Origin of the sequence: Mesorhizobium sp. C268A, from assembly GCF_040324475.1 — a bacterium.
In the GTDB taxonomy this organism is placed as follows: Bacteria; Pseudomonadota; Alphaproteobacteria; order Rhizobiales; family Rhizobiaceae; genus Mesorhizobium.
The window spans coordinates 1,016,536-1,238,114 of sequence record NZ_JAMYVX010000001.1 but is presented as its reverse complement, the minus strand read 5'-3'; the positions used below and the strand labels follow the sequence as shown (position 1 = coordinate 1,238,114).

227 protein-coding genes, 1 tRNA gene and 2 pseudogenes (2 of these 230 only partly in view) are annotated in these 221,579 nt (G+C 63.1%); 125 read left to right on the top strand and 105 right to left on the bottom strand.

The features are described from left to right. Positions 1-505: the 5' end (the start) of a methylmalonyl-CoA mutase subunit beta gene (locus NKL06_RS06335; RefSeq protein ID WP_023692774.1), read on the bottom strand. The gene continues 938 nt to the left of window position 1, outside the view; 505 of the gene's 1,443 nt are visible here — the first part of the coding sequence; it begins with the start codon at positions 503-505; its stop codon lies beyond the left edge, outside the window. Between the two features lie 349 nt (positions 506-854). Between NKL06_RS06335 and NKL06_RS06330 the strand changes: the two genes are divergently transcribed. Then, a complete protein-coding gene (locus NKL06_RS06330; RefSeq protein ID WP_023692775.1) occupies positions 855-2,399 on the top strand; it encodes a helicase HerA-like C-terminal domain-containing protein in 1,545 nt (514 codons plus the stop codon). Positions 2,400-2,436: 37 nt separating this feature from the next. Here NKL06_RS06330 and NKL06_RS06325 read toward each other — a convergent pair whose 3' ends face one another. Continuing rightward, positions 2,437-3,336: an SMP-30/gluconolactonase/LRE family protein gene (locus tag NKL06_RS06325; protein WP_023692776.1), complete on the bottom strand. Its 900-nt coding sequence runs from the start codon at positions 3,334-3,336 to the stop codon at positions 2,437-2,439. Positions 3,337-3,441: 105 nt separating this feature from the next. Here NKL06_RS06325 and NKL06_RS06320 point away from each other — a divergent pair, with 105 nt between their 5' ends. The 7 genes from NKL06_RS06320 (at position 3,442) to NKL06_RS06290 (ending at position 9,806) form a co-directional block, all read left to right on the top strand. Beyond that, positions 3,442-4,161 (top strand): FadR/GntR family transcriptional regulator, encoded by a 720-nt coding sequence (locus NKL06_RS06320; protein ID WP_023692777.1) that lies wholly within the window; start codon positions 3,442-3,444, stop codon positions 4,159-4,161. A gap of 1 nt (position 4,162) precedes the next feature. Beyond that, on the top strand, positions 4,163-5,353 hold the full coding sequence (locus tag NKL06_RS06315) for a mandelate racemase/muconate lactonizing enzyme family protein (RefSeq protein WP_031208948.1): 1,191 nt from the start codon (positions 4,163-4,165) through the stop codon (positions 5,351-5,353). Between the two features lie 35 nt (positions 5,354-5,388). After that, positions 5,389-6,366, top strand: a complete 978-nt coding sequence (locus tag NKL06_RS06310) for a sugar ABC transporter substrate-binding protein (RefSeq protein ID WP_023692778.1) — start codon at positions 5,389-5,391, stop codon at positions 6,364-6,366. A gap of 87 nt (positions 6,367-6,453) precedes the next feature. Continuing rightward, positions 6,454-7,431 carry an ABC transporter permease gene (locus NKL06_RS06305; protein WP_023692779.1) on the top strand — a complete coding sequence of 326 codons (978 nt, stop codon included), beginning with the start codon at positions 6,454-6,456 and terminating at the stop codon, positions 7,429-7,431. A gap of 3 nt (positions 7,432-7,434) precedes the next feature. Further along, the gene (locus NKL06_RS06300) at positions 7,435-8,166 is read left to right on the top strand and encodes an ATP-binding cassette domain-containing protein (protein WP_023692780.1); all 732 of its coding nucleotides are present in this window, start codon (positions 7,435-7,437) and stop codon (positions 8,164-8,166) included. Positions 8,167-8,178: 12 nt separating this feature from the next. Next, positions 8,179-8,934 (top strand): SDR family oxidoreductase, encoded by a 756-nt coding sequence (locus NKL06_RS06295; protein ID WP_023692781.1) that lies wholly within the window; start codon positions 8,179-8,181, stop codon positions 8,932-8,934. 2 nt (positions 8,935-8,936) lie between these two features. After that, positions 8,937-9,806 (top strand): aldose 1-epimerase, encoded by an 870-nt coding sequence (locus NKL06_RS06290; protein WP_023692782.1) that lies wholly within the window; start codon positions 8,937-8,939, stop codon positions 9,804-9,806. A 4-nt stretch (positions 9,807-9,810) separates the two neighbouring features. Here NKL06_RS06290 and NKL06_RS06285 read toward each other — a convergent pair whose 3' ends face one another. From NKL06_RS06285 to NKL06_RS06245, 9 genes are all read right to left on the bottom strand, one after another. Then, entirely contained in the window at positions 9,811-10,287 is a 477-nt protein-coding gene (locus tag NKL06_RS06285) for a DUF4189 domain-containing protein (RefSeq protein WP_023692783.1), read from the bottom strand. Then, the gene (locus NKL06_RS06280; RefSeq protein ID WP_023687220.1) at positions 10,284-10,979 is read right to left on the bottom strand and encodes a hypothetical protein; all 696 of its coding nucleotides are present in this window, start codon (positions 10,977-10,979) and stop codon (positions 10,284-10,286) included. The genes NKL06_RS06285 and NKL06_RS06280 overlap by 4 nt, the downstream gene beginning before the upstream one ends. A gap of 13 nt (positions 10,980-10,992) precedes the next feature. Continuing rightward, positions 10,993-11,568: an invasion associated locus B family protein gene (locus NKL06_RS06275; RefSeq protein WP_023670757.1), complete on the bottom strand. Its 576-nt coding sequence runs from the start codon at positions 11,566-11,568 to the stop codon at positions 10,993-10,995. Between the two features lie 9 nt (positions 11,569-11,577). Further along, positions 11,578-16,155, bottom strand: a complete 4,578-nt coding sequence (locus NKL06_RS06270) for a YadA-like family protein (RefSeq protein ID WP_352580050.1) — start codon at positions 16,153-16,155, stop codon at positions 11,578-11,580. A 1-nt stretch (position 16,156) separates the two neighbouring features. Further along, positions 16,157-16,576, bottom strand: a complete 420-nt coding sequence (locus NKL06_RS06265) for a hypothetical protein (RefSeq protein ID WP_023673694.1) — start codon at positions 16,574-16,576, stop codon at positions 16,157-16,159. 233 nt (positions 16,577-16,809) lie between these two features. Further along, positions 16,810-17,745 carry a helix-turn-helix domain-containing protein gene (locus NKL06_RS06260; protein ID WP_306413643.1) on the bottom strand — a complete coding sequence of 312 codons (936 nt, stop codon included), beginning with the start codon at positions 17,743-17,745 and terminating at the stop codon, positions 16,810-16,812. Between the two features lie 809 nt (positions 17,746-18,554). Then, the gene (locus tag NKL06_RS06255) at positions 18,555-18,755 is read right to left on the bottom strand and encodes a hypothetical protein (protein ID WP_023684556.1); all 201 of its coding nucleotides are present in this window, start codon (positions 18,753-18,755) and stop codon (positions 18,555-18,557) included. 289 nt (positions 18,756-19,044) lie between these two features. Next, positions 19,045-19,854, bottom strand: a complete 810-nt coding sequence (locus tag NKL06_RS06250) for a L,D-transpeptidase (RefSeq protein ID WP_023692792.1) — start codon at positions 19,852-19,854, stop codon at positions 19,045-19,047. A gap of 175 nt (positions 19,855-20,029) precedes the next feature. Then, on the bottom strand, positions 20,030-20,692 hold the full coding sequence (locus tag NKL06_RS06245; RefSeq protein WP_023673689.1) for a haloacid dehalogenase type II: 663 nt from the start codon (positions 20,690-20,692) through the stop codon (positions 20,030-20,032). Between the two features lie 168 nt (positions 20,693-20,860). Here NKL06_RS06245 and NKL06_RS06240 point away from each other — a divergent pair, with 168 nt between their 5' ends. The 4 genes from NKL06_RS06240 to NKL06_RS06225 all read left to right on the top strand — a co-directional run bounded on the left by NKL06_RS06240 (position 20,861) and on the right by NKL06_RS06225 (position 24,004). Continuing rightward, positions 20,861-21,739, top strand: coding sequence for a branched-chain amino acid aminotransferase (locus tag NKL06_RS06240; RefSeq protein WP_023692793.1), 879 nt, complete (start codon positions 20,861-20,863; stop codon positions 21,737-21,739). Between the two features lie 105 nt (positions 21,740-21,844). Beyond that, a complete protein-coding gene (locus NKL06_RS06235) occupies positions 21,845-22,447 on the top strand; it encodes a superoxide dismutase (protein WP_023692794.1) in 603 nt (200 codons plus the stop codon). 159 nt (positions 22,448-22,606) lie between these two features. Then, positions 22,607-23,044: a c-type cytochrome gene (locus NKL06_RS06230; RefSeq protein ID WP_023684552.1), complete on the top strand. Its 438-nt coding sequence runs from the start codon at positions 22,607-22,609 to the stop codon at positions 23,042-23,044. A 9-nt stretch (positions 23,045-23,053) separates the two neighbouring features. Further along, positions 23,054-24,004: a cytochrome c gene (locus NKL06_RS06225; RefSeq protein WP_023692795.1), complete on the top strand. Its 951-nt coding sequence runs from the start codon at positions 23,054-23,056 to the stop codon at positions 24,002-24,004. A gap of 20 nt (positions 24,005-24,024) precedes the next feature. Here NKL06_RS06225 and NKL06_RS06220 read toward each other — a convergent pair whose 3' ends face one another. The 3 genes from NKL06_RS06220 to NKL06_RS06210 form a co-directional block, all read right to left on the bottom strand. Further along, complete coding sequence (locus tag NKL06_RS06220) at positions 24,025-24,414, bottom strand: SET domain-containing protein (protein ID WP_023673684.1); 390 nt, start codon at positions 24,412-24,414, stop codon at positions 24,025-24,027. A 146-nt stretch (positions 24,415-24,560) separates the two neighbouring features. Continuing rightward, the gene (locus tag NKL06_RS06215; RefSeq protein WP_023692796.1) at positions 24,561-25,187 is read right to left on the bottom strand and encodes a LysE family translocator; all 627 of its coding nucleotides are present in this window, start codon (positions 25,185-25,187) and stop codon (positions 24,561-24,563) included. Further along, positions 25,184-27,331, bottom strand: a complete 2,148-nt coding sequence (locus NKL06_RS06210; protein WP_023692797.1) for a S9 family peptidase — start codon at positions 27,329-27,331, stop codon at positions 25,184-25,186. The genes NKL06_RS06215 and NKL06_RS06210 overlap by 4 nt, the downstream gene beginning before the upstream one ends. 114 nt (positions 27,332-27,445) lie before the next feature. Here NKL06_RS06210 and NKL06_RS06205 point away from each other — a divergent pair, with 114 nt between their 5' ends. Both NKL06_RS06205 and NKL06_RS06200 read left to right on the top strand, forming a co-directional pair. Continuing rightward, entirely contained in the window at positions 27,446-27,820 is a 375-nt protein-coding gene (locus tag NKL06_RS06205) for an SH3 domain-containing protein (RefSeq protein ID WP_023684548.1), read from the top strand. 412 nt (positions 27,821-28,232) lie between these two features. Continuing rightward, positions 28,233-28,658 (top strand): Ros/MucR family transcriptional regulator, encoded by a 426-nt coding sequence (locus NKL06_RS06200; RefSeq protein ID WP_023673680.1) that lies wholly within the window; start codon positions 28,233-28,235, stop codon positions 28,656-28,658. A 127-nt stretch (positions 28,659-28,785) separates the two neighbouring features. Here NKL06_RS06200 and NKL06_RS06195 read toward each other — a convergent pair whose 3' ends face one another. Next, positions 28,786-29,214 (bottom strand): SufE family protein, encoded by a 429-nt coding sequence (locus tag NKL06_RS06195; RefSeq protein ID WP_023692799.1) that lies wholly within the window; start codon positions 29,212-29,214, stop codon positions 28,786-28,788. Positions 29,215-29,330: 116 nt separating this feature from the next. Beyond that, entirely contained in the window at positions 29,331-29,699 is a 369-nt protein-coding gene (locus NKL06_RS06190; RefSeq protein WP_023684546.1) for a DUF5330 domain-containing protein, read from the bottom strand. Positions 29,700-30,230: 531 nt separating this feature from the next. Between NKL06_RS06190 and NKL06_RS06185 the strand changes: the two genes are divergently transcribed. The 3 genes from NKL06_RS06185 (at position 30,231) to NKL06_RS06175 (ending at position 33,160) form a co-directional block, all read left to right on the top strand. Next, positions 30,231-31,976, top strand: coding sequence for a sensor histidine kinase (locus tag NKL06_RS06185; protein ID WP_023692800.1), 1,746 nt, complete (start codon positions 30,231-30,233; stop codon positions 31,974-31,976). Beyond that, the gene (locus tag NKL06_RS06180) at positions 31,951-32,739 is read left to right on the top strand and encodes a peptidoglycan-binding domain-containing protein (RefSeq protein ID WP_023670159.1); all 789 of its coding nucleotides are present in this window, start codon (positions 31,951-31,953) and stop codon (positions 32,737-32,739) included. The genes NKL06_RS06185 and NKL06_RS06180 overlap by 26 nt, the downstream gene beginning before the upstream one ends. Before the next feature lie 73 nt (positions 32,740-32,812). Further along, positions 32,813-33,160, top strand: a complete 348-nt coding sequence (locus tag NKL06_RS06175; RefSeq protein ID WP_023692801.1) for a DUF1491 family protein — start codon at positions 32,813-32,815, stop codon at positions 33,158-33,160. On the opposite strand, the gene NKL06_RS06170 is transcribed toward NKL06_RS06175, so the two are convergent. The 4 genes from NKL06_RS06170 to NKL06_RS06155 form a co-directional block, all read right to left on the bottom strand. Continuing rightward, entirely contained in the window at positions 33,147-34,157 is a 1,011-nt protein-coding gene (locus NKL06_RS06170; RefSeq protein ID WP_023692802.1) for a DUF2336 domain-containing protein, read from the bottom strand. The two genes, NKL06_RS06175 and NKL06_RS06170, sit on opposite strands and share 14 nt — an antisense overlap. Positions 34,158-34,553: 396 nt before the next feature. Next, entirely contained in the window at positions 34,554-35,102 is a 549-nt protein-coding gene (locus NKL06_RS06165) for a DUF1254 domain-containing protein (RefSeq protein ID WP_023692803.1), read from the bottom strand. Beyond that, positions 35,095-35,679 (bottom strand): DUF1214 domain-containing protein, encoded by a 585-nt coding sequence (locus NKL06_RS06160; RefSeq protein ID WP_023670163.1) that lies wholly within the window; start codon positions 35,677-35,679, stop codon positions 35,095-35,097. The genes NKL06_RS06165 and NKL06_RS06160 overlap by 8 nt, the downstream gene beginning before the upstream one ends. A 73-nt stretch (positions 35,680-35,752) precedes the next feature. After that, positions 35,753-37,912, bottom strand: a complete 2,160-nt coding sequence (locus tag NKL06_RS06155; RefSeq protein WP_023687235.1) for a transglycosylase domain-containing protein — start codon at positions 37,910-37,912, stop codon at positions 35,753-35,755. Between the two features lie 127 nt (positions 37,913-38,039). On the opposite strand from NKL06_RS06155, the gene NKL06_RS06150 reads away from it, so the two are divergent. Then, positions 38,040-38,339 (top strand): glycine cleavage T C-terminal barrel domain-containing protein, encoded by a 300-nt coding sequence (locus tag NKL06_RS06150; protein ID WP_023808035.1) that lies wholly within the window; start codon positions 38,040-38,042, stop codon positions 38,337-38,339. Next, a complete protein-coding gene (locus NKL06_RS06145; RefSeq protein WP_023692805.1) occupies positions 38,329-39,882 on the top strand; it encodes a trimethylamine methyltransferase family protein in 1,554 nt (517 codons plus the stop codon). The genes NKL06_RS06150 and NKL06_RS06145 overlap by 11 nt, the downstream gene beginning before the upstream one ends. Positions 39,883-39,895: 13 nt before the next feature. On the opposite strand, the gene NKL06_RS06140 is transcribed toward NKL06_RS06145, so the two are convergent. The 3 genes from NKL06_RS06140 to NKL06_RS06130 all read right to left on the bottom strand — a co-directional run bounded on the left by NKL06_RS06140 (position 39,896) and on the right by NKL06_RS06130 (position 42,252). Then, the gene (locus tag NKL06_RS06140) at positions 39,896-40,060 is read right to left on the bottom strand and encodes a hypothetical protein (RefSeq protein ID WP_023692806.1); all 165 of its coding nucleotides are present in this window, start codon (positions 40,058-40,060) and stop codon (positions 39,896-39,898) included. 136 nt (positions 40,061-40,196) lie between these two features. Then, positions 40,197-41,825 carry a chaperonin GroEL gene (gene groL, locus NKL06_RS06135; RefSeq protein WP_023692807.1) on the bottom strand — a complete coding sequence of 543 codons (1,629 nt, stop codon included), beginning with the start codon at positions 41,823-41,825 and terminating at the stop codon, positions 40,197-40,199. 64 nt (positions 41,826-41,889) lie between these two features. Next, positions 41,890-42,252, bottom strand: a complete 363-nt coding sequence (locus NKL06_RS06130; protein ID WP_023692808.1) for a co-chaperone GroES — start codon at positions 42,250-42,252, stop codon at positions 41,890-41,892. A gap of 247 nt (positions 42,253-42,499) precedes the next feature. On the opposite strand from NKL06_RS06130, the gene NKL06_RS06125 reads away from it, so the two are divergent. Together NKL06_RS06125 and NKL06_RS06120 are read left to right on the top strand one after the other, a co-directional pair. Beyond that, entirely contained in the window at positions 42,500-42,763 is a 264-nt protein-coding gene (locus NKL06_RS06125) for a hypothetical protein (protein WP_023670169.1), read from the top strand. Beyond that, positions 42,760-43,026 (top strand): DUF1488 family protein, encoded by a 267-nt coding sequence (locus tag NKL06_RS06120; protein ID WP_023670170.1) that lies wholly within the window; start codon positions 42,760-42,762, stop codon positions 43,024-43,026. The genes NKL06_RS06125 and NKL06_RS06120 overlap by 4 nt, the downstream gene beginning before the upstream one ends. A gap of 43 nt (positions 43,027-43,069) precedes the next feature. On the opposite strand, the gene NKL06_RS06115 is transcribed toward NKL06_RS06120, so the two are convergent. Then, complete coding sequence (locus NKL06_RS06115; RefSeq protein WP_348625500.1) at positions 43,070-43,237, bottom strand: hypothetical protein; 168 nt, start codon at positions 43,235-43,237, stop codon at positions 43,070-43,072. Positions 43,238-43,268: 31 nt separating this feature from the next. Beyond that, positions 43,269-43,478 (bottom strand): hypothetical protein, encoded by a 210-nt coding sequence (locus tag NKL06_RS06110; RefSeq protein WP_023692810.1) that lies wholly within the window; start codon positions 43,476-43,478, stop codon positions 43,269-43,271. A 217-nt stretch (positions 43,479-43,695) separates the two neighbouring features. Between NKL06_RS06110 and NKL06_RS06105 the strand changes: the two genes are divergently transcribed. Next, positions 43,696-44,103, top strand: coding sequence for a DUF3168 domain-containing protein (locus NKL06_RS06105; RefSeq protein WP_023670173.1), 408 nt, complete (start codon positions 43,696-43,698; stop codon positions 44,101-44,103). Positions 44,104-44,109: 6 nt separating this feature from the next. Here NKL06_RS06105 and NKL06_RS06100 read toward each other — a convergent pair whose 3' ends face one another. Further along, positions 44,110-44,496, bottom strand: a complete 387-nt coding sequence (locus NKL06_RS06100; RefSeq protein WP_023692811.1) for an ester cyclase — start codon at positions 44,494-44,496, stop codon at positions 44,110-44,112. A gap of 281 nt (positions 44,497-44,777) precedes the next feature. Here NKL06_RS06100 and NKL06_RS06095 point away from each other — a divergent pair, with 281 nt between their 5' ends. The 8 genes from NKL06_RS06095 (at position 44,778) to NKL06_RS06060 (ending at position 51,927) form a co-directional block, all read left to right on the top strand. Further along, positions 44,778-45,038 (top strand): hypothetical protein, encoded by a 261-nt coding sequence (locus tag NKL06_RS06095; RefSeq protein WP_023692812.1) that lies wholly within the window; start codon positions 44,778-44,780, stop codon positions 45,036-45,038. An 82-nt stretch (positions 45,039-45,120) separates the two neighbouring features. Beyond that, positions 45,121-45,786, top strand: coding sequence for a response regulator transcription factor (locus NKL06_RS06090; protein ID WP_023670175.1), 666 nt, complete (start codon positions 45,121-45,123; stop codon positions 45,784-45,786). Beyond that, positions 45,770-47,188 (top strand): ATP-binding protein, encoded by a 1,419-nt coding sequence (locus NKL06_RS06085; RefSeq protein WP_023692813.1) that lies wholly within the window; start codon positions 45,770-45,772, stop codon positions 47,186-47,188. The genes NKL06_RS06090 and NKL06_RS06085 overlap by 17 nt, the downstream gene beginning before the upstream one ends. 174 nt (positions 47,189-47,362) lie before the next feature. Beyond that, positions 47,363-47,806, top strand: a complete 444-nt coding sequence (locus NKL06_RS06080; protein WP_023670177.1) for an RT0821/Lpp0805 family surface protein — start codon at positions 47,363-47,365, stop codon at positions 47,804-47,806. 85 nt (positions 47,807-47,891) lie between these two features. Then, positions 47,892-49,028, top strand: a complete 1,137-nt coding sequence (ccmI, locus tag NKL06_RS06075; protein ID WP_023692814.1) for a c-type cytochrome biogenesis protein CcmI — start codon at positions 47,892-47,894, stop codon at positions 49,026-49,028. Positions 49,029-49,031: 3 nt separating this feature from the next. Next, positions 49,032-49,475: a cytochrome c maturation protein CcmE gene (gene ccmE / locus NKL06_RS06070; RefSeq protein WP_023670179.1), complete on the top strand. Its 444-nt coding sequence runs from the start codon at positions 49,032-49,034 to the stop codon at positions 49,473-49,475. Then, positions 49,475-51,466 carry a heme lyase CcmF/NrfE family subunit gene (locus tag NKL06_RS06065; protein WP_023692815.1) on the top strand — a complete coding sequence of 664 codons (1,992 nt, stop codon included), beginning with the start codon at positions 49,475-49,477 and terminating at the stop codon, positions 51,464-51,466. Before ccmE ends, NKL06_RS06065 begins: the two co-directional genes overlap by 1 nt. Further along, positions 51,463-51,927, top strand: a complete 465-nt coding sequence (locus tag NKL06_RS06060) for a cytochrome c-type biogenesis protein (protein ID WP_023670181.1) — start codon at positions 51,463-51,465, stop codon at positions 51,925-51,927. The genes NKL06_RS06065 and NKL06_RS06060 overlap by 4 nt, the downstream gene beginning before the upstream one ends. Here NKL06_RS06060 and NKL06_RS06055 read toward each other — a convergent pair. Beyond that, positions 51,924-52,232: a type II toxin-antitoxin system RelE/ParE family toxin gene (locus NKL06_RS06055; RefSeq protein WP_023692816.1), complete on the bottom strand. Its 309-nt coding sequence runs from the start codon at positions 52,230-52,232 to the stop codon at positions 51,924-51,926. The genes NKL06_RS06060 and NKL06_RS06055 overlap by 4 nt on opposite strands. Beyond that, the gene (locus NKL06_RS06050) at positions 52,229-52,498 is read right to left on the bottom strand and encodes a CopG family ribbon-helix-helix protein (RefSeq protein ID WP_023692817.1); all 270 of its coding nucleotides are present in this window, start codon (positions 52,496-52,498) and stop codon (positions 52,229-52,231) included. The genes NKL06_RS06055 and NKL06_RS06050 overlap by 4 nt, the downstream gene beginning before the upstream one ends. Positions 52,499-52,689: 191 nt before the next feature. Between NKL06_RS06050 and NKL06_RS06045 the strand changes: the two genes are divergently transcribed. The 5 genes from NKL06_RS06045 (at position 52,690) to NKL06_RS06025 (ending at position 60,257) form a co-directional block, all read left to right on the top strand. Continuing rightward, complete coding sequence (locus NKL06_RS06045) at positions 52,690-54,243, top strand: Do family serine endopeptidase (RefSeq protein WP_023670184.1); 1,554 nt, start codon at positions 52,690-52,692, stop codon at positions 54,241-54,243. A gap of 252 nt (positions 54,244-54,495) precedes the next feature. Next, positions 54,496-55,170 (top strand): response regulator transcription factor, encoded by a 675-nt coding sequence (locus tag NKL06_RS06040; RefSeq protein ID WP_023670185.1) that lies wholly within the window; start codon positions 54,496-54,498, stop codon positions 55,168-55,170. A 107-nt stretch (positions 55,171-55,277) separates the two neighbouring features. Then, complete coding sequence (locus NKL06_RS06035; protein ID WP_023692818.1) at positions 55,278-56,753, top strand: sensor histidine kinase; 1,476 nt, start codon at positions 55,278-55,280, stop codon at positions 56,751-56,753. Positions 56,754-56,764: 11 nt separating this feature from the next. Beyond that, positions 56,765-59,719 carry a bifunctional [glutamine synthetase] adenylyltransferase/[glutamine synthetase]-adenylyl-L-tyrosine phosphorylase gene (locus tag NKL06_RS06030; RefSeq protein ID WP_023692819.1) on the top strand — a complete coding sequence of 985 codons (2,955 nt, stop codon included), beginning with the start codon at positions 56,765-56,767 and terminating at the stop codon, positions 59,717-59,719. A 64-nt stretch (positions 59,720-59,783) separates the two neighbouring features. Next, positions 59,784-60,257: an EF-hand domain-containing protein gene (locus tag NKL06_RS06025; protein ID WP_023692820.1), complete on the top strand. Its 474-nt coding sequence runs from the start codon at positions 59,784-59,786 to the stop codon at positions 60,255-60,257. A gap of 104 nt (positions 60,258-60,361) precedes the next feature. Here the strand turns inward: NKL06_RS06025 and NKL06_RS06020 are convergent, their stop codons facing one another. Then, positions 60,362-62,683: a PAS domain-containing sensor histidine kinase gene (locus tag NKL06_RS06020; protein WP_023684522.1), complete on the bottom strand. Its 2,322-nt coding sequence runs from the start codon at positions 62,681-62,683 to the stop codon at positions 60,362-60,364. A 302-nt stretch (positions 62,684-62,985) separates the two neighbouring features. Further along, positions 62,986-65,625: an aminopeptidase N gene (pepN, locus tag NKL06_RS06015; RefSeq protein ID WP_023692821.1), complete on the bottom strand. Its 2,640-nt coding sequence runs from the start codon at positions 65,623-65,625 to the stop codon at positions 62,986-62,988. Positions 65,626-66,044: 419 nt separating this feature from the next. Between pepN and NKL06_RS06010 the strand changes: the two genes are divergently transcribed. After that, complete coding sequence (locus tag NKL06_RS06010; protein WP_023687251.1) at positions 66,045-66,947, top strand: DMT family transporter; 903 nt, start codon at positions 66,045-66,047, stop codon at positions 66,945-66,947. Positions 66,948-66,966: 19 nt separating this feature from the next. Here NKL06_RS06010 and NKL06_RS06005 read toward each other — a convergent pair whose 3' ends face one another. From NKL06_RS06005 to NKL06_RS05995, 3 genes are all read right to left on the bottom strand, one after another. Next, entirely contained in the window at positions 66,967-67,779 is an 813-nt protein-coding gene (locus NKL06_RS06005) for a helix-turn-helix domain-containing protein (RefSeq protein ID WP_023687252.1), read from the bottom strand. A 233-nt stretch (positions 67,780-68,012) separates the two neighbouring features. Further along, positions 68,013-68,891 carry a uracil-DNA glycosylase gene (locus NKL06_RS06000; RefSeq protein WP_023692822.1) on the bottom strand — a complete coding sequence of 293 codons (879 nt, stop codon included), beginning with the start codon at positions 68,889-68,891 and terminating at the stop codon, positions 68,013-68,015. 141 nt (positions 68,892-69,032) lie between these two features. Further along, entirely contained in the window at positions 69,033-69,587 is a 555-nt protein-coding gene (locus NKL06_RS05995) for a hypothetical protein (RefSeq protein WP_023698594.1), read from the bottom strand. Between the two features lie 302 nt (positions 69,588-69,889). On the opposite strand from NKL06_RS05995, the gene NKL06_RS05990 reads away from it, so the two are divergent. Both NKL06_RS05990 and NKL06_RS05985 read left to right on the top strand, forming a co-directional pair. After that, the gene (locus NKL06_RS05990; protein ID WP_023692823.1) at positions 69,890-71,569 is read left to right on the top strand and encodes an electron transfer flavoprotein-ubiquinone oxidoreductase; all 1,680 of its coding nucleotides are present in this window, start codon (positions 69,890-69,892) and stop codon (positions 71,567-71,569) included. Beyond that, complete coding sequence (locus NKL06_RS05985) at positions 71,566-72,312, top strand: DUF922 domain-containing protein (RefSeq protein WP_488505237.1); 747 nt, start codon at positions 71,566-71,568, stop codon at positions 72,310-72,312. Before NKL06_RS05990 ends, NKL06_RS05985 begins: the two co-directional genes overlap by 4 nt. Positions 72,313-72,337: 25 nt before the next feature. Here NKL06_RS05985 and NKL06_RS05980 read toward each other — a convergent pair whose 3' ends face one another. The 5 genes from NKL06_RS05980 to NKL06_RS05960 all read right to left on the bottom strand — a co-directional run bounded on the left by NKL06_RS05980 (position 72,338) and on the right by NKL06_RS05960 (position 76,184). After that, on the bottom strand, positions 72,338-73,351 hold the full coding sequence (locus tag NKL06_RS05980) for an endonuclease/exonuclease/phosphatase family protein (RefSeq protein WP_155927408.1): 1,014 nt from the start codon (positions 73,349-73,351) through the stop codon (positions 72,338-72,340). Between the two features lie 140 nt (positions 73,352-73,491). Further along, positions 73,492-74,952, bottom strand: a complete 1,461-nt coding sequence (locus tag NKL06_RS05975; protein ID WP_023731828.1) for an AMP nucleosidase — start codon at positions 74,950-74,952, stop codon at positions 73,492-73,494. Between the two features lie 277 nt (positions 74,953-75,229). Continuing rightward, on the bottom strand, positions 75,230-75,424 hold the full coding sequence (locus NKL06_RS05970) for a hypothetical protein (RefSeq protein ID WP_023670200.1): 195 nt from the start codon (positions 75,422-75,424) through the stop codon (positions 75,230-75,232). 39 nt (positions 75,425-75,463) lie between these two features. Continuing rightward, positions 75,464-75,616, bottom strand: coding sequence for a hypothetical protein (locus NKL06_RS05965; protein WP_023692826.1), 153 nt, complete (start codon positions 75,614-75,616; stop codon positions 75,464-75,466). A 226-nt stretch (positions 75,617-75,842) separates the two neighbouring features. Beyond that, complete coding sequence (locus NKL06_RS05960; protein ID WP_023687258.1) at positions 75,843-76,184, bottom strand: DUF2147 domain-containing protein; 342 nt, start codon at positions 76,182-76,184, stop codon at positions 75,843-75,845. Between the two features lie 436 nt (positions 76,185-76,620). Here NKL06_RS05960 and NKL06_RS05955 point away from each other — a divergent pair, with 436 nt between their 5' ends. Next, a complete protein-coding gene (locus tag NKL06_RS05955; protein WP_006199745.1) occupies positions 76,621-76,887 on the top strand; it encodes an SEL1-like repeat protein in 267 nt (88 codons plus the stop codon). A gap of 385 nt (positions 76,888-77,272) precedes the next feature. Continuing rightward, positions 77,273-78,394, top strand: a complete 1,122-nt coding sequence (locus NKL06_RS05950; RefSeq protein ID WP_023692827.1) for a branched-chain amino acid ABC transporter substrate-binding protein — start codon at positions 77,273-77,275, stop codon at positions 78,392-78,394. Positions 78,395-78,462: 68 nt separating this feature from the next. On the opposite strand, the gene NKL06_RS05945 is transcribed toward NKL06_RS05950, so the two are convergent. The 7 genes from NKL06_RS05945 to NKL06_RS05915 all read right to left on the bottom strand — a co-directional run bounded on the left by NKL06_RS05945 (position 78,463) and on the right by NKL06_RS05915 (position 86,265). Then, entirely contained in the window at positions 78,463-80,424 is a 1,962-nt protein-coding gene (locus NKL06_RS05945; RefSeq protein WP_023692828.1) for an acetyl/propionyl/methylcrotonyl-CoA carboxylase subunit alpha, read from the bottom strand. Positions 80,425-80,707: 283 nt separating this feature from the next. Next, complete coding sequence (locus tag NKL06_RS05940) at positions 80,708-81,259, bottom strand: O-acetyl-ADP-ribose deacetylase (protein ID WP_023692829.1); 552 nt, start codon at positions 81,257-81,259, stop codon at positions 80,708-80,710. A gap of 1 nt (position 81,260) precedes the next feature. Beyond that, entirely contained in the window at positions 81,261-82,868 is a 1,608-nt protein-coding gene (locus NKL06_RS05935; RefSeq protein ID WP_023692830.1) for a carboxyl transferase domain-containing protein, read from the bottom strand. 1 nt (position 82,869) lies between these two features. Beyond that, a complete protein-coding gene (locus NKL06_RS05930; protein ID WP_023692831.1) occupies positions 82,870-84,033 on the bottom strand; it encodes an isovaleryl-CoA dehydrogenase in 1,164 nt (387 codons plus the stop codon). Beyond that, the gene (locus tag NKL06_RS05925; RefSeq protein ID WP_023692832.1) at positions 84,002-84,646 is read right to left on the bottom strand and encodes a TetR/AcrR family transcriptional regulator; all 645 of its coding nucleotides are present in this window, start codon (positions 84,644-84,646) and stop codon (positions 84,002-84,004) included. Before NKL06_RS05925 ends, NKL06_RS05930 begins: the two co-directional genes overlap by 32 nt. A 69-nt stretch (positions 84,647-84,715) precedes the next feature. Further along, complete coding sequence (locus NKL06_RS05920) at positions 84,716-85,006, bottom strand: acylphosphatase (protein ID WP_023692833.1); 291 nt, start codon at positions 85,004-85,006, stop codon at positions 84,716-84,718. Between the two features lie 146 nt (positions 85,007-85,152). Further along, the gene (locus NKL06_RS05915; protein ID WP_023692834.1) at positions 85,153-86,265 is read right to left on the bottom strand and encodes a pyridoxal phosphate-dependent aminotransferase; all 1,113 of its coding nucleotides are present in this window, start codon (positions 86,263-86,265) and stop codon (positions 85,153-85,155) included. Between NKL06_RS05915 and NKL06_RS05910 the strand changes: the two genes are divergently transcribed. Further along, a complete protein-coding gene (locus NKL06_RS05910) occupies positions 86,264-86,425 on the top strand; it encodes a hypothetical protein (protein WP_023692835.1) in 162 nt (53 codons plus the stop codon). The genes NKL06_RS05915 and NKL06_RS05910 overlap by 2 nt on opposite strands. A gap of 91 nt (positions 86,426-86,516) precedes the next feature. Here NKL06_RS05910 and NKL06_RS05905 read toward each other — a convergent pair whose 3' ends face one another. From NKL06_RS05905 to NKL06_RS05895, 3 genes are all read right to left on the bottom strand, one after another. After that, positions 86,517-87,692 (bottom strand): porin, encoded by a 1,176-nt coding sequence (locus tag NKL06_RS05905; protein WP_023743754.1) that lies wholly within the window; start codon positions 87,690-87,692, stop codon positions 86,517-86,519. A 122-nt stretch (positions 87,693-87,814) separates the two neighbouring features. Further along, on the bottom strand, positions 87,815-88,057 hold the full coding sequence (locus NKL06_RS05900) for a GIY-YIG nuclease family protein (RefSeq protein ID WP_023692836.1): 243 nt from the start codon (positions 88,055-88,057) through the stop codon (positions 87,815-87,817). A gap of 268 nt (positions 88,058-88,325) precedes the next feature. Further along, positions 88,326-88,416, bottom strand: a tRNA-Ser gene (locus NKL06_RS05895). Positions 88,417-88,880: 464 nt separating this feature from the next. On the opposite strand from NKL06_RS05895, the gene NKL06_RS05890 reads away from it, so the two are divergent. Both NKL06_RS05890 and NKL06_RS05885 read left to right on the top strand, forming a co-directional pair. Continuing rightward, entirely contained in the window at positions 88,881-90,053 is a 1,173-nt protein-coding gene (locus NKL06_RS05890) for a porin (RefSeq protein WP_352580049.1), read from the top strand. A gap of 239 nt (positions 90,054-90,292) precedes the next feature. After that, positions 90,293-91,360 carry a tyrosine-type recombinase/integrase gene (locus NKL06_RS05885; RefSeq protein WP_023692837.1) on the top strand — a complete coding sequence of 356 codons (1,068 nt, stop codon included), beginning with the start codon at positions 90,293-90,295 and terminating at the stop codon, positions 91,358-91,360. Between the two features lie 68 nt (positions 91,361-91,428). Here NKL06_RS05885 and NKL06_RS05880 read toward each other — a convergent pair whose 3' ends face one another. Further along, positions 91,429-92,319, bottom strand: coding sequence for an alpha/beta fold hydrolase (locus tag NKL06_RS05880; RefSeq protein ID WP_023692838.1), 891 nt, complete (start codon positions 92,317-92,319; stop codon positions 91,429-91,431). 293 nt (positions 92,320-92,612) lie between these two features. Continuing rightward, positions 92,613-94,661 carry a lytic transglycosylase domain-containing protein gene (locus NKL06_RS05875; RefSeq protein ID WP_023692840.1) on the bottom strand — a complete coding sequence of 683 codons (2,049 nt, stop codon included), beginning with the start codon at positions 94,659-94,661 and terminating at the stop codon, positions 92,613-92,615. A 247-nt stretch (positions 94,662-94,908) separates the two neighbouring features. On the opposite strand from NKL06_RS05875, the gene dapA reads away from it, so the two are divergent. From dapA to NKL06_RS05860, 3 genes are all read left to right on the top strand, one after another. After that, complete coding sequence (gene dapA / locus NKL06_RS05870; RefSeq protein WP_023692841.1) at positions 94,909-95,790, top strand: 4-hydroxy-tetrahydrodipicolinate synthase; 882 nt, start codon at positions 94,909-94,911, stop codon at positions 95,788-95,790. 25 nt (positions 95,791-95,815) lie between these two features. Beyond that, positions 95,816-96,295: an SsrA-binding protein SmpB gene (gene smpB / locus NKL06_RS05865; protein ID WP_023692842.1), complete on the top strand. Its 480-nt coding sequence runs from the start codon at positions 95,816-95,818 to the stop codon at positions 96,293-96,295. 78 nt (positions 96,296-96,373) lie between these two features. After that, entirely contained in the window at positions 96,374-97,114 is a 741-nt protein-coding gene (locus tag NKL06_RS05860) for a glycoside hydrolase family 25 protein (RefSeq protein WP_023692843.1), read from the top strand. Between the two features lie 32 nt (positions 97,115-97,146). Here the strand turns inward: NKL06_RS05860 and NKL06_RS05855 are convergent, their stop codons facing one another. Next, positions 97,147-98,034, bottom strand: coding sequence for a DMT family transporter (locus tag NKL06_RS05855; RefSeq protein ID WP_023692844.1), 888 nt, complete (start codon positions 98,032-98,034; stop codon positions 97,147-97,149). Positions 98,035-98,184: 150 nt separating this feature from the next. Here NKL06_RS05855 and NKL06_RS05850 point away from each other — a divergent pair, with 150 nt between their 5' ends. Together NKL06_RS05850 and NKL06_RS05845 are read left to right on the top strand one after the other, a co-directional pair. Further along, entirely contained in the window at positions 98,185-98,658 is a 474-nt protein-coding gene (locus NKL06_RS05850) for an Lrp/AsnC family transcriptional regulator (RefSeq protein ID WP_023692845.1), read from the top strand. A 433-nt stretch (positions 98,659-99,091) separates the two neighbouring features. Then, positions 99,092-99,775, top strand: a complete 684-nt coding sequence (locus tag NKL06_RS05845) for a response regulator (protein WP_031208933.1) — start codon at positions 99,092-99,094, stop codon at positions 99,773-99,775. 47 nt (positions 99,776-99,822) lie between these two features. On the opposite strand, the gene NKL06_RS05840 is transcribed toward NKL06_RS05845, so the two are convergent. Continuing rightward, positions 99,823-100,182, bottom strand: coding sequence for a winged helix-turn-helix transcriptional regulator (locus tag NKL06_RS05840; RefSeq protein WP_023692847.1), 360 nt, complete (start codon positions 100,180-100,182; stop codon positions 99,823-99,825). Positions 100,183-100,309: 127 nt separating this feature from the next. On the opposite strand from NKL06_RS05840, the gene NKL06_RS05835 reads away from it, so the two are divergent. Beyond that, the gene (locus tag NKL06_RS05835; RefSeq protein ID WP_023692848.1) at positions 100,310-101,323 is read left to right on the top strand and encodes a zinc-binding alcohol dehydrogenase family protein; all 1,014 of its coding nucleotides are present in this window, start codon (positions 100,310-100,312) and stop codon (positions 101,321-101,323) included. A gap of 33 nt (positions 101,324-101,356) precedes the next feature. Here NKL06_RS05835 and NKL06_RS05830 read toward each other — a convergent pair whose 3' ends face one another. The 4 genes from NKL06_RS05830 to NKL06_RS05815 all read right to left on the bottom strand — a co-directional run bounded on the left by NKL06_RS05830 (position 101,357) and on the right by NKL06_RS05815 (position 103,558). Next, a complete protein-coding gene (locus NKL06_RS05830) occupies positions 101,357-101,959 on the bottom strand; it encodes a hypothetical protein (protein ID WP_023692849.1) in 603 nt (200 codons plus the stop codon). 30 nt (positions 101,960-101,989) lie between these two features. Beyond that, positions 101,990-102,217 (bottom strand): DUF2188 domain-containing protein, encoded by a 228-nt coding sequence (locus tag NKL06_RS05825; protein ID WP_081725581.1) that lies wholly within the window; start codon positions 102,215-102,217, stop codon positions 101,990-101,992. A gap of 90 nt (positions 102,218-102,307) precedes the next feature. Next, positions 102,308-102,964, bottom strand: a complete 657-nt coding sequence (locus tag NKL06_RS05820) for a uracil-DNA glycosylase (protein ID WP_023692850.1) — start codon at positions 102,962-102,964, stop codon at positions 102,308-102,310. A 12-nt stretch (positions 102,965-102,976) separates the two neighbouring features. Next, positions 102,977-103,558, bottom strand: a complete 582-nt coding sequence (locus NKL06_RS05815; RefSeq protein ID WP_023692851.1) for a LabA-like NYN domain-containing protein — start codon at positions 103,556-103,558, stop codon at positions 102,977-102,979. 331 nt (positions 103,559-103,889) lie between these two features. On the opposite strand from NKL06_RS05815, the gene rpoZ reads away from it, so the two are divergent. From rpoZ to recO, 11 genes are all read left to right on the top strand, one after another. Next, positions 103,890-104,291 carry a DNA-directed RNA polymerase subunit omega gene (gene rpoZ, locus NKL06_RS05810; protein ID WP_023692852.1) on the top strand — a complete coding sequence of 134 codons (402 nt, stop codon included), beginning with the start codon at positions 103,890-103,892 and terminating at the stop codon, positions 104,289-104,291. Positions 104,292-104,418: 127 nt separating this feature from the next. Continuing rightward, positions 104,419-106,650 (top strand): RelA/SpoT family protein, encoded by a 2,232-nt coding sequence (locus tag NKL06_RS05805; protein ID WP_023692853.1) that lies wholly within the window; start codon positions 104,419-104,421, stop codon positions 106,648-106,650. 113 nt (positions 106,651-106,763) lie between these two features. Further along, complete coding sequence (gene pyrE / locus NKL06_RS05800; protein WP_023687283.1) at positions 106,764-107,342, top strand: orotate phosphoribosyltransferase; 579 nt, start codon at positions 106,764-106,766, stop codon at positions 107,340-107,342. Positions 107,343-107,353: 11 nt separating this feature from the next. Then, positions 107,354-107,734: a VOC family protein gene (locus NKL06_RS05795; protein ID WP_023692854.1), complete on the top strand. Its 381-nt coding sequence runs from the start codon at positions 107,354-107,356 to the stop codon at positions 107,732-107,734. Positions 107,735-107,998: 264 nt separating this feature from the next. Next, entirely contained in the window at positions 107,999-108,583 is a 585-nt protein-coding gene (locus tag NKL06_RS05790) for a DUF2062 domain-containing protein (protein ID WP_023670239.1), read from the top strand. After that, positions 108,580-108,993, top strand: a complete 414-nt coding sequence (acpS, locus tag NKL06_RS05785) for a holo-ACP synthase (protein WP_023670240.1) — start codon at positions 108,580-108,582, stop codon at positions 108,991-108,993. Before NKL06_RS05790 ends, acpS begins: the two co-directional genes overlap by 4 nt. Positions 108,994-109,082: 89 nt before the next feature. Next, complete coding sequence (gene lepB, locus NKL06_RS05780) at positions 109,083-109,832, top strand: signal peptidase I (RefSeq protein WP_023670241.1); 750 nt, start codon at positions 109,083-109,085, stop codon at positions 109,830-109,832. Then, positions 109,832-110,548, top strand: a complete 717-nt coding sequence (gene rnc / locus NKL06_RS05775; RefSeq protein WP_023692856.1) for a ribonuclease III — start codon at positions 109,832-109,834, stop codon at positions 110,546-110,548. Before lepB ends, rnc begins: the two co-directional genes overlap by 1 nt. Then, positions 110,545-111,471 carry a GTPase Era gene (era, locus tag NKL06_RS05770; RefSeq protein ID WP_023670243.1) on the top strand — a complete coding sequence of 309 codons (927 nt, stop codon included), beginning with the start codon at positions 110,545-110,547 and terminating at the stop codon, positions 111,469-111,471. The genes rnc and era overlap by 4 nt, the downstream gene beginning before the upstream one ends. A 44-nt stretch (positions 111,472-111,515) precedes the next feature. Then, on the top strand, positions 111,516-112,409 hold the full coding sequence (locus tag NKL06_RS05765; RefSeq protein WP_023692857.1) for an aminoglycoside phosphotransferase family protein: 894 nt from the start codon (positions 111,516-111,518) through the stop codon (positions 112,407-112,409). 102 nt (positions 112,410-112,511) lie between these two features. Next, positions 112,512-113,303 (top strand): DNA repair protein RecO, encoded by a 792-nt coding sequence (gene recO / locus NKL06_RS05760; protein ID WP_023692858.1) that lies wholly within the window; start codon positions 112,512-112,514, stop codon positions 113,301-113,303. Positions 113,304-113,404: 101 nt separating this feature from the next. Here the strand turns inward: recO and NKL06_RS05755 are convergent, their stop codons facing one another. Beyond that, positions 113,405-113,869: an NUDIX hydrolase gene (locus NKL06_RS05755; protein WP_023692859.1), complete on the bottom strand. Its 465-nt coding sequence runs from the start codon at positions 113,867-113,869 to the stop codon at positions 113,405-113,407. 247 nt (positions 113,870-114,116) lie between these two features. On the opposite strand from NKL06_RS05755, the gene NKL06_RS05750 reads away from it, so the two are divergent. From NKL06_RS05750 to NKL06_RS05715, 8 genes are all read left to right on the top strand, one after another. Beyond that, positions 114,117-116,891 (top strand): DUF2339 domain-containing protein, encoded by a 2,775-nt coding sequence (locus tag NKL06_RS05750; protein WP_023692860.1) that lies wholly within the window; start codon positions 114,117-114,119, stop codon positions 116,889-116,891. Between the two features lie 47 nt (positions 116,892-116,938). Beyond that, positions 116,939-117,181, top strand: coding sequence for a type II toxin-antitoxin system VapB family antitoxin (locus NKL06_RS05745; protein WP_023687289.1), 243 nt, complete (start codon positions 116,939-116,941; stop codon positions 117,179-117,181). Then, positions 117,181-117,597, top strand: a complete 417-nt coding sequence (locus NKL06_RS05740) for a type II toxin-antitoxin system VapC family toxin (protein ID WP_023692861.1) — start codon at positions 117,181-117,183, stop codon at positions 117,595-117,597. The genes NKL06_RS05745 and NKL06_RS05740 overlap by 1 nt, the downstream gene beginning before the upstream one ends. A 162-nt stretch (positions 117,598-117,759) precedes the next feature. Then, on the top strand, positions 117,760-118,278 hold the full coding sequence (locus NKL06_RS05735) for an RNA polymerase sigma factor (RefSeq protein WP_023692862.1): 519 nt from the start codon (positions 117,760-117,762) through the stop codon (positions 118,276-118,278). Further along, a complete protein-coding gene (locus NKL06_RS05730; RefSeq protein WP_023692863.1) occupies positions 118,275-119,066 on the top strand; it encodes an anti-sigma factor family protein in 792 nt (263 codons plus the stop codon). The genes NKL06_RS05735 and NKL06_RS05730 overlap by 4 nt, the downstream gene beginning before the upstream one ends. A 159-nt stretch (positions 119,067-119,225) precedes the next feature. Next, entirely contained in the window at positions 119,226-120,323 is a 1,098-nt protein-coding gene (locus NKL06_RS05725) for a peptidase C39 family protein (protein ID WP_023692865.1), read from the top strand. 5 nt (positions 120,324-120,328) lie between these two features. Continuing rightward, complete coding sequence (locus NKL06_RS05720; protein ID WP_023692866.1) at positions 120,329-121,792, top strand: RimK family ATP-grasp domain-containing protein; 1,464 nt, start codon at positions 120,329-120,331, stop codon at positions 121,790-121,792. Positions 121,793-121,830: 38 nt separating this feature from the next. After that, entirely contained in the window at positions 121,831-122,103 is a 273-nt protein-coding gene (locus NKL06_RS05715; RefSeq protein WP_023670254.1) for a DUF3303 domain-containing protein, read from the top strand. 13 nt (positions 122,104-122,116) lie between these two features. On the opposite strand, the gene NKL06_RS05710 is transcribed toward NKL06_RS05715, so the two are convergent. Beyond that, on the bottom strand, positions 122,117-123,016 hold the full coding sequence (locus NKL06_RS05710) for a LysR substrate-binding domain-containing protein (protein ID WP_023692867.1): 900 nt from the start codon (positions 123,014-123,016) through the stop codon (positions 122,117-122,119). 87 nt (positions 123,017-123,103) lie between these two features. Between NKL06_RS05710 and NKL06_RS05705 the strand changes: the two genes are divergently transcribed. Further along, positions 123,104-124,021 carry a fatty acid desaturase family protein gene (locus NKL06_RS05705; protein ID WP_023692868.1) on the top strand — a complete coding sequence of 306 codons (918 nt, stop codon included), beginning with the start codon at positions 123,104-123,106 and terminating at the stop codon, positions 124,019-124,021. Positions 124,022-124,033: 12 nt separating this feature from the next. Here NKL06_RS05705 and NKL06_RS05700 read toward each other — a convergent pair whose 3' ends face one another. Then, positions 124,034-125,200 carry an amidohydrolase gene (locus tag NKL06_RS05700; RefSeq protein ID WP_023692869.1) on the bottom strand — a complete coding sequence of 389 codons (1,167 nt, stop codon included), beginning with the start codon at positions 125,198-125,200 and terminating at the stop codon, positions 124,034-124,036. A gap of 91 nt (positions 125,201-125,291) precedes the next feature. On the opposite strand from NKL06_RS05700, the gene NKL06_RS05695 reads away from it, so the two are divergent. Continuing rightward, positions 125,292-126,140 (top strand): AraC family transcriptional regulator, encoded by an 849-nt coding sequence (locus tag NKL06_RS05695; protein ID WP_031198851.1) that lies wholly within the window; start codon positions 125,292-125,294, stop codon positions 126,138-126,140. Here NKL06_RS05695 and NKL06_RS05690 read toward each other — a convergent pair. The 3 genes from NKL06_RS05690 to ygfZ form a co-directional block, all read right to left on the bottom strand. Then, on the bottom strand, positions 126,109-128,241 hold the full coding sequence (locus NKL06_RS05690; protein WP_023692871.1) for a putative bifunctional diguanylate cyclase/phosphodiesterase: 2,133 nt from the start codon (positions 128,239-128,241) through the stop codon (positions 126,109-126,111). The two genes, NKL06_RS05695 and NKL06_RS05690, sit on opposite strands and share 32 nt — an antisense overlap. Positions 128,242-128,308: 67 nt before the next feature. Beyond that, positions 128,309-128,947, bottom strand: coding sequence for an HD domain-containing protein (locus tag NKL06_RS05685; protein ID WP_023670260.1), 639 nt, complete (start codon positions 128,945-128,947; stop codon positions 128,309-128,311). Next, on the bottom strand, positions 128,947-129,807 hold the full coding sequence (ygfZ, locus tag NKL06_RS05680) for a CAF17-like 4Fe-4S cluster assembly/insertion protein YgfZ (RefSeq protein WP_023692872.1): 861 nt from the start codon (positions 129,805-129,807) through the stop codon (positions 128,947-128,949). The genes NKL06_RS05685 and ygfZ overlap by 1 nt, the downstream gene beginning before the upstream one ends. Positions 129,808-129,889: 82 nt before the next feature. Here ygfZ and NKL06_RS05675 point away from each other — a divergent pair, with 82 nt between their 5' ends. Then, entirely contained in the window at positions 129,890-131,221 is a 1,332-nt protein-coding gene (locus NKL06_RS05675) for a dihydroorotase (protein ID WP_023673560.1), read from the top strand. A 239-nt stretch (positions 131,222-131,460) separates the two neighbouring features. Then, entirely contained in the window at positions 131,461-131,838 is a 378-nt protein-coding gene (locus tag NKL06_RS05670) for a hypothetical protein (protein ID WP_023692873.1), read from the top strand. A gap of 41 nt (positions 131,839-131,879) precedes the next feature. Here NKL06_RS05670 and NKL06_RS05665 read toward each other — a convergent pair whose 3' ends face one another. The 4 genes from NKL06_RS05665 to NKL06_RS05650 form a co-directional block, all read right to left on the bottom strand. Then, positions 131,880-132,683, bottom strand: a complete 804-nt coding sequence (locus NKL06_RS05665) for a hypothetical protein (protein WP_023692874.1) — start codon at positions 132,681-132,683, stop codon at positions 131,880-131,882. 106 nt (positions 132,684-132,789) lie between these two features. Continuing rightward, entirely contained in the window at positions 132,790-133,047 is a 258-nt protein-coding gene (locus NKL06_RS05660) for a hypothetical protein (protein ID WP_023673564.1), read from the bottom strand. Positions 133,048-133,375: 328 nt separating this feature from the next. Then, positions 133,376-133,753: a TIGR02301 family protein gene (locus tag NKL06_RS05655; protein ID WP_023692875.1), complete on the bottom strand. Its 378-nt coding sequence runs from the start codon at positions 133,751-133,753 to the stop codon at positions 133,376-133,378. A 67-nt stretch (positions 133,754-133,820) separates the two neighbouring features. Then, entirely contained in the window at positions 133,821-134,228 is a 408-nt protein-coding gene (locus tag NKL06_RS05650; RefSeq protein ID WP_031203100.1) for an NUDIX hydrolase, read from the bottom strand. Positions 134,229-134,351: 123 nt separating this feature from the next. Here NKL06_RS05650 and NKL06_RS05645 point away from each other — a divergent pair, with 123 nt between their 5' ends. Next, positions 134,352-135,110 (top strand): SOS response-associated peptidase, encoded by a 759-nt coding sequence (locus tag NKL06_RS05645; RefSeq protein WP_023692876.1) that lies wholly within the window; start codon positions 134,352-134,354, stop codon positions 135,108-135,110. Positions 135,111-135,248: 138 nt separating this feature from the next. Here the strand turns inward: NKL06_RS05645 and NKL06_RS05640 are convergent, their stop codons facing one another. Next, the gene (locus tag NKL06_RS05640) at positions 135,249-135,404 is read right to left on the bottom strand and encodes a hypothetical protein (RefSeq protein ID WP_023673568.1); all 156 of its coding nucleotides are present in this window, start codon (positions 135,402-135,404) and stop codon (positions 135,249-135,251) included. A gap of 390 nt (positions 135,405-135,794) precedes the next feature. Between NKL06_RS05640 and cysS the strand changes: the two genes are divergently transcribed. The 9 genes from cysS to NKL06_RS05595 all read left to right on the top strand — a co-directional run bounded on the left by cysS (position 135,795) and on the right by NKL06_RS05595 (position 143,822). Then, positions 135,795-137,228: a cysteine--tRNA ligase gene (gene cysS / locus NKL06_RS05635; RefSeq protein ID WP_023692877.1), complete on the top strand. Its 1,434-nt coding sequence runs from the start codon at positions 135,795-135,797 to the stop codon at positions 137,226-137,228. A gap of 283 nt (positions 137,229-137,511) precedes the next feature. After that, positions 137,512-137,916 (top strand): endonuclease domain-containing protein, encoded by a 405-nt coding sequence (locus tag NKL06_RS05630; protein WP_023692878.1) that lies wholly within the window; start codon positions 137,512-137,514, stop codon positions 137,914-137,916. Then, the gene (locus NKL06_RS05625; protein WP_023692879.1) at positions 137,913-138,299 is read left to right on the top strand and encodes a VOC family protein; all 387 of its coding nucleotides are present in this window, start codon (positions 137,913-137,915) and stop codon (positions 138,297-138,299) included. Before NKL06_RS05630 ends, NKL06_RS05625 begins: the two co-directional genes overlap by 4 nt. 22 nt (positions 138,300-138,321) lie before the next feature. After that, the gene (locus NKL06_RS05620; protein WP_023692880.1) at positions 138,322-138,813 is read left to right on the top strand and encodes a GFA family protein; all 492 of its coding nucleotides are present in this window, start codon (positions 138,322-138,324) and stop codon (positions 138,811-138,813) included. After that, the gene (locus NKL06_RS05615; protein WP_023687309.1) at positions 138,810-139,286 is read left to right on the top strand and encodes a GFA family protein; all 477 of its coding nucleotides are present in this window, start codon (positions 138,810-138,812) and stop codon (positions 139,284-139,286) included. The genes NKL06_RS05620 and NKL06_RS05615 overlap by 4 nt, the downstream gene beginning before the upstream one ends. Before the next feature lie 8 nt (positions 139,287-139,294). Further along, the gene (gene pip, locus NKL06_RS05610) at positions 139,295-140,251 is read left to right on the top strand and encodes a prolyl aminopeptidase (RefSeq protein WP_023692881.1); all 957 of its coding nucleotides are present in this window, start codon (positions 139,295-139,297) and stop codon (positions 140,249-140,251) included. 187 nt (positions 140,252-140,438) lie between these two features. Continuing rightward, positions 140,439-142,055, top strand: coding sequence for a citramalate synthase (gene cimA / locus NKL06_RS05605; RefSeq protein WP_023684468.1), 1,617 nt, complete (start codon positions 140,439-140,441; stop codon positions 142,053-142,055). Positions 142,056-142,194: 139 nt separating this feature from the next. Then, a complete protein-coding gene (rarD, locus tag NKL06_RS05600; protein ID WP_023673577.1) occupies positions 142,195-143,124 on the top strand; it encodes an EamA family transporter RarD in 930 nt (309 codons plus the stop codon). Between the two features lie 11 nt (positions 143,125-143,135). Next, complete coding sequence (locus NKL06_RS05595) at positions 143,136-143,822, top strand: glutathione S-transferase family protein (RefSeq protein WP_023673578.1); 687 nt, start codon at positions 143,136-143,138, stop codon at positions 143,820-143,822. Between the two features lie 66 nt (positions 143,823-143,888). Here the strand turns inward: NKL06_RS05595 and NKL06_RS05590 are convergent. The 4 genes and pseudogenes from NKL06_RS05590 to NKL06_RS05575 form a co-directional block, all read right to left on the bottom strand. Then, positions 143,889-144,897: pseudogene (locus NKL06_RS05590) on the bottom strand (transporter). A 143-nt stretch (positions 144,898-145,040) separates the two neighbouring features. Beyond that, positions 145,041-146,282 (bottom strand): sulfotransferase family protein, encoded by a 1,242-nt coding sequence (locus tag NKL06_RS05585; RefSeq protein ID WP_023692882.1) that lies wholly within the window; start codon positions 146,280-146,282, stop codon positions 145,041-145,043. Between the two features lie 121 nt (positions 146,283-146,403). Continuing rightward, positions 146,404-146,679: a hypothetical protein gene (locus NKL06_RS05580; RefSeq protein ID WP_023731441.1), complete on the bottom strand. Its 276-nt coding sequence runs from the start codon at positions 146,677-146,679 to the stop codon at positions 146,404-146,406. Beyond that, entirely contained in the window at positions 146,666-147,277 is a 612-nt protein-coding gene (locus NKL06_RS05575; RefSeq protein ID WP_023673582.1) for an LOG family protein, read from the bottom strand. Before NKL06_RS05575 ends, NKL06_RS05580 begins: the two co-directional genes overlap by 14 nt. A gap of 125 nt (positions 147,278-147,402) precedes the next feature. Between NKL06_RS05575 and NKL06_RS05570 the strand changes: the two genes are divergently transcribed. The 4 genes from NKL06_RS05570 to NKL06_RS05555 all read left to right on the top strand — a co-directional run bounded on the left by NKL06_RS05570 (position 147,403) and on the right by NKL06_RS05555 (position 152,120). Further along, positions 147,403-149,031: a LysM peptidoglycan-binding domain-containing protein gene (locus NKL06_RS05570; RefSeq protein WP_352580048.1), complete on the top strand. Its 1,629-nt coding sequence runs from the start codon at positions 147,403-147,405 to the stop codon at positions 149,029-149,031. Positions 149,032-149,261: 230 nt separating this feature from the next. Further along, positions 149,262-149,597: an ArsR/SmtB family transcription factor gene (locus NKL06_RS05565; protein ID WP_023693986.1), complete on the top strand. Its 336-nt coding sequence runs from the start codon at positions 149,262-149,264 to the stop codon at positions 149,595-149,597. A 24-nt stretch (positions 149,598-149,621) separates the two neighbouring features. Then, positions 149,622-151,502, top strand: a complete 1,881-nt coding sequence (locus tag NKL06_RS05560) for an ABCB family ABC transporter ATP-binding protein/permease (protein WP_023693985.1) — start codon at positions 149,622-149,624, stop codon at positions 151,500-151,502. 282 nt (positions 151,503-151,784) lie between these two features. Further along, positions 151,785-152,120 (top strand): antibiotic biosynthesis monooxygenase, encoded by a 336-nt coding sequence (locus NKL06_RS05555; protein ID WP_023685667.1) that lies wholly within the window; start codon positions 151,785-151,787, stop codon positions 152,118-152,120. On the opposite strand, the gene NKL06_RS05550 is transcribed toward NKL06_RS05555, so the two are convergent. Then, a complete protein-coding gene (locus tag NKL06_RS05550) occupies positions 152,099-152,989 on the bottom strand; it encodes an SMP-30/gluconolactonase/LRE family protein (RefSeq protein ID WP_031208691.1) in 891 nt (296 codons plus the stop codon). The two genes, NKL06_RS05555 and NKL06_RS05550, sit on opposite strands and share 22 nt — an antisense overlap. A 223-nt stretch (positions 152,990-153,212) precedes the next feature. Between NKL06_RS05550 and NKL06_RS05545 the strand changes: the two genes are divergently transcribed. After that, positions 153,213-154,472 carry a DMP19 family protein gene (locus tag NKL06_RS05545; protein ID WP_023693983.1) on the top strand — a complete coding sequence of 420 codons (1,260 nt, stop codon included), beginning with the start codon at positions 153,213-153,215 and terminating at the stop codon, positions 154,470-154,472. Between the two features lie 11 nt (positions 154,473-154,483). Here the strand turns inward: NKL06_RS05545 and NKL06_RS05540 are convergent, their stop codons facing one another. Next, complete coding sequence (locus NKL06_RS05540; RefSeq protein WP_198027081.1) at positions 154,484-155,164, bottom strand: lysozyme inhibitor LprI family protein; 681 nt, start codon at positions 155,162-155,164, stop codon at positions 154,484-154,486. On the opposite strand from NKL06_RS05540, the gene NKL06_RS05535 reads away from it, so the two are divergent. Together NKL06_RS05535 and pssA are read left to right on the top strand one after the other, a co-directional pair. Beyond that, positions 155,070-156,128: a phosphatidylserine decarboxylase gene (locus NKL06_RS05535; RefSeq protein WP_348625509.1), complete on the top strand. Its 1,059-nt coding sequence runs from the start codon at positions 155,070-155,072 to the stop codon at positions 156,126-156,128. The two genes, NKL06_RS05540 and NKL06_RS05535, sit on opposite strands and share 95 nt — an antisense overlap. Before the next feature lie 3 nt (positions 156,129-156,131). Then, the gene (pssA, locus tag NKL06_RS05530; protein ID WP_023672701.1) at positions 156,132-156,947 is read left to right on the top strand and encodes a CDP-diacylglycerol--serine O-phosphatidyltransferase; all 816 of its coding nucleotides are present in this window, start codon (positions 156,132-156,134) and stop codon (positions 156,945-156,947) included. A gap of 159 nt (positions 156,948-157,106) precedes the next feature. Here pssA and NKL06_RS05525 read toward each other — a convergent pair whose 3' ends face one another. Continuing rightward, the gene (locus tag NKL06_RS05525) at positions 157,107-159,329 is read right to left on the bottom strand and encodes an AMP-binding protein (protein WP_023693981.1); all 2,223 of its coding nucleotides are present in this window, start codon (positions 159,327-159,329) and stop codon (positions 157,107-157,109) included. Positions 159,330-159,528: 199 nt separating this feature from the next. Here NKL06_RS05525 and NKL06_RS05520 point away from each other — a divergent pair, with 199 nt between their 5' ends. Next, positions 159,529-160,017 (top strand): Xre family toxin-antitoxin system antitoxin, encoded by a 489-nt coding sequence (locus tag NKL06_RS05520; RefSeq protein WP_023693980.1) that lies wholly within the window; start codon positions 159,529-159,531, stop codon positions 160,015-160,017. After that, positions 160,014-160,520: an RES family NAD+ phosphorylase gene (locus NKL06_RS05515; protein WP_023689127.1), complete on the top strand. Its 507-nt coding sequence runs from the start codon at positions 160,014-160,016 to the stop codon at positions 160,518-160,520. Before NKL06_RS05520 ends, NKL06_RS05515 begins: the two co-directional genes overlap by 4 nt. 3 nt (positions 160,521-160,523) lie before the next feature. Here NKL06_RS05515 and NKL06_RS05510 read toward each other — a convergent pair whose 3' ends face one another. Continuing rightward, a complete protein-coding gene (locus NKL06_RS05510; protein WP_023693979.1) occupies positions 160,524-160,934 on the bottom strand; it encodes a tautomerase family protein in 411 nt (136 codons plus the stop codon). A 112-nt stretch (positions 160,935-161,046) separates the two neighbouring features. Between NKL06_RS05510 and NKL06_RS05505 the strand changes: the two genes are divergently transcribed. Then, complete coding sequence (locus tag NKL06_RS05505) at positions 161,047-161,910, top strand: LysR substrate-binding domain-containing protein (RefSeq protein WP_023693978.1); 864 nt, start codon at positions 161,047-161,049, stop codon at positions 161,908-161,910. Between the two features lie 134 nt (positions 161,911-162,044). Here the strand turns inward: NKL06_RS05505 and NKL06_RS05500 are convergent. The 3 genes and pseudogenes from NKL06_RS05500 to NKL06_RS05490 all read right to left on the bottom strand — a co-directional run bounded on the left by NKL06_RS05500 (position 162,045) and on the right by NKL06_RS05490 (position 165,546). Continuing rightward, positions 162,045-162,952, bottom strand: a pseudogene (locus NKL06_RS05500) (DMT family transporter). 51 nt (positions 162,953-163,003) lie between these two features. Beyond that, positions 163,004-163,891, bottom strand: coding sequence for a DMT family transporter (locus tag NKL06_RS05495; RefSeq protein WP_023693977.1), 888 nt, complete (start codon positions 163,889-163,891; stop codon positions 163,004-163,006). 149 nt (positions 163,892-164,040) lie between these two features. Further along, complete coding sequence (locus NKL06_RS05490; protein WP_023693976.1) at positions 164,041-165,546, bottom strand: S10 family peptidase; 1,506 nt, start codon at positions 165,544-165,546, stop codon at positions 164,041-164,043. Positions 165,547-165,835: 289 nt separating this feature from the next. Here NKL06_RS05490 and NKL06_RS05485 point away from each other — a divergent pair, with 289 nt between their 5' ends. Next, positions 165,836-166,342, top strand: a complete 507-nt coding sequence (locus NKL06_RS05485; protein WP_023693975.1) for an OsmC family protein — start codon at positions 165,836-165,838, stop codon at positions 166,340-166,342. A gap of 152 nt (positions 166,343-166,494) precedes the next feature. Here NKL06_RS05485 and NKL06_RS05480 read toward each other — a convergent pair whose 3' ends face one another. From NKL06_RS05480 to NKL06_RS05420, 13 genes are all read right to left on the bottom strand, one after another. Continuing rightward, positions 166,495-166,716 (bottom strand): hypothetical protein, encoded by a 222-nt coding sequence (locus NKL06_RS05480; RefSeq protein WP_023689120.1) that lies wholly within the window; start codon positions 166,714-166,716, stop codon positions 166,495-166,497. A gap of 135 nt (positions 166,717-166,851) precedes the next feature. Beyond that, on the bottom strand, positions 166,852-167,481 hold the full coding sequence (locus tag NKL06_RS05475) for a hypothetical protein (RefSeq protein ID WP_023693974.1): 630 nt from the start codon (positions 167,479-167,481) through the stop codon (positions 166,852-166,854). Between the two features lie 77 nt (positions 167,482-167,558). Further along, complete coding sequence (locus NKL06_RS05470; RefSeq protein ID WP_023693973.1) at positions 167,559-168,314, bottom strand: SDR family NAD(P)-dependent oxidoreductase; 756 nt, start codon at positions 168,312-168,314, stop codon at positions 167,559-167,561. Between the two features lie 30 nt (positions 168,315-168,344). Further along, positions 168,345-169,826 (bottom strand): amidophosphoribosyltransferase, encoded by a 1,482-nt coding sequence (purF, locus tag NKL06_RS05465; RefSeq protein ID WP_023672714.1) that lies wholly within the window; start codon positions 169,824-169,826, stop codon positions 168,345-168,347. A gap of 108 nt (positions 169,827-169,934) precedes the next feature. Further along, a complete protein-coding gene (locus tag NKL06_RS05460; RefSeq protein ID WP_023672715.1) occupies positions 169,935-170,600 on the bottom strand; it encodes a CvpA family protein in 666 nt (221 codons plus the stop codon). Between the two features lie 48 nt (positions 170,601-170,648). Next, positions 170,649-172,052: a DNA repair protein RadA gene (radA, locus tag NKL06_RS05455; RefSeq protein ID WP_023693972.1), complete on the bottom strand. Its 1,404-nt coding sequence runs from the start codon at positions 172,050-172,052 to the stop codon at positions 170,649-170,651. Between the two features lie 230 nt (positions 172,053-172,282). After that, complete coding sequence (locus NKL06_RS05450) at positions 172,283-173,776, bottom strand: replicative DNA helicase (RefSeq protein WP_023672717.1); 1,494 nt, start codon at positions 173,774-173,776, stop codon at positions 172,283-172,285. Positions 173,777-173,997: 221 nt separating this feature from the next. Further along, positions 173,998-174,975 carry a small ribosomal subunit Rsm22 family protein gene (locus tag NKL06_RS05445; protein WP_023693971.1) on the bottom strand — a complete coding sequence of 326 codons (978 nt, stop codon included), beginning with the start codon at positions 174,973-174,975 and terminating at the stop codon, positions 173,998-174,000. A gap of 155 nt (positions 174,976-175,130) precedes the next feature. Next, positions 175,131-176,480 (bottom strand): cyclopropane fatty acid synthase, encoded by a 1,350-nt coding sequence (locus NKL06_RS05440; RefSeq protein WP_023693969.1) that lies wholly within the window; start codon positions 176,478-176,480, stop codon positions 175,131-175,133. Positions 176,481-176,665: 185 nt separating this feature from the next. Continuing rightward, positions 176,666-177,253 carry a 50S ribosomal protein L9 gene (gene rplI, locus NKL06_RS05435; RefSeq protein WP_023672721.1) on the bottom strand — a complete coding sequence of 196 codons (588 nt, stop codon included), beginning with the start codon at positions 177,251-177,253 and terminating at the stop codon, positions 176,666-176,668. Between the two features lie 266 nt (positions 177,254-177,519). Continuing rightward, positions 177,520-177,768 carry a 30S ribosomal protein S18 gene (gene rpsR, locus NKL06_RS05430; RefSeq protein WP_006203718.1) on the bottom strand — a complete coding sequence of 83 codons (249 nt, stop codon included), beginning with the start codon at positions 177,766-177,768 and terminating at the stop codon, positions 177,520-177,522. Next, complete coding sequence (rpsF, locus tag NKL06_RS05425; RefSeq protein WP_023672722.1) at positions 177,768-178,268, bottom strand: 30S ribosomal protein S6; 501 nt, start codon at positions 178,266-178,268, stop codon at positions 177,768-177,770. The genes rpsR and rpsF overlap by 1 nt, the downstream gene beginning before the upstream one ends. 310 nt (positions 178,269-178,578) lie before the next feature. Further along, positions 178,579-180,537: an LTA synthase family protein gene (locus NKL06_RS05420; RefSeq protein ID WP_031195194.1), complete on the bottom strand. Its 1,959-nt coding sequence runs from the start codon at positions 180,535-180,537 to the stop codon at positions 178,579-178,581. Between the two features lie 247 nt (positions 180,538-180,784). Between NKL06_RS05420 and fabD the strand changes: the two genes are divergently transcribed. The 7 genes from fabD (at position 180,785) to gmk (ending at position 187,581) form a co-directional block, all read left to right on the top strand. Further along, positions 180,785-181,732, top strand: coding sequence for an ACP S-malonyltransferase (gene fabD / locus NKL06_RS05415; protein ID WP_023693967.1), 948 nt, complete (start codon positions 180,785-180,787; stop codon positions 181,730-181,732). Positions 181,733-181,792: 60 nt separating this feature from the next. Continuing rightward, entirely contained in the window at positions 181,793-182,530 is a 738-nt protein-coding gene (gene fabG / locus NKL06_RS05410; protein ID WP_023693966.1) for a 3-oxoacyl-[acyl-carrier-protein] reductase, read from the top strand. A gap of 221 nt (positions 182,531-182,751) precedes the next feature. Then, on the top strand, positions 182,752-182,988 hold the full coding sequence (locus tag NKL06_RS05405; RefSeq protein ID WP_006203723.1) for an acyl carrier protein: 237 nt from the start codon (positions 182,752-182,754) through the stop codon (positions 182,986-182,988). Positions 182,989-183,022: 34 nt separating this feature from the next. After that, positions 183,023-184,285: a beta-ketoacyl-ACP synthase II gene (fabF, locus tag NKL06_RS05400; RefSeq protein ID WP_023693965.1), complete on the top strand. Its 1,263-nt coding sequence runs from the start codon at positions 183,023-183,025 to the stop codon at positions 184,283-184,285. A gap of 202 nt (positions 184,286-184,487) precedes the next feature. Next, positions 184,488-185,747 (top strand): endolytic transglycosylase MltG, encoded by a 1,260-nt coding sequence (mltG, locus tag NKL06_RS05395; RefSeq protein ID WP_023672727.1) that lies wholly within the window; start codon positions 184,488-184,490, stop codon positions 185,745-185,747. 262 nt (positions 185,748-186,009) lie between these two features. After that, complete coding sequence (locus tag NKL06_RS05390; protein ID WP_023685689.1) at positions 186,010-186,900, top strand: YicC/YloC family endoribonuclease; 891 nt, start codon at positions 186,010-186,012, stop codon at positions 186,898-186,900. A gap of 6 nt (positions 186,901-186,906) precedes the next feature. Then, a complete protein-coding gene (gene gmk / locus NKL06_RS05385; protein WP_023672729.1) occupies positions 186,907-187,581 on the top strand; it encodes a guanylate kinase in 675 nt (224 codons plus the stop codon). Positions 187,582-187,663: 82 nt separating this feature from the next. Here gmk and NKL06_RS05380 read toward each other — a convergent pair whose 3' ends face one another. The 8 genes from NKL06_RS05380 to lptF all read right to left on the bottom strand — a co-directional run bounded on the left by NKL06_RS05380 (position 187,664) and on the right by lptF (position 196,221). Further along, a complete protein-coding gene (locus tag NKL06_RS05380; protein WP_023693964.1) occupies positions 187,664-188,242 on the bottom strand; it encodes a Fic/DOC family protein in 579 nt (192 codons plus the stop codon). Positions 188,243-188,251: 9 nt separating this feature from the next. After that, positions 188,252-188,455: a hypothetical protein gene (locus tag NKL06_RS05375; RefSeq protein ID WP_023693963.1), complete on the bottom strand. Its 204-nt coding sequence runs from the start codon at positions 188,453-188,455 to the stop codon at positions 188,252-188,254. A 113-nt stretch (positions 188,456-188,568) separates the two neighbouring features. Then, positions 188,569-189,405, bottom strand: coding sequence for a 16S rRNA (adenine(1518)-N(6)/adenine(1519)-N(6))-dimethyltransferase RsmA (rsmA, locus tag NKL06_RS05370; protein WP_023693962.1), 837 nt, complete (start codon positions 189,403-189,405; stop codon positions 188,569-188,571). Positions 189,406-189,442: 37 nt separating this feature from the next. Further along, entirely contained in the window at positions 189,443-190,471 is a 1,029-nt protein-coding gene (pdxA, locus tag NKL06_RS05365) for a 4-hydroxythreonine-4-phosphate dehydrogenase PdxA (RefSeq protein WP_031208685.1), read from the bottom strand. 12 nt (positions 190,472-190,483) lie between these two features. After that, positions 190,484-191,413, bottom strand: coding sequence for a peptidylprolyl isomerase (locus tag NKL06_RS05360; RefSeq protein ID WP_023693960.1), 930 nt, complete (start codon positions 191,411-191,413; stop codon positions 190,484-190,486). Between the two features lie 91 nt (positions 191,414-191,504). After that, positions 191,505-193,937 carry an LPS-assembly protein LptD gene (locus NKL06_RS05355; RefSeq protein ID WP_023689106.1) on the bottom strand — a complete coding sequence of 811 codons (2,433 nt, stop codon included), beginning with the start codon at positions 193,935-193,937 and terminating at the stop codon, positions 191,505-191,507. Next, complete coding sequence (lptG, locus tag NKL06_RS05350; RefSeq protein ID WP_023672736.1) at positions 193,937-195,019, bottom strand: LPS export ABC transporter permease LptG; 1,083 nt, start codon at positions 195,017-195,019, stop codon at positions 193,937-193,939. Before lptG ends, NKL06_RS05355 begins: the two co-directional genes overlap by 1 nt. Before the next feature lie 2 nt (positions 195,020-195,021). Beyond that, complete coding sequence (gene lptF / locus NKL06_RS05345) at positions 195,022-196,221, bottom strand: LPS export ABC transporter permease LptF (RefSeq protein WP_023672737.1); 1,200 nt, start codon at positions 196,219-196,221, stop codon at positions 195,022-195,024. A 32-nt stretch (positions 196,222-196,253) separates the two neighbouring features. Here lptF and NKL06_RS05340 point away from each other — a divergent pair, with 32 nt between their 5' ends. From NKL06_RS05340 to NKL06_RS05330, 3 genes are read left to right on the top strand one after another with little or no spacing between them, the layout of a single operon-like run. Continuing rightward, entirely contained in the window at positions 196,254-196,547 is a 294-nt protein-coding gene (locus NKL06_RS05340; RefSeq protein WP_155923279.1) for a hypothetical protein, read from the top strand. Positions 196,548-196,596: 49 nt separating this feature from the next. After that, positions 196,597-198,087, top strand: coding sequence for a leucyl aminopeptidase (locus NKL06_RS05335; protein ID WP_023689105.1), 1,491 nt, complete (start codon positions 196,597-196,599; stop codon positions 198,085-198,087). Between the two features lie 8 nt (positions 198,088-198,095). Then, positions 198,096-198,545 carry a DNA polymerase III subunit chi gene (locus NKL06_RS05330; protein ID WP_023672739.1) on the top strand — a complete coding sequence of 150 codons (450 nt, stop codon included), beginning with the start codon at positions 198,096-198,098 and terminating at the stop codon, positions 198,543-198,545. A gap of 6 nt (positions 198,546-198,551) precedes the next feature. Here the strand turns inward: NKL06_RS05330 and NKL06_RS05325 are convergent, their stop codons facing one another. After that, complete coding sequence (locus NKL06_RS05325; protein WP_023693959.1) at positions 198,552-199,148, bottom strand: T6SS immunity protein Tdi1 domain-containing protein; 597 nt, start codon at positions 199,146-199,148, stop codon at positions 198,552-198,554. A 201-nt stretch (positions 199,149-199,349) separates the two neighbouring features. On the opposite strand from NKL06_RS05325, the gene NKL06_RS05320 reads away from it, so the two are divergent. From NKL06_RS05320 to NKL06_RS05295, 6 genes are read left to right on the top strand one after another with little or no spacing between them, the layout of a single operon-like run. Next, positions 199,350-200,291, top strand: coding sequence for a 3-oxoacyl-[acyl-carrier-protein] synthase III C-terminal domain-containing protein (locus tag NKL06_RS05320; protein ID WP_245263167.1), 942 nt, complete (start codon positions 199,350-199,352; stop codon positions 200,289-200,291). Continuing rightward, the gene (locus tag NKL06_RS05315; RefSeq protein ID WP_031195192.1) at positions 200,288-201,292 is read left to right on the top strand and encodes an NAD-dependent epimerase/dehydratase family protein; all 1,005 of its coding nucleotides are present in this window, start codon (positions 200,288-200,290) and stop codon (positions 201,290-201,292) included. Before NKL06_RS05320 ends, NKL06_RS05315 begins: the two co-directional genes overlap by 4 nt. After that, the gene (locus tag NKL06_RS05310; protein ID WP_023693957.1) at positions 201,289-202,113 is read left to right on the top strand and encodes an MBL fold metallo-hydrolase; all 825 of its coding nucleotides are present in this window, start codon (positions 201,289-201,291) and stop codon (positions 202,111-202,113) included. The genes NKL06_RS05315 and NKL06_RS05310 overlap by 4 nt, the downstream gene beginning before the upstream one ends. Further along, positions 202,110-203,366 (top strand): F390 synthetase-related protein, encoded by a 1,257-nt coding sequence (locus tag NKL06_RS05305; RefSeq protein WP_023689100.1) that lies wholly within the window; start codon positions 202,110-202,112, stop codon positions 203,364-203,366. Before NKL06_RS05310 ends, NKL06_RS05305 begins: the two co-directional genes overlap by 4 nt. Continuing rightward, entirely contained in the window at positions 203,363-204,496 is a 1,134-nt protein-coding gene (locus tag NKL06_RS05300; protein ID WP_023807788.1) for a GNAT family N-acetyltransferase, read from the top strand. Before NKL06_RS05305 ends, NKL06_RS05300 begins: the two co-directional genes overlap by 4 nt. Continuing rightward, positions 204,493-205,497: a Rieske 2Fe-2S domain-containing protein gene (locus NKL06_RS05295; protein ID WP_023693955.1), complete on the top strand. Its 1,005-nt coding sequence runs from the start codon at positions 204,493-204,495 to the stop codon at positions 205,495-205,497. Before NKL06_RS05300 ends, NKL06_RS05295 begins: the two co-directional genes overlap by 4 nt. A 13-nt stretch (positions 205,498-205,510) precedes the next feature. Here the strand turns inward: NKL06_RS05295 and NKL06_RS05290 are convergent, their stop codons facing one another. Then, positions 205,511-206,668, bottom strand: a complete 1,158-nt coding sequence (locus NKL06_RS05290) for an ATP-grasp domain-containing protein (protein WP_031208680.1) — start codon at positions 206,666-206,668, stop codon at positions 205,511-205,513. 182 nt (positions 206,669-206,850) lie between these two features. Between NKL06_RS05290 and NKL06_RS05285 the strand changes: the two genes are divergently transcribed. The 5 genes from NKL06_RS05285 to NKL06_RS05265 all read left to right on the top strand — a co-directional run bounded on the left by NKL06_RS05285 (position 206,851) and on the right by NKL06_RS05265 (position 210,133). After that, a complete protein-coding gene (locus NKL06_RS05285) occupies positions 206,851-207,465 on the top strand; it encodes a hypothetical protein (RefSeq protein WP_023693953.1) in 615 nt (204 codons plus the stop codon). Positions 207,466-207,472: 7 nt separating this feature from the next. Next, positions 207,473-208,321 (top strand): 23S rRNA (adenine(2030)-N(6))-methyltransferase RlmJ, encoded by an 849-nt coding sequence (locus tag NKL06_RS05280; RefSeq protein ID WP_023693952.1) that lies wholly within the window; start codon positions 207,473-207,475, stop codon positions 208,319-208,321. A 239-nt stretch (positions 208,322-208,560) separates the two neighbouring features. Next, positions 208,561-208,950, top strand: a complete 390-nt coding sequence (locus NKL06_RS05275; RefSeq protein WP_023693951.1) for a MarR family winged helix-turn-helix transcriptional regulator — start codon at positions 208,561-208,563, stop codon at positions 208,948-208,950. Between the two features lie 112 nt (positions 208,951-209,062). After that, positions 209,063-209,485, top strand: a complete 423-nt coding sequence (locus NKL06_RS05270) for a VOC family protein (RefSeq protein WP_023693950.1) — start codon at positions 209,063-209,065, stop codon at positions 209,483-209,485. 201 nt (positions 209,486-209,686) lie between these two features. Further along, positions 209,687-210,133, top strand: coding sequence for a hypothetical protein (locus tag NKL06_RS05265; protein ID WP_023673457.1), 447 nt, complete (start codon positions 209,687-209,689; stop codon positions 210,131-210,133). Positions 210,134-210,230: 97 nt separating this feature from the next. Here the strand turns inward: NKL06_RS05265 and NKL06_RS05260 are convergent, their stop codons facing one another. Beyond that, positions 210,231-210,854, bottom strand: a complete 624-nt coding sequence (locus tag NKL06_RS05260; RefSeq protein ID WP_031198064.1) for a TetR family transcriptional regulator — start codon at positions 210,852-210,854, stop codon at positions 210,231-210,233. Positions 210,855-210,916: 62 nt separating this feature from the next. On the opposite strand from NKL06_RS05260, the gene NKL06_RS05255 reads away from it, so the two are divergent. The 3 genes from NKL06_RS05255 (at position 210,917) to NKL06_RS05245 (ending at position 213,347) form a co-directional block, all read left to right on the top strand. After that, on the top strand, positions 210,917-211,441 hold the full coding sequence (locus NKL06_RS05255) for a DinB family protein (protein WP_023693948.1): 525 nt from the start codon (positions 210,917-210,919) through the stop codon (positions 211,439-211,441). Between the two features lie 579 nt (positions 211,442-212,020). Further along, positions 212,021-212,410 (top strand): hypothetical protein, encoded by a 390-nt coding sequence (locus NKL06_RS05250; RefSeq protein WP_023673454.1) that lies wholly within the window; start codon positions 212,021-212,023, stop codon positions 212,408-212,410. A gap of 340 nt (positions 212,411-212,750) precedes the next feature. Continuing rightward, positions 212,751-213,347 (top strand): glutathione S-transferase family protein, encoded by a 597-nt coding sequence (locus tag NKL06_RS05245; RefSeq protein WP_023689091.1) that lies wholly within the window; start codon positions 212,751-212,753, stop codon positions 213,345-213,347. Between the two features lie 62 nt (positions 213,348-213,409). Here NKL06_RS05245 and NKL06_RS05240 read toward each other — a convergent pair whose 3' ends face one another. Further along, positions 213,410-214,060, bottom strand: a complete 651-nt coding sequence (locus tag NKL06_RS05240) for an outer membrane protein (RefSeq protein WP_023673452.1) — start codon at positions 214,058-214,060, stop codon at positions 213,410-213,412. 411 nt (positions 214,061-214,471) lie between these two features. On the opposite strand from NKL06_RS05240, the gene NKL06_RS05235 reads away from it, so the two are divergent. From NKL06_RS05235 to NKL06_RS05210, 6 genes are all read left to right on the top strand, one after another. Further along, complete coding sequence (locus NKL06_RS05235) at positions 214,472-215,236, top strand: SDR family oxidoreductase (protein ID WP_023693947.1); 765 nt, start codon at positions 214,472-214,474, stop codon at positions 215,234-215,236. Beyond that, positions 215,233-217,308 (top strand): excinuclease ABC subunit UvrC, encoded by a 2,076-nt coding sequence (gene uvrC, locus NKL06_RS05230; RefSeq protein ID WP_023693946.1) that lies wholly within the window; start codon positions 215,233-215,235, stop codon positions 217,306-217,308. Before NKL06_RS05235 ends, uvrC begins: the two co-directional genes overlap by 4 nt. A gap of 170 nt (positions 217,309-217,478) precedes the next feature. Further along, positions 217,479-218,075 (top strand): CDP-diacylglycerol--glycerol-3-phosphate 3-phosphatidyltransferase, encoded by a 597-nt coding sequence (pgsA, locus tag NKL06_RS05225; protein WP_023673449.1) that lies wholly within the window; start codon positions 217,479-217,481, stop codon positions 218,073-218,075. A 1-nt stretch (position 218,076) separates the two neighbouring features. After that, a complete protein-coding gene (gene moaD / locus NKL06_RS05220) occupies positions 218,077-218,334 on the top strand; it encodes a molybdopterin converting factor subunit 1 (protein ID WP_023673448.1) in 258 nt (85 codons plus the stop codon). 4 nt (positions 218,335-218,338) lie between these two features. Then, entirely contained in the window at positions 218,339-218,812 is a 474-nt protein-coding gene (locus NKL06_RS05215) for a molybdenum cofactor biosynthesis protein MoaE (protein WP_023693945.1), read from the top strand. A 69-nt stretch (positions 218,813-218,881) separates the two neighbouring features. Further along, entirely contained in the window at positions 218,882-219,649 is a 768-nt protein-coding gene (locus NKL06_RS05210) for a YbaY family lipoprotein (RefSeq protein ID WP_023693944.1), read from the top strand. A gap of 2 nt (positions 219,650-219,651) precedes the next feature. On the opposite strand, the gene NKL06_RS05205 is transcribed toward NKL06_RS05210, so the two are convergent. Continuing rightward, entirely contained in the window at positions 219,652-220,131 is a 480-nt protein-coding gene (locus tag NKL06_RS05205) for a cupin domain-containing protein (protein ID WP_023693943.1), read from the bottom strand. A gap of 64 nt (positions 220,132-220,195) precedes the next feature. Between NKL06_RS05205 and NKL06_RS05200 the strand changes: the two genes are divergently transcribed. Then, positions 220,196-220,651 carry a MarR family winged helix-turn-helix transcriptional regulator gene (locus NKL06_RS05200; protein ID WP_023693942.1) on the top strand — a complete coding sequence of 152 codons (456 nt, stop codon included), beginning with the start codon at positions 220,196-220,198 and terminating at the stop codon, positions 220,649-220,651. A 76-nt stretch (positions 220,652-220,727) separates the two neighbouring features. On the opposite strand, the gene ndk is transcribed toward NKL06_RS05200, so the two are convergent. Then, on the bottom strand, positions 220,728-221,150 hold the full coding sequence (gene ndk, locus NKL06_RS05195) for a nucleoside-diphosphate kinase (RefSeq protein ID WP_023673443.1): 423 nt from the start codon (positions 221,148-221,150) through the stop codon (positions 220,728-220,730). A gap of 238 nt (positions 221,151-221,388) precedes the next feature. Here ndk and NKL06_RS05190 point away from each other — a divergent pair, with 238 nt between their 5' ends. Continuing rightward, positions 221,389-221,579, top strand: partial view of a hypothetical protein gene (locus tag NKL06_RS05190; protein ID WP_023693941.1) — the 5' portion only. Its footprint extends 34 nt past the window's final position; the window shows 191 of its 225 coding nt (coding positions 1-191); its start codon is at positions 221,389-221,391; its stop codon lies beyond the right edge, outside the window.

Below are 221,579 nucleotides of genomic sequence, written 5' to 3'. Positions count from 1 at the left end.
TGCCGAAGGAGAGGTTCAGCTTTGCCGGGTCGGAGCGGCGCTTGCTCAGGAACGCTACCAGCCAGTCGGCAACGGCACGGCTCCAGGGATGGGCGTCGATGCGGATCTGCGTGCGGTTTAGCGGTACGCCGTCCAGCACCGTCTCCAGCGCCTGCGCCGTCCTCGGCAGGCCATAGCCGAACGCATTCGGAGCACCCTCGAAGACAAGCGACAATCCCGTCGCGCCTTGTGCCACATCGTCCAGGGCCTGCGTCTTGGCGCGGCCGATATCGGGATCGTCAATGCGCTGGCTGACAATCCAGGGCAATTTGGGGTTGGCGCGCACAAGCGGCTCGGCGCCGCCGGCGCGATCGTAGAGCGGTTCGATGCGAATCTGATCGTCGGTATGCGAGACCAGTTTTTCCTCGAAGGAGGCGCCGGCGAGCGCCTTTTCGGCCAAGGCCAGCCAACGCTGGCGCTCGACGTCAGCGGGTTCGATGCTCCTGGTCAAGGCTCCGGCGCCCATCCATGTTCCTCGTTTTTATGCGGCCGCACCAGCGTCAGCCGTCCAGTCTACGGTTCCCTGCCAGATATCGCAATGCAATGCGCTTGCGCGGTTGGGATTCGCTTCCCTGACATAGGGCAGCCTGCGTGGACGAACCATGGAACGATTGCCAAACAGCGGCAAAATCCGCAAGTTCCAAAAACCGATTTGGAGGATTGGTTCAATTTAGACGATTGGCCCAATCTGGATGAATAGCCAACTGGATGGATAGCCCAATTGGAGAATAGCATTGTCGCTGCGCAATGGCCTGACTATACCCTGCGGCACGGCCACAGGCTTTTAACACATCAGTTTGCGGAGACATGGTCATATGGCTGACGACACCAGCATTTTCCTCGGCGCCAGCCGCAAGCCCGACGACAGCTATCAGCGCGCCGAACAGCTCTTGCTGCAATATGGGAACCGCCATGGCCTGATCACCGGCGCCACCGGCACCGGCAAGACAGTCAGCCTGCAGATCCTGGCCGAGGGGTTTTCCAATGCCGGCGTGCCTGTGTTCTGCGCCGATATCAAGGGCGACCTGTCCGGCATTGCCATGATGGGCAAGGCGCAGGATTTCCTGGTCAAGCGGGCCGAGCAGGTCAAGCTCGACCCTTACGACTTCCAGGAATTCCCGGTCATCTTCTGGGACCTGTTCGGCGAGCAGGGCCATCCGATCCGCGCCACCGTCTCGGAAATGGGGCCGCTGCTTCTGTCGCGGCTGATGAACCTCTCCGAAGCGCAGGAAGGCATCATGAACATCGCCTTCCGCATCGCCGATGAGGATGGCCTGCTGCTGCTCGACATGAAGGATCTGCAAGCGCTGCTGGCCAACATCGCAGCGCGCGCCGAAGAGATCAGCTCGCGCTACGGCAATGTCACCAAGCCGTCGGTCGGCGCAATCCAGCGCACGCTTCTGGTGCTGGAACAGCAGGGCGCGGCGCATTTCTTCGGCGAACCGGCTTTGCGCATCGCCGACATCATGCGCACCACCCGCGACGGCCGCGGCGCCATCAGCGTGCTCGCTGCCGACAGGCTGATGATGAACCCCAGGCTCTACGCCACCTTCCTGCTCTGGCTGATGTCGGAACTGTTCGAGCAATTGCCCGAGGTCGGCGATCCCGAAAAGCCGAAACTGGTGTTCTTCTTCGACGAGGCGCATCTGCTTTTCGACGAGGCGCCGAAGGTGCTGATCGACCGCGTCGAGCAGGTGGTTCGCTTGATCCGTTCGAAAGGCGTCGGCGTCTATTTCGTCACGCAGAACCCTTTGGACATCCCTGAAAAGGTTCTCGCCCAGCTCGGCAACCGTGTGCAGCACGCGCTGCGCGCCTATACGCCGCGTGAGCAGCAGGCGGTCAAGACCGCCGCCGACACCTTCCGGCCCAATCCCGATTTCGACTGCGCCACCGCCATCACCCAGCTCGGCACCGGCGAGGCGCTGGTCTCGACGCTGGAGGTCAAGGGCGTGCCGTCCATGGTGCAGCGGACATTGATCCGGCCGCCGTCGTCCAGGCTTGGCCCGATCACGGCGGACGAGCGCCGCAAGCTGATCGACCAGAGCCCGGTCGCCGGCCAGTACGACCAGACCATCGACCGCGAATCGGCCTTCGAGATGCTGCAGAAGAAAGCCAAGGATGCGCAGGACGAGCAGGCGCAGCAGACCGACAGCGGGCGCTCGCGCTGGACCATTCCGGGCTTCGGCAATGACGATCCGCCGCCGCAGCAATCAGGCGATCGCCGGGCCCCTGCACCACGGCCGTCCAACCGCCAGACGGTGGCCGAAGCCGCGATCAAAGCGGTGGTGCGCTCGGTCGGCTCGTCGGTCGGCCGCGCGATCGTGCGCGGGATTCTGGGCAGCCTGTCCAGGGGGCGGTAAAAGGCATCAGCCCGCAAGAATGCCGCATGGCGGGCACCTAACCGAAACGGTTGCTCGGTCGGCCTCGTTCTCCCGGCCGGAGCGCAAAAACGCCGCCCTCGTTCGGATGCGCGTCAAGGTGCTCCGCCGTCATCGTGAAGCGCGCCGAGCTGACGAACAGCGTATCGAGTTTGGCGCCGCCAAAGGCGCAGCTTGTCGGCCAGGAGCAGGGTAGTTCGACGATCCGATCCAGTCGGCCGTCCTGCGCGATGCGAGCAAGGCAGCTGCCGCCGACGACCCGGCAGTTCCAGATGTAGCCTTCGGCGTCCATGCAGGAGCCGTCGGGCAGGCCCCGCTCGAAGGCCCCGAAAAACCGGCGCCGGTGTTCAAGCCGCGATGCGGTCCTGTCCCAAGCATAGCTGTAGAGTTCGTTCTTCATTGTGTCGGCGGTGATGAAGCGACCGTCCGGTGTCCATGCCATGGTGTTGGTGATGCCAAAGCGGTCGTCGGACAGGCGCGTCACGCGGCCGTCGGGAGCAACCCGAAACAACTGCCCGGCCTCCTGCGTGATGGCGACGGGCGCATCATCCGGTCCGATGTTGTTGGCCATCGTTCCGACCCAGAATGACCCATCGGGCGCGATGACGCCTTCATTCAGCCGGATGTCGGGTCTGTCCGGCTCGATCGTCGCAATCGTTCGGAACTTCCCGCCGAAGTCCCACAAGGCAATCTCGTTCCTGAGGCCGACAATGGCGCCGCCATCGGTGCGCAGGCCGATCGAGGTGACCAGATCGGGTGTCTCCCAGGACTCGTGAACTGAGGTCAGCGGATCCAGTCTGTGGATCCTGCGGCCGATAATGTCGATCCAGACCAGCCGGTCGCAGCGGTCGTCCCAGAGCAGGCTCTCGCCGACGACATCACGCGCATCGAAGAGCAGGCCAGCGTTCATATCGTCCATGCGGCTCCTCCAGACCAGCGCATCCAGAACATGCTTGACATATATCTTTCGGATGAATTATCAGCAACCGAATAACAACCTGTCATACAGGTTCAAGGGAGAGACATGCAGGATCCGACGGAGACAGCGGCTGAGCCGAATCCCGGCCTTGTGAGCACGGCGATCCAGGCGATCACCCAGCACATCCGCTCGGAGGGCCTTGCGGCCGGCGATCCGCTGCCCAGCGAAGCGGCCATGACGCGCCAGCTCAATGTCTCGCGAACCGTCGTGCGCGAAGCGTTCCGGTCGCTTTCTGCAATGCGCCTGATCGACATGAGCGCCGGGCGCCGCGCCACCGTCGCCAAGCTCGACACCGGCGCCATGTCGATGGTGATCGAGCACGGCATCACCACGCAGCAGATCAGCGTGCATCAGGTCTATGATGTCAGGCGCACGATCGAGATGCGCACCGTGGCGCTGACGGCGCTCCGCCGCACCGAGGCGGAAGCCGCGGCAATCGCGCAATCCGCCAGGCTGATGCGTGAGAATTTCCAGCACCCTGAGATCGTCATGGAGCACGACATCGCCTTTCACGAGGCGATCGCGGCGGCCTCGCACAACCCGGTCTTCTCGCTGATCGTCACCGCCTTCAGCGGGGTCACGCGCCGCACCTGGGTGATCGGCTGGCGGACACGCTCCTCCAGCGAAGACCAGCTCAAGATGATCAAGGGGCACGAGGACATAGCCGAGGCGATCCTCAAGGGCGATCCGCGGCTCGCCGTCGAGCACATGGCGCAACATTTCGACAAGAGCGTCAAGGCGCTCCTCGACGCGGGAATCGCCTGACATGAAGATCACCGCGATCGAGACCATTCGCATCGAGGAGCGGCCCAACCTTCTCTGGGTCGAGGTCCATACCGACGAGGGCATCACCGGGCTCGGCGAGACCTTCTTCCTGTCGCGCACCGTCGAAGCGTATCTGCACGAATATGTCGCGCCACGCGTGATCGGCCGCGATCCGCTCGAGATCGACCTTTTGTCCGCCGACCTTGTCGGCTATCTCGGCTTCCGCTCCAGCGGCGCGGAGGTGCGCGGAAATTCGGCCTTCGACATCGCGCTGTGGGACATTTTCGGCAAGGTCACAGGCCAGCCGATCGCTCAGCTTCTGGGTGGCTTCAGCCGTCGCTCCATCCGCACCTACAACACCTGCGCCGGCACCGAATACATCAAGGACGCCAAGGGCCAGACGACGGCCAATTACGGCATCGGCGCCGGGCGCGACTACGACGATCTCAACGGCTTCCTCAACCGCGCCGGCGAGTTGGCCGAGGAACTGCTCGAGGACGGCATCACTGCCATGAAGATCTGGCCGTTCGATCACGCCGCCGAAAAGACGCGTGGCAATGACATCTCGGCGGCCGACCTGAAATCGGCGCTGCAGCCGTTCGAGAAGATCCGCCGCGCCGTCGGCGACAAGATCGACATCATGGTCGAGTTCCATTCGATGTGGCAGCTTTTGCCGGCCATGAAGATCGCCGACGCGCTGAAACCTTACGCCACCTACTGGCACGAGGACCCGATTCGCATGGACAGCCTCGGTGACTTGAAACGCTACGAGGCGGTCAGCCCGGCGCCGATCTCGGCCTCCGAGACGCTGGGCAGCCGCTGGGCCTTCCGCGACCTGCTCGAAACCGGGGCTGCCGGGATCGTCATGCTCGACATCTCCTGGTGCGGCGGCCTGTCGGAGGCGCGCAAGATCGCTGCGATGGCGGAGGCCTGGCGGCTGCCGGTCGCGCCACATGACTGCACCGGTCCGGTCGTGCTCGCCGCCTCGACGCATCTGTCGCTCAATGCGCCTAATGCGCTGGTGCAGGAGAGCGTGCGCGCCTTCTACCGCACCTGGTACCGGGACCTGGTGACGGCGCTGCCGGAAGTGAAGAACGGCATGATCACCGTGCCGCCTGGACCGGGCCTGGGGCTGGCGCTCAACCCCGACCTGGGCAAGGCCTACACCGTCCAGCGCCGCGTCTCCGACTAGACCGACATCTAGGAAATCCAAAGGGAGGAATTGAAATGAGAAAACTGACTGCAACACTTCTGCTTGGCGTCGCTATCTTCGGCGCCCAGACCGCCGCGCGTGCCAACGGGTTGAACATCGTCTTCACCCACCATTCGTCGGCATCGAACACCTTCTGGCAGGCGGTGAAGAAGGGTTTTGACGACGGCTGCGCCAAGGTCGAGGCCAGCTGCAACATGGTCTTCACCCAGACCGAGGGTTCGATCGAACAGCAGGTCGCCAACATGCGTGCGGCCCTTGCCGCCAAGCCCGACGCGCTGCTGACCTCGATCGTCGACGACCATGCTTTCGATGACGTCATCAAGGAGGCGCGCGATGCCGGCGTGCTCGTGATCGCCGTCAATGTCGACGACACCGAAGGCGCCAAGGGCAATGCGCGCCAGGCCTTCGTCGGGCAGGGCTTCAAGCCGGCGGGCTATTCGCTCGCCAAGGCTATATCCGAAAGCTTCCCGAAGGATGGCCCGATCAAGGTGCTGGTTGGCATCTCGGCGCCCGGCCAGAACTGGTCCGAGAGCCGTGGCGCCGGCGTGATGCAGTTCCTTGAGGAATACAAGGCCGCGCATGCCGACCGCGATGTGTCGTGGGAGCGCATCGACAGCGGCACCGATCTTGCCGTCACCTCCGACCGCGTCGGCGCCTATCTCAACGCCCATGCCGACACCACCGCCTATTTCGACACCGGATTCTGGTGCGCCGGCGTCGCCCGCGTGCTGCAGGACCGTGGCGTAGCGCCGGGCAAGGTCCTGCTCGGCGGTTTCGACCTGGTGCCCGAAGTGCTGCAGCAGATGCAGAAGGGCTACGTGCAGGCGCTGGTCGACCAGCAGCCCTACATGCAGGGCTTCATGCCGGTGATGGAGGCCTATCTCAACAAGAAGATCGGCCTGGCGCCTTCCGACATCGACACCGGCCAGGGCATCGTGCGGCCGAACGAAGCCGATGCGATCATGGCGCTTTCCGCCCAGGGAATGCGCTGACAGCGCAGCGCCGATGAGCGGTTTTGCATCGGCGGCGCCCGCGCGCCGCCGATGCCTCAACAGAAGTCCGAATTCCTGGAGCCTGACGTGAAGCGTCTGTTCAAGACCTATCTCGAAAAGCCGGAGCTGGCCGGTCTGATCCTGCTCTTGCTGCTGATCATCGTGTTCCAGATCCGCTCGCATGGCGTGTTCCTCAACCAGGACAATCTTCGCGGCATTCTCGGCATCCTGCCGGAGGCCGGCCTTGTTGCCATCGGCGTCACCATCCTGATGATCAGTGGCGAGTTCGACCTCTCCGTCGGCTCGGTGTTCGCGCTGATGCCGATGACGATGGCGGTGCTGATGGTGCACGGCGCCCCGTTCCCGCTGGCGCTGCTCGCCGGACTGCTTGTCGCAGCCGCCATCGGCTTCATCAACGGCTACATCACCATCCGCTTCGCCATACCGAGCTTCATCACCACGCTCGGCATGCTGTTCATGGCGCGCTCGCTCACCGTCGTCATTTCGGGCGGCTTCCCGCCGCTGCTGCCTGCCGACCTGCCGAACTGGCTGTTCACATCCTTCGTGGGCCCCGGCAACATGTTCCGCATGTCCTTCCTCTGGTTTGCCGGCATTGCGGTGCTGACCTCGCTGATGCTTTCGCGCACCAATTTCGGCAACTGGATCAAGGCCACCGGCGGCTTCCCGCCGGCCGCCGCCGCGATGGGGATCCCGACCACCAGGGTCAAGATCATCTGTTTCATGCTCTGTTCGATGCTCTCCGGCTTCGCCGGCATGCTGCAAGTGCTGCGGCTGGGCTCGCCCTTGCCTTCGATCGGCGAGGGCATGGAACTGCAGGCGGTGGCGTCCGCCGTCATTGGCGGCGCTTCGCTCGCCGGCGGTATCGGCACCGTGATGGGCGGCATCATCGGCACGACGCTTATCCGCGTCATCGACAACGGCCTCGTGCTCAGCCATGTCGACGCCAATTGGTTCAAGTTTGCCATCGGCTTCCTGACCATATTCGCCGTCGTCGCCAATGCTTGGATGCGCAAGCGCGCCAAGGCCATCAAGATGGAGGATTGAGCGATGGCCGACGCGATCATCTCCGTGCATAACCTTCACAAGTGGTATTCCGGCGTCCATGCGCTGAAAGGGGTGACGCTCGACTTCACCCGGGGCGAGGCGCTTGGCCTGGTCGGCGACAATGGCGCCGGCAAATCGACCCTCATCAACATCCTCTCCGGCGTCCACACGGCGGACCAGGGCGAGATCAAGGTCGAGGGCAGGACTGTCCGCATCGCCAAGCCGCGCGATGCGATGGATCTCGGCATCGAGACGATCTACCAGTACAATTCCATGGTACCGACCATGTCGATCGCCAGGAACCTGTTCATCGGCCGCGAGCCGACCCGGTTTTCGGTCTTCGGCGTCGGCTTGCTCGATCAGAAGAAGATGGCCAGCGAAAGCATCCGCGCGATTGCCAATGTCGATCTGCACCTGCGCTCGCCGGATGCCCTTGTCGGCGAGCTTTCCGGCGGCCAGCGGCAGGGCGTCGCCATCGCCCGGGCCATGCATTTCAAGTCGAAGGTGATGATCCTCGACGAGCCGACCAACCATCTCTCCGTCAAGGAGACGAGGAAGGTGATCGGCTTCGTGCGTGGCCTGAAAGAGCAAGGCATCACCGGCGTCTTCATCAGCCACAACATGCATCATGTCTTCGAATGCTGCGACCGCGTCGTGGCGATGGCGCGCGGCGAAATCGTGCTGGACAAGCGGGTCGCGGAGACCTCGATCGATGAAGTCCACGGCGTTCTGTAAGAGGTGGCGGCAATGAAAGCCCTTGCCGATCGCGTCGTGCTTCTGACCGGCGGCCTTGGCTCGCTCGGCCGTGCCCAGGCGGTGACGCTGGCGCGGGCCGGCGCGCGCGTGCTGGTGCTCGATCGCCCCAATAGCGAAGACGGGCCAGGGATTGCCTCGGAAATGGCCGCGCAGACAGGCGGCAACGTCGCCTTTGTCGGCTGCGACCTCAACCGGCTTGCGGAGGCGGAGGCTACGGTGGCGGCGCTGGCGGCGAGGGAAGGGGGCATCGACGTCTTGATCAACAACGCTGCCCTGATCATCAACCGGCCGTTCGAAGAATTCTCGCTGACCGAGTATGAGGATCAGATCCGTGTCAACTCTTCGGCCGCCTTCGCCTTGGCGCGGGCCTGCGCGCCGGCGATGAAGGCGAAGGCCTATGGCAAGATCGTCAATTTCTGCTCCATCACGCTCAACGGCCGCTGGGACGGCTACGTGCCCTATGTCGCGTCCAAGGGCGCGATGCTGGGTCTGACCAAATCGCTGGCGCGGGAGCTTGGGCCGCACGGCGTCCGGGTCAACGCCGTGTCCCCGGGCGCGGTTGTTTCGGAGGCCGAGGCGCGGGTGTTCGGCGACCGGCTGGCGCAATACAACGAGTGGATCCTGGAGAACCAGGGTCTCAAGATGCGCATCGAGCCGCATCACGTTGCCGATCTCGTACTGTTCCTCGCATCGCCCGCCTCGGACATGATCAGCGGCCAAAATATCGCTATTGACGGCGGTTGGTAGGGATGGCCGGCCTCCTGGAACTGCGCGACGACAGCGCCCGTCTGGTCCTGGCGCCGCAAAAGGGCGCGGCGATCGCCCGCTTCGAAGCACTGGTCTGCGGCGCAACGGTGCCGCTGCTCCGCCCCGACGATGGCACCGGCGCCTCCGGCTGCCAGCTTCTGGTTCCCTGGTCGAACCGCATCTCAGGCGGCGGTTTCGCCTTCGACGGCCGCTTCCATGCGATCGAGCCGAACGTGCCGGGGGAGGCCTTTCCAATCCATGGCGACGGCTTCCAGAGGGAGTGGCGGATTGCCAGCCACAGCGCCACCGAGGCGGAACTGGTCCTCGACGCCGGTGAAATCGGCCCCTACCGATATACGGCGCGGGTCGCCTATGCGCTGCATGACGGGGCCTTGGATGCCACGCTCACGGTGGAGAATCGTACCGGCATTCGCCTGCCTTACGGGCTCGGCTTTCATCCGTGGTTCCCGCGCAGCGCCGGAACGACGCTCGAGGCGAAGGCGGCGCGGGTCTGGCTGGAGGACAAGCATCATCTGCCGGTCGGCGTGGCGCCGGTGGCCGATTACCCCGCGTGGAATTTCTCGAACGCCTCCCTGTTGCCGCGGAGCTGGGTCAACAACGCCTTCGACGGCTGGGACCGCCGCGCCAGGATCACCCGGCCCGAGGACAGGATCGCTATCTCGCTCACCGCCTCGCCATTGCTCGACGTCTTCATCCTCTATTCGCCGTCGCAGGATGCCGATTTCTTCTGCTTCGAGCCGGTGTCGCATACCGTCGATGCGCATCACGGCAAAGGGCTGACCCCGCTTGAGCACGGCGCTACGCTGAGTGCAAACATGCGCCTCGATTGGCGTTCCGCTGCTTCGCTCTGATGCGTCATGTGCACACCCACTCGCGGATCTTGCATTTTTGTCCGTTCCGCTCGCACGCCTGCAGTGTCAGGTCTTCGGCATCCCGGCGTGTTTGCGCCGTCTCGGCGCCCCAACTGGTCAGCCGCCCATCCGGCTTCTCGCCTACGGCGAGGGCGCCGCAATGCTTGTAGGGAAAGCCGGTATTGTCGTCATCGTCCCAATGGCGATGATTGCGGAATACGCTGACCACGGCGCAGCTGCCGCCGCCGGCGTTCTGGCAATGCTTCAGCGCGATGTCCATCGCCTCCTGCCGCTTGTCGGCGCCCCAAAAGAAGCCGTGCTTCTCGTCGGGGCTCGAATAGGCGATCGCCGCCCAGATGCCTCTCTCCTCCTGGGCCGGCGGCTCGGGCACGTCCGCCGCCGGGGCGAGGTCCGCCGCGCCCAGCCGCCCGGCGCAAAGCAACAGCATGCCGATCGCCGCAATGGCGGAATTCACCCTCATTGTACGCCTCCTTGTTTACCTGCTGCCGAGGCCACGGAAATGACGACGCAGCTGTTGCCGGTTGGCAGCAGCATCGCGTTGCCCCCTCCATTGGCGAGTTCATAGACGCTGATTTGTCCAAGATTGTTGGCGAGCTTGCTGTCTTTCGGAAGCAGGGCCGGAACATCGGCGCAATTGGCCGCGAATGGCGCCACCCTGACCATCGTACCTTCACAAACGGATGCGGTGGGTGCTGCGAACACCAAGCCTGCCGCCGGGCCGCTGTAGCCCTGCGTGGCGTAGTTCATGCCGACCAGGGCTTCCACGAGGTGTTTGTCGGGGGCCTCGTTGTTCCAGATCGACTGGACGCTGTACGTCGTGCCGGTTGTCAGCATCTGCCCAAGGGCTGGGAAAATGTTGGAACAAGACTGCAAGCCTGCCTCTTTGGCATGCTGCAGAAACGGCGTTTCGGCCAGAGCCGGATTGGGCTGGTTGGTCTCCGCGACCGCCGGCTGCGGCAATAGATTGTGGAGCAGGTCGTAGCGCATGGCCGCGAAGCCGGCCGTGGCGACGACGGCAATGGCGAGCAACGAGAAGACAGCGGTCTTCGCCCGGTTTCGTTGCGGTCTGCTCCGGTCTTCGATGCCGACCCGGACAGCACCCTTTCCCTGGTTGCGGGACATTATCCGGTCATGGATCGATTGCTGGTTCATCGCGATTGCCTCGTCAATTGATCGCCGCAACGGCCGCGGCCAAGCCCTTGAGGGTTGCGGTTACGTTGATCGTTCTGCCATCCGTGGTCGGAAAGGAGATGACGGATGCCGCGGCCTTCGAAATCTGTTCGCGCATGATCGGACCAACCGGCAGCATGCCGACGCAGACGGCCTGATTGCATCCGTCGAGTTGAATTTTTATCGGCTCCTTGCGCCCCTCGAACGTCAGCGAGACAGGAGCGTCGCTCTTGGCGATCGGCGGGGCGCGCAAGATCATGTAGGGGTTGCCTTCCTTGGTGGCGGCAAGCGACCAGCTGAACGCAACCTGTCCTGCCTGGTCCTCGATGATCTGGGTGACATTGCAGACCTTTTGGCGCGCCTTCAGGTTCTCGTCGCAGATCAGCGTCCAGTTCTCGAACGGACGGGTGGTCCGTTGATATTCGCCAAGCTTCGCATCCGCAGGGATCGCTACGTCGGAAGGTTTTACCCTGTAGCCGGAAGGGATCGCTTCCTGCCCGGCCGCTAACGGGCCGGACAGGAGCATTGACGTCATGGATATCGCGACAGCAAGGACTGCCTGCCTGATCATGGCCGGGCTCTAGTTCAGCGTAAGGCTGACGCCCGCGCCGACACCCCAGTGTCCGCCTGCCGTCGTACCGGACAGGTTCGCTCGAACACGTCCTTCCTCGCTGGTGTAGCCGGCGCCGAAGGCCAGGGCGCCTTCACCGCGCCAATAGCCTCCGCCGGCGGCCACGCTCAGCTTGCCGGGACGATCGTCGTAGCGCAGCGAGCCGGCCGCCAAGCCGATTGCCGCAGCCTGGCGCGCCTCGCCCCTGACCTCTCCCATGTCCATGTTGAGCTGGCTGAGTTTGGAGTCCGCATACGCATTGGCTTGCTGCAGCGTGGTGGCCGCCACCTGGTTGGTGTAGTTCTTCGAATTGTCCAGGTTGAGTGCTAACCCGCTGTTGAACTGCTGAACATTGACCGCATCGGTGTTGGCAACGCCCGGCCCGACATTGTGGATGACCACCGGCGTGTTCGGGTCGCCGCCGGCAAGGGTAATCGAGTTGGACTTGTTGCCGTTCCCGTCCTTGTCGTACTGGACGGCGAACTGGTTGAGGTCGCCGACGCTACCCTGCATGGCTTCGACCGCCTCGTTGGTGGCGAAGAGCTGGCTGCCGTTGATGGCGTCGGTGGAGGTGCCGCTGATCCGGCCCGCCGCGACATTGGTGACGGTGCGCTCGTTGCCGACGGTGCCGACGCTGACCGTGCTCGTCGGAGCTGTTCCGGCGAAGGTATAGGCAACGCCGTTGATCGTGGTGCCGGTGGTGGCGACCGCCGCCGCCGTCGTCGAGCCCGCGCCGAGCGCGACGCTGCCCGGCTCGTTGGCCTTTGCGCCGGCGCCGAGCGCCACCGCCTGCGCTCCGTTGGTGGTCGCGTTGGTGCCGAGGGCGATGCTGTCGGCCTGGTTGACCGTCGAATTCTGGCCGATCGCAATGCCTCCCGGCGCCGTCTGCTGCACGATGGCGCCATTGCCGATGCCGATGCCGTTGTCGCCATTGACGGTGGTGCGCGGACCGACCGCAACTGAATCGACGCCGACCGCAAGCGAATCCGCGGCCGTCGAATTGGCGTGGAAGTACAGGCTCCCCGTCACCGCGAACGAGCTCAGCGCGCCCTTCAACTGGCGAAGCGTGACCGCGTCCTGGTCCTGCGTGCCGTCGGCCACGTTGATGATCTGGCGATATGAGGTGGAGGTGCCGACCGAGACGGCGCCGAGCAGGCTCATGTCCGCGGTGTTGTAGGGAATGAGGCCGGTGCCGGAGAGGATCGATCCCGAGACGGGCGCGACCGCCCGGTCCGAAACCGAGCCGGCGCCGAGCGCCACGCCGCCGATGACGCTGGCCTGGGTGTCGCGGCCGAGCGCCAGCGCATTGTCGGCGCTCGCGGTCGCCTGGTAGCCGAGGGCGGACGAGCCGATCCCTTGCGCGAAGGAGTCGGCGACGGCGAGCGTCCGGTCGTTGGTGCGCACATAGCGTATGCCGTCGCCATTGGCGTCGGTGTAGGCCAGCGAGGTGTCGCCGGTAATGTTGCTGATCGAATTGCCGAGATTGGTTATGTCAGCCGTGTTGGCGGCAATGTCGGTCGTGTTCTGCGTCACCTGCTGGTTGGTCGCAAACAGCTGCGAACCATTGACCGCATCGGTCGAGGAGCCGCTCAACTGCCCGGCCGCGACGTTCTGGATCTGGCGTTCGGCGCCCACCGAGCCGACCGAGAATGCACCCGCGGGCGTTGCGCCGGCGAAGGTGTAGGCAACGCCGCCGATCGTGGTGCCGCCGACAGCCGTCGTCACGGTCGACACCGCATTCGCGCCGATCGCCACGTCGCCGGCATTGTTGGCGACCGCGTTCGGGCCGATGGCAACGGAATCCGTCCCCAGCGCCTGCGAATCCGCCAGCGTCGAATTGGCGTGGAAATACTTGATGCCGCCGCCCGTGCTGATGCTGTTGATCGTGTTGCCGAGATTGGTGATGTCGGCGGTGTTGGCGGCGATGTCGGTCGTATTCTGCGTCACCTGCTGGTTGGTGGCGAAGAGCTGCGAGCCGTTGATCGCGTCGGTCGACGAATTGCTGAGCCGGCCCGCCGCGACATTGGTGATGGTGCGTTCCGCGCCGACCGCGCCGACGCTGACGGTGCTTGCCGGCGTCGTGCCTGCGAAGTTGTAGGCGACGCCGCCGATCGTCGTGCCGGCGGTGCCGACCGCCGCGGCGGTTACCGAGCCCGAGCCGAGCGCCACGTCGCCGGCGTTGCTGGCGTTGGCGAGGGCGCCCAGCGCGATTGCATTCTGGGCGCCGGCATTCGCTCCTACGCCGAGAGCGGTCGCTTGAAAGGCGGTTGCAAACGCGTTCTGGCCGATCGCGGTGCTGGACGTGGCTGTGGCATTGGCGTTGGCGCCGACGGCGGTGCTGTATTGGCCCGAGGCCTTGGAGATGTATCCCATCGCCGTTGCGTCAAGCGCCGATGCGACGGCGCCGCTGCCGAAGGCCGAGGCGTTGGCGTCGGAGGCGCTCGAATTGGTGCCGGCCGCGATGGCGTTTGTCCCCGTCGCGGTCGCGACTGGTCCGATAGCAACGGAGTCCGTGCCCGTTGCGGACGAGTCCGCCGCCGTCGAATTGGCGTGGAAATACTTGATGCCGCCACCGGTGCTGATGCTGTTGATCGTGTTGCCGAGATTGGTGATGTCGGCGGTGTTGGCGGCGATCGCCGTCGTGTTCTGCGTCACCTGCTGGTTGGTCGCAAACAGCTGCGAGCCATTGATGGCGTCGGTCGACGAATTGCTGAGCCGGCCCGCCGCGACATTGGTGATTGTCCGCTCCGCGCCGAGCGCGCCGACGCTGACAGTGCTCGTCGGCGTCGTGCCGGCGAAGCTGTAGGCCGTGCCGCCGATCGTCGCGCCGCTGGTGCCGACCGCCGTCGCGGTCACCGAGCCCGAACCGAGCGCTACGTCGCCGGAGCTTGCCGTCGCCGTCGCGCCGTTGCCCAGCGCGACATTGCCGGCAAGGCCGGCTGCACCCGCCGTCGAGCCATTGCCCAGCGCCACGGAGCCTTGCCCGACGGCCTTGTTGTTGTTGCCGATGGCAACCGCGCCTGCGGCCTGGTTTGCGGCTGTGGCGGTTGCCGTGCCGTCGCTGTTGGCGATGTTGTTGGCGCCGCCGGTGAAGGCGCCGGTGCCGCTGGCATAGCTCGGATCGCCGATGGAGACCGCGCCGTTGCCGTAAGCCGTGTTGCCGGCGCCAATGGCGACAGCCTTGCCGCCCGTGGCCGTCGCGGCCGTGCCGATGGCAACCGCGTCGGCGGAATTGGCGACCGCAGCATTACCGATCGCCACGGCGTTGGTGGCACTGGCCTTGGAGCCGATGCCGAGCGCGGTGCTGGCAATCCCGCTAGCGGCGGCGCTGACACCGGCGGCAAGAGAATTGTCTCCCGTCGCATTCGCGCCGGACCCGAATGAGGAGGCGTTCGCGCCGCTGGCGACAGCCGTGTTGCCGATCGCTGTGCTGGCGGAGCCACTCGCAACCGAGGTAGCACCCATCGCCGTGGCGAAAGCGCCCGAAGAGAGCGAATTGGTACCGATCGCGATGCTGTTGGGCACAGCCGTGTTGGCCTGAACGCCCGCCTGCGCGCCCGTGCCGAATGCGATGGACTGGTTGCCCCATGCACTGGCTCCTCTACCCACCGCTGCGGCGTTCGTTCCCGTTGCTTTGGTCAGGACGCCAATGGCAAGGGCGTTTTGCTGATTTGCTGTGACATCCGTGCCAAGGGCGATGGCGCCTTGGGCCAAGGCCCCTGACCCCGCAACGGTGCGCGCGCCGATATTGATAGAGTTGATATCGGACGCGACCGACTGGAAGCCTATCGCGATGGCGTTTTGACTGCCTGCATTGGCGTTGGTACCTTGGGCAAGGGAATCGATTCCGCTCTGGGTTGCTTGATATCCAAGCGCCATACCGCGCAGGCCACTAGCACTGGACTGATAGCCCATGGCGTATGCGTATTGGGCGCTGGCTACCGACCCGTAGCCAGTGGCGAACGCATAATTGTTGCTGGCCGTGGCGCCGACACCGACCGCGGTGGAGTTCGATCCCGAAGCGTGGGAGTTTGTGCCCAGTGCGCTGGCCCCGGCCGCAGTGGCGTCGGACTGAACGCCAATGGCTACCGTATTGATGTTGTTTGAAATCGCGCCGCCGCCGATCGCCACCGCGCCGCCGGTGCCTGTGGCCTGCGCATCCTGGCCGATTGCCACTGCGTATTGCGTTGACCCGACAGACCGGGTCCCGATCGCAACAGCATTGAGCTGAGAGGCCGTCGCGGCCGGGCCGATAGCGACTGAGCCACTGGCGGTCGCGGTGCCGCCGCCGGCGGCATACTGCGCGGACGCCGGGGTGGCGATGCTCCCGAATGCGATTGCACCCAGCGCCGCTGCCGCAATTCTGCCGCTGCCCAGCGTGCCAAGCCCCAGACATTTGCGTCGCATGCCGAGCACGCGGCACGCGTTGCGCAGCACCGCCATCAGGCGGCGCCGCACCGAGCGGCTGTCGGCCGCGCCCGCGATCCAGTTTCCGACAAAGCTTGAAGAAAGTTCGATCCTTCTCCGCCCCTCGACGCGTTTGGTCATGCTAGTTTTTCCTCGCAATTGCCGAGGCGCTCTGATGTGCCGCACCATTCGCCTCGGTGGCCAAAAAATCTTCGAAATTGCGCGTCTTCTCCCGCAACGAGAGACCGACCTTCGCGCCTTGTTTTTCAATCAGCTGATAGGCGCTCGCGACCCATGGCTGCGTCGGTTCTGGAACCGCATGCAGTGCAGCCTCCGTCCGTTCCGGCGGCAGGTTTACCGCCACCAGCGCGCGGCAGAGATCGAAATGAAATCCCGGATCGCCTTCACCACAAGCCGGAGAGGTCAGTCCAAGCACGAAACAGGCCAGGAGATGGTCGAGTTCCGCAGCGCTGATCCGGCTGGCGTATTGGCGTTGCAGTGCAGCCCAGGCCGCTTCGGCCTTAGGCGCGAAGACCTCGATTTCCGCGAATTGAATGTCCATGGGACAATCCGACATGCTGTATCATCTGGTTGCTCCCCCGCCCCAAATGACTTCAATCGCGACCATGAGCACATTCGCGGTGCAGGTATTTTGGAATAATCCGGAATCTTTGTAGGAAAATCCGGTATTTGGTCCCTGCGCGACAACTGTGACTGCTCTGCCACACAACCTTCGACTATACTGAAGATCAATCGAGGTATCGCCGCGGACAATCATGCGCGCCGCAACAGTCGTTAACGTTGCAGCTTCACCTGCCTGGGGGTTCTGTTCCGGTATCTGGACATGGTGACCGTCAGGTGGCTCTGGTCCGAGAATCCACTGAGGTGAGCGACTTCCGCAATCGACAGGTCGCTCTCGATGAGAAGTTTTTCGGCGAAATCGAGACGCAGCCGCAGTAGGTATTTGTGCGGCGGCTCGCCAAAGGTCTTGGTGAATGCCAGGATGAAATGGCTCGGCGAAAGGCCACAGAGTGCGGCCAACTCGGCCACCGCGATTTTGCTGGAAAAATTTACCTCCAGGAATTCGCGCACCCGCCGGGCGCTGCGGTTCGACAGACCGCCCTTTGGGGCTTGTGGCAACTTTCGCGCTCCTGCGTAGTTCCGAAGCAAATGGACGCCGAACATGGTGACCAACGAATCGATATAGAACTCGTTTGGAGTTTCCCGATCCGTCAGTTCCGCCTTCAGCAACTGCGCGAGTTGCAGCGCTTGGAAGTCGACGGTCCCGTACGGCGGCGGCTGAAGCTCGGCATGGCCGGTGTCGAATTCACGCGTTGCCAGCTCGAAGAGACTCTCGGGGGTGAGCGCCACGATTACGCTTTCCGTGGTGGATGACCGGGTCACCTTGCCGCCGAGGTCGGCTGGGACGATCATGATCATGCCGACGTCGCCGTCGTATTCGTGGACTTTGTCGCTGCCCAGCGATGCCGCAATCCCTGGTGAGGGTGTAAGCAGAACCGAAGCGAAATGTTCCGCCGCTTTGAATGTGTGTGATCCCGGCCCATGAACGACATGAGCCGCGCCGCCTCGAAACGTGACCAGGTAGCGCCCCGCGCTTTCCGGAATTCCGTCGAAGATGCGACGATCCGCGCGCCGCCGCTCTGTCCCGGCGCTTTCCTGGACGTTGCCTCTATGTTGCATCTTCGTCTCTGCCACTGCTGCGCCGATCAATCCAATCCTGTGCTGTATCGAGGCGCCCAGAATTCACGTTTGCTCCTGGGCGTTCCTTCGAATCCTACAGATGCTGCTTTATATTGCAAAGAAGAATTTGAGCTCAAATGAAAATTTTACCAGGATTTTGACTATAAATTTACAGGTTTGAATTTTTAGCCAAGGCTACCTGACTATTTTCCGATCTTATCTTACCATTTTGCCTAGTTATTGTACATAGTGTGCCGTCGCAATCCAGCGTTGTATTCCGAATATAGATCGCGCGGCCATTGACAGAGCTGGTCGACTATCTGTCATTGCCACGGACGATCCGGCAGCAGTTATCGCCCGAATCATGGCTTCTTTCCCTTGTGCTTCTTCATGGCGGTGGCCAAATGGCCTTGATCCGAAAATCCCGCGAGGTAGGCGACTTCGGCGATGGCGACCCTCCGGGAGCGATCCAGGGCTGCGGACAGAGCATATCCCGCTCCCCCGCATGGTTGCTCTTCTGGGATTGGCATTTTCGGGGATTATGTCCGAGGGCGTGCCGATCGACCCGATCGGCGCCTGCGCTGCGTTCCTGAACCTCGCCCGCATTTTTCATTCAGCCTTGCCTCAGCCGCTTTGCCAGCCCATCGAAATTCCGTGCCGTGCAAACAGCCAACCCGGAAATCCGGACGGTAATTTGTATCCCCCATAGTCCTGCCCAAAGGCAGCGTAGCGCATCCCGTGGATAGAAAAAACATTGTAAGTGAAGAAAAAAGTTCGCGCGAGAAAAACATGGCCTGGCTTGGCCGGCGCTACGGAATTATCCGGCTCACGCAGGCCTGCTAAAGATCGCCTCGGCGTTTCTCGTACAGATCCCAGGACAGCTCGACCATGGCCAGAAGAACGTCTTCCTGGCTCCACCCGGCGGCAACCGCCGCCTCGACAATTCCGCGGACGAGCGGCAGCAATTGGCGCTCGCATTCGGCCGACAGGTTGGCCTCGGCGCCGTCGGCAGGCGGACTATCGAAATCAAATCCCACCATCGGCGTTCCCCCGCCATCAATGATCTAATGAAATGTATGTCTCTGCAATCATCCTCCCGTCTAATATACATCAATCGGTAACGAAACACAGCAGCGTCGAGATTGACAGGGCATGGCCGCCCCGATTGCAGCGGCTCCATGGTTCGTCTGGACGTCTTTTTTGGCCTCCTGTTGCCGGCATTGCACATCTTGGATGCGAACCCCAGGCATTCGCGTAAAGCTATCGGGATCCTGGCGAGCTTTGCCGCATGGAGCGGAACCTGCCGCTTCATGGCATCGATGAAGTCGATCAGGTCACCGGGCCGAGCAGGACCGAGCCATCCGGCACCCCGCCATCGATCGGGATGGCTCTGCGGTTTGCGCTCGCCGCCATCGGCTGGCCGATGTCGGACGTCACGATGACCGGGCTCTTCGACGGCACGCGGTCGTAGAGGTCGATGATGTCCTGATTTATCAGGCGCACGCAGCCTGACGAGACGGATTTGCCGATCGAGTTCCATTCCGGCGAGCCATGCAGGCGGTAGAGCGTGTCGACGTTGTCGTGGAACAGGTAGAGCGCGCGGGCGCCGAGCGGGTTCTTGAGGCCGCCGGGCATGCCGCCGTTCTTGGCGCTGTATTCTTCCAGTTCAGGCTGGCGGGCAACCATCTCATCGGGCGGCGTCCATTTCGGCCATTTCTGCTTCCACTGGACGACGGCGTCTCCCGACCATTCGAAGCCGGCGCGGCCGAGGCCGACGCCGTAACGGATCGCCTGGCCGCCTTCGCGCACCAGATAGAGGAAATGGTTGGTCGTATCGACGATGATGGTGCCTGGCCGCTGGCCGGTCGGATCGGGAACGATCTGGCGCAGGAACTGCGGGTCCATCTTCTTGATCGGGATGGCCGGGAGCTCGAACCCGCTGTCGGAAATCGGGCCGTACATCGTCGCATAGTCGCCGAGCGGCGGCTCGTCATAGGTCGGCGGTGGCGGTTCGACCGGCGCCGGCGCCGGTCCGGTGGTGGTGCAGGCGGAGACCGCAATCGAAGCGGCGCCAAGGGCTGCAGCATTCAGAAAGCCGCGACGGCTCAGGCGATAGGGGTCGATTTCGGTCTTCAACATGGTTGCCTTTTTTAAGTCTCGAATCGCAAGAAAGCGTGAATGCCTTCAAGCGGCGCAGTGGTCGGCCTCCCCCAATGCCTGACGCGATAGGCGGTTCCGATTCTGGCCTGAGGGTGGACAAACAAAGGCGAAGCTGTGACCGCCCTGCCACTGTTGCTCGAAGGCAACAGAGTGATCAGCCGCCGGTCAGCAGGCCTTCAAGCGACGGCAGGATCAGCGCCGGCGGAAAATCCCGGTATTCCTCGGGCTGGTTGGCGCGGTTGATCCATACGGTGCGAAAGCCGAATTTGGTGGCGCCGGCGACGTCCCAGCGGTTGGACGACTGGAACGAGACGGCGCCCGGATAGAGTCGCCAGCCCGTCGCCACCATGTCGTAGGTCGACGGGTCGGTCTTGAAGCGCCTGACGGCGTCGACCGAAAAGATATCGTCCAGCACCTGGTCGAGGGCGGCCGACTTGACCGCCGCTTCCAGCATCTCGGGCGAGCCGTTGGACAGGATTGCGAGCTTGGCGCCGGATGCTTTCAGCGCCTTGAGCACGGCCGGCACTTCCGGATAGCAGTCGAGCCGCCAATAGGCTTCGAGCAGCTTGGCCTTCAGTCCCTTGTCGGCGGAGGGAACCTTGAGCAGGGCGAAATCGAGCGCCTGTTCGGTGAGCTGCCAGAAATCGGCATAGCCGCCCATCAGCGTGCGCACCCAGGAATATTCCAGCTGCTTGGCGCGCCAGATTTCCGAAAGCAGCGGGCCGTCGGGGCCGATCTCGCCGTCATGACGGCGCACGGCTGCGTGCACGTCGAACAACGTGCCATAGGCGTCGAAAACGTAAGCCGCGTAATGCATGGCGACAGTTTTGAGGGCAGGCGGCGCAAGGTGCAAGCATCGATTGTGGTCTTGATCGCTTTCTTGGGGCGCTCTGGCCTCAACAAAAACCGCTCCATGCCGGTTGACGGCGCCGGTCAAAGCATCTTCCAATGCTTGGCACAGGCAGCTTTGAAGCGGAACCGAACAATGACACTGGTGACTGCGGCGCTATCGGCGACATGGACCTTCGTCGACGGCGACTGGTACGAAGGCAACGTCGCCATTCTGGGTCCGCGCAGCCACGCCATGTGGCTCGGCACCAGCGTCTTCGACGGCGCCCGCTGGTTCGAAGGCGTCGCCCCCGATCTCGAGCTGCATGCCGCCAGGGTGAACGCATCGGCGACCGCGCTCGGCCTCGCGCCGTCGATGAGCGCCGATGAGATTGTTGGACTGACCTGGGACGGGCTGAAGAAGTTCGACGGCAAGACAGCGGTCTACATCAGGCCGATGTACTGGGCCGAGCATGGCGGCTATATGGGCGTGCCGGCCGATCCGGCCTCGACCCGTTTCTGCCTCTGCCTCTACGAATCGCCGATGATCTCGCCGACCGGCTTTTCGATCACCGTGTCGCCGTTCCGGCGGCCGACCATCGAGACCATGCCGACCAATGCCAAGGCCGGCTGCCTCTATCCCAACAATGGCCGCGCCATCCTCGAAGCGAAGGGACGCGGCTTCGACAATGCGCTGGTGCTGGACATGCTGGGCAATGTCGCCGAGACCGGAACCTCGAACATCTTCCTGGTCAAGGACAGCCACGTGTTGACGCCGGCGCCCAACGGCACCTTCCTGTCCGGCATCACCCGCTCGCGCACCATGACGCTGCTTGGCGATTACGGCTTCAAGACCACGGAGAAGATGCTGTCGGTGCGCGACTTTCTCGAAGCCGACGAGATCTTTTCGACCGGAAATCATTCCAAGGTCGTGCCGATCACCCGCATCGAGGACCGCGATCTGCAGCCCGGGCCGGTGGCCAAGAAAGCGCGCGACCTTTATTGGGAATGGGCGCATTCGACTTCCGCCGGTTGAGCCGCTAAAAGGCAATTGGCGCTTCATTCCGGAGTTGTTCCAGATCAATGCAGCCCTATCTTAATCCGGTATCCGCACCGGATTTTTCCATGAGGAGTATGACCGATGGCTTTTGAATTGCCCGCCTTGCCCTACGACTACGAGGCCTTGCAGCCTTACATGTCGAAGGAGACGCTGGAGTATCACCACGACAAGCACCACAAGGCCTATGTCGACAACGGCAACAAGCTGGCCGCCGAAGCGGGCCTCGGCGATCTGTCGGTCGAAGAGGTGGTCAAACAGTCGTTCGGCAAGAATGCCGGCCTCTTCAACAACGCAGCCCAGCACTACAACCACATCCATTTCTGGAAGTGGATGAAGAAGGGCGGCGGCGGCAACAAGCTTCCGGGCGCCCTGCAGAAGGCTTTCGACGCCGACCTCGGCGGCTACGACAAGTTCAAGGCCGACTTCATCGCCGCCGGCATCACGCAGTTCGGCTCGGGCTGGGCCTGGGTCTCGGTCAACGACGGCAAGCTGGCGATCTCCAAGACACCGAATGGCGAGAACCCGCTCGTCCATGGCGCATCGCCGATCCTCGGCGTCGATGTCTGGGAACATTCCTATTACATCGACTACCGCAACGCGCGGCCGAAATATCTCGAGGCCTTCGTCGACAGCCTCATCGACTGGGACCATGTCCTTGAAATGTACGAAGAGGCGAAAGCCTGATCGACCCAGAGAAGCCCCGGTACTCCGGGGCTTTTCTTTCTCAGCTGAAGCAGCAGGCACACAAAATTCGGCAGAATCCGGCCGGCGGACAGGGAATAATCCCGGCCCGCCCTCCGTTAACGTTAGGTCGCGACCCCTCATCATCCTGGAGCCAATTGAATGAGAAAGCTTGTTATCGCTATCTCTATGCTCAGCCTCGCCGCCTCGGCGGCTTTTGCCGACCCGATCCTCGACCGACAGGGACTGATGAAGGAACGAGGCAAGATCGTCGGCGGCCTGTCGAAGATCGCCAAGGGCGAAGCGGACTTCGATGCCGCCGCCGTGCTGACGGCGCTGCAGGCGCTGCAGGTCAACGCGGAAAAGTTCGATGTCGACACGCTGTTCCCGGCCGGCAGCGACAGCGGTGATACCACCGCCTCGCCCAAAATCTGGAAAGACATGGCGGGCTTCAAATCGACCGAAGACAAGTACCTCGCCGACGTCAAGGCCGCAGTCGCCGCCGCACCCGCCGATGTCGATGCGCTGAAGGCGCAGATCGATACGCTCGGCAGTGATTGCGGCACCTGCCACAAGACCTATCGGGTGAAGAAGAGCTGATCCCGGGCAATGCCCTTGTGGAAAAAATTTGTCGGCGCCGCCCTTGTCCTGGGCGTCGTCGGTGCCGGCGCCGGCTGGCTGTTGTCGGCGCCGGTCAAGCTCGACACTGACACCCTGGCGCAGCTCGGCCCCGGCGACGCCGCCAGGGGCAAGCGCATTTTCAATGCCGGCGGCTGCACCTCCTGTCACGCCAAGCCGGGCTCGCAAGGCGACGGCCGTTTGCAACTGGTCGGCGGCCTCGAGCTCAAGGCGCCGTTCGGCACCTTCGTGCCGCCCAACATCTCACAGGATCCCAAGGACGGCATCGGCGCCTGGACGGTCGAGGACCTTGCCAACGCCATGCTGAAGGGCGTGTCGCCGTCGGGCGAGCATTTCTATCCGGCCTTTCCCTACGCGTCCTACGCCCGGATGAAGCCGGCTGATATTGCCGATCTCTATGCGTTCCTGAAGACGCTGCCGGCGGTCGCCGGCAAGGCGCCCGACAATTCCCTGACTTTCCCCTTCAACATCCGCCGCGGCCTCGGCCTGTGGAAGCGGCTCCATCTCAGCAAAGAGCCGGTGATTGCCTTTGCCGATGGCACGCCTGATCTGGTACTCGCCGGCCGCTATCTGGTCGAGGGGCCCGGCCATTGCGGCGAATGCCACACGCCGCGCGACATCACCGGCGGCACCAGGAAGAGCCAGTGGCTGGCTGGCGCGGCGGCCGCCGAAGGCAGCGGCATCGTGCCGAACATCACATCGGGCGAAGGCGGGCTCGGTGACTGGTCGGAAGCCGACATCGCCAACTATCTCGAAACCGGTTTTACCCCTGATTTCGATTCGGTCGGCGGCGCCATGGTCGACGTGCAGCGCAACATGGCCGAACTGCCGCCGGAAGATCGCGCGGCAATAGCCGCCTATCTCAAGGCGGTGCCGCCGCATCCCAACGGCTACCCGGTGCGCAGCAAGCCGGCCAAGTGATCCCGGCCACAGGTGGCGATCTACAGGTGGCGATCGCCGAGGAAGTCGAAGCCCGTCTCGAAGAAATGGCTGTAATTGCAGGTCAGTTCCTCGCCGGGTGCGATGTCGCGCAAGGCATAGGTTTCCTCGGGCGAGGAGACGTCGCAATTCGGTTCGTCGTCATGGTTCATGTAGCGGGCGTCGTCGGCTTCGAAGACGATGTAGTTCGGATCCCGGCGGTCTGGATAGGAATAACGGTCGAGATAGTTCTTCACCGGGCCGCTCTCGCCTTCATAGGTCTCGACGTCGATGATCCGGTCGAATCTGGGGTCGAGCTTCCAGACCAGCGTGCCCTTGGCAATGTGGTTCCTGGCGAAAACCCCGATGCCCTGGATCGGTGATTTCTCGAGATAGGTGTCGACGAGCAACATAGTGGCCCCTTTGCGTATGTCATGGTCTGGAAGGTGGCGCGCATTGGGTAGCGCGCAGCCATTGCAAATGCGAGTGAAAATGAGCAGCCTGGAATTCAAAAAGTGACGATCGGCGCGCCTCGACGGGCGCGCCTTTCGCATCGACATCAGCGCTGCTGCAAGGCCAGACGGACGCCTAACGCGCAGTAGATGCCGCCAACCACCTTGCCTTGCCATTTCACCACCGACGGATTGCGGCGCAGGAACGTGCCGAGCCGGCCCGCACTCACGGCAAAGACGACTGTGCTGAAAAGGCCGAGCAGAACAAAGATTATGCCCAGCGTCATCAGCTGGAGCATCACCGATCCGTTTTCAGGCCGCACGAACTGGGGCAGGAAGGCGAGGAAGAAAAGCGCCGTCTTTGGATTAAGCACTTCGGTCAGGACAGCTTGACGAAACGCCTTGCTGGCGGAGATCGCGAGTGCGCCGGCAGTAGGGTCGGCCGGTATTCTCTCGATGATTGCGCGGATGCCGAGGTAAACGAGATACGCCGCGCCGATGTATTTTACGACGCTGAACAGCGTTGCCGAAGTGGCGATGATCGCCGAAATGCCGACCATCGCCATGATGGTATGGAACACATCGCCAGCCGCGACGCCCGCGCCCGTCGCGACGCCAACCCTGGTTCCGGAACTCGTCGCTCGCGCGACCGTCAAAAGCGTGGCTGGGCCTGGAATAAACACAAAGCCAAGCACAACCGCTATGTAAGCCGTCAAGGTGGATAGATCGATCATTGCGACGCCTCCGTTGCATTCTCAGCCTTGCCCGTAACCTCGGGTTCGGGCTTGGCCGTAACCTTGAGCGCGAAGGAGTAGGTATAGGCGATCTCCTCCAGCCTTGAAAAGCGGCCGGAGGCGCCGGCATGGCCGGAATCCATGTTGATCTTGAACAGCACCGGATTGTCGCCGCTCTTGCGCTCGCGCAGCCGCGCCACCCATTTGGCCGGCTCCCAATAGGTGACGCGCGGATCGGTGAGGCCGGCCAGCGCCAGGATCGGCGGGTAGTCGTGATCAGCGACATTGTCATAAGGCGAGTAGGCGGCGATCGTTTGATAATCTTCCGCCGACGCGATCGGGTTGCCCCATTCCGGCCACTCCGGCGGCGTCAGCGGCAAGCTTGCGTCGAGCATCGTGGTCAGCACGTCGACAAAGGGAACCTCGGCAACGATGGCGCCGAAACTATGCGGTGCCATGTTGGCGATCGCACCCATCAGCATGCCGCCGGCCGAGCCGCCTTGCGCGACGATGCGGTCGTGTTGGGTGTAACGCTCGGCGACGAGATGCTGCGCGACGGCGATGAAATCGGTGAACGTGTTCATCTTGTGCGCCCGCTTGCCGTCGTCATACCAGCCATAGCCCTTGTCCTTGCCGCCGCGGACATGGGCGATGGCAAAGACAAAGCCACGGTCGACCAGCGAGAACCAGTTGGTGTTGAACGCCGCCGGGATGGCAATGCCGTAAGAGCCGTAGCCGTAAAGCAGGCACGGTGCGGAGCCATCGAGCGGCGTGTCGCGGTGATGCAGGAGCGAGACCGGCACCAGTTCGCCATCGGCGGCCGGCGCCATCAGCCGGCGCGTGACATAATGATCCGGATTGTGACCGGACGGCACTTCCTGGGTCTTCAGCAGCACACGCTCGCGGCTGCGCATATTGTAGTCGAAGACCTGCGCCGGGGTCGTCATCGACGAATAGGTGAAGCGCATGATCTCGGTGTCGTATTCATAGGACCCCGACAGGCCGAGCGAGAACGCCTCTTCGTCGAACGAGATCAGATGCTCCTCGCCGCTGCGGCGATCGCGCACGACGATGCGCGGCAGCCCTTCCTTGCGTTCGAGCCTGACCATATGATCCCTGAAGCCGACCACCGACAGGATCAGCCGGCCTGGCTCGTGCGCCACCAGCTCTTCCCAATTGGCGCGAACCGGGTCATTAGCCGGCGCCGTCATGATCTTGAAGTCCTTGGCGCCGTCGGCATTGGTGAGGACGAAGAAGATGTCGCCGCCTTCTTCCAGATCATATTGCAGGCCAGTCTCGCGCTTTGCCACCAGCTTTGGCTCGGCGAAAGGCTCATCGGCGCGCATCAGGTGATATTCCGAGGTTTCGTGATCGTTGATCCCGATCATGATCCATTCGTTGGAGCGCGTGCCGCCGACATCCATGAAGAAGCCGGGATCGGTTTCCTCATAAATCAGCCGGTCATTAAGGGGGCTGCCGCCGAGCGCGTGGTACAACACCTTGGACGGGCGATGATTGTCGTCGAGCCTTGTGTAGAAGAAGCCGTCATCGGCGGCATTCCAGACGCCGCCACCACTGGTGGCCTCGATCTGGTCGCTCAGTTCCTTGCCGCTGGTGAGATCGCGCACGCGAAGTGTGAAGAATTCAGAGCCCTTGTCGTCGAACGCCCACAACAGCTTGCGGTGATCGGCCGAATGGTCGACGCCGCCGAGGCGGAAATAGGGCTTGCCCTCGGCTTCCGCGTCGCCATCGAGCAGGATCTGCTCATCGCCGCCATCGCGCGGCATGCGGAAATAGCGGGGCTGTTCGCCGCCAAGCTTGAAGGATGAGCCGTAAGCATAGGGGCCATCCTTCATCGGCACCGTCGAATCATCTTCCTTGATGCGCCCCTTCATCTCGCCGAACAGCTGCTTCCGAAGCTCTAGCGTATCGGCCATAAGCACTGCTTGATAGGCGTTTTCGGCTTCGAGATGGGCGCGGATGCGGCCCTCAAGCAGGGAAGGGTCCCTGAACATCGCCTGCCAGTTCTCGGCCCTCAGCCAGGCATAGTCATCTGTGCGGGTAATGCCGTGATGCGTGTCGAAGACGGGGTGTTTCTCGGGGCTCGGCGGGCTGGCGGTCGGAAAAGCTGAGGTCTTGGTCATTGCGTCTCACTGAAGAAATTACTTGAATGGCAAATGAACACGCCGATCAGCGCGGGTTCAAGGGCCGGGATGTATTGGTTGCGGCGGGCTCGGGAGATGAGCCAAAAGGAGAGGATGATGAATTTCCATATCAACACCGCTGCGGCTCTCGCCGTCGTCGCTTCGACCGTTCTGGCTTTCACCGGCCAGTCTCATGCAACCGCGTTCGCCGCTTGGCAAGTGGCTGGCGTGCCGTTCGGCGACACGCTCAACGTTCGCAAATATCCGTCCGGCACCTCGCAGAAGCAGGCCGCCTATCCCAACGGGACGATCCTGCAGATGACCGGCAAGTGCACCAGCGGCTTGAATCTTCTGGAGATCGCCGGCCAGCCGCACTGGAAACAGAAACAGGCAATTCGCTATCAATGGTGTCAAGTTTGGCACGACCCGGCGCAAAATGGTGGTTTTGTTAGTGGCTGGGTCTATGGAAAATACCTCACGCCGTATTGAATCCGGTCAGACCGAAGATCTTCTTCGGCGTGTTTCGCCAACGCTTTGCAACTTGCGGTTTGGTACGAATCCGACAATCAGCCGCCCAAATCTTGAAGCATAGACCAAGCATCGCTGCCCACTTTATGAGTCCTTGCTGATTTAGCGACGGCGTGACCTTACGTCATGCTAGTCCTGGTCCGACCAGAAAATATCGCGAAGTTACAGAGTGCACGAAAGATTGAAGCTGAAGAGCGACTATTCGATGAATATCGTTGAATATAGCGCAAGATGCGAATTGACTTACTTTGTCTGGGGGCTCATTAAGATGCCCGGACGCGAATCCATGAAGCTCTTCCCGCGTGAAATTCGCGCCATGCCCGATCTTCCAAAAAGGGCGCAAACAGAAACATCCTTCGTTGGGGCCTAAACCATGGATATCGTCGAAACACCTTCCAGAAATAGCGATGCGCTGATCGAGCTGACCGCCGATGTGGTGGCAGCCTATGTCAGCAACAATCCCGTGCCGGTCGGCGAATTGCCGAACCTTATCGCTGATGTCCATGCCGCTCTCGGGCGCGTGGGCGGAGCAAGCGAACAGCCTCCGGCCGACAAGCAGAAGCCTGCGGTAAACCCGAAGCGCTCTGTTCATGACGATTACATCGTCTGCCTTGAAGATGGCAAGAAGTTCAAGTCGCTGAAGCGCCACCTGATGACCCATTACGGTCTGACGCCCGATGAATACCGCGAGAAGTGGAATCTCGACGCCAGCTATCCGATGGTTGCCCCTAACTATGCCGCTGCCCGTTCGCAGCTGGCCAAGAAGATGGGCCTCGGCCGCAAGCGCAAGGGGCGGTAACACCGGCTCCAATGGACAAGATCAACGGCGCCCCTTACGGCGCCGTTTTTGTTTCTAGAACAATTCCAGGAAAACTGCCGAGCGCTTTCTCTTGGGAATTGCGTCGAAAGAAGAGAAGATAGAGCAATCAAGCAGTCTGCTTGAGAGCCATCTCGGCGTCGCGCTTGACGCGCTTGACCATCGAGCGCAGGCCATTGGCCCGCTGCGGCGACAGATGTTCGTCGAGGCCAAGCGACCTCAGCGTCGCCTCTGCGTCCGTTTCAAGGATCTGGCTGGCAGTCCGTCCCGAAAACAGCGCCAGCATGATGGCGACCAGACCGCGCACGATATGAGCGTCTGAATCGCCTGTGAAGGTGATGACCGGATCGGCGCCCGGCGCTCGGTTCGTGGTCAGCCAGACCTGGCTGACGCAGCCCGGCACCTTGTTGGCGGCGTTGCGTTCGGCGTCGGGAAATGGCGGCAGCGCTTCGCCGAGCTCGATGACATAGCGATAGCGGTCTTCCCACTCGTCGAGCAGGGAGAAGTCGTCGCGGATCGTCTGGATCGTCGTGGCCATTGCTCGGGATATAGTCATCCGCGGCTCCGGCGTCACGGAAAAAGAAGAAAAGCACCGCAGGCATCGAGAGGTCCGACCGGCCTGCGGTGTCGCTGTAGATACAGCTGAAACGGTGTTTAGTTCTTCGCCACCAGCTTGGCAGGTATGTTGACTGTCGCCGGCAGCACGATGTCCTTGGCGACGCTGCCGGTGGCCAGCGATGTATCGGGCGAGGTCTCGGCGCTCTTGTCGTCCAGCATGGCGGCGGCGATCTTGGCGGTTTCCTTGGCCCGGGCGCTGATCGTATGCATCGCCGACTTGCCGGTTTCGCAGACGTCCGGCTTACGCTCGCAAATGCCGGCGATGTCGCCGACCGCTTCGCGCGCCGCAAAAAGCGCCTGGAACGGCCCGACGCTCTCGCGGCCATCCTCGTCGGGGCCGACGGTCAGCGGCAGCGCTAGCAACACCAGCGAAAACCAGAACGCCATTCTTATCAAAAAGCCCATCGATCTGCCCTCTCGTCCAATGACCGGATCATGCGTCCATGCGCAATGACCTCTTTATATCAGCCACAATGGCACATGAGGCGCAAAGGACGGCTTTCCTGCTCAGTGAAAATTTTCCTCAAATTTTAGGCAAATTCGAAGCGAGGCGTTTTGCAGTGCATTAGCCTCAAATGCCGGCAATTTTCTTAACCTTGCAGTAACCATCTAAGCGATTGTTGCGCATGGATATCTTCAGAAGAGCAGGCATGCCGGCTCAGGGTTTCGCAGCCACGGGCACGCCCTTTGCACATAACGCTCCGTTTACTATGGCCACAAATGGCGGTGCATTCCGGTGCCGGCGCTCCAATTTTTGCCGCAGCGCGCTCGTTGTTCCGGTCAGCCTTATTCATTCCTTAAACGCTGGATGCGAGTTTCAAACAAGCAAAAGCGACCTGCAAAGCAGGGCAGTCACGACCGGGTGCGAGTGCGTTGAGTTTGACAACTGCCAGATATATTGAACTGCCTGGCGCGCTGGCGGCCGGTTGCGAACGCATGGTCCATCCGGCCATCATCGGCCAGGGCGATCGCCTGCGCCAGCGCCGGTTCATCGGCATCATGCTTGCCGCTCCGTTCTTCGCCGCCGGTGCGGCGGTGACACTGGTCACCTCGGGCATGGGCGCCGCCGTCACCGTCGCAGCCATTTTCGCCGCCTTCGGTCTTTGCTGGTTCGCCGCCTTGCTGGTGGCGGCGTCAGGCAAGATGACGCTGGCAGCCCAGGTTGCCCTTGCCGCCGGCGGTCTTGCGCTTGCCGGCGCCGTCGCGGCAGCAGGCGGCCTGGCGTCGCCGGTTGCGCTGCTGGCCCTGGCATTGCCATTCGAGGCCTGGTGGATCGGCGGTTCAAAGCGCGCGGCACTTTGGGGCGGCCTCTCGGCCTTGGCCGCAATGCTGCTGCAGCCCTTTGTCGCCTCTGTCGTCCCGCTCGGCGGGGCGCAAGTCGCGGCGTGGCACTGGCTGCTGCCGCTCGCCTGGGGCCTGACGCTGGTTCCCCGGCTCGCAGCCCTAGGCGATGCCGCACGCGCGCAGCCCGCGCTGCTTCCAAACGACCGCCTTGAAGACATGATCGACGCCGTTGTCCTGCATGTCGCCCGGCATGGCGAGGTCCTGGATGCCTCGGCCAAGGCGCGCACCATCCTGAAGCTGCCGCCGGAACTGCTTTTCGGCGCCGGGCTGTTCGACCGCATCCACCTGTCCGATCGCGTCGCTTATCTCAGCGCGCTTGCCGACATGCGCGATGGCGCCCTGGCGCGCCGGCTCGATCTTCGGGTAAGGCTGCCGCAGGACGGCAGCGCCTCGACGGCCGACAATTACCGGCCATTTCAGCTCGAACTGATGCGTGCCGAAGAGCAGCAGGAGACCTTCACTCTGCTGCTGCGCGAGAACGACGAGACTGCCGAATTGCGCGACGAGCTTGCTGCCGCCAATGAGGCCGCAGCGTCGGCCGAGGTGGCAAAGGGCCGCTTCCTGGCGGTCGTCAGCCATGAGCTTCGGACGCCGCTCAACGCCATCATCGGTTTTTCCGACATGCTGCTGCATGAGATGTTCGGCGGCTTCAAGGACCCGCGCCAGAAGGAGTATGTCGGCCTGGTGAAGGAGTCGGGCCAGCATCTGCTTGCCGTCGTCACCTCCATCCTTGATGTCTCGAGGATCGAGGCCGGCGCCTACGCGACCGAGCCCGAACCGTTCCGATTCATCCAAGCGGTCGAGATGTGCCAGTCGATGATGCAGCTGCAGGCGAATGCCAAGAACATCGATCTCCAGGCGCAGATTGCGCCGGACGCCGGCGAGATCAATGCCGACCGCCGTGCCGTGCAGCAGATCCTGATCAACCTCGTCTCCAATGCGGTCAAGTTCACGCCCGATGGCGGCGATGTCGTCGTCGGCGCCAAGCGGATCGGCTCGCGGCTGCATTTCTGGGTCAGGGACACCGGCATCGGCATCGCCGAGGAAGATTTTGTCAATCTCGGCAAGCCGTTCATGCAGATCCAGAACGACTATACGCGCCGCTTCGAGGGCACCGGGCTCGGCCTGTCGCTGGTCAAGGGCCTGGTGGCGCTGCACGACGGCACGATGTCGATCGAAAGCATGCCGGGCGAGGGGACGACGGTCACGATCAGCCTGCCGGTGAACGGGCCGAAGAGGAGCGCGACCGACAGGAACGGGGTGCTGCCGATGCCCGCGACCAGGACGAAAGGCGACGCGAAAGGGGACAGGAATGGCTCGCTCCGCAAAACAGCCTAAGGCGGTCAAGCGCCGCAGCGGCGCGTTCGAGGCCGGCGCGATTGCGCTCGGCGGCGCGATCTCGCGCAATCCGGTCCTGGTCGGCGGCTCGACCGCCTTCCTGGTGACGCTGTTCTACGTTTCCGCCAACGCGCTGTGGTACCAGCCGTTTCCGCATGCCGGCGCCTTCTTCGCCACCCGCAGCATCGAGGGTTTTCCGCACCCCGGCGCGGACGAACCCGAAACCACCATCAACATCCTGCGGCCCGGCCCGGCACCGGTCAAAAGCGACCCGACCGTCGAGCAGGTCCAGGGCATCCTGAAGGATCTCGATTTCTACACGGGAACGGTCGACGGCATTTCCGGGCCGAATACCCAAAAGGCGATCCAGGCATACCAGCAGAAAGTTGGCCTGCCGGCCTCCGGTGAGATCGACGCCGTCCTGCTCGACCAGCTCGGCGCCAAGCAGACAACAGCTGGCATCCCGCATCCTGTGCCTAGGCCCGTGGATATGGCCGCCGCTCGAGTTGCCGCGCCCGAGGCCGCGCCTGCGCCCATCCCGGTTTCCGCGCCGGTATCCGCCCAGGCGCCCGATGCCCGCATCGTCAAGATCCAGGCCGGCCTGAAGGCATTCGGCAATGACGACATGCAGCTCGACGGCGTCGTCGGCGCCCGCACCAAGGCGGCGATCAAGGAATTCCAGTCGCTATTCGGCCTGCCGGAAACGGGCGAGCCCGACGAGGTCGTCTACGTCAAGATGCGCGAGATCGGCCTGACCAATTGAGTGGTCAAGACGACCGCTCGCGGATAGACGAAAATCCGGCTAAGACGCCGCGCATGTCCTCCGGAGCCTCGTCATGCGCGTAACCACCGAGTTTTGGGTGTCGGCCCTGCTGCGCCGTGTTTTCGGCGCCGGCGGCTTTGCGGCCGTCGTCAAGCGCGGCGCAACCGAGGCCGGCGCTGTCTTCGTGCTCTCCCGCGGCAAGCTGGGCGAGGTCTCCCTGTTCGGCCCGGCGCCGCAGACGAGCTACGATTCGGACAAACCGGATGATCGCTTTTTCACGCTGCTCGGCGCCGGCGACGATGCCGCAGCGCTTGACGCCAGGCTTGAGCGGGAGAAAAAATTCGATCCCGACATCTGGGTGGTCGAGATCGAGGCCGCAACGGTTTCCGTCGAGGAGCTTCTCTCCGTCAAGACGCCTTGAGGCTGGCCCCTAGGTTGGCTTTGTCGACGTCCGGCGCTTGGTCGCCATTCGCGGCGACAGGGGTGTTGCCGCGCACCGCTCGCGACAATGTTTCGGCCTTCCAGCCGCGCACCTTGTCGAGCGCCGCCTCGTGGTGCAGCAGCCGGTAGCGGTCGAGGAAGATGCGGATCGCCTGCGGGTGCGGAAACTCCCGGGGGTAAACCGCGACCACGATCAGGAATGCCCTGTCCTCGCTGAGGTCGAGCGCCCGCAGCGCGGCGAGCAACGAGACATAGCTCGAATGCTCGGTCAGCGACCGCGCCGTGGAGAAGTCGATGTCGAGCGCGTCGGCAAGCGCGGTCTGAAAGAAGGCGGCGTTGCCGGTCAGCGCCGTCTCGCGCAGCTTGCTGTAAGTTGCTGAGCCGACGAAGGGATTGACCGATGTCGCCTCGCCCTCGGCGAGCATCATCGAGCGCAGGCGGCGCCTGGCGGTTTCGGCGGCGCTGCCGGGCAGTTTTGGTGCGCTGGGAGCGGCGGCAGCGGCTTCGGCACCGTTGCCCGCCACGTCGGCGATCGGCTCGGGCTGCCGCACGCGCACCAGGGTCGGCTTTTCCAGCGCCTTGATCAACTGCGCGATGGCCGGGTTCAAATCCTTGCGGCGGGCAATAGCGCGCGCATGCGGCAGGCCGTGGCGGCCGATCAACGCGATCAGGTCGATGTCGCCCAGCGCCCGCGAACGGACGAGCAAAGGCGCGCAGACATCGACCGGCTCCTCGCAAAGCCGCCGCACCAGGGCGGCCGGCGCATATTCGCATTCGGACAGGGCGGCGGCGACATAGCGGCGCGATTCGTCCGGCACGCTGTCGAACAGCGGCAGCGTCAGATCCTCGAGCTGGGCGATCTCGCGGCGCGACGGGCGGGTCAGCGAGCAGAACGCCGACACGGCGGCGCGAAACAGCCTTTCGGCTTTTCCCGATTCCGTCCGTATGGCGATTTGCCTGAAATCCGAAGCTGACACGGAAGATCCGCCCGACACTCGACACAACCCGGACCATGCTCAACCGCAACTGTGTCGGTTTCGCGCAAGGCCTGGAACAAACATCAAATTAGCCGCGATCCGTTAGCGCTCCGTTAACCCTCTGCCGGCCTTAATCACATTTGGAGGCGTTGCGTTGTGCTCCGGGGCAACCGAGAGGAATACGCGAACCATGGGCATGGTACTGTCTTTCGTGCCGCGATCGGCACCAGTCAATCGAGCAGTTCAGGACACCGGTACGCCGGCGGCGGTGATCATTTTTCCCGGCGTCCGCTACGAGCATCCGCCATTGGCGGGCCAGGCGCGACCGGCGGACCAGCCGGGCACACCACGGACGCCTGTTCCGCACCACTGAATTTGCTGGTCGTCGGGGTGAGGTCAGTAGTCCTGCAGTTCGCAGGAGCTCTGGTCCAGGAACTGCGACACAACCGGCTTCCAGCTGTCGTCAGGCACGAAGGCGCGGATGACGAAGATGCCTTCCTCGATCGGCGCCTCGACGAAGATCGCCCCTTGCAGGTCTTCGGGAAGCTCCCTGCGCACGTCGATCATCTGTGCCGGCGTCAGCACCACGGTGTTCAGCTTGCTGCCGGTCGCCGTGCGGTCGTTGAATGAATAGAAATTGTGGCCGTTGCGGTCATAGACCGACACCGACCAGAACGGCACGCTGCCCGGCGCCTTGATCCGCACCACGCCTTCGGCAAGGTCGAAGCGGCAGGCGGCGGCGTAAAACAGCGGATCCACCGACTTCACCACCGGCGCGCCGCCCGCCTCGGCATCCAGCCTAGTCATCTTGTAGAGGTCGGACGCAATCGCCAGCCGTGACCAGGCATCGCGCTCGGTAAATTCCGGCACCAGCAAAAGCACCACGATGTGGACGATTCCGGCGCCGAGCAGGCCGAGCAGGATGGCGTGCAGCAACCTACGCATTGCAGCCAGCCTTGACGATCCGGGGCAGCGACACGTCGGAAAGGCCGGTGCTTGAGGCAATCGGCGTGTCGTAGAAGGTGAGCACGAAATACATCCGGCCAAAACCTTCGGTCAGAAGCCAGTTGCCGGGGGCCGGACGGTTGCCGACGGCGATGATCACCGAATTGTCGGGTTGACGCAGCACCTGGTAGGATTGCAGCGCCGCCAGCCTCGGCTTGCCGGTGTCGACCACGCCGAGCGATTGATCCGCGGCATAGAGCGTCCAGAACCGGGCGGTCGGGAAACTGCCTTCGATCCTGTAGTCGCATTGCCGCTGAAGCTCATCGCCGGCCGCATCGCGTTCGGCGATGAAGGACAAGCCTTCCGCCTTGCCGAGCGCCAGCACGCCCTCGCGCGCCACGCGCGCCTTCGAATAGGGGTCGGCATCTTGCGTGCCGATCTCGGGGAAGGCGGTCCATTGGCCGATGCTGATCGCGCCGACGCCGCTCTGCGCCTGCAGCGCATACCAGACGCTGCCGCCGCCGAGGCCGATGGCTATGGCAAGCGAAAGCAGCGTGAAAAAGGCGGTCTTGAGCATGAAGAACCGGGACGAGAGAATTATCGTTCGGGGATATAGCGGGGCAGGCCACAGAGCAAGCAGCGCTGTGGAATCAAAGCGCCGACAGGGTCTCCGGTGTCTGCGGCGAGCCGAGCACGGGCGCTGTCTGGAACACCTTGGTCATCTCGCGCAGCGTCTGTGTCGTGCGGCTGGACAACACCGCCGGGCGCTCGGCCGCGGCATCGGCGGCTGCCTGATCGGCGTTTTTCTTCTCCGCTTCCTCGGCTTTGGCCGCGATCTCTTCGTCGACGAAGGGCTTGTCTAGGCCGGGGATCGGCTTCAGGTCGATATTCTGGTGCGCGTAGACCATCAGCCGCTGCCACACCATCGCCGGCAGCGTGCCGCCGGTCATGTTGCGGGTCGGGGTGAAGTCGTCATTGCCGAGCCAGACGGCAGCCGTGTAATTGCCGGTGAAGCCGACGAACCAGGCGTCGCGGTAGGATTGCGTCGTCCCCGTCTTGCCAGCGACGACGATGTTGGGCAGCTGCGCGCGCCGCGCGGTGCCGATCGCCGGCACCGCAGCCAGCATGGTGTTCATGTATTTCAAAGCCTGTTCCGACAGAACCCGATGCGGCGCCGGCGCATCCTTGGCAAAGTCGTAGACGACATCGCCGGTGCGGGTGACGAGCTGGGTGATGCCGTGCCGCGAGCCGGCGAAGCCGTTCTGCGCGAACACGCTGTAGCCCGTCGCCTGGTCCATGACCGTCATGCCCGATGTGCCGAGCACCATGGTCTTGTGCGACTCCAGCGGCGATTCCACGCCGAATGATTCGGCCATCGCCTTGATCGGGCCGATGCCGAGATAGTCCTTGGCCAGCCGTACCGGCACGGTGTTGATCGATTTGGCGATCGCCGTGATCAGCGTCACGTTGCCGGCCGAGCCACCATTGTAATTGTGCGGTGACCAGCCGCCCCAGCTGATCGGCCCGCCTGAGACGACGGAGTCCGGGGTGAACCCGTGCTCCATGGCGGTGGCGTAGACGTAAGGTTTGAACGAGGAGCCGGTCTGGCGCAGCGCCTTGGTGGCGCGGTTGAACTGGCTTGCGCCATAGTCGCGGCCGCCGACAATGGCGCGTACCGCGCCATTGGTCTCGATCACTACAACGGCGCCCTCGGTGACGTTGTATTCCTTGCCGAACTGGCGGAGATGGAATTCGACGGATTCCTCCGCCGCTTTCTGGATGTTGGCGTCGAAAGTGGTGTGTGCGACCAGCGAATGCTGGCCGGGCTTGGCGATCTTCTTGACCTCATCGAAGGCCCAGTCGAGATAATAGTCCGGGCTCTTCTGCTCGCCGCGGTCGACGATCTCGGCTGGATGCAGCCTTGCCTGCAGCACCTGGCCTTCGGTCATGAAACCAGAATCGACGAGGTTCGACAGCACCACATTGGCGCGAGCACGGGCGGCGGGCAGGTTGATGTGCGGGGCGTATTTGGTCGGCGCCTTGAACAGGCCGGCCAGCATCGCCGCCTCGGCGAGGTTCAGATCCTTGACGCTCTTGCCGAAATAGAAATCCGCCGCCGCCTCGATGCCGAACGTGCCGCCGCCCATATAGGCGCGGTCGAGATAGAGCTGCAGGATCTCCTTCTTCGACAGATTGGCCTCCAGCCACAGCGACAGGAAGGCTTCCTTGATCTTGCGCTGGAAGGTCCGCTCATTCGACAGGAACAGGTTCTTGGCCAGCTGCTGGGTGATGCTGGAGCCGCCCTGGACGACGGAATTAGCCCGCACATTCTCGAAGATGGCGCGCGACAGGCCGAGCACGTCGATGCCGTAGTGCTCGAAGAAGCGTCGGTCCTCGGTCGCCAGCACCGCTTTGATGACATGGTCCGGCATCTCGTCGACAGGCACGGAATCGCGCTGGATGATGCCGCGCTGGCCAATCTCATTGCCGTAGCGGTCAAGGAAGGTGACGGCGAAATCGCCCTGACTGCGCCAGTCGCCGGTGGTGATCTGGAAGGCCGGCATCGCGAGTGCGAGCAGCACGACGACGCCGCCGGCGCCCATCGTAAAACCTTCGCTCAGCACCTCGATGATGCCGCGTCGCCAGCCGGTGACTCGGAAGCGCCGCGAAAAAATGGTCGCCGATTCCCAGAACTGGCCGGCCTTGAAGCCGATTTCGTAGAGCGAGGAATCGATCCACGCGTCCACCGCCAGCAGTGCGGCGGCGATCGGACCTCTTCGTCTTGGACGTCGTTCTAAAGGACTGGCCATTCCCGAAACTCACCCAACCCACCTGAGAACCGCAAGCGGGCAATTTCAGGGCGGGCATACCCGGCGAAGACTATTCTTCCATTTCAGCCCGGCTCACAAGGGCAGCCAGGCCACACCGCACGGTTTGTTGAGCGCCGCCCGGATCGTGACGCTGGAGGTCGACGCCGTCGATGCCGACGCCAGTGGCTTCGAGCCAGTCTGGCACAAGGGCCGGCGGGTCGGATTCGTCACCTCAGGCGGCTATGGCAACACAATAGGCAAAAGCGTCGCGCTGACGTTGCTGGGGGACGAATTCGCCGGGGAGGGGACCGCGCTTTGGGTGCACATTGTCGGCGGCGTCGAGCGGCCGGCGCGAATTATTCCGGCTCGCCATACGGCCCGAGGGCAAGGCGATGCGGCAATGAGGAGTTTTGGCCATGGTCGATGACATCATAAGGGAGACCAGGCGCGAGCGCCGGCGCGGGCACACCGGTGATGCCGGCAGCGGGCCAAGCCGCCACCCGAACTATCGCTCGCTCAAGAACCCGTTCCTGCCGCAGCCGGTGTTTTCGGACGACCGGGTCGCGGCCATCCACGGCACGGCGTTGCGCGTGCTGGAAGAGCTCGGCATCAAGGTGCTGCTGCCGGAGGCACGGGCGATCTACGCCAAAGCCGGTGCGCTGGTCGACGAGGACAGCCAGATGGTGCGCATCGGCCGCGATATTGTCACTGCGGCACTGGCCTCGGTGCCGAAATCCATCCGGGCGCTGGCGGGCAACCGTAGCCGCGATCTCATGCTGGAGCTCGGCTCGATGACGTTCCTCGCCGGAGCCGGGGCGCCCAACGTCACCGATCTCGAACGCGGACGGCGTCCGGGCACGCTCGCCGCTTTCGAAGAACTGACCAAGCTTGTTCAGAATTTCGACGTGCTGCATATGCTCGGCCCCTGGATCGAGCCGCAGGATGTCGACAACCATTTGCGCCACTATGCCGTCAACCGTGCGCAGCTGACCCTGTCGGACAAGTTCCCCTTCGTCTTCGCCCGCGGCACGCCGCAGGTCGAGGATGGGTTCGAGATGATCAGGCTGGCGCGCGGGCTCTCGCAGGACGAGTTCCTGGCCGGCGTCCATTGCTACACCGTGATCAACACCAATTCGCCGCGCCAGCTCGATATCCCGATGGCGCAAGGCATCATCGACTTCGCCAAGGCCGGCCAGGTGTCCATCATCACGCCCTTCTGCCTGGCCGGCGCCATGGCGCCGATCACCGTCGCCGGCGCATTGACGCTGCAGCATGCCGAGGCGCTGGCTGGTCTCGCGCTGGCGCAGATGGTGCGGCCGGGCGCACCGGTGGTTTACGGATCCTTCTCCTCCAATGTGGACATGAAGTCCGGCGCACCGGCCTTCGGCACGCCCGAGCACGTCAAGGCGACGCTGGGCGCCGGTCAGCTGGCCCGCTTCACCGGCCTGCCTTGGCGGTCCGGCGGCGGCAGTGCGGCCAACATTTCCGATGTGCAGGCGGCGCACGAGACGCAGTTCGCGCTGTGGGGCTCGGTGCTTGCCGGCGCCACCGTCTGCATCCATGCCGCGGGCTGGCTGGAGGGTGGCCTCAGCGTCTCCTACGAGAAGCTGATCACCGATATCGAGGCATTGCAGACGGTTGCCGAACTCTGTGCTACGACCCCCGGCGACAAGGATTCGATCGGCTTCGAGGCGATCGCCGAAGTCCAGCCGGGCGGGCATTTCTTCTCCGCCGGCCACACCATGACGCGCTACCGCACCGCCTTCTACGAGCCGCTGGTCGCCGACTGGTCGAATTTCGGCAGCTGGACGCAGTCCGGTTCGAAGTCGGCCACCGAGCGCGCCACCGGCATCTGGAAGCGGACGCTGGCCGACTTCCAGCCGCCGGCGTCGGCCGTTGCCACATCCGATGTGCTCGACGAGTTCATTGCCCGCCGCACCGAAGAGGGCGGAGCGTTGCCGGTGTCGTGAGGGTTGGCAGCCGTCACATCGGCCGCTTGTCGCCGGGCTTCGGCGGCTCGCGGCGGATCATGCCGGCATCGGTCTGTCTGTGCTTGTCGGCGGCAATCCGGCGGATGCGATCGAAGCGGCTCTCCTCCGCCGGCTTGGTCGCGGATACAGCGTTTGGCTTCGGGGCGAATGTGATCATCTGTCGATCTCCCTGTCGTTGCTGACTGGTCTTGACTGACTGACGGAAATTCCTGGCTCGCCGGGGAAATGTCTCGGGCAGCCTGTTCTGATTTATGCCCGCCCAGATTCCCAGGCGGGCAATTTTCGGGCGATGGTCAGTAGCCGCCCATGCCGCCACCGCCGCCCGCAGGCGCCGCATCCTTGGCCGGGATGTCGGTGATCATCGCTTCGGCGGTGATCAGAAGGGCGGCGATCGAGCCGGCGTCCTGCAACGCGGTGCGCACCACTTTCGCCGGGTCGACAATGCCGGCCTTGATCATGTCGACATAGACCTCGTTCTGGGCATCAAAGCCCTGATTCTGGTCCTTGCTGTCGGACAGCTTGCCGACGACGATCGAGCCTTCGACGCCGGAATTCTCGGCGATCTGGCGGATCGGCGCTTCCAGCGCCCTGAGCACGATCGAAATGCCGGCGGTCACATCGTCATTGGCGCCGGTCAGGCCGGCCAGAGCCGATCTTGCGCGCAGAAGCGCCACGCCACCGCCGGGCACGATGCCTTCTTCCACCGCCGCGCGCGTCGCATTCAGCGCGTCGTCGATGCGGTCCTTCTTTTCCTTCACTTCAGACTCGGTGACGCCGCCGACGCGGATCACGGCGACGCCGCCGGCGAGCTTGGCCAGCCGCTCCTGCAGCTTCTCCTTGTCGTAGTCGGACGTGGTCTCCTCGATCTGGCCCTTGATCTGCGCGATGCGCGCCTGGATGGTCGCCTTGGTGCCGGCGCCGTCGATGATCGTGGTGGTGTCCTTCTCGATCAGTACGCGCTTGGCGCGGCCAAGCATCTCGATGGTGACGTTTTCGAGCTTGATGCCGAGATCCTCGGAAATCATCTGGCCCGATGTCAGCACGGCGATGTCTTCCAGCATCGCCTTGCGGCGATCGCCGAAGCCCGGCGCCTTGACGGCCGCGACCTTGAGGCCGCCGCGCAGCTTGTTGACGACCAGCGTCGCCAGTGCTTCGCCTTCGACGTCTTCCGAGATGATCAGCAACGGCCTGCCGCTCTGCACCACTGCTTCGAGGATCGGCAGCATCGCCTGCAGATTGCCGAGCTTCTTCTCGTGGATGAGCACGTAAGGCTCTTCCAGTTCGACGCGCATCTTGTCGGCATTGGTGACGAAATAGGGTGAGAGATAGCCGCGGTCGAACTGCATGCCTTCGACGACGTCGAGTTCGGTGTCGGCGGTCTTGGCCTCCTCGACGGTGATGACGCCGTCATTGCCGACCTTGTCCATCGCCTTGGCGATCATGGCGCCGACGCTGGCATCGCCATTGGCGGCGATGGTGCCGACCTGCGCGATCTCGGCCGACGACTTGACCTTCTTGGCCTTCGCCTTGATGTCCTTGACCACGGCGGCGACAGCCTGGTCGATGCCACGCTTGAGGTCCATCGGGTTCATGCCCGCGGCAACCAGCTTGGCGCCTTCGCGCAGGATCGATGCGGCCAGCACCGTGGCGGTGGTGGTGCCGTCACCGGCGAGGTCGTTGGTCTTCGAAGCCACTTCGCGCACCATCTGCGCGCCCATGTTCTCGAACTTGTCAGCAAGCTCGATTTCCTTGGCCACCGTCACACCGTCCTTGGTGATGCGCGGCGCGCCATAGGCCTTGTCGATGATGACGTTGCGGCCCTTGGGGCCGAGCGTGACCTTCACCGCATTGGTGAGGATCTCGACGCCGCGCAGCATGCGGTCGCGCGCGTCGGTGGCGAATTTGATTTCCTTGGCAGACATTTTTTTCAATCCCGTTGGTGTGGTGAAGCAAGCGGCTCGCCGGAGCCTGGCAAAGCCAGGCCGGTCAGGCAGCCTTCTTGGCTTTGACGCTCTTCTCGGTGACGACCGTCCCGCTCTTGCCGATAGCGGCCGTCTCGCTCTTGTCGATGACGCCCATAATGTCGGCTTCCTTCATGATCAGCAGGTCCTCGCCGTCGATCTTGACCTCGGTGCCCGACCATTTGCCGAACAGGATGAAGTCGCCGGCCTTGACGTCGAGCGGAACAAGCGCGCAGTTTTCGTCGCGTGCGCCCGGCCCAACGGCGATGACTTCGCCTTCCTGCGGCTTTTCCTTGGCATTGTCGGGAATGATGATGCCGCCCTTGGATTTGACATCGCCTTCGGCGCGCCGGATGACGACGCGGTCGTGGAGTGGCCGAAACTTCATGAGAACTTCTTTCTGGGGCCGGCATAGGCGACCGCGCCGTTCTTATAGGCGTGTTGGCACTCGATAGATAGGAGTGCCAAAAATTATTCGTGGCCAAAATTAAATATTAAAAAGTATTATGATGTCTGCAGGGTTCGAAACGTCGCGAGGCGCCTAGATATTTCAAAAAATTGAATTCCGAGGCAAAAGTGACTATTTATATCGTAAGTTCGATTTCACAATTTCAGGCACGAAGGAGATTTAGGCGATGGCCGAAGGCAATCAGAGCATCATGGAAAAAGCTGAAGCCCGCTTCATGGACAAGCAGAAGAAGACGGCCGAGCGCAACAAGGCAACCTCCGACTACATGTCCGAAGCGAGGGCCAGGGAGATCAAGACGGCAAGGCTCAGGGAATTGCGCTTGGCCAAGGAAGAGGCCGACCGCGTCGCGGAAGCCTTGAACCCGACACCGAAGAAGAAGCGGGCGACAGTCAAGAAAGCCGCCGCCGCGCCGAAGGGGGGCACGTCATGAGCCTGACATTCCCCAATCCAAGTCGCTTCTATGACGAGGCCGGCAAGCGCATCCGCTTTGTCGGCCACGACGGCATGTTCCAGATTTCCTTCTCTGTCGCAGCCGATGCCCTCTCGAAGGCGCCATCAGGGACGGCGACCGCGGAAGCCACCTATCTGGCGGCTTTCGACACCGCGTCCAGCTCCATCCATGACATTGCCAGCAAGGCCTACGCCCGCACCCGCAAGAGCATATATGTGCTCACAGCCGCGGATTTCGGTTAGCGCGCGTTCGTCTTGCAATCAGAGCGGCTGAGATCAGCGTGCGTCAGGACTTGCGGTCGGCTTTTGCCCGCCGCTTGACGTCCCGGCTGTTCAGGCGGTCGGCCATCGCTTCCGCATCGCGCAAATTCATGGCCACCATTACCTGTTGCTTAAGCTCGACAGGCTGGCCGGTGAAGATGTCGAAGATAGTCCAGCTCTCGGGCTCGTACATGCGCAACGCGTAGCGGTTTGTCATATCGGCATCAGGCCCTTGACATGAAAAATGCCGCCGCCAGGATCAGGATTGTCCAGGCCACCACCGACAGCTTCAAGGCCAGGCCGCCATGCATTGAAAGTATCTCGCGCATGCGCAGGGCCACGGTGCTCTTCGACAGGGCGGGTGCTGCCGCAATCGCGACCGGGGGCTTGACGCCAAGCTTTCCAAAAGCCGGCAGCAGCGGTGGCGTTCGCATGAAATGACCTCGAATTGCCGGAGAAAACAGGGCTCCTCATAACACCCTTCTTGAAACTCCCCGCATGCCAAATAGAACCCGGTCCGTGAAAGGGCCATGCCGCCCGATTCGCCGCCTTCCATCAGGCGGATCGTCATCTGGCGAAATCCGTGCAACGCGGTTAGGTTGCGCGCGAAACTGAGGTTGTTCAAAGCGTGACAGGCGAACGGAGACGACGATGACGGCGCCCGGCGATTTGCTGCAAGCCTTGTTCATGAGATTGAAGAGCGATGCCTCGCTGACGGCGCTGCTCGGCGGCGCCGGGTTGCGCGAGCAGGCGGCCGACAGTGCCGCCTTCCCTTATGTGACCTATGGCAGGACCAGCGCATTCGATCTGGACACCGGCGCCGACAATGATGACGACCAGCTCATCACGCTGCATGTCTGGTCGAAGGCGCAAGGCGAGGCCGAGACGCGTCTGATTATGGACAGCATCCGGGCGCGCCTTGACGGCGCCGCTTTCGCCACCGGCTCGCGCGACCAGACCCGCCTGTCGCTGGAGTTCGCCGAGGCCCGCTACGACGAGGACCTGGCGCTCTACCACGGGGTGCTGCGGATACGCGCTCTCACCGAACAAAGTGATTGAAGCAACCTAGATCTGCGCCTGGATCTCGGCCTTGTCGATGACTGACCACACCTCGCGGATGCGACCCTCTCCGAATTCGTAGAAAACATTCTCAGCGAACGACACGCGCTTGCCGTTCACCGGCAGGCCGAACAGCACGCCCTTGGGATGACAGTCGAAATGCAGGCGCGCCGCCACGCGCGGCGGCTGGCAGACCAGCAGTTCGATGTTGAAGCGGAGGTCGGGAATCGCCTCGAAATCGCCTTCGAGCATACGGCGATAACCCGACAGGCCCAGCATTTCGCCATTGTGCTGCACCTCGTCGCCGACAAAGTCTCCAAGTTTCGCCCAGTCCTGGTCATTCAGGCAAGCGATATAGCCCCGGTAAAGGTCGGCAAGGTCTTTATCCGTCATGGCGCACTCCGATGATTTGGCGTTTCCCGCGCTATTTAGGGCGACCCTTCAGAATGGTCTCGCCTTGACCTGTTCCCAATCTGGCTGCGAATTGAGAACCTGCGCGCAAACACCATAGCCGCGCAGCCGGTTTTCCGGTTATGAATCCATTGCCCGGTCTGAGGGACTGGGCGGTAGGATCGCATTCATTCGTTGCGCGCGCAGGGGGGTATTGCGGGGATGGATTTTCACCCGTTCACCGTTCATTTCACGTTCAGCACAGTTGCGTTACAACGCCGACCATGAAAACGCTTCGCTCTCATGTCAGAATCGCGATACTGGCGCTCACAGCGGCCGGCCTGTTGGCGTCGCAAGCGACGCCGGCAGCCGCGGCGGATTGCTACGCGATCGGCCAGCAGGTTGCCGAGCAGAATGGCGGCACGCTGGCCAAGGCTTCGCAGACGACGCGTGGCGGCCAGGAGGTCTGCGTCATCGTCGTGCTTGTGCCGGGCAAGGACGGCCAGCGTCCGCGCCGTTCCGAGATCGTCGTCCCGGCGAACTGATCCAATCTTCCCTCTTGCAGGGCTCGTTTCCCAGACCACCGGAATCGGCCTATATCTGACCCATCAACAGGCCTGACCGATCATGCGCGTACTCGTCGTAGAAGATGACAAGGATCTCAACCGGCAGCTGGCCGACGCGCTGGTCGATGCCGGCTATGTGGTCGACCGCTCCTATGACGGCGAGGAGGGGCATTTCCTCGGCGACACCGAGCCCTACGATGCCGTCGTGCTCGACATAGGCCTGCCGCAGATGGACGGCATCAGCGTCGTCGAGCGCTGGCGCCGCAACGGCCGCAAGATGCCGGTGCTGATCCTGACAGCGCGCGACCGCTGGAGCGACAAGGTGTCGGGCATCGATGCCGGCGCCGACGACTATGTCACCAAGCCGTTCCACATCGAGGAGGTGCTGGCCAGGGTGAGGGCGCTGATCCGCCGCGCCGCCGGCCATGCCTCGTCCGAGCTCACTTGCGGGCCGCTGCGCCTCGACACCAAGGCCTCCAAGGCCGATGTCAACGGCGTGCCGCTGAAGCTGACCTCGCATGAGTTCCGCCTGCTGGCGTATCTGATGCACCATATGGGCGAGGTGGTGTCGCGCACCGAGCTGGTCGAGCATCTCTACGACCAGGATTTCGACCGCGATTCCAACACCATCGAGGTCTTTGTCGGCCGGCTGCGCAAGAAGATGGGCATCGACATGATCGAAACCGTGCGCGGCATGGGCTATCGCATGCGTGAGCCGGAGGCGTAAGGCGGAACCGCTCCCCATACCAGCAAGGAAGCCTTTTTCGGCGCGGCTCTGGCCTCGCTCGCTGGCCTTCCGCGTCATCGGCTTTTCCACGATCTGGGCGATCCTCACCCTGATCGTCATCTTCACTCTGATCACCACGCTCTACCGCCAGGCCAGCGAGCGCGGCTTCGACAGCCTGCTGTCGGCGCATCTGTTCAATTTGATCGGCTCCGTCGGCGTTTCCGAAACCGGCCAGCTCACCGGCGCTCCAGACCTTGGCGACCTGCGCTTCTCGGAGCCGAATTCGGGCTGGTACTGGTCGGTGGAGCCGGCTTCCGAAGGCGTGCACGGCAACCTTCATTCGTCCTCGATGACCACGACGATCCCGTCGCCGACCGTTGCCGAGGTGCCTTTCAATTCCAGTTTCCAGCGCAGCTATTCCACCGACGGCATCGGTGACGAGGAACTGCAAGTGTTCGAAAGCGAATTCGTCCTCGATGCCAAGAACCGCGCCGCGCGCTTCCGCGTGATGGGCAACAAGACCGAGCTCGAGCACGAGATCGCCACCTTCCAGGGCCGCCTGTTGACCTATCTCAGCCTGTTCGGCGTCGGCATGATCGCCATCAATGCGATCGCTATCCTGCTCGGCCTCCAGCCCTTGCGCCGGGTTCGCAACGCGCTTGCCCAGGTGCGCGAAGGCACGGCGCAGCGGCTCGATGGCCGGTTTCCCGCCGAGATCGAGCCGCTCGCCAACGAAACCAATGCGCTGATCGAAAACAACAAGCGCATCGTCGAGCGCTCGCGTACGCAGGTCGGCAACCTTGCCCATTCGCTGAAGACGCCGCTCGCCGTGCTGATCAATGAGGGCCGGGCTCTAGGCGGCGCCAAGGGCCAGCTCATCGCCGACCAGGCGGCGTCGATGCAGAAACAGGTCGACCACTACCTGCAGCGGGCACGGGTCGCGGCGCAGCGCGACAGCGTCGTCTACCGCACGCCGGTGACGCCGCTGGTGCAGCGCATGGTGCGCGTGCTGCAAAAACTCAAGCCTGATGTCAGCCTGTCGCTTACGCTGCTGGCGGCCGACATCGTCTTTGCTGGCGAGCGCGAGGATTTGGAGGAACTGCTCGGCAACCTTCTCGACAATGCGATGAAATGGGCGAAGAGCACTGTTGCCGTATCCGTCACGCCGGCCGCAGCCGGCCTGTTCGAGCTATCGATCGAGGATGACGGTCCCGGCATCCCCGAGGACAAGGCCCGCGATGTCTTGAAACGCGGCCGGCGCCTCGACGAGACAAAGCCGGGAACCGGGCTCGGACTTGCCATCGTTGCCGACCTCGTCAACGAGTATGGCGGGGCGCTGGCGCTGGAACGCTCCACGATGGGCGGGCTGAAGGCGGTTGTGCGCTTGCGGAGCTTGCAATGATGTACTGCCCAGGGCCAATCGACACGGCCGAATGCCTGTGTTATGGCGGCCCCTCGATTGCACAAAAGCCGTTAAAAACGGCCAAATTTCCGACAAATGTCAATAGTATGACGTCCTGACGCCCCCGATGACGCGGCCCCCAGCGCATCCCGTTCAAGAAAACCGGTTGTTGGCATGAAGATTCGCGTTGCGCTCGTTTCCGCACTGCTCGCTCTTTCCGGCTGCGGAACGCTGGGCAAGGGCAGTGGCCCGGATATCTCCATCACCAATCCGCCCGCGTCACCTCCCTCGGGTGCCAAGGTCGCGACGACGATCATCTCGGCCATGGCTGGCGGGCTCGTCGGCGGGTCGATCGGCAGCGGCCTGACCAGCACCGAGAAGCGCAAGGCGCTCGAGGCGGAGTACAAGGCGCTCGAATATACCGCGAGCGGCCAGAAGGTGACCTGGAAGGGCGACAGTTCGGCCCATTCCGGCGAAGTCGTCGCGGCCCAGCCCTACCGCGTCGGCTCGCAGGATTGCCGCCAGTACACCCATACGGTGTTTACCGGCACGGGCGGCCAGACCGCGCGGGGCACCGCATGCCGCAACGCCGACGGCAGCTGGACGCCGCTGACCTGAACATTGGGCCGGGGTCGGAATCCCGTCAAAGCGTCGCAGCGACCTCATGTTGTGAGAGCAGGGCTCTCGCTCTATTGGAAGAACCATGCTGTTCTGGGTCATAGCCGCACTCCTCACGCTGGGCGCAAGCCTGGCGGTGCTGCTGCCGCTGACCGGCGGCACGGACGCTCCGACCAGCAGCGACCATGACCTCGAAGTCTATCGCGATCAATTGGCCGAGCTCGAGCGTGACGCCGCGCGCGGCCTGATCCAGCCGGCGGAAGCCGAGGAGGCGCGCGCCGAAATCGCCCGCCGCATCCTTCGGCTGGGAAATGCCGGCCAGGCCGATGCCGCGACGCTTCAGCAGCCGTCAAAGGCGGCCAGGCTGGTGGCGACATCAGCGGTGCTGATGGTCCCGCTGCTCAGCTGGGGCATGTACAGCCAGCTCGGCTCGCCCGATCTGCCGTCGCAGCCGCTTGCCGAACGGCTGGCCAAGAATCCGGCCGATAGTTCGGTCGATGAGTTGGTGGCGCGCGCCGAGGCCCATCTTGCCGCCAACCCTGGCGATGGACGCGGCTGGGACGTGCTCGCCCCGATCTATCTGCGCCTGCAGCGCTTTCCCGATGCCGTGACCGCCTATCGCAATGCCATCCGCCTCGATGGCGACACGGCTGCCCGCGAGGCCGGTCTCGGCGAAGCGATTGCCAATGCGGCCGGCGGCATCGTTTCGGCCGATGCGCAATCCGCTTTCGAACAGGCGCTAAAACTCGACCCGGCAAACGCGAAAGCCTCGTTCTATTTGGCGATGGCGCTGGCCCAGGAAGGCCGCATACCCGAGGCAACCACGGCTTGGCAGAAAATGCTCGATTCCCTGCCGCAGGATTCGCCATGGCGCGGAGCTGTCCAACAGGCACTGGCCGAGGCCGCCAACCGCAGCGTCGCGTCAGGAGAGCCCGCCAAAGGCCCCGACGCCGCAGCCGTCGATGCCGCCTCGTCGATGGCGCCGCAGGACAGGCAGGCCATGATCGAAACCATGGTCGCCGGCCTCGACGAAAAATTGCGGCAAAATCCGCGCGACACGGAAGGATGGATGCGGCTCATTCGTTCCTATGTTGTGCTGGGGAAGGCCGACCAGGCGCGCGACGCGCTGCATCGCGGTATTGCCGTGTTTGGCGCCGACAGTGAGGAAGCGAAGAAATTCACCGCCTTTGCCGCCTCGCTCGGCCTGACGGCGACGGAGTAGGACATGACGCGCAAGCAGAAGCGATTGTCGGTGATTGTCGGAGGTCTTGCCTTCCTCGGCGCCGCCACCGGGCTGACCTTCTATGCGTTGGGCCAGAAGGCCTCCTATTTCTATATGCCCGCCGATCTGACCACCGCCAGCTTGCAGCCGGGACAGCGCATCAGGCTCGGCGGCCTCGTCGAAAAGGGCACGGTCGTGCGCGGGCAGGGCGCGACGGTTGCGTTCTCGGTCACCGACACGCACAAATCGGTCAAGGTCAGCTATACCGGCATCCTGCCCGATCTGTTCCGCGAGGAGCAGGGCGTCATCACCGAAGGCAGCTTTGGCGCCGACGGCGTTTTCGTCGCCGACAGCGTGCTGGCCAAGCATGACGAGCGCTACATGCCCAAGGAAGTCGCTGACGGGCTGAAGGCCAAGGGCGTGTGGCAAGAGAGCAAGAGCCAGTAATGGTTGAGACCGGACACTTCGCGCTCGTCCTCGCCTTTGTGCTGTCGCTGGTGCAGACGCTGGTGCCGCTGATCGGCGCCCGTACCGGCAACCAGAGGCTGATGGCTGTCGGCGGTCCCGTCACGGTCACAGGCTTCGCGCTCGCGGCGCTATCGTTCGCAGCACTCGCCGGCGCCTATGCAAGTTCCGATTTCTCGGTGGCGAGCGTGTGGGAAAACTCGCATTCGCTGCAGCCGCTGATCTACAAGATCACCGGAACCTGGGGCAATCACGAAGGCTCGATGCTGCTCTGGGTGCTGATCCTGACCTTCTTCGGTGCGCTGGTCGCTGTCTTCGGCTCCAACCTTCCGGCGACGCTGCGCGCCAATGTGCTGGCCGTGCAGGGGGCTATCGGCGCCACCTTCTTCCTGTTCATCCTGGCGACATCCAATCCGTTCACCCGGCTCAATCCGGCGCCGATCGAGGGCCGCGATCTCAACCCGGTCCTGCAGGATCTTGGCCTCGCCATCCATCCGCCGCTGCTCTATCTCGGCTATGTCGGGTTCTCCATCTGCTTTTCCTTCTCGGTCGCCGCCCTCATCGAAGGCCGCATCGATGCCTCCTGGGCGCGCTGGGTGCGGCCGTGGACGCTGGTCGCCTGGATGTTCCTCACCGGCGGCATCGCGATGGGCTCCTACTGGGCCTATTACGAGCTCGGCTGGGGCGGCTTCTGGTTCTGGGATCCGGTCGAAAACGCTTCCTTCATGCCGTGGCTGGCCGGCACGGCTCTTCTGCATTCGGCAATCGTCATGGAAAAGCGCTCGGCGCTCAAGATCTGGACGCTGCTGCTAGCCATCCTCACCTTCTCGCTGTCGCTGCTCGGCACCTTCCTGGTGCGCTCCGGTGTGCTGACCTCGGTGCATGCTTTCGCCACCGATCCGACCCGCGGCATCTTCATCCTGTGCATTTTGACGCTGTTCATCGGCGGCTCGCTGGCCCTGTTTGCGCTGCGCGCCTCGCGGCTGACGGCCGGCGGCCTGTTCCACCCGATCTCGCGCGAAGGCGCGCTTGTCCTCAACAATCTGTTCCTGACCACGGCCACCGCCACCGTGCTGGTCGGCACGCTCTATCCGCTCGCGGTCGAGGCGCTTTCGGCCGGCAAGATCTCGGTCGGCGCGCCGTTCTTCAACCTGACATTCGGCCCGCTGATGGTGCCGCTGCTGGTCGTGGTTCCGTTCGGGCCGCTGCTAGCCTGGAAGCGCGGCGACCTCTATGCCGTCGCCCAGCGCCTGATGGCGGCTTTCGGCGCCGCTCTCCTGGCGATGCTGGTCACGGGGCTGTTCATCGACGGCGCGTCGGTGTTCGCCGCCCTTGGTGTCGGCCTCGCCTGCTGGCTGGTCTGCGGCGCGCTCACCGACCTCGCCGTCAAGTCCGGCTTTGGCAATGCGTCGCCCGCCATCATGCTGCGCCGTTTCGCCGGCCTGCCGCGTTCGGTGTTCGGCACTGCACTTGCCCATCTCGGCCTCGGGCTGACGACGCTCGGCATTGTCGGCACGCTGTGCTTCGGCACCGAAAGGATACTGTCGATGCATGCCGGCGAGAGCGTCGAACTCTCCGGCCACACGCTGCGTTTCGACGGCCTCTTCCCGGCGCAGGGTCCGAACTACAGCGAGCAGCGCGGCCGCTTTTCCCTGATCGGCGCCGATGGCGGCGTTTCAGCCGAAATCACCTCGGCCAAGCGCTTCTTTCCGGTGCGGCAGACGACGACGACCGAATCCGGCATCGAGACGATCGGCTTCAGCCAGCTCTATCTGTCGCTGGGCGATGAAGGCACCGATGGATCCGTCGTGGTGCGCCTGTGGTGGAAGCCGCTGGTGACGCTGATCTGGGGCGGAGCTCTGGTGATGATGGCGGGAGCCGCAATGTCGCTGCTCGACCGTCGCCTGCGGGTTGGCGCACCCTCGCGCCGCCGCAAGCAGGCAGCCTCCATGCCGTCGGCAGGCGCGCCGTGAGCACCAGGTTCTCGTTGGCCTCGCTCACCCTGCTTCTGGCGCTGCTGTTTGCCGGCGCGGCGCAAGCGGTGAAACCGGACGAGGTTCTCACCGATCCGGCGCTCGAGGCGAGGGCGCGGCTACTGTCGGAAGGCCTGCGCTGCATGGTCTGCCAGAACCAGTCCATCGACGAATCCGATGCAGACCTCGCCCGCGACCTGCGCATCCTGGTGCGCCAGCGCCTGGTTGCCGGCGATACCGACCAGCAGGTGATGGACTATATCGTGTCGCGCTACGGCGAGTTCGTGCTGTTGAAGCCGCGCTTCAGCCCGCGCAACGCCTTGCTTTGGGGCACGCCGGTGCTTCTGCTTCTAGTCGGCGGCATTTTCATTGTGCTGACCACACGCTCGCGCCGCTCGTTGGCAACCAAGGCGCTGAGCGCCGAGGAACAGGCGGCGCTGGACAAGATGCTGAGCGACTAGCTCGGCCATTCCTCCAAAGGCCAGTCCCGCGACGTGTGGATGACGCGCAGGATAACAATGCTCTGACGGCCGGCGATCAGGCGCAATTCATAGGCAATGATGTAGGGCAGGCGGCCGATGGGCTTCTCATAAGTGCCTGTTACCCGGCCAGGTCGGCCCGTCGCCATATCACCAAGGCCCCGGCCCATTTCACGGATACGGTCCGCGAGGCGTCGGGCGGCGGCAGGATTGTCCTGAGCGATAAAGGCAACTTGCTGCGTGAGATCGTCCAGCGCTTCTCGCGACCAGGTGACGAACCGCTTCACGCCTTGCCTGCGCGCCTGGCTTTCGCTGCTTCGATCACCGCGTCGACCTCCGCCATGGCGTCGTCGTGGGGCACGACGCGGCCAGCCTCTGCGTCGGCCGTGCCACGTTTTATGCCTTCGATGATATCCAGCTCGCGATCGACATAGGCTGAGACCGCCTCGGCGGCGAGGAACGATTTACTACGCCTGGTATCGGTAGCGATCTGCTCCAGCTTCAGCTTGGTCTCGGACGAGACTCGAATGGTCATGGTGGTGCTTGCTGTCATTGTGAAAGCCTTGTGCTGAGTTGTGTACACCATAGGGCAGCAGGCGAGCGCAACCAAGCGATTTGTGCGTCCGCCCAACATTACAAAACTTTCATGCTTCGGAAATGGCGCGGTAATGTGCGCCTCTCTATTTCTCTTGTCCGAGGATGCTCTGCCTGAGCCGCATCCAGTGAAAAGAGGATATGAGACCCATGACTATCGCCCCCAACCCATATTCCCGCACCCGCAAGCGCCTGTTGGCCGCCGCCGCTTCGCTGGCCATTGCCGGCGGCATCGGTTTCGGCGCCGTTGCCACTGGTACAGCTCCCGTTCTGGCCGATGCCGTGCGGGTCGAAGCGCCCCAGGTGCCGGGCTTTGCCGATGTCGTCGAGCGCGTTTCGCCGGCCGTGGTCAGCGTCAAGGTCAAGGCCAAGATCGAGCCTGCCGCCGATGACGGCTCCGACCAGTCCGACGATCCGGACGGCATGAACAACCTCCCCGACAATCCGCAGCTGCGCCAGTTCTTCAAGCAATTCCGGGGCTTTGGCGATCAGAACGGCCAGGGCGGCGGCAATCGTCGCTTCAGCCACCGCGACCATAACAACGACCAGCCGCGTCCGGTGGCGCAGGGTTCTGGCTTCTTCATCTCCGATGACGGCTATCTCGTCACCAACAACCATGTCGTCGAGGAAGGCTCCGCCTTCACAGTGGTGATGAATGACGGCAAGGAGCTTGACGCCAAGCTGATCGGCACCGATCCGCGCACCGATCTGGCGGTGCTCAAGGTCGATGGCGTCGGCAAGTTCACCTATGTCGATTTCGCCGACGATTCCAAGGTTCGCGTCGGCGACTGGGTGGTGGCCGTCGGCAATCCGTTCGGCCTCGGCGGCACCGTCACCGCCGGCATCGTCTCGGCCCGTGGCCGTGATATCGGCGCCGGTCCCTATGATGACTTCATCCAGATAGACGCTTCGGTCAACCGCGGCAATTCGGGCGGCCCGACCTTCAACCTCAACGGCCAGGTCGTCGGCATCAACACCGCGATCTTCTCGCCGTCGGGCGGAAGCGTCGGCATCGCCTTCGACATTCCGGCCTCGACCGCCAAGCAGGTGGTGCAGGATCTGATGAAGAGCGGCTCGGTGCAGCGTGGCTGGCTCGGCGTCGAAATCCAGCCGGTTACATCGGACATCGCCGAATCGCTGGGCCTGAAGTCGCAGAACGGGGCTCTGGTTTCGGGCGCCCAGGACGGTGGCCCCGGCAAGAAGGCCGGCATCACCGCCGGTGACGTGATCACCCAGGTCGAAGGCAAGGACGTCGCATCGCCGAAGGAACTGGCTCGTCTGATCGGCGCCTACCCACCCGGCAAGTCGGTCGACGTCACGGTGTGGCGCGACGGCAAGAGCCAGACCATCAAGGTCGATCTCGGCACGTTGCCATCCACTGACAAGCAGGCCTCGGCCGACCCGCAGCAGCCCGCAGCACCGGCAAAGCCCGCCGCGCTGGCCGATCTCGGCCTCACCGTCACCAAGTCGGAAAACGGCAAGGGGCTGGTGGTGACCGATGTCGATCCCGACAGCGATGCCGCCGACCGCGGCATCCAGCCCGGCGATGTCATCACCTCGGTCAATTCGACGGAGGTGAACGGCACCGAAGACGTCGCCAAGGCGATGGCCGATGCGGTCAAGTCCGGCCGCAAGGCGGTGCTGATGCAGATCACCCGCGACGATTCAAACCGCTTCGTCGCGCTGCCAGTCGCCAAAGGCTGACATCACACAGTTTCCAGTGCGGCGGTTTCAACACCCCCGAGCCGCCGCACGGGAAAGCCAGGGGCCGAATGCGTTAGTCAGTCATCGTGTTCTGCCCCCGGCGGCAGCGGGCCCCCATCGCCCGCTGCCGCTCTAACGCAAAGCATGTCGCCCAAAGTGCACGGCGGTTTGGCAAAACGACATGCTTGAACGAAAGCTTTTGCGCTTATGGCGGCCTCTCAATCTTCCGGCGAAATCGCGTATAACGGCTCTATGAAGATTCTCGTCATAGAAGACGATCGCGAGGCGGCCGACTATATGCAGAAGGCCTTTGCCGAGGCTGGGCACACCGCCCATGTCGCCGGCGACGGCGAAACCGGCTTTGCGCTGGCCGATGCCGGCGACTATGACGTGATGGTCGTCGACCGCATGATGCCACGCCGCGACGGGCTCTCCGTCATTGCCGGCCTGCGCTCGCGCGGCAACACCACGCCGGTGCTGATCCTGTCGGCGCTGGGCGAAGTCGATGACCGCGTCACCGGTCTGCGCGCCGGCGGGGACGACTATCTGACCAAGCCCTATGCCTTTTCCGAATTGCTCGCCCGCGTCGAGGTGCTGAACCGCCGCGCCAGCGCCAGGGAGGCCGAAACCGTCTACCGGGTCGGCGATCTCGAGCTTGACCGGCTGTCCCATTCGGTCAAGCGCGCGGCGCGCGAGATCACGCTGCAGCCGCGCGAATTCCGCCTGCTCGAATATCTGATGCGCCATGCCGGCCAGGTGGTGACGCGCACCATGCTGCTCGAAAATGTCTGGGACTATCATTTCGATCCGCAGACCAACGTGATCGACGTTCACGTCTCGCGCCTGCGTGGCAAGATCGAGAAGGGTTTCGACAAGCCGATCCTGCATACGGTTCGCGGCGCCGGCTATATGCTGAAGAGCGGCTAGAGCATGATCCCAAAAAGTAGGTACCGGTTTTTGGAGAAGATCATGCTCCAACAAAGGGGTAGGTCATGATGAGATTTCAGCCAAATCTCATCATGAGCTAGAACTCGATGGCCCTTTCCCTGCCGGCCATCATGAGGACGACGGCGGCGCGGCTTTCAGCGCTTTATTTCCTGCTTTTCGCGCTATGTGCCGTGTTGCTGGTCTTCTACATGACGTCGTTGTCGGCCCGCATGCTGACCGGCCAGACCCAGCAGACCATCAATGACGAGGTGCTCGGCCTCGCCCGTGCCTATCAGAGCGGCGGCCTGCCGCGGCTGGTGCGCGTCGTCGAGCAGCGCTCGCGCCAGCCCGGCGCCAACCTCTATCTCATTGCCGATGTCAACGGCCAGATCCTCACCGGCAACGTGCAGAGCCTGGCACCGGGGGTGCTCGAGACCGATGGCTGGACGACCGAACCCTTCTCCTATCGCCGTTTCGGCGAAGGTGAGCTCGAACGGCAGCGCAACCAGGCTTCTGACCCGAATGGCGCGCAGCCCGGCGAGACCGAAATTCAGTCCGAGGGCGAGAAGGGCCACAACGCCATCGCGCTGGTGCTGCGGCTGCCCAACCAGATGATCATGCTGGTCGGCCGCGATCTCGGCGAGCCCGAGCGCTTCCGCGCCGTCGTCCGCCGCGCCCTGATGCTGGCGCTGGGCATGATGGGCCTGGGCGGGCTGCTGATCTGGTTCCTTGTCGGCCGCGCCGCGCTGAAGCGCATCGACAGCGTCTCGGAGGCAAGCCGCCGCATCATGGGCGGCGATCTCACGGGACGGCTGCCCGTGACCGGCGCCGGCGATGAGTTCGACCGCCTGTCGGAAAACCTCAACACCATGCTGGCCAGGATAGCGACGCTCAACGAAGGGCTGAAGCAGGTCTCCGACAACATCGCCCATGATTTGAAGACGCCGCTGACCAGACTGCGCAACCGCGCTGAGGCGACACTTTCGGGCAAGCACAAGACCACCGACTACCGGCAGGCGCTGGAAGGCACCATCGCCGAATCCGACCAGCTGATAAAAACCTTCAACGCCATCCTGATGATCTCCAGGCTGGAGGCCGGCTATTCCTCGGAGAGCACCAGCAAGGTCGATCTCGCCGCCGCGGTGCATGACGTTGTCGAGCTTTATGAGCCGGTGGCGGAGGAGGCTGGCGTGGTGCTTGAAACTGCCGCGGACGGGAATTTTTCCGTCGATGGCAACCGCGAGCTGATCGGCCAGGCACTGTCGAACATCGTCGACAACGCCATCAAATACTCGACCGATGCGACGGAAAAGCCTGCCGTGCGCGTAGCCCTGCAGCGCGTCGGTCACGAAATCCGCCTTTCCGTTTCCGACAATGGCCATGGCATCCCCGACGATGCCGACCGCGCCAGGGCGACCGAGCGCTTCGTGCGGCTGGAAAAGAGCCGCTCGCAGCCGGGATCCGGTCTTGGCCTCAGCCTCGCCAAGGCGATCATGACTTTTCACAATGGCCGGCTTGAACTTCTGCCTGCCAATCCCGGATTGTCCGTTATCATGAGCTTCCCGGCGCGGGAGGACCATTGATGGCGGTGAGGATGGCTGCGAAACGGATCGAGACCGAATGGCGCCTGCAACTGGCGGCGCAGCTCGCGCCGCTGGATGAGGCCCGCGCCCGGCGTGAACTGTCGGAGATCGCTGGCGATGCCAAGGACGAGAACCTGCCGCGGCTGGCGAAATTCCTAGGGGGCAAGGGCGCCGCACAGGAGTTTCTCGCTGCCGTCTTCGACCTCTCGCCCTTCCTCCGCGATGTCGCGCGCCGCCGGCCGCAAATCCTCGACGCGCTGTTCGATGGCAGTGTCGAGGCTCGGCTGCTCGCCATCGCCGAAGCGATCGGCAAGGTCGCCTTTTCCGAGACCGTTTCCGAATCCAGCCTGATGATGGAACTCAGGCAGTGGAAGGGTGAAGCTCACTTCCTGATCGCACTTGCAGACCTCTCCGGCGAGGCCGATGCCGCGCTGACGGTAAGGCGCCTCAGCAATCTCGCCGATGCCTGCACCTGCGCGGCGGTCGACTTCCTGCTGCGCGAGGCGCACAGCCAAGGCAAGGTCAAATTGCCCGATCCCGAAAATCCGTCACGGCAATCCGGCTGGATCGTGCTCGGCATGGGCAAGCTTGGCGCGCATGAACTGAATTTCTCCTCCGATATCGACCTCGTCGTCTTCTTCGATCCGGATGCGCCGGCAATCGTCGATCCGCTCGAGGCCACAGAGCTGTTTGCGCGCCTGACCCGCAGGCTGGTCCGCATCCTGCAGGACCGCACCGGGCACGGCTATGTCTTCCGCACCGATTTGAGGCTTCGTCCCGATCCAGGCTCGACGCCGCTGGCGATCCCGGTCGAGGCAGCACTTCGCTACTATGAGGCGCGCGGCCAGAACTGGGAGCGCGCCGCCATGATCAAGGCGCGTCCCGTGGCCGGCGATCTCGATGCCGGGGACGCGTTCCTGCGGGAATTGCAGCCCTATGTCTGGCGCAAATACATGGACTATGCGGCGATCGCCGACGTTCATTCGATCAAGCGCCAGATCCATGCCCACAAGGGTCATGGCGAGATCGCGGTCAAAGGACACAACGTCAAGCTCGGCCGCGGCGGCATTCGCGAAATCGAATTCTTCGTCCAGACCCAGCAACTGATCGCCGGCGGCCGTTTTCCGGAGCTGCGCGGGCGCGAGACGGTGCCGATGCTGGGTGCGCTGGCGGCGCGCAACTGGATCACCGCCGATGCACGCGACGCGCTCACGCAGCAATATTGGTTTCTGCGCCGCGTCGAACACGCCATCCAGATGGTCGCCGACGAGCAGACGCATATTCTGCCCGACGATGATGAAGGGCTGGAACGCATCGCCCATATGCTGGGCTTTGCCGATGCCGCCAGATTTGCCGAAACCTTTCGCGCGGCTTTGCATGAGGTCGAGCGCCATTACGCCGCGCTGTTCGAGACCGCGCCTGAATTGTCGGCCGGCGTCGGCAATCTGGTCTTCACCGGCGATGTCGACGATCCCGACACGCTGCAGACCTTGCACGGCCTTGGCTTCCAGCGGCCAAGCGACATCTGCCGCGTGATTCGAGGCTGGCATTTCGGCCGCTACCGCGTCACCCAGTCTGCGGAAGCGCGCGAGCGGCTGACCGAACTGACGCCGGCGCTGCTCAAAGCCTTCGGCCAGACGCGCCGGGCCGACGAGGCGCTGGTTCGCTTCGACGAATTCCTCGCCGGCCTGCCCGCCGGCATCCAGCTGTTTTCGCTGCTGCAGTCGAATCCCGCCCTGCTGAAACTAATGGCGACGATCATGGGCGCCGCGCCTCGGCTGGCGGCAATCATCACAAGGCGCCCGCATGTCTTCGACGGTCTGCTCGACCCGGCGCTGCTCGCCGAACTGCCCAACCGAGCCTATCTCTCAGCGCGGTTGGCCGCTTTCATCGAAGGCGACCGGGCTTATGAGGACGTGCTCGACCGTTTGCGCATCTTTGCCTCCGAGCAGAAATTCCTGATCGGTGTCAGGCTGCTCGCCGGCTCGATCGACCCGGCGCGCGCCGGCCGCGCCTTTTCCGATCTCGCCGACCTCACCATCGACGCCGCATTGCAGGCGGTGACCACCGAATTCGCGCTGCGTCATGGCCGCATCGCCGGCGGCACCGTGTCGCTGCTCGGCATGGGCAAACTCGGCAGCCGCGAGCTCACCGCCGGCTCCGACGTCGACCTCATTCTGCTCTACGACCACGACCCGGATGCCGACGAGTCCGACGGCGACAAGCCGCTCGCACCATCGCACTACTATACCAGGATGACGCAGCGGCTGATCGCGGCTGTCTCGGCGCCGACCGCCGAAGGCGTTCTCTACGAGCTCGACCTGCGCTTGCGGCCATCCGGCAACAAGGGGCCGGTGGCCACCCACATCGATGCCTTCAAGAAATACCAGCGCCAGGAGGCCTGGACCTGGGAGCACATGGCGCTGGCCCGGGGGCGCGCCATCGGCGGCGACGCGGCCCTTTGCGCCGAGGTCGAGGCCGAGGTGGCGGCACTTCTGGCCTTGCCGCGCGACGCCGCCAAGGTGAGGGCGGAGGCATCCGAGATGCGCGCGCTGATCGAGAAGGAAAAATCGCCGCGCGATCTCTGGGACATCAAGCTCATCTCCGGCGGCCTCATCGACCTCGAATTCATCGCGCAGGTGGCGGTTATAACCGGGCAGGTCGAAGCCGGCCGCAGGGTGACCGCGACCGGCGAAATCCTGGCGCATCTGTCGCCGGATTTCGCCGAGGCCGACGTCAGGCAGCAGCTTTGCGAAGCCTACCAGCTCTATCTGGCGCTGACCCAGATGACGCGGCTTTGCCTCACCGGCGCATTCGAACGCGATGACGTTCCGCCGGGATTGTCGGATCTGCTTCTGGCGGTGACTGACCTGCCGGATTTCGGTGTGCTGGAAGCACATCTCAAGGAGACGTCGCAAAAGGTCAGAAAGGATTTCGACCTTTTGCTTCGTACGAAACGGTTGTGAGGGCGTGAAGCGCTGGCGGCTGTTTCGGATCGCATCGGAGGTGACGATGCAACAGGAGATACCCATGAGAAAGACAACCGGACTTGCCCTTGCCTTCATCGCGCTTGCCGGCGCCGTCGGCACCACCGCCTATGCCGAGAACAATGCCAGCGCCAGAATGCGCGAGGGCACCATGATGCGCCTCGACAAGGCGATGAAGGATTCCAACGGCACCATCAGCTTCGACCAGTTTTCCGACGCCATGAACGCGCGGCTGAAGAAGCTGGTCGCCGATAATGGCGGCAAGCTGACAGTCGCCCAGCTCGCTGACGCGCTGGAGAAGGCGCGGTTCGAGGAAATGGCCAAGCGCATCGTTGCCCGCTACGACAGCAAGGGCGACGGCACGCTGACCACGGACGACATCACCGGGCGCGAGAAGAAGGTGTTCGCCATGCTCGACCGCAACAATGACGGCAAGATCGAGCGCAACGAACTCTCAAAGAAAGGCCGCATGGGCCGCCACCACCAATGGGACGGCGGCGACGACAGCATGGAGTGAAATGGCGATATGTCTCCGGCGGCGAAAGCCGCCGGAGCCCTTACATGACCGGGGCTACTCAGTCCTTGAACGCGGCGGAGAGCACCGCTCGCATTGGCGGGCCGTCAGGCCGCCGCCTTCACCGCCGGTTGCGCCTTCTTCACCGGGATGCGCACCGACACGATCGTGCCGACGCCTTCGGTCGAGCGGATTTTCAGCGCTCCTCCTTGCAACTCGGCCAGCGAGCGCGAGATGGCAAGGCCGAGGCCGGAACCGGCGTGGTTCTTCGAAAACTGGTTCTGCACCTGTTCGAAGGGGCGGCCAAGCTTGCTCAGTGCCTCCTTCGGAATGCCGCAGCCATTGTCCTCGATGGTCAGCACCAGCGCGCCTGACGTGTTGCGGGCGCGCACCGAGATATGGCCGCCCTGGCCGGTGAACTTCACCGCATTCGACAGCAGATTGATGGCGATCTGCTTGATCGCCCGGCGGTCGGCGAACAGCGTCATCGTATCGGCGATGCGGGTTTCGACCGTGATCGATTTCTCCGCCGCCTGCAGCGAGATCACCCGCACCGTCTCGCGGATCAGCGGGCAGAGATCGATTTCCTCGCGGTCCACCGAGAATTGGCCGGCTTCGATCTTCGACATATCGAGTATGTCGTTGATGACGCCGAGCAGATATTTGCCGCTGCCGTTGATGTCGTTGGCATATTCCTCGTAGCGCGGCGAACCGAGCGGCCCGAACAGGCCTTGTTCCATCAGTTCGGAGAACCCGATGATGGCGTTGAGCGGCGTGCGCAGCTCGTGCGACATGTTGGCCAGGAATTCGGATTTGGCCCGATTGGCGGCCTCGGCGCGCTCGGTTTCCTTCATATATTCGCGGTTGAGCTCGACCAGTTCCTTGGCGCGCTCTTCCTCGGCCCGGCGGGCGAGGCTGAGGTCGTGGATGGTCGCCATCAGCCGGCGCTCGCTGTCGACCAGCTTTTCCTGGTGCAGCTTGATCTGGGTGATGTCGGAGCCGACGGAGACCGTGCCGCCGTCCCGGGTCCTCAGTTCGTTGACCTGCAGCCAGCGGCCGTCGGAGAGCTGCCGCTCGAAGGTTGCGCCCCCTTGCGGCCCGTTGGTGTTGGCCAGCCGCCGTTCAGAGGCGAAGGCCAGCATGCGCTCTTCAAGCACGGCGCGCGCAGCGCCCGGCATGACGTCGCGGTCCGACAGGCCGTTGTCCTTCTGGTATTTGGAATTGCACATGATCAGGCGCTGGGCGGCATCCCACAGCACGAAGGACTCGTTGATGTTTTCGATCGCGGTCCGCAGGCGCAGGTCGGCCGCCTCCGAGCGCAGCGCCAGATGCCGCTGCTCGGTGACGTCGACGGCAATGCCGATCAGCTGGATCTCAGGCGCTTCCGGGTCGATCACCTGGGCCCTGGCGCGCATCCACACCCACTGGCCGTCGGCGTGACGCATCCGGAACACCTGGTCGATATGGTCGATCTCGCGCTCGACGATTTTGTTGGCCAGCTCGAACAGGTCGCCGTCCTCGGGGTGGATGATGTCGTCGACCTCGCCGAACGACAGCATCGAGTTGCAGGGCTCGTAGCCCAGCATGTCGTACATCGAGCGCGACCAGTACATCTTGCCGCGCACCATGTCCCAGTCCCACAGGCCGCAGCGACCGCGAACCAGCGCCATGTCGATGCGCTGATGGGCTTCGAGATAGATGCGGTCGGCTGTCTGGGCGCGCGATGCCTGGCCGAAATAGGCGTAGAGGATGATGATCAGCACGCCGGCTGTCAGCACAAACAGCGTGACGTTGAGCGAGACGGTCTTGCGCCAGTTGTCGAACGCCGCTTCCTGCGGCACCAGCACGGCGGCGGCGTTCTTGCGGTCCCGGGTCAGGCTCACCGCCGCGTACCAGTCCTGGCCGCCGATGCTGACATCCATGACCCCGGCGCGGTCGCCGAACATGAACAGCGGCTGGCCGTCCAGCACCAGGCTGTCCAGCGATCGCCCTTGCCAGCCGGTCGACAGCGGCGACACGGCAATGATCTTGAAGGCGCTGTCGGTGATCACAAGCACATGGCTTCTGCCCATGGCGCCCTGGCGGCTCGTGCTTTCCAGAAGATCAATTGCACCGCTGGATGCCGCGGTCGGGTCGGCCGAGATTGCGTTCGCCATCTGGCCGGCGGCGAGACCTAGCACCGCCTTGCCATCGCGCTCGGCCTCGTCGCGCTCGTTCATCAGCGACAGCACGCGCAGTGCGGCGATGACGATCAGGAAGATGATGATGAGAGCCGGTATCGAACGGCGCAGAAGGGGTTCGGCAGCCAGGAGCCGCCGGTAGGCTGGTTCAGCGATGAGCCGCGTATTGCCGGCGAGGCCGTCGCCTCGCGCCTTGCGCCGCTCAAAAGCCGTCCCTTCGGGCGCGCCCCACGCGTCCGCCTTGGCCATAAATGGCACTCCCCGAATTTCCGTACGCTTGACGATCCGGCAACACCGCACATCCGAATCGTCTGTAAAGAATCAAAGGTGATTCGCCTTGTCCAGAGGCGCGGCCGAAAAAACATTAAAAATTGATTGAAATAACGCAGGATCTTCCCTTCTCCCCCTGTGGGAGAAGGTGTCGCCGAAGGCGACGGATGAGGGGTGTTCCAGGGAACGCCGACGTTTCACTCCGCTGGAACACCCCTCATCCGTCTCGGCGTTAAAGCGCCGATCCACCTTCTCCCACAGGGGGAGAAGGGAAGAGGCGCTCAAGCCAGCGTTCGCTCCACAATGTCCCGCAAATCCGCCGACAGGTTCTCGGCACCGGCGATGGCCAGCAGCGCTTCCCTGGCCTTGGCTTGCCTGCCCGGCTCCAGCGAGCGCCACGAGCGCAGCGCTGTCGCCAGCCTGGCCGCCACTTGCGGATTGCGTTTTTCAACCTCGAGTACGGTCTGGGTAAAAAACCGGTAGCCTTCGCCATCGGCGCGGTGGAAGCCGGTCTGGTTGGCGCTGGCGAATGTGCCGACCAGCGAGCGCACCCGGTTCGGATTGGCCATCGAGAAAGCTGCGTGACCAGTCAGCTCGCGTACCGTGTCGACTGTCCGGCGTCCCGGCACGCTGGCCTGGATCTGGAACCATTTGTCCATGACCAGCGGATCGGCGCCATAACGCGCCTCGAAATCGGCCAGCGCCGTGATCGCCTCCGGCGAACCGTCATGGCGGTGCGCAAGGACGGTCAGCGCTGCGGCGCGGTCGGTCATGTTGGTCGCGGTTTCGAAATGCCGGGCGGCGAGCGCAGCACCTTTCGGCAGCAGCGAGAGGTAGTCGAGCAGGATGTTGCGCAGCGCGCGGCGTCCCGCACTTGCCGCGTCGGGGCTGAACGGCCCGTCGCCGGCGAGGCGGCCGTATAGGTCGGTGAACGTTTGCTGATTGGCGCGCGCGATTGCCAGCGCCAACGCCTCGCGAGCGGCAAAGATGGCGTCGGGATCGATGTTCGTGCCGATGTCGCGGGCAATGTCGGCCTCGCCCGGAAGTGACAGCGCCAGCGCCCGGTAGGCAGGTTCCAGGGTCTCGTCGCCGGCGATCTTGCCGGCAAGTCCGGTCAGCCTGGCGGTGAAAGCCGGCTTCGCGCCGCCGAGGATCTGGCGGAAGGCCGCTATCAGCGCATCGGTGAGCAGCGTGTTGAACGCCTGCCAGCGCGCGAAGGCATCGCTGTCATGGCCGGCGAGGAAGAACTGGTCGTCGGCCTTCTGCTCGACCGAAAGTGTGATCGGCGCCGAAAAGCCGCGATTGAGCGACACCGCCGGCCGCTCGGCGACGCCTGAGAAGCGCACCATTTGTCGGCGCTTGCGGATATGGATGACACCGTCTTCGACGGTGGCGCCTTCGACGCCGCCATAGGCGACCGGTTCGCCGCCGGCGCCGACCAAGCCAAAGGCGAGCGGAATGTGCATCAGGCGCTTGCGGCTCTCCGACGGTGTCGGCGGCACCGACTGCTCGATCTCGAGCGTAAACTCGCGCGTCGCCGGATTGTGCGTCGAACTGACGGTCAGGTTCGGCGTGCCCGCCTGGTGATACCAGAGCGCGAACTGCGACAGGTCGCGCCCGGAGACGTCCTCGAACACCTTCAGGAAGTCCTCGATCGTCGCGGCCTCGCCGTCATGGCGCTCGAAATAGAGATCCATGCCGGCGCGGAAAGCCTCGGCCCCGAGGATAGTGCGGATCATGCGCACGACTTCCGAGCCTTTTTCGTAGACGGTCGCCGTGTAGAAATTGTTGATCTCGCGGTAGCGGCGCGGCCGCACCGGATGCGCCAGCGGTCCCTGGTCCTCGGGGAACTGGTGTGCCCTCAGCGTGCGCACTTCGGCGATGCGCTTGACCGCGCGCGAGCGCTGGTCGGCGGAGAATTCATGGTCGCGAAAGACCGTCAGCCCTTCCTTGAGGCAGAGCTGGAACCAGTCGCGGCAGGTGATCCTGTTGCCGGTCCAGTTGTGGAAATACTCATGCGCGATGATCGCCTCGATATTGGCGAAATCGGCATCGGTGGCGGTTTCCCGGTCGGCCAGCACATACTTGTCGTTGAAGATATTGAGGCCCTTGTTCTCCATGGCCCCCATGTTGAAGTCGGAAACGGCGACGATGTTGAAGACGTCGAGGTCGTATTCGCGGCCGAAGGCCTGCTCGTCCCATTGCATCGAGCGCTTCAGCGCATCCATGGCGTAGCCGGCAAGCCCCTCCTTGCCTGGCTCGACAAAGATGCCGAGTTCGACCTCGCGCCCGGACATGGTGACGAAACTGTCCGCAACCTTGCCGAGATTGCCGGCCACGAGCGCAAACAGATAGGACGGCTTGGGGAAGGGGTCGTCCCAGACTGCAAAGTGCCAGCCGTCGGCAAGCGCGCCGCTTTCGACCGGATTGCCGTTGGAAAGCAACAGCGGCGCTTCGTCCAGCCTCGCCTCGATACGCACGGTATAGACCGACAGGATGTCGGGGCGGTCGAGGAAATAGGTGATGCGGCGAAAGCCCTCGGCCTCGCATTGCGTGCAATAGACATTGCTGGAGCGGTAGAGGCCCATCAGCGCCTCATTGCTGGCCGGCGCGATCTCGGTCTCGAGCAGCAGCTGGAAACGGGCCGGCGGCCTCAAAATGGTCAGCTGGTCCGGCGTGGCGAGATACTCGGCCGGGGCAAGCTCGCGACCGTCGATGGCAATGCGCTTGAGCACCAGCCCGTCGCCGTCCAGCACCAGCGACGTCGAGGCGGCGGCGCCATCGCGGCGTTCGATCGTCAGCACTCCGGTGACACGCGTTGCGTCTGGCGAAAGGCGGAAGGTGAGGCCGGTTTGCGGGATGGAAAAGTCGTTGGGGCGGTAGTCTTCGAGCTTGAAGACCTGGCCGGTATCGGTTCGCATTCCCTTGGGTTTCCCTGTCGCTATCGGAGCCGCTGACGTGTCCTGGCCCATTAATCTAAAGTTGCGCGCTCTTTACACGAAACGGTCACTCGACAAAACTGCGCCAATGCCTATTTCGGGGCGTTCCCCTTCCGCCATCATCGTGAGGCCTTGATGACCGTCGTCAGATCGAAGTTCGGCATGGGCGCCTGTGTACCGCGTCGTTCGACGCGCATCTCAGCGGAGATCCGGGAAGCAACAAAACAGTGAAAGCCGGGCCTGGAGACGAAGCGGGCGGGAAACTGTCCGATCATCCCGGCGCGCATCGGCCCAATAATCGATGTCGATTTTTGGAAAGCACGATGCGCAGATTTAAAGTGTCAGAGCGTCCTTTACGCGTCGAAGACGACGCGCGGCGCTCTAATGTTCTCACCGGGATCATGCTCAAGGTCATGTCGGTGGCAGTCTTTGTCGGCATGCAAACCTGCATCAAGGCCGCCGGCACTTTGCCGGCCGGCCAGATCGTCTTCTTCCGCTCCTTCTTCGCCATCTTCCCGATCATCGCCTTCCTGGCCTTCAAGAGAAAACTCGGTACGGCGTTCGCCACCAAACGCCCGCTGAACCACATTGCGCGCGGTGTCGTCGGCGTTTGCGCCATGGGGCTCGGCTTCTTTGCGCTGACCCGGCTGCCGCTGCCTGAGGCGATCACGCTGAACTATGCCCAGCCTTTGCTGGTGGTGGTGTTCTCTTCGCTATTCCTCGGCGAAGCCATTCGCGTCTATCGCTGGAGCGCGGTTGCGGTCGGTCTGGTCGGCGTGCTGATCATCTCCTGGCCGGAGCTGACGCTGCTCACGTCGGGCGTCGCGCTCGGCGACCAGGAGGTGCTGGGCGTCATCGCTGCTCTTGTTTCTGCAGCAATCTCCGCCAATGCCATCCTGCTCGTGCGCAATCTTGTCCAGACTGAACGAACAGCGACCATCGTGTTGTGGTTCTCGGCGACGGCGAGTGTCATGGCGCTGCTTACGCTGCCCTTCGGCTGGCAGGCGCTGACGCCGCTGCAGGCCGGTCTGCTGGTCGCAGCAGGGTTCTGTGGCGGGCTGGCGCAGATTTTGATGACGGCGGCGTACCGCCATGCCGAAGCTTCGGTGGTGGCGCCGTTCGAATACACCTCGATGATCCTCGGCGTGGTCGTCGGCTATTTCGCCTTTGGCGATATCGCCACCATCAACACGCTCGTCGGCGGTGTGATCGTCGTTGCCGCCGGCATGTTCATCATCTGGCGCGAGCGCCAACTCGGCCTGGAACGCACCCGAACGCGCAAGGCAGCGCCACCACAGGGGTGAGGAGGTCCGCGGGGTTGGCTCAGTTAGCTTCCGCACGTTCCTTCGCCAGCCGCACCAGCACCGCTCGCGTCTGCTCGTCGGCCGGGAAGAAAGACTCGATCGCCAGTTCCGACAGCGTCACGTCAAGCGGCGTGCCGAAGACGGTGATGGTGCTGATGAAGGACAGCACCTGGTCGCCATGCGCCAGCCGCAGCGGATGGACGATGCCGTTGGGCTCGACCGGCACCGGCCGCGCACCCTTGAGCCCGGACGGATAGGTTCGCAATTCGCGCTCCAGCTCGACCAGGACGGGATCGCCGGCGGCATCGTTCTGGTGTTTCAGCCGCTCCAGCAGATGCGCCCGCCATTCCGCGAGATTGACGATGCGCGGTGCGATGCCGTTCGGGTGCAGGCTGAGGCGCAGCACATTGACCGGCGGCTGGAGCAGCGACGGCTCGGCAACATCGGCCAGAAACGGGCCGATGGCGGCATTGGCGGAAATCAGGTTCCAGTGCCGGTCGACGGCGAGGGCGGGGAACGGCTCATGCCCTTTGAGCACGCTCTCGACCGCGGCAAGCGCCGGCGCCAGCGTCGTATCTGTGAGTGGCCGCTCGCTGAAGCTCGGGGCAAAGCCGGCAGCCAGCAACAGCTGATTACGCTGCCGCAGCGGAATCTCAAGCTGCTCGGCCAGATGCAGCACCATCTCGCGCGATGGCGCGGCGCGGCCGCTTTCGACGAAGGAGAGATGACGCTGGGAAATCTCAGCCTCCATTGCGAGATCAAGCTGGCTCATGCGCCGGCGCGTGCGCCATTCGCGGATCAGGCTGCCGGCGGAGGTTTGGGCTGTTGTCATCGGGCAGGATTAAGGCGGCGGGAGAGGGATTTCAATTACGTCGGAGGTTATAGCGGAGGCCGAGGCGAAATCTTCTCCCCCTTTGAGGGGGAGATGGCCGGCAGGCCAGAAGGGGTTCGACGGGATGCGACCTTCTTACGGAAATGGACGTTGGCGCTCCACGCGCAACGACCCCACAGTCGCCTTCGGCGACATCTCCCCCTCCAAGGGCCCTCAAGGGGGAGATCAGCTAGCTAGCCCACCTCTCGCAACTTCGCTTTCACCTCGAGAAAATCCCGCCACGCCAGTTTCTTGTGCGCCGGCGTCCGCAAGAGATAGGCCGGGTGCAACGTCGGCATGGCCGGAATGGCAGTGCCCGACACCGTCGTGTGCACCTGCCAATTGCCGCGCAGGCGCAGGATGCCCTCGGTAGTGTTGAGCAGGGTTTTGGCCGAAGGGCCGCCGAGATTGACCAGCACCTTCGGATTGACCAGCTCTATCTGCCGCTCGATGAAGGGACGGCAGATTTCGGTCTCGTGCGGCGTCGGCGTGCGGTTGCCGGGTGGCCGCCAGGGAATGACGTTGGCGATATAGACCGAGGTGCGATCAAGCCCGATCGCCGCCAGCATGCGGTCGAGCAGTCTGCCGGAGCGGCCGACGAAGGGAAGGCCCTCAATGTCCTCGTCGCGGCCGGGCGCCTCGCCAACCAGCATCACCGACGCTTCCGGATTGCCGTCGGCAAAGACCAGGTTCTTGGCGGTGAATTTGAGGTTGCAGCCGTCGAAGGACGCCATGTGCTGGCGCAGCGCGTCGAGCGTCGAGGCGCTTGCCGCCATTTGCCGGGCAAGAGCCGCCTGCGCCTCGTCGGGCACCGTCGCGGTGGCCGGCACGGAGCGCGCCGGCGCGTCCGGCACCCGGCTCGCATCCAGACCAGGGCTTGCCGTGGCTTGTTCCGGTGCCTTGTTTTCGCGAGGCGGCGCGGCTGGCGCCGGTGCGCGCTCGGGGCGCTTCGGTGCTGCCCCGGCAAACCGGTTCACCGGCGCGTCCTCCAACGCTTCGTCGACACCGGCAGAGGCGTAGAAGGCGAGCAACTCGGCCAGGTCGGATCGGTTGTTGGGGGAGGCGGCAGTCATACCGGGCACATTCGTCCGCCGAGAGACGATTTGCAAGGTTGGGCGGTTAGTAATCTCCCCCTCAAGGAGGGAGATTACGCGCTCGTCGGCTTTCGCCAATCACGAAGGGCATTTCGTGGCGATTTTCACGGCGTCTGCCGCTTACCCCGTCGGTATCCGCGGATCCTGCACCAGATAGAACGTCCAGCGCGGCGTGTAGTCGGTGATCAGAAACTCGAAGCGTCCCCTCTTCAGCGGGTCGATCTGTCCACTCTTGAACAAGAGCCGGTCATAGGGTTCGAAATCGCGGTCGAAATCGGCGTACGCGCTCGACAGGATGTTGTCGGGCGTCTTGTTGCGCTGGTCGAAGGACAGGCCGTCGCCGAACACGCTCGGCTGGTTGAGTATCTCCTGCAGCTCGAACTGGAATTCGACCCAGGCCTGGCCGCTGTTGTTGAGCACCTCGATACGCATGTACAGGATGCCGTTGGCGAATTCGCCGTTGGTGCTGAACGGCTGGATCGGTTTGGTGGTGCGGATGGTGAGCGTCACCGGCGTCGACGAATTCAGCTCCTCGGAGATGACCAACGGATCTTCCTTGGTGCCGGTGCCCGAGGCGCCGGTGATGTGGAAACCGCCAAGCTCGTCGGAAAAGGAATAGGCGCCGGTCGCCCACACCTTCACCGGCTCGGCCTGAGCGCGAACCGGCGTAAGCATTGAAAGGGCGAGAAGGATCGCTCGGCAGGTCCGGCCGGGCGGAAGGGGGAAGCGCGTCAATGAATAGCCGGACGGCGTGCGCATGGAAATAAGTATGGCCGATAAGAGAGCCGTCGAACAATTAAAATATGGGACGCTGAGCGCGGCCGCGCGCAAAACGCTTGCGGCAGAGTTGTTATCCGCGACTTTTTGTCGAAATCGGCATTGTCACGTCAGCGCCGGTTTCCTGTCGCGGATTGATGCGCTATGCAGCGCAGGAGCCAGCAAAATGCCGGAAACGGTTGGCCAGAGCGGAGGGGTTGATGAGCGAGATCGAACGCGAGAGCATGGAATTCGACGTGGTCATCGTCGGGGCCGGCCCGGCGGGCCTTGCCGCAGCGATCCGTCTCAAGCAGGTCAATCCCGAGCTTTCCGTCGTGGTGTTGGAAAAGGGCGGCGAGGTTGGTGCCCACATTCTGTCAGGCGCCGTCGTCGATCCCATAGGCATCGACCGCCTGTTGCCGGGCTGGCGCGAGGAAGATGGCCACCCCTTCAAGACGCCGGTTACGGCCGACGATTTCCTGGTGCTCGGCCCCGCCGGCTCGTTCCGTCTGCCCAATATCCTGATGCCGCCGCTGATGAACAATCACGGCAACTACATCGTCTCGCTCGGCAATGTCTGCCGCTGGCTGGCAACCAAGGCTGAAGCGCTAGGCGTCGAAATCTATCCGGGCTTTGCTGCCGCCAGCCTCGTCTACAACGATGCCGGCGCGGTCACGGGCGTCGTCACCGGCGACATGGGCGTCGAAAAAGACGGCACACATGGCCCGGGCTTTGCGCCGGGCATGGCGCTGATGGGCAAATACGTGCTGATCGGCGAGGGCGCGCGCGGTTCGCTGTCCAAGCAGCTGATCGCAAAATACAAACTGTCCGACGGCCGTGAGCCCGGCAAGTACGGCATCGGCCTCAAGGAGCTGTGGCAGGTCAAGCCCGAGAACCACCGGCCGGGCCTGGTGCAGCACTCCTTCGGCTGGCCGCTCGACCTGAAGACAGGCGGCGGCTCCTTCCTCTACCACCTCGAGGATAACCAGGTCGCGGTCGGCTTCGTCCTGCATCTCAACTACAAGAACCCCTGGCTGTCGCCCTTCGAGGAATTCCAGCGCTTCAAGACGCATCCGGCGATATCGCGCACCTTCGAGGGCGCCAAGCGCATCGGCTACGGCGCGCGCGCCATTACCGAAGGCGGCTGGCAGTCGGTGCCGAAACTCTCCTTCCCCGGCGGCGTGCTGATGGGGTGTGCGGCGGGCTTCGTCAACGTGCCGCGCATCAAGGGTTCGCACAATGCGGTGCTGTCCGGCATGCTGGCGGCCGAGCATGTCGCGCAAGCGATCGGCTCCGGCCGCGCCAATGACGAGCTGTCGTCTTATGAGGACGCCTGGCGCGCGACCGATATCGGCAAGGATTTGAAGAAGGTCCGCAACGTCAAGCCGCTCTGGTCGCGCTTCGGCACCATTATCGGCGTCGGCCTCGGTGGTCTCGACATGTGGCTGAACACGCTGTTCGGCTTCTCGCCCTTCGGCACGCTGAAACATGGCAAGGCCGATTATGCCACGCTTGAGCCCGCGGCCAAGCACAAGAAGATCGCCTATCCCAAAGCGGACGGCGTGCTGACCTTCGACCGCCTGTCGTCGGTGTTCCTGTCCAACACCAACCACGAGGAAAACGAGCCGGTGCATCTCATCGTCGGCGACATGGAGTTGCAGAAGCGTTCCGAGCATGATGTCTTTGCCGGGCCTTCGACCCGCTATTGCCCGGCCGGTGTTTACGAATGGGTCGACAAGGACGGCAACGCCGCCGCCGATCCGTCTGCCAAAGATGTGCGCTTCGTCATCAACGCGCAGAACTGCGTGCACTGCAAGACCTGCGACATCAAGGATCCCAACCAGAACATCAACTGGGTGCCGCCACAAGGCGGCGAAGGCCCGGTCTATCAGGGCATGTGAGCCTCACCGACCGGGGCCGTCTCAACCAGCAAAAATGGCGGCGATGGCCGGGTTTACCAAGGCATGTAAGGCGCTCGGCGCCAAAGATTGTTGAAACCGTCGTCTGCTTGTGGTCTCATTGCCGCGTCCATGGGGAAAATGGCATGCGCGTGTTGGTCTTGTTTTGCGTCGCCGTCATAAGCGCGGCCTGCGGCGTCGTCGGGACGGCGTCGGCGGGGGTGAAAACCGTCGTCAAGACGCGAACCTATGACATCACCGGCACGACAGGTGCCGGTCTGGTTATCGCCATGAACCGCAGGGGCCCCAAGCACGGTTTCATGACCCACGCCATCGCGCAGACAAGCTACACCGCCGACTGGAGCCTGGACGTGGGTCAGGTCAACGGCGTCTGCCGCCTGCGCCAGGCCAATGGAACGCTCAACATCGCCTACACCTACCCGCGCGTCGCCTCGGCCGTCACGCCGGCGCTGCGCAAACGCTGGAACCGGTTTTTCACAGGCGTTCTCGCTCATGAAGGAACCCATGGCCGTATCGCCGGGCAGATGATGCAGGCTGCCGAGCGGTCGGTTCGCGGCCTGAAATTTGCCAACGATCCGCAATGCAACAAAACGCGCGTCGAAGCCACGCGGCGCTTGCAAGCCACTTCCAAGCTCTATGAGGCAAAACAGATCGCGTTCGACGCGCGCGAGCACAGTGAAGGCGGCCATGTCGAGCGCATCATCGAGGCCTTGGTAGGCTTGTGAAACCGTAAGCCCCGTGGCGTACGATCTAGCCGCCCATGCTGGGCTGGATCAGCGACACAGTCGCGGTAGAATCCTCGTCGGCCGGCTTGGTCTCGTCGCGCATCAATGAAAATTCCACCATCACCGGCAGATGATCGGAGCCGGTCTCTTCCATCTGCGTCGACGACAGGATGGTCACCCCGCCCTTCGAAAACACCTGGTCGATCGGCAGGCCCGCATAGCGCCGCAGGAAATCGGGCAGGGTCCGGTGGATCCAGGTCGGTCCGGCCGACGGCATCACGGTCAGTCCGCCGAGCGAGGCAACGCGCCGTACCGCGGCGCTCCACGGCACGGCGTTGCAGTCGCCGGCCATGATCGCCGTCTCGCCGAGCGAGGTGAGCGTCTCGGTCAACTCGCCGATCTGCCAGTATTGTTCCTTCGGCCACGGCCAGCTCAAATGGATCGCCGCGACATCGACCGGAGTGCCGCCGAAATCGATGGTGGCGGCCGCCATCGCGCCGCGCGGTTCGCAATGCGGCTCGGTGCCGGCCGCAAAAGGTCGCCGGGACAAAAGCGCCACGCCCCACACGCCGTCGGGATGGGCGCACAGGATGCGATAGGGATAGGCGTTCTGGATATAGCCGAGTTCGGTCGCCCACATGGCCGATACTTCGTCGAGCGTGATCACGTCTGGGTTGGTCCTGGCGATCAGCGAAAGAACCTTCTTGGGTGTCGGATTGTTGAAACGCAGGTTCATCTGCAGCAGCCGGTAGACCGGTTCGTTGCCGGGCGCGGCGTCATTGGCGGCCTGCACCGGCCACAGGCGCGGCAAGGCGCTCAACGTGCTGGCGAAGGCGGCCACGGCCAGCAGCAGGCCCACGCCCGCCTGCAGGCGAAACGAGGTGGCGAGCAGCGGCAGCGCAATCAGCCCCATCAGCACGGCAAAATGGATGCGGAAATGGGCGAAGGAATCGAAGGCCGGATGCAGTGCGCCAAAGAACCCGGCTACAAGCGCGGCCGAGAGGCCGAGCATTGCCAGGAACGCCATTGAAGCCATCATCTTTCGCACGCGTGCCATCAGACCGGGTTTTGCCCATAGACCGGGTAATACATTGCCGAGGTATCAGGCCTTTATCGGCTGAAATGCGGCCCAATCAAGATGACGAAACGCCTCGCGGCAAACATTTACGGCAAGCCGGTCTACTGAAAGGCCGTCTCCGAAAAGCTTCTCAGCTTGCGCGAATGCAACCGTTCCATCGGCATTTCCGCCAGCTTCTCCATCGCCTTGATGCCGATGGTCAGATGCTGCGCCACTTGCCGCTTGTAGAATTCGGTCGCCATGCCGGGCAGCTTCAACTCGCCATGCAGCGGCTTGTCGGAGACGCAAAGCAGCGTGCCGTAGGGCACGCGGAAGCGGAAGCCATTGGCGGCGATCGTGGCCGATTCCATATCGAGCGCGATGGCGCGCGACTGCGACAGCCGCTGCACCGGTCCGCGCTGGTCGCGCAGTTCCCAGTTGCGGTTGTCGATGGTGGCGACGGTGCCGGTGCGCATGATGCGCTTGAGATCATAGCCGGAAAGTCCGGTGACTTCGGCGACCGCCTCCTGCAGCGCCACCTGGATCTCGGCCAGCGGCGGTATCGGCACCCACACCGGCAGGTCATCGTCCAGCACATGGTCTTCCCGGACATAGGCATGCGCCAGCACATAGTCGCCCAGCGCCTGAGTGTTGCGCAGGCCGGCGCAATGGCCGAGCATCAGCCATGCATGTGGCCGCAGCACCGCGACATGGTCGGTGATCGTCTTGGCGTTGGACGGGCCGACGCCGATGTTGACCATGGTGATGCCGCCATGGTTCGGCTTCTTCAGATGATAGGCTGGCATCTGAGGCAGGCGCGGCGCCGCCACGCCTTCGCTGGGCGCGTTTTGCCCTGCCTTGGTGATGACATTGCCCGGTTCGACGAATTCGGTATAGCCGTGGCCGCCTTCAGCCATCTGGGCCCGCGCTCGGGCGACGAACTCGTCGATGTAGAACTGGTAGTTGGTGAACAGCACGAAGTTCTGGAAATGCTGCGGGCTGGTCGCCGTGTAGTGCGTCATGCGGTGCAGCGAATAGTCGATGCGCTGCGCCGTGAACGGCGCCAGCGGCCTTGGTTCGCCGAACGCGACCTCGAAGGTACCGTTGGCGATCTGGTCGTCGGTGCCGTCGAGATCCGGCACGTCGAACAGGTCGCGGATCGGCCGTTTGATGCGGTCGGCGGCGGCGCCATCGACATGGGTTCCTTCAAGGAACGCGAAATGCAGCGGGATCGGCGTGGTCGATTCCGAAACCGTTACCGGCACGCCGTGATTGCGCATGATCAGGCGAAGCTGCTCTACGAGATAGCGTTCGAACAGCACCGGCTGGGTGATGGTGGTCGAGAAATGCCCGGGGGTCGGCATGTGGCCGTAGGCCTGGCGCGAGTCGATCTGGGTGAACGAATTGGTGGTGACGCCGATCTCCGGGTAGAAGGCGCGGTAGCGCTTGCTTTCGTCGCCGCCGGCGGCAAGCGTGGCAAAGGAGTCGCGCAGAAACTTGGTGTTGCGGTCGTAGAGCACCTGCAAGGCGGCCACGGCCTTTTTGGCGTCGTCGAAGCTCTGCTTGCCGAAAGGCTCCGGCATGACGACCGATTCGATAGCTTGTGGGTAGATTCGCTTTTCCATGGCTCAATATAGAGACTTGAGGCCGCACTTGGGAGGGGAGGGTGGCCGCCAAGTGGTCGATTTATTCGTCCACGCCCAAGGTGTGCTGAGATTCAGGTAAGGCTGAGCCGGAGTCGAGGACGGGCGCGAAGCGACCAAACTGGTTGGCTTCGAGAACCGGAGCGGAGCGTACTCGAAGCATGTGAGCACCAAGGCCGCCACTTGCAGGCCGGCATCACCTTAATACCGGCACACCTTACCCGCGCTGCAGACTGACCAGCAAGACAAAGCCGACGCCATGCTTCTTCGTCGCCGGCGCGTCGATCGTCGTGTCGGCATTGGCCCGCATCATTGGCATGGCCAGGACCGGCGCCGACAGCACGACCAGGACGAGCGCCGCCCGCGGCAGGAGCCGAAGGGTCTGGAGGGCGTTGATGGCGATGCGGTTCATGGCTTTTGCTTTTCTGTTTGGATCTATGTCTTTGTCGTCTCAGGGGCGAAAATGGTTCATGCAATCGAATTGGCAGGAACTGGCTGCATCCCAGGAACGGGCCGGGCGGCCGGCTTCGGCCACGAGGATGGCGAAGAGCATCCCGAACAGGCTCATCAACAGGCAGACGATGGTGAAGCGGCGAGCGAGCATTTGCGTAGTGTCTCCTTGAACACGCCATCAAAATGCCCTGATGCGACTGAACCGGCGCTGATGCCGACGTTCATCTGCGGTTCAAAGTGATTGACGAGGTCTTAGAGAGAGCGTCGGTTCGGGTTTGCGCCGCCGCAAACGGCACGGTCGTCGCTATGGCGCGGACCGTCCTGCAAAAGAAAACGGGGCCTGTGAAGGCCCCGTTGGTCAACTCAAAGCAGCAAGATCAGAGCTTGTGCCAGGTCTGGCTCTTGCAGATCAGCCCGCCGAGCACGCAGCCGCTCATTTTGAGCGAGGTGCCCGACAGTGTTGCCTTGCCCGAATAGGTCTTGTCGTTTGCCGGATCGGTGATGTTGCCGGCATATTTGTTGGCCCCGGCCGCCTTGAGCGAACCGATGGTCTTCCCGGCATATTTGCCGGTCTTCAGGGTGATGGAGAATGAACCGCTGCCGCCGATAACTGCTGTGTCGCCGGCTTGTGTCTTCCAATTGCCTTCGATCGGATCGGCCCAAGCCGCACCAGCCATCATCACGGCGGCCGCCAGGGCCAAGCTCACTTTGCGAAACATATCTGTCCTCCCTGGTTTAGATGGGGCAGCCGCCTCTCTGCCCCTTACGCAAACGTAAGCTAATCCAGCTCCCGGCAAAACAAAAGCGTGCCGCGACGGAAGGTTTCGCAATTTTCATGCGGGGTCGGGAGAGTGCAGCCCGTGGAAATAAACGATCGAGGCGTTGGCTTTGGTTCGCGTGGTTAGCAGAGTGTTGATCGGCGCCTTGCAAATTTTCGTCAAATCGGTCGAGAAACGGCGGGATTGCTGACTTTGTATCCTTAACGAATTTCCGCGTTTACCTCTTGTTTTAGCTTTGTTTTCTCCAAATTAAGCACGCCATTTAACGACGGATTCAAGGCTCGGCCTCATTCTCGGAAGCATCGAAAGAGCGGCTCCCCAGGGAACACCGGGGGACAGAAGAGGCCCGCTCTCGGGAGCCAGACAGGGGACTAAAATGGCACGTTTTGAAATGCTTGAAGCCGGCTTCGGCGCCATGGGGGCAACTGCCCAGGCCGACATTCTTTTCGAACTGGGCATGATGTATGCGACCGGCCGCGATTGCGAGACCGATGTCGTTGCCGCCCACAAATGGTTCAACATCGCCGCCATCAAGGGCTCGGTCCGCGCCGCGGAACTGCGCTCGGAACTGTCGGCCGCAATGTCCAAGGTCGAGATCGCCAAGGCGCTGCGCGAAGCCCGCGAATGGATGACGATGCACTGAGATCGCGAGCAGATTATCGCAGGCAGATTATCGAAAACAGGGAAGCCCCGGGATCAAGACCGCAAAGACGGTCGGAACCGGTGAAACGACAAGGCCGCGACAAGACGGCCGACCATGAAAGAACAAGAACGCGGCAGGCCGGCACGGTCCAGTCGTGCACAATGGGGACGGCGGGCAGGTTTTCGTGGCGCGGGGGCGCATGGGGACTGCTACGAGCAAAAAGCCACGACCGGCCGGAACAGGCTGGCGTGGCTTTTGCGTTGATGAGGCCCAATCGAGCGGCGCCGATGCGCCTAGACAGGCCCAATGAAGGATGAAATTGTCCCGCCTTCGGAAAGAAGCGCGGCCAGAGCGGCTGCGCGAGTGTGGGAGGAGTTCTATCACCATGAAAAAAACGGGTATTTTGAGCGCGGCCGTATTTGGCCTGATGATGAGCGCGCCGGTTGCCTTTGCCGATGACATCACCATTTCGGTGGTCGGCCCGATGACCGGACAGCTCGCCACGATCGGCGATCAGTTCAAACAGGGCGCAACGGCAGCCGCCGACGCGATCAACGCCGCCGGCGGCGTCAACGGCTCGATGATCAAGCTCGACATCGAGGACGACCAGTGCGATCCCAAGCAGGCGGTTTCGGTGGCCAACCGGATCGTTGCCAACAGCGTCAAGTTTATTGACGGCCATGCCTGTTCGGGTTCGAGCATCCCGGCGTCCGCCGTCTACGCCGAGGCCGGCGCGCTGATGATGAGCCCAGCCTCTTCAAATCCCGAGCTGACTGACGCCGCCGCCAAGGCCGGCTGGCCGACGATCATGCGTCTCTACACGCGTGACGACGCGCAAGGCGCCTTCATCGGCCCGTGGATCGCCAAGAAATATGCCGGCAAAAATGTTGTTATCCTGCATGACAAGAGCGCCTACGGTCAGGGCGTTGCCGATGCCGTGAAGGCGACGATGAATGCCGGTGGCCTCAAGGAAATCGACTATGAAGGCATCAATGCCGGCGAGAAGGACTATTCGGCTCTTGTCACCAAGCTGAAGGACCTCAAGGCCGATGTCGTCTATTTCGGCGGCTATCACCCGGAAGCCGGGCTGATCCTGCGTCAGTCGGCTGAGCAGAGCGTCAAGTTCCAGCTGATCATGCCGGACTCGATCGCCTCGCCGGAATTCTGGCAGGTCGCCGGCCCGGCCGGCGAAGGCACCATGTTCGTCTTCCCGTCCGACCCGCAGGCCAAGCCGGAAGCCAAGGAAGCCATCGCCAAGATCAAGGCGGGCGGCTTCGTGCCGGAAGGCTTCACGCTGTTCTCCTATGCCGTCGTTCAGGCCTTTGCAGAAGGCGTCAAGCGCGCCGGAACCGACGATCCGGTCAAGGTCGCCGAAGCGCTGAAGAACGGCACGCCGTTCAGCACCGTGGTCGGCGAGGTCACCTTCGACGAGAAGGGCGATCTGAAGAACGCCAGCTACGACATCAACCAGTGGCATGACGGCAAATACGCGCCGATCGCGCAGTAATCGTCCGCATACTCACGGAAATAATGGCCGGGCTCGTCCCGGCCATTTTTGTTCAAGGGTCCAGGCGGCTATGCAGCCTCTTCGGCAAAGCGCACCAGCACCGTTCCGTCGGTGACCTGCGCGCCCTCCGTGGCGATTTCGGCGATGACGCCGTCATGGCTGGCCGAGATCGTGTGCTCCATCTTCATCGCTTCCAGGATCAGCAGCGGCTGGCCCTTGCTCACGGTCTCGCCTTTTGCCGCGCGCACCAGCTTGACCAGGCCCGGCATCGGCGCGCGCAGGCTGCCGGAAGCAGCGGCGGCCTCGTCGGTTCGCGCCAGCGGATCCGGGACGAGGAAACTGTAGCCGACCGCGCCTTCGAACACGGTGACGTGGCCTGGCCAGCGGGCAAGGCGAGGGGCGGCGCGAAGATCGTGCGAGTTGACGCTGTCATAGGGCGCGTCCAACGCCACCACGAAGCGCCCGTCCGGCCGCACTGAAACACGCGCCAGAATATCGTCCTCGCCATGGCGTAGCCGCGTGCGCCGCGCAACAGTGTGGAAATGCGCATAGCCGGCCAGCGACGACCACGGATCGTCCGATGGCGGCAACGCACCGGCGCCGGCCGCTGCAAGCGCTGCCGCGGCAACGATCTCGCTGCTCGGCGGGGCGACCGCAGTCAGCGCTTCCTGATGCCTGCCGATCAGGCCGGTATCGACGTCGCCGACGGAAAAATCGGCGTCCGCGGCAAGTGCCGCGAGAAAGGCGGTGTTGACGGTCGAGCCGGCAATCTCGGTCTGCGACAACGCTGTGCCGAGCGCATCGAGCGCCGCCTGCCTGTCCCTGGCGTGGACCACCAGCTTGGCGATCATTGGATCGTAGAAGGGCGAGATCGCATCGCCGGCCCGCACGCCGGTCTCGATGCGCATCGTGGCGCCTTCGGGAGCTTTGTCGGGAAATCTCAGGTGATGCAGCGTGCCGGTCGCCGGCAAAAACCCTTTTGCCGCGTCCTCGGCGTAGATGCGCGCCTCGAAGGCGTGACCCGAAAGTGCGATCTCGCCCTGCGTCTTGGGCAGCTTTTCGCCGGATGCCACCCGCAACTGCCACTCGACAAGATCGGTGCCGGTGACCATTTCGGTGACGGGATGTTCGACCTGCAGGCGGGTGTTCATTTCCATGAACCAGAAGCGGTCGGCCTTCAGCCCTTGCGAGGCATCGACGATGAATTCGATGGTACCGGCGCCGGAATAGCTGATTGCCTTGGCGGCCTTGACCGCCGCTTCCGTCATCGCCTTGCGCAGCGCCGGCGTCATGCCGGGCGCCGGCGCTTCCTCGATCACCTTCTGATGCCGGCGCTGCGCCGAGCAGTCGCGCTCAAAGAGATGCACGGCGTTGCCAAAATTGTCGCCGAACACCTGGACCTCGATGTGGCGCGGCTTGTCGACATATTTTTCGACCAGCACGCGGTCGTCGCCAAACGCGGCCTTGGCTTCGCGCCGTGCGCCCGAAAGCGCCTCGGAGAAATCGTCGGCATGTTCGACCCGCCGCATACCTTTGCCTCCGCCGCCGGCACGCGCCTTGATCAGCACGGGATAGCCGATCTCGCGCGCCTTGGACGCCAGCAGCACGATCTCCTGCGCCTCACCATGGTAGCCCGGCACCACCGGCACGCCGGCCTTTTCCATCAGCCGCTTGGCCGCGTCCTTCAAGCCCATGGCGCGGATCGAGGCGGCCGACGGGCCGATGAAGGTGAGCCCTGCCGCCACCACCTGGTCGACGAAATCAGGGTTTTCCGAGAGGAAACCGTAACCGGGATGGATCGCTTCGGCACCTGTCGCCAGCGCGGCCGCGACAATCTTGTCGCCGCGCAGATAGCTTTCGCCGACGGGCGAAGCGCCGATATGCACCGCCTCGTCGGCCATTTCGACATGCATGGCCTTGGCATCGGCGTCGGAATAGACGGCGACGGTGCGCACACCGAGCCTGCGCGCGGTGCGGATCACACGGCAGGCGATCTCGCCGCGATTGGCGATCAGGATCTTGGCGAACATGGAGCCTCCCGGTTTTGCGTTGGTCGACGTCGGCATCCCTTCGCGCCCCCCTCTGTCCTGCCGGACATCTCCCCCACGAGGGGGGAGATTGGCAGCTTTGAGGCTGCTGCCCTTCTTTCAACGGTGGCGATTGGCGAAAGCCGGCGTGACGTCCGATCTCCCTCCAAGTGGGGGAGATGTCCGGCAGGACAGAGGGGCGCGCTGTCCCGCCAGCGTGTCAGGGCAACCATTCGTGCATTACCGACCTCTCCCTTACCAAGGGAGCGCCCTATCGAAGTCGTCTCTATAGCAGTCGTTTGATCCATGAGTTCAGCCCTCCCCAAGAGCGGCAACGGCACGCTGGTTCGGCCGTCTGATCATCGAAGCAGCAGAAGGTAACTGTATCAGGCACTGCATTCAGTTGCAGGAAGGCGCTTACGGCGCCAACGGCGATCCCGGTCGCCTGGTCTTTCGGATAGCCGTAGATGCCGGTCGAGATCGCCGGAAATGCCACCGTCCGGCAATTATGGTCGAATGCGATTTCAAGCGACCGGCGGTAGCAGGAAGCGAGCAGTCCGGCTTCGCCCCTGCTGCCACCTTGCCAGACTGGCCCGACCGTGTGGATGATGTAGCGCGCCGGCAGCCTGTAGCCCTTGGTGAGCTTTGCATCGCCGACCTTGCAGCCATTGAGCATCCGGCATTTGAATTCGAGCTCCGGGCCGGCCGCGCGGTGAATCGCGCCGTCGACACCGCCGCCGCCAAGCAGCGAGGAATTGGCGGCATTGACGATGGCATCGACCGCAAGCCTTGTGATGTCGCCGGTGTGGATGCTGATGCGTTGGTCGAACTTGCTCATCTCACATCCTGAACACGCCGAACTTCGTTTCCTCGATTCCGGCGTTGAGCGCGGCCGACAGGCTGAGCGCCAGCACCTCGCGCGTTTTCGCCGGGTCGATGATGCCGTCGTCCCACAGCCGCGCCGAGGAGTAGAGCGGGTGGCCCTCATGCTCGTATTTCATCAGGATCGGCTTCTTGAATTTCGCTTCCTCGTCCGCGCTCCACTCACCGCCCTTGCGCTCGATGCCCTCGCGCTTGACCACCGCCAGCACGGTCGCCGCCTGTTCGCCGCCCATCACCGAAATGCGCGCATTCGGCCACATCCACAGGAACCGCGGCGAGTAGGCGCGTCCGCACATGCCGTAATTGCCGGCGCCGAACGAGCCGCCGATGATCATGGTTACCTTCGGCACGCGAGCGGTGGCGACCGCCATCACCAGCTTGGCGCCGTCCTTGGCGATGCCGCCGGCCTCGTATTTCCGCCCGACCATGAAGCCGGTGATGTTCTGCAGGAAGATCAGCGGGATCTTGCGCTGGCAGCACAGTTCGATGAAATGCGCGCCCTTGACAGCACTTTCGGAAAACAGCACGCCATTATTGGCGATGATGCCGACCGGCATGCCCTGAAGATGGGCAAAGCCGGTGACCAGCGTGGTGCCGTAATTCTGCTTGAACTCGTCGAACTCGGAGCCGTCGACGACGCGCGCGATCACCTCGCGCACATCATAGGGCTGGCGCAAATCCGTCGGCACGATACCATAGAGTTCACGCGGATCGTGAAGCGGCGGCGCGGGTTCCTGTAAGCTCAGGCTTACGGTCTTGCGCCGGTTGAGGTTCTTGACGATGCGCCGGCAAATCGCGAGCGCATGTTCGTCGTCCAGCGCATAGTGGTCGGCGACACCGGACAGCCTGGTGTGCACGTCGGCGCCGCCAAGCTCCTCGGCGCTGACATCTTCGCCCGTAGCCGCCTTCACCAGAGGCGGGCCGCCGAGAAAAATGGTCGCCTGGTTGCGCACCATGATCGTCTCGTCCGACATTGCCGGCACATAGGCGCCGCCCGCAGTACATGAGCCCATGACGCAGGCGATCTGCGGAATGCCGGCCGCCGACATGTTGGCCTGGTTGTAGAAGATGCGGCCGAAATGCTCGCGGTCGGGAAACACCTCGTCCTGGTTGGGCAGGTTGGCGCCGCCGCTGTCGACCAGATAGACGCAAGGCAGATTGTTTTGCCGCGCGATCTCCTGCGCGCGCAAATGCTTCTTCACCGTGAGCGGATAATAGGTGCCGCCCTTCACCGTGGCGTCGTTGACCACGACCATCACCTCGGTCCCTTCGACACGGCCGACGCCGGCGATGATGCCGGCCGAGGAAATCTCCTCGCCATACATGGACCATGCCGCGAACTGGCCGATCTCGAGGAAAGGCGAGCCGGTGTCGAGCAATTGCGCCAGCCGCTCGCGCGGCAACAGCTTGCCGCGCGAAACATGACGCTCGCGCGCCTCCTCCGAGCCACCGCGCTCGACGCTGGTTGCTTTCTCCGCAATGTCGGCAACCAGCGCCCGCATGCGCTCAGCATTGGCGCGGAAGGTTTCGGAGGAGGGCGAGATCTGGGTTTGGAGTACGGCCATGCTAAACCCCTTCCGCCATGATCTCGCGCCCGATCAGCCAGCGGCGGATCTCGCTGGTGCCGGCGCCGATCTCGTAGAGCTTGGCGTCGCGCAACAGCCGGCCGGTCGGATACTCGTTGGTATAGCCGTTGCCGCCAAGCAGCTGGATGGCGTCGAGCGCCATCAGCGTCGCCTTTTCGGCGGCAAACAGCACGCAGCCGGCAGCATCCTTGCGTGTCGTCTGGCCGCGATCGCAGGCAGCCGCGACAGCATAAACGTAAGCGCGCGCGGCGTTCATCGTCGAATACATGTCTGCAAGTTTGCCCTGCACGAGCTGGAACTCGCCGATCGGCTGGCCGAACTGCTTGCGCTCATGCACATAGGGGATCGCCACGTCGAGACAGGCCGCCATGAGCCCGAGCGGTCCGCCGGCGAGCACGGTGCGCTCGTAGTCGAGGCCCGACATCAGGACCTCGACGCCGCGGCCCTCCTCATGCAGCACATTGTCATAGGGCACCTCGACATTGTCGAACACCAGTTCGCCGGTGTTGGAGCCGCGCATGCCGAGCTTGTCGAGCTTTGGCGATGCCGAGAAGCCGGCCATCGTCTTTTCGACGATGAAGGCGGTGATGCCGCGCGATTTCCGCTCGGGATCGGTCTTGGCGTAGACCACCAGCGTTTCGGCATCGGGGCCGTTGGTGATCCACATTTTCGAGCCGTTGAGCACATAGCGGTCGTTGCGCTTTTCGGCGCGCAGCTTGAGCGAGACGACGTCGGAGCCGGCGCCCGATTCCGACATGGCCAGCGCACCTGCCCTTTCGCCCGAGCACAATGCCGGCAGGAATTTCTCCTTCTGAGCCGGCGTCGCCCAGCGGTTGATCTGGTTGACGCAGAGGTTCGAATGGGCGCCGTAGGAGAGACCAACCGAGCCCGAGGCGCGCGAAATCTCTTCCACCGCAATGACGTGGGCAAGATAGCCCATGCCGCTGCCGCCGAAATCGGGATCGGCGGTGATGCCGAGAAGGCCGAGCGCGCCGAGCTCTTTCCACAGATGCGTGGGGAATTGATTGCTGCGGTCGATCTCGGCAGCGATCGGCGCTATTTTCTCCTGGGCAAAGCGGCGCACCAGATCGCGCAGCGCCTCGATGTCCTCGTCATGCCCGAAGCTGAGTGTGTTCGTGTACATGCCGTTCCTCCCCGATTTCGATCTTCGCGCCAACCAGGCGCATTGTCATTGAAAGATATGTCGCCGTGACTTCAGCCATCGACAGCCGCTCGCCCGGCCGGAACCAGACGATGACGCCGGTCATCATCTGGATCAGGGCCATGGCAGTGAGCCCGGTGTCATCGACACTGAAGGCGCCTGCCTCCGCGCCGTCGCGCAGGATGGCGCGCAACTCCTTCTCATAGGCGGTGCGCATGCGCAGTATCTGCGTCAGCCGGTCATGCGACAGGCTGCGCAATTCCATGTTCGAGACATGGGTGGAGTGGCGGCGCTCGATGTGGAAAGCGATGTGGTTTTCGACATAGGCGGCAAGCCGCGTTGCCGGATCGGCAGCGTCGGGGCGTGCGGCGTCCCACGCTTCGATCAGCCCTTCCATATGTTCGCGCATCAGCGTGAACAGCAGGTCTTCCTTGGTCGGAAAATAGCGGTAGAGCGCGGCGGCCTGGACGCCGACCTCGGCGGCAAGCTGCCGCATCGACATTGCCTCGTAGCCGAAGCGGGCGATCAGGCTGACCGCAGCCTCCCGGACGGCCGCTTCAGTTTTTTCGCCGTCGGATCCCGTTGTGCGTGCCATGAACGTCTCCCGATACCTAGTAATAAAACGAACGTTCAATTAATTCAAGCGGCAATAAAGTGGTTCCGTCTAGACAATGATCCGAAAGTCGATGGGCGCGTCGAGGAGTTCGAATTCTTCGATCTCGACCCTCGAAACCGAAGCTCCCCTTGGCCCTTGCCGGAGCCGTTCGATCATTGTGGAAACCGCAGCATCGGCACCGGCAATCGAGGCCGTCACCGTGCCGTCTCGTTCATTGCGTACCCAACCTACGAGGCCAAGCCTTATCGCTTCGCGTCGCGCCCACAGCCGGTAGCCGACGCCTTGCACCTTACCATGCATGCGCGCCTGCACCGCCTTTTGCCGGTCGTTATCTCCCATGCTCAAGAACTGGCGCGGGATCGGACGAAAGCAACAGCCTTGAACGGTTGGATTGTTGTTGGATCGACGGAAGCCGGGGGCCCGGCTGGTTCTGTCTTGGCCTTTGGCGGCATTGGCAGGCCGTGTCGCGACGGCAATCGGCCGGGCTAGTTTCCCCGTGCCGCGGCGAGCGCGCCGGGCAGTTCCTCGGCAAAGATGTCGAGCTCATGATCGAGGCCGACGCTGACCCGGATGCAACGTTCGAGCCTTGGCGCCATCGGTTTGCGAATGAACACGTCGCGCGACAAAAGGTTTTGCAGCACTTTCAGCGCGAAGGCGCCGTCCTGGCCGCAGTCGATGGTGACGAAATTGGTCGCCGATGGCAGCGGCTTCAGCCCGTTCGTCTCCGCAATCCCGGCTATACGTGTGCGGCCGGCAGCGACTCGCGCCACCACGGTGTGCAGCCAGTCCTGGTCGGCCAGCGCCTCGACGCCGGCGATCTGCGCCATGCGGCTGACGCCGTAATGGTTGCGGATCTTCTCGAAGTCACGGATCACCTCGGCTTCCGCCACCGCATAGCCGCAGCGTATGCCGGCCAGCCCGTATGCCTTGGAGAAGGTGCGCATGCGGATGACATTGGATCGCGCGACATCGATCGGCGGCAGCGCCGAGGCCGGCCCCAATTCGCCATAGGCCTCGTCGAGCACCAGCATGGTGGTTTCCGGCAACGCTTCGACGAAGCGGGTGATATCTCCTGCTTCCCACCAGCTGCCCATCGGATTGTCCGGATTGGAGAGATAGACCAGCGGCGCCTTCTCCTTGATGACTGCCTTGAGCAGGCCGTCCAGGCTTTCCTTGTCGTTCTCGTAAGGCACCGTGACCAGCCGGCCGCCGACGCCGGCAATGTGGAAGTTGAAGGTCGGATAGGCGCCGAGCGAGGTGACCACCGCGTCGCCGGGCGCGACATACATGCGCGCCACCAGGCTGAGCAGCCCGTCTATGCCTTCGCCGACCATGACGTTTTCGGCGCCGACGCCGAGATGGCGGGCCGCAGCCTGCTTCAGATCGTAATTGTCGGGATCGCAATACATCCACTGGTCACGCGCGACGCGCTCCATACGGGCGATAACGCGCGGCGAAGGCCCGAAGCTGCTTTCATTGGCGCCGATGCGGGCGCGAAAAGCACGTCCGCGCTCGCGCTCCTGCGCTTCCGGTCCGACAAACGGCACCGTCGAGGGAAGCGCGCCGACAAGCGGCGTGAGGGCAGGGCGCTGGCGCATGGCAAAGGCTCACGAGAAGACGGGCCTTCTTGCTAGCGTGCCCAATGGGACGGCGCAAGTTCTGGCGCGGCTGGAAATAGTGGCCATCACGCCCGTGATGAAATCGGCGCGGGTGGCCACGCTCTACGACCTGACCGCCGGTAGGCGGCAACCCTTTTGAAGGCCAGCACTGCAGCCAATGGCGACGGGCGCTTCAAAAAGAAAACCCGGCGGTTGCCCGCCGGGTTCGATTTTCAGCCAGGCTGAGCGTCTTAGAACGAGCGCTGGAAGCGGAGGAGACCGCCGATGCTGCTCTTCTTGTCGGCGTTGGTGAAGTTGGAGAAATTGGCGTCGTCGAACTTGCCTGCATTGAGGTAGTCGACTTCGGCCGTGACCGTGAAGCCGGGAACAACGTCGTAGGCGATGTTGGCGGCAACACCGAGATTCTTCCATTCGTCATACGAGACCTGGGCATTGAACGAGGTCTTCTCGTTGATGGTGTAGGTGCCACCACCCCAGAAAGCCCAGTTGCCGCCCCACTGCTTGTAGAAGCCGCGGCCGCCGGCGTCGATCGCATAGCTCGAGTCCGTCAAATTGTCGTCGGTGCCGTAGCCGCCCATGATGAAGAGCGACAGGTTCTGCATCGGGGTGATATCCAAACGAACTTTGCCGGCGACTTCTTCGTAGTTGCTGTCATAAGCGACGACGCCGGTGATGGCGCCCCAGCCCTGCGTGTACTTCACGCCGCCGACGACATGCGGAACGTAGCTGTCGATGGTGCCAACGGTTCCGGAGCCTTCTTCGAGAGAGACCACGGCCGAGAAGCCGTTGCCCGCATCGAAGTAGTACTGGACGACGTTGGTATCGAAATCGCCGTAGGGAACGAGCGTATCCTGGAGGACGTTGCCGGCGTAGCCGATGAACGTGTCGAAGGCCGATTCGTCCTTACCGACGCGCAGGCCACCGAGCTGGATCCAGGCGAAGTTCAGCGAAACGTTCTTGTTGCCGGCAGGGTTGGAGTTGAACTCGTCTGCTTCGGTCGTCGGATCGTCTGCCGAGGGGTAGCCGTTGCGGTTGCCGAAGTTGAAGCGGGTCTCGGTGTAGGTCTTCAAGGTGCCGAGTTCGGTTTCCTGGCCGGTCCAGGTCTTCAGCGTGAAACGGGCATTCTTGTAGAAGGTATCCTGCTCGTCGCCATCCTTATGGTCGAAGGACCTCGCACCATCGAACGAACCCACGTCGCCGGCACCGATGTCGTAACGGACATAGCCGCCGATGCGCAGGCAGGTTTCGGTGCCGGGAATGTAGAAGTAGCCGGCGCCGTAGACGTCGCAAATCTTGACGTATTCAGCCGGTTCCGGCTCGGCGACGACGACGGCGTCGGCGGCGCGCGCACCGGAAACTGCGATCAGGGCCGCAGCGGAGCCGAGGAGAAGGCTCTTAATGTTCATTTTCTGACCTCCAGTCAGAATCGAACAAGACAGTGAAGCCGGCGACAGGCGTTTTCGCTGTAATCAGTTGTTATTGTTGAGGTCTATTGAAAAATGGAACTTTGCTGCGGGTGATGCGGCCATCACCACAGGCGCTTGTTTGCGGAAGCATGCCCTGAACCGGATTTGAGATAGCGCTCGAATGAAGCTGCCTTGCCCTGGTTCGAAAAGGCCATATAGGTGACGATCCGCCACGGCAGAAACTTGGATGTATGGCTGGATTTCCCCGCATTGTGCTCGACAAGCCGTCGTTTCAGGTCCGTCGTTATGCCGATATAGCGTTCGCCTTCCGCAGCCGTACTCTCCAGAAGATACACATACCACATGAGCTGCTCTCCCTTGCCGGGCGTCGGAGGGCATCCTCTCCGCCATCCTGCTTCGCGCTGAGGTGGGCTTGTCCTGCGAAGCTCGAAGAGCGAAGCAGGACTGCCAATCGAATTTTGCAAGGGATTGTCTGGGCTTACGCTGTGCGGCACGTAGCACACCACACGGTCCGGCCTTTCTACGCCAAGGCTTCGGAGGGCATCCTCTCCGCCATCCTGCTTCGCGGTGAGGGTTGGGCTTGTCCTGCGAAGCTCGAAGAGCGAAGCAGGATGGCGGAGAGGATGGGATTCGAACCCACGAGAAGCTTTTGACCTCTACTCCCTTAGCAGGGGAGCGCCTTCGACCACTCGGCCACCTCTCCGTTGCGCCGCTGGATAGAGAAAAGCGCCGGCACAATCAACAAGCCGGCGCGATAATCGTTGAAAAATCCGCATTCGGCCGCAGCGGCGCCTTTTGCATGCGGCGATTCTACGGCAGTTCCCTGGCTGGCGAGTCGGCGACATGGCCGCAATTCTGGCCGGCCATCGCCGGATTCGGCCGCATTGCGCGGCGCTGGATAAGGCTTGCGGGCCCTTCGATAGTTAATGAGAGCTTTCTGACTGAGGCCAAATCGTGTCATTTGTGCAACAACGCATGGGGATAGCGCCCGCATAGCCCTTTCGCCGGTACGATCGTGGTTGAACGCCGCCGCCTCATGGGTAATGTCGATTTCGAAGGAGCGGCGCGGTGCGCATCTTTTTCGGTAGTGGGGATGGGGCAGGGAACGCTGTCCTTCAGCAAAGAATACCCAGACCCGTTTTTTAACTTTTGACTGGAGGTCAGAAAATGAACATTAAGAGCCTTCTCCTCGGCTCCGCTGCGGCCCTGATCGCAGTTTCCGGTGCGCGCGCCGCCGACGCCGTCGTCGTCGCCGAGCCGGAACCGGCTGAATACGTCAAGATTTGCGACGTTTACGGCTCGGGCTACTTCTACATTCCCGGCACCGAAACCTGCCTGCGCATCGGCGGCTATGTCCGCTACGATATCGGCGCCGGCGACGTCGGCGCATTCACGGGTGCGGAGTCGCTCGACCACGAAGATGGTGACGCGCAGGACACCTGGTACAAGAATGCCCGCGCCACCTTCAAGACCTGGACCGGCCAGGAAACCGAACTCGGCACCTTGAAGACCTACACCGAGACCCGCTTCAACTTCGGCAACAACAATCGGTACGCCACCAACATCGCTGATGATCCGGCCACACCCCTCGTCGATGAAACCGCTTTCGATAGCAATCCGGCCGGCATGAAGAGCGTTTCGCTGAACTTCGCCTGGATCCAGCTCGGTGGCCTGCGCGTCGGTAAAGACGAATCGGCCTTCAATACGTTCATCGGCTATGCCGGCAACGTCATCCAGGATACGCTGGTCCCCTACGGCGGCTTCGACACCAACGTCATCCAGTACTACTTCGATGCGGGCAACGGCTTCTCCGCCGTCCTCTCGCTCGAAGAAGGCTCTGGCGTCGTCGGCACCATCGACAGCTATGTTCCGCATGTCGTCGGCGGTCTGAAGTACACACAGGGCTGGGGCGCCATCACCGGCGTGATTGCTTACGACAGCAACTACGAAGAAGTCGCCGGCAAGGTGCGTTTGGACGTCACCCCGATGCAGAACCTGTCGCTGTTCATCATTGGCGGCTATGGCACCGACGACAACCTGTCGGATCCGACCTGGGCAATCCCGGCCGGCGGCCGCGGCTTCTACAAGCAGTGGGGCGGCAACTGGGCAGTCTGGGGTGGTGGCACCTACACCATCAACGAGAAGACCTCGTTCAACGTCCAGCTTTCGTATGACGAGGACAAGAACTTCGGCGCCGCGGCGAACATCGCCTATGACGTCGTCCCCGGCTTCACGGTCACGGCCGAAGTCGACTACATCAACGTTGGCGACTCCGATTGGACCGATGCCCGCGATGACGACGCCATTGGCGGCATGCTCCGCTTCCAGCGCTCGTTCTAAGGGCTGGCTTTAGACAAGTGAATACCAGCCCGGGCGCTTCAACGCCCGGGCTGTTTTGTTTCGTGACTGGGTCAAGACAAGCAGAAGGAACAGGGGAATCGGCAGCTGAACAGTCCGTAGGGTGAGTTCGTGGGATCCGCTGATGGGCGGATGAATTCACAACTGCGTGATTAAATCTCTTGAAAGGACGCTTCCAAGCGGATAGGTCTGACTCTATCCACTCGGGGGTGTGGCATTTTATGACCATCGAAGCGATACAAGAGGGCGACCCCTCCGAACATTTCTCAATGTTCTCTTCTCAAACTGCGAAGATAAAATACAGCTACAACAAGATAAGAGAAGTAAAGTCGCACCGGGTCGGAGAGCTTTTTTCAGCATACCGAGACATACTCTGGGACGATGGGCGGCATAAATACAATGTCAGCTCGTTCATCGGCGAAATAGACGAGATTCTCCTCGGAGAACGGTTCAGCGCCTTTGACCAGAGCACCCTGGACAACCTTATCGGCACCTTGCGCCAGCGCGGCAACAGCAACGCAACCATCAATCGAAAGATGGCTGCCCTCAGCAAACTGCTGCGCAAGGCTTACAAGATGGGGGATATCCACAGCCTGCCCGAGTTCCGCCGCCAGAAAGAGCGGGCGGGACGGATTCGTTTCCTCGAAAGGAGCGAAGAGGCGCAGCTGTTCGCAGCCATCAAGAGCCGCAGCGAAGATGCCTACCGTCTCTCGGTCTTTCTCGTCGATACCGGCTGCCGCCTCGGCGAAGCGCTTGGATTGATCTGGAACGACATCCAGGAACATCGCGTCTCGTTCTGGATCACCAAATCCGGCCGCAGCCGCACCATCCCGATGACCGAGCGGGTCAAAGAGGTGATCAAACTGCCCCCGTCAGAGGGCCGCCGGCCCAAGGGCCCGTTCACCAAACTCAGCCAGGCCCAATTTCGCGCCATCTGGAACGATGCGAAGGCCGAAGTCGGTCTCGGCGCCGACGACCAGGTGGTGCCGCACATCTTGCGCCACACCTGCGCGTCGCGTCTGGTCCAGGGCGGCATCGACATCCGACGCGTGCAGATGTGGCTCGGCCACCAGACGCTTTCGATGACCATGCGTTATGCGCATCTGGCGACCAACGATCTCGACGGTTGCGTCGTCGTGTTGGAGACGCCGCGCGGCGAGGGGCCGTCCGTCGAAAGCTCGGCCTTCGCATCTCCGTTGACCACTGTTTCAGCTGCAGCTCCGACGAAAAAGGGCGAGGCGGCGTCGAAGCCGGCAAAGGCACCTCGGAAAAGCTCGAAAGCCAAATAGTTTCGCCGAGCGCTTATATACTGAAATCGCAACCCCAGGATCATATTTGATCTTGGGGTTTACTTTATCTAGGCTGCGTCTTGTGCTTTGGTCAGGAAGGCCGCGATGGCGCCGGGCAGATCGCCTGTCTCCAGGAAGGGCGCGTGGCCCTGGCCATCGATGGTGATCGCTTCCATACCAGTATGGCGCTTTTGCATCTCCTCGAGTGTTCTGACTGACAGAAGTTTCGAGTTGGCGCCGCGTATGGCAAGCAAAGGGATGGCCGCCAGCGCCTCGAACTGCGGCCACAGATCCGGCAACGGCTTGCTGAGGTCGAGGCTCGCCACCGTCTCCACCAGCCGCGGGTCGAAATCCGGCAACAACCCTTCGTCCGTCTCGCGGTAGAGGGCCGTCACCATCCGCTCCCAATCCGCTTCGGTAAGCGCAGGAAAATCCGCGCCATGCGCGATGCGTTGGGCCTCGACCGCCTCAGCGCGGCTCTTCGGTTTCGGCGCTGGGTCGAGATAGGTTTGGATATGGGCAAGCCCCGCGGCCTCGATCACCGGTCCGATGTCGTTCAGCACAATGGCTTTCAGCGCGGCTGGCCGTAGCGCGCCGAGCACATGGATGATCAGCCCGCCGCGCGATGTGCCGATGAAGGCCGCTTCCTCGACGTTCAGAGCGGCCAGCCCGGCGAGGACATCGCCGGCCTCGACGCCGACATTGTAGTGGCCGATATCGGGATCGTAGGCCGACTGGCCGCGGCCGCGATAGTCGAAGGCGATGACCTTGCGCGGATGGTCGGCGCGCTGCGACAGGTAAAGCGCCAGCTCATGAAAATCGCGGGCGTTGCGGGTCAGGCCAGGCAGGCAGACGACCGGCCAGTGGCCGGAATTCGCTTCGCCATAGACGCGGGCGTGAAGTCTGAGTCCATCCGGCGCTGTGTAAAAGAAGTCGGAGAAACCGTCGTGGTTTGACATGCAGACTCGATTCCTCGCCGTTGTCGGATCGCCTGCGACTGCTACAGGCGGCAGTGGCAGCGGTCAAATCGGAGGCGCGACGCAAAGGCTGCTAATCTCCCACCTTGCGGGGGAGATGGCCGGTAGGCCAGAGGGGGTGTGAAGGATCGCCAACCTGAATGGCTTCGCCGCGAATGATACGATGCGTTGGCTGATAGGCCGAGGGACAGCCCCCTCTGCCTTGCCAGGCATCTCCCCCGCAAGGGGGGAGGTCGGCAGCTTCAGCGAAATCGCCTATCGAGCCGTCGGTAGCCTCAGCTCCGTCCGTTCACCAGATCCCCAACAATGTCGTACTTCCCCGAAATACGCATCTTGTAGACTTCGTAATTCTCCATCACGCGCTGCACGTAACTTCTTGTTTCCGTGTAGGGAATCCGCTCGATCCAGTCGACGACGGCATCGATCCCCTTGCCGCGCGGGTCGCCGTATTTCGCCACCCATTGGCTGGCGCGGTTGGGGCCGGCATTGTAGCCGGCGAAGGTCAGCACATAGGAGCCGCCGAAGCGGTCGAGCTGTTCGCCGAGAAAGGCAGCCCCTAGCGTCGCGTTGTAGCCGGCATCGCTGGTCAGCCGATCCGGCGAGAAGGTCAAGCCGGCCTTCTTCGCCAATTGCTTTGCGGTGCCCGGCATCAACTGCAGCAGGCCGCGCGCGCCGGCGCTGGAGACGGCGCCGACATTGAACTCGCTTTCCTGGCGCGCGATCGCATAGGCCAGCGCCTTGCCCGAGCCGGAAATGTCGGCGGTGTCGGGAATGACGCCCAGCGGATGCGACAGCGCTCCGACATCGATGCCGCGCGCTCCGGCGATCTTGCCGATCTTCAGCGCCATGAAATGATTGCCCTGCTTTTCCGCCAGCACCGCAAGCAGCGCCAGTTCACCGGGGCTGGTCAACTGCCCGGCGAGGTCGCGGTAGAGCGTCTCGGCATAGCGGTCATAGCCCGCTTCCTGCAGCCGTTTGATGGCGCTGACGGCTTCACGGCCGTCAAAGCTTTGGCGGTCGGCGGTGCTTGGCTCGGGATAGACGATGTTCAGCGTGCGCAGGCCAACCCGTTCCGCCGCCAACTGGCCGTAGAAAGTCGTGCCATAGGCTGCCGCCTTGGTGAAATAGCCCTTCGCATCGCCGGGACCGCCGACTTCCGCCGCGCGGCCAAGCCAGTAATAGGCACGTGACAGCGACATCGGCCCCTGCGCGAGATCGGCGATGCGCGCAAAATGGGTCGAGGCGGTCTCGTGATCGTTGAGACCGCGCAGCGCATACCAGCCGGCGTGGAATTCAGCTTCCGCCGCACTGGTGGGACTTTCGGCGGCATGCGCGGCAACGATCTTGTAGGCGGACTTCCAGTCGCCCTGGTCGACCAGTTCGCGCGACAGCACGCGGCGCTCGACCCACCAGGCATCGGGATCGACCAATGCGTCGCGATTCGTTGGCGCTTTCATCACCACCGCCGCTGCGTCCGCAAACTTCCGCTGCTTGCGCAGATATTCGGCCTGCGCGAAGAAAAAGCCGGCTGAGCGCACTGCTGTGGGCACCGCTTTCAACAGCTTGGCCGTGTTCTTGTCGCCGCGGGAGGCGGCCGCCCAGGCATCGGCCAATGGCTGCGCGCCGGCAAGCGCGGCGACGCGCTGAGCGGAATTTACCCGGTCGGCATAAAACATCCGCTCCATGCGGAAACGATGGTCGGCAATCGGGATGATGGCGCCGAACTCCTTGATGACGGCCGCCTCATCCTTCGCTTCCAGCTTTTCGGTGCGCCAGAACGGCGACAGCACCGAGAGCGCCGCCTTGGTATTGCCCAGCGCCACATAGGAGCGGGCAAGGCCCATCACGCCTTCGAAGGTCAGCGGCTGGCTGCCGCCAAAGGCCTTCGCCACGGTCTGCGGCGACGGGCTTTCGCGGTAGAGTGCGCGCTCGCTGTTCTTGCGCAAGGCGATGGTGCCCGGCCAGCTCGGCAGCATCTTTGCGGTATCGGCAATCTCGCTGCTCGGCACACGGTCGCCACCATAGAGCGCGATCGCCCAGGCCAGGATATGGCGGTCGAGCGACTTGGCCGGCAAGGTCTCGCGCACGGCGCGTGCCGCGGCAATATCGCCGGTCGCCAACGCGTCGAGACCGCTTTTCAACACGACGATGCTGGCGGAGGGCGCATCGGTCTGCGCCCCGTCCTGCAGGCCCCTATCCTGTAGACTGGGCATCGGGATCGACGAGGTCGTCTGCTCGTCGACGCTCTCGTTTGCCGCCGTCCCCGCTATCAGCAGGGCAACGGCGCCAAGCAATGCGAAGCGGAGTGGCCGACTGGCCGGCATGGTCTTTATGTCTTCCTTGGTTGCGGCATTCACCAGCAGGCCGAGATGCCTTGAAGCCTAGACTTAGGTCGTGAAGAGCCCGTAAACAAAGGATTATCGAGGTCGTTCGAATTGCGCTTGCTGGCACCATCGCCATGCTTGCCGCGCAACCGTGTCGAGACTATGGTGCGCGGCTTCGCTTTCGGCTAGAAGGCGCCGACGCTAAAACACGTCAAGAAACCCTAGAAGTCCCAAGGAGTTGGACGACATGCTGAGAGGCTCGCTTACTGCGCTCGTGACACCGTTCGAAAAGAGCGGGCGTTTCGACGAGAAAGCCTTTCGCGCGCTTGTCGAATGGCAACTCGCAGAGGGCACCACAGGCCTCGTCCCGGTCGGCACCACCGGCGAATCGCCGACGCTGTCGCATGACGAGCACCGTCATGTCATCAAGGTCTGCATCGAGGTGGCCAAGGGCCGCGTTCCGGTCGTCGCCGGCGCCGGCTCCAACAACACCGAGGAAGCAGTTGGGCTTGTGCAATATGCCGAGAAGGCCGGCGCGGATGCCGCACTGGTCGTCACGCCCTATTACAACAGGCCGACGCAGCGTGGCCTCTACGAGCATTTCGCCGCCGTCGCCAGGGCGACCAAGCTGCCGATCATCATCTACAACATCCCGCCGCGCTCGGTCATCGACATGATGCCGGAGACGATGGGCAGGCTGGCACACGACTTCAAGAACATCGTCGGCGTCAAGGATGCCACCGGCAAGGTCGAGCGTGCGTCCGAGCAGCGCGCCACCTGCGGCAAGGAGTTCATCCAGCTTTCGGGTGAGGATGCCTCCGCACTCGGCTTCAACGCTCATGGCGGCGTCGGAGCCATTTCGGTGACGTCGAATGTCGCGCCGCGCCTCTGCGCCGAGTTCCAGGAGGCAACGCTTTCCGGCGACAGTGCCAAGGCGCTGGAACTGCAGGATCGGCTGCTGCCATTGCACAAGGCGATTTTCATCGAACCCGGTGTCTCCGGCGCCAAATACGCGCTGTCGAAGCTGGGCAAGATCGAAAACGTGCTGCGCTCGCCGCTTGTCACTGTCGAGGACTCGACTGCGGCAAAGCTCGACGCGGCATTGAAGCACGCCGGCTTGATTAATTAGGGATGAGGCGCCACCTCTCCACATCATGAACCAGGTCAGAAAAGCCGATCCCAACAACAAGACCGTCTCGGAAAACCGCAAGGCGCGGTTTTCCTATGAGGTGCTCGACACTGTCGAGGCCGGCTTGGTGCTGACCGGCACCGAGGTCAAGTCGCTGCGTCAGGGCCAGGCCAACATCCAGGACAGCTACGCCTCGGTCGAGGGCGGCGAGATCTGGCTGATCAACTCCTATCTGCCGGAATATCTGCAGGCCAACCGCTTCAACCACGAGCCCAGGCGGCGCCGCAAGCTGCTGCTCAACAAGCGCGAGATGGCAAAACTGTCGCAGAGCATCGACCGCGAAGGCATGACGCTGGTGCCGCTGAAAATCTATTTCAACGATCAGGGTCGCGCCAAGCTCCTGCTCGCCGTCGGCCGCGGCAAGAAACTGCACGACAAGCGCGAGACCGAAAAACAGCGCGACTGGTCGCGCGAAAAGGGCCGGCTCATGAAGGAACGCGGCTAGAACGTCGGGCCCCAGAAAAGCCAGACATCGGCTTTCAAGTTGCTAACAGCTACAGCAACGACACACGGCGGGGAAAGCTTGAAGAACCGGATCATCCTCTGGGGTGCGGCCAGTCTGGTCTTTGCCGGCATCGTCGCGGCGGGCGGCTTCATTTATTTCCAGACCTTTTCGCCGGATCGTGACAGCTATCCGGTCAGGGGCATCGACGTTTCCCATCATCAGCGCGAGATCGATTGGCGCCGCGTTGCGGCCGACGATGTCGCCTTCGCCATCATCAAGGCGACCGAGGGTGGCGACCATGTCGACGATGCCTTCGCCAAGAATCTGCGCGAGGCGCGTGCGGCCGGGCTTGCGGTCGGCGCCTATCACTTCTTCACCTTCTGCCGGCCGGGTGCCGACCAGGCGAAAAATTTCATTTCGGTAGTGCCGAACGATCAACCACTGCTGCCGCCGGTGGTCGACATCGAATTCGGCGGCAATTGTCCGCAACGGCCGACGCCCGAGCAGCTGAATGCCGAACTCGCCGCTTTCCTCGGCCCGGTCGAAGCCACCTTCGGCAAGGCCGCGATCGTCTACCTGACCGACGAGGCGGAGGAGGCCTATGCCGGGAAAATCGCCGTTCGCCCGCTCTGGCGCCGCTCATTGCTCCTGGAGCCGGATCACAACGACTGGGTGTACTGGCAGTACCACAATATGGGCCGCGTCGACGGCATCACGGGCGATGTCGATCTGAACGTGCTGAAGGGTGGGCGGGAGAGACTGGGGGAGTTGTTTGCCGCGCCCGAATTGGTCTCTCCGCAAACGTCTCCATCGCCCTGAACGGATCAGGCAAGCTTTGGCTACCCACAGCCTCACGCAGGTCTGGAAATGGCTGAAAAAGCCATCCCTGCAGCCATGATCAGGATGGCGGCGAACTGGATGCCGGTCGGCGTTTCCCCGAGCACCGTCATGGCGATCAGCACCGTTGCGATCGGCACGCATGGCATGAACAGCGATGCCGCCTGCGACCCCAGCTGTCGGACGATATAGGTAAAGAGGAACATGGCGGCCGCACCGGCCAAGAACCCTTGAATGACGATCTGGCTGGCGATCTCGGCCACTGATGCGGCGTGGAGGCCGCTCGGGGCAAAGAGATAGAGCAGCGGTAGCGGCACGCATGACAGGAGCACGACCGTTGCGGTCGCCGTAACCGGGTCGACGCGCCAGCGCCGCACGAGAACTGCATAGGCGGCAAACATCGCGCCCGATGCGACGAACAGAAGATCGCCGAAGAAGACGTCCTTCATGTTGCCGCCGATGTTCGCCGGCGCAATGAACAGGATCAGCCCGGCGATGATGGCGGCGACACCGACGGTTCGCTGGCGCGAGACTTTGTCGGTGGTTGCGATGTACGACAGCACGAACGAGAAGAACACGATCGAGGCAGGGCAGAGTGCCGCCCCATGGGCGGCAGGCGCGCAGGTGAGACCCCAATTGATGATGATGGGGTAGGGCAGTCCGGCCAGCGCCGTCAGCGTCAAGGCACGCCGCCAGCCCAATGCCTTGCCGGTCGCCAGGCCGCTTCTCCAGATGACCGGCAGCATGACCATGCCGGCGCCGACAAAGCGCAAGGTTGCGAGATCCGTCGCCGTCAGATGCTCCCGCAGGCTGAAGCGGGCGGCGACGAACTGCACGGCGTAAATGCCGATCATGGCCAGGCCCGCAAGGATTGCCGGCTTCGTGTTTCGGTCCTCTGCCACGCGCATTCTCGATCCGCTCAATCCTGCCGGCGGAGGCATTTCGCTCCGCGGCTTTCGTTGGAAACGCAGCCTATTGTCGAAAATAGTGCGATGAAATATGCTTTTTCCGAGATCTGGAAGTGAAATTCACACAATGGAGGCGCTACAAACGTGAATCATGAATCCGATCAGCTTGATGCCATCGATCGTAGCTTGCTGCGGTTGTTGCAGGAGGACGGGCGTCGCACCACTCTCGATCTCGCCGCCCGCGTCGGCCTGTCGCCGACCGGTACCAGCCAGCGGGTGAAGCGCCTGTTTCGTGACGGGTTCATCACCGCTGTCCGGGCCGTGCTCAATCCGCAAAAGATCGGCCGCGGCACGCTTGTCTTCATCGAAGTCAGGCTCGACCAGGCGGCACCGCATGTGTTCGACCGCTTCGCCGAAGCGGTGGCAAAAGCCCCCGAAGTGCTGGAATGCCATATGGTCGTCGGCGGCTTCGACTATCTGGTCAAGGCGCGCATTTCGGAAATGGCCGCCTACCAGGATTTTTTGAAGCACGTGATCCTGCCGCTGCCAGGTGTCAGAGAAACGCACACCTATGCGTCGATATCGGACGTGAAGCCGGACGCGCTGCTGCCGGTGTGAGGGCCGGTCGAAGCCCCCTTTGATAAGGTCGCGATCGTCCACCCGACCGATGAGGCGGAGGAAGCCTATATCGGGAAAGCCGCCATACGGCAGCGCTGGCTGCGCTCACTGGCGTTCAAGCCGAGCGAGGATGACTGAGTCTATTGGCAGTGCCGCAATATGGGCCGCGTCGATGGCATCATCGGCGATGTCGATCTGAACGTCCTGAAGGGCGGGCGGGAGAAAGTTGGCTGAGTTTGCCGCGCGGCGCCAGGACGATTGAAGCTGATGCCGGTCTAAACAGCAGTGCCATGCCTGACTTGCTGACTTTACTGCGTTGCAAAACAAAAATCTGACATTCCAGCCGGCGCTGAATAACAATCCTCCTCGGCTCGGTTTGAGTATCTCGCTGAAATTGCCTATGTTCGAATGGGGAATAGGGGGTAGGTGCAAAATGAGCGATCAAGCAGCGAAATCTAGGAGTGCAGCAAAATTATCAGCCGGAAATGAGATAGGGGTAATTGTCGCAATTTTTACTGCTGTGGTCTATGGGTTCGCGTCGGCTGTTGCCATTTTCGCGAGCTCATTCACCGAAGTCGAGAGAATACCAATAGCCTATTTTTTGGTTTTATTTCCTGTCCTCGTTCTGTTTGTCCTCATTTGGCTGACCTCCCTGGACGCAAAGGGCAATGCGCAAACGTCGGAAGTAGGCCCCCGCAAGGTAACCGGGGCCACTGGTGCCGCTGCCGCGATAAACGACGATGGGTGGAGAAACAGTATTCTCTGGGTCGATGATAGGCCAGAAAACAACACCCATGAACGCCAAGTGCTTGAGGCGTTGGGGCTGCGTTTCACATTGGCACTTTCAACCGAAGAGGCCTTTGAAAGGCTGTCTGCTGCTAGATACGCGGCGATTATTTCCGACATGGGCCGCAAGGAAGGTCCGCGGGAAGGCTATGTTCTGCTCGATCGCCTCCGAGCCCAAGACGACCAGACCCCTCTGTTTTTCTACGCGGGGTCTAACGCACCGGAGCACAAGCAGGAGGCGCTCGACCATGGCAGTCAAGGATCCACCAACAATGCTCAGGAACTTTTCGAGATGGTAACAAAAGCTGTTATTCGTCGGCTGGCCGCGTAGATACAAACACGCGTCACCAACCCGGTCCCGGCATCACAGCCGAGGCTTCAGGCGGCCTGCGAAACCTCCGGCGCCAGCGTCACATTCGCATCGCCCCAGACTTTCAGGGCAGTGATTACCGGCTCCAGGCTTCGGCCGCGCGCCGTAAGGCTGTATTCCACCTTCGGCGGCACCTGCGCATAGACCTTGCGGGCGATCAGCCCATCCATCTCCAGTTCGCGCAACTGGTTGGTCAGCATGCGTTGGGTGCAGTTCGGGATACGCCGGCGAATCTCGTTGAAGCGCATTGTGCCTGCCAACAGATGGTAGAGCACGACGCCTTTCCACTTTCCGTCGATATAGCGCAGCGTTCCTTCCACGGTGCAGCCGGGGCTGCAATCGAATCGTTCATGGCGAACGCGCGGCATGACGGTATCCTTTTCGACACTATGTGCTTTATATGTGCATTCTTGCGCTTTGCGAACATAAGCCGCATCTCTGCCCTATACAACGCTCAACAGCACCAACGCTCAACAGCAATCGCGGAGAACCAGAATGCGCGCCGTCGGCTACCAAATCCCAGCCCCCATCACCGATGAGGCCTCCCTCGTCGACATCGACCTGCCCAAGCCGGAGCCGAAAGGCCGTCAATTGCTGGTCGAGGTGAAGGCGATCTCGGTCAATCCAGTCGACACCAAGATCCGCAAAAGCGCCAGGCCCGAGGCCGGAAGCTGGCGTGTGCTCGGTTGGGATGCAGCCGGCCGGGTTGCCGCCACGGGTTCGGACGCCAGCCTGTTCAAAACAGGAGATGACGTCTTCTATTCCGGTGCGCTGGCGCCGCAAGGCACCAATGCCGAGTTCCATCTCGTCGACGAGCGCCTTGTCGGCCGCAAGCCGAGCGCGCTCCATTATGCCGAGGCGGCGGCGCTGCCGCTGACGGCGATCACCGCCTTTGAGGCGCTGTTCGACCGCCTTGACGTGAAGAAGCCTGTCGCAGGCGCCACAAACGCCATCTTGATCATCGGCGGCGCCGGCGGCGTCGGTTCGATTGCGGTCCAGCTTGCGCGCCAGTTGACCGATCTGACGGTGATTGCCACCGCATCGCGGCCCGAAACACGCGACTGGGTGGTTGGGCTTGGCGCCCATCATGTCGTCGACCATTCCAAGCCGCTCGCCGCCCAGGTTGCAGCGCTCGGCATCGGCGCGCCGGCCTTTGTCTTCTCGACGACCAACACCGACAAACATCTGGCCGAGATCGTCGAACTGATCGCGCCGCAGGGCCGTTTCGGCTTGATCGACGACCCGCAGACGCTCGACATCAATCCGTTCAAGCGCAAGAGCGTTTCGGTCCACTGGGAGCTGATGTTCACCCGCTCGCTATACGAAACGCCTGATATGGCCGCGCAGGGCGAGCATCTGAATGAACTGGCACGGCTTGTCGATGACGGCATCATCCGCACCACGCTGGGCGAAACGTTGGGCACTATCAACGCCGCCAATCTGAAGCGTGCCCATGCGCTGATCGAGACCGGCAAGGCCAAGGGCAAGATCGTGCTGGAGGGGTTCTGATGCGGAAGTGAACTATGCTGGCTGCAGGAATCTTTAGAGAGGTTTTCCCTGGACAACCCAGGAATTCATTGCAACCAGCAGTTCTGACGTCGGGTAGTCCTGAATGTCTTCTTCTGAAAATCCGGCGGCTAGCTGGCTTTCGTAATACCACTCCTGGAAGTCAGCGTAGGCGCCAAGGATTCTAGCGGCGCCATGTGCGTTAATTTGAGCTTCACTCACCAACCAGTTTCTGACTTTCCTGACAGCATTCTGAAAATCGCCTGCATGGGCTTGTATGTCGCAGCCTGAAAGATCGGATATCGCCGCCTGGTAGCGGTACATTTTCTCTTCCAGAATTAGGAGCCGCTTCCCTTCCCTTTCCTGGCCAAAATAACGTCTGCAGCCATAGTCGACCCCAAGCTCAAAAGGCATGTTGAGGCGAAAATGTTCGCCCTTCTTTTTCGCTTGGCAGCGGCTCAGATCATGTATCGAGTATTTTGAATTCTCGATGATTTCGCAAATCTTGTTAAGGCGTACCGAGCCCGAGTCGTTGCTCTCAGTGGCTATTCGTGGCTCGAAGCCCAAGTAGACAACGCAAAATAAGATGGCCTGAAGAATCGGCTCATAGTCCTTGTCAAAAGGACAGTTTATGAACACCGATTTCCCAAATGACCCCCCGGCCAACTCTCACCCTTTCGGCGGAAACGGATCGTTGCCGCTATAGGAATCACGCTCCCTTATGCGTCCATCACGACCATGGACGTAAAGTTCGGTCTGTTGGTTGCGAGCGATATCCCTAGCTCTCTCAATGGCTTCTTTTTGGGTGCTAAAAGTCCCCGAAGCGCGAGACGCTCCGGACCGTCTTACGCTCCATTTGTCACCATTGGGGACGACGTGCTGTCCTTTTTTGTTCATGGCGTATGGCCCTTAATCCCAGGAATCTCACCAACCATTATATGGCGACGCGATAGGCAATTCCAATCATATACCGGACGATATGGAACGCTAGGTGGGGGAGTTTAGATAGTTCTGGATCTCGGCGAACACACTGACGAACATCGCTTCCGTCAAGACACCAGTGTTGGTGTTGTAGCGCGAGCAGTGATAGCTGGAAAACAGCTTCACAGTGCCGGCCTCGAGCCGGCCGCCATGCTTGAATGGATAGGCGGCGACACGCCCGCCCAACGCCCGGACTGTCGATTGATGCGCGATCGAGCCTAGCGCCAGCACGGCACGCAGTTTGGGGAAGCGCGCGATCGTCGGCACCAGGAAGCTGCGGCAGGTGGTGATCTCGGCACCAACCGGCTTGTTTTCCGGCGGCACGCAGCGCACCGCGTTGGTGATCGCGGTGCCGACCAGCTGCAGTCCGTCATCCGGCCGCGCCTTGAACTCGCCGCGGGCAAAGCCGTGAGCGATCATCGTGGAGTAGAGCAGGTCGCCGGCATAGTCGCCGGTGAACGGCCGCCCGGTGCGGTTGGCGCCGCGCAGGCCTGGCGCCAGCCCGACGATCAGCAACTCGACTGCATCCTCGCCATCAGGCGGCAGGAAGGTCGGCACCGGCGCATTGAACCAGGACGGCTCGCGCTGCCGCCAGTCCGCGATGAAATCATGCAGGCGCGGGCACAGCGGGCAGTCGCGGTCGGGTTCGGAAGCGGCGTTCAAGGCCGCCGCTTCTCAATAATCTTCCTCTTCGACCTCGGCCGGCTCGGGCCGGCGCACCGGCCGCTCGGAGGGATCGCGGCCGACCTCGTTCTTGAGCGAGGTCAGGTCGATGAAATGATCGGCCTGGCGGCGCAGATCGTCCGAAATCATCGGCGGCTGCGAGGCCATGGTGGAGACGATCGAGACCTTGCGGCCGCGCCGCTGCAGCGCCTCGACCAGCGTGCGGAAATCGCCGTCGCCGGAGAAGATGACATAGTGGTCGACGACATCGGCAAGTTCGAGCGCGTCGACGGTCAACTCGATGTCCATATTGCCCTTGATCTTGCGGCGGCCGGTCGAGTCTGTGAATTCCTTGGCCGGCTTGGTCACCACCTTGAAGCCATTGTAGTCGAGCCAGTCGATCAACGGGCGGATCGAAGAGTATTCCTGATCCTCGACCAATGCGGTGTAGTAGTAGGCGCGCAGCAAATAGCCGCGCTTCTGGAAACTGGCCAGCAGTTTGCGGTAGTCTATGTCGAAGCCGAGTGCGCGCGACGTGGCGTAAAGATTGGCACCGTCAATGAATAGAGCGATTTTTTCACGGGGGTCGAACATGGCAATATTCCTTTTTCGAAATAGGTGGCGGACTAATCGAAATGGGTCGTTTATATCGGTCGGCTCGTAAATAAACCGGCTGACCTTTCGTCAACCGAGATAGCGCCAGTTTTGCGGCAATCCAAGGGTGCCAGGGCCGACTGCAAGCAATTGTGATCGGCGCCGCATCGTCGCGGGGAGGCGGGCTTCGCCGGCAAGGCATTCAGCGGCGCCAGAAGCTGGCATTCGCCAGCCCATGGGGCCACAGAGCCATAATGCTTGTATTTTGGCGGCGTTCGGGTTATGGACCGCGCCTGTTTTCCATCAAATCCAGGCATGAAAGGGGCAATCAATGGCCCGCGTAACCGTTGAAGACTGCATCGACAAGGTCGACAACCGCTTCGAGCTCGTGCTGCTTGCCGGCCATCGCGCCCGCCAGATCAGCCAGGGCGCGCCGATCACCGTGCCGCGCGACAACGACAAGAACCCGGTCGTGGCGCTGCGCGAGATCGCCGACGAGACGCTGTCGCCCGACGACCTCAAGGAAGATCTGATCCACTCGCTGCAGAAGCATGTCGAGGTTGACGAGCCCGAGGCCGACGGCGAGGCGATCGCCGACCAGACCAGCAACGCAGTTGCAGCTACCGACGCCGACGACGCGGAAGAAAACGTCACCTTCGATCGCATGACCGAGGAAGACCTTTTGGCCGGCATCGAGGGCCTGGTTCCCCCGGAAAAGAGCGACGACTACTAATCGCTGCCCTGGACCTGCCGGGAATATGGTTCCGGCACTTCCGTCTCGTGTGTTTCGTGGCTATCTATGAGATGCGCCGTACATCAGTGCGGCGCATCAATCATTTCAGCACCGTGAGAACCCGCCCATGATGCGTCAGTATGAGCTTGTCGAGCGCGTTGCGCGCTACAAGCCTGACGTCAATGAGGCGTTGCTCAACAAGGCCTATGTCTACGCCATGCAGAAGCATGGCCACCAGAAGCGCGCTTCCGGCGATCCCTATTTCTCGCATCCGCTCGAAGTCGCCGCCATCCTCACCGAAATGCACATGGATGAGGCGACGATCGCTGTCGCCTTGCTGCACGACACGATCGAGGACACCACCGCGACGAGGGCCGAGATTGACGATCTGTTCGGCCCCGAAATGGGCAAGCTGGTCGAAGGCCTGACCAAACTGAAGAAGCTCGATCTCGTCTCCAAGAAGGCCGAGCAGGCAGAAAACCTGCGCAAGCTGTTGCTGGCCATCTCGGAGGATGTCCGCGTTCTGCTGGTCAAGCTCGCCGACCGTTTGCACAACATGCGCACCCTCGACCACATGCCCGAGGCCAAGCGCCTGCGCATCGCCGAGGAGACGATGGACATCTACGCGCCGCTGGCCGGGCGCATGGGCATGCAAGGCATGCGTGAGGAGCTGGAAGAGATCGCCTTCCGCTTCATCAATCCGGAAGCCTTCCGCGCCGTCACCGCGCGGCTTGCCGAGATATTCGAGCGCAACAAGGGTGTGCTGACCGACATCGAAAAGGCGCTGTCGGCGCTGTTCGAGAAGCATGCCATCAATGCCGGGGTGAAGAGCCGGCAGAAGAAGCCGTGGTCGGTGTTCCGCAAGATGGAGGCCAAGGCGCTGTCCTTCGAGCAGCTCTCGGACATCTTCGGGTTCCGCGTCGTCGTCGACAGCGTCGAAGACTGTTACCGCGCGCTCGGCGCCATTCACACCACATGGTCGATGGTGCCTGGCCGCTTCAAGGATTACATTTCTACGCCCAAGCAGAACGACTACCGTTCGATCCACACCACCATTGTCGGCCCATTGCGCCAGCGCGTCGAATTGCAGATCCGCACCCGCGAGATGAACAAGATCGCCGAATATGGCGTCGCCGCCCATTCGATCTACAAGGACACCGGCGGCAAGACGAACGGTGCCGCCCATGCGATCTCGAAGGAGACCAACGCCTATGCCTGGCTGCGGCGCACCATCGAGCAACTGGCAGAAGGCGACAACCCGGAAGACTTTCTCGAAAATACCAAGCTGGAGCTGTTCCAGGACCAGGTATTCTGCTTCACGCCGAAAGGCATGCTGATTGCGCTGCCGCGCGGCGCCACGCCCATCGACTTCGCCTATGCCGTGCACACCGATGTCGGCGACACCTGCGTCGGTGCCAAGGTCAACGGCCGCATCATGCCGCTGATGACGGAACTGAAGAACGGCGACGAGGTCGAGATCATCCGCTCCAAGGCGCAAGTGCCGCCGGCGGCCTGGGAGTCGGTGGTGGTCACCGGCAAGGCGCGTTCAGCCATCCGCCGCGCCACCAAGAACGCCATTCGCAAGCAATATTCAGGTCTTGGTGCCCGCATTCTCGAGCGCGCCTTCGAACGCGCCGGGAAGACCTTCACCAAGGAAAGCCTGAAGCCGGTGCTGCACCGGCTGGCGCGCAAGGACATCGAGGATGTGCTGGCCTCGGTCGGGCGCGGCGAACTCGCCTCGACCGACGTCATGAAGGCCGTCTTCCCAGACTACAAGGACGAGCGCGTCACCGTCAGCGCCCCCAAGCAGCGCGAGGAGGGCTGGTCGAAGATCCGCAACGCCGCCGGCATGCTGTTCCAGATGCCCGGCACACGAGCCGCGCGCAAGGACAAGGACCAGCCGCGCGATGGCGCGGTGCCGATCCGCGGCGTGCGCGGCGACCTGCCGGTGCGTTTCGCGCCGGAAGGGGCCGTGCCAGGCGACCGCATCGTCGGCATTGTCCAGCCGGGCACCGGCATCACCATCTATCCCATCCAGTCACCGGCGCTGCAGGCCTTCGACGACCAGCCGGAGCGCTGGATCGACGTGCGCTGGGACATTGACGAGCAGACCAAGGAGCGCTTTCCGGCGCGCGTCTCGGTCACCGCCATCAACGCGCCGGGCTCGCTCGCCGACATCGCCCAGGTCGTTGCCTCCAACGACGCCAACATTCATACGCTGTCGATGGTGCGCACCGCGCCCGACTTCACCGAAATGCTGATCGATCTCGAAGTCTGGGATCTGAAGCACCTCAACCGGCTGCTGTCGCAGCTCAAGGATAATTCGAGCGTCAGCGATGCGCGGCGTGTGAATGGGTGAATAGGGAATAGGGAATAGGGAATAGTGAATAGTGAATAGTGAATAGTGAAGGAAGGTGCTCGCTGCCATTCACCATTCACCATTCACCATTCACCATGGGCATGGAGCAAACAATGAACACCGACGAGGTGCTGGGCATTTTCCGCGAGGCGGGCGCTGTTCTGGAGGGACATTTCATCCTGACGTCGGGTCTGCGCAGCCCGGTCTTCCTGCAGAAGGCGCGCGTCTTCATGCATGCCGACAAGACCGAGCGGCTTTGCAAGGCGCTGGCCGAAAAGATCCGCAAGGCGGTGCCGGGCAAGATCGACTACGTCGTCGGCCCGGCGATCGGCGGCCTGATCCCGGCCTATGAGACGTCGCGCCATCTCGGTGTGCCAGCAATCTGGGTGGAGCGCGAAGGCGGCGAGTTCAGGCTGCGCCGCTTCGAGATCGCGCCGGGATCGCGCGTCGTCATCGTCGAGGACATCGTCACCACTGGTCTTTCGATCCGCGAAACCATCGACTGCCTGCGCGCGATTGGCGCAGAGGTCGTGGCGGCGGCCTGCATCATCGACCGCTCGGCCGGCAAGACCAATGTCGGCGTGCCGCTGATCGCGCTTGCCGAATATGAGGTGCCGGCCTATCCCGCCGACCGCCTGCCGCCGGAACTTGCCGCCATTCCCGCCGTTAAGCCAGGAAGCCGCAACATCTAGGGGACATCACCATGATCGCCGGCATCGATCATTTCGTGCTGACGGTCCGCTCTGTGGAGGACAGCTGCGCCTTCTACCAGCGGGTGCTTGGCCTCAAGCGCCTCGACGAGCCGAACCGGCCGACGGCGTTGCTGTTCGGATCGCAGAAGATCAATCTGCATCAGGTGGGCCGCACCTTTGAGCCCAAGGCCAAGGTGCCGATGCCTGGGTCCGGCGATTTCTGCCTGGTCGCCGCAAGGCCGCTTGCCGAGATTTGCGCCCGTCTGGAAGCCAATGGCGTTGCCATCGAAGTCGGTCCGGTCGAGCGCACCGGCGCCCGCGGTAAGATGATGTCGGTCTATTTCCGCGATCCGGACAGCAATTTGGTCGAAGTCAGCGAATATCGGGAATAATCTACCCGCCTCGGCGTCGTCTCGCGCGGGCCTTGCCGTCGTCGGGGAGCTTTCATCGATATTGTCCTCAGTTTCGCCCCAATGGCGCTCTTGTTACCCGCCTGCGGCAGACCATCGCGGCGGCGTTTCATTGTTCCGCCGCAAGGCAGTCGCTATATCAAAGTCGTTGTTGCCTTTCTGCGCCCTCGAAGCGCAAGATGGAGCGACCGCGCCCGGCCAGGGATGGTTGCAATTTGGGCGTGATGAACCGGGAACTGGAACAGAGTGCTTTTTCGACGCCGAAAGCCTGATGGCATTCTGGAGCGGGTGCGTACCTATCTGTGGCCGCGCCGCTCGTTTTCGCGTTCGTTGCAATATTTCTCCAAGCGCATCCTGCGGCTGAAGGCGACACCGCATGCAGTCGCGGCCGGCGTCGCGGCCGGCGTTTTCGCCTCCTTCTTTCCGCTCGGCTTCCATTTTGCCGTCGCCGCCGTGCTCTGCTGGGTGGTCGCCGGCAATCTGGTGGCCGCCGCCCTCGGCGCGGTATTCTTCGGCAATCCGCTGACTTTCCCGCTGCTGTGGGGAGCGTCCTGGGAAGTCGGCAAGCTGATCCTGCATGAACGCCTGCCCAAGAACGGACCGCCTGCGCATCTTGGTGAGATGATGCACACGCTGTCGTTTGCAAAACTGTGGCATCCGGTGCTCGAGCCGATGCTGATCGGCGCTGTGCCGCTCGGCCTGATCTTCGGGCTGATCTTCTACGGTATCACCCGCTGGGGGATGACAGCCTTTCGCGAGCAGCGCAGGAAGCGCATGGCAGAGCGGGCGCATAAGGCCGGGCACCGCGGACGGGAAGTTCCGGCGGAATGATCATCGGCATCGGCAGCGACCTGATCGACATCAGACGCATCGAAAAGTCGCTGGAACGGCATGGTCAGCGCTTCATCCAGCGCATCTACACCGAGGTCGAACAGGTCCGCTCGGAAGGCCGCAAGGGCCGCGCAGCCTCCTATGCCAAGCGCTTCGCCGCCAAGGAGGCCTGCGCCAAGGCGCTTGGCACCGGCCTGGCGCAGGGCGTGTTCTGGCGCGACATGGGGGTCGCCAACCTGCCCAGCGGCGCGCCGACGATGGCGCTGACCGGGGGAGCGGCGGCACGGCTGGCCAAAATCCTGCCACAGGGGCACAGAGCGGCGATCCACCTCACAATCACCGATGATTTCCCGCTTGCTCAAGCCTTTGTGATCATCGAGGCGTTGCCCGCCGAACAAGCGCCACATTGATTGCATCAGACGACCGCTTCTAACGCCGACTTGACGTTGCCCAGCGCGCGCCGAGACTCTATACCATCCAACGCACAATCGAGGACGACATGAGCGTGGCTGAAAAATCCGAGAAGAAATCCGGCGGGCTTGGCGAAATCGTCAGCGTCATCATCCAGGCTTTGCTGCTGGCCATGGTCATCCGCACCTTGCTGTTCCAGCCCTTCTCGATCCCGTCCGGCTCTATGCGGCCGACCTTGCTCGAAGGCGACTATCTGTTCGTCACCAAATGGTCCTATGGCTTCTCGCGTTATTCGCTGCCATTCGGCCCCGACATCTTTTCCGGCCGCATCTGGGGTTCCGATCCGAAGCGCGGCGACGTGGTGGTCTTCAAGTTCCCGCCGGATCCGTCGCTCGACTACATCAAGCGCGTCGTCGGCCTGCCCGGCGACAAGATCCAGATGAAGGACGGCCAATTGTTCATCAACGGCCAGGGCGTGCCTCGTGTGAAAACCGGCCAGATCCAAAATCCTGATATCACGGAAGTGCCTGAGCCGGTCGACGTCTATCGCGAGACCCTGCCCAACGGCGTCAGCTACGACACGCTCGACCTGACACCGAATTCGATCACCGACAACACCCGCGAGTTCGTCGTGCCCCCCGGCAACTATTTCATGATGGGCGACAACCGCGACAACTCCTCCGACAGCCGCCTCAGCGTCGGCTACGTGCCGGCGGAGAACCTTGTCGGCCGCGCCAACATCGTCTTCTTCTCGATCGCCGGGAAGGCGAGCCCGCTCGAGATCTGGAAATGGCCGTCGCTGGTGCGCCTGTCGCGCCTGTTCCATTTCGTGAATTGATGGCTTTGAAGCGCCCGACGGGTGAAACTCTGGCCGATTTGGTGACAGCCAAAACCGGCCATTCCTTCCGGGATGTCCGTTTGCTCGAGACCGCGCTGACCCATTCCAGTGCGGTCAAGGCAAGCAGCAACAACCAGCGCCTCGAATTCCTTGGCGACCGCGTGCTCGGCCTGATCGTTGCCGACCTGCTTTTCGAAAAGTTTCCTGAAGCGCCGGAAGGTGAAATCGCCCCGCGCTTCAATGCGCTGGTCGATGCGCGGACATGCTCCGAGATCGGCATTGAAATGCAGCTCGAAGATCTGGTTCGGGCCGACGCTGCCTTGAAGGCGCGCTCGCGCGGCTCGGGCGGAAACTATCTGGCGGATGCGGTCGAGGCGCTGATCGCGGCGGTCTATATCGACGGCGGCCTCGATGCCGCAAGGCAATTCGTCCTGCGTTACTGGGAGCCGCGCTCGCAAAAGGTGGTGGCCAAGCCGCCCAATCCGAAATCCGACCTGCAGGAATGGATCGCCAAGACCAGCGATGTCAGGCCCGAATACGCGATCGAGAAACGCGAGGGACCTGAACATCAACCGGTTTTCACGGTGTCCGTGAAGGTCGGCGGTTTTGCGCCGGCAAGCGGCACGGGCGGCTCTCGCCGCGCAGCCGAAGAAGCGGCGGCATCGGCGTTTCTTATGCGCGAGGGCATCTGGGCCAACCAAGGGAGTGCGGCGTGACCGGCAGCGAAGATCTCCCTCCGGCAGCGGAGGCCACGCATTCCGGCTTCGTTGCCCTGATTGGGGCGCCCAATGCCGGCAAGTCGACGCTGGTCAACCAACTGGTCGGCGCCAAGGTGTCGATCGTCACCCACAAGGTGCAGACCACCCGCGCCATCGTGCGCGGCATCGCCACGCATGACAACGCGCAGATCGTCTTTGTCGATACGCCCGGCATCTTCAAGCCGAAGCGCCGGCTCGACACCGCGATGGTGACCACCGCCTGGGGTGGCGCCAAGGACGCCGATATCGTGCTTCTGCTGATCGATGCCGAGCGCGGCATCAGGGGTGACGCCGACGCCATCCTCGAGCGGCTGAAGGACGTCCGCCAGCCGATGGTGCTGATCCTCAACAAGGTCGACCGGGTCAAGCACGAGGCGCTGCTGGCCCTGGCTGCGGCAGCAAACGAAAAGGTGCCGTTCAAGCGCACCTTCATGGTCTCGGCGCTGACCGGCTCCGGCTGCAAGGATTTGCTCGACTATCTCGCGCAAGCGCTGCCGGTCGGCCCCTGGTACTATCCGGAAGACCAGATCTCGGACCTGCCGATGCGCCAACTGGCCGCCGAGATCACCCGCGAGAAGCTGTATCTGCGGCTGCATCAGGAGTTGCCCTATTCCTCGCATATCGAGACCGAGAAATGGGAAGAGAAACCGGACGGCTCGGTGCGCATCGACCAGACCATCTATGTCGAGCGCGACAGCCAGAAGAAGATCGTGCTCGGCCACAAGGGCGAGACCATCCGCGCCATCGGCCAGTCGGCGCGCATGGAAATAGCCGGCATTCTCGAGCAGAAAGTGCACCTGTTCTTGTTCGTCAAAGTGCGTGAAAACTGGGGCGACGACCCCGAGCGCTACCGCGAGATGGGGCTTGAGTTTCCCCATTGAGCTTCATCGTCTGGAAATGCCGCCCGGCAGTTTGAGACGATGACATGCCTGATCCAAAACCGACCATCGATACCGATCTCGTGCGCCGGCTGGTCAACGCGCAGTTTCCGCAATGGCGGCATCTGCCGGTGAGGCCGGTGGCGTTTGGCGGCTGGGACAACCGAACCTTCCACCTCGGCAATGATATGACTGTGCCGCTGCCGAGTGCCGCACCATATGCCTTGCAGGTCGAAAAAGAGCACCGCTGGCTGCCCAGGCTGCAGCCGCTTCTGCCGCTGCCGATCCCGGTTCCACTGGCGATGGGCGAGCCTGGGGAGGACTACCCCTGGCAATGGTCCGTCTACCGCTGGATCGACGGCGAAACAGCCAAGACCGCCGAAATCGCCGATCGCCCACAGTTCGCGGTCGATCTGGCCAAGTTCCTCATTGCGCTCCGGCGGATCGATCCGGCGGGCGGGCCGCCCGCGGGCCAGCACAATTTCTTCCGCGGCGGATCGCCGAGCGTGTATGACAACCAGACAAGGGAAGCACTCCAGGCGCTGGAGGGGCAGATCGACACCCAGGCGGCCACCGCTGTCTGGGATGCGGCCCTTGCCGCCACCTGGCAAGGGTCGCCCGTCTGGTTTCACGGCGACGTCGCCTGGGGCGACCTTCTGGTCCAAAACGGCCGTTTGAGCGCCATCATCGACTTCGGCACCTCAGGCATCGGCGATCCCTCTTGCGACCTGGCGATCGCCTGGACATTCTTCCAGGGCGAGAGCCGGGAGTCGTTCCGGGCTGCCATCGACGTCGATGAAGCGACCTGGGCGCGCGGCCGCGGCTGGACGCTGTGGAAAGCGCTGATCACCGTTGCCGGACACGACGCCAACCAGGCCGAGGCGGAACGATCGCGCCGCGTCATCGACGACGTTCTGGCCGATCACCGGAAATTCGCATGATCAGAGCCTTTCGACGATGTGTGGGGATCCAATGTCAGCACAGATCGCACGCGGCGCGCCAAAATCTTGATTTCGCCACGCAACCGGTGACAAGCTCCTGCCATGGAATGGCGCGACGAGGGAATCATACTCGGCACCCGCAAGCATGGCGAAACCAGCGCCATTCTCGAGGTAATGACGCGTGCGCATGGCCGCCATCTCGGCCTGGTGCGCGGCGGGCGCTCGCGCAAGCAGCAGCCGGTGCTGCAGCCCGGCAACCGGGTCGACCTGTTGTGGCGAGCCCGCCTAGACGAGCATCTCGGCACCTTCCAGGCCGAGGCGATCGAGATGAATGCCGCCCGGTTGATGGACAGCGCTGTCGCCGTCTACGGCCTGCAGACCATGGCCGCGCATCTCAGACTCCTGCCCGAGCGCGACGCCCATGGCGGCCTGTATGAGACGCTTGCCGTGATGATCGCCCATCTGGACGATTCGGATGCCGCCGGCGAACTGGTGGCGCGCTTCGAACTGCTCATCCTCGACGAACTCGGCTTCGGCCTCGATCTCAGCCAGTGCGCGGCGACCGGCGCCAGGCAGGATCTGGCCTATGTCTCGCCGAAATCCGGCCGTGCGGTGTCGCGAGCCGCCGGTGCGCCGTGGCGCGACAAGATGCTGGCGCTGCCGGCCTTCCTGCAGCGCGGCTCCGGCTTGCGGGCCGACCACGCGGCACTCGAGGACGCCTTCCATCTGACCGGTTTCTTTTTCACTCGCCATGTCTACGAGCCGCGCGGCATTGAACAGCCCGATGCCCGTGCCGGCTTCCTCGCCGCCTTGCGCAAGCATCATTCGGGCGGCAATGCCGCCACTACGGCAGACGCTGCGCCAGAAAGGGGAGGGAGACTCGGTGGGTGCTGACCTCCGCAAACCGTCCAGGTTCACACCAAAAGCTGCATGCGGCAGCATTCCCTCCCCCTTGTGGGGAGGGTTAGGGTGGGGGTACTCGTAGGGCAAGAGCCTCAGCCGGCTTTGCGATGCTCCATGAAATCATCGAGGATGGCGCGCTGACCGCCGAGGATCTTGAGGCTGGCCTCGGCGAAGGAAAACCAGCCGGCCCTGTCGATTTCGGGAAATTCCTTCGTCACGCCTGACCTGGGCGGCCATTCGATCGTGAACATGTTGCTTTTAACGGCATCGGGATCGAAATCGGCTTCGACGCTCCAGGCGATGACAATCTTGCCGCCGGCTTGCCGATAGCTGCCGACAGGTTCGAAATCGCCATCGATGCTGACTCCGAGTTCTTCCCCAGCCTCGCGCCGGGCGGCGGCCAACTCATCTTCATTGTCCTCGACGAGGCCCTTGGGGATCGACCAAGCGCCTTCATCCTTCCTTGCCCAGAACGGGCCGCCGGGATGGACGAGCAGAAATTCGAGAATGCCGACCCTTGTCCGGTGGATCAGCAGCCCTGCACTTCGTTTCGGCATTCGATTTCCTCGTAGTTCATCCGAGGATAGCATGGCTCCTGGGCAAGTGGCGGCGGCATGCCATTCCTGGCTATCTCAGATGATGGGTGAGGATAAAGACCGTAGGCCGCTGGAATTTGCCGACGAAACATGCTCGATAACTTCTTTTCGGCCACCATTGCGGTGGCGTGACTTGAATAGCCGTCTGGGGTGGCCGTGTGGCCGCCGCAATTGTCAGTGAAAACTGGCCTGGTTTGGGGGAACCGCCATGTTTGAAAGCCTGATTGGCGCCGTCGTCGTTATCGTGCTTTTTGTCCTCGTCTTGCGCCAGCAGGGCCGCGTCAGTCTGATCGAGCGCGAGCTCGGAGCGCTGCGCAGCCTGGTTCTGTCCGGCGTGCATGCGACACCGCCCGTTGCCAAACCGGCCGAGCAGGCTGCAAGCGCACCGGCGGATGCCGCTCACGCTAGCGCACCAGTTGCCGACATAGCTTCGCCAACAACAGCCGACGCGGCACATGCCCAGGCACCGGCCGCCGAGGCCGAAGCGGCCACCAGCGTGGCCGTGCCAGAACTGTCAGCCGCGGCCAAGGCGGCATTCACCGGATCCGCGCCTGCCGCCACGGCGAAGGGAGCCCGCCAGTCCGAGGTCGAAACCGCGCTTGGCACACGATGGGCGGTCTGGGTCGGCGGCGTCGCATTGGCTTTGGGCGGCCTGTTCCTGATCCGCTACACCATCGAGGCCGGCATTTTCGGCCCCGAAGTGCGGCTGTCCCTGGCGGCGCTGCTCGGCCTGGTGCTGATCGGCGGCAGCGAGTTCATCCGCCGCACCGGCTTCAAGGTGCCGGTGCAAGGGGCTGCAGGCGCCTATATTCCGGCGATCCTGACGGCTGCCGGCGCCTTCATCCTGTTCGGTGCGGTCTATGCCGCGCACGCCATTTACGGTTTCGTCGGCCCGGCCTTCGCCTTCACCGTGCTCGGCGCCATCGGCGTAGCGACCATTGTCGCCGCTCTCGTCCATGGTCAGGCCCTGGCCGGCATCGGCCTTGTCGGCTCGATGGCGACGCCGGCGCTTGTGTCCTCGCAGGCGCCCAACCCATGGGCGCTGTTCGTCTACCTGGCGATCGTGCTTGCCGCCACAGCCGTGATCTCCCGCATACGCGACTGGAAATTCCTGATTGCGGCCGCCTTCTTCGGCACCGGCGCCTGGACCATCGCCTACATGATGAGTACGCTCGTCGCCGACCTTGCCGTCATCCTGTTCATCGACGCGGTGACGCTGGCGGTGCTTGCCTTTATTTGGCTGGGCAGTCGTGGCGGCGAAGCGGAACCTGCAAAGGCGGGCTTCGACTGGCCCTCGATCGTGCCTGGCGTTTTCGTTGCGTTTTCAGCGCTGGGCCTGTCGGTCGACACGACGCTGGTCGCCGCCGGTGGCGCCTTGCCGGGCGCCTTCGTCCTCGTCGCCCTTGTCGCCACCGCACTCTACCGGCCGCGCGCGCTGCCGCTGCTGCATGCCGCCGGCGTGGTGAGCGTGATGATCCATCTCGGCATCATTCCGCCCACCACCATCGGCTCCGACATAACCCAGGGGAATATCGGCTTTGACGGCATGCCGGTGGCGGCCGGAAATCCGTTGACGCTGCGCATCGGCATTGGCCTCGGCCTGGTCTTCATCGGCGCCGGCTTCTGGGCCGCACGCCGCTTCGCCGCCTCAGCACGGGTCCGCGCGGCATGCTGGGCGGCATGGGGCGTCGCTGCGCCGCTGCTTATTCTGCTGACGCTGTGGCTCGCCTACGGCAATCTCGACCGCGACCTTGTCTACGCAGCGATAGCTGCCCTTCTGGTCGTCGTCTTCGCCGCCGGCGGCGAATGGATTGCGCGCGCCGAACAGCCGCCGCTCAAGGGCGACGTCGCCGTCTCCTTCGCGCTTTGCGGCTCGGCTCTGGCCGGGCTCCTGATGCTGCACATGGCCTTCGGTTCCGGCTGGACCACGTTGCTTGCCGGCGTTGCCGCCATCGTGCCGGCGCTGGCGACGCGTTGGCGTTCTTATCCCGTGCTGGGCTGGATTTCGGTCGGCGCGGTCGTCGCCGTGCTCGGCCGCGTCGCCTTCGATCCGACCATCGTCGGCGCCGAGTTCCTGACGACGACGCCGGTGTTCAACTGGCTGCTGCCGGGATACGGCGTACCGGCGCTAGCCTTCGGCTTTGCCGCCTGGCAACTCGCGCGTACCACCCCCGCACTACCAACAACTGGCAATGGCCGGCCGCGCCTAGCGATGGAGGCGGGTGCAGCCCTGTTTGCGCTGCTCACCGTTGCCATGCTGGTGCGCCACGCCATGCATGGTGGCGTCATCGACACCGGCCCGGTGACGCTCGCCGAACAGGCGATCTATACGCTGATCGCCATCGGCGCCGGCGCAATACTGTTGGCAATCGACATGCGCTCGCCAAGCTCTGTGCTGCGCTACGGCTCGATGGCCGCCGGCGTGCTCTCGGTCGCCTTCATCGTCCTCCAGCATTTCCTGGTGCTCAATCCGCTGTTCACCGACGAGTCGACCGGCCAGATCCCGGTGTTCAACCTCTTGTTCCTGGCTTACCTGTTGCCGGCCATAGCCGCCGGCGGGCTGGCGCTCTATGCCAGGGACAAGCGGCCGCCATGGTATGCGCAGATGCTGGCGGTGGTGGCGGCATTGCTTGTCTTCGCCTACGCCACACTGTCGGTCAGGCGCGTGTTCAAGGGCGAGTTCATCGGCCTGTGGAGCGGCCTCGGGCAGCTTGAGACCTACACCTATTCGGCGCTCTGGCTGATCATCGGCGTCGTGCTGCTGACCGCCGGCGTCTGGCTGAAGTCGCAGGTGCTGCGCATTGCCTCGGCGGCGCTGATCGCGATTGCCGTGGTAAAAGTCTTCCTGTTCGACATGTCGGAACTGGAAGGCGTGCTCAGGGCGCTGTCGTTCATCGGTCTTGGCGCCGTGCTGATCGGCATAGGCCTGTTCTACCAGCGGCTGCTGACGCGGGCGGCGAGGGAGGCCAACGCTGCAACTTGAAGTGATATACGAGGTGGAATAAATGAATATCCAACGGAGGATATTCAATGCCGCTCTATATCCGCGACGACGAAGTGGATGCGCTGGCCAGCAGATTGCAACGCGAGACGAACGCTCCGAGCAAAACGGAGGCGGTGAGGGTCGCGCTCGTGCACGAACTTGAGCGCAATCGAGCGAAGGTGCCGCTGCGCGATCGGATCGCCAGTCTTCAGGACAGGGCCAGGAAGCTTGGCCTGCCCAATCCCGACTTCGATATGAAGAAGTTCACCGACGAGCTGTGGGAAGACTGATGTTTGTCGACGCGTCGGTGATCGTCGCCATTCTCAACCAGGAACCTGGGTGGGAGGAATTGCTGAAGCAGCTATCCGGTTTTTCCGGGCAGGTCTGGGTTTCTCCGTTGGTTCACTTCGAAGCAACACAGGCATTGGCAAGGGCCGGCGCCGGCCCGCGCAGACCCAGCGCTGAAGCCCTTCTCCATGCCCGCGATCTGATCGATGAGTTCATTGTGGAGATCATGGGAGAGAGTCTGGCCATTGACGACAACATCGGCTCTCGGGCCATTGACGCGAGCGCCCGTTACGGCAAAGCCGTTGGCCACAAGGCGGATCTGAATCTCGGGGACTGTTTTGCTTACGCCTGCGCGAAAAGCCGCGATCTTCCACTGCTGTACAAAGGCCATGATTTCGCACTGACCGATTTAGGATAATTCGGCCCTTTTGTTGATTGCGGGGAATAATTTAGCCGATCAACTCGTTATCTCACTGCTTGGGTGACCGGGGCGGCAGACCGCTTCGCGCTGGCCGCTTGCGCCGCGCCGGGAAGGCGCGTTCAATCGGGTTAAACAAGGGCGACCTCAGAACCAGCGGTCATGGACGAAAAGAAGGCAGCAATCCTTGGCGAAATACCGCGCCTGCGCCGCTACGCACGCTCGCTTCTGCGCGACCGCGAATCCGCTGACGATCTCGTCCAGGATTGCCTCGAACGAGCGCTCTTGCGGCTTGAAAGCTGGCAGACGGGAGAAAGCCCCCGGAGGTGGCTGTTTACGATCATGCATCATTTGTTCATCGATCAGATGCGCAAGGTGAACCGGCGCGGTGAGGCGGCGATCCTGCCGCTCGACGCAAACGAGGCGCAGACAGTCCCCGCCGAGCAGGCCGAGAACGCCGCCTCGCGCGAGATCATCGACGCATTGCAGGCGATCAGCCCCGACCGCCGCGCCGCCCTCGTCATGGTCGCCATCGAAGGGTTTTCCTATGCCGAAGCCGCCAACATTCTCGGCGTGCCCGCCGGCACGCTGATGTCGCGCATAGCGCGCGGACGCGAGGAGCTGCGCAGCCTGCTCGATGACACGGCGCGCCGCCGCTCGATAAGGATCGTCGAGAAATGACCCGCCGCGATTTTTCCGAACGCGATATCCACATGGCTCTCGACGGCGAGCTGCCGGGCGACGAGCGCGCCGCCTACGACGCCTGGATCGACGCCAATCCCGAAATGAAGGCGAAAAGCGCCCGCTACACCGCCGACCGCGCCGCGTTGCGCGCCGCCTTTGCCGGTGTGCTCGACGAGCCCGTGCCGGTGCTGTTCAAGCAGATCGTTAGCGGTGAAGGCGCGACCAAAGCGGCGGCGCGGCAGTCGCGCTGGTGGCTTGCGGCCGCGGCGGCCGCAGTGCTCGTCATCGGCGGTCTTGGCGGCTATTTTGCCGGCATCGACGGCATCGGCAGGGAAGATGGCGCCGATGACCAACTGGCCGAAGAGGCGATCGCCGCCCATGTCATCTATGCCGCCGAACAGCGCCATGCGGTGGAAGTGCCGGCAAGCGACAAGGATCACCTGCAGACCTGGCTGTCCAACCGCGTCGGCCTGAAACTGGTGGCGCCGGATCTGGTGGCGGAAGGCTTCCAGCTGGTTGGCGGCCGGCTGCTACCCGCCGGCCAGGGCAAGGCAGCGATGCTGCTTTACGAAGACGCCAAGGGTCAGCGCATCTCCTTGTTCGTTACCGCTGATTCCTCAGCCAAGTCCAAGGGCACCTACATGGCCGACGCCGACGGTCCCGAGGCGGTCTACTGGCTGGACAAGGGCTATGCCTGCGCCGTCGTCGGCTCGCTGCCGCGAGAGCAGCTGGCTGCGGTCGCCAAGCGCGCCTACGGTCAGCTTCTGTCGGGTATCGCCAGTTAAGCGCATTCCGATTCGGGAATGCGCCTGGGTAGAAAGTGTCACAATTCGGCCCTATTCGAAGTGCGATAGCGCTTGATGGATATCGGCGTTTCGGCTGATGTTTGCGACGTTTTTGACCGCGGCCTTTTCCTCCACCCAATCGAGGTTTTCCAAACCCGCATGCCTGCCGAGATTCGCAAGGCCCGCGCGTCCGACGTCGATGACCTCGCCGCCATCGAGAAGGCGGTCTTTTCCAGTGACCGCATTTCCCGGCGCTCCTTCCGCTTGTTGATCGAACGCGAGACAGCCGAGATGCTGGTCGCCGAAAGCGATGGTCGTGTCGCCGGCTACGCCATCGTGCTGTTTCGCAAGGGCAGCGGCGTCGCCCGGCTCTATTCGCTTGCCACCAGCCCGTTTTTCAGCGGCCGCGGCATTGGCCGCATGCTGCTTGCAGCGGCCGAAGAAGCTGCCTTCGAGCACGACCGCATGATGTTGCGTCTCGAAGTGCGCGAGGACAATCTTCGCGCCATTGGCATCTATGAGCAGAGCGGCTACCGCAAGATCGGTCGCGAGCCTCACTATTACGAGGATGGCGCCACCGCGCTGCGCTACGAAAAGACCTTGCGCGGCGATATTCCGGTCGCCACCAAAGTCCCGTTCTACCAGCAGACCTGCGAGTTCACCTGCGGTCCATGCTGCCTGATGATGGCGATGGCCAATTTCGATTCCGGCTTCGTGCCCGATCCGGTCATGGAAATCCGCCTATGGCGCGAGGCAACGACCGTGTTCATGATGTCCGGCCCGGGCGGCTGCGAGCCCTTCGGCCTTGCGGTTTCCGGCTACGAAAGCGGGCTTGCGGCGGAAATCTTCGTGTCCTTCTATGGCGCGCTGTTCTTGCAATCGGTGCGCAGCGACGACAAGCGCCGGGTGATGGAACTTGCCCAGGTGGACTTTCGCCGCCGCGCGGAACTTTACGGCATCCCGGTGAATTACCGTCCGTTCACCATCGATGATATCCGCGGCGCCCTGGCTCAGGGAAAACTGGTGCTGGTGCTGATCAGCGGCTTCCTGATGTTCGGCAAGAAGGTGCCGCATTGGGTGCTGGCTATCGGCGACGATGGCGACCACATCCTGATCCACGATCCCTGGGTCGAGGACGAAAGACAGGAGACCATCCTCGATGCCGCCAACATTCCCGTGCCGCACGGCATCTTCATGAACATGGCGCAATTCGGCCGCGACGGACTGCGTGCTGCCATCACTCTTGGGAAACGCTGATAACAATGACCTGGGTCATCCTCACCGGCCGTCAGAACGATCTCGACCCGGCGGCGACGCCGCACAAGATCATCACCAACCGTGACTATCTTGCGCATCCGGCGCTGTTTCGCGGCCAGCAGCCGAAGGTCATCAACCTGTCGAACAATTACGCCTACCAGAGCCGCGGCTATTATGCCTCTCTGCTCGCCGGTTCGCGCGGCCACAAGGTCATCCCGACGGTCGAGACGATGATCGACCTGTCCGAGCGCAAGCTCTACGAGCACGCGCTGCCGGAACTGGAGCTGGCGCTCAACAAATGCCGCAAGGATCTCGGAGGCGTTTTCCCGCAAAAAATCTGCATCTTCTTCGGCATCGGACCGTCGAAGGTCTGGGACCGCTTCGCCAAGCTGTTGTTCGACTGGTTCCGCGCTCCGGCGCTTGAGGTTCACATCAAGGACAGCGCCGAATGGGCTTCGATCCGCAAGATAGGCTTCCTGCCGCTGGCCAGGATGGCCGAGGAGGAAGAAGCCCTCTTCGTGCAGGCGCTCGAGACGTACACCAACCGCGAGTGGCGCGACACCAAGGGCCGCACGCCGGCACGCTACACCTTCGCCACGCTGGTCGATCCGCATGAGGAACTGCCGCCGTCGGAGATTTCCTCGCTGCGTTACTGGGCCAAGATCGCCGAAAAGATGGGCGTCGAAATCGAGCCGATCACCAGGAAGGACCTGGCCAAGCTCGCCAATTACGACGCGCTGTTCATCCGCGAGACCACCTCGATCTCAAACCACACCTACCGCTTCGCGCGCCGCGCCCAGCAGGAAGGCATGCCGGTGATCGACGACCCGCTGTCGATGATCCGCTGCACCAACAAGGTCTATCTCAACGAACTGATGGCCTACAACAAGGTGCCGGTGCCGCCGACGGTGATGATAGCCGGCACCTCGGACCTCGAACTGGCGGCGCAGACGCTGGGCTTTCCGCTGGTGCTGAAGATCCCGGATTCATCGTTCTCGCGCGGCGTCAAGAAATGCGGCAACTTCGAAGAACTGAAGACGCTCGCCACCGAGTGGCTGGAGGATTCCGATCTCCTGATCGCGCAGAAATTCATCCCGACCGAATATGACTGGCGCGTCGGCGTGCTCGGCGGGCAGCCGCTGTTTGCCGTGCATTATCTGATGGCGAAAAAACACTGGCAGATCGTCAACCACAAGGCCAGCGGCAAGCCCGACCAGGGCGGTATCAAGACCTTCACGCTGAAAGAGACGCCGCCGCATGTCGTCGACACCGCGGTGAAGGCGGCGCGCTGCATCGGCGACGGGCTTTACGGCGTCGATCTCAAGGAAACCAAGGATGGCGTCTTCGTCATCGAGGTCAACGACAACCCGAACCTCGACCATGGCTGGGAGGATTCCGGCGAAAAGGACGAAGTCTGGGTGCGGCTGACGCAATGGTTCCTGGAGCGGCTGGACCGTCCCGGGCGTTAGTTTGCCGTCCCGGGCGGTAATTCAACCGAGGGGGAAAAATGCAGTTCATCGTCATCGAGGATTTCACCGGCTGCGACCGCAAGGAGATCTACCGCCGTTTCGGCGAGCGCGGCCGATTGAAGCCGGACGCGCTTGTCGTGCACCACTCCTGGATCGCGGCTGATATGAGCCGCTGCTTCCTTTTGGTCGAAGCCGATGACGTCACGCTGCTGCAGCGCTGGGTCATCGAATGGTCTGACCTGGTGGAGTTCGAGATCATTCCCGTGGCGACGAACAAGGACATGGTCGCCGCACTGGCCGGCCATCTCTGAGCAGTTCGGTCCATCAGCCGAGCACCGGCGAACCCACCGACCGCCGGCATTCCTCAATCAGCCAATTGCGAAACGCCGCCACCAGGTCGCGCCTTGCACTGCGTTCCGGGATCGTCAGGCAATATGGCTGACGCAGCGCGATCGATAGGGCATTAGCCCGGACCAAACGGCCCTCTTCCAGCGCCCCGGCGCAATAAATGCCTTGCGCCAGCGCCACGCCCAGCCCTGAAATGGCAAGGTCGAGCGCTGCCCGCGACGAGTTCGCCGACAGGCCGCGCTGCACTGCGCGGCCGGGTTCTATGCCCGCCGCCTCGAACCAGGTGCGCCAAGACGGAAACGACGCGCCGGTCGGTCCCCAGTCGGTGTGAATCAGTGGCAGGCCGGCGAGGCTGTCGGTTTTGGCGGTGAGTTCTGGCGCGCAGACGGGGTAGACGGCGTCCCTGACGATCTCCTCGCTCGGGTGTTCACGATAGTGCGGGCCGAAGGACAGCCGGATGTCGATCAGTTCGCGGTCGAACGGCACCGGATCGTCATCGCCGCGCAGGGATATGTCGACGGCGCCGCGGCTGGCGACAAAGCCGGCGAGGCGTTCGGAAAGCCAGCCCATCGCCATGGACGGCGGCACCGATACGACAAGCCGCGGGCGGAAGGCATCGCTGCCACGCGCGATGCTGCCGATCTCCCGAAAAGCCAGGGTCAGCCGGGGCAGCATCTCGACGCCGGCTTCCGTCAGCACCACGCGGCGGTTGACGCGATGGAACAGTTTTCGACCCATCTGCTCCTCGACGGTGCGAATGAGCTGGCTGACCGCAGCCGCCGAGATCGAGAGCTCATCCGCCGCTGCGGCGAAACTCCCCGAGCGCGCCGCCGCCTCGAAGGCTTGAAGTCCTCTCAGGGAAGGAAGCGCGGTCATTGGGTGATCCGATAGGTAAGGTCAGCTTATCTGTGTCGCAGAAATCCTCGTCTTTTGAAAGCTTTCTTATTCGAGTAGCTTGGCGCCATGACCGTATCGGCCCAGTTTGAACCCAGAGACCATCGCGACGTCATCGCGTTCCTGACCAATGAGCAGCGCAGCCGCCTGACCGGCAAGTCGGACGGGCCGGGTCTGGTCCAACTCGCCTTCCATCTCGGCGCGATTGTGGCTATCGGCGGGCTGATTGCGGCCAAGGTGTCGTACTGGCCGCTGTTGATGTTGCCGCAAGGCATTCTTATCGTCTTCCTGTTCACGCTGCTGCATGAGACGGTGCACAGGACGGCGTTCGAGACGCAGTGGCTCAACGATGCCGCCGCAAGGGTCTGCAGCCTGGCGATCGCGCTGCCCGCCGACTGGTTTCGCTATTTCCACTTCGCCCATCACCGTTTCACCCAGGATCCCGAGAACGATCCGGAACTCGCCTTCCCGAAACCGGAGACGATGCGGCAATACATCGTCCACGTCTCGGGCCTGCCGGTGTGGTGGGGGCATTTGCAGACACTCTACACCAACGCGATTGGCGGCTGCCACGACAGCTACGTGCCGCCGAAAGGCCTGCCCAAGGTGCGCACTGAAGCCCGCGCCATGATCGCTTTCTATGTCGTGGTCGCCGCGCTAGCCCTGTGGTTCGAGGCAAGTGTACTGCTCTATGTCTGGATCGTGCCGGCGCTGCTCGGCCAGCCCTTCCTCAGGCTCTATCTGCTGGCCGAGCATGGCCGCTGCCCGCTTGTCGCCAACATGCTGGAAAACACCCGCACCACGCTGACCAACTGGCTGGTGCGCAAAGTCGCCTGGAACATGCCGTATCACGCCGAGCACCACGCCTATCCCGGCGTGCCCTTCCATCAGCTGCCGGCCTTCCACCAGCTGATCGAGCGCCATCTCAAAGTCGTCGAACCCGGCTATGTCAGCTTCCACGAGAAATACGTCGAGACCTTGCGCTGAGGCGCTCGGCCGTCAGCGTAGCGTCTGCTCAACGAGCGTGACGAAATAGCGGAGCACGGTGGGGACGATGGCGTCGTTGAAGACATAGCGATCGCCGTGCAGCCCTTCGCCCGGTCTGACCGCTCCTGCGCCGACCCAGGCATAGCAGCCGCCGGCTTCGCGGACCATGTAGGCAAAATCCTCGCAGCCGAGGCTCGGGTTGAATGCGGTCTCGACCTGCTCGCGGCCGACAACCGCGGTTGCCGCCTGGACGGCCCGGTCAGTGGCAGCCGACGTGTTGACCAGCGGCGGGTAGCCTTTCTTGTAGGCGAGCTTGGCGGTGAGGGCATGCGCCGAGGCAATGCCTTGCGCGATGTCGCCGATCAGCCTTTCGCAATGGTCCGACAAAGTGGGCTCGAAGAAGCGGCAGGTTCCCTGCAGCCAGACCTTGCCCGGCACGATGTTGCCGACATTGCCGCCATGGATCTGGGTGATCGAAACGACCAGCGCCATTTGCGGGTCGACCGAACGGCTGACGATGCGCTGCACGGCCTGGACGAAGGCGCCGGCCGCGAGCACGGGATCGTCGCCTAGCTGCGGCATGGCGGCATGCGCGCCGGTCCCCTCAAAGTTCAGTTCGAAAGTGTCGACGGCCGCCATCATCGACCCGGCACGGGCCGCGATCTTTCCGAGCGGCAGCCCCGGCCAGTTGTGGACGGCGTAGACGGCTTCCACGGGGAAGCGCTCGAACAGTCCGTCCTCGATCATCCGCATGGCGCCGCCTTCATTTTCTTCCGCCGGCTGGAAGATGAAACAGACGGTGCCGTCGAAGGCTCTGTTGTCGGCGAGCAGCTTGGCGGCGCCGAGCAGCATCGCGATGTGCCCGTCGTGGCCGCAGGCATGCATCACGCCGTCTTTCTTCGACGCATATGGCAATCCTGTCTTCTCCAGCACGGGCAAGGCATCGAGTTCGGCCCGAAGCCCGATGGCGCGCACGCCTGGCCGTCCTCTGAGGACGCCAACCACGCCGGTGCCGCCTATGCCTTCATGAACCTCGTCGAGCCCGAAGGTGCGCAGCTTGTCGGCGACGAAGCGCACGGTCTCATACTCTTGGAAACCGAGTTCGGGGTTGGCGTGGATGTGATGCCGCCATTCCACCACCTGCGGGGTGAGGGCGGCGATGGGGTCGTTGTGCAGCATTGCGCTCTCCTTGCCGGCTATCCTAAATTCGGCCTTGTCGATGCCAGCACGTAAAGGTTTTGCGCCGGCAGCGTCTTGAACAGGATTGACCGTGTCTGGAATTCAACAGCCTCAGGAGACGACGCAGTTCTGGCGTCATCCGCGCTTTCGCGATCTTGGCATGCTCAAGGCGCGCTTCACGCGGCATCGCTACCAGCTGCACACGCACCCGACCTATGTCGTCGCCCTGATCACGCAAGGGTGCGAGCGGGTCCGCATCGGCAACGAGACTGTCCTCGCGCCGTCGGGCACGGTTCTGCTCGTCGATCCGGAGATATGGCATGACGGCGAGGCGGGTGCCGACCAGGGTTGGGCTTACCGCACCTTCTATCCGTCGGCCTCGCTCATGGGTGCGATCGCGGACGAGCTCGGGCAGGATCGCCCGCCGTTGTTTTCGCAAGCGATCGTCGATGATGCCGATCTCGTCCAGGCAGTAGGCGTCGCGCACTTGGCTTCGACATCGAATGATGCCACCAGCGCCGAAACATCCATGCTGATCGCCTTGCGCAAGCTCATCCTGCGCCATGGCGATTGGGGCGGCCGGCGGCGCGAGGCGGTCGAAAGCTTCGGATCGAAAAGCCGGCTCCGGGTCTATGAACAGGTCATCGAAGACCATCTGAACTCGGACCTCGATTTGCAGCGGCTCGCTGAAGCCGCAGGCGTGACGCGCTTTCAAGTTATCCGCGATTTCAGGAAAGTGCTGGGTCTCACCCCTGCTGCCTTCATCCGTGACCGCAGGCTGCGCCGTGCCGATCTGCTGATCCGGCAAGGTTCAGATCTCGCCGGTGCCGCCTTTGCGGCCGGCTTCTCCGACCAAAGCCATCTCTCGCGCACCTTCCGCGCCGCGCATGGAATGACGCCGGGGATGTTCAGGCGCGCCGGGACGCTGCCCTCGTCTTGAGAAGTCGAGCCATGTCGGCGGCCTTTGACGGCATGCCGATCAGAAAGCCCTGCGCCTCGACGCAGCCAGCCTTGCGCAATATGTCGAGCTGCGCTTCGGTCTCGACGCCTTCGGCGGTGACGGTGATGCCAAGTTCGGCACCAAGCCCGATGATCGTGCGCACGATCGCCGCCGTGTCCTTGTTGTCGATATCGTGGATGAAGGAGCGGTCGATCTTGATCTTGTCGACGGGAAAACGCCTGAGATAGCCGAGCGACGAATAGCCGGTGCCGAAATCGTCGAGCGCGATGCGGATACCGAGTTCGCGCAGCTGCCTCAGCGTCTTCAGCACCGTCTCGCTCTCATCCATCAGCACGGTCTCGGTGATTTCCAGTTCGAGCCGGCTGGCCGGCACACCGGAAACGGCCAGCGCCGAAATCACGCTGCGGGCAAAGTCGGCGCTTCTGATCTGCACTGCCGAGACATTGACGGCGATGCGCATTCCAGGCGGCCAGCCGGCGGCCACGCTGCAGGCCTGTTTCAGCGCCCATTCGCCCAGCGGAACGATCAGCCCGCTGTCTTCGGCGGCTGCGATGAAATCGTCGGGCGCCACCAGGCCGCGCGTCGGTGAATTCCACCGCATCAACGCTTCGGCGCCGACGATCTTGCCCGACGCGATGTTGGTGATCGGCTGGAACTCCAGCACGAACTCCCGCCGTTTCAGTGCCGTCTCGAGATCGGTTTCGAGCGCCAGGCGCGCCCGCACCAAGGCATCCATGCCGGGCTCGAAAAAGCGGTAGACGTTGCGGCCTTCGCTCTTGCCGCTGTAAAGCGCCATGTCGGCGTTCTTCAAAAGCGTGTCGGCGTCCTTGCCGTCACCGGGATACAGCGCGATGCCAAGGCTGATGCCGACATGCATGTCGCGGCCCTTGTCGCGAAACGGCTGGCTGACGACAGCGACGATGCGTTTTGCCAGTTGTTCCGCATCGGTGGCGCCTTTGGGATTGAACTGCAGGATGGCGAACTCGTCGCCACCGAGGCGGGCGACCACATCGGTGTCGCTGCGCAGGCTGTGCCGCAACCGCTCCGCCACGCATTTCAGCAGCCAGTCACCGGCCGGGTGTCCCCAGGTGTCGTTGACGGCCTTGAAGCGATCGAGGTCGAGCGAGAAGATCGCCAACGGTGTATCGCCGGTCATCGCCTGGTCGAGCCGTTCGCGAAACATCGAGCGGTTGGGCAGGTCGGTCAGCGTGTCGTAATGGGCAAGGTGGCTCATGCGCTCTTCGGCGCGCCGGCGCTCGGTGATGTCTTCGAAGGTCGCCACCCAGCCGCCACCGGTAAGCGGCCGGCGCGCAACCAGCAGCGTTCGGCCATCGGCAAGGCTGCGGTCTGTCGAACGCTCCTCACCGGCCTGCAGGCTGGCTCTGGTGTTGGCGATCTCGCCGTCGATGTCCATCGACGGATAGATGCGCAGTCGCACCATCTGTTCGAGCAGGGCGCGCTGGCTCATGCCGAGCGGGAAGTCGTCAGGCGTGACCTTGTAGAGGTCGAGGAAGCGCTGGTTGCGCACGATCAGCGTGCCTTCGGCGTCGTACATCAACAGGCCTTGCGACATGTTGGCGAGCGCCGCATCGAAGCGGCGGTGCTGCTCCTTCAGTTCCTGCTCGGCCCGCCTTTGCTCCGTAATGTCCTCATAGATCGACACCCAGCCGCCTGAGGCCAGCGGCCGGTGCGTGATGGAAACGATGCGTCCGTCCGACAGTATTTCCTCGTAGGTCGAGGCTTGCGCGCGCTCGATATAGGGCTTGCGGATGGCATACAGGTCTTCGGCGCTCTGTGAGGCGACACCGATGTCGACGCTGTGCTTTAGAATGTCCAGGAACGCGATGCCGGGCCGCACGATCTTCGCGTCGAGGGAGAAGATGCTGATATAGTTGCCGTTGCAGATGATCATCCGCTCGTCGGCGTCGAACATGCACAGCCCATGCGACATATTCTCGACGGCCGCGGAAAAGCGCTCGTTCTGGTGGCGCAGTTCGTCGGCGATCTGCCGTGGCGCGGCGACGCCTCCGGCTCCCCGTCTGCGGACGGGCGAACCACCCTTGACGTGCGCAACGGACATGAGGCGTGCCTGCTGACCGTGATCGAAACCCGGTACTGTGGTTACCGCTGGTTAATTTAGCGTATGTTCACTGCGCCGAATGCACGGCAACCGTTGCCTGGCGTTGCTTTTCAAGCGTTGCGTAGCGTTTGAGGAAGGCAGCTTGCGCCGAGGTCACCGAGTGCGGCTTAAAGTCGAAGCGGTCGGCATTGAACCCGCGCGGCCGGCCGAAGAACTCGGTTGCTTCCGCGGTCGAGAAACCGGCAAGCAGCGTCGCCTCGTAATAGGCGGCGATCTGGTCGGCGCGCTTGATCTCCTTGCGCAAGCCGACGCCGAGTTCGGGCGGCAGCGAAAAGCGCTGATGGATGGCGCGCTGGAGACGCAGCTCACACTCCTTGTAGGAGCCGCCCATTACCGATTTGAACGGCGAGATCATGTCGCCGATGACATATTCCGGCGCGTCATGCAGCAGTGCTGCCAGCTGGGCATTGGCCGAGGCGTCCGGCTGCAACTCGCTGAACAGCGCCTCGACCAGCAGCGAATGCTGGGCGACCGAAAAGGCGTGATCGCCGCGGGTCTGCCCGTTCCAGCGGGCGACGCGGGCAAGCCCGTGGGCGATGTCGGAGATTTCGATGTCGAGCGGCGAGGGATCTAGCAGGTCGAGCCGCCGTCCCGACAGCATGCGCTGCCACGCGCGCGGTGGCGCTCCGACGCGATCGGCAGCCATCAGGCGTCCTCCGCGCCGATGGCTTCCCTGGGAAAGCTGAACTGCGCCCAGGCCGGGATGGCGAGCGAGACGGTGACATCACCGGCCAGTACCGGCTGGCCAGCGTCGAGCGCCGCCTTGACCCGGTCGATGCGGGCAATGGCGAGTCCGGCCGTGCCCGCGGTCGAGCCGAGCGTGCCGACCGGCCGCCCCGCAACCGTCAGCTCCGTGCCGGGCGCGGGCAAGGCGCGGTCGGCCGAAACGATCAGCACGCGGCGCCTGGCGGTGCCGCGATGCTGCATGCGCGAGACCACTTCCTGGCCGACATAGCAGCCTTTCTTGAAGCCGACGCCGCCGGTCTCGTCGAGCAGCACGTCGTGAGGGAAGGCATCGCCGAGCTGATAATCGGAACCGCTTTCGGCAATGCCTTTGGCGATGCGGAGCGCCTTCCACGCAGCCGGGTCGCCACCTGCGGATGCGCCGCCATAGGAACGGCTCACAACCACATCGCGGAAGCGGGCATCGGCAAGTGTCGTTGAATCAGAAGGTGAGGCGCTTGAATCATCGCCCCAGGCAACCGTCACAAGCACTTGATCCTGCCTGGCAATCTCGGCCTTGGCGCGCAGCTTGTAAAGCATCAGCCGGCGCAGGAAGTCGTCTGCGATATCGGCACGGCAATCCAGCCGGAATGCGTCTTCGCCGCTACGCGAGATCAGGAAATCAAACAGGATCTTGCCTTGCGGCGAAAGCAGCGCACCGGGCTTTGCCGCGTCGACGGCCAGCGTGTCGAGGTCGGTGGTGAGGATGTTCTGCAAAAAATGCTCGGCATCCGGGCCTGACACGGAAATGAGAGCGCGGTCTTTGAGCAGGGCAAAAGGCATGGGCGGCAAAGAACCTGATCTTGCAAAACGGTCGGCCTTTACGTAAGCCGACGATACTCCCCCCGCAAGAGACCGAACGCCCATGGCCACCACCTACGACCTCATCCTGACAGGCGGCACGGTGGTCAACCATGATGGCGAGGGCGCGCGCGATGTCGGCGTCAAGGGTGGTCGCATCGTCGCAATGGGCGATCTTCGCCAAGCTTCGGCCGGCGAAGCGATCGACTGTCGCGGGCTGCACGTCCTGCCCGGCGTCGTTGACAGCCAGGTGCATTTTCGCGAGCCGGGGCTGGAGCACAAGGAAGATCTCGAGAGTGGATCTCGCGCCGCTGTTCTGGGCGGGGTCACCGCCGTCTTCGAAATGCCCAACACCAATCCGCTGACCACCAGCGAGGCGGCGCTTGCCGACAAGGTGCGCCGCGCCACCAGCCGGATGCATTGCGACTTCGCCTTCTGGGTTGGCGGCACGCGCGAGAATGCCAATGATGTCGGTGAGCTCGAGCGGCTGCCGGGTGCTGCCGGGATAAAGGTGTTCATGGGCTCGTCCACCGGCGACCTGCTAGTCGAGGACGACGAGGGTGTCGCATCGATCCTGCGCAACACCCGCCGCCGCGCCGCCTTTCACTCGGAGGACGAGTTCCGGCTGCGCGAGCGCCTCGGCTTGCGCGTCGAGGGCGACCCGTCCTCACACCCCGTCTGGCGCGACGAGATCGCGGCCTTGCGCTGCACCGAGCGGCTGGTGCGCATCGCGCGCAGCACCCGCGCCCGCATCCATGTCCTGCACATCTCCACTGCCGAAGAGATCGTGTTCCTCGAACAGCACAAGGATGTCGCCACCTGCGAGGCGACGCCGCACCATTTGACGCTCACCGCCGACGACTATGCGCGGCTGGGCACGCTGATCCAGATGAATCCGCCGGTTCGCGCGGCCCGCCATCGCGACGGCGTCTGGCACGGCATTGCGCAAGGCATTGTCGATGTGCTCGGCTCCGACCACGCCCCCCACACGCTGGCCGAAAAGGCAAAGCCCTATCCGGCCTCACCGTCTGGCATGACCGGGGTGCAGACGCTGGTGCCGATCATGCTCGACCACGTCAATTCAGGCCTGCTGACCCTGCAGCGCTTCGTCGACCTCTCCAGCCACGGCCCGCAGCGCATCTTCGGCATGGCCCGGAAAGGCCGTATCGCCGCAGGCTATGACGCCGATTTCACCGTTGTCGACATGAAGTGCCGCGAGACCATCACCAATGCGCAGGCCGGCTCCAAGGCCGGCTGGACGCCCTATGACGGCAAGGAAGTCACCGGCTGGCCGGTCGGCACCATCGTGCGCGGTCGTCGCGTGATGTGGGAAGGCGAGATCGTCACGCCAGGACAGGGCAGGCCGGTGGAGTTTTCCGAGGCGCTGCCGGCTTAGGCGGCCGGATAACGAACCACCATACGTGTCCTCGGCTACGGATCCCCGTTCGACCGCCAGGCGGGACAGGCCAATACCGCGGCGTATTTACTAACCAAAGCGGTGCATTGTTCTGCCAAATCCGTCACTCTCTTTGTTTGGACGCAATTCGGACGGAAAGCCGTTTCACACTTTTCCTGGAATTACTCTGGAAAGCGTCCGGCAAGACAGACTCTAATTCTCGTTTATTGGGGGGAATTATGCTCAGATATATCTCCGCTATCTTGATCATTCTGGGTATGACCGAAGTTTCGGCAAATGCCCTGGATACCCCGAAGCAGGGTGTGTCTGAATTGAGCGGATCGGAATTCAACTACTCTATAATCGACCTGGGTTCGAACAAGAGACGCATAGAGGTCATTCATAACAGAGAAAAGTATGATGGGCCGCTGGCGGAGATGTCGTTCCGAGATCGGCATCTGCAAGTTTTTGGAATGGTGGCGAGATTGATCAAGGGTAGTTGCCAAAATGGCGTCAGCGCCCTGGGGAGTATAGCCGTAAGCAGGGATCCTGAACAAGACGAGGATCCCGACGCTGAGCATCCTCAAATTTTCACTTGGGAATACAGTTGTAAATAAGCGCCTCAACCGCGCAGGAGAGACAGCTATTCGCCGGCCGTTCAATCCCCGGCGACGAAAAACGTCCACTGCCCGGTGGGCGTAATGCCGACGCGGTAGAAGATGTAGGCTCCGAACTGCTTCATGTCGTCATAGTCGCCGGCGGTGACGATCTTGAACAGTTCGACCCGCTGCCTGGCGTTGAGCTTGTCCAGCGGCAGGGCGAAGAAATACGGCCAGACATAGAGTTCCTGCGGTGTGCCGACGTCTACATGGACATAGCCGGCATTGAGCACCTCTTCCAGGATGGCGAGGATTTCCTGACCTTCCTTGTCGCCCGATAGCCCTTTCAGGAAGGCGATCGGGTCGCCCTCGATTTCGCCCAGCGACAATTGGGTCATGGTGTCGCCCTTGCCGATCAGCGGCCGCAGCTTCTCGATGTCGCCGCTGACGCAGGCCTCGACCATCAGATCGCGCATGCGCCTGACGGGCTCGGGCAATTTGGAAAGGTCATAGACGACTTCGGGCACCGGCGCTTCTGGATCGGCACGCGGGTTGGCCACGCCGCCATCGTTGGCGGGGGCTTCCGGTTGGCTTTGTCCGGGCTCCGTGGGCGATTTCGGCTGGCTGGCGGCCGGTGGCGCCGTGCCGGGCAGATCGGGCATTGGCACTGAATTTTCAGACGGCGCCGTCTCACCATTGGCTGGTGGCCCGGCAGGAGCTGGAAGCTCCTCGCGCTTGATCTCGCTCAGCGCATAGGCAGGGTTGCTGGTCAGGACAAGCGCCAGCGGAACCGCGGCGCAAGAGGCGGCAAGCCAGATGCTGAGGACCACGCCGCGAGGCCGGCCTGACATCGAAAAATTCACCGCTTGCCTCTCCTTGGGCCTAGGCTGTTCAGGCATGATGCCCAAACGGCGCGCCGTCGTCAAAGAACCGGTAAGCTGGCGATGCACCCTCTGAGACGCGCGACGCCTAGTGCCGAAACCGCTCCGGCTCGAAGGCGCCGGCGATCACCTTTTCACGCATGCGATCGAGCAGGGCAAGGGCCGAGGTTTCGCCATTGGCTCGCAGCATCTCGCCGAACGCGGTTTCAAGCGCTGCCTCGGCGATGATTTCAGGTTCTATGCCGGCCGACAGACCTTCCGCCCAGGCCTCGCTATGGCTTTCCACCGCGGTCAGGCGCTTTTCTTCCCTGACCAGCGCGTCGATGTCGTTGACGCCATGTTCCATTTGCGATGTCCACCTTTTCAAGCGGCGGTCCGACGGGTCGGATCCGGCTTGGGCTGCCCCTATCTCACGCAGGCTAAGTAAGTATCTGTAAATACGACATTTTTTTGATCGTCTTTACAAACTTCGTCGCCTGCGTTCGGTCCGATTCAAACTTAGCCGATTAGACCGGTGAGCGGGATGAAAACCTTCAGTTTGAGTTAATTCCGCATTCGCGCGCTAACGTTTCGTTAATACTGTTGCGCAAGTGCAACACCAAGATTGCATCAACGTGCCGTGGATACAAGGCGGGTGCTCGAAAAGGCGTTCGCTAAACGCCGTCTGGCGCTCGTCAGTTGCCGTAACGCGAGGCGATGTCGCGCGACAGCGTCTCGCCTTCCTTCATGTAGCGGCTGATGGCTTCGGTCGCTGACGGCGTGCATTGGGTATAGGTGCCGCCGAAGGAACGGTAACCGCGGTTGAAGCTGGCGATGAAGCGGGCACGCCGCTCCGGATCGGGATTTTCCGAATCGATCAGCTTTTCCATCTCGGTGCGCCACTGGTCGCCCTTTTCGCCGCACAGATTGCGCAGGAAATGCAGCGACCCCAGCACCTCGGCCAGTCGCATCAGCCCGGGCTCGAACGGCGACTCGGCGGCCAGCGCCGGCTGCACGGCAAAAGCCGTGGCGGTGGCGATGCATGCGGCAAGGAACAGCGAGGTGCGGGTCATAAGTCTATCTGGCGAAACATTTTGTCGCCTGCAAGGCGATTCTCGGAGCGGCAGATATGGGCCTGCTTCAGGCCAAAAGCTCTTCAGCCACCTCCATGACGTCACCCGCGAGCGGCAGCGTCGCCATTTCATCAAGACTATAGAAGGCGGCGGTCTCGGCATCGTCGCTGGCCGTCGCTTCGCCGCCGGCATAAACGGCGCCGAACACGGTCAGCAGATAGTCGACCGGGTGATTCTCGCCGCTGCCGTCGATGTGGATGTCGCGAAGCGGACGATAGTCCTGCGCCCGCAGCCCGGTTTCCTCCAGCAATTCGCGCACTGCTGCTTCTTGCAGCGTCTCGCCGGGCTCGACCTTGCCGCCGGGAAAGGCATAAAGCCCCTGCGACGGCGGCCGCGCCCGTTTGACCAGCAGCACCGTCCTGCCGCGCACGACGGCGACCGAGACTGCGGGAAGTATCTTGCGCTGCTCGTTCATCGATATCGATTCGCTTATGTGAGGCCCACCCTGTGGACCGGCTGGCAGCGAGCAGCTTTAGCGGTTGCGCAGCGCCGGTTCCATCGCCACGTTCGCGATCGGATCAATTCATCGAGCTTGCCAATGTGCGGACGCTTTGCCCTGACCGCGACGCCCGACCAGACCGCCGCCTTGCTCGGCCCGGCGGAGCTGGAGGATTTTCCGGCCCGCTACAACATCGCGCCGACGCAGCCGGTGCTGATGGCGTTGTCGGGGCCGCCGCGCATGCCGGGCTCGAATTTCCCGGATCGCCAGGCGATGCTGGTGCGCTGGGGGCTGATCCCCACCTGGGTCAAGGACACCAGGGAATTTCCGCTGCTCATCAACGGGCGTTCGGAAGGCGCTATTGAAAAAGCCTCGTTCAAAGCCGCCATGCGCCATCGCCGTGCCTTGGTTCCGGCCTCCGGCTTCTATGAGTGGCAGCAATCCGGCAGCGGCAAGAAGGGCCAGCCCTACTGGATGCGGCCGAGGCATGGCGGGTTGATCGCCTTTGCCGGGCTGATCGAAACCTATGCCGAGCCGGGCGGTTCGGAAATGGACACCGGCGCCATTCTTACCGTCAACGCCAATGCCGGCATCGCCCATATCCATGACCGGATGCCGGTGGTGATCGCGCCTGAAGATTTTGCCCGCTGGCTGGACTGCCGCACGCTCGAACCGCGCGATGTGGCCGACCTGCTCAAGCCCGCGCTGCCCGATTTCTTCGAGGCAATTCCGGTCTCCGACCTCGTCAACAAGGTCGCCAACACCGGGCCGGAGATACAGGACATGGGCATCGTCGAGCCCGGCAAGGTCAGGCGCCAGAAGCCCGGCGCGGACGACAGTCAGATGACGCTGTTTTAGAGCGCGCTCCCAAGAAGCCAGGTCCGGTCTTCGGGAAGAACCTGCTCAATAGGAAGAGCTGTTGTTTTCAGGCGCGCTATGGGCGCCTCAGCCTTCCGTTCCGGCGCACGCCTTGTCGGCGGCCGGCACGATGCCTGTTCAGGCAGCGCGGGGCGAAGTGATTTTCGGCGCCGGCTTTTTATTCTTCGCGGTATGGAGAAGGGCGGCGACGATCGCGGCCGGGCCGATCGCACGGTAGTGGTTGGCGAGCGCCGGTTGCTTGGCGCGGCTCGATTCCTGCTTGGTTCGTGACATCGATCTCTTCCCTGGTAACATTTCCGTGTCTGCGTTTGCCGGCCGAATCTGACCGAATCGTGACCTATGGTGGACTAGCCGGCGAATGTTTCATGACTGTGCCGACATGTTTAATAAAATGTTTCAGCGGCTCCTGACCTATGATCCAGCGACGCTTTTGCCGGAAGTTGCGACTTGACGGCAACACCGGCCAAGGCGATAAAGCCGCTGATGAAAACGTTTTCCGCCATTTGTGGCATTTGCATTATTGGCTAGCTTCGCGCTGGTCCGGACGTTTTCGCCTCATCTTTCCCCAGAGTGGACAAACGCCCCGGCCAGCAGGCTGGAGCCGATTTGTGCCTTGGCACAGGTTAGACTCCATCCAGAACTTAACGGGCCGGAAGGGCACGCATGTCTGACGCATCGAAGGGTCTCAGCCTCTACAACACGCTAACGCGGACGAAGGACGTGTTCCTCCCGCTCGACCCGTCGAATGTGCGCATGTATGTCTGCGGTCCGACCGTCTACGACTTTGCCCATATCGGCAATGCGCGTCCGGCGATCGTCTTCGACGTGCTGTTCCGTTTGCTGCGTCACCTCTACGGCGAGGCTGGTGTCACGTATGTGCGCAACATCACAGATGTCGACGACAAGATTAACGCCCGCGCGCTGCGCGATTTCGGCGCCGAGATCGCGTCGGGAAACCTGACGCTCAACGAGGCGATCCGCCGCGTCACCGAAAAAACCGCCGACCAGTACCACAAGGATGTCGCCGCACTCGGCTGCTTGCCGCCGACGGTCGAGCCACGCGCCACCGAGTTCGTCGCGCGCCGCGCCGACGGCAAGGTTGACATGATCACCCTCATCGAACGTTTGATCGAACGCGGCCACGCCTATGTCGCCGCCGGCGAAGTGCTGTTCGACACCGCCTCGATGCCGGATTATGGCGAGCTGTCGAAGCGCAATCTCGACGAACAGCAGGCCGGAGCGCGAATTGCGGTCGACGCTCACAAGAAGAACCCGGGCGATTTCGTGCTGTGGAAATTGTCGTCACCGGAAGAGCCCGGCTGGGACAGCCCATGGGGCAGGGGCCGGCCGGGCTGGCACATCGAATGCTCGGCCATGTCGGCCGCCTATCTCGGCGATGTCTTCGACATCCATGGCGGCGGCCTCGATTTGATCTTCCCGCACCATGAGAACGAGATCGCCCAGTCGCGTTGCGCCCACGGCACCGACGTCATGGCCAATGTCTGGATGCACAATGGCTTCCTGCAGGTCGAGGGCCAGAAAATGTCGAAGAGCGTCGGCAATTTCTACGCGATCGCCGAACTGCTGGAGACCGAAACTTTCGGCGGCCGCAAATGGCCGGGCGAGGTGCTGCGTCTGGCGATGCTGATGACGCATTACCGCGAGCCGATCGATTTCTCCGTGCGCAAGCTGGAGGAAGCCGAGAACACGCTGCGCAAATGGAAACGCGCAGCTGACCTGGCGCCGTCGGCAGGGCAAGTCCCGGCGGAGATTGTGGCGGCACTGTCGGACGACCTCGCCACCTACGCCGCCTTCCAGCAACTCACGCAGCTTGCCGGTGAGGCCGCGGAGGGCAACGAAGCGGCCGCATCTCTGAAGGCATCGCTGTTGTTCCTCGGCTTCGATATCGGCGCGGCCAAGGTCGACGAGGTTGCGGTCGCCAAGGCGATCGCCAAGCGCTTGGAACTGATCGCAGCGAAAAACTGGGCCGAAGCCGATCGCATCCGCGATGAGCTTCTGGCGCAGGGTGTGCAGCTGAAAGACGGCAAGGATCCTATCACTGGCGAACGCGTGACGACGTGGGAGGTAAAGCGGTGAGGGTGGCGCGAGACACCGTTGTAAGATTGGCGAAGGCCGGAGCGACAGCCAATCTCCCCCCTTGCGGGGGAGATGTCCGGCAGGACAGAGGGGGGTGTGAAGGAACGCCAGCGTTGCTTCTTGCCCACTTTCATTTCGGTCACTTTCTGAGAACGCAATGGCTGCCGGTTGAGACGCTGGCGGGACAGCACCCCCCTCTGTCCTGCCGGACATCTCCCCCGCAAGGGGGGAGATCAGCCCTCGCCTCGGTTTTCGCTAATCGCCAGCGCGGAGTGGCCTGAGCATGGGTCACGACCTCGTTCCATCGCGTCAGCGCAAGAATGCAAAGTCCATGCGTCGCGTCATGACCGATGCCGAGCTGAAACTGTGGAATGAGTTGCGGGCTCACCGGCTGATGGGGATGAGCTTTCGCCGACAGGTACCGATTAGGCCCTACATTGTCGACTTCGCCTGTTCGGCCCACCACCTCGTAGTCGAGGTTGATGGCAGTCAGCATGCCGACGTAGAAGATGCAGAACGCGACAAGGCACGCAGCGCTCAATTGAGTGCCAGTGGCTGGACCATCCTGCGCTTCTGGAACGACGACGTCATCCGCGATATCGACAATGTCTGCCAGCACATCGTCATCGGGGCCGGCTTGGCCGGCGCCGACGTGCCGGCGCCAGCAAGGGAGGAGCTTGTTTCATGATCGACCATCTCGGCATCAATGTCGCCGATTTCGACGCGTCGAAAGCCTTTTATGACCAGGCGATGGCACCGCTTGGCGCCTCGCTGATCTACATGGTGCCACTGGAATATACCGGCGGCGCCAAGGTCGGCGGTTATGGCCGCGACCGGCCGGTGTTCTGGCTGCAGGCCAGCGATGACAAGCCGAGGACCCATCAGCACGTCGCCTTCACCGCGCGCAGCCGCGCCGAGGTCGACGCCTTCCATGCCGCGGCGCTCGCCGCCGGCGGCAAGGACAATGGCGGGCCGGGGCTGCGCCCGCATTATCACCCGGACTATTACGGCGCCTTCGTCTTGGATCCCGACGGCAACAATGTCGAGGCCGTCTGCCATGCGCCCGAATGACTATGAAACGGAGTGAGACGCCATGAGCCTCGACAACCGGCCGATCTACACCGGTGGCTGCCAGTGCGGCGCGGTGCGCTTTCGCGTCGAGGGTGCGCTGGGTGACGCCTCGATCTGCCATTGCCGCATGTGCCAGAAGGCGTTCGGCTCATTTTACGCGCCCCTGGTCTCGGTGCGTGGCGCCAAACTCGACTGGACGCGCGGCGAACCGAAATATTTCGCCTCGTCCAGCCACGTCGATCGTGGCTTTTGCGGCAATTGCGGCACGCCGCTGACCTTTACCGCGCCCGACGGCATCGGCCTCGCCATCGGCGCCTTCGACAATCCGGCTGATATCGTGCCGCTGATCCAGTGGGGCACGGAGGCAAAACTTCCCTATGTCGATACCATCCCGCAATTGCCGGGCGAGGACACCATGGCCGACATGTCGTCGGCGCCTTATCTCGCCGAGCTCGTCTCCTACCAGCATCCCGACCATGACACCGAACAATGGCCGCCAGAGGAAAAGTTATGACCGATGAAGTTCGAACCGGCGGCTGCCAGTGCGGTGCCGTGCGTTTCCGCATCAAGGGCAAGCTCGGCCGGGCGTCCATCTGCCATTGCCGCATGTGCCAGAAACAGTTCGGTTCGTTTTTCGGCGCGCTGGTGACAGTGCCCAAGGATGGCGTCGAATGGATGCGCGAAGAGCCCACCTATTTCCAGTCGTCGGTCAACATCGATCGCGGCTTCTGTGCCCGCTGCGGTACACCGCTGACCTATCGCCAACCTGGCGCACTGGAGATCGCCATCGGCGCCTTCGACGACCGCTCCGATCTGGCGCCGCAGATCCAGGTCAACTACGCGGTCCGATTGCCTTGGGTGGAAACGATCTTTGACCAGCCCATGCATCAGGATCCGGATTTCTACTCCCGCCAGGAGCAGATCATCTCCTTCCAGCATCCCGACCACGAAACCACGGACTGGCCCGCGCACGGCCTGAAAATATGAGCAATGAAATGAACAGTGAACTTCGTACTCTTTATCCAGAGATCGAGGCGTTCGAGTCCGGCATGCTCGATGTCGGCGACGGCCATCATATCTACTGGGAGCGCTCCGGAACCAGGGGCGCCAAGCCGGCCGTTTTCCTGCATGGCGGTCCCGGCGGCGGCTTCTCGCCAAAACATCGGCAATTGTTCGACCCGAAGCTTTACGACGTCATCCTGTTCGACCAGCGCGGCTGCGGGAAATCGACACCCAACGCCTCGCTCGAGGCCAACACCACCTGGCACCTGGTTGCCGACATCGAGCGGCTGCGTGAGATGTGCGGCTTCGAAAAATGGCTGGTGTTCGGCGGCTCGTGGGGCTCGACGCTGGCGCTGGCCTATGCCGAGACGCATCCTAATCGCGTCAGCGAGCTTGTCGTGCGCGGCATCTACACGCTGACCCGCGCCGAACTCGAATGGTACTATCAGTTCGGCGTCTCCGAGATGTTCCCCGACAAATGGGAGCGTTTCCTGGCTCCAATTCCTGAAGCCGAGCGCGGCGACATGATGGCCGCTTACCGCAGGCGGTTGGTCGGCGCCGATGGCAAGGCGCAGCTGGAAGCCGCCCTTGCCTGGAGCCTGTGGGAAGGTGAGACGATCACGCTGCTACCGGAGCCGGAGACCAGCGACAAGTTCGGCGAGGACGACTTCGCCATCGCCTTTGCCCGCATCGAGAACCACTATTTCGTCCACGCCGGCTGGCTGGAGGAGGGGCAGCTTCTGCGCGATGCCCATAAGCTCGCGGATATTCCCGGCACAATCGTCCACGGCCGCTACGACATGCCGTGCCCGGCGCGCTATGCCTGGGCCCTGCACAAGGCCTGGCCGAAGGCGGATTTCCACCTCATCGAAGGCGCCGGCCATGCCTATTCGGAGCCGGGGATTCTGGATCGGCTGATACGCGCGACGGATGGGTTTGCGAGGAAATGACAGCGCGTGGCACCCCCCTCTGTCCTGCCGGACATCTCCCCCTCAAGGGGGGAGATTGGCTGTCATCGGCGCTTTCGCAAATCTTCATCGCTGCAGGAAACGATCCGACGCTAAAGCTGCCGATCTTCCCCCTTGAGGGGGAGATGGCCGGCAGGCCAGAGGGGGGTGCTCGCGCGCCAACAGAACAATGACCAAACAACGCCTCTATCTCTTCGACACAACCCTCCGCGATGGCCAGCAGACGCCGGGCATCGACTTTTCCGTCGAGGACAAGATCGCGATTGCCAAGCTGCTCGATGAGTTCGGCATGGACTATGTCGAAGGCGGCTATCCCGGCGCCAATCCGACCGACACCGCCTTCTTCCAGCAGAAGCGCACGGCGAAGGCAAAGTTCGTCGCCTTCGGCATGACCAAGCGGGCAGGCGTGTCGGCCTCCAACGACCCGGGCCTGGCAGCGCTCGTGCAGTCCAAGTCCGACGCCATCTGCTTCGTCGCCAAGAGCTGGGACTATCATGTCCGCGTCGCGCTCGGCTGCACCAATGAGGAAAACCTCGACTCGATCAACGCGTCGGTCGAAGCAGCTGTTGCCGCCGGCAAGGAAGCGATGGTCGATTGCGAGCATTTCTTCGACGGCTTCAAGGCCAATCCGGACTACGCACTGGCCTGCGCCAGGACCGCCTATGATGCCGGCGCGCGCTGGGTGGTGTTGTGCGACACCAATGGTGGCACGCAGCCCTCGGAAGTGCGCGCCATCGTCGACAAGGTCATTGTTTCAGGTATTCCGGGCGGCCATCTCGGCATCCATGCCCATGACGACACCGGCCAAGCGGTGGCCAATTCGCTCGCCGCCGTCGAGGCCGGCGTGCGCCAGATCCAAGGCACGCTGAACGGCATCGGCGAGCGCTGCGGCAACGCCAATCTGGTCTCGATCGTACCGACGCTGGCGCTGAAGCCGGCCTTCGCCGATCGGTTTGAAACCGGCATCTCGGCCGAGGCGCTGACCGGGATATCCCGGCTTTCCCGCGCCTTCGACGAATTGCTGAACCGTGCTCCGGAAGCGCAGGCGCCCTATGTTGGCGCCTCGGCCTTCGCCACCAAGGCCGGCATCCATGCCTCCGCACTGGCCAAGGAGCCGGCGACCTATGAACATGTGCCGCCCGAGGCGGTAGGCAACCGCCGCCGCGTTATGGTTTCGGACCAGGGCGGCAAGGCCAATTTCCTCGCCGAGCTGAAGCGGCGCGGCATCGATGTGCCCAGAGACGACCATCGTCTCGATGCGCTGATCTCGGTGGTCAAGGAGCGCGAGGCCGAGGGCTACGCCTATGAGGGCGCCGATGCCTCCTTCGAGCTGTTGGCGCGCAAAATGCTGCACGGCCTGCCGGAGTTCTTCAACGTCACTTCGTTCCGCTGCATGGTCGAGCGCCGCTTCGATGCCAACGGCCAGTTGAAGACGGTCTCCGAAGCCATCGTCAAGGTGATGGTCGAGGGCGAGGAGAAGATGTCGGTGGCCGAAGGCCACGGCCCGGTCAACGCGCTCGACATCGCGTTGCGCAAGGACCTCGGCAAATTCCAGAGCGAGATCGCCGACATGGAGCTCGCCGATTTCAAGGTGCGTATCCTCAATGGCGGCACCGAGGCGATCACTCGCGTCCTGATCGAATCGCATGACGGCACCGGCGCACGCTGGTGGACGGTCGGCGTGTCGGAAAACATAATCGACGCCTCCTTCCAGGCGCTGATGGATTCGATCGTCTACAAGCTGATGAAGAACCGCGACATGGCGGGATTGGTGGCGGCGGAGTAGGGTTGCAAGACGTGGGTTTCCTCGCCCCCCGAAGTGGGGCGAGGAACTGGCGCCGCCCCTTGAGCCATCAGCGGAAGTCCATTGATCCATCATAATTTTGCGATGGTTTTGGATGGCCCACTGGGCCATAGCGTTTGCCATGGCCAGCGACACGATCCAGCCCGACGCCGACTCCAAAGCCCGCAGCGGCTTTCTCCTCGCGCTCGGCGCTTATCTGCTATGGGGCCTGTTGCCCTTCTACATGAAGGCGGTTGCGCATCTGCCGCTGATCGAGGTGATCGCCCACCGCATCGTCTGGTCGGTGCCGATTGCTGCTGCAGTGCTGGTCTGGGCCGGCCGCACAGCCGATTTCAAGGCGGCGATCCGCTCGCCGCGCAGCATCGCCATGGCGGCGCTGACGGCGACCCTGATCTCCGTCAACTGGGCCATCTATGTCTGGGCGATCTCGGTCGACCGCACTGTCGAGACCGCGCTCGGATACTACATCAACCCATTAGTTAGCATCGTCGTCGGCGCGTTGTTGCTCGGCGAGAAGCTCGACCGGCTGCAGATCGCGGCCGTGTTGCTGGCGGCGGTCGCAGTTGCCGTTCTGACCGTCGATGCCGGCAAATTGCCTTGGGTGTCGTTGGCGCTGGCGTTTTCCTTCGCTGCCTATGGGTTCTTCCGCAAGACGCTGCCGATCGGCCCGAGCCAGGGCTTTCTGCTCGAAGTGCTTTTGCTGTCGGTGCCGGCGCTTGCCTACATCGTCTTCCTGGTCGTCAACGGCCAGGACCATTTCATCTCCAGCAACGGCACCGATATGGCTTTGCTCATCGGCTGCGGCCCAGTCACCTCGGTGCCGCTGCTTCTGTTCGCCTTCGGCGCCAAGCTTCTGCGCCTCTCCACCATCGGCATCATGCAGTACATCGCACCGACCATGGTGTTCCTGATCGCCGTGCTGATTTTCGACGAGCCGTTCGGCACCACGCAAGCAATTGCCTTCGCGCTGATCTGGGCGGCATTGGCGATGTATTCCTGGTCGATGTTTCGTGGCCGTGAAATCCGCCCGGTGGCGTTGGCCCCGAAGTAGGGAGCCTTTCGATGTACGTGCTGCATATTGCCAACAAGAACTATTCGTCATGGTCGCTGCGGCCATGGGTGCTGATGCGCACCCTCGACATTCCGTTCGAGGAGCAATTGACGCCGTTTCCGACCGGGCCCAGTTTCGATCTCTACCGGGCGTTCTCGCCCAGCGGGCGCGTGCCTTGCCTGGTGGATGACGGCTGGGCTGTCTGGGATTCGCTGGCTATTGCCGAGTATCTCGCCGAGCGCCACCATGGTGTGTGGCCTGCTGAGGCCAAGGCGCGAGCCTGGGCGCGCTCGGCCGCCGCCGAAATGCATTCTGGTTTCACGGCCTTGCGCGGCGCATGCCCGATGAATTGCGGCTTGCGGGTGAAACCGTTGCCGATGTCGGACGCGCTGAAGCAGGATCTGTTCCGTTTGGGCGATCTCTGGAACGATGGCCTTGCCCTGTTCGGCGGGCCGTTCCTTGCCGGCGGCCATTTTACCGCCGTCGACGCCTTCTTTGCTCCGGTGGCGTTCCGTGTGCTATCCTATGGGCTGTCTTTCGAAGGGGCAGCTGCAGCCTATCCCCCGCAATTGCTTGGCCTGCCGGCCATGCAGGAATGGTATGCGGCGGGTCTCGCCGAGACCTGGCGGGAGCCGGACCATGAGGCGGAGGTCGCTGCCGCCGGCACCATCGTCGAGGATCTTCGCGCTACGGCGTGATGGGCATTCCAGGAAAAGCGCGTCGCGTTCCCTTGGGAATTGAGTGAAAACAAAGGGATCGAGGCGTTACGTCCGCCCGAGCCGCCTTACGAACATGTAGGTCGCCGCGGCGATCACGATCGAAACCGCCGAGACCACCCAGAAGCCCATCGGCGTATTGACCATGGGCAGGCCACCGACATTCATGCCGAACAGGCCTGATATGATGGTCATCGGCAACAGCACCGCCGTCATCACCGACAGCACATAGAGCAGCTGGTTGGACTGCATTGTCAGCTTGGCCATCAACTCGTCCTGCAGCAACCTTGCGCGTGCCTGCAACTGCTCGCCGTCGTGATAGAGCGTGTGTGCCCGGTGCGAGAGCCTTGTCGCCATGTCATTGATCCGATCGGGCAGCTCATTGCGATGCGAATGGTCGAGATGGCGAAAAAGGTTTGTGAGCGTCGCCATCTGCCGGTGGATGACCACCAGTTGACGCCGCGCGTCGACCAGCGACTGCCGCTCGCCGTGCCAGGCATCGCGCACGATAACGGTCCTCGATGCCGTCCAGCGTATCGCCAAGACCGTGGAGCTCGGCCGCCATGCCGTCGAGCGACTGGCCCATGACCGCTTCGACCAGGTCGGCGGGGGAGCGGAATTTGCGCGAGCCGCTCTCCACCGCCTTGCGGATGAGATCGACCGATTCCAGTGGCTGCTTGCGCGCGCCGATCAGCGTCTTGTCGTTGAGCGCAAAACGGAAATGGCCGAGCCCGCGCGCTTCCGCCGAATAGTCGTGGCGCAGATCCGGCAGGTCGCCATAAAGCCAGGCATCCTCGAGATCGATGTGGCAACCCTGGCTGGCGCCGAGGAAAGCTTCGCGCACCGGCCCGGGCAGAGCCTGCTCGGCGGCGATCTCATGACGGGCGCGCAGGTCGGACAGCTGGTAGCTGCGCCATGTCCATGCAACCTCGGCCGCGTCCTTGGTGCGCAGGCCCTCGGCGGTGAAATGGTAGATGAAGAACAGCCCGTGCTCGTCGGGCAGGTAAGGCGACAGGCCTTCCGCGTTGAGAGCAATGTTCGCGGCTCGCCTCGCCAAGAAATTTCGACCAGGTTCAGATTTCGACTATGCCGACGCGCGGATGCCGACCCGTCCTTCGTAACACGAGTGAGGCGGGTTCCGTGTGACGGTTTCTTGACAGGCGATCACAGTTTGTCGAGCAGCGTTTAGAGTGTTTGCTGCTATCGCCGACGAATGGAGCTCACCCATCGCAACGGTCCGGTCAATCGCCAGCTGCGTGACGCAAGCGCCGCATCGCGCTCCGCCACCAGGTCGTCTCGGATCCTGGCCAGCGCGCTACGCTCGGCTACGAGGCCGTCTTGGGCCAGGGCGAGCGCGTCACGCTCCGCCATGAAGCTGTCTCGGGCTTGGATGAGGTCCTGCTGGGCGTGAGCAAGCGCGTCACGCTCCGCCATGAAGCTGTCTCGGTCTCGGATGAGGGCCTGTTGGGCGTCAGCGAGGGCGTCACGCTCGACGATGCCCTTTTCCAGTTCGCCGTGTAGCCGTTTAGCGGCCAGGTTCCCTGCGGTAACGGCCTTGCCAACCACATCGCAGCTCTCATCGAACGTCGCCCGCACCCTGTCGAGCTGGTCGCGCAAGTCCTGGCTGTCGCCTTCAGACGCCATACTGCGCAAAATGGCATAGGCGCTGCGGACTAATGGCGTGGCATCCGGATGGTTTTGCAGATCAGCGACCGAGGCCCGCTGATGATGCAGGTCCTTGTCCAGGAACTCGGCGATTGCGGTGTCGGCCTGATCGGACGTGACAGGCCAGACGATTCCGGTCTCCCTGGCCGCGCGGTCCATCTGATGTCGCCAGTCGCTCAACAGGTCTTCGTGGCGCAGGATACAGCGCGGCATGTGTCGCGAATGATGCTCCGCTTCGAGCACGTGCCTGAGCCACAGCATGAACGCTGTCGGCAGTTCCATTTGATCCCGTTCCTGCAGCGAACAGGCGACTTCGAGCGGGTTGCGGACAGGCAGAAATGCGATCGGGTCAATCCTGAGATCGGCCAGGATCGAGGCTATGAAGGGGAGGAACCGGCAGATCCGCGGATCCTTGACGAAAAACAGGGGGGCATCGCCGAACTCGCTGGCAATGATCGCCGTCATCATGGGCCGAAATCGCTCGGCTGCCGGCGACTGCAGCCACTGCCGATCTAGCGGCAGCCAATCTTGCCAGGAGGAGGCGGCCGCCGTGAGCAGGTGGTCGTCGGCGATGGTGAGTGGGGTACTTTCCCAATGTCCCTTGGGATTGTGGAGGCTCCCGGGCAGCAGATGTTTCGGCGGCGTGGCTCCATGCGCGGCGACGAGGGCGCCGAGCGCCGAGGTGCCGCTGCGGTGCATTCCGAGGACCAGGATCGCCGTCCTTGGTTCCGACGCGATCTCGCCCTTCGCGGCCTTCAATCGCTCGCGCGGATTCATCTCCCCTTTGTCTCGCTCTCCAAATTTCCGTTCCCGCCCAATGTTCTCCGTTAACCAACTGCGAAGCGGGCTGCAAATGGAAATCGTCGCCAACGTGCTTACATTGCGCACAAGACGGAGCTCAAGAAAAGCTGGACAGATCGAAGTCAGCTGCCCCAACGCTACAGATCCTTGCCAAGCAGATGCAGTCGATCAGTGGCTTCGCATTGGACTTCTGCTTCTGGGCCAGGCTGGCCTTGTTGCTGTCGCCGATCCAGATGTTGCCCAGTGTTTCGTAGCCGGCAGCCTTGAGCGCCAGCACGACGCGGCGCAGTTGATGCGCCAGGCCGACGACACCAACCGGGCTCAATTCCTGGCCGCCTGCGCCAAGGCCGGCTTCGTCCTCACATCTTGTCAATTACAGACTGCACGCCTTCCGTCGGCGCATCGACCGACGACCCCGCCACCATGATGGCGGCGACGATGGCCTCGGGGTCTTCGACCACCAGCGGCTTGACCCGTTGCGCGGTGTGGATGAAGCCTTCGCTGGCCATATGGTCGAGCAGCGCCAGCATCGGATCCCAGAATCCTTGAACGTTGGCGAAGACGATCGGCTTGCGGTGATGGCCGAGCTGGCCCCAGGTCATGATCTCGACGATTTCCTCGACCGTGCCGATGCCGCCGGGCAGCGCCACAAAGGCGTCGGATTTCTCGAACATCTTGTGCTTGCGCTCGTGCATGTTGTCGGTGATCAGCAACTCGTCGAGCCGGTCAAGCGCGGTTTCGGTCGCCTCCTTGTTGATGAGGAAGCGCGGAATGATGCCCGTTACCTTGCCGCCGGCCTTGAGCGCGCCTTCGGCGACTGCGCCCATAATGCCTTTGGTGCCGCCGCCATAGACCAGCCGCAGGCCGGCTTTGGCGAGCGAGCGGCCAAGCAGGTGCCCGGCCTTGGCATAGATTTCATCGCGGCCCGGAGACGAGCCGCAATAGACGCAGACGGATCGAATCGTGTTCATTCGTGATTGGTGATTGGGTCTGAATGCGGGGTCAAGCCCCAAGGGCTGACAAGCCCGGGCTTTTTCTTGTCGGTGCCGGCAAAACACGCTAGACCGGCTTCAGGTGGCTAAGGGGTAGGGGAAATATGGCTGTTAATCCATTGAAGGCGTTTCTGTTCGCGGCCGGTGGGACCGTCGCGGTCGTCGGAACCGCCTATGTATCGGGCGCACTCGACCCGTATCTGAATCCCACGCCGCCTGCGGCGATTGCATCGCTGACGCCGCCGGCTGAAAAGCCGGCCGATCCGGGGACCGAGGGAAGGCTGCCGCCGGCGCCCGCCGCGCCCACCGATGCCAAGGCTCCCGCAGCACCCGCGCCTGCCGACGCAACGGCTCCCGCGACCGAAGCTGCGGCTCCGGCGGCACCTGCCGCGCCCGCTGCTGCCCCAACAACCCCAGCGCCGGCCGCGGCCGGCCCGGTTGCGCCGAGCTTCGACGTCGTGCGCGTCGAAAGCAACGGCTCGATCGTCGTTGCCGGCAATGCTGCGCCCAATTCGAAGGTCGAGATCCTCAACGGCTCCTCGGTGCTTGGCTCGACTGTCGCCGGTCCGGACGGCGCCTTCGTCATCGTTCTCGACGATCCGCTGAAGCCCGGCGACTATACGATTGGGTTGCGCGCGACGGCCGGCGATGTGGTTACCCCTTCCGTGCAGACCGCCGTCGTTTCGGTTCCCAAGGACGCCGCCGGCCAGGTGCTGGCGATGGTCGAGGAACCCGGCAAGCCGGCCGAGCTGCTTAGCGTCCCGGCGCCTGAGACCAAGCCCGCGGCACCGGCCGCCGGCGATCAGGCCGCTGCCCCAGCCGCTGAGGCGCCTGCTACGGCTGCGCCTGCCGTGGCCGCTGAAACAGCACCTGCTGCTCCGGCTGTGGAAGCCGCAACTGCCCCTGCAGCGCCAGCAGTACCTGCAGCGCCGCCGGCGGCAGGCGTGGCTGCACCCAAGATCGTCGTCGAGGCGGTCGAGATCGACGGCAACAAGATCTTCGTCGCCGGTCTGGCTGACGCCGGCCGCAAGGTGCGCGCCTATGCCAATGATATCCTGCTTGGCGATGCGGTGACCTCGCCCGACGGTCATTTCCTGGTCGAGGCGACGCGCGACATCCCGGTCGGCAGCTACACCATCCATGTCGACGGTCTCGACGCCGACGGCGTGAAGGTCGTGGCCCGCGCCGCCGTGCCGTTCGAGCGCGAACCCGGCGAAGCGATCGCCGCCGTGGCGCCCGCGGAGGCCAAGCCCACCGAGACCAAGCCCGCCGAAGCAAACCCTGCTGAGCCGGCCGCACCGGCTGCTGCCGAAGCACCGGCCGCTCCGAAGCCTGCGGCGCCAGCCACTATCGCGGCTGCCCCTGCGAAGCCCGCACCGGCTGCTGCCGCATCCGCACCAGCCGCACCGGCAGCGCCCGCCGCTGAGGCTCCAGCCGTCGTCGCGGCGGCAACGCCCGACCTGCCCGAGACGGTGGCGCCAAAGCTCGAACATGCAGACGGCGCGGTCATCATCCGCAGGCACGACACGCTGTGGCGGATCTCACGGCGCGTCTACGGTCACGGTGTGCGCTTCTCGACCATTTATCTCGCCAACCAGGACCAGATCAGCGATCCCGACCGCATCTGGCCGGGGCAGGTGTTCAAGGTTCCGGAAAAGTCCAAGGAAGGCGAAGCCGCCGACCTCAAGGCGATGGGCGAGCAGGTGACAACGGCGCCGGCGAAGACGCAGTAGCGGCCGAGCGCTTGATCTCCTCCCTTGAGGGGGAGATGGCCGGCAGGCCAGAGGGGGTCGCCGCGCATAGAACGCCGACCTTCTCTTTGCTGCAAACGACGTTGCATCAGGACGTACCGACCCCCTCTGTCGCCTTCGGCGACATCTCCCCCTCGAGGGGGGAGATTAGGTCGCTCTACCCATCGGGTTAGCTTGCCACGCACCCGTTCATCGTCTATCGCCGATGAACGATGGCAGACTCGCTCACTGAACCAGACCACGCAAACTGCGCACCGCCCCAAAGCCGCGCCGTTGCCGCGAGCTTCGCCGCACTCTCGCACCCGGCGCGCATCGAGATCCTTAGACATCTCTCGGCCAGCAATTCCTGCTGCTGCCGCGAGGTGGTCGATCATCTCGATCTGGCGCAGTCCACCGTGTCCCAGCATCTGAAGATCCTGGTCGAAGCCGGGCTGGTCCGCTTCGAGCCCGACCGCCAGCGCTCGCGCTATCAACTCGACCGCGCCGCGCTCGCCGACGTTTCCGCATCGCTGACCGCACTCGTCAATTCCTGCTGCTCCGGCCGCTGATTTCTCACCCAAAAGGCAAGACAAGTGGCAGAAAAAACCGTTTCCGATAGCTCGACCTTCAGCACCTTGCGCAATCTGTGGCCCTATATGTGGCCGGCCGACCGCGCCGATCTCAGGGCACGCGTCACTTGGGCAACGCTGCTTCTGGTCGTTGCCAAGCTGACACTGGTTGCCGGGCCGTACTTCTTCAAATGGGCGACCGATTCTCTGGCCGGTGACGCCAAATCGCCGCCGCCGCTGCCATCCTTCCTGCTGGCGCCGGTGATGCTGGTCGTCGCCTACAATGTCGTGCGGCTGGTGCAGCTTGGCTTCAACCAGCTGCGCGACGCGCTGTTTGCCCGCGTTGGCCAATATGCGGTGCGCCAGCTCGCGTTCCGCACCTTCGTTCACATGCACCAGCTGTCGCTGCGCTTTCACCTCGAGCGCCGCACCGGCGGCCTGTCGCGCATCATCGAGCGCGGCACCAAGGGCATCGAGACGATCGTGCGCTTCATCATGCTGAACACGGCGCCGACCATCCTCGAATTCGCGCTGACCACCGGCATCTTCGCCTACACTTATGGCTGGAAATATGTGGTCGTGGTGGCGGCCACGGTGTGGCTCTACGTCTGGTTCACGGTTCGCGCCAGCGACTGGCGGATCTCGATCCGCCGCGACATGAACGACAGCGACACCGACGCCAACACCAAGGCGATCGACTCCCTGCTCAACTACGAGACGGTCAAATACTTCAACAACGAGGGTATGGAGGCTGAGCGCTTCGACCGTTCGATGGCGCGCTATGAAATGGCGGCGACCAGGATATGGACCTCGCTCGGCTGGCTGAATTTCGGCCAGGGCATCATCTTCGGTCTCGGCACCGTCATCGTCATGTGCATGTCGGCGCTGGAGGTGCAGGCCGGCACGCAGACGGTCGGCGATTTCGTCTTCATCAACGCCATGCTGATGCAGCTTGCGGTGCCGCTCAATTTCATCGGCTTCATCTACCGCGAAATCCGCCAGGGGCTGACCGACATCGAGCAGATGTTCGACCTGCTCGATGTGCCGCAGGAAATCACCGACAAGCCGGATGCCAAGCTACTCGCCGTTACAGCCGGCAAGGTCGAGTTCCGCGACGTGCATTTTGCCTATGATCCGAACCGCAAGATCCTGAAAGGTGTCTCCTTCGAGGTGCCGGCCGGCAAGACGGTCGCCATTGTCGGACCGTCCGGCGCCGGCAAGTCGACGATTTCGCGGCTGCTATTCCGCTTCTACGACGTCCAGGGCGGTCAGGTGCTGATCGACGGCCAGGATGTCAGGGATGTGACCCAGCAGAGCCTGCGCGGCGCGATCGGCATGGTGCCGCAGGACACCGTGCTGTTCAACGACACCATCGCCTACAACATCCGTTACGGTCGCATCGGTGCCAGCGAAGAGGATATGCAGAAAGCCGCCGAGCTTGCCCAGATCGGCCCGTTTATCGAACGGCTGCCGGAAGGTTATCGCTCGATGGTCGGTGAGCGCGGGCTAAAGCTGTCGGGCGGCGAAAAGCAGCGCGTGGCGATTGCCCGCACGATTTTGAAGGCGCCGCCGATCCTGATGCTCGACGAGGCGACCTCGGCGCTGGACAGCCACACCGAACAGGAAATCCAGGCCGCCCTCGACCTGGTCAGCAAGGGCCGCACCACCATCGTCATTGCGCATAGGTTGTCGACGGTGATCACCGCCGACGAGATCATCGTGCTCAAGGACGGCGAGATCGCCGAGCGCGGCACCCATGCCGAGCTGATGCAAAAGCACGGCCTCTACGCCTCGATGTGGGACCGCCAGCGCGAAGCGACGGAAGCCGAAGAGAGGCTTCGGATCGCCAGGGAGAGCGATGAGTTGGGTGTGGTTGTGCGCAGAAGGACGTCGGAGTTGAGCTAGGTGGCGGAGCGCCAATCTCCCCTTGAGGGGGAGATGTCGCCGAAGGCGACAGAGGGGTCACCGCGCGTGAAGCGCTAACCTCCATCTGTCGCAAGGGGGGCGCATCCAGTCGAACCGACCCCCTCTCGCCTGCCGGACATCTCCCCAACGAGGGGGGAGATATGCAGCGTCGTCTCCATCATCACCACCGAAAATTTCCCCTTGACCTCAACCTAAGTTGAGATCGCAAACCCGTTCCTGAGCCACCGAACCCAAGTCGTTCAAGAACGGAGATAGATTCAAATGGATAAACTTGCCGAGGCAGCCGTGTTCAGGGTCGACAAATTCGTCGTTCCTGCCGAGGCCCGTGAAGAAATCCTTCGCAAGGTCAGGGCAACGCATGAACTGCTGCGCCTGCAGCAAGGCTTCGTCCAGGATTTCGTGCTCGAGCAATTTTCGGGCCCGGGCGAGTTCAACCTGGTCACCATTGTCGAATGGGAAAACCAGGCGGCCGTCGACAATGTCGTGCCGATCGTCAAGGCAGCCCATGAGCGGGCGGGCTTCAACCCGCAGGAGACCATTGCCCGGCTGGGTGTGAAGGCCGATATCGCCAATTATCAGCGTCTGCCTGAGATGTAGGAGGGCCAGTCCGTGCCAGGTGCGGGCGCTTCGACGCTCATTGCCTGGCCGGTGCGGGCATCGCTGATCATATGTTCGAAGCCGCGCCATTGGGCGGCAACGATGAACAGCGTCTTGCCATCCAGGCCGCCGAGCATGCAGGCAAAGCAGCCGCGATCGGCATTGACGCACTGCAAGACCTCACCACCTTCGCGCACCCGCACACAGCGTTTGTTGGGAACATCCGCATACCAGGCAGTTCCTTCGGCATCGAGGCAGACGCCGTCGGGAAAGCCATCGAGATCGGCCCAGACCCGGCGGTTGGAAAGCCCGCCATCCTCCGCGATATCGAAGGCGGTCAGCCGGTTGGCATGCGACTCCGCCACGATCAGTGTCCTGTTGTCCGGCGTCACCGCCATGCCGTTGGCGAAAGCGATGTTCTCGGCCACTTGTCGAACCGAGCCGTCCGGCGTGATCAGCACGATGGTGCCGGGCCCGAAATGCTCGCCCGGTGCAGGCGCCGACCCGCCGCCATTGACATAGATGTTGCCGCGCCCGTCGACGACGATCTCGTTCCACGGGCTGTTTGACAGCGACCGAAGATCGGAATGGGTGGCCAGCGTTCCATCCGCCTCCTGCCGCAGCAACAAGCCATCCCGACCCGAGACGATCAGCAATCGGCCATCCGGCAACCAGTCGATCGAATAGGGCAGGATGGCCGGCACGGTGAGCATCACCTGGTTCCCGCCGTCCTCATCCACCGCGACGATCTCTCCGGTTCCCCAGTTGCAGAGCCACAGGCGTCCGTCGTGCCAGCGGGGAGACTCTCCGAAAGCGAGGCCTTCTGTAATGACCTTGGCGTTCAGGGCGACTGATTTCGAGGATGGCATCTCTGACCCTGGTTTGTCGACTCGCCGCAATTCGGCATTGTCGCGAAGCGCTTTCCTGCCAAGGACGTATGAATCTGTGGCGCCCCGACACCGTCGACAATTTCGGCAAACCATCGTGCGGATGCCTCTGGATCAGAGTGCCTTTAATCCTTGAGGGCAGCTGATATTGTCGCGTCGGAAATAACCCGTTCGCGCAAGTTTTGCGACCTAGAGAGTATTTTCGATGTTCGGTTTCTTTTCCCGCAAATCCAAGAAAACGCCCGAGAAGTCGGCATCAGATTCTGGAAAGCAGTTGGAATTCGGCCTGCCGTTGCCGGTCGTCGTACAGCGTTCGAACGTCGAGGATCCTGATGAAGAGCCGTTTTTTCTCGTCTTCGCTGTCATGCAATTCGTCACAGCGATGGTTTCCAAAGGACTCAATCGTTATCCCGAAATCGACACCAAGGCGATGCAGGTCCTTCATGCCGACTCGTACTCTTCGGAGGTAAAGAACGGCGGCCATAGTCAATTCATCCACAATGCCGGGCAGGAAATCGGCGCCATGATTGCCAACGCACGAGCTGGACTCACTGCTTGTGGCGCAAAGGGCCAGCTTGCGACTTTGGAAAAGATGTCCAGCTGGATTGCAGACTATCCCAACGAAGCCGCCCAGCAGACGGGCTTCGAGGGCGGGCGGGATGATTTTCTCGATACACTTGATCATGCGTTCTACGTTGCGGATGAGGCCGCGCCCATGGAAAACCTTTTGGCGCGCTGGATCGCGTCATGGCCTGATCTGCAAGTTGTCGATAGTGACGATTACGACGACGTCATACACCGGCTGGTGATGGCCAATCCGAAGCGCGAAGGCAGGCTTCTTCATAAGTCCGTTGGCAACTTGGCAGGCCAGATGATCTTGAGCTGGCGCGATGTCGGGGCCGGCCTTGCCTGCGCCAAGATCGCGCCGCCCGAGATCAAAATCGCGTTCGGCATGGCAAGGATGCTGAACATAGAAGGAGAGAAACAGCTGGTTTTTCAACTTCAGACCAGCGCGAAGAAGACCCGACTATGCAGTGCGACGGAGACACACGTCACAGTCTACGAGTACATCGCTCCAGAAGAGTTGCTTGTCATACCGCCAGGCGAGAGCCCGCTAGCGGCTAACGCCCCGAAAGTTGGCGCCAAGCTTGGCATTGCTGAAGAGCCCGAGATCACAGCGGTCATTGAGCTGGCGGAACAATACCATGCTCCCGCCGCCGTCGACCTCCTGCTCCGCAAGGCAGGCTTCGACCCGACGGATGCCATCGTTTCTGCGAATTCGGTGGTGCAGAAGGAGGAAGGAGCAATCGTGAATTGGGTGGTGCTGGCATCAGGCCAAGTCTTCCTTTTCCAATCGTTGCGGAACGGCGGTGTGCTCTTGCGCGGCAAGGATGATGAAAGCCTCGCTGAGGCCGCTATGGCCGAGCTCAATGCCCACTTTGATCGCTCCGCTGCGGCGGGTTAGCGACAGCAAGCCTACTTTTTCTCCGTCAGGAAGAACGTGCCATCGGCATGGCCGTTGGCACCGCATGACAGAGGCTCCGATCTGCCATCCTTGCCGGCGCCGCTCTGCTGGACGACAAGCGCATCGCCGTCGCGTCGGAAGGTAAAGACAAAACCGGTTGGGTTGTCGTTGTCGAAGGCACGGTCGACCAGCCGCAGAGTGTTGCGCTCCTCGACCGTGCCGTCGATCTCGCATGACCCACTTCCCGAGACTGGATTGGAAACGACATCTTCCGAGATTTCGACCTTGCCTCCGCCAACAGCCTTGATGTCGACGCTGCCGCGCACGCTGCTCCATGTGCCGATCAAACCTGCATCGGGGGGCTTGCGTATGCCGGACAGGAAGGTTGCGCGGTCGCGCAGGAATTCGCCGAGATCGAAAGTCTGTTGGTTCTTGGGCGAACTTTCGTTGAAGCCGGCGATCTGGTCGCGATACGCGATGAAATCGCTTTGGTCGTCCCGCAGCGCCTTGCCGGCAAGAGCATCGAGCCTCTTCAGCAGCGCGGTATAATTCTTCGCGACGTCGGCATCGGCTTGCGCCAGGACCGGATCGGCGCAAATGGCCTTTTCCGCCACGCTGGCGGCCTTGGCGCAGTCGAAGGATGGCTTGCCTTGCGCAACTGCGTGGTCGCTCGCTGCCACAAGTACGGTCAAAACGGCACCCACGGCTGACGATCGTATGGCAACAAGATACGTTTTGCCTGAATTTGGCGCCATGGCAGTCGGCCTTTTCGCCGCGCGTTCAGCCGGCGTTGGCCCGAATTCTGGCGGCAAAGCAGCCGACAGGCAAGCACGTCACCGTTCCTGCCGGCTGCGGACGATGCGGCCTTGCCCAATGTTGCGTTGCGGCAGCGGAGCCTTTCCGGTATTGAGGCCGGACCTGAAACAGGGACCGCTCCCATCCCATGAGCCCCATCCGATGAGCCTTGTCGATTCGATCAAGAATGCCTTCGTTCCGATCCATCGCGAGGGCTATCCGTTCATTGCCGCCTTTGGTGCGGGCACGCTGTTCCTCGGCTATTTCTCCTCGGTGCTGTTCTGGATCGGCCTGATCCTGACCGCCTGGTGCGTCTATTTCTTCCGTGACCCCGAGCGTGTCACCCCGGTCGATGACAGGCTGGTGGTCAGTCCCGCCGACGGCGTCATCTCGGCGGTCGGCCCGGCCGTGCCGCCGCGCGAGCTTGGCCTCGGCAACACCGAGATGACCCGCATCTCGGTGTTCATGAACGTCTTTTCCTGCCATGTGAACCGCGCTCCGGTGCGCGGCCGCATCACCAAAATCGAGCACCGGCCGGGCAAGTTCCTGAATGCCGAACTCGACAAGGCAAGCTCGGAGAACGAGCGCAACGGGCTGGTCATAGACAGTCCCAACGGCATCGTTGTCGCCGTGCAGATTGCCGGCCTGGTGGCGCGCCGCATCGTCTGCTGGGCCGAGACCGGCGGCTCCATTGCCGTCGGCGAACGCTTTGGCCTGATCCGCTTCGGCTCGCGCGTCGATGTCTTCCTGCCGTCAACCGCGGTGCCGCGCGTCGCCGTCGGCCAGACGGCGGTCGGCGGCGAAACCGTGCTCGCCGAATTCGGCGGCGTCGCCGCAACCCCGCTCGTCAGGATTTCGTAAGCGGTGGGCGCGCCGTTCAAAAAGTTCGAGGCCCATGGCAGCGGCGGCCCGCGCATCCGCGAAATTCCGATGCGCATGGTGCTGCCCAATCTGGTCACCGTGCTTGCCATCTGCGCCGGCCTGTCCGGCATCCGCTTCGGCTTCGAGGGCCGTTTCGAGCCGGCCGTGGTGATGGTGCTGCTCGCCGCCTTCCTGGACGGCATAGACGGGCGCCTGGCGCGCATGTTGAAGGCGACATCCAAATTCGGCGCGCAGATGGATTCGCTGGCCGACATCGTCAATTTCGGCGTCGCGCCGGCACTGGTGCTCTACGCCTTCCTGCTCGACCGCGCCGGCTCCTTCGGCTGGATCGCAGCTCTTCTGTTCACCATCGCCTGTGGCCTGCGGCTGGCGCGCTTCAACGTGCTCGACGAAGACCATGACCGGCCGATCTGGCAGAGCGAATACTTCGTCGGCGTGCCGGCACCGGCCGGCGCCGTGCTGGTTATGCTGCCGCTCTATCTGTCCTTCCTGCGGCTCGGTCTCGAGCCGGACCGCCTGACGGCATTCGTCGCCACCGGCTTCACTGTGCTGGTCGCTTTCCTGCTGGTCAGCCGGCTGCCGGTCTATTCCGGCAAAAGCCTGAAAGTGCCGGGCGACAAGGTGCTGCCGATCATCCTGGCGGTCGTTCTCTACGTCCTGCTGTTGATGACCTATCCCTGGTACACGCTGACCGCCTCTGTCGCAGGCTATCTCATCTTCCTGCCTTTCAGCGTGCGGGCGTATTCGAAGCGCGCCAAGCGCGAGGGCGAAAAAGTGCCGCCGTCGGATATTGGGTAGTTGCTATCTCCCCCCTTGAGGGGGAGATGTCGCCGAAGGCGACAGAGGGGGTCGGTACGCCCCGGACGCGACCTCGTTTGAGCGAAGAGGACGTCGGCGCTTCACGCGAGGCGACCCCCTCTGGCCTGCCGGCCATCTCCCCTCAAGGAGGGAGATACGCTAAGCCGCCAGGCCCAGCCCCAGCTTCTCGATCGCCAGGTTCCGCGTCGAGACATAATCCGTCTTGCCGGAACCCAGCACCGGGATCTCCTCGACCTTGACGATGTCGTTGGGCACCATCAGTTCGGCCGCACCTGCCTTCTTGCCGAAGGCGCGCAGTTCTTCCGGATCGGCGTCGTCGGCGGTGGTGACCAGCACGATGCGCTCGCCCCGCCTCTTGTCCGGCACCGCCACCGCGGCGTGGCGCTCTTCCGGCCACAGCGACTGCACCAGCATCTCGACGGCGCCCAACGACACCATCTCGCCAGCGATCTTGGCGAAGCGTTTTGCCCGGCCGCGAATGGTGATGAAGCCTTCGCGGTCGACCGAGACGATGTCGCCGGTGTCGTGCCAGCCGTCCAGCGGCTGCAATTCGCCGGGCCGGTCAGCGGTCATGTAGCCCATCATCAAATTTGGCCCGTCGAGCCACAGGCGGCCGGCACCCTCGATACCCTCGACCGGTTCGAGCTTCATGCGCATCGCCGGCAACAGCCGTCCGACCGTGCCGTCGCGACCATGGATGGCGGTGTTGACGGCGACGACGGGAGCGGCCTCCGTCAGCCCGAACCCCTCGATGATCGAGGCATCGAAGCGCTCGCGATAAACGCGCCGCGTCTCCGGCTTCACCGCTTCCGCGCCGGCGACGACGAAGCGCAGGCTGGAGAAATCGCCATCCTTGGCGGTGCGGGCATAGTTGGCGAGGAAAGTGTCGGTGCCGAACATGATGGTCGGCTTCACCTTGCGGGCGATCTCCGGGATGATCTTGTAGTGCAGCGGTGACGGGTAGAGGAACAGTTTTACCCCGGTCACCAGCGGCAGGATGGTACCGCCGGTCAGGCCGAAAGAGTGAAAAACCGGCAGCACGTTGAGCAGGATGTCGGACGGCGAAATGGTAATGCGCGCCTCAGCCTGCATGGCGTTGGCGTGGAGATTGCGATGCGACAGCACCACGGCCTTGGGCGTGCCTTCCGAGCCTGAGGTGAACAGGATTGCGGCGGGCTTGGCCGCATCCTGCCGCTGCAGCGGGAACCGCCAGAGCACCGCTGCTGCGAGCTTTTCCAGCGTCGTGACGCTTGCGCGCACATCCTCCAGCCACAGCATCTTGGCGCCGCCGGCCTCGACCGCGGCGATGATGTCGGCAAGCGCCGCCTTTTCGACGAACGCGCGCGAGGAAACCACCGTTCGGATGACTGCGGTGCGGACCGCGGCCGTGACGCTGGCCGGCCCTGCCGTGTAGTTGATCATCGCCGCTACCCGGCCGGCCGAGAGCAGGCCGACGAAGGACAGCACCACGCCATTGGCGTTGGGCAGCAAAACCCCGACCGCTTCGCCGGGCGCCGCCACCGCCTCGAAACGGCGGCCGAGCACGCGCGCGCCGATGAACATTTTTCGATAGCTGAGCGAGCCGCTGATCACATCCTCGATGATCGGGTGCGAGGCGCCGGTGCGATCCGCGGCATCGCGCATGGCCAGGAACAGGCCGCGATCGAGGTTGCTGCCATAAAGCCGCGCCTCGGCGATGCGGTCGAACAACGCATTTGTGTTGGAAGCCTGGTCGGGGTTGCGCGCCACCAGTTCGGCAATCGTCATTGGTTCCAGCACGCTGATCGAGAGTTTTGGGAACCAGTGGCGCGGCGCCCGGTTCTTTGGCGTCAAGGAAACCGGCAGGTCGCGCGCGCCGGTGACGAAGATCGGCACGATGCGGGCGTCGGCCTGCATGGCGATGCGGGTGACGGCGCGGAACAGGCGAAACGTCTTCACATCGGGCTCGACGTCACCGGGCAGATAGACGGCAAGCCGGCCTTTACCCTTCAGCACCCTGACCAGCCGCCGGCTGACGAAGAGATGCTCGGCGTTGAAGGCGATGGTGCGGCCAAGCTCGCGCCAAGGCTCCATCCAGGGCGAGCGCGCCGAGGCCTCGTCGAGAATGTGCAGCGTGTCGTCGGGCAGCAGCGACAGCATCAGCGCCGGCTCGAAGCGTGACTGGTGCGAGACCACATAGATCACCGGCGTCGGCGCGTTGCGGGCAATGCGGATGCGCCGGTCATCGATCCGGTAGGCGAGCTTGAACGGCACATAGAGCAGCGCCTGGGTAAAGCGCAGGTCGAGACGAAACGTCTCGATCGCGCCAATCAGCAGCCAGGCCAGCACGAGGCCTGCAAGCAGCGCCAGTGTCAGGATCATGCCGCGTCTCTCCCAACGGTCCGGTATGCGGCTCTTCGTCCGCTTCGAGAGCAGAGGGTAGCGCAATGGGGAGCAAGGTCAATGCGCGGGTGCGAGGGAGCGGTGTTCCACCTGACCTCACCAGGCAATGACCCAAACGCAGGCCTTGAAATGTTGCGACACGTGTCGTAAATAAAGCGACACGTGACGGAGAGGTAATATGGCCAGTTCCCCGCTGGGTTTTGCCGAGGCACCGCATATGGAGCCGGAGTTCGAACGAATGGTCGACCTGTTTGGTGGACGGAAGGTTCTTGGATTCTCGGTAGCCAGTCCTCTTGAGGCACATGAAATGATCCTGCATGGAATTCCGGGCCAGGCGCTCGAAAGCCTCGTCAGGCATCTGATCATCATTGATCCCGCCGATGCGTTTGAGACCGCATTCGGCATGAGCGAGCGGACATTTCAGCGGCACAAATCGGATCACTCCAAGACCCTCAGTCGGGAGCAAGGTTCCAGAACCTGGAACTTCGCCAAGCTCCTGACAAAGGCCACGTCCGTGCTCGGGACTCAGGAAGACGCGGAAAAATGGATGATCGAGTCTGCCATGGGTTTGGACAATCGCCGGCCGATCGATCTGCTGGCCACGGCGGCGGGCACTGCGCTTGTGCAGGAGTTTCTTGAGCGGCTCGACTATGGTGTCTACGCGTGACGCCTTTGCCGGGCTCCCTCGGAACAGGGCAGTTGTTGGGCTGGAGGCTTGATCACAGACGCTTCAAGGCGAGCTGGGACAGTGGCGAAGGAGCCTTCAAGCTTGGGGGAAGGTGGAACAGCAAAGGGATCAGAGCCGTATATGCGTCCATCGACCCATCGACCGCCATCTTGGAGGTGGCGGTCCACAAGGGGTTTCGCACGCTGGATACTGTCCCTCACGTGCTGACGGCATTCGACATCGTCGATCCATCAGAGATTTATGTGGTCCAAACCGACGATATTCCGAACGCGAACTGGCTGCGTCCCGGCATCCCGGGCGCGGGACAGCAGCAGTTCGGCGATGGTCTGCTGGCAAAGCATCCGTTCTTTCTGATCCCCAGCGCGGTATCCCAGCACAGCTGGAACCTGGTGTTCGATCCCAACCGGGCGGCAGGCCTTTATAGCTTGCATCTCCGGGAGGATTTCGCGCTTGATACAAGGCTTCATCCTCCCGCTGGGTAGCAATCAGGCCGTGGCCTTCAGCCGCCCACTGATGAACCGGAACTCCTGCGACTTGCCGCCATAACCGTATGCCGCGGCCGGGACTTCATGCACGAAGGCATAGCTTTCCTCGTGCACACCACCCAGCAACTTACCGAAGGCCTCAAAGATCGCCTTCAGATAGGCTTCCAGCTCCAGCTTGGTGTTGGTGCCGTCGACCACCTTGATGTCGAGCCAGAAAGTATTGGCGCCGTGCTCGGCCAGCGACTTGCCGCCGGCGAACCAGTGCTGCGGGTCGATATAGGTGACAGCGACGGCAGTGATCGTCGGGTCCTTGCGCAGATGGGTTGCGGTCAGGCCGGTGATTTCCTTGGCGATTGTGGCGGACAGCTTGGCGTCGGGCTTGCCGGTGACGCTGATGTTGATGATGGGCATTTTTCTCTCCTTCGTTTGAGCGGCGTCTGTTTGCCGTTGGAGAGACAATGCCATCATCTTTGAATCAAAAAAATCGAATTGTTTCGAACAAAAGGTTCTGTATTATCGAAGTATGCAAGCTCTCGATCCCGATCTGCTCAAAACCTTCCTTGCCTTTGTCGATGGCGGCTCGCTGGCTCAGGCTGCGTCTGCTGTCGGCCGCTCGCCCTCGGCGGTGACCGCGCAGATGCAGCGTCTCGAGGAGATCGTCGGCGAACCGCTGCTGGTGGCGCAGGGGCGCGGGCGCGGGCTGACGCCGGCCGGCGAGGATCTTGTCGGTCATGCCCGCCGCATTCTTGCCGTGCACAGCGAGGCCTGGCTGGCGCTCAAGGGCGCGCGTGCCGCTGGTCGCGTCGCCATCGGCACGACACAGGATTTCGCCGATAGCGGCCTGCCGGAGCTGCTGCGCGCCTTCGCGACCAGCCATCCGCGCGTCAGGGTCGAACTCCGCGTCGGCCGTTCGGCCGAGCTTGGCGAGGCGCTGCAGGCCGGGCAGCTCGATCTGGCCGTTGTCATGCGCAAGACGCCGGCCAATGACGAAGTCGGGCTGTTCAGTGAGCCGATGCTGTGGCTGTGCTCGCAAAAAGGGCTTGCCGTGCGGGAAGAGGAATTGCCGCTGGCGCTGCTCGACCCCTATTGCGGCTTTCGCGAAGCAGCACTCGCGGCCCTCGATGCTGCCGGCCGCCGCTACCGCATTGCCGCCGGCAGCGCCAGCCTTGCCGGCTTGCGCACGGCGGTCAATGCCGGCATCGCGCTGACCTTGCGCACCGCCCGCTTTGCCCATTCAGGCATTGCCGAAGCACCGCGCGAATTCGCCCTGCCGCCGGTGCCGACAGCGCAATTCGCGATAAAACTCGGCCAGGGCGCCGAGCGGCCGGCGCGCGATCTTGCCATCCTGCTCAGCGACAACCTCGCCTTGCCCGGCTTTGCCGGCTGATGTCCAAAGAAAAAGCCGACCTTTACGGTCGGCTTTGAGGAGGACGGGTCGAGGGGTTTGGGGGGACTTGGGGGGTGACCCGTCGCACATAAAACTGCCTGATCCGCATGATGGTTCCATGACTTGGAAAATAATTATTGGGTTGCCGCACTTTTTCTCGCGGCCAGCCAGTCGCGCCCCGCATGGGCGAAAACCGCGCACAGTACTATGGCGCCGCCGATCAGGCTGGCGGCCGGCGCGATCTCGCCGAGGAACAGGAAGGCGAACAGGATCGCAAACGGCACTTCGGCGGCACCGAGAAGGCCGGACTCGGGCGCAGGATCAGCCGCGAGCCTTCCGTCCACAGGATCGACGCCGCCGCAAACGATCCTCCGAAGGCGACGAGCAGCACGGCGTCGCGAGCAGAAATCGCCAGGGGGTCGGTGACGAACCAGCCGAGCACGAACAGCAGAAGCGCCGAGACTGCGCCCGCCCACACCACCGGCGTGTCGCGGAAGGCGCGCACCATGATCATGTAGAGCGCGCTGCCGGCGGTCATCAGCAGCGCGAGCCCATCGCCAAACAGATGACCGCTGCCGAAGCCGGAGCCGACCATCATCGCCACGCCGCACAGCGAAACGGCGGCGGCGGCAAGCGTCTGCGCCCGGAACGGCTCGCGCACCAGCACGAAGGCGAGCAGCGCGGTGATGAAGGGCGCGGTGGCGTAGATGACCGCGACATTGGCGACATAGGTGAATTTGAACGCCGAGATGAAGGCGATGCTGGCCGCGGCGCCCTCGAGGGCCAGCAACCAGCCGCGCCAGCCAAGCCGCAAGCTTTCCCGCCCGCCGGAGCGGCGCCGGCGCCACAGCACATAGAAGGTGATCAGGATCGCGCCGACAAAGCCGCGCCAGCAAGTGATGGTCAGCGGGTCGGCGTGGATCGATTTGGTCAGCACGCCGGTGAGGGCGAAGAAAGCCGCCGAGGCCGCCACCAGCATGATGCCGAGCGTACGCTCGGCAGCGGTATCTGTGGTGCCTGGGCCGTCGAGCGCTTCCGTCATCTCAGCAGCCTATCCGTCTTCTCCTGCCACCATGCTGTCAGCACGGGGTACTCATAGCCGCTTGCGGAAATGCTCGTTGCCGATGATCAGCAGGCCGGCGCCGACGATCAACGCCGCCCCCAGAAACACCTCGCGACGCGGCACGTCGCCCCAGATCGCAAAGCCGAGCCCGAAGGCCCAGACCAATGAGGTGTATTCGAACGGCGCCACGATCGACACCGGCGCCCGCTTCATGCCTTCGAACAGCATAAATTGCGCCACGCCGCCGAGCGCGCCGACGCTGATCAAAAGCAGCAACTGGCGCCAGTCCGGCATCTGCCAGACCAACAGCGCCGGCACCGTGGAAAACACCAGGAAGTAGAAATTGTTGAGCACAAGCTGGATCAGCGTGCGCTCGGCCAGCGCCGTCTTGCGCAACAGCACCACGGCAATGCCCCACAGCACTGCCGCAGCCAGTACCAAGAGCATCGGCACGGACAAGCCGAGACGAGTGGGATCACAGGCGATGAAGACGCCGACGAAGCCGATGAACACCGCCAGCCAGCGCAACAGCGGCACCTTTTCGCCAAGCATCGCCACCGACAGCACGGTGACGATGATCGGGGCGGCGTAATAGATGGTGGTGAGTTCGGCCAGCTGCAGGGAGCGGGCCGCGTTGTAGTAGCAGAGCCAGGCGCCGAGCGTGAAGGCGCTGCGCACCAGCATCGGCCGCACGATGGGCGAGCGCATTGTGTCGGCAAAGATGGGCGGTCCGCCGATTGCAGCACAGCCGATAAGCACAGCGATCGAGCGGAAGAACATGATCTGCCAGACGCTGATGCCGACGACCAGAAGCTTGATCGCGGCGTCCTGCGTCGAAAACAGGAAATAGGCGCAGCCGGTGAACAGGATGCCGGCAAGCACCCTTTCGCGGGTTTCCAGAATGGCAATATCGGCCATGCGGCGTGTCCGGCGCTGTCAAGAGGACGAAGAAGAAGCCTGCCCCAATCAGGCTCCCATTGCAGGCTATACGGGCGAAAGCCTGCGGGGCGCTACGCCAGTGGCAAGCTTGCGTTGGCGCAGCCTGGCCGACAGCGTGGGCACGCCGTTCACTGTGTTGCCTGGTAGAGCTCCGAAGCAGCCTCCTTCAGGGCGCGCCGGCCGCCCGGCCTGAGATACATCATGTGGCCGCCCTCGATGACGTCGAGACGGATAGGTTTTGCCCCGCCGAGCGTCGGGATTTGGCTCACCAGATAGCGTGAGGCCAGATAGGGAGTGACCAGATCGGTGTCGCCGTTGACGATCACCACGCCGAGCCCCGGGTTGAGCGAGCGCGCCCGCTGCAGATCGTCCATCACCCCGGCATAGCCTTGCCGCGAGCCGCCATAGTCCCAGGCGTGGGTCACATCGCCATTGAGCAACCTGTAGCTGACATCGGTGCGAAAATTCAGCTCGTCGCGCGCATAACCGACAAAGGCCGAGGTCAGCGCCGGCACGCTGCGGTCGAGCACCGGATCCGGGCCGGCGCTGCGGGCGCTCTCCGGGGCGATGTCGCTCGTGGCGATGGTGCCGTCATACGGGCTGAGCACTTTTCCACTGGGGCGCTGGAATTCGCGCGCGAACAGGGCGGTCGGGATGCGGGCGGAATTGCGCTGCACGAGGTCGAGCGGCAGGCCGGTGATCTCGGCCACGCGCTGGCTGGCCAGCCGCCCGCCCTGTTCCAGCCCGCCGGTCAGAGCCGTGAGGTAGTCGCCCAGCGCATACTTTTCGACCTCGGCGAGCTTTTCGCGCAGTGCTTCGCCGCTGAGGCCTTCGCTGCGCAGGCGCACCGCCGCCATCGAGGGCAGTTCCAGCGCCCAATGCAGCGGCTGGAATTCGTCGGGCAGCACCAGCGTGAACTCCAGTGCAGGCGAGATCAGCACGATGCCGTTGGGGCTCAGGCCGACATCTTCCTGCAGGGTCCTGGCGAGAAGTGCCGCGCGGAACCCGCCATAGCTTTCGCCGGCAAGGAAGAGCGGCGATCCGGTGCGGCCGTTCTGGGCGAGATAGAGCCGGATGAAAGCGCCGATCGAACTGGCGTCCTGGCTGACGCCCCAAAAATCTTTTGTGTCCTGGCCGGGGGCCTCGTGGCTGTAGCCGGTGCCGACCGGATCGACGAAGACGAGGTCGGTCATGTCGAGCCAGCTGTCGGGATTGTCGATCAGCTTTTGCGACGGCGGCAGGAATTGGCCATCGGGGCCTGTCGCGACGACACGCGGGCCGAGTGCGCCGAGATGCAGATAGGCGGATGCCGCGCCCGGGCCGCCATTGAAGACGAAGGTGATGGGGCGAGCCTTCTCCGCGCCCGCCAGTGGCGGCAGCGTATAGGCGACATAGAAGATTTCCGCGGTGACCTCGCCCTTGCCGGATAGCAGTGACAGCGTGCCGGCCTTAGCCTGATAGTCCAGCTTGCGCCCGGCAATGGTGATTGAATGGCTGGTCGTCTGCGGTGCCGGCAGCAGCGACAGCACGCCGCCTGCCGGTGCGGGGCGCTCGGGCGTTTCGGCGAGGACTGGCTGCGCGAAGGCTGCAAGCACCAACAGGGTAAGCGAGATCAGTTTCAGCTTGAACGGCATGATGTCTCCGCGGGAATGACTCTGCTTAGGTATGGCCGGGGCGGTCGAAGTCAAAGTAACTCTTCGTGAGGTAGCATTCCTTCAGCCCCCTCTGTCCTGCCGGACATCTCCCCCCACAGGGGTGGAGATTGGATGTCGCGACCGCCTTCGCTAATCGCCGGCGTAGAAAGCGCCATCGGCGAAGCTGCAGATCTCCCCCCTGTGGGGAGGTGGCCGGGCCAGAGGGGGGCGCTGTCTCGCTGGCATATCAGTGCTATCAAAGCGCGACGGACTCGAAAAGGAATGCAACATGGACGCCACCGAACTCAAAGCCATGCAGGCGCCGCTCAAGGAGGCCTATCGCGGCGATGCTACGCAGGCGCTGATCACGCTTCGCGCCAAAGGCTCCATCGACGACCAGTCGATTGCCTGCAAGGTCGAGACGGGCAGGGCGCTGGCGGTCGCCGGCCTGCATCCGGCGACCGGCGGTTCCGGGCTCGAATTGTGTTCGGGCGATATGCTTTTGGAGGCGCTGGTGGCGTGCGCCGGCGTGACGCTGAAGGCAGTGGCGACGGCGCTGGAATTCAGGCTTGGCGCAGCCACCGTCGAGGCCGAAGGCGATCTCGACTTTCGCGGCACGCTGGGCGTGGCCAAGGACGCCCCCGTGGGCTTTCGCGCCATCCGGCTGAATTTCAACCTCGACACGGATGAGCCGCAGGATCGCATCGACGCGCTGATCAAGCTGACGGAACGCTATTGCGTGGTCTTCCAGACCATCAACAGCAAGCCGGAGCTGACGGTGAAGGCGCGCGCCTGATCTCCCCCCTTGAGGGGGAGATGTCGCCGAAGGCGACAGAGGGGGTCGGGCCGACTGGACGCGACGCCCTTTGTGCGGAAGGAGGTTGGCACTCTACGCGAGGCGACCCCTCTGGCCTGCCGGCCATCTCCCCCTCGAGGGGGGAGACTGCGCTACTGCGCCGCAGGCTCTTCCGCGTCGCCCTCATCGGTAAACGGGGAGGCGCTCGGCACGCAGTTGACCGCCCAGCCGGCCGGCGTCGGCTGCTTCTGATATTCGGTAATCGCGTTTGTGCACTGTTCGCGGGTGTCGAAGGTGCTGGGCAGCACCACCATGCCGCCTTGCGGGCCGGCGATCACCAGGTACCAGACCAATGCTACGCTGGGAGCAGCCATGGGAATTCCTCGCTTTGCTGGGTGTCGGAATCGGGTCGACCCTAGCAACTCCCGGCTGATGGCGAAAGCAGGGCGATGGGGGAGGGACCTGCCGGACCATCACAGACCCGTGAACGAACCGCTCCCAGACGTCTCTCAGTTCGCGGCAAAGCAGTAGAACAGGCCGTCGCCGCCGGTGCCTTTCAGCGCCTCCTGGCTGCAGCCGCCGCGCGAGGCATGCGAGGAGTTCCAGGATTTCGCCGCCGCCGACTCATCAAGGCCGGTGCGGTCGTGATGGCCCATCATCGCCGCGCCCTCCGCCCCGCTCAAGGTCCAGTCGCCGCAGGTCTGGTCGGCGAGCTTGGTGCCGTCAGGCTTCGAGCCGGTCAATATGTCGTGCCGGTTCGGCTTGTCGCCGCGGCCGTTGACCACCTCGCCCTTTTCGTTGAGCGCCGTCTGCTTGGTGATGGCGTTGGCGTCGCTGTGCAGCGAGGCGACGTCATCGGCAATCTTCTCCCCCTTGGCGTTGACCCAGGGACCCTTGCCGATACGGTCGCGCGCATCGACATTGGCGCTCGAGAGATAGGCGTGCCATTCCTTGCCGGTAACCCCAGCCGCTTCCGCCAGCGAGGCGCAATGCGCGTCGGCACCCTTGAGACCGCCGAGATCGGCGCCCTTGCCGGAACCGACGCTGGTGACGAAGAAACTCATCTTGGCGTCTTGCGCCAGCGCCACGCCGGCTGTGGCGGCAATCGCGGCGGCGGCAACGAGAAGAAGTCTACGCATGTCGGTCCTCCGGTTTCGAATGTCCTACATTCGAAGAAACGTAACTGGAGGCCTGTTTAATCCCGCTACAACCCGGTTTATTCCGGCTGCCGGTAGGCGACGAAGCGGTTGTTCTTGACCTGGAAGATCAGCCCCGTCTCTTTCATCTCGGGGCTCGCCAGCGGCACGATGCGTTTTGCCACCTCTGACGGGTGCGGCAGCGTTTCCGGATCCTCGCCGGGCGCGGCCTGCGCACGCATGGCGGTGCGGGTGGCGCCGGGGTCGACCGCATTGATGCGGAGCGCCAGGCTCTGCGTCTCATGCGCCCAGGAACGCGTCATGGCTTCCACAGCCGCCTTCGACGCCGCATAGGGCGCCCAGAAGGCGCGCGCCGAATGCGCGGCCCCGGACGACATGAGAATGGCGCGGCCGGCGTCGGACAGCCTGAGCAGCGGGTCGACCGAGCGGATCAGCCGCCAGGTCGAGGTGACATTGATGGTCATAACCTTCTCGAAGGTTTTGGCCTCGACATGGCCGATCGGCGAGATGACGCCGAGCACACCGGCATTGGCCACCAGAATGTCGAGCTTGCCCCAGCGCTCGTGAATGGCGCCGCCCAGCCGGTCGATGCCGGCCATGTCTGAGAGGTCGAGAGGCACCAAAGTCGCTTCGCCCTTGCCGGTTTTCGCGCGCTCGGCCTTGATCTGGTCGTCGAGTTCTTCAAGCCCACCGACGGTCCGGGCAACCGCAATGACATGCGCGCCGGCGGCGGCAAGTTCCCTGGCGATGAAGTAGCCGATGCCGCGCGAGGCGCCGGTAACGACCGCGACGCGGCCGGAGAGGTCGAGGGTCATGCGAGCGCTTTCAAGGATAGCAGTTGGGCTTTACGCCCCGTTGTTCGCCAGCAGCGACAGCGTGCGCACATTGTCGTGGCCTTCGAAGTCGAGCAGGCGGGTCGGGTACTGGCCGGTGAAACAGGCGTCGCAGAATTGCGGCTGCTCATTGTCGCGGCTGGCTTCGCCGACGGCGCGGTAGAGCCCGTCAATGGTGAGGAAGCCGAGCGAATCGACACGGATGAACTCGGCCATTTCCTCGATCGACATGCGCGATGCCAAAAGCTTCGACTTCTCCGGCGTGTCGACGCCGTAGAAGCACGACGCGCTGGTCGGCGGCGAGGCGATGCGCATATGCACTTCCTTGGCGCCGGCGTCGCGCACCATCTGCACGATTTTCTGGCTGGTGGTGCCGCGCACGATCGAATCGTCGACCAACACCACGCGCTTGCCCTCGATCATCCGGCGGTTGGCGTTGTGCTTGAGCTTGACGCCCATATGGCGGATCGAATCGCCGGGCTGGATGAAGGTTCGGCCGACATAGTGGTTGCGGATGATACCGAGTTCGAAGGGGATGCCTGCCGCCTGGGAGAAGCCGATTGCCGCCGGCGTGCCGGAATCCGGCACCGGCACGACGATATCGGCCTCGACCGGGCTTTCCTGCGCCAATTCGGCGCCGATACGCTTGCGCACTTCGTAGACATTGCGGCCTTCGACCGAGGAGTCCGGGCGGGCGAAATAGACATATTCGAAGATGCAGAAGCGGGTCTTCTGCGGCTCGAAGGGGAACAGGCTCTCGATGCCCTTCGAGGTCACCACGACCATTTCGCCGGGCTTCAGGTCGCGCACGAAGCGGGCGCCGATAATGTCGAGCGCGCAGGTTTCGGAGGCCAGGATCCAGGCGCCGTCGAGGTCGCCGAGCACCAGCGGGCGGATGCCGAGCGGATCGCGGCAGCCGATCATCTTCTTGGAGGTCATCGCAACCAGCGAGAAAGCGCCTTCAACCTGACGCACGGCGTCGATGAAGCGCGAATTCAAATCGCGTTCCTTGCTGGTGGCAACGAGATGCAGCAGCGTCTCGGTGTCGGAGGTCGACGAGAAGATCGCGCCCTGTTTCTGCAGCGCGCGCTGCACGGTCATGGCGTTGGTGAGATTGCCGTTATGGGCGACGGCAAAGCCGCCATCGGCGAGTTCGGCGAAGAAGGGCTGGATGTTGCGCATGCCGGCGCCGCCCGTCGTGGCATAGCGCGTGTGGCCGATGGCACGGTTGCCTTGCAGGCTGTCGATGACGTGCTGCTTGGTGAAGGTGTCGCCGATCAGGCCGACATGGCGTTCGACATGGAACTGCGTGCCGTCATAGGAGACGATGCCGGCCGCTTCCTGGCCGCGATGCTGCAGCGCATGCAGGCCTAGCGTTACGATGGCCGCAGCGTCCTGCCGGCCGAAAATGCCGAACACCCCGCATTCGTCGTGGAAATGATCGTCTGCTTCGGCGGAAAGCACGTCGTCCGCGTCTGCCTTCGAAACTGCCATGGGGCTCAAGCTCCGCTAAAATGGCCATATAGTGCGATAGCACCGCGAAAGCAACGTAGTCAGGCCGGAACTGCCGGGATGGCGCCTGTCCGGCACCATCCGTCCGAATCAGTTTGCCGGCGCGGCCGGGGCCGGAGCAGCGGGCGCGGGTGCGTTATCGGCCGGAGCGTCGGTCTCGTCGTCGGGCGCCGGCGTATCGTCACCGGTTGCCGGAGCATCCGCCGCCGGTGCATCGGCCGCCGGAGGCGTCTCGGCTGCCGGCTGATTCGGATTGAGCTTCTTCAGGATGGCGTTTTCCGGATCTTCGGGCAGCAGGCTTTCCAGCTTGGCGCCGATGGTCTCGAGCAGCGGCTTCGACTTGGCGTTGGCGATCCAGGCAGGGGCCTTGGCGCCGGCCAGCCAGTTGAAGAACAGCAGCGCCACGGCGACTACGAGGACGCCGCGCGCGGCGCCATAGAGGAAGCCCAGCGTACGGTCGAGCGCGCCGATCCTGGAATCGATGATCCAGTCGGCAAGCTTCATGGTGATGACGGAAACGACGATCAGCGCGATGAGGAAGACGATGCCGGCGGATGCCGCCATGGCGATCTTGTCGCTTTCGACATAGGGCTGAACGTAAGGCAGCACCGGCTTGTAGAAGAAGAATGCCGCCGCGGCGGCAGCCGCCCAGGACACGACGGACAGGATTTCGCGTGACAGGCCGCGAACCATGGCGAGCATCGCCGAGACCAGGGTGAAGCCGACGAGAATTCCGTCCAGCAGCGTAATCGGCATGTCTTTCGCCCCACTCAGATTGTCTTTTCACGGCTCGGGCGAGCCGCGTCAATCTTCCACGTCGACACGGCTGCGCCGTGAGCCGGCTATGCGTGCGACGAGATCGGCAAGTTCGGTCGGCTGGAAAGCGCCGGCCCCGATCCCCCCGACAACCTCCTCGCTGCCCAAGGGCAGAACCGCACTTCCAAAACCCAGCTTTTCGGCCTCTTTAAGGCGCTGCTGCGCATGCGCAACCGGCCTCACTGCGCCCGACAGGCTGATTTCGCCGAAATAGACGCAATCGGCGGGAAGGGCAAGACCGGTGAGCGACGAAACCAGTGCAGCGGCAACCGCCAGATCGGCCGCCGGCTCGGAAATCCGGTAGCCGCCGGCGACGTTGAGGTAGACATCGTGGGTGCCGAAGCGCACGCCGCAATGGGCTTCGAGCACGGCAAGGATCATCGACAGCCGTGCGCCGTCCCAGCCGACGACGGCACGGCGCGGCGTGCCCAATGTGGACGGCGCCACCAGCGCCTGGATCTCGACCAGCACCGGACGTGTGCCTTCCATGCCGGCAAATACCGCGGCACCCGGCGATTTTGCGTGGCGTTCGCCGAGGAACAGCTCCGACGGATTGGCGACCTCGCGCAAGCCCTTGTCCGACATCTCGAAGACGCCGATCTCGTCGGTCGGCCCAAAACGGTTCTTCACCGTGCGCAGGATGCGGTAGTGATGGCCGCCTTCGCCTTCGAAATAGAGAACGGCGTCGACCATGTGCTCGACGACGCGCGGACCGGCGATCTGGCCTTCCTTGGTGACATGGCCGACCAGCACGATGGCAGCACCGGTGGATTTGGCGTAGCGGATCATCGCTTGCGCCGAGGCGCGCACCTGGGTGACGGTGCCGGGCGCCGAGTCGGCCATGTCGGTCCACAGCGTCTGGATGGAATCGAGGATGACGAGGTCCGGCCTTCTGCCATCGGCTATTGTTGCCAGGATATCCTCGACATTGGTCTCGGCGGCAAGTTCGACCGGCGTGTCGGCGACGCCAAGCCGCTGCGCCCGCAGCCGGATCTGCGCGACAGCCTCTTCGCCCGAGACATAGACGATGCGGTGGCCTTTTGACGCCAATGCTGCTGCGGCCTGGGTAAGCAGCGTCGACTTGCCGATGCCGGGATCGCCGCCGACCAGCAGCGCCGAGCCGCGCACGAAACCGCCGCCGGTGGCGCGGTCGAGTTCGCTAATGCCGGAGATGATCCGCGGCGCATCCTCGATGTCACCGGACAGGCTGGTCAGCACCACGGCGCGGCCCTTGCGCGCATTGCGCGTGTTGGCCGGTCCCGAGCCGATGCCGCCCGAGGTGCCTTCCTCGACCAGCGTGTTCCACTCGCCGCAAGCATCGCATTTACCGGCCCAGCGCTGATGCACCGAGCCGCAATTCTGGCAGATGAACTGGACGCGCGATTTAGCCATGGAGTGATGCTGCCTGCAAATGACCGAAGGAGGGTGATCCTGCACACCCCCCTCTGTCCTGCCGGACATCTCCCCCGCAAGGGGGGAGATTGGCTATCGTCGCTGCTTTCGCCAATCCCCAACGTCGCAAGATGAGCGCCATTCGCAAAGCTGCTGATCTCCCCCCTTGCGGGGGAGATGGCCGGCAGGCCAGAGGGGGGTGTGACGGAGCGCTGCGGTAGGCCAAAAAGCTACTCGAACCTCTCCGCAATATGATGCTCTTCGGCGAGGTCGGAAAACCGTGTGAACTCGCCATGGAAGGCGAGGCTCACCGAACCTGTCGGGCCGTGGCGCTGCTTGGCGACGATGACTTCGGCCTTGCCGCGCATCTCGTTCATCTCGTGTTCCCACTTGATGTATTCGTCGGTGCCGGGCTTCGGTTCGCGGTTCTTCAGATAATATTCCTCGCGGTAGACGAACATCACCACGTCGGCGTCCTGCTCGATCGAGCCGGATTCGCGAAGATCGGACAGCTGCGGGCGTTTGTCTTCGCGGCTTTCGACCTGACGCGACAGCTGCGACAGCGCGATGATCGGAACGGAGAGTTCCTTGGCCAGCGCCTTGAGGCCGGTGGTGATCTCGGTGATTTCCTGCACCCGGTTCTGCGACGATTTCGCGCTCGACCCCTGCATCAGCTGGATATAGTCGATGACGATGAGGTCGAGGCCGCGCTGACGCTTCAGCCGCCGCGCCCGCGCCGACAGCTGCGCGATCGAGATACCGCCGGTCTGGTCGATGAACAGCGGGATCTTCTGCATGGTCTGCGAGCAGGCGACCAGCTTTTCGAAATCCATCTCTGAAATCTCGCCGCGGCGGATTTTTGACGACGAAATTTCCGTCTGTTCGGAAATGATGCGGGTGGCGAGCTGCTCGGACGACATTTCCAGTGAGAAGAAGCCGACGACGCCGCCATTGGCTGCCTTGAACGAGCCGTCGGCCTGTTGCGCCGGCTCATACATCTCGGCGATGTTGAAGGCGATGTTGGTGGCTAGCGATGTCTTGCCCATGCCCGGACGGCCGGCAATGATGATCAGATCCGACGCCTGCAGGCCACCCATGCGGCGGTCGAGATCGCGCATGCCGGTGGCGAGGCCCGACAAATGGCCGTCGCGCATATAGGCGGCGTTGGCCATGTCGACGGCGGTCTTGACCGCGTCGGTGAAGCTCTCGAAGCCGCCGTCGTAACGGCCGGTTTCGGCCAGTTCGAACAGCCGCCGCTCGGCATCCTCGATCTGTTCGGACGGCGCCATGTCGACCGGCGCGTCATAGGCGATGTTGACCATGTCCTCGCCGACGGTGATCAGTGCCCGGCGCGTGGCCAGATCGTAGATGGCGCGGCCATAATCGGTGGCATTGACGACGGTGACGGCTTCGACCGCCAGACGAACCACATATTGCGCCACCGTCATGTCGCCGACCTTCTCGTCGGCCGGCAGGAAGGTTTTCAGCGTGATCGGCGTCGCCACCTTGCCCATGCGGATGAGCTCGGCCGCGACCTCGAAGATTTTCCGGTGCAGCGGCTCGTAGAAATGGCCGGCCTTGAGGAAGTCGGAGACGCGGTAGAAGGCATCGTTGTTGACCAGGATGGCGCCGAGCAGCGCCTGTTCGGCCTCGATGTTGTTCGGCGCTTCACGATAAAGCGGTTGCTGCTCCGCCACGCCGAATTTTCGCGCTGCCTCTGCCATGATGTCCCCGATTTTGATCCCGGCTTCTCGATATCAGAACGAGATAAATCGGTGCTGACCTTTCTGCATCACCGCACGACCAATCAACCTCGATGCCCCGTTGTTCACAGGGGCGGCAAACCGTCCACAGAAGAGTGTTTCCACGCCCCGATTCCGGTTGACTCAGAAAGGCGCTGACTTTTACCCGAGTCGTTGGAACAGAGCAAGAACAATCTCGGTGTTTATCCACTTCTTCCGTCCAATGTATCGCCCCAGTCCAGCCGCCGCGCTGCCTTGAACAGCTCGCCCTCGCGCTTGGTGAAAAGTGTCTCGCCGGCGCCGCCATCCGGCTGGCACAGTTTGAGCAGCACCTTGCCGGAGCCCGATTTCGGCGGCGCAATCACGCGCGGCTGACGTACAGGCGCGGGTTGCCGCGACGCCGCGACGTAGATGAATTTCTCGTCCTCCCACGGCACGTCGGCGTCTTTGGCCAGGCGATGAAGGCGCGAGCGGGCGACGCGGCGCGAAAAATGGCACCAGTCGGGCGGCTCAAGCGGGCAGGGCGCCTCATGCGGACAAGGCGCCAGCACGTGCGCCCCGGCCTCCAGCAATTGCCTGCGCACTGCCAGGATGCGCTGCCAGCCTGCCGGTGTGCCGGGCTCCACGATCAGCAGTGTGTCGCCGGTCAAATGCCAGAGCCGGCCGACAAGCTTCGGCAGCGATGCCGGCGCGATCTCGTCCAGCACATAGGCGCAGGTGACCAGATCGGCAGGCTTGAGATCGGCAAGGTCGATGGTCACGTCGCCGGCGCGCCAGTCCATCCTGGTGGCGATGGTATCAAGGGCGAGCGACTGGCCAACCTTGCGCACCGCGGCGCTTGCTTCAAGCAGAACCGCCTCTTCGAGGTCGGGCCACAGGTCTGTAGTGGCCCAAAGCACCGTGCCAGGACCGGCGCCGACATCGAGCAAGCTCGTTGGCTGGAAATCGGGCCGCGCATAGGCGAGTTCGTCGAGACCGGCCCGTACCGCCGCGTAGGTCGCCGGCAGCCGCGTCGCCAGATAGGCTTTTACCGCCATCTCTTCGGCCATGTGCGGGCGGCCGTCGCGCAATTCGGCGCGGTAGCGGTCAGACAGCGTCTTCGCCGCCTGTCGCAGCACCGCCAGCGGTATCGTTTCGAGCAGGCGCTCGACGCCTTGTCGCAGCGAGGCGGGGAGTTCCACGCTCAGGCTCCGCGTGCCGCGAGCACCGAGGCGCGGGCGAACTCGACAAGGGTGGTGGCGATGGTGGGCAGGCAGGTCATTAAAAGGTCTCGCGAGAACGAGACCTTTTTCAGTGTCAGAGCCGTCAATGGCAAGCGGCAATCGCAATCGAGGCGTTATTCGCGATCTGCCACCTTGCGACGGCGCGCTGGCTTGGCCGCAATGGACCTGACAGCAACGGACTTGGCGGCAGCAGACCTCGCGACAGCAGGCTCGGCGGCCGCCGTCTGTTGGCGATGCCCCATCTCGCGCATTTCCAGCGCCTTTTCGCATTTTGCCATGTAGTCGCGCGTCATTGGCAGCGTGTCGTTCTTCTTGGCGATCTGAATCTGGAAGATCACCAGATCCTGCCAGCGGAAGGCGGCTTCCGAAGCCGCCAGATAGAACTCCCACATCCTGCAGAAGCGCTCGTCATAGATGGCCTTGGCCTTGTCGCGGTTGGCGGCAAAGCGCTGGCCCCAATGCTTCAGCGTATCGGCATAGTGCAGCCGCAGAATCTCGATGTCGGTGACCACAAGGCCCGACTTCTCGATCGCCGGCATCACCTCCGACAGCGAGGGAATGTAGCCGCCCGGAAAAATGTACTTGCGGATGAAGGCGCTGGTCGCCCACGGCACGCCGGAGCGGCCGATCGAGTGCAAGAGCATGACGCCGTCGGGCTTCAACAACGTCGCCGACTTGTCGAAGAAAGTGCGGAAGTGGTTGACGCCGACATGCTCGAACATGCCGACCGAGACGATGCGGTCGAAGCGTTCGTTGAGTTCGCGGTAGTCCTTGAGGTCGAAATGCACGCGGTCCTGCAAGCCTTGCGCATGCGCCCGGTCGGTGGCGACGCCGTGCTGCTCGGTCGACAGCGTCACGCCTTGCACGTCGACATCGAAAGCCTTGGCGAGATAGAGGCCAAGTCCACCCCAGCCGGAGCCGATATCGAGCACGGTCTGGCCGGCCTTCAGCCTGAGCTTGGCGGCGATATGGCGTTTCTTGGCCATCTGCGCCTCGTCGAGCGTCATGTCCGGCTGTTCGAAATAGGCGCAGGAATACTGCATGTCGTCGTCGAGGAAGAGCCGGTAGAGGTCACCCGACAAATCATAGTGGCGCTGCACGTTGCGGCGCGCCCGTGATGCGGTGTTGATCTGCTGCAGGCGGCGAAAGGCGTGGCGCAGACCCTCGATGGCCTTCGACCAGGTGGCGTCGATACCGCCGCTGCCCATGTTCTGGAAGGCGATGCGCATCATACCCAGTACGCCGCCCTCGATGATGTCGAGTTCGCCGTCCATATAGGCTTCCGGCACGGCCAGCATCGGATCGAAGGTAATGGCGCGCTCGGCATGCGCGGTCTTGATGTGCATATGCACCGGCTCGCCGCTGCCGTCGCCGAAAACCACTGTCGAGCCCTTCGGGCCGGTGACTTTCAGATTGCCCGTACGCACCAGGCGGTCGAGAACGCGTTTCAACAGAATATTCATCACCAAATGTCCCCTCACGGTCAGACTGGCGGACCAATTCTGCAACAATATATAGGGGTTCGAAAAGTTCCATTTGGCACAAAAATGCCCGGGCGAGAGGCCCGGGCATTGGTCCAGAAAGGCTGGATGACGAGGAAGTGATTGGAGCGCTGCTCCCTCGCTTCCCGATCAGGCCCAGTGCGGGATCAGGCGTTGTCTTCTTCGCCGCCTTCGAACTCGGTGTTCGGGTCGAAGAAGTTCTCCGGCCGTGCGTTGTCGTTGATGTCATCGCCATAGATGGCTTCGGCGGTGGTCAGCGTCTCGCCCTTGGCCTGGCGCTCGGCTTCGTCGGCCGTGCGGGCGATGTTGAGGCTGATGGTGACCTCGACTTCCGGATGCAGCGCAATCGCCACATTGGTGACGCCGATGGTCTTGATCGGCTGGTTGAGCTGGATCTGGTTGCGGTTGACCGAGAACCCTTCGGCGGTCAGCAGGTCGGCGATGTCGCGGGTCGACACCGAACCGTAGAGCTGGCCTGTCTCGCCGGCCGAACGCACGGCGATGAAGCTCTTGCCGTCGAGCTTTTCGGCAACCTGGCTGGCTTCCGACTTGCGCTCGAGGTTGCGCGCTTCGAGCTGCGCGCGCTGCCCTTCGAACTTCTTCTTGTTGGCTTCGTTGGCGCGCAGCGCCTTGCCCTGCGGCAAGAGGAAGTTGCGGGCAAAGCCGTCCTTGACCTTGACGGTATCGCCCATCTGGCCGAGGCGGGAAACGCGTTCGAGAAGAATCACTTGCATGGTTTTGTTCCTTCGTCTGGGCACCGACCGCGGGATCGGCGCCGAATTGAATGGAACAGGTCAGGAAGCTCTGAGCGCCTTGGCGCCGGTGTCGCTGTCCTGCCTGTCGCGGCAGTTAGAGGCTTTTCACCTCAACTCGGGATTTCAATGCATGTCGCCAAGAGTGGTCCCGGTTTTGGGACAACGACATGCATCATCAAATTACCCCTGCGGCGCCCGTCGCCGTGGGAGAAGGAAGCGGGCGGCGAACCGCCCGCCCGAAAGTCTTAGCGAACCACGTAGGGCAGCAGGCCGAGGAAGCGGGCGCGCTTGATCGCCTTGGCGAGTTCGCGCTGCTTCTTCTGGCTGACGGCGGTGATGCGCGACGGCACGATCTTGCCGCGCTCGGAAATGTAGCGCTGCAGAAGACGCACGTCCTTGTAGTCGATCTTGGGCGCGTTGGCGCCGGAGAACGGGCAGGTCTTGCGGCGGCGATGGAACGGGCGCCGGGTCGGGATCTGATTGATGTCGACCATTATTCTGCACCTCCTTCAACGCCTTCGCGCGGACGGCGCGGACCACGATCACCACCGGCGTCACCAAATGAGCGCGGCGGACGATCGCCACGGTCGCCGCGATCACGGTCGCCGAACGAGCGCGGACCACGATCACCACGGTCGCGGTCGCCGAAGCCGCCGCGTTCCGAGCGCTCTTCGCGCTTCTGCATCATGGCCGACGGGCCTTCCTCATGCGCCTCGACCTTGACGGTCAGGAAACGCAGCACGTCCTCGGACAGGCCCATCTGGCGCTCCATCTCGTTGAGCGCTGCCGGCGGGCAGTTGAGGTCCATAAGCGTGTAGTAAGCCTTCCGGTTCTTGTTGACCCGGTAGGTGAGGGACTTCAGTCCCCAGTTCTCGACCCGGCCGACGGACCCGCCATTTGCGGAGATGACGCCCTTGTACTGTTCGACAAGCGCATCGACCTGCTGCTGCGAGAGGTCCTGCCGGGCAAGGAACACATGTTCGTATAGAGCCATAGTGGTTCAGTGCCTTTCTTCGTTTCTCTCCCGGATCCTCGCGGCAAAAGCCTCTGCAACTTCTCTGACCCGCTGGTCCCGAGGGGGCGAGGAAGAAAGGAGCATTTCGAGACGGTCGAGAGCGGAGACACGGGAGGCGGAAGCGCTTCTGGCTTCACACGAAGGTTTTGGATAAAACCTCCGGCCCTCCGTTCAGCCCCCAGCAAGGACCGGCAGATTGCGGGCGTCTATATAGCAATTTGGCTGGAAGGCAAGGGTAACGCATGCTCCGGACAGCGTCCTGGCGTCGCAGGGTTGGAAAGACCAGGCATCAACTCGTATGCGGGGTACGACCGTTGATCGTTTCGGGGAAGAAGTCCGGAGCCGCCTTACGCTTGCCGAACATCATATCGTATTGCAGCAGGCGGAAATCGTTGATCGCCGGATCGATGTCCTTCTGCCGCGCCCAGTCCGCCGTGGCCTCACCTGACGGTGTCAAAAGCAGATTGCGATCCACGACGCGATAGCGTTCGCGCAGCGCGCCTAAGAAGCCGGTATAGTAGGGGTGCGTGATCCCGGCCGTGGTAAGGATATGGTAGGGCAGGAAGGCCGGGCTCACGGCGCCCATATCCTGCGCCGGACCGGTGCGGTTAGACCAGATGACCAGCGGCGTCTGATGATGCTCCAGTGCCGCCTCCGGCGTCGGTTCCTTGCGCGGCGCGACATTGTCTTTCAGGTAACCGGTTTCGACATAGACGGGGCCGAGCGGCGGCAGATGGTCGCCGAAGAAGGCGATGACCGTCGGCCGCTCGCGCTTCTTCGCCCATTCGATCAATCGTTCGAGGCCACGGTCGGCATCGGCGGAGCCTTCGGCGTAGCTGAGCAGCGATTCCCGCGCCCATGTGCTGATCGGCGCCGCGACCTTGTGGGTCGGATTGTAATAGCGGTACGGCTCGTAGGGACCGTGGTTCTGCAGGCTGACGGCGAAGAAGAACACCGGCCGCTCGCTGGCGTCGGCCTCTGCGATGATCTCGTCGGTCATCGAGGCATCGGAAGCCAGCGGCCCGCGCTTTTCCAGTGGCGGCAGCGTCTCTTCCGAGCGGAAATCGTTGAAGCCGAAATCGGCATAGACGGCGCCCCTGTTCCAGAACCAGTTGGTGCCCGGATGGATGGCGCGCGCCCGGTATCCCTCGCTTTTCAGGAAGGTCGCCAGCGACGGCGTCGGCGTGCGCACATATTGCTGATAGGGGATCGAGCCCGCCGGCAGGAAGGCATTGGAAAAGCCGGTCAGCGCCTCGAATTCGATGTTGGCGGTCATGCCGCCGAATTCCGGCGAGAACATATAGCCGGAACGCAGCGCCCGCACATTGGGGATCGGGTCAGGCGTGATTGTGACGCCGGGCAGCTTGGTCGGATCCCAGAAAGATTCGCTCATCACCACGATGATGTCGGGTTTCTCATCCGGTACCGAGGCCGCCACATCAGGCCTGTCGATCGCGTCGATCGCCTTGTCGGAATAGCCCGCCGGCGCCGAGACATGCGCCATCGGCACGTTGAGCGCGAAGGCCAGCGCAAACCCGTTGGAGGCGTAGTTCTCCTTCTGGTCCCACATGATCGGGATGATCTGCAGCCGGTCGCGGGTCCACGAGAAGGTGGCGTAGTCCATGATCGAGACGAAGAAGGCGAGCAGCGGCACTGCCAGCGTCAGCCGCGCCAGCCGCCCTTTGCGGCTGAGGATCGGAACCTTGCGGCGCCACAACCGCCAGCCATAGATCAGCAGCGACAGGCCGGCGACGATGCCGACCGCCATGGCGAGCGCCGTCCAGGGCCGCTCGCGCACCAGGAGCGGCATCAGTGCCATGATCTGGCGCGAATAAAGAAAATCGGTTGGGTAGAGCGGATCGCCGAGATAATGCGACTTCTGATGCCCGACAAAGGCCAGCGCCAGCGTCAGCGGCGCCACGATCATCAGGCTCTGGTGACTGCGGCCAAGCACGGCGTCCAGTCCCATCAGCACCAATGCAAAGACAATGATGGTGGTCCAGCCCGGCTTGAATGGCTGCAGGAAGAAGTCGACTGTGCCGAAGAAGTCGCCGCGCACGATCCATTCGATGGCGAACACCAGGATGGCGGAGGCAAGCAGCGTGACCAGACCGTAGCGGATGACCGGCCATCTGCGCCCCGGCAGGTAGCCGGTGGACGGATCGTCTTCCAAGAACTGTGGCGCTGGTACGGCCGCGCCCTTCCTGATCCTAGCCACGTCTCTTCCCCCGGCCCAAGCAACGCGCATTTCCACTCGCGCCACCGTTCTGTCATAGAACTGTCATGCAAAAGCTAGCGCCTGTGGCGAAAATAAGAAGAGCCAGCAAACGATTCGTGAGCGGTTTTCATCAGGTGTGATCGGCAAAAAGCCTTTGGGAACAGGGACTCGAGGTCAGCTCCGGTTCAAGCGAGAGCCGAAATGCCGCCTCCGGGCTTGACTTGGCGGTCCGCCTTGCGTCACAGGCAGGAAAAATCAGCCGCTGGAGAGCGCCCAAATGGCCGTCGCATTCACCTTTCCGGGACAGGGCAGCCAGGCTGTCGGCATGGGGAAGGACCTCGCCGACGCCTTCCCCGAGGCACGCAGGGTGTTCGAGGAAGTCGATGATGCGCTGGGCGAAAAGCTGTCGAAACTGATCTGGGAAGGCCCGGAAGAGGCGCTGACCCTGACTGCCAATGCCCAGCCGGCGCTGATGGCGGTCTCGCTGGCGGCGATCCGCTCGCTGGAAGCGCGCGGCTTTTCGCTGAAGGACAAGGTTGCCTACGTTGCCGGTCATTCGCTCGGCGAATATTCCGCCCTTGCCGCGGCCGGTTTCGTTTCGATCGCCGATGCCGCCCGGCTGCTGCGCATCCGCGGCAACGCCATGCAGGCGGCGGTGCCGGCCGGCGAGGGCGCCATGGCGGCGATCATCGGACTGGAACAGCCCGACGTCGAAGCCGCTTGCACCGAGGCCGCAACGGGATCCGGCAAAGTCTGCCAGATCGCCAACGACAATGGCGGCGGCCAGCTGGTGATCTCCGGCGCCAGGGCGGCGGTGGAACTCGCCGCGAAACTGTGCACCGAAAAGGGCGCGAAGCGGGCGCTGATGCTGCAGGTCTCGGCCCCCTTCCATTCGGCGCTGATGGCGCCGGCGGCCGATGTCATGCGCGAGGCGCTGGCCGGCGTGACCAAGAATGCACCGGTGGTGCCCGTCGTCTCCAACGTCACTGTAGTCCCGACCAGCGACCCCGACGAGATCGCGCGCCGCCTGGTCGAGCAGATCACCGGCCGCGTGCGCTGGCGCGAAACGGTGGAGTGGTTCGGCGCCAATGGCGTCGCCACGCTCTTTGAGATCGGCGCCGGCAAGGTGCTTTCCGGCCTGGCGCGGCGGATCAACCGCGACATCGCCACGTCAGCCGTCGGAACGCCGGCCGATGTCGAGGCGGCGCTGGCCGCGCTTGCATAATCCACTGGCGATTCAACCCCTCCCGTGGGAAGGGTGTTCTCTTAAGATCAGGAGACGAAAATGTTCGAACTGACCGGCCGCAAGGCGCTCGTCACCGGCGCATCCGGCGGCATTGGCGAGGCGATTGCCCGGGTGCTGCATGCGCAAGGCGCCATTGTCGGCCTGCACGGCACCCGCATCGAGAAACTGGAGACCCTGGCCGGCGAACTCGGCGACCGGGTAAAGCTGTTCCCGGCCAATCTTGCCGACCGTGACGAGGTCAAGGCGCTTGGTCAGAAGGCCGAAGCCGAACTCGAAGGCGTCGACATACTGGTCAACAATGCCGGCATCACCAAGGACGGCCTGTTCGTGCGCATGGCGGACGCGGATTGGGACAGCGTGCTGGAGGTGAACCTCACCGCCGTGTTCCGGCTGACCCGCGAGCTGACCCATCCGATGATGCGCCGCCGCCATGGCCGCATCATCAACATCACCTCGGTGGTCGGCGTCACCGGCAATCCTGGCCAGACCAATTATTGCGCCTCCAAGGCCGGCATGATCGGCTTTTCCAAGTCGCTGGCGCAGGAGATCGCCACCCGCAACATCACCGTCAACTGCGTCGCCCCGGGCTTTATCGAATCGGCCATGACCGACAAGCTCAACGACAAGCAGAAAGACGCGATAATGGCCGCGATCCCGACGCGCCGCATGGGCACGAGTGTTGAAGTGGGGTCGGCCGTCGCCTATCTCGCCTCCAACGAGGCAGCCTACGTCACCGGCCAGACCATCCATGTCAACGGCGGCATGGCCATGATCTGACGGGATACTGCCGGGTGATAAGAAGACATGGCCGGCTTGTGAAAAGAGACCATTTCGCCTTGGACCTCAGCCATTTTTCGTGTAATGCGGCCCGCAACCCGGCGGTTCGGGCAAAAACCGGTCCGGCATCGTTGCGTTTCCGGCAGGACCATCTTTCAGCTTGATTAGCGGCATTCTGCCCGCTAACGAAGACAGACAAACAAAAGACGAGGATGCCCCAAATGAGTGACACCGCAGAGCGCGTCAAGAAGATCGTCATCGAACATCTTGGCGTCGATGCCGACAAGGTGACGGAGCAGGCGAGCTTCATCGATGATCTGGGCGCGGACAGCCTCGACACGGTCGAACTCGTCATGGCCTTCGAAGAAGAGTTCGGCGTCGAGATCCCGGACGATGCGGCCGAGACCATCCTGACCGTCGGCGATGCCGTGAAGTACATCGACAAGGCTTCGGCCTGACACTATCCGCAGTCATCACCGGGGAGGACCTGCGATGAGGCGTGTCGTCGTCACGGGCCTTGGCCTGGTTTCGCCGTTCGGCATGGGCTTCGAGCACAGCTGGAAGGAACTTCTGACCGGCCGCAGCGCCGCCAAGCGCGTCACCGAGTTCGAAGTGGAAGATCTTGCCTGCAAGATAGCCCACGTCATTCCGCGCGGTGACGGCACCAACGGCACGCTCAATCCCGAAGCCGTGCTCGAGCCCAAGGAACTGCGCAAGATCGGCGACTTCATCCTTTACGGGATTGCGGCCGCCGACGAAGCGCTGAAGGATTCCGGCTGGGAGCCCAGCACCGAAGCCGAGCGCTGCGCCACCGGCGTCATGATCGGCTCCGGCATTGGCGGCCTCGAGGGCATCGCCGAGAACGCTATCATCCTGAAAGAGCGCGGACCGCGCCGTATCAGTCCATTCTTCATTCCCGGCAACATTATCAACCTGGTATCTGGCCAGGTATCGATCCGGCATGGGCTGAAAGGCCCCAACCACGCCGTCGTCACCGCCTGCTCGACCGGCGCGCACGCCATTGGCGATGCCGCCCGGCTGATCATCTTCGGCGATGCCGACGTGATGCTGGCCGGCGGCGCGGAATCGCCGGTGACCAGACTATCGCTTGCCGGCTTCGCTGCTTGCCGGGCACTGTCCACCGACCGCAACGACACGCCTGAGAAGGCCTCGCGTCCCTATGACCGCGACCGTGACGGCTTCGTCATGGGCGAGGGCGCCGGGGTCGTCGTGCTGGAAGAACTCGAACACGCCAAGGCGCGCGGCGCCAAGATCTATGCCGAGGTCACCGGCTACGGCCTGACCGGCGATGCCTATCACATCACTGCACCGGCCGAAGACGGCGACGGCGCCTTCCGCTGCATGACGGCGGCGCTGAACCGGGCCAAGCTGACGCCCGCCGACGTCGACTACATCAACGCGCACGGCACCTCGACCATGGCCGACACGATCGAACTCGGCGCCGTCGAGCGGCTGGTCGGCAACGCCGCCTCGAAAATCTCGATGTCATCGACCAAGTCGTCGATCGGCCATCTCCTGGGTGCCGCGGGCGCCGCCGAGGCGATCTTTTCGATCCTCGCTGTCAGAGACAACATCGCGCCAGCCACCATCAATCTTGACAACCCGGAACGCGAAACCGCGATCGATCTTGTTCCGAACACGCCACGGCATCGCCAGGTCGACGTGGCGCTGTCCAACTCCTTCGGCTTCGGCGGCACCAACGCTTCGCTGGTATTCCAGCGTTATACAGGCTGATTGCGGTATCGACCGGCGCGCCAGCGGTCTGTCGTCAATTTTGCCATATTCAAGCCTACTCTGCCGCTGGGGATTCGTCGCATCGGCCTGAAACCGAAGGCGCTTTTTTTAAAAGCACGATGCGTAGGCTTGAAATGTTAGGGCACGCTGTGCGTCCAATCGGGCGCATGGTCGCTCTAAGAGATCAGATGGTAGGGCGCTAATGAACACCAATCCGGGCGGCAGCGGACAATTCGGACAAAACCAGCAGACCGGCCCGATCGTGCCGAAGACCGCGGCCGAAGCTTTGCGCCCGGAAGCCGGCACACCACCACCAAAGCGCTCGCGCGCCTCGCGCAGCCAAGTCGTCGTGTTCATGAACTTCGTCATCTCCGCGGTGATGTTGATGATCCTCGCCGCCGGCGTTTCGCTCTATTTCGGCAAGCAGGCATTCAACGAACCGGGCCCGTCGGTGGCCGGCGACACCTTCCTGGTCAAGCCGAGCACCGGCGTCCAGGATATTGCCGACCAGCTCGAACGGCGTGGGCTGATCAGCGATGCCCGCATCTTCCGCATCGCCGTGCGGGTCTATGGCAATGATTCAGCGCTGAAGGCAGGCGAATACGAGATAAAGCCGCGCGCCTCCATGCGCGACATCATGGAGCTTCTGAAGAGCGGCAAGTCGGTGATGTATTCGCTGACCATTCCCGAGGGCCTGACGGTCGAGCAGGCGCTGCAGCGCATCGCCGAGCAGGATGCGCTGACCGGCGACATGCCGGCCGCCAAGCCGGCTGAGGGCAGCCTCGCCACCGACACGCTGCGCTTTACCCGCGGCGCCACGCGCCAACAGATGGTCGACAAGCTGCTCGCCGACCAGAAGAAGTTGGTCGACGAGGTCTGGCAGCGGCGCGCGCCCGACCTGCCTCTGGCCAATGTCGACGACTTCGTCACCTTGGCCTCGATCGTCGAAAAGGAAACCGGCCGGGGCGACGAGCGCTCGCGCGTTGCCGCCGTCTTCCTCAACCGTCTGGCCAAGGGCATGCGGCTGCAATCCGATCCGACCATCATTTACGGCCTGTTCGGCGGCAAGGGCAAACCCGCCGACCGGCCGATTTATCAATCTGACATCCAGAAACAGACGCCTTACAACACCTATCTGATCAACGGCCTGCCGCCGACGCCGATCGCCAATCCCGGCCGCGCCGCGCTCGAAGCCGTCGCCAACCCGTCGAAGACCGATGATCTCTATTTCGTCGCCGACGGCACCGGCGGCCACGTCTTTGCCACCACGCTTGCCGAGCACAATGAGAACGTTGCCCGCTACCGGGCACTGCAGAAGAAGCAGGCTGAAGACGCCGCCAAGGGCGCCAAGACTCCGGGCCAGACCGATGCGCCGGCGGATGGCGACGACAACGGTGACGCAAGTGGCGATGCCGCCGGTGACAGCGGTGATGCCGGCGGCGATACGGGTGCCGCCCAGTAGCAGGTCGGCGCTTTCAGACGGATCGACCTTAAGCAACGCGGACAGAGGCGGACGCGCTGCTGCTTGAACGAACAGCGCGGTTCGAAGCGTTTTCGGTCTTGCTCGGGTGCCTCTGCTTCTCGATTTCAGCCCTGCGAGATCGAAAACGACAGCGGAAATCAACATCTTGCCGGTATTGCGATTCTGACATTCGCGCCGCCCGTGATATCGAACGCATGCGCAATTTGTAGAATCGGACCATCAGGGAGACACGAGCCGCATCATGAATTTGCAGAGCATGACCGGATTTGCACGCACTGTTGCCGAACATGACGGCGCCTCGATCGCCTGGGAGGTCAAGTCGGTCAACGGCAAGAGCGTCGAGGTCAGGTTGCGGTTGCCGCAAGGTTTCGAGCGGCTCGAACCGACTGTGCGGCAGACGCTGCAGAAGCGCTTTTCGCGTGGCAATTTCCAAGCGACGCTGACCGTCGGCCGCGCCGCCGGCCAGCAGGCGCAGCCGGTGGTCAACGAAGCCTTCCTCAGGGATCTGGCGGGCTTGGCCAAGCGGCTGCAGGACCAGTTCGGTGTTGGTCCGGCAACTGCCGACGGTCTGCTTTCCCTGCGCGGCGTGCTCGATATCCCTGAAACCAGCGAAACCGAGGAGGTGCGGGCAGCACTCGACGCGTCAATCCTGTCCGCGCTGGAAACGGCGCTTACAGGTCTCGAGCAGGCACGCCAGAACGAGGGCGAAGCGCTGCGTTCGCTGCTTTCCGGCCATATCGACGCCATTGAGGCGCTGACGCTTCAAGCCGAGGCCGACCCGTCGCGCGAACCGGCGGCGATCCGCGAGCGGATCGCCGAACAGGTGCGGCTGCTGATGGATGCGTCGGCCAATCTCGATGCCGGCCGGCTGCACATGGAAGCGGCGTTCCTGGCCACCAAGGCCGATATCCGTGAAGAGATCGATCGGCTGAAGACGCATGTGGCGTCGGGCAGAGCGCTGCTGGCAAATGGCGGCGCCATCGGCCGCAAGCTCGATTTTCTGGCGCAGGAATTCAACCGCGAATCGAATACGCTGTGTTCCAAGTCGAACGCCGCCACTGTCACCGCCATCGGGCTGGAACTGAAGGCGGTGGTCGACCAGTTTCGCGAACAGGTCCAGAATCTGGAGTAAACCCGAATGGGTGGCAAGGAGCCGATGGTTGCCAGGGATCTCGGATCCCGCATTCGCCGCCGCGGGCTGATGCTGGTCCTGTCGTCGCCGTCGGGCGCCGGCAAGTCGACGATCGCGCGCAACCTGCTGGAAAGCGACGGCAGCCTGGAATTATCGGTCTCGGTCACTACCAGGCCACGCCGCGGCTCGGAGATCGAGGGCGTCCACTATCACTTCCGCACCACGCGCGAGTTCGAGCGGCTGCGCGATTCCGACGCATTGCTCGAATGGGCCGAGGTGCACGGCAATTGCTACGCGACGCCGCGCGAGCCGGCCGAACTGGCGCTGGCGCAGGGCCGTGACATGCTCTTCGACATCGACTGGCAAGGCGCCCAGCAGCTCAAGGAGAAGATGCGCGCCGACATCGTCTCGATCTTCATCCTGCCGCCGTCGATGAAGGAATTGAAGTCGCGCCTCAAGCGCCGCGCCGAGGACCAGGAGCACGTGATCGAGACCAGGCTGAAGAACGCCCGCAACGAGATCGAGCACTGGAAGGAATATGACTTTGTCATCGTCAACGACGATCTCGACCGCGCCTTCGCCGAAGTGCGTGGCATCGTGACGGCGGAAAGGCTGCGGCGCGACCGCCGGCCCGGGCTGTTCGATTTCGTCTCGGGGTTGCTGGACGAGAAGACGGAATAGGCAGCTGTCGTTCCGATGGCCGGCTGTCCCATGAAGGCGTCTTTGGCAAACGATCTGGCAATATGGACGCTGTGGGCATCTGTTACTGGCTGGCGATATCTTTTATGAGTTCTGCCAATGGGGTTTCCTCGCCGGCAAAGCTCTCAATCATCGCATTCAGGACGTTTTCGCGACCGAGCATATCGGCATTGAATGGGAATCCCGCATTCTCCATCAGCATTGCCAGAAAGGTAAGCTGCGTGCGGCCGTTGCCTTCGCGAAACGGGTGGACGGCATTGATTTCGGCCAAAACATGCGCGGCCCGAACGGCGAAGGCGTCGAGGTCGAGTTCGCAGAGATAATCACCGTCGGCGAGTTCGCCGAAAATTCTATGCATTTCCTGGTTGATATACTCAGGATAGCAGAACCAGTTGCCTCCCTTGCCGATGCGGATGGCGGGAACCTCTCCCGCCCATTCATAAACGTCCTGGAACAGGTGATGATGGACAGCCTTGTAGTGCTCGAAATCCAGACGGCCTGCGGGGATATGTTCGTCGGCCCTGGTCAGGAAAAGTGCCAACTCGAATTGATCGAGTTGGGCCTGGTCTTTGATATTCAGCCTGTTGCGGAGAACGGTCGTGCCTGGGTAGCACAGCGGATCATGTTCAGCGGCATAGACCACCTGCCGATCCTACTTCTTGCGGGTTACTTGGTCCTTGATAAGCGCCCTGCGCTCATCCCCGCTCAGGCCGCGCTCACGGCTTTCCTTCAGAATGAAGCCCATACGTTGCGATAGCTTCAAGCCTTCAACCGCGCTGATTTTTTCGCCCCTGCCGCTGGTCAGGACAAACTGGCCATTTTGGGTCGGCCGGAGGCTTGAGGTACTCTTTTTCATATGACGACAATATCACGCTCGGCGACTCACCGGAACTGCATGCCGCTATATGCTGCTTGTCGTCGCTGTCACACAGGATGCGATTTGGGTCCACGGCCGACCAGCGCCGCCGGTCAAACCGCGTTTGTCAGCCGCACGAATTCCTCGACGCTGAGCGTCTCCGCACGCCGGGTCGGATCGATGCCGGCGCGCGTCAGCAGTGCCTCGCCACCCAGGCTCTTCACGCTCTGCCGCAGCATTTTCCGGCGCTGGCCGAAAGCGGCTTCGGTGACGCGACCGAGTTTTTTCACGTCGGTTGACAAAGGGCTGGCGCGCGGCACCAGATGCACCACCGAGGACGTTACCTTGGGTGGCGGCGTGAACGCTTGCGGCGGCACGTCGAAGGCGATCCTCGCCTCGGTCCGCCAGCCCGCCAGCACGCCGAGCCGGCCATAAGCATCGCTGCCGGCACCGGCGACAATGCGCTCGGCCACCTCGCGCTGGAACATCAGCGTCATCGATTGATAGAAGGGTGGCCAGTCCGCCACGGTCAGCCAACGGATCAACAGCTCGGTGCCGATATTGTAGGGCAGGTTGGCGGCAATCCTCACCGGGCCGTCTTGTGACGCGGTCTTGGCAAGAGCGGCAAAATCCGTCTTCAGCGCATCGCCTCTGATCACCTCGAGCCGGCCCGGATAGTGGTTGGAGACCTCGGCCAAGGCCGCAAGGCAGCGTTCGTCGCGCTCGATGGCGACGACGCGGCCGGCACCGGCAGCGAGCAGCGCCCTGGTCAGCCCGCCGGGGCCGGGGCCGACCTCGATCACCGTGCTGTCGCTGAGGTTGCCGGCGACCCGCGCGATCTTGCCGGTCAAATTGAGGTCGAGCAGGAAATTCTGGCCAAGCGCCTTCTTTGCCTGCAGTCCATGGCGCTCGATCACCTCGCGCAGCGGCGGCAGCCCGTCAATGCTCATGAATTTGGCTCATGATTTTGGGCTCATGATTTTGGGCTCATGCAGCTGCGGGCTTTGCGCCGGTATCGGCCAGCCGGCGGGCCAGCTTCAGCGCCGCGATCAGGCTGTCGGGACGTGCGATGCCCTTGCCGGCGATGTCGAAGGCTGTGCCGTGATCGGGCGAGGTGCGGATGAACGGCAGGCCAAGCGTGACGTTGACGGCCTCGTCGAAGGCCAGCGCCTTGGCCGGGATCAACGCCTGGTCATGATACATGCAGACCGCCACGTCGTAGCCGGCGCGGGCGCGCGCATGAAACATCGTATCGGCCGGCAGCGGCCCGAAGGCATCGATGCCTTGCGCCCGCAACATGTCGACCGCAGGACGAATGATGCGCTCGTCCTCTGTCCCCATGGCGCCGCTTTCGCCGGCATGCGGATTGAGGCCGGCAAGCGCGAGCCTCGGCCTGGCGATGCCGAAACGGCGTGCAAGATCGCCGGCGGTGATGCGCGCGATGGCAACGATCAGCTCCGTCGTCAGCGTCTTCGGCACCTCGGCCAGCGCGATGTGGATGGTGACAGGAACGGTGCGCAATTCGGGGCCGGCGAGCAGCATCACCGGCGTCACCGTGCCGCCGGTGTGGAGCGAGGCCAGATGCGCCAGATATTCGGTGTGACCGGGAAAGCCGAAGCCGGCATCGTAAAGCGGCTTCTTCGCGATCGGACAGGTGACGACCGCGGCCGCGTCCCCGGCAAGGCAGTCGGCGACGGCGCGATCGATGGCCTCGATGATGCCGGCGGCATTGGCCGGGTCGGGCCGGCCGGGATCATCGGTGAAGTGGGCCGCCAGCGGCACCACGGGCAAGGCGTGTTGAAAGACACCAGCTGCTTGGGCCGGCACCGTCTCGGCGATTGCCACCGCCGCGCCGAGCCGGCGCGCCCGCGCGGCAATCAGCGCCGGATCGGCGAGAAGATAGAAGGGCGCGGCACCGGAACCGCGGGCGCTCTGCCACGCGGCAATGGCGATTTCCGGACCGACGCCGGATGGATCGCCGACGCTCAGCGCCAGCGGAAGCTCTGTCTCACGCACGGCTGGGCCGGTTCAGCGCGTAACGATCTTGGCTTTCGCCTTCAGCTCTTCGACATATTTGGCCGAGAGCTCGTCGGCGTTCTTGTCGCCGCTGCCTTCGCTCTGGAACACCATCTGGGCCGCCTTGTCGTCGGAAACCTCGCGCGACGAGCAGATGCCGATGAATTCAATGCCGCGATCGGTCTCGCGCACGGCCGTGGCGCCGCCCAGCTTGGTGGCCTTGATCTGCTCGGCCCAGTCCGGCGGCAGTTGCGGCGCCAGCAATCGGGGGAGGTCGCGAACGGTGACGTCGATCAGGCCCTTGGCGAATTCACGCGTGGTGTTGCAGCCATTGAAGCGGGCGCGCATGGCTTCAGCCTCGCGCTTGCGTTTGGCGAGTGTGGCACTGCGCTCGGCCTTCGGCACCACGAAGATCACCTGCTGCAGCATGTACTCGGTGGCGCTTGGCTTGGCGCCGCCTTTTTCGAGCATGCGCTTGACCAGATCCTGTTCGCTCACCTCCCCGCCGCCGCCGCTGTAGCGTGCGCTCAGCGCCTGGTTCCACGCCATCTGGGAGCGGATGAATTCCTTGAAATGCTCCTTGGTCACGCCGGTCTGCGCCATGACACCGTCGAGCTGCTTGAGCTGCATCTTGTTGCTCGAGGCAAAGCGCTGATAGGCAGCCTCTACCTGGGCGTCGGAGATGCGGATGCCGAGACGCCTGGCCTCCGCCATACGCAGCGTCTGGTCGATCATTTCCTGACCCGCGTCACCCTTCTTGCGCTGCAGTTTCAGGAAGGCAGCCCGGTGCGCGATGTCGCCGGTGGTGATCGGCATGTTGTTGACGACATACTTGATTTCACTGGCGAAGGCAGGCGGTACCATCATGGTGACAGAGACCGAGGTCGCCGCGAACAGGAGCGCGAATCCTGCCGAAAACAGGTATTTCCTCATCGAAAGCATCCCAATTCTAGCCCGGTTTTGGCCGATTCCAGCCCGATATTGGCGAAATCCGTGCCCACTTTATGCGGCAAAACGATGTCGTCAGCCGGCTCTACTGGATGGAGTCGATCGAGCTTTGGGACGAGCCGAAATCGCCGAGCGTGCGGAACGACAGGTTGAAGCCGACATTCTGCGACACTTCCTTGGTGTTGATGTCGCGTGATTCCGAGTACGTCATCAGGTAGGTGAAGCAGGAATCATTGTAGGCAAAGCCGACGCCGTCCTTGACCAGCACACTTTGTTGCAGGTCATAGGTGCCGGTGCCGAAGACGCGCCAGTTTTCGGCAAGGTGCGTCGAGGCGCCGAGCGTGACTTCGTGGCGGTCGGTGGTGAAACCATAGAGCGGCTGCGCCTGGATGAAGGCGTATTTGGCGCTCAGCGAAACCGGCAGGCCGGAATAGGCGGCCTTTACCTCGGCACGGCGAACTTCGAAGGTCTGCTCGTCGAAGCGGCCGCTGAGCGAACCGGAGAAGCCGCTCGGGCTGCTGAAGCCGACAAGGCCGACATAGTCGGAGGTTGAAGTCTCCAGGCCGGAATCGGCGCCCGCATTGACCAGATCCGGTGAATCGAACGAGTTGCGCCCGCCCAGCTGGTAGGATTGGCCAAAGATGGCGTTGGTGCCCCAGCCATTGTCGTAGGCGCCGGAATAGCGGAACCCGACATTGGCGCGGCTGCCGCCTTCGACGCGGTCGTAGCCGGAGAACTTGTCGCGCTCGAACAGCGTCGTGGCGTCGAAGACGAAGCTCTGTGCATCCTCGTTGGGAACGGCGAGCCCGCCGACATACTGCTCGTTCGGGCGCATGAAGACCTGCGCCATCGGCTCGACGATATGGCTGGAGCCGGTCATCGAGAACAGCACCGGCCAGCGCATTTCAAGTCCGGCGGTCGCCATGTACCGGGCGAAGGAAGACCGCATGTCGTCGGCGGCACCGACATTCGTTGCCATCTGGTTTACCGCAGTCAGCGAAGCCGAAGAAGCGTTGAGATAGTCGACGTCGCCCTGCAGAGCCAGAAGGGGCGTCAACTGCAATCCGCCGTCCGTGGTGAAGGTACGCTTCCATTCGGCCTCGGCGGTGAGGCGACCGGATTCGCCCTCGATGCCGCGCACGCGCTGGACGCCTGAGCCCGGCACATAGGGGGTAAAATAGGCCTGATCGAGATCGTCGCGGCGGATGATGCGCGCATTGACGTTGAACGACAGCTGGCCGCCGGCCACCGACATGTCGGGGATGTAGGCATAGTCGAGCGACGGCAACACCCAGGGCTGCTTGTCGCTGCGCGATGCGACGTTGCCGTCCGGTGTGTTCTCCTGAACCTGGAAGCGCATGGCGCGCACATCGAAATAATTGCGGTCGTTTAGGCCGGTCAGGTAGACCGACGATTGATGCACGGCGTCGTTGTAGCCTTCGATCGTATAGGTACGCGAAAAATTCTTGTCGGTCTGAAGCAGGATATCCCAGCCGAAGTCCCAGCGCGGATTGATGGCGAACTGGCCCTTGGTGCCCATCATGCCGCGGAACTTGTTCGGATCGCCTGCTGGCCCCGAATTGACATTGTAGCCGCCGGGGAAAGCCGCGAAATCACGGAAAGCGCCAGGGTCCTGCTGGTTGATTCCGGCAAGCTTCAGCGTGTATTGGCCATTGTTGAAGCGCTGGCGCCACTCGGCCTCGCCGAGGAAACCCTGCTTGGTGTAGCCGCTGCCGGTAACGGTGAGGTCGTAGGTCGGCGACAAAGCGAAGTAGTAGGGGACTTTGACGCCGACGCCGAGACGATTGTTGTAGCCGATGCTGGGGATCAGGAAGCCACTTTTGCGCTTGACCGTCGGGTCGGCGATCTCGAACGCCGGCAGATAAGCCAGCGGGAAGCCGAAGAATTCGAAATTCGCATTCTCGAAGCGAACCGTCTTCTTTTCGCCGTTCCAGATGATCTTCCTGGCTTTGATCCGCCAGGTCGGCGCCTTGTCCGGCTTGTCTTCGCAAGGCTCGCAGGCCGTATAGACGCCGTTGTGGAACGTCGTCAGCACGCCGCCCATGCGCTCGGCGCTTTCGGCGGCGAAATAGGCTTTTTCGGGCGTTTCGACGCGCAGCGCATTAACGAAACCGTCAGCGAAATCGTCGGTAATATCGATATGCTGCGAGTTGATCTTGGTGCCGTCGCTGTTGACGATCTCGACATTGCCGCTGGCAACCAGCCGCTTGGTGTTTCGATCATAGACGACGCGCTGGGCGACGAGCTTGTTGCCGCCATAGTCGATCTGGACGCCGCCGATGGCGGTGACCGTCTGGTTGTCGTTGTTATAGACGAGCGTGTCGGCCGCCAGCAGCATCTGGGAGCCGGAGGGAACTTTCGTTGCCACGTCGGTAACGTCCTGCGCCAGCGCAGGGGCCGTCAGCACGCTGCAGGCGAGCAGGCATGCCAAGGCGCTCGCCGAATAGAGGCGCGCCAAACCGGCCTGCCTATGGCTGCGCAAAGCCGCCTCCCTCACTAGCCGTCTTCCTTGTATAGCAGGAATGTCACCCCAAAGAACATAGCCACGACAACCGGAACCCATGCAGCCACGGCTGTGGGCACGAATCCCGCCACGCCGAATGCCTTGACCAATACCGAAACGACATAAAGCAGAAAGCCGGCGAGGACGCCACCCAGAATCATCGTTGCCGACTGCCCCATCCTCGCAAATCGCATTGAAACTGTTGCCGCAATCAGCGTCATGGCCACAAGCAGGAACGGTAACGCCACCAGCGAATCGAACTGCATGGCGAAGGCATTTGCCTTGAGGCCGAAGGAGCGGGCAACCTCAACCTTGCCGGGAAGGTCGTAAAACGGGATGGTCTCGGGGCGCGCCAGCCGTTCCTGCACGAATTCCGGCTTGAGGTTGGTCGGCAACTGGTCGGTCGTTTCGGAACGGATGTTGCCGTCCTTGAACACCTTGACGTCCTGCAATTCCCAGTAGCCGTCGCGCAGAAAGGCCCGCGCCGCGTCCTTGCGCTCGACGATATTGCCCTGCGGATCGAGGACGAAGAACACGGCGTCGGCCATTTCCAGGCCCTGGTTCAGGATGGCGCGGGCGCCGATGATGGTGTCGCCGGAGTTGGTTTTCTGGCGGATCCACGGCGTGGCATCGGCCGCCACCACGTTCGAATTGCCGGATCGCAGCTGGTTTTCCATCTGCTCCGACCATGAGAAGCCATGCGCGGCGATCGGATTGAGCACGCCGACCGACAATATGCCGAATAACAGCGCACCGATGCAGCAGGGCAACAGAAACTGCCAGGCCGACACTCCGGCCGATCGCGCAATCACCAGCTCGTATTTGCGGTTGAGCGACACCAGCGTCGCCATCGCCGAGAACAGGCCGACGAACGGCACCGTCTGCAGCATGATCATCGGCATCCTCAGCGCCGAGATCGCGACCGCCGTGCCGTAGGTGAAGCCCGGCAGGCCGGTGATGCGGCCGGACAGCTCGGTGAAGTCGATCAGGAACACCAGCGCCAGAAGGCCGATGAAGAACCAGATCGTGATCGACACGTAGCGAAAGAAGAAGTAGCGGCCCAGGGTCCAGCCCATCGTCAGGCTCCCTGGCCGGATGTGTAGCGCCGATTGAGGCGCAGCTTGAGCGCCGTCCAGCCATCGCTGACGCGGCCGGCGAAATTCGTCATCCAGTCGGCCCAGCTGCCGGGCAGTTCCATGCTTCGCGAGGTGACGATGAACCAGATGGCGACCGCCGAGGCGATGACCGGCACGCCATAGACCATATAGGCGTATTGCGGGATCTTGTCGGCCTTGCCGGCGGCAAAGAAGCCCAGCCAGCGCACGAACAGCGCAATGGCGATGGCTGTGATCAGCGGGTGGATGCGCGCCTCGCGGTGTGAGCGCGCATCGCCTGCGACCGCCAGCGCGATCAGCGCGAACACCAGCGAATAGGACCATTCGGAAAAGCGCTGGTCGAGCTCGGCCTTGTAGGCGCCGGGCCTGCGCTGGAAGATCTTGTCGTTCGGATCCGGGTTGAGCAGGTATTGCGTCGTTCGGTCCTTGGGCAGGAGCATGATATCGTTCGCCGCCGACATGAAGGCGGAAAGGTCGAAGGCGTAGGACGTGAAGCGGATAACCGACAGATCGCCGGTCAGCGTCTTGCGATGAATGACGCCGTCATTCATCATCAGCACCTTCTCATCACCCTTTTCGACGACGCTACCGCTCTTGGCATAATAGATCAGATTGGCGCCTTCCTCGCGCGAATCGGCCACGAAGATGCCGCCGAGCCGGTTGTCCGGCAGCCGCTCGCCTATCTGCAGGAACAGCCCGTCGTCGATCTTGCGGAACGTGCCTTCCTGGATGATCAGCGACAAGAGATCGGCGCGCGAGGACGCGATCAGCTGGCGGTTCTTCTGCCTGGCATAGGGTTCGACGCCATTGTCGACCGCGAAGGAAAAGACGCTGGCCGCCAGCGCGATCAGCAGGACCGGCCGCACAATCGTCCAGCGCGAGGCGCCGGCGGCGTTGATGACGGCCAATTCCGAATCGGAGTTCATGACGCTGAGCGTCTGGGCCACCGCCACCACCAGGGCGAATGGCACCACGATCGGGATGATGGTGGGGATGATGAGGCCCGCGACCTCGAAAAAAGTCAGCGCCGATTGGCCACTGTCGGTGACCAGGTCGATGCGGGCAAGCACCTGCGTCGTCCAGACAATGGCCAGCGTCCAGATCAGCGCAGCGAGAAACACCGCCAGTGCGCGACGCATGATGTAGCGTTCAACGACCTTCATGTAAGGCTTTTCTCGATTTGCCGAACGGCATCATGCCCGCCGACAAGGTAGTCGTCCGGCTGCGGCTGTACAACTGGGTGCGTTTGGCCATTTCTTTCAGGCGGTTCGATCCGATTCTCCGTCCCACATCGCCCGTCCCGCAGGCCGGAGTGTCGGCGGCAATGGATAAGAAAGGGAGAACATCGATGGTTAACAACAGGTTGCGGCAGGAAAGCGGAGCCGTGCCGCGACGAATCGTTATCGATTCCGCTGCGCATATGAGCCCTGATTCCGGCAAAGTCTTGCCAAATCAAGGAAAACGACCAAATGTCGCGCATCTTCCCTGAGAATGCATTTTTCCTGAAAATCTGAGCCGTTTCCCGAAAGCAGGACCTGATGACTTTGAGACCATTGATCGCCTTCGCCAAATTTGCCGCACCCAAAAAGGGCAGCATCTTCGTGCTGGCGGCCGACGATGGTGGTCTTGGCGAACCGGCAAAGGCCTGCGACCCCTCAGGAACGCTGGCGCGGGCGTTTCCGGTGGCGGAGTTTTCCGGAAAATTCGCCGGTGTCGTCGAAGTGCTGGCGCCGCAGGGAACATCGCTCGACCGACTGGTGGCGGTCGGCGCCGGCAAGGTCGCCGGCCTCGATGACTTTGCCTGGCTGAAGCTTGGCGGCACCGTCGCCGCGTCCCTGCGCAAGGCAGCGGAGGTGGCCGTCATCCTCGATGTGCCGGGCGCAAAGATTGGCGGCAGGCAAGCGGCGAACCTTGCCGCCGGCATCATTCTGCGCAGCTACTCCTTCGACAAATACAAGACCAGGAAAGACAAGGACGATGCCGAGCCGAAGAAACCGGTCAAGGTGACCATCCACACCGCCGATCCTGCCGCGGCGAAAAAGGCCTTCGCCGACGAGGTTGCGGTCATCGACGGCGTGCTTCTGGCGCGCGACCTTGTCAACGAACCGGCCAATACGCTCGGCCCGATCGAATTCGCCGCCCGCGCCAAGGAACTGGAAGCGCTCGGCGTCGAGGTCGAGATCCTCACCGAGAAGGAAATGAAGAAGCTCGGCATGGGCTCGCTCCTCGGTGTCGCGCAAGGCTCGCCACGCGGCGCCCGGATGGCTGTCATGCAATGGAAGGGCGGCAAGGCCAAGGACGCACCGGTCGCCTTCGTCGGCAAGGGCGTCACCTTCGACACCGGCGGCAATTCGATGAAACCGGCCTCCGGCATGGAAGACATGAAGGGCGACATGGGCGGCGCCGCGGCCGTCATCGGGCTCATTCAGGCGCTGGCCGCGCGCAAGGCCAAGGCCAATGTCGTCGGCATCGTCGGGCTGGTGGAAAATGCCGTCGACGGCCATGCCCAGCGCCCCGGCGACATCGTCACCTCGATGTCGGGTCAGACCATCGAGGTGCTCAACACCGATGCCGAAGGACGCCTCGTTCTGGCCGACGCGCTGTGGTATTGCAACGACCGCTTCCAGCCGAAATTCATGGTCAATCTGGCGACGCTGACCGGCGCCATCATGGTCGCGCTCGGCCAGCATTATGCCGGCCTGTTCTCCAACAATGACGAACTTTCGGACAGGTTGACGGCGGCCGGCCAGGCGAGTCAGGAGCGGCTGTGGCGCATGCCGCTTGGGCCCGAATACGACAAGCTGATCGATTCCAAGAACGCCGACATGAAGAACATCGGCGGCCGCTATGGCGGCGCCATCATCGCCGCGCAGTTCCTGCAGCGCTTCGTCAAGGAAACGCCGTGGGCGCATCTCGACATCGCCGGCACCGCGATGGGCTCTCCGCCGAGCGAGATCAACCAGTCCTGGGGCTCGGGTTTCGGCGTCAGGCTGCTCGACCGGCTGGTGCGCGACAATTACGAGGGATAAGGCAGGGAATGGCCGATGTCCTGTTCTACCACCTGACCGAATCGACGCTGGAGGATGCGCTTCCCGGCCTGCTCGAGCGCAGCGTCGATCGCGGCTGGCGCGCCGTGGTGCAGACCGGGACCGAGGAGCGGCGCGATGCGCTCGACCTGCATCTGTGGACATTCAGGGACGATTCGTTCCTCGCGCACGCGACCGACCGTGAAGCCCATCCGGCCGAACAGCCAATCCTGCTCACCACGAGCGACGCCAACCCCAACCAGGCGCAGATACGCTTCCTCGTCGATGGCGCCGCACCCGCCGATCTCGCCGGCTACGAACGCGCCGTGTTCCTGTTCGACGGCCATGACGCGGCCCAGGTCGAAGGGGCGCGGACGCATTGGAAGGTGTTGAAAGAAGCGGGCCACGCTGTCACCTACTGGCAGCAGACGCCCGACCGTCGCTGGGAGCGCAAGGCGTAAGTCGCGTTATCGGTCGCTGATCGTAACCTTGTTTATCTTCGCGCCCTGCGGGAGATCTTTCACCTGCCGATGGATTTGGCCGGCGATATGCACCTTCACAACGAAAAACGTCGTTTCCATCTCTCGCAGACTCATTTCGCCGCCAAGCACCGGCGGCTTCTTGAAATCATAGCATTGGCCGGCTGCCGGAATCAGTCGGTTCTTTCGGGCGGCAACGACAAGGCCCGCCAGCAGCAACTCGTCGCGGCGCGCTTCATTCTGCAAGTCGGCCTGAAATTCCGCCCAATGACCCGCAATTCTGGTCAATTTCCCGTCGAGCATATCGAGATGACGAACCGACCCGTCGCCGGCACGGAAAAATATGTCGCCGAAAGCTGACACCGCAGCTGGTTCAAGGCCATCCAGTCCGATCCACTTCCAGCCGTCCAACGCTTCCGCGACTTCGTTCGCAGGTGGTTCGATAAAGAGGAACTGATAGTCATGGGGCCATTCGGCTCTGATCAAGCCCCCTGTATTGGCTCTGTTGGCCTCGGCTTTTCCTTCCTGTCTGGCGTCGGACGCGCCAAAAATTGAAGAAATAAAGCGGAAAAAAGATCTGGCCATAATCGCCCCCGTACGGGTCTTTATACTTGCGAGAGATTCTAGCCGCAATCCACTGAAGGCTCCATAGTTCCCACGCATTCGTCTTGATGATGGCCATCACATTGGATCCGTTTTATGGATTGACTGGATGCAGGCTCATTGGGCGGGCTGAGAATGCGGATCAGGATCATCGGAACCGGGCGGGCCGTGCCGGCTCGATGCGTGACGTCGCGCGCCCTCGATGCGCGGCTGGGGTTTGGCGATGGACATTTCGAGGCCGCGACCGGCGTCATCGAACGCTATGTCTGCGACGCCGAATCGCAGGTCGACCTTGCTTGTGCCGCAGCCCGTCTGGCGCTTGCCGATGCCGAACTTGAGGCAGGCAGTGTCGATCTGGTCATCGGCGGTTGCGGCGTGCCTTACCAGCCGTTGCCGTCGACGGCGCCGCTGGTCATGCAGCGCCTCGGCCTTGCCGATGGGTCGGCGGCCGCTTTCGACGTCAACAGCACCTGCCTGGGCTTCCTCACAGCCTTCGAGACCGCGTCGCGCCTGATCGAGGCCGGGCAATGCCGGACGGCGCTGGTGTTCTCGTCTGAAATCGCCTCGCGCGCGCTGCCGTGGCAGGACCAGCCGGAAATTGCGGCCCTCTTCGGCGATGGCGCGGCGGCCGCCGTGCTGCAACAGGCAGCCCCTGCCGAGGGTCGAGTCGCGGCCAACCTGATGCGCACCTACCCTTCCGCCTATGCGGCCTGCAGCATCGGCTCCGGCGGCACCCGGTTCGACTTTCATCGTGAGCCCGAGGAATTCGCCCGCCACAGCCTGTTCCACATGGAGGGTAAGGAACTGTTTCGCGTTACGTCACGCCATTTCAACGGCTTTGTAGCGGAGTTGCTCGATCGCGCCGGCTGGCGGCACGACGATGTCGACCTCGTCGTGCCGCATCAGGCAAGCCCTTTCGCGCTCGCCCACATGGCGCGCCAGACGGGCTTCGCCAGGGAAAAGCTCGTCGACATCGCGGCGCGCTACGGCAATCAGATCGCCGCTTCCATCCCCTTTGCGCTCGACGTCGCGCGCCGCGAACAACGCATTGTGCCCGGCGCCAAAGTGCTGTTCCTCGGCACCTCGGCCGGCGTGTCGTTCGGCGGCATGGCGCTGGAAGCATGACCGTGGGACGCGTCCTCGTCACCGGCGCTAGCGGCTTCCTCGGCGCGCATGTCATGGCGCGGCTGGCTGCACTGGGCACACCGGCGCTGGGTCTTGGCAGGGACGCCAAACGCTGCGCGGCGCTCGAAGCCGCTGGTCATCGGGTCGTTCGGCTCGATTTGTCTCAACCATTCGATGCAGCTGCCGCGCGCGCTCTCGACGGCGTCGATGCGATCATCCACTGCGCGGCACTTTCCGCGCCCTTCGGCAGGTTGGCGGATTTCCAGACGGCAAATGTCACAGCTACCCGCAACCTCAGCGATTTCGCGCGCGGGCAAGGCGTGCGCCGCTTCGTCCATATCTCCAGCCCGACGGTCTGTTTCGCCTATCGCGACCAGCTCGGAGTTTCCGAGAATGCGGCCTTGCCCCCTCCGGTCAACCACTATGCCCGCACCAAGCGGCAGGCCGAGGAGATCGTGCTGGCGGCGCCTGAGATCAGCCCGGTGGTGCTGCGGCCGCGCGGCCTCTACGGTCCCGGCGACCGCACGCTGCTGCCGCGTCTGCTGCAGGTGGCACGGCAGCGCCCGCTGCCGCTGTTTCGCGACGGCAAGGCGCGCATCGATCTCACTTATATAGAGGATGTCGTCGATGCGGTGCTTGCCGCGCTGTCCGCCGGCAGCGCTGCCGAGGGACAGATATTCAACATCTCCGGCGGCGAAGTGGTGCCGGTCCGCCGCATTGCCGAGGCGGCCTGCGCCCGCGCCGGCGTGCAGCCGCGCTGGCGCAGAATGCCGCTCTGGCCCGCCATGCTGGCGGCCGGGATAGCGGAGACGGTAGCGAATATATTGCCCGGCCGCCCGGAACCGCCGGTGACGCGCTACGGTCTTGGCCTGTTCGCCTATGCGCAGAGCCTCGATCTTTCCAAGGCAGGCCGCATCCTCGGCTGGGCGCCGAAAGTGTCGTTCGAGGAAGGGCTCGATCGCACATTCGGCAAGGCGATGGAAAGCAGGGGGGCAGCGTGAAGATCGTCTTCGCCAACAGCGCCTCTGTCGGCGCAGCCGAGCGCCTGATCCTGCGCGGCGGCAGCTGGGCGAAGGTCAGGCTACGTGTCCGCTACGGCCTGATCATGCATCCGCGGGCCGGCCCCGTCCTGATCGACACCGGCTACACGCCGCATGTGACACAAGGCAGTGGGCGCAGCACGGCGCTGCGTCTTTACAGTGCGATCCTCCGGCCCCAGCTCAACGAAGCCGAGCAGCCGCTCGCGGTACTGGCGCGCTTCGGCCTGTCTTTGCAGGATGTGCGCACCGTCATCGTCACGCATTTCCATGCCGACCACATGTCGGGCCTGTCGCTGTTTCCCAACGCTCGGCTTATCGCCAATGACACCGCCTGGGCGCGGGCGAAGGCCAAGACTTCCCTGCAGAATCTGCGCCATGGCGTCTTCAAGGAACTGTTCCCGTCTGACTTCGAGGCCCGACTCGACGGGCTGTCGTCGAAGCGGCAGGTCGAGCCGCGTGGCGGCGTACCGGGCGGCGCCGATCTGTTCGGCGACGGCAGCGTCATCGCAGTCGGTCTGCCCGGCCATGCCGATGGCCAGTTCGGCCTTTCGTTCCCCAATCTGGAGCGGCCGCTGCTCTACGCCGTCGATGCGCAATGGCTGATCAGAGCATTGGTGGAAAACCGAACTCCCGGTCTGCCTGCAACCCTGCTGGCCGAGGATGCCGCCGCGATCGAGCCGACCAGCGTAATGTTGCGTCGGTTTCTGGCGACCGGCGGCGAGGTTGTTCTTTGTCATGATCCGGCGGTGACGGCCTACGATGTGGCCGGAGAGAGCGCGTGAACGGGCCGGCCGAAGCGATCCGCTCGTTTGCGCTGACGCAATGGGTTTCGCGCAAAAGCCGCGAGAGTTTCGAGCGCTGGCAGGCGCAAGCCTTGCGCCGCTTTCTCGACCGCGACCTGCCGCGCGCGCCGTTCTACGGCAAGGCGCCGCGTCTTCTCGGCGACCTGCCGGTGACCGACAAGGCGACGGTGATGGGCAATTTCGAGCGCTTCAACATTCATGGCGTCTCGGCCGCCGAGGCCTGGAAGGCGCAGGCCGGCGATAGCCGCATTGGCGAGCTGACTGTCGGCTCCAGCACCGGCACGTCGGGCAATCGTGGCCTATTCGTCATTTCCGAGGCGGAAAAATACCGCTGGCTGGGCACCATCCTGGCCAAAGCCGTGCCCGATCTGCTCTGGCGCCGGCAGCGCGTTGCGGTGATCCTGCCGCAAAACACCGGGCTCTACGATAGCGCGCGCAAATCGCGGCGTATCGACCTGCGCTTCTTCGATCTGACGCGCGGTCCGGAGAGCTGGCGCGGCGCTCTCGAAGATTTCGCGCCGACGGTGATCATCGCGCCGCCGAAGATGCTGCGGCACTTCGCGGCCGAGGGCTTTAGGCTCAAGCCGCAGCGTGTCTTCAGCGCCGCCGAAACGCTCGACCCGGTTGACCGGCCGGTCATCCAGGCATTCTTTGGTCGTCAGCTCGACCAGATCTACATGGCGACGGAAGGGCTGTTCGCCGTCACCTGCCGCCAGGGCGGGCTGCATCTGGCCGAGGATTCGGTGTTCTTCGAGTTCGAACCGGCCGGCGACGGCCTGGTCATGCCGCTGATCACCGCCTTTCGCCGCCGGACCCAGATCATGGCGCGCTACCGGATGAACGACTTGCTGCGGCTGTCCGAAAAGCCATGCCGCTGCGGCTCGCCGCTGCGCACGCTGGACGAGATCGTCGGCCGCATGGACGACGCTTTCCGGCTCGCCTCGCCGCACGGGCAGCTCCTCGTCACGCCCGACATACTACGCAATGCGGTGCTCAAGGCCGACCGGCGCATCGACGATTTCCGCCTGGTCCAGACCGCTGAAGATGCAATCGAACTCAGCCTGGCCCCCGGGCTTGCCGACGAAGCCGCCACCGCCGCCCATCAGTCCGTGCGCAATTTGCTGGCGGCGCGCCAGGCGACAGCTTCGGTCAGCCTTGTTCGCAGGGACCTGCCGTTGGAGACCGGCCGCAAACTGCGTCGGGTCGAATGCCACCTGGGAGCGGCATCATGAACCGGCTCGCTATGTTGCCACTCGATCAGACGAACCGGGTAGAAAACAACCCGCGTGAGGTCGAAGCCTTCGTTCAGCTTTTCAACGAGGTGCCGGTGCGCGACCTCGTGCGCAATCTGACAGTGGCTGTCGAAACCTTCGAGATCGCCGGCCGCTCCTTTCCGCTGACGCTGAACGACAGAAGCGAAGCGCCGAACTGCTACATCTGCTGCCCGTCCAGCGCCTATATCGACTATGCCATCGACGAGACCCGCAATTTCGTCTCCTCGCCCTTGCTGCAAAAAACGATGCGGATGCTGATCGGCCTGTGCGCGCCGCTGGTCAGGATGAGCGGCCTTGACCATCAGGTTCAGGTCAACAACTGGCTCTATTCGACCAATCCGGTGCCGCTGCTCGATCGCAACGCGGTCGCGGCGATGCGCGACGATCTCACCGCGCGTTTTCCCGATCGCGCTGTTCTCATCCGCTCCCTGAACGAGATCGCCGATCCCTCGACAATCGCAGTGCTGAAGGCGGAGGGTTTTCGAATGCTGGCGGCGCGGCAGATCTACATCTTCGCCGGCCGCGGTTCGGCCATGACCAACGACATGAAGCGCGACCGCAAGCGGCTGCGCACGACGCCGTTCGAGCGGGTCGGCAATGGCGACTTCACCGAGGCCGACTATGCGCGCGCCGAAGCGCTCTACCGGATGCTCTATCTCGACAAATACACGCCGCTCAACCCGCACTACACCGCCCGCTATATCGGCGAGACGCACCGTCGCGGCATCCTGCAACTGGCAGGCCTGCGTCGTCCCGGCGGTGAACTGGTCGCCGTCGCCGCTTTGTCTCAGAACGGCAGGACACTGACGCAGCCCATCGTCGGCTACGACACCGGCCTCCCGGTGAGCGAAGGCCTTTACCGCATGATGATGGCGCTGGCTCAGGATCATGCGACGGCGCACGGCCTGTTCTTCAACATGAGCGCCGGTGCCGCCGCCTTCAAACGCTTGCGCGGCGCCGTGGCGACGGTGGAATACAACGCCGTCTATGCTGCCCATCTGCCGCGCCGCCAGCGCGCGGCAGTGCGTATCATGGAATCTGTGCTCGCGAAGATCGGCATTCCTCTGCTCAGGAGATTTGAACTTTGAGCGAAGCCCGGCAGCAAAAAGACAAAGACTATTGGCAGGCGGTAGTGCGGTCTGCCGATATCAAAGCCAAGCCGAAACGCATCCTGTTCGATGGCACGCCGCTGGTGCTGTTCCGCTCGGCGCAGGGGATTGCAGCCCTCTTCGACCGCTGCGCTCACCGCCTGGTCGAACTCTCGACCGGCAAGGTCGTCGGTGGCGAGATCGAATGTCCCTATCATGGCTGGCGCTACAATGGGGAAGGGCGCTGCACCGCCATTCCCGGCCATGTCGGCGACGTCCCGCATTACCGTATCCGCCGCTACAGCGCGATCGAGCGCGACGGCGTCGTCTTCGTCTCGGCAGGCACGCCTGAGGGCGAGCCCTATCTCCATTGCATGCAAGGCAAGGATGTCGTCGTGAAGCGGGTGCGAAGCTCGGCGCGATCGACGGTGCTCGACGCCGCCGAGAACATTCTCGACGCCACTCACACTCACTTCACCCACAAGGGTGTGCTGCGCGGCCTGACCGCAAAGCGCCATCTCGTGCGCGTCGAGGTGACCGGCGGCAAGGGCTGGGTCGAAAGCTGCTACACCGGCGAGGACCGCCAACAGGGGCTGGTCAGCCGGCTGCTGGAAGGCGAGCGCGCCAGGACCATCGGCCGCTACCGCCATCCCGGCATCGTCGAACTCGAATATTGGGGCAAGGGCGGCTTGGCGCTGGCGACCACTTTCCATTTGCGTCAAGCGGACGAACGGACCGTCGGAGGCGTCGGCTGGCTGATCGGCCCGCGACAGGGCCTGTTCGGCGAACTCAAGGCGCTTGCTTTCCGGCCGCTCTTTGCCTTTGCCCTGCAGCAGGATCGCCGTGTGCTGAAATCGGCCAGCGACAACGCCCGTATATCGCCGCAGGTTCAGCCGGCGATCGGCCCGCTGGATTTCCTGCGCCGCGACATAGCGGCGATCATCGACGGCAAGATGCCACCGGCGGCGGCAGAGCCGAGGGTGTACCAGATCGAGCTGTAGGAAAGCGCTCTATTCAGTCCTGCTCCGGCCCGTTCCACTCGATATCGCGCGTCGACGCGGCCTGAAGGCTGATGCGCTGGCTGATCGCCGTCCCGGCGATCTCGGCCAGCGTGCGCCACTGCGCCCGCTTCGGCGCGGGGTCGCCCGGCCAGTCGAGCAGCTCATCGGCATCGTGCATCGCCTGGCGAAAGCTGCCGAGACCACCGGAGCGCAGTGCCGCCGGCATCCCGTAGATCCACATCGCAAGCCTCACCGTCTGCGGCGCCGTCACGTCGGGCTTCACCTCGGCGCCATCCTCCAGCACCGCGTCGGCGAAGCGCCGCGGATCGCGAAAGAAGTGCAGGCCGCTCACGGCGCGCGGATTGCACTCCAGTGGCAGCACCGTGCCGTTATTCTCGCGCATCAGGTCGAAGGATATCTGGCCGGTCCAGCCGGCGCCGGCGACGAAGGTTTCGACGAAGCGCCGCGCCGCGATATCCTCGACCGGCTCGAAACAGATGCCGGCGCCCTTGCCGGCGCGATAGAGCGAACGGTAGAGCGCCAGCGCTTTGAGTTCACCCTCGATCGCCACCGCATAGGCGCTGATCTCTTCACCGGCGATGTAGCGCTGCGCCACCCAAGGAGCGGCGGGCGAGGGGCGGACGGCGTCGAGTTCGTCCGGCGATGGCCGCAGCAGTACGTCACGGGCAAAACGTGACCACACAGGTTTGAACACCAGCTCGCGCGATTGGCCACGAACGCCGTCGAGATCGGCCTCGCTTTGCAGCAGTATCGTTTCCGGCACGTCGAGCCCAAGGCTCTGCGCCAGCCGGATGAAGGCATGCTTGTCGTGAACGCGGGCGAGCATCGCCATCTCGGGTGCGAAGAGGCGGGCCGGCATGGCGCGGTGCTGCCAGAGACGACCGAGATAAAAGACTTCCTCGCAGGTCGGGATAACGAGTTCGATGCCTTCCGCGCGGACAAGCGCTTCCACCGCCTTGGCATAGGCGTCGGCGGCAAAGCGCGGCGGCGGCAGGCGATTGTAGGCGGCGCAGGCCGTGCTCGTTGCGGCGATCGGCCGGGCCGGGCTGTCGGCCAGGATCACCCGGCAACCGGCGCCATGCAGCAGCCGCGCCAGGTGCAGCGCCACCGGCGCGCGGGCACCGGTGATCAGCACGGTGCTATTGGGCATGAGCCACCGGCATCGGTTGGAAAAGACGAGTCGATGCTTCTGCGGAAGGCTTCATTCGCCATAAGTGCCACATGGCTTGCGTGCCGCCAACGGACTCCACAAAGGTGGCTCCGCTGCGTCAGCCATCGCTTTTTGGCCTTCAGGGCGTTATTGGCAATCTGTCGAACACCCGGATCTCCTCAATGCGCTTTCTGTTTGTCCTGATACTGCTTGCCGGCGCCGCCATTGGCTTCGTGTATCCCTGGGCCATGAGCAATTTCTCCGGCCACGAGATCGGCACCTGGCGCGTCTACGACCAGGGACGGTTTAGGCCTGTGACGGTGACGCTGAAAGCTGGCGACGCGCCGGTCAGAGTGCTGGTCGACCTGACGGCAAAGGCCGAGCGCATTGTCTCGCAGCAGCGCACCGTGCTGACGCTGACTGCCGCCACAGCCGGGCGCACGGTGCTTGCCTCGACGCTGCAATTCAACCACGCCGACAATCCGCGCCAGGTCAGCCCGCAACTGCCCGACAAGATCTTTCGCGACGAGGCCGGCGTGATCGAAACCGTCAGTCCCGGCGCCTATCTCTTCACCGCCGGCCTGGGCGACGCCGACGATATCCCGATACGCGCAGTGGATCTGATACTGCGCTCCGGCTCCGGTGAGATCGATCAACGCGCACGGCCGGTCGGCTACGGGCTGATGGCCGTCGGCCTGATCGGCTTCCTGCTTGCTCTGGCTTTTGGCGGTCGCCGGCCGGAGAACCCGAACTCGAAGCCGCCACCGCCGCGTTGGGGCAGAGGCTCCTCGACATGAGCGCGGCATGAACTACCGTCACGCCTATCACGCCGGCAATTTCGCCGACGTCGTCAAGCATGTCGTGCTCAGCCTTCTGCTCGACTATCTGAAGCAGAAGGACAAGGCGTTCCGTGTCGTCGACACTCATGCCGGCATTGGCCGCTACGATCTGTCGTCGGCGGAAGCGCAAAAGACCGGTGAATGGCAAGGCGGCATCGGCCGCCTCATCGACGCCCCGATCGAAAAATCGGCGGCTGCGCTGCTTGCCCCCTATCTTGAAGCGGTGCGTTCGCTCAATCCCGATGGCGGGGTGAAGAAATATCCGGGCTCGCCATTGATCGCCAGGCACCTCATGCGAAAGCAGGACCGGTTGTCGGCGATCGAACTGCACGAGGCAGATGCTGCCAGGCTGAAGACGCTGTTTGCCAGCGATTTCCAGACAAGGGTGATCGAACTCGACGGCTGGCTGGCGCTTGGCGCGCATCTGCCGCCGAAGGAAAAGCGCGGCCTGGTGCTGATCGATCCGCCGTTCGAGGAAGCCGGCGAATTCGACCGCCTGGTCGATGGCATGCAGAAAGCGCACAGGCGCTGGCCGGGTGGCATCTACGCGCTGTGGTATCCAATCAAGGACCGCAAAGCGATCATCGCCTTCCGCAAGGCGCTCAAGCAATCCGGCGTTCCAAAACTGCTCGACATCGAGTTCGAGATCCGGCCGGCATCGCGTGAACCAAGCCTCGACGGCAGCGGCATGGTGGTGGTCAACCCGCCCTTCACGCTGGAGCGCGAACTGCGCATCGTGCTGCCGGTCCTGCACAGATTGCTGGCGGTCGAAAAGCCGGCGCACTGGTCGCTGGAATGGCTGGCCGGGGAGTAGCGACGCTTCGCAGCGGGCGACGCCCGCGGCAAAGACACAAAGTCGCTAGAAGTTTTGACGGTGGCGCCATCCGCGAATGCTCAGCTGTGTTCAACCAACCGAAACCATGGAGATGCACATCTAATCGGCTTGGCGTTGACGCTAATCCCAGAATCACATAGATAGATATCTAATTATTAGATTTCGAATCGAAGCCAAGATCGACAAAAAAGGAACTGGTCAACGCGATAGGCTTCGCGATGTCGCGCTGGCAGGATGCCGTTGAAACGTTCGATGGGACCGTTGCCGAAATCTATGTGCTGAGCGCTGCCGAGCGCCGCTGTCTCGGCGCGATCAGTCACGGCCCGCGGCCGGCAAACGTCGTAGCGAGGGAGACAAATCTCACGCCGGCGGCGGTTACGACGTTGATTGACCGGCTGGAAAAGCGCGGCTTCGTCAGCCGCCAGCCGGATCCCGATGACAGGCGCAAGGTCATGGCAGCGGCGGGCAAGAAGACCGAGGAACTCGTCCGGCGCTGCTACCATCCGATCTTCGAGGCAGGTGCCGCATTGCTGGAGAAATACACGGTGGCCGAGATGCAGTTTTTGCTCGGCTTCATCGAAGAGGTCGAAGCGATGCAGAAGGCGTAGACCGAGAGGCTGCGCGGGCAAAGCAAAACCGGTGCGTTGAGAGAAGGCATCGGAGGATGGTCCGGCGAAACGCCGGTCCGGTTTCAACTATGTACTGTCAAGGAGAGACCCTATGCCCCGTATGATCTTCGTCAACCTGCCCGTCGCCGACCTCGCTGCGTCGATGGCCTTCTACAAAGCTCTCGGTTTCGACAACAACCCGCACTTCACCGACGCCACCGCAGCCTGCATGGTGCTGAGCGAAACGATCAACGTCATGCTGCTCACCCATGCCAAATGGCGTCAGTTCACCGATCGCCCCATCCCACCGGCCACCTCGAGCGAGGTCATGCTTGCCGTGTCCTGCGACAGCCGCGCGGCGGTCGATGCGATGAATGAGGCGGCGGCTAAAAATGGCGGCGCCGCCGACATCAACGCCCAGCAGGACTATGGCTTCATGTACAATCGCAGCCTGGCCGATCCTGACGGCCACGTCTGGGAAGCGATGTGGATGGACCCGGCCGCCGTACCGCAGGGCGACGCCAAGCAAAGCTGAACCGGGTTTCGGCGCCCCGCCGGCCATGGCAGGCCGCTTCCTAAATGGGCAAGGCGAGCTTTTTCAAAGGCTCAGAACGTGGTTTCACAGCTTCGCACCGGCAAAACCGGTTGCGGAGCGGGAAACCATCGTCAGCGCGACCGCTTGACCGCGCGCCGCCGAATCCGCAAAGTGGGCGCAGTCGACCTTTGAGAGGCTGCCATGACTCGCTTTGCCAAATCCGCTCTTGCTGCCCTGATTTCGCTTTGCACGCCGCTGGCCGCACCCCTTGGCCAGCCAGCACAGGCCGCCGACCTTTCCGTCTATTCCGACGAGGACAGCGGCGTTTGCGGCGAGGCATGGGTGCTAAGCAAGATCTCCAGCCGCTTCTCCTACCAGGTGCATCACGTGCCGCATCTGCCGGATGTTTCGATCACCGATTTTCAACGCATCCACCAGCATCGCTATCTCCCGGCCAGCGAAGAATGGCCGATCGGCCGCCGCTATTGCGGCGCCACCGTCAGCCTTTCCGATGGCCGCGCCCGCACCATCTGGTACTTGATCGAGGAAGGCCAGGGTTTTGCCTCGATCGGCGACAATGTCGAATTCTGCGTCTCGGGCTTCGACCGCTGGATGGTCTACAACGGCCGCTGCCGCGTCCTGCGCTAAGGTCGGATAAGAACCGCCGTCGAACCTGCCATCTCCCCGCAAGGGGGAGATCTGATGTCGCTCCGGATTCGCCAATCTCCGAACTGCTGCCGCTGCCTCACACCGCCTTCCCACCAGATACGTAAGCGCAGATCAGCTCGACCAACTGCTTCTGCAGTTCCGGCGCGTCGAGCATGTCTCGCCGCGCGGCATTGTGGATGACGCCCTCGACCGCTGAGGACAGCACCCGGGCCACGGTCTCATTGTCCTTCCTGCGCCTGCGATATTGCGCCACCGCCGCCGTGTAGTGATCCAGATAGCGCGACTGGAACGAGGCATGGGCGGCGCGTGAGCCGCGATCGCCCGGCGCCTCGTCGAGCAGCACCTGATGCAGCGTCGGATGGATGCTGTGCGCATCGATCATGCCGCGCACCAGCTCCTGCGCGAATCGCTTGAGCGGCTTGTCGCCTTCTGCTGATTCGGCGATCACCGACAGCACCTGATCGAAATGTCGCCGGCGAATTGCTTCGACCAGCGACAGCTTGTCGGGAAAATATTGATAGAGCGAGCCGATGCTGACGCCGGCCGCATCGGCCACCTTGTTGGTGGTGAAGCCGGCCCAGCCGAGCGCGCTCAGAACATGAGCACCGGCTTCGATGAGCGCCTCGACCGTCGCTCTCGAACGCGCCTGGCGCGGCTGCTTGCGCATGCGTGAGCGCGGCTTTGCAATGCGAGTAGACATGTCTGCTCCAGCAGCCAAGAATATAGACAACATACTCACATTTCTTGCAAAGGATATAGACCATGGACGCGCTGGATTTGCTCCGCAGCCTCGTTTATCAAGCCTGGGCGAATGGTGAATTGCTGGAGAAGCTTGCGGGCCTCGACCAGCAGGAGCATGTCGATCAGCGTCACACAGCGACCCGTCTCATCAACCACAACCTCGTCGTATCGAAGATATTCGCCGCGCATCTTTCCGGCACGCGTCATGGCTATCCGTCCGAAAACACCGAGGACACACCGGCACTCGATGAATTGAGCGCTGATGTCGCTGCGATGGATCGTTGGTATCTCGACTATATCGAAGCCGTCTCGCCAAAGCTCATGCCAGAGCCTGTGCCTTTCACCTTCACCGACGGCGACAGGGCGATGATGTCACTCCAGGAAATGCTGACACATGTCGTCACGCATGGCGGCTATCACCGCGGCGAGATCGGGCGGATCCTGATGCGGATTGGCATTGCGCCGCCGTGGGATACGTTTGCCGTCCACCTCCACCACGCCGAGCCTTCGCGCCGGCTGCAGGTGCGCGAGCGGGTTGGCGCTTAGGGCCTGCACCCCTTGGCTTCCAAGGGATCGCGGCTTCCCGGGAGGAGGATTCCCTGATCTTTCGTTTCCCATTTCCGTTGGGCATCTCTTGCGCCGAAGCTGGCGATCTCCCTTCTCGTCTGGGAAACGTCCGACACAACAGGCTGTCCCTTCAAGTGCTGTCTTCCTGGCTTCCATCCAACCACTTTCGATATACGAGTAAAAAGCTCGCGTCTAGTTTAGTGCTGTTCCTGCAACCGTTGGGATGAAGCAAGATCAGCCTCTGCGGTGCGATGATTGTTGCCATCCGATAGGCCGCCAATGACCGCGTGAGATCGACGGCGTTGCAAGAGAATGTGAGCTTGACGAGAAGATCGTGTGAGTCGCGATATCAGAGATTTCTCTCGCAACAGTTCGCTGCGAAGCGGGAAGATTCTTTGCCGATTTCTGTGCCGATCATTGCGATCATGCTCTCAGCGTAACCGAAACTTACTCTGAGAAATTCTATGTAATGCTTCGCTGGCTAGATACGCACGAGTCAGATATGCATTAGCTCGCCGGGTCACTCACGGCCATCGGCACAAACGCAAGGGGCATCGCATGGCAAAGACCACGACGAAGGCGCCGGCGGCGAAAGCGCCGGCAAAGAAAGCGGCACCGAAAGCTGCCGCGAAACCTGCAGCAGTAAAGAAGGCAGCACCGAAGGCAGCGGCAAAGCCGGCCGCCAAGGCAGCGGCAAAGCCGGCAGCTAAGGCAGTAGCAAAACCCGCCGCCAAGGCAGCAGCGAAACCCGCCGCCAAGAAGCCGGCCGCCAAGGCTGTGGCGAAGCCTGCTGCGAAGGCAGCAGCCAAGCCCGCCGCCAAGAAGCCGGCAGCCAAGGCAGCGGCAAAACCCGCCGCCAAGGCTCCGATGAAGGCCGCCGCCGCCAAGTCGACGGCCGCTGTGAAGAAGGCTGCACCGGCCAAAAAGCCAGCCGCCAAGAAGAAGTAACAGCGGTCCATCTCAAAGCTCCCGGGAACTTTGCCGACTGGCAGATTCCCGGGAGCTTTTTTGTTGTGATTTAGGTCTTGTTTTGATGCATGTCGTTCTCTCGAAATTGACGCCACTTCTGTGAGACATGCATGGCGATTTCATTGTCGGCGGATTGGCCGCCTGGTTTTGCCCTTCTGGCAGTTGCTCCCTCAGGGAAGATCGGCCAACACTAAGGCGGTCGCATTCGATGGGGTTCAGGCGACACGCTCTAGACCTTTGTTTTACGCGCGTCGTTCTCAAGACCGGAATCGCATTTTTGAGCGACATGCACTGGCCGTCCGAAAACAGGGAACCGATCATGCCGAAGCTGCTCTACGCGTCCTCATCCCCCTACAGTTCCAAGGTGCGCATGGCAGCACTCCATGCCGGCATTGCCGTCGAGCTCGTGCCGGTCAAGACCGAGGACAAGCCTGCTGAACTGATGTCAGCCAATCCTCTCGGCAAGATTCCGGTGCTGGTGCTCGACGACGGCCGCTCGATCCATGACAGCCGCGCGATCACTCAGCATCTCAACCGCGCTTCGAAGAGCCTGTTGTTGCCGCGCAATGCCGACAAGCGCCTCGAGGCCGAAGTGCTGGAGGCGCTGGCCGACGGCATATGCGACTGCGCGCTGTCGATGGTCTATGAGCGGCGCACGCGTCCGGAGGAGATGGTCTATCAACCCTGGCTCGATCGCCAGTGGACCAAGATCACCGCCGCACTCGATTTCCTCAACGCCAATCCGCCGAAGCTGCCGAAGAAGATCACGCTTGGCCAGCTGGCGTTGCGTGCCTGCCTCGGCTACCTCTCTCTGCGCTTCGCCGGCAAATGGGAAAAGGGCCGCGGCCGCCTGACCCGCTGGGCAGCGCGTTTCGATGAGAAGTTTCCGGGGCTGAAGGTGGCTGTGCCGGCCTGACGGGCGAAACAAAAAAAGCCGGGCGCGAGGCCCGGCTTTCTGTGTCGTGGCTTGAACGACAGTTAGAACTTCATACCGACGCCGAAGGTGACGCGGTTGTCGCTCTCTTTGACCTTGGTGCCGACACTGTCGAAGCTCTTGGAACCGAAGTCGGTGTAGCGGTACTCGACACGGCCGAACACATTGTCGGTGATCTTGATGTCGGTGCCGACGCCGGCCGTCCAGCCGAGCATGGTGTTGCTGTCGCTGTCGCCGGGGACCGAGACCTTCTGGTTCTTCAGGGCGCCGCCGCCGGTGCCGTAGAGCAGGATTTCCGGGGTCACGGCGTAACCCAGACGGGCGCGCAGCGAGCCTTCGAAGCCGCCCTTGGAATTGACGCCGCCGCTGTCACCCTTGACGCCATTGTAGCCGAGATCGGCTTCAGCACCGTACACGAAGTTTTCCTGCTGCCACTGGTAGCCGCCGAAAACGCCGCCGACAAAGCCCTTGGTCTTGATGTCGGGGCCGCCGTCCTGGACTTTGGCATGACCGCTGAAGCCGTAGCCGGCGCTGAGACCGGCATACGGGCCGGCCCAGGAAGCGACGGGGAGCTCGGCGATCGGGGCTGGCGCCGGGGGCTCTTCCGAGACGACATCGGCAGCAAAAGCGGTACCGCTGAGGGCGAAGAGCCCGAGCGCAACCGCGAGCGGCGCGAATTTGAGATTGGTTTGCATTGTTGTTTACTCCTTAAGCCACAAGACACGTAGGCTTGTTTGTCCTGAGCGCCATCAACCCGTCCGGGGGGTGAAACGGATCTGGCACTCAACGGTTCCGAATGTCGTGTCAAAATGCGGCGGCAGCGAACCTCAAAATGGGTCATTCCCCGGCACGAATGAGGCGGAAGCTTGACGTTGCATCTTCGCAACAGCGAAATGTCAGTACGCAGGCGATGCTGCACTGCACTCGGCTTGGTGCAACGGGTTCAGCGTCCTATATTGCGGTCCTGCCGACCCGAATCCGGGGCGGTGCCGGCGGCGAAAAAGCCGTTTCGCCACATTCCTGCCCCAGGTGGAAACGGCATTTAACCCCTGGACGCGTCACAATGTGCCGCTAGCCGAATTGAGGCGCAGATTGAGGATTGACAGATGATCGAAGCCGCCGGAACGGCGCTGGTGACGGGCGGGGCGAAGCGGATCGGCAAGGCGATCGTCGAGGATCTGGCCGCGCACGGTTTTGCCGTCGCCATCCACGCCAACCGCTCGACCGCCGAGGCCGACGCGCTGGCTGCGAGCATCAGGGACGGAGGCGGCCGCGCCGGCGTGGTAGCCGCCGATCTGACCGACATGGATGCGGTTGGCGATCTCGTCGGCCGCGCCGCGGCAGCGCTCGGCCCGGTCACGCTTCTGGTCAACAATGCGTCGCTGTTCGTCGACGATAGCGTCGAGGACTTCGACTGGGCGGCATGGGACCTTCACTTCGCCATCCATGTGAAGACGCCGGCGCTGTTGGCGCAAAACTTCGCCCGCGCCTTGCCGTTGGGGCAGGAGGGGCTGATCGTTAACATCATCGACCAGCGCGTCTGGCGACCGACGCCGCGCTATTTCTCCTATGCGCTGTCGAAGTCGGCCTTGTGGACGCAGACCGAAATGCTGGCGCAGGCGCTCGGTCCGCGCATCCGCGTCAACGCCATCGGTCCCGGTCCGACGCTGAAGAATGCGCGCCAGGACGATGATGATTTCCAAAAGCAGGTCGATGGCCTGATTCTGAAGCGCGGCCCGCAATTGGCCGAATTCGGCGCCACCATCCGCTATCTCTGGGATGCGCGCTCGGTGACCGGCCAGATGATCGCGCTCGACGGCGGCCAGCATCTTGCATGGCAGACGCCGGATGTGACAGGCATGGTGGAATGAGTCCCGCAGACCAGAAACACAAGACGCGCGCCGGCGCCGCTGACGATATGCCGCCCGACATCGAGCTTGAGGATGAGGCGGTCGAGGAGATCGTCGACCCCGAGGCCACCGGGCCCGATGTCGCCTTCACCGCGATCGACTGGGCGCCGCATGCCGGCGACGCCGACGGCATGGTCGGCGCCGAAGTCATCCAGACACTGGTCAAGCGGCTGCCCAATGCGCCCGGCGTCTACCGCATGATGAACGCCGCCGGCGACGTGCTTTATGTCGGCAAGGCGCGCAGCCTGAAGAAGCGGGTGACCAATTACGCGCAAGGCCGGTTCCACACCGCCCGCATCGGCCGCATGGTGCGCGAGACATCGACGATGGAGTTCGTCGTCACCCGCACCGAAATCGAAGCGCTGCTGCTCGAGGCCAATCTCATCAAGCGCTTGCGGCCGCGTTTCAATGTGCTGATGCGGGACGACAAGTCGTTCCCTTACATCCTGTTGACCGGCGATCACATTTCGCCCGGCATCTACAAGCATCGCGGTGCGCGCTCGCGCAAGGGCGACTATTTCGGACCTTTTGCGTCGGCCGGCGCGGTCGGGCGCACCATCAATTCGCTGCAGCGCGCCTTCCTGCTCAGGAGCTGCACCAACTCCTTCTACGAAAACCGCACCCGGCCGTGCCTGCTCTACCAGATCAAGCGCTGTGCCGGTCCCTGCACCGGCGAAATTTCGCATAGCGACTATGCCGAGCTGGTCAGCGAGGCGAAGGATTTTCTGTCGGGCCGCAGCCAGAAGGTGAAGACCGAAATCTCTGCGGCCATGCAGCAGGCCTCGCAGGAGCTCGATTTCGAGCGCGCCGCCATTTATCGCGACCGGCTGGCAGCGCTGTCGCATGTGCAGAGCCATCAGGGCATCAACCCGGCCACGGTCGATGAGGCCGATGTCTTTGCCATCCATCAGGAGGGCGGCCAGGTCTGTATCCAGGTGTTTTTCTTCCGCACCGGCCAGAACTGGGGCAACCGCGCCTATTTCCCCAAGGCCGACCCGGCACTGGAGGGGGCGGAAGTGCTGGGCTCGTTCCTGGCGCAGTTCTATGACGACAAGCCGACGCCACGGAACATTCTGCTGTCGCGAGGCGTCCAGGATCAGGAACTGCTGGCCGAAGCGCTGTCCACCCGCGCCGGCCGTAAAGTGTCGATCTCGGTGCCGCAGCGCGGCGAGAAGAAGGATTTGACCGACAACGCGCTGCAGAATGCCCGCGAGGCGCTCGGCCGCCGGCTGGCCGAAACCTCCACGCAAGGCCGGCTGCTCGCCGGCTTTGCCGAGACCTTCGGCCTGCCGAAGCCGCCGGTGCGCATCGAGGTCTATGACAATTCGCATATTATGGGCACCAACGCCGTTGGCGCCATGGTCGTCGCCGGGCCGGAAGGGTTTGTGAAGAACCAGTACCGCAAATTCAACATCCGCTCGACCGAGATCACGCCCGGTGACGATTTCGGCATGATGCGCGAGGTGATGGAACGGCGCTTTTCGCGGCTGCTGAAGGAACATGGCGATGTCGTTCCCGACGACGCGGCAGCCGGTGGAGCAGGCGACGACATCGAAGAAGACATCTCCGGCAGCTTCCCGGCCTGGCCCGACGTCATCCTGATCGATGGCGGCCAGGGCCAGATGAGCGCGGTGCGCAAGATCCTCGCCGACCTCGGCATCGAGGATCGCGTGGCGGCCATCGGCATCGCCAAGGGCCAGGACCGCGATGCCGGCCGCGAGCGTTTCTTCGTCAGAGGCAGGGACTCGTTTTCGCTGCCCGTCCGCGATCCCGTGCTCTATTTCGTCCAGCGGCTGCGCGACGAGGTGCATCGCTTCGCCATCGGTTCGCACCGCGCGCGGCGCAAGAAGGAATTGGTCAAGAGCCCGCTCGACGAGATCGCCGGCATCGGTCCCGGCCGCAAGCGCGCGCTGCTGCTGGCCTTCGGCACTGCGAAGGCGGTCAGCCGCGCGGCAGTCGAGGATCTGGTCAAGGTCGACGGTATTTCAGAGCAGGTCGCCAAGCTCGTCTACAATCATTTCCATGAGAGCTGAGCGCCGGTGACGCCGCTGTCCCGATCAAATGGCAGCAGCCGTTCTTTTCTCGCAGGCCACTCGAATCCCGGCAATCGCGCGCTATTTTCGTCTGGCCAATCGAATCTCGCCTGTTGACCCCCTACATCCGGTTCTGATTTGAGTACGCAGGCAGAAAGAGTCCCTGAGATATGGCCAAGCGCGCGTTCAACCTGCCTAACATGCTTACCTATGCCCGCATCGTCGCGGTGCCGCTGGTGGTGCTGTGCTTTTTTCTCGAGGGGCATCTGAAATCGAGCGACTTCGCCCGCTGGTCGGCGTTGATCATCTTCCTGCTGGCTTCGATCACCGACTATCTCGACGGCTATCTGGCGCGCGCCTGGCAGCAGACGTCCAACATCGGCAAGATGCTGGATCCGATCGCCGATAAACTGCTGGTCGCCACCTGCCTGCTGCTGCTCGCCGCCGACACCGACCGCCATGCCGGCATCGCAGGCTGGTCGTTGTGGGCGGCAATCATCATCCTGTGCCGCGAAATCCTGGTTTCGGGGCTGCGCGAATATTTGGCGGCATTGAAAGTCTCGGTGCCGGTGACGCAGCTCGCCAAATGGAAGACCGCCATCCAGATGGTCGCCATCGCCTTCCTGCTGGCTGGGCCTGCCGGCGACAAGATCTTCCCGCTGACCACGCAGACCGGACTGGTGCTGCTGTGGATCGCAGCCCTCGTCACGCTCTACACCGGCTACGACTATTTCCGCGCCGGCCTCAAGCACATCATGGACGAGTGAGATGATCACCCGGCTCATTTATTTCGCCTGGGTGCGCGAACGGATCGGCAAGCCGGAAGAGGATGTCGAACTGCCCGCCGGTATCGAGACGGTGGCCGACCTACTGCGCTGGCTGAAATCGCGTGGCGAGGAATATGAGCACGCGCTGCAATATCCTGATGTGATCCGCGTCGCCATCAACCAGGAACATGTCGAGCATCGCGAGAAGATAGCCGGCGCGCGCGAGATCGCGCTGTTTCCGCCGATGACCGGGGGCTGACACCATGTCCGGCGCGCCGACGGTGCGCATCCAGCGCGACGATTTCGACGTTGCCGCCGAGATCGCGAAACTGACCGAGGGTCGCGCCGACATCGGCGCCGTGGTGTCCTTCTCAGGACTTTGCCGCGACGAGCAGGGCCAGCTGTCGGCCGTGGAACTCGAGCACTATCCCGGCATGGCCGAGGCCGAAATCACCCGCATCGCCCGCGAGGCACTTCAGCGCTGGCCGCTGCAAGGGCTGACCGTCATCCATCGCCACGGCAAGATCGCACCGGGCGAAAACATCGTGCTGGTGGTGGCGGCGTCCTCGCACCGGCAGGCGGCGTTCGAAGCGGCCAATTTCCTGATGGATTTCCTGAAATCGCGTGCACCCTTCTGGAAGAAGGAGCACCGCGTCGACGGCACCGATGGCGGCTGGGTCGAGGCCAAGGACGCCGACGACCAGGCTGCGGCGCGCTGGAAGGCGCGGCCCGAATAAATCTCGGCGCAGCCATGTATTGACCGCATTCCCTTGGCCAAATCGCATCGGCAAAAAGGGAGCAAGGGCATGCTGGACAGGATCGCCGAATTCTTCGTCTTCGGTTTTGTGCCGCTGGTTATCGGCGTTCTGGCCGTTCCCGAGCCTTCCGTCGCCGCCGAGAAAACCCTGAAGGGCGAGGTGATGTATCGCGAGCGCATCGCGCTGCCGCCCAACGCCGTGCTGTCGGTTCAACTTGCCGATGTATCGCTGGCCGATGCGCCGGCCGCCATTGTCGGCGAGCGCAAGGTAGCGCCGGCCGGCCAGGTGCCGATCAAGTTCGAGATCAGCTTCGATCCAACGGTGATCCGGCCCAACATGACCTATGCGCTGCAGGCGCGCATCACCGCCGACGACAAGCTGCTGTTCGTCACGGACTCGCGCTATCAGGTCGATCCGCTCAGCGAGGCGCCGCAGGCCATTGTGCTGAAAATGGTGGCGCCGAGCGACAAGCCGACCTCGGCCTCGCTGTTCGGCCAGAGCTGGCTAGTCGAATATATCGACGGTATCGGCGTGATTTCGGAGCCGCAGGCGACGTTCCGGGTCAGCGAAGCCGGCAAGGCGGGCGGCAGCGGCCCGTGCAACGCCTATTTCGCCACCGCCAAGGTCGATGGCGAGACCATCGTCATCAGCGACATCGGCTCGACCTACAAGGCCTGCGCGCCGGAGATCATGGCCGAGGAAAAGGCGCTGTTCGAGGCGCTCGCCAAGGCGGCGTCATACCGTGTCGATGGCGGCAAGCTGATCATCGCCGACAAGGACGGCCGTGACATTTTGCGATTCAACGCAGCGAGCTAAGATCAAGACTGCGGCGGCGGCGGGGGCGCCGGCGTCAGGCCGAACCGGCGCATCAGGTCCATCAGCCTGGTGCGGTCTGGCGGGCCGCCAGTGCTGAAGATGGCGAAGGCCTCGCGAAAATATTCCGGGCCGATCGCCGCCGGCGTCACCACGCACAGCACCTTGGCGGTCGCGGCGGTGTCGTTGTCGAAGCGGTGAACCGCGCCGCGCGGAATGCACAGCGCCTGGCCCGGCCCGATATCGTGCCGGCGTCCGTCGACGGTCAGCATCAGCACGCCTTCGATCCCGTACATCGTCTCTTCATAGTGATCGTGGCTGTGCGCCGGGGCGGGCAGGCGCTGCGAGCCGGCGACGGTCAGTTCGAAGGCGGCGATGCTGCCGTTCGACTGGTCGCCGGTAAGCAGGAAGCGCACGGCAAGGCCGCCATGGCTGATTGTCTCGTCGGCCGGATTGACGCTGATCTGGCTAGCTCTGTCTAGCATTTCACCCTCCCATGTGGTAAATCGGATTTACCGAAATGAGTAAACTCAATTTACCCGAGTGTCAATGCCATTATCCAGGGAAGAAACGCCAAAGAAGCCACCGCTGATCGGTGCACTGCTGCGCGTTCCGGCCATGGCCATTCACCGCAAGCTGATCAGGGATCTCAGGGCGTCGGGTTTCGAGGACCTCAGCCCGCCGCATATGGCGGTGATCCAATATCCCGGCCCGGATGGCCTTCGGCCGAGCGCGCTCGCCGAGCGCGCCGCGATGAGCAAGCAGGCCATGAATCAACTGCTGAAGACGCTGGAAGCGATGGGTTATATCACTCGCTCGGCGGCACCCGATGAGAGCGGCGGGACCGTCGTCCACTTCACCGACCGCGGGCGCGCCGCATACCAGAAGATGGCCGACATCCTGCTCGACGTGGAACGGGAATGGGCCGAGGAACTGGGCGAGAAGCGTTTCACGGAGCTGAAAACGCTGCTCGGCGACCTCTGGGACACGCCGCTCATCCGTTGAAAGCGGCAGCCGGGACCTGACCAAAGAAAAAGGCCGGCGAAGTGCCGGCCTCTTGCATACATTGGTTCGCGTCGGCTCAGCCGACGATCTCGGTGTCGGAGAACCAGTACTTGATCTCCTGCGCGGCGGTTTCCGGCGCGTCGGAGCCGTGCACGGAATTCTCGCCGATCGACAGCGCGTGCACCTTGCGGATGGTGCCTTCGGCGGCGTTGGCGGGGTTGGTCGCGCCCATAACTTCGCGGTTCCTGGCAATGGCGTTTTCGCCTTCCAGAACTTGCACGATGGTCGGCGCCGACGACATGAATTCCACCAGTTCGCCGAAGAACGGACGATCCTTGTGGACGGCGTAAAAGCCTTCGGCCTCGCGGCGGCTCATCCACACGCGACGTGAGGCGACGACGCGCAGGCCGGCCTCTTCCAGCATCCTGGTGATGGCGCCGGTAAGATTGCGCCGGGTCGCGTCCGGCTTGATCATGGAAAAGGTGCGTTCGAGCGCCATGGGGTCGTCCTTGTCTTGAGATGGAAAGTCTTGAGATCGGAATGTGGAGTGGCGGGCTCTATACAAGCCGCCCGGCCCATTGCCAAGGGGACGCGCCCCGGCAGCGTTATTCGACCGCGACCGCCCGCATGGCTGTTCGCAACGCTCTGGTCAAAGGCAAGGCTTTGCGGGAAAATGGCGATTGCGCAGGCACGCACGGCTTCGAAGGGAAATCAGCGGAACGGAAAGACATCGGACCATGTTTGACGGGACGCGCTGGCCCTACCTCCACCTCAGACCGGGCGACATAAAAGGGAGCCTTTGGATTATCGGCATCTTGGCTGCCGTGGGCCTTGTTCTGCTGCTCTTTTCGGGTCACCGCACAGATACGAATATCGGTTTCGGGCCTGAATGGCAGTGCACTCCGATGCCGAAGGGCGACCCGATCTG

What these genes read in the sequence shown, in the direction of transcription:
- NKL06_RS06330 (WP_023692775.1), top strand. Translation starts at nt 855, where the DNA reads ATGGCTGACGACACCAGCATTTTCCTCGGCGCCAGCCGCAAGCCCGAC.
- NKL06_RS06325 (WP_023692776.1), bottom strand. Translation starts at nt 3,336, where the DNA reads ATGGACGATATGAACGCTGGCCTGCTCTTCGATGCGCGTGATGTCGTC.
- NKL06_RS06320 (WP_023692777.1), top strand. Translation starts at nt 3,442, where the DNA reads ATGCAGGATCCGACGGAGACAGCGGCTGAGCCGAATCCCGGCCTTGTG.
- NKL06_RS06315 (WP_031208948.1), top strand. Translation starts at nt 4,163, where the DNA reads ATGAAGATCACCGCGATCGAGACCATTCGCATCGAGGAGCGGCCCAAC.
- NKL06_RS06310 (WP_023692778.1), top strand. Translation starts at nt 5,389, where the DNA reads ATGAGAAAACTGACTGCAACACTTCTGCTTGGCGTCGCTATCTTCGGC.
- NKL06_RS06300 (WP_023692780.1), top strand. Translation starts at nt 7,435, where the DNA reads ATGGCCGACGCGATCATCTCCGTGCATAACCTTCACAAGTGGTATTCC.
- NKL06_RS06295 (WP_023692781.1), top strand. Translation starts at nt 8,179, where the DNA reads ATGAAAGCCCTTGCCGATCGCGTCGTGCTTCTGACCGGCGGCCTTGGC.
- NKL06_RS06290 (WP_023692782.1), top strand. Translation starts at nt 8,937, where the DNA reads ATGGCCGGCCTCCTGGAACTGCGCGACGACAGCGCCCGTCTGGTCCTG.
- NKL06_RS06285 (WP_023692783.1), bottom strand. Translation starts at nt 10,287, where the DNA reads ATGAGGGTGAATTCCGCCATTGCGGCGATCGGCATGCTGTTGCTTTGC.
- NKL06_RS06280 (WP_023687220.1), bottom strand. Translation starts at nt 10,979, where the DNA reads ATGAACCAGCAATCGATCCATGACCGGATAATGTCCCGCAACCAGGGA.
- NKL06_RS06275 (WP_023670757.1), bottom strand. Translation starts at nt 11,568, where the DNA reads ATGATCAGGCAGGCAGTCCTTGCTGTCGCGATATCCATGACGTCAATG.
- NKL06_RS06270 (WP_352580050.1), bottom strand. Translation starts at nt 16,155, where the DNA reads ATGACCAAACGCGTCGAGGGGCGGAGAAGGATCGAACTTTCTTCAAGC.
- NKL06_RS06265 (WP_023673694.1), bottom strand. Translation starts at nt 16,576, where the DNA reads ATGGACATTCAATTCGCGGAAATCGAGGTCTTCGCGCCTAAGGCCGAA.
- NKL06_RS06255 (WP_023684556.1), bottom strand. Translation starts at nt 18,755, where the DNA reads ATGGTGGGATTTGATTTCGATAGTCCGCCTGCCGACGGCGCCGAGGCC.
- NKL06_RS06250 (WP_023692792.1), bottom strand. Translation starts at nt 19,854, where the DNA reads ATGTTGAAGACCGAAATCGACCCCTATCGCCTGAGCCGTCGCGGCTTT.
- NKL06_RS06245 (WP_023673689.1), bottom strand. Translation starts at nt 20,692, where the DNA reads ATGCATTACGCGGCTTACGTTTTCGACGCCTATGGCACGTTGTTCGAC.
- NKL06_RS06240 (WP_023692793.1), top strand. Translation starts at nt 20,861, where the DNA reads ATGACACTGGTGACTGCGGCGCTATCGGCGACATGGACCTTCGTCGAC.
- NKL06_RS06235 (WP_023692794.1), top strand. Translation starts at nt 21,845, where the DNA reads ATGGCTTTTGAATTGCCCGCCTTGCCCTACGACTACGAGGCCTTGCAG.
- NKL06_RS06230 (WP_023684552.1), top strand. Translation starts at nt 22,607, where the DNA reads ATGAGAAAGCTTGTTATCGCTATCTCTATGCTCAGCCTCGCCGCCTCG.
- NKL06_RS06225 (WP_023692795.1), top strand. Translation starts at nt 23,054, where the DNA reads ATGCCCTTGTGGAAAAAATTTGTCGGCGCCGCCCTTGTCCTGGGCGTC.
- NKL06_RS06220 (WP_023673684.1), bottom strand. Translation starts at nt 24,414, where the DNA reads ATGTTGCTCGTCGACACCTATCTCGAGAAATCACCGATCCAGGGCATC.
- NKL06_RS06215 (WP_023692796.1), bottom strand. Translation starts at nt 25,187, where the DNA reads ATGATCGATCTATCCACCTTGACGGCTTACATAGCGGTTGTGCTTGGC.
- NKL06_RS06210 (WP_023692797.1), bottom strand. Translation starts at nt 27,331, where the DNA reads ATGACCAAGACCTCAGCTTTTCCGACCGCCAGCCCGCCGAGCCCCGAG.
- NKL06_RS06205 (WP_023684548.1), top strand. Translation starts at nt 27,446, where the DNA reads ATGATGAATTTCCATATCAACACCGCTGCGGCTCTCGCCGTCGTCGCT.
- NKL06_RS06200 (WP_023673680.1), top strand. Translation starts at nt 28,233, where the DNA reads ATGGATATCGTCGAAACACCTTCCAGAAATAGCGATGCGCTGATCGAG.
- NKL06_RS06195 (WP_023692799.1), bottom strand. Translation starts at nt 29,214, where the DNA reads ATGGCCACGACGATCCAGACGATCCGCGACGACTTCTCCCTGCTCGAC.
- NKL06_RS06190 (WP_023684546.1), bottom strand. Translation starts at nt 29,699, where the DNA reads ATGGGCTTTTTGATAAGAATGGCGTTCTGGTTTTCGCTGGTGTTGCTA.
- NKL06_RS06185 (WP_023692800.1), top strand. Translation starts at nt 30,231, where the DNA reads ATGGTCCATCCGGCCATCATCGGCCAGGGCGATCGCCTGCGCCAGCGC.
- NKL06_RS06180 (WP_023670159.1), top strand. Translation starts at nt 31,951, where the DNA reads ATGGCTCGCTCCGCAAAACAGCCTAAGGCGGTCAAGCGCCGCAGCGGC.
- NKL06_RS06175 (WP_023692801.1), top strand. Translation starts at nt 32,813, where the DNA reads ATGCGCGTAACCACCGAGTTTTGGGTGTCGGCCCTGCTGCGCCGTGTT.
- NKL06_RS06165 (WP_023692803.1), bottom strand. Translation starts at nt 35,102, where the DNA reads ATGCGTAGGTTGCTGCACGCCATCCTGCTCGGCCTGCTCGGCGCCGGA.
- NKL06_RS06160 (WP_023670163.1), bottom strand. Translation starts at nt 35,679, where the DNA reads ATGCTCAAGACCGCCTTTTTCACGCTGCTTTCGCTTGCCATAGCCATC.
- NKL06_RS06155 (WP_023687235.1), bottom strand. Translation starts at nt 37,912, where the DNA reads ATGGCCAGTCCTTTAGAACGACGTCCAAGACGAAGAGGTCCGATCGCC.
- NKL06_RS06145 (WP_023692805.1), top strand. Translation starts at nt 38,329, where the DNA reads ATGGTCGATGACATCATAAGGGAGACCAGGCGCGAGCGCCGGCGCGGG.
- NKL06_RS06140 (WP_023692806.1), bottom strand. Translation starts at nt 40,060, where the DNA reads ATGATCACATTCGCCCCGAAGCCAAACGCTGTATCCGCGACCAAGCCG.
- groL (WP_023692807.1), bottom strand. Translation starts at nt 41,825, where the DNA reads ATGTCTGCCAAGGAAATCAAATTCGCCACCGACGCGCGCGACCGCATG.
- NKL06_RS06130 (WP_023692808.1), bottom strand. Translation starts at nt 42,252, where the DNA reads ATGAAGTTTCGGCCACTCCACGACCGCGTCGTCATCCGGCGCGCCGAA.
- NKL06_RS06125 (WP_023670169.1), top strand. Translation starts at nt 42,500, where the DNA reads ATGGCCGAAGGCAATCAGAGCATCATGGAAAAAGCTGAAGCCCGCTTC.
- NKL06_RS06120 (WP_023670170.1), top strand. Translation starts at nt 42,760, where the DNA reads ATGAGCCTGACATTCCCCAATCCAAGTCGCTTCTATGACGAGGCCGGC.
- NKL06_RS06115 (WP_348625500.1), bottom strand. Translation starts at nt 43,237, where the DNA reads ATGTACGAGCCCGAGAGCTGGACTATCTTCGACATCTTCACCGGCCAG.
- NKL06_RS06110 (WP_023692810.1), bottom strand. Translation starts at nt 43,478, where the DNA reads ATGCGAACGCCACCGCTGCTGCCGGCTTTTGGAAAGCTTGGCGTCAAG.
- NKL06_RS06105 (WP_023670173.1), top strand. Translation starts at nt 43,696, where the DNA reads ATGACGGCGCCCGGCGATTTGCTGCAAGCCTTGTTCATGAGATTGAAG.
- NKL06_RS06100 (WP_023692811.1), bottom strand. Translation starts at nt 44,496, where the DNA reads ATGACGGATAAAGACCTTGCCGACCTTTACCGGGGCTATATCGCTTGC.
- NKL06_RS06095 (WP_023692812.1), top strand. Translation starts at nt 44,778, where the DNA reads ATGAAAACGCTTCGCTCTCATGTCAGAATCGCGATACTGGCGCTCACA.
- NKL06_RS06090 (WP_023670175.1), top strand. Translation starts at nt 45,121, where the DNA reads ATGCGCGTACTCGTCGTAGAAGATGACAAGGATCTCAACCGGCAGCTG.
- NKL06_RS06080 (WP_023670177.1), top strand. Translation starts at nt 47,363, where the DNA reads ATGAAGATTCGCGTTGCGCTCGTTTCCGCACTGCTCGCTCTTTCCGGC.
- ccmI (WP_023692814.1), top strand. Translation starts at nt 47,892, where the DNA reads ATGCTGTTCTGGGTCATAGCCGCACTCCTCACGCTGGGCGCAAGCCTG.
- ccmE (WP_023670179.1), top strand. Translation starts at nt 49,032, where the DNA reads ATGACGCGCAAGCAGAAGCGATTGTCGGTGATTGTCGGAGGTCTTGCC.
- NKL06_RS06065 (WP_023692815.1), top strand. Translation starts at nt 49,475, where the DNA reads ATGGTTGAGACCGGACACTTCGCGCTCGTCCTCGCCTTTGTGCTGTCG.
- NKL06_RS06050 (WP_023692817.1), bottom strand. Translation starts at nt 52,498, where the DNA reads ATGACAGCAAGCACCACCATGACCATTCGAGTCTCGTCCGAGACCAAG.
- NKL06_RS06045 (WP_023670184.1), top strand. Translation starts at nt 52,690, where the DNA reads ATGACTATCGCCCCCAACCCATATTCCCGCACCCGCAAGCGCCTGTTG.
- NKL06_RS06040 (WP_023670185.1), top strand. Translation starts at nt 54,496, where the DNA reads ATGAAGATTCTCGTCATAGAAGACGATCGCGAGGCGGCCGACTATATG.
- NKL06_RS06035 (WP_023692818.1), top strand. Translation starts at nt 55,278, where the DNA reads ATGGCCCTTTCCCTGCCGGCCATCATGAGGACGACGGCGGCGCGGCTT.
- NKL06_RS06030 (WP_023692819.1), top strand. Translation starts at nt 56,765, where the DNA reads ATGGCTGCGAAACGGATCGAGACCGAATGGCGCCTGCAACTGGCGGCG.
- NKL06_RS06025 (WP_023692820.1), top strand. Translation starts at nt 59,784, where the DNA reads ATGAGAAAGACAACCGGACTTGCCCTTGCCTTCATCGCGCTTGCCGGC.
- NKL06_RS06020 (WP_023684522.1), bottom strand. Translation starts at nt 62,683, where the DNA reads ATGGCCAAGGCGGACGCGTGGGGCGCGCCCGAAGGGACGGCTTTTGAG.
- pepN (WP_023692821.1), bottom strand. Translation starts at nt 65,625, where the DNA reads ATGCGAACCGATACCGGCCAGGTCTTCAAGCTCGAAGACTACCGCCCC.
- NKL06_RS06010 (WP_023687251.1), top strand. Translation starts at nt 66,045, where the DNA reads ATGCTCAAGGTCATGTCGGTGGCAGTCTTTGTCGGCATGCAAACCTGC.
- NKL06_RS06005 (WP_023687252.1), bottom strand. Translation starts at nt 67,779, where the DNA reads ATGACAACAGCCCAAACCTCCGCCGGCAGCCTGATCCGCGAATGGCGC.
- NKL06_RS06000 (WP_023692822.1), bottom strand. Translation starts at nt 68,891, where the DNA reads ATGACTGCCGCCTCCCCCAACAACCGATCCGACCTGGCCGAGTTGCTC.
- NKL06_RS05995 (WP_023698594.1), bottom strand. Translation starts at nt 69,587, where the DNA reads ATGCTTACGCCGGTTCGCGCTCAGGCCGAGCCGGTGAAGGTGTGGGCG.
- NKL06_RS05990 (WP_023692823.1), top strand. Translation starts at nt 69,890, where the DNA reads ATGAGCGAGATCGAACGCGAGAGCATGGAATTCGACGTGGTCATCGTC.
- NKL06_RS05980 (WP_155927408.1), bottom strand. Translation starts at nt 73,351, where the DNA reads ATGATGGCTTCAATGGCGTTCCTGGCAATGCTCGGCCTCTCGGCCGCG.
- NKL06_RS05975 (WP_023731828.1), bottom strand. Translation starts at nt 74,952, where the DNA reads ATGCCGGAGCCTTTCGGCAAGCAGAGCTTCGACGACGCCAAAAAGGCC.
- NKL06_RS05970 (WP_023670200.1), bottom strand. Translation starts at nt 75,424, where the DNA reads ATGAACCGCATCGCCATCAACGCCCTCCAGACCCTTCGGCTCCTGCCG.
- NKL06_RS05965 (WP_023692826.1), bottom strand. Translation starts at nt 75,616, where the DNA reads ATGCTCGCTCGCCGCTTCACCATCGTCTGCCTGTTGATGAGCCTGTTC.
- NKL06_RS05960 (WP_023687258.1), bottom strand. Translation starts at nt 76,184, where the DNA reads ATGTTTCGCAAAGTGAGCTTGGCCCTGGCGGCCGCCGTGATGATGGCT.
- NKL06_RS05955 (WP_006199745.1), top strand. Translation starts at nt 76,621, where the DNA reads ATGGCACGTTTTGAAATGCTTGAAGCCGGCTTCGGCGCCATGGGGGCA.
- NKL06_RS05950 (WP_023692827.1), top strand. Translation starts at nt 77,273, where the DNA reads ATGAAAAAAACGGGTATTTTGAGCGCGGCCGTATTTGGCCTGATGATG.
- NKL06_RS05945 (WP_023692828.1), bottom strand. Translation starts at nt 80,424, where the DNA reads ATGTTCGCCAAGATCCTGATCGCCAATCGCGGCGAGATCGCCTGCCGT.
- NKL06_RS05940 (WP_023692829.1), bottom strand. Translation starts at nt 81,259, where the DNA reads ATGAGCAAGTTCGACCAACGCATCAGCATCCACACCGGCGACATCACA.
- NKL06_RS05935 (WP_023692830.1), bottom strand. Translation starts at nt 82,868, where the DNA reads ATGGCCGTACTCCAAACCCAGATCTCGCCCTCCTCCGAAACCTTCCGC.
- NKL06_RS05930 (WP_023692831.1), bottom strand. Translation starts at nt 84,033, where the DNA reads ATGTACACGAACACACTCAGCTTCGGGCATGACGAGGACATCGAGGCG.
- NKL06_RS05925 (WP_023692832.1), bottom strand. Translation starts at nt 84,646, where the DNA reads ATGGCACGCACAACGGGATCCGACGGCGAAAAAACTGAAGCGGCCGTC.
- NKL06_RS05920 (WP_023692833.1), bottom strand. Translation starts at nt 85,006, where the DNA reads ATGGGAGATAACGACCGGCAAAAGGCGGTGCAGGCGCGCATGCATGGT.
- NKL06_RS05910 (WP_023692835.1), top strand. Translation starts at nt 86,264, where the DNA reads ATGGCAAAGGCTCACGAGAAGACGGGCCTTCTTGCTAGCGTGCCCAAT.
- NKL06_RS05915 (WP_023692834.1), bottom strand. Translation starts at nt 86,265, where the DNA reads ATGCGCCAGCGCCCTGCCCTCACGCCGCTTGTCGGCGCGCTTCCCTCG.
- NKL06_RS05905 (WP_023743754.1), bottom strand. Translation starts at nt 87,692, where the DNA reads ATGAACATTAAGAGCCTTCTCCTCGGCTCCGCTGCGGCCCTGATCGCA.
- NKL06_RS05900 (WP_023692836.1), bottom strand. Translation starts at nt 88,057, where the DNA reads ATGTGGTATGTGTATCTTCTGGAGAGTACGGCTGCGGAAGGCGAACGC.
- NKL06_RS05890 (WP_352580049.1), top strand. Translation starts at nt 88,881, where the DNA reads ATGAACATTAAGAGCCTTCTCCTCGGCTCCGCTGCGGCCCTGATCGCA.
- NKL06_RS05885 (WP_023692837.1), top strand. Translation starts at nt 90,293, where the DNA reads ATGACCATCGAAGCGATACAAGAGGGCGACCCCTCCGAACATTTCTCA.
- NKL06_RS05880 (WP_023692838.1), bottom strand. Translation starts at nt 92,319, where the DNA reads ATGTCAAACCACGACGGTTTCTCCGACTTCTTTTACACAGCGCCGGAT.
- NKL06_RS05875 (WP_023692840.1), bottom strand. Translation starts at nt 94,661, where the DNA reads ATGCCGGCCAGTCGGCCACTCCGCTTCGCATTGCTTGGCGCCGTTGCC.
- dapA (WP_023692841.1), top strand. Translation starts at nt 94,909, where the DNA reads ATGCTGAGAGGCTCGCTTACTGCGCTCGTGACACCGTTCGAAAAGAGC.
- smpB (WP_023692842.1), top strand. Translation starts at nt 95,816, where the DNA reads ATGAACCAGGTCAGAAAAGCCGATCCCAACAACAAGACCGTCTCGGAA.
- NKL06_RS05845 (WP_031208933.1), top strand. Translation starts at nt 99,092, where the DNA reads ATGAGCGATCAAGCAGCGAAATCTAGGAGTGCAGCAAAATTATCAGCC.
- NKL06_RS05840 (WP_023692847.1), bottom strand. Translation starts at nt 100,182, where the DNA reads ATGCCGCGCGTTCGCCATGAACGATTCGATTGCAGCCCCGGCTGCACC.
- NKL06_RS05835 (WP_023692848.1), top strand. Translation starts at nt 100,310, where the DNA reads ATGCGCGCCGTCGGCTACCAAATCCCAGCCCCCATCACCGATGAGGCC.
- NKL06_RS05825 (WP_081725581.1), bottom strand. Translation starts at nt 102,217, where the DNA reads ATGAACAAAAAAGGACAGCACGTCGTCCCCAATGGTGACAAATGGAGC.
- NKL06_RS05815 (WP_023692851.1), bottom strand. Translation starts at nt 103,558, where the DNA reads ATGTTCGACCCCCGTGAAAAAATCGCTCTATTCATTGACGGTGCCAAT.
- rpoZ (WP_023692852.1), top strand. Translation starts at nt 103,890, where the DNA reads ATGGCCCGCGTAACCGTTGAAGACTGCATCGACAAGGTCGACAACCGC.
- NKL06_RS05805 (WP_023692853.1), top strand. Translation starts at nt 104,419, where the DNA reads ATGATGCGTCAGTATGAGCTTGTCGAGCGCGTTGCGCGCTACAAGCCT.
- pyrE (WP_023687283.1), top strand. Translation starts at nt 106,764, where the DNA reads ATGAACACCGACGAGGTGCTGGGCATTTTCCGCGAGGCGGGCGCTGTT.
- NKL06_RS05795 (WP_023692854.1), top strand. Translation starts at nt 107,354, where the DNA reads ATGATCGCCGGCATCGATCATTTCGTGCTGACGGTCCGCTCTGTGGAG.
- acpS (WP_023670240.1), top strand. Translation starts at nt 108,580, where the DNA reads ATGATCATCGGCATCGGCAGCGACCTGATCGACATCAGACGCATCGAA.
- lepB (WP_023670241.1), top strand. Translation starts at nt 109,083, where the DNA reads ATGAGCGTGGCTGAAAAATCCGAGAAGAAATCCGGCGGGCTTGGCGAA.
- rnc (WP_023692856.1), top strand. Translation starts at nt 109,832, where the DNA reads ATGGCTTTGAAGCGCCCGACGGGTGAAACTCTGGCCGATTTGGTGACA.
- NKL06_RS05765 (WP_023692857.1), top strand. Translation starts at nt 111,516, where the DNA reads ATGCCTGATCCAAAACCGACCATCGATACCGATCTCGTGCGCCGGCTG.
- recO (WP_023692858.1), top strand. Translation starts at nt 112,512, where the DNA reads ATGGAATGGCGCGACGAGGGAATCATACTCGGCACCCGCAAGCATGGC.
- NKL06_RS05755 (WP_023692859.1), bottom strand. Translation starts at nt 113,869, where the DNA reads ATGCCGAAACGAAGTGCAGGGCTGCTGATCCACCGGACAAGGGTCGGC.
- NKL06_RS05750 (WP_023692860.1), top strand. Translation starts at nt 114,117, where the DNA reads ATGTTTGAAAGCCTGATTGGCGCCGTCGTCGTTATCGTGCTTTTTGTC.
- NKL06_RS05745 (WP_023687289.1), top strand. Translation starts at nt 116,939, where the DNA reads ATGCCGCTCTATATCCGCGACGACGAAGTGGATGCGCTGGCCAGCAGA.
- NKL06_RS05740 (WP_023692861.1), top strand. Translation starts at nt 117,181, where the DNA reads ATGTTTGTCGACGCGTCGGTGATCGTCGCCATTCTCAACCAGGAACCT.
- NKL06_RS05735 (WP_023692862.1), top strand. Translation starts at nt 117,760, where the DNA reads ATGGACGAAAAGAAGGCAGCAATCCTTGGCGAAATACCGCGCCTGCGC.
- NKL06_RS05730 (WP_023692863.1), top strand. Translation starts at nt 118,275, where the DNA reads ATGACCCGCCGCGATTTTTCCGAACGCGATATCCACATGGCTCTCGAC.
- NKL06_RS05725 (WP_023692865.1), top strand. Translation starts at nt 119,226, where the DNA reads ATGCCTGCCGAGATTCGCAAGGCCCGCGCGTCCGACGTCGATGACCTC.
- NKL06_RS05720 (WP_023692866.1), top strand. Translation starts at nt 120,329, where the DNA reads ATGACCTGGGTCATCCTCACCGGCCGTCAGAACGATCTCGACCCGGCG.
- NKL06_RS05715 (WP_023670254.1), top strand. Translation starts at nt 121,831, where the DNA reads ATGCAGTTCATCGTCATCGAGGATTTCACCGGCTGCGACCGCAAGGAG.
- NKL06_RS05710 (WP_023692867.1), bottom strand. Translation starts at nt 123,016, where the DNA reads ATGACCGCGCTTCCTTCCCTGAGAGGACTTCAAGCCTTCGAGGCGGCG.
- NKL06_RS05705 (WP_023692868.1), top strand. Translation starts at nt 123,104, where the DNA reads ATGACCGTATCGGCCCAGTTTGAACCCAGAGACCATCGCGACGTCATC.
- NKL06_RS05700 (WP_023692869.1), bottom strand. Translation starts at nt 125,200, where the DNA reads ATGCTGCACAACGACCCCATCGCCGCCCTCACCCCGCAGGTGGTGGAA.
- NKL06_RS05690 (WP_023692871.1), bottom strand. Translation starts at nt 128,241, where the DNA reads ATGTCCGTTGCGCACGTCAAGGGTGGTTCGCCCGTCCGCAGACGGGGA.
- NKL06_RS05685 (WP_023670260.1), bottom strand. Translation starts at nt 128,947, where the DNA reads ATGGCTGCCGATCGCGTCGGAGCGCCACCGCGCGCGTGGCAGCGCATG.
- ygfZ (WP_023692872.1), bottom strand. Translation starts at nt 129,807, where the DNA reads ATGCCTTTTGCCCTGCTCAAAGACCGCGCTCTCATTTCCGTGTCAGGC.
- NKL06_RS05675 (WP_023673560.1), top strand. Translation starts at nt 129,890, where the DNA reads ATGGCCACCACCTACGACCTCATCCTGACAGGCGGCACGGTGGTCAAC.
- NKL06_RS05670 (WP_023692873.1), top strand. Translation starts at nt 131,461, where the DNA reads ATGCTCAGATATATCTCCGCTATCTTGATCATTCTGGGTATGACCGAA.
- NKL06_RS05660 (WP_023673564.1), bottom strand. Translation starts at nt 133,047, where the DNA reads ATGGAACATGGCGTCAACGACATCGACGCGCTGGTCAGGGAAGAAAAG.
- NKL06_RS05655 (WP_023692875.1), bottom strand. Translation starts at nt 133,753, where the DNA reads ATGACCCGCACCTCGCTGTTCCTTGCCGCATGCATCGCCACCGCCACG.
- NKL06_RS05650 (WP_031203100.1), bottom strand. Translation starts at nt 134,228, where the DNA reads ATGAACGAGCAGCGCAAGATACTTCCCGCAGTCTCGGTCGCCGTCGTG.
- NKL06_RS05645 (WP_023692876.1), top strand. Translation starts at nt 134,352, where the DNA reads ATGTGCGGACGCTTTGCCCTGACCGCGACGCCCGACCAGACCGCCGCC.
- NKL06_RS05640 (WP_023673568.1), bottom strand. Translation starts at nt 135,404, where the DNA reads ATGTCACGAACCAAGCAGGAATCGAGCCGCGCCAAGCAACCGGCGCTC.
- cysS (WP_023692877.1), top strand. Translation starts at nt 135,795, where the DNA reads ATGTCTGACGCATCGAAGGGTCTCAGCCTCTACAACACGCTAACGCGG.
- NKL06_RS05630 (WP_023692878.1), top strand. Translation starts at nt 137,512, where the DNA reads ATGGGTCACGACCTCGTTCCATCGCGTCAGCGCAAGAATGCAAAGTCC.
- NKL06_RS05625 (WP_023692879.1), top strand. Translation starts at nt 137,913, where the DNA reads ATGATCGACCATCTCGGCATCAATGTCGCCGATTTCGACGCGTCGAAA.
- NKL06_RS05620 (WP_023692880.1), top strand. Translation starts at nt 138,322, where the DNA reads ATGAGCCTCGACAACCGGCCGATCTACACCGGTGGCTGCCAGTGCGGC.
- NKL06_RS05615 (WP_023687309.1), top strand. Translation starts at nt 138,810, where the DNA reads ATGACCGATGAAGTTCGAACCGGCGGCTGCCAGTGCGGTGCCGTGCGT.
- pip (WP_023692881.1), top strand. Translation starts at nt 139,295, where the DNA reads ATGAACAGTGAACTTCGTACTCTTTATCCAGAGATCGAGGCGTTCGAG.
- cimA (WP_023684468.1), top strand. Translation starts at nt 140,439, where the DNA reads ATGACCAAACAACGCCTCTATCTCTTCGACACAACCCTCCGCGATGGC.
- rarD (WP_023673577.1), top strand. Translation starts at nt 142,195, where the DNA reads ATGGCCAGCGACACGATCCAGCCCGACGCCGACTCCAAAGCCCGCAGC.
- NKL06_RS05595 (WP_023673578.1), top strand. Translation starts at nt 143,136, where the DNA reads ATGTACGTGCTGCATATTGCCAACAAGAACTATTCGTCATGGTCGCTG.
- NKL06_RS05585 (WP_023692882.1), bottom strand. Translation starts at nt 146,282, where the DNA reads ATGAATCCGCGCGAGCGATTGAAGGCCGCGAAGGGCGAGATCGCGTCG.
- NKL06_RS05575 (WP_023673582.1), bottom strand. Translation starts at nt 147,277, where the DNA reads ATGAACACGATTCGATCCGTCTGCGTCTATTGCGGCTCGTCTCCGGGC.
- NKL06_RS05570 (WP_352580048.1), top strand. Translation starts at nt 147,403, where the DNA reads ATGGCTGTTAATCCATTGAAGGCGTTTCTGTTCGCGGCCGGTGGGACC.
- NKL06_RS05565 (WP_023693986.1), top strand. Translation starts at nt 149,262, where the DNA reads ATGGCAGACTCGCTCACTGAACCAGACCACGCAAACTGCGCACCGCCC.
- NKL06_RS05555 (WP_023685667.1), top strand. Translation starts at nt 151,785, where the DNA reads ATGGATAAACTTGCCGAGGCAGCCGTGTTCAGGGTCGACAAATTCGTC.
- NKL06_RS05550 (WP_031208691.1), bottom strand. Translation starts at nt 152,989, where the DNA reads ATGCCATCCTCGAAATCAGTCGCCCTGAACGCCAAGGTCATTACAGAA.
- NKL06_RS05545 (WP_023693983.1), top strand. Translation starts at nt 153,213, where the DNA reads ATGTTCGGTTTCTTTTCCCGCAAATCCAAGAAAACGCCCGAGAAGTCG.
- NKL06_RS05535 (WP_348625509.1), top strand. Translation starts at nt 155,070, where the DNA reads ATGGCCTTTTCCGCCACGCTGGCGGCCTTGGCGCAGTCGAAGGATGGC.
- NKL06_RS05525 (WP_023693981.1), bottom strand. Translation starts at nt 159,329, where the DNA reads ATGATCCTGACACTGGCGCTGCTTGCAGGCCTCGTGCTGGCCTGGCTG.
- NKL06_RS05520 (WP_023693980.1), top strand. Translation starts at nt 159,529, where the DNA reads ATGGCCAGTTCCCCGCTGGGTTTTGCCGAGGCACCGCATATGGAGCCG.
- NKL06_RS05510 (WP_023693979.1), bottom strand. Translation starts at nt 160,934, where the DNA reads ATGCCCATCATCAACATCAGCGTCACCGGCAAGCCCGACGCCAAGCTG.
- NKL06_RS05505 (WP_023693978.1), top strand. Translation starts at nt 161,047, where the DNA reads ATGCAAGCTCTCGATCCCGATCTGCTCAAAACCTTCCTTGCCTTTGTC.
- NKL06_RS05495 (WP_023693977.1), bottom strand. Translation starts at nt 163,891, where the DNA reads ATGGCCGATATTGCCATTCTGGAAACCCGCGAAAGGGTGCTTGCCGGC.
- NKL06_RS05490 (WP_023693976.1), bottom strand. Translation starts at nt 165,546, where the DNA reads ATGCCGTTCAAGCTGAAACTGATCTCGCTTACCCTGTTGGTGCTTGCA.
- NKL06_RS05485 (WP_023693975.1), top strand. Translation starts at nt 165,836, where the DNA reads ATGGACGCCACCGAACTCAAAGCCATGCAGGCGCCGCTCAAGGAGGCC.
- NKL06_RS05480 (WP_023689120.1), bottom strand. Translation starts at nt 166,716, where the DNA reads ATGGCTGCTCCCAGCGTAGCATTGGTCTGGTACCTGGTGATCGCCGGC.
- NKL06_RS05475 (WP_023693974.1), bottom strand. Translation starts at nt 167,481, where the DNA reads ATGCGTAGACTTCTTCTCGTTGCCGCCGCCGCGATTGCCGCCACAGCC.
- NKL06_RS05470 (WP_023693973.1), bottom strand. Translation starts at nt 168,314, where the DNA reads ATGACCCTCGACCTCTCCGGCCGCGTCGCGGTCGTTACCGGCGCCTCG.
- purF (WP_023672714.1), bottom strand. Translation starts at nt 169,826, where the DNA reads ATGGCAGTTTCGAAGGCAGACGCGGACGACGTGCTTTCCGCCGAAGCA.
- NKL06_RS05460 (WP_023672715.1), bottom strand. Translation starts at nt 170,600, where the DNA reads ATGCCGATTACGCTGCTGGACGGAATTCTCGTCGGCTTCACCCTGGTC.
- radA (WP_023693972.1), bottom strand. Translation starts at nt 172,052, where the DNA reads ATGGCTAAATCGCGCGTCCAGTTCATCTGCCAGAATTGCGGCTCGGTG.
- NKL06_RS05450 (WP_023672717.1), bottom strand. Translation starts at nt 173,776, where the DNA reads ATGGCAGAGGCAGCGCGAAAATTCGGCGTGGCGGAGCAGCAACCGCTT.
- NKL06_RS05440 (WP_023693969.1), bottom strand. Translation starts at nt 176,480, where the DNA reads ATGAATATTCTGTTGAAACGCGTTCTCGACCGCCTGGTGCGTACGGGC.
- rplI (WP_023672721.1), bottom strand. Translation starts at nt 177,253, where the DNA reads ATGCAAGTGATTCTTCTCGAACGCGTTTCCCGCCTCGGCCAGATGGGC.
- rpsR (WP_006203718.1), bottom strand. Translation starts at nt 177,768, where the DNA reads ATGGTCGACATCAATCAGATCCCGACCCGGCGCCCGTTCCATCGCCGC.
- rpsF (WP_023672722.1), bottom strand. Translation starts at nt 178,268, where the DNA reads ATGGCTCTATACGAACATGTGTTCCTTGCCCGGCAGGACCTCTCGCAG.
- NKL06_RS05420 (WP_031195194.1), bottom strand. Translation starts at nt 180,537, where the DNA reads ATGCGCGTTGCTTGGGCCGGGGGAAGAGACGTGGCTAGGATCAGGAAG.
- fabD (WP_023693967.1), top strand. Translation starts at nt 180,785, where the DNA reads ATGGCCGTCGCATTCACCTTTCCGGGACAGGGCAGCCAGGCTGTCGGC.
- fabG (WP_023693966.1), top strand. Translation starts at nt 181,793, where the DNA reads ATGTTCGAACTGACCGGCCGCAAGGCGCTCGTCACCGGCGCATCCGGC.
- NKL06_RS05405 (WP_006203723.1), top strand. Translation starts at nt 182,752, where the DNA reads ATGAGTGACACCGCAGAGCGCGTCAAGAAGATCGTCATCGAACATCTT.
- fabF (WP_023693965.1), top strand. Translation starts at nt 183,023, where the DNA reads ATGAGGCGTGTCGTCGTCACGGGCCTTGGCCTGGTTTCGCCGTTCGGC.
- mltG (WP_023672727.1), top strand. Translation starts at nt 184,488, where the DNA reads ATGAACACCAATCCGGGCGGCAGCGGACAATTCGGACAAAACCAGCAG.
- NKL06_RS05390 (WP_023685689.1), top strand. Translation starts at nt 186,010, where the DNA reads ATGAATTTGCAGAGCATGACCGGATTTGCACGCACTGTTGCCGAACAT.
- gmk (WP_023672729.1), top strand. Translation starts at nt 186,907, where the DNA reads ATGGGTGGCAAGGAGCCGATGGTTGCCAGGGATCTCGGATCCCGCATT.
- NKL06_RS05375 (WP_023693963.1), bottom strand. Translation starts at nt 188,455, where the DNA reads ATGAAAAAGAGTACCTCAAGCCTCCGGCCGACCCAAAATGGCCAGTTT.
- rsmA (WP_023693962.1), bottom strand. Translation starts at nt 189,405, where the DNA reads ATGAGCATTGACGGGCTGCCGCCGCTGCGCGAGGTGATCGAGCGCCAT.
- NKL06_RS05360 (WP_023693960.1), bottom strand. Translation starts at nt 191,413, where the DNA reads ATGCTTTCGATGAGGAAATACCTGTTTTCGGCAGGATTCGCGCTCCTG.
- lptG (WP_023672736.1), bottom strand. Translation starts at nt 195,019, where the DNA reads ATGGGCTGGACCCTGGGCCGCTACTTCTTCTTTCGCTACGTGTCGATC.
- lptF (WP_023672737.1), bottom strand. Translation starts at nt 196,221, where the DNA reads ATGAAGGTCGTTGAACGCTACATCATGCGTCGCGCACTGGCGGTGTTT.
- NKL06_RS05340 (WP_155923279.1), top strand. Translation starts at nt 196,254, where the DNA reads ATGCCCGCCGACAAGGTAGTCGTCCGGCTGCGGCTGTACAACTGGGTG.
- NKL06_RS05335 (WP_023689105.1), top strand. Translation starts at nt 196,597, where the DNA reads ATGACTTTGAGACCATTGATCGCCTTCGCCAAATTTGCCGCACCCAAA.
- NKL06_RS05330 (WP_023672739.1), top strand. Translation starts at nt 198,096, where the DNA reads ATGGCCGATGTCCTGTTCTACCACCTGACCGAATCGACGCTGGAGGAT.
- NKL06_RS05325 (WP_023693959.1), bottom strand. Translation starts at nt 199,148, where the DNA reads ATGGCCAGATCTTTTTTCCGCTTTATTTCTTCAATTTTTGGCGCGTCC.
- NKL06_RS05315 (WP_031195192.1), top strand. Translation starts at nt 200,288, where the DNA reads ATGACCGTGGGACGCGTCCTCGTCACCGGCGCTAGCGGCTTCCTCGGC.
- NKL06_RS05300 (WP_023807788.1), top strand. Translation starts at nt 203,363, where the DNA reads ATGAACCGGCTCGCTATGTTGCCACTCGATCAGACGAACCGGGTAGAA.
- NKL06_RS05290 (WP_031208680.1), bottom strand. Translation starts at nt 206,668, where the DNA reads ATGCCCAATAGCACCGTGCTGATCACCGGTGCCCGCGCGCCGGTGGCG.
- NKL06_RS05285 (WP_023693953.1), top strand. Translation starts at nt 206,851, where the DNA reads ATGCGCTTTCTGTTTGTCCTGATACTGCTTGCCGGCGCCGCCATTGGC.
- NKL06_RS05280 (WP_023693952.1), top strand. Translation starts at nt 207,473, where the DNA reads ATGAACTACCGTCACGCCTATCACGCCGGCAATTTCGCCGACGTCGTC.
- NKL06_RS05275 (WP_023693951.1), top strand. Translation starts at nt 208,561, where the DNA reads ATGTCGCGCTGGCAGGATGCCGTTGAAACGTTCGATGGGACCGTTGCC.
- NKL06_RS05270 (WP_023693950.1), top strand. Translation starts at nt 209,063, where the DNA reads ATGCCCCGTATGATCTTCGTCAACCTGCCCGTCGCCGACCTCGCTGCG.
- NKL06_RS05265 (WP_023673457.1), top strand. Translation starts at nt 209,687, where the DNA reads ATGACTCGCTTTGCCAAATCCGCTCTTGCTGCCCTGATTTCGCTTTGC.
- NKL06_RS05260 (WP_031198064.1), bottom strand. Translation starts at nt 210,854, where the DNA reads ATGTCTACTCGCATTGCAAAGCCGCGCTCACGCATGCGCAAGCAGCCG.
- NKL06_RS05255 (WP_023693948.1), top strand. Translation starts at nt 210,917, where the DNA reads ATGGACGCGCTGGATTTGCTCCGCAGCCTCGTTTATCAAGCCTGGGCG.
- NKL06_RS05250 (WP_023673454.1), top strand. Translation starts at nt 212,021, where the DNA reads ATGGCAAAGACCACGACGAAGGCGCCGGCGGCGAAAGCGCCGGCAAAG.
- NKL06_RS05245 (WP_023689091.1), top strand. Translation starts at nt 212,751, where the DNA reads ATGCCGAAGCTGCTCTACGCGTCCTCATCCCCCTACAGTTCCAAGGTG.
- NKL06_RS05240 (WP_023673452.1), bottom strand. Translation starts at nt 214,060, where the DNA reads ATGCAAACCAATCTCAAATTCGCGCCGCTCGCGGTTGCGCTCGGGCTC.
- NKL06_RS05235 (WP_023693947.1), top strand. Translation starts at nt 214,472, where the DNA reads ATGATCGAAGCCGCCGGAACGGCGCTGGTGACGGGCGGGGCGAAGCGG.
- uvrC (WP_023693946.1), top strand. Translation starts at nt 215,233, where the DNA reads ATGAGTCCCGCAGACCAGAAACACAAGACGCGCGCCGGCGCCGCTGAC.
- pgsA (WP_023673449.1), top strand. Translation starts at nt 217,479, where the DNA reads ATGGCCAAGCGCGCGTTCAACCTGCCTAACATGCTTACCTATGCCCGC.
- moaD (WP_023673448.1), top strand. Translation starts at nt 218,077, where the DNA reads ATGATCACCCGGCTCATTTATTTCGCCTGGGTGCGCGAACGGATCGGC.
- NKL06_RS05215 (WP_023693945.1), top strand. Translation starts at nt 218,339, where the DNA reads ATGTCCGGCGCGCCGACGGTGCGCATCCAGCGCGACGATTTCGACGTT.
- NKL06_RS05210 (WP_023693944.1), top strand. Translation starts at nt 218,882, where the DNA reads ATGCTGGACAGGATCGCCGAATTCTTCGTCTTCGGTTTTGTGCCGCTG.
- NKL06_RS05205 (WP_023693943.1), bottom strand. Translation starts at nt 220,131, where the DNA reads ATGCTAGACAGAGCTAGCCAGATCAGCGTCAATCCGGCCGACGAGACA.
- NKL06_RS05200 (WP_023693942.1), top strand. Translation starts at nt 220,196, where the DNA reads ATGCCATTATCCAGGGAAGAAACGCCAAAGAAGCCACCGCTGATCGGT.
- ndk (WP_023673443.1), bottom strand. Translation starts at nt 221,150, where the DNA reads ATGGCGCTCGAACGCACCTTTTCCATGATCAAGCCGGACGCGACCCGG.